Below are 230,686 nucleotides of genomic sequence, written 5' to 3'. Positions count from 1 at the left end.
ACGTACCGAGCGAGATGGTGGCGACCACGATGATGGGCGCCAACGAGTTCGGGATGACGTGGCGGATCAGTGTCTTGAGCTTCGAGACACCCAACGCTTCCGAGGCCATGACGTAATCGTTGTTCTTCGCCGAGATCACCGCGCCTCGAGCGATTCTTGCCATCTGCGGCCAGCCGAAGAGCGCCAGCACACCGACGACGGTCCAGATGGTGCGATCGGTGAAGAGCTGCATCAGGACGATGGCAGCCAGGATCAGCGGGATGCCGAAGAAGATGTCGGCGACACGGGAGAGGATCGAATCGGTCCATCCGCCGTAGAAACCGGACAGCGCACCGAAGATCACGCCGATCACCAGCACCGACGCCGTGACACCGACGCCCACGAGTACGGATGCGCGAGCACCGTAGATGGTGCGCGAGTACACGTCACAGCCCTGGCGGTCGAAACCGAACCAGTGCCCTGAGGTCGGCCCCTGCATGCTGTAGGTGAGGTCGCAGAACCGCGGATCGGTGCTTGTGAACAAGCCCGGAAACGCTGCGATGACGATGACCGCGAGGATGATGATCGTCGAGATGATGAACAGGGGACGCTTGCGTAGGTCGCGCCACGCGTCGGTCCACATGCTCGTCGGCGCCTGATCGAGTTTGACGGCGTCCGTCTCCCCCGGTGCCGCAACTTCGGGCGGCGCCACGAAATGACTTTGCCGGACAGCGCGTCCGGTCTTCACGGTCTCAGACATAGCGGATCCTCGGATCGAGCGCGGCGTACAAGAGGTCGACGAGCAGATTCGCGATCAGGTAGATCACGATCAGGATGGTGACGAACGAAACCACCGTCGGCGCTTCACCTCTGGTCACGGCCTGGTAGATCGTGCCACCGACGCCGTTGATGTTGAAGATGCCCTCGGTGACGATGGCGCCGCCCATCAACGTCGCGAGGTCGGCACCCAGGAACGTGACCACGGGGATCAGCGAGTTGCGCAACACGTGCACGCGAACCACTCGTCCACGGGAAAGTCCCTTGGCGGTAGCGGTGCGGACGTAATCGGCAGTCAGATTCTCCGCCACGGACGTTCGGGTCAGTCGCAGTACGTACGCGAACGAGACCGAACCGAGAACCAGGGCGGGGAGCAGGAGATTGGTGAAGCTGGTGTTGCCACCGACCGTCGGCGGGACGATGCCCCATTTGACGCCGATGAAGAACTGAGCCAGGAAGCCGATCACGAAGATCGGGATGGCGATGAGAACGAGGCTGAACAGCAGGACGGTGCTGTCGAAGAATCCGCCCTTACGCAGGCCCGCGATGAGGCCGAAGCCGACACCGAAGACCGTCTCGACGATCAGTGCCATGAAGGCAAGTTTCATCGTGATCGGAAATGCTTGTGCCAGAACTTCACTGACAGGTCGTCCGGAGAACGACGTGCCGAAGTCCAGCGTGAAGATGCCCTTCAGGTACAGCAGGTACTGCTGATAGAAGGGGAGATCGAGGTGGTAGCGCTCCCGAAGCTGTGCTGCCACAGCCGGACTGAGCGCCTTGTCGCCCGCCAACGCGGCAATCGGATCACCGGGAAGCAGGAAGACCATGGCGTAGATCAGAAGAGTGGCCCCGAGAAAAACCGGGATCATTTGAAGCACTCGGCGACCGATGTACCAGAGCATCGGATCACCTCCTTGTCGATGATCGTGTACGTCAGCGGACAGTCCGGTGTGAACACGAGTTCGGGACGGCAGGCAGGGCGCCTGCCGCCCCGAACTCACGTTTCAGATGCGGATCGTTCTACGCGTCAGTTCTTTTCGATGTCTTCGTAGACCGGAACACCGTTCCAGCTGATGGTCACGTTGGAAACGTTCTCCGACCATCCACTGGCAGCGTTGCGGTACCACGTCGGAACTGCGGGCAGGTCCTTGAGCAGGACTTCCTGGGCCTGATCGAGCAGTTCCTGAGCCTTCGCCTGATCGGTCTGGCCGGCCGATTCGCGCAGGAGGCGGTCGAACTCGGGGTTGGAGTAGTCACCGTCGTTGGAGCTGCCGCCGGTCTGGTAGTTCTGCGCCAGGAAGCCGTACTGCTGCGGGTAGTCGCCCTGCCAACCGGAGCGGAAAGAGCTCTGGATGGTGCGGTCGGTGGCTTCGGTGCGGATCTGAGCGAAGGTGGCGTACTGCTTGCCCTTCGCGTCGATACCGAGGGTGTTGCGGATGCTGTTCGCCGTGGCATCGACCCATTCCTGGTGTCCGCCGTCGGAGTTGTAGGCGATCTCGAAGCTGCCGGACCACGGTGCGATGGCGTCGGCCTTGGCCCAAGCAGCCTTGGCCGCCTCGGGATCGAACTTCACGTTGCTGTTACCGGTCAGCGAGTCGTTCCAGCCCTTGATTGCGGGGCTGGTGAAGTCGAGTGCAGGCGTCCTGGTCTTGTTGAAGATCTGCTGGGTGATCTGATCGCGGTTGATCGCCATCGAGATCGCCTGACGGCGGAGCATGCCCTCTTCGCCGCTGAAGTGCGGCAGGCGACCCGGGATCGTGAACGTCTCGATGGTTGCCGACGGCTGGTTGACGGTGCGTCCGGGCAGGTCCGACTCGAAGGTCGTGACGGCGCTCGGCGGAACCTGGTCGAGAACGTCGACGTTGTTGGCCAGGAGATCGGTGTACGCCGTGTCGAGGCTGTTGTACATGATGAAGTCGACGCCGGCGTTCTTCGGCTTACGGTTGCCGTTGTAGTCCGGGTTCACGACGGTGTCGATGCGGACGTTGTGCTGCCACGCGCCGGTTCCGTCGAGCTTGTAGGGGCCGTTGCCGATCGGGTTCTCACCGAAGGCGGTCATGTCCTTGAACGCGACCTCGGGCAGCGGGTAGTACGCCGTGAAGCCGAGGCGATCGGGGAACGCCGACTCGGGCTGCTTGAGTTCGATGGTGAAGGTGGAGTCGTCCACAACCTTCAGACCCGACATGGTCTGTGCCGTCGGAACCTCGGCGGCAACTTCGTCGTAGCCCTTGATCGGATCGAAGAACGATGCCTGAAGCTGAGCGTTGGTGGAGAGGGCTCCGTAGTTCCACGCGTCGACGAACGACTTCGCGGTGACGGGGGTGCCGTCCGTGAAGGTCCAGCCGTCCTTGAGCTTGACGGTGAAGTTCTGACCGTCGGTGCTCTCGATGGACTCGGCAACCTCGTTCTCCGTACCGCCGTCTGCGGTGTACGAAACGAGACCGGAGAACAGTGAGTCGAGGACGCGGCCGCCCATGTTCTCACTCGTGTTCGTGGGGATCAACGGGTTCTGAGGCTCGCCCGCCCAGGCGTTGACGACGCCACTGGACGATCCGCCCGACGAATCGCCGGACGAACATGCCGTGATCAGCACTGCCGTCATTCCGAGCGCGACCGCGCCGGTCGCTATGCGTGAGATACGCAAAGGAATTCCTTCCACATCTAAGTGACCCCGAGCATGCTCGCGGCCTGCCGACAGCCGTAACTGCCGGCGTCGTGTCGCCTACAACTGAAAGTGAACGTGACTTCGAGTTGCGGTCGAATAATGGTTTGACAATAGACACATCGAACCCGAAGCGCGCACCGCACCCATTGTTGGAAAATTGGGGGTAATTGAATTCGGGCACATTCATTCGTCGGCGGAAGTGACCACCCGTCGCATCGATTCGACCGATCGTCGCAGGACAACGGGTTGCAACGTGATGCAACGGTGCGTTTGAGCGAGCTTGTGACTACCCTCACACGGAGTCAGAAAAGTGTCGATCAATGTGGAAAGAAGGCCGTCAGCCATGACAAGCGCAGCCGAAACAGACGTCCCCCAGGCATATCCGCCGAGCGCAGAGTTCGCTGCGGCCGCCAACGCGGGACCGGAGTTGCAGGCTGCCGCAGATACCGACCGCCTCGCTTTCTGGGCGAATCAGGCTGAGCGCCTTCACTGGCACGAGAAATGGACCGACGTCCTCGACTGGACCGACGCCCCCGTCGCCAAGTGGTTCGTCGGCGGCAAGCTCAACGTCGCCTACAACTGCGTCGACCGCCACGTCCTCGCCGGCAACGGCGACCGCGTCGCCATCCACTTCGAAGGCGAACCCGGCGACAGCCGCGACCTGACCTACAACGACCTCCTCGCCGAAGTCAGCCGCGCCGCAAACACTTTCACCGACCTCGGCCTCGTCGCCGGTGACCGCGTAGCGATCTACATGCCGATGATCCCCGAAGCGATCGTCACCATGCTCGCCTGCGCCCGCCTCGGCCTGACCCACTCGGTCGTCTTCGCCGGATTCTCCGCCACTGCCCTACGCTCGCGCATCGACGACGCCCAAGCCAAGCTCGTCGTCACCGTCGACGGCCAGTGGCGACGCGGCGCCGCAGCACCCATCAAAACAGCGGTCGACGAATCCGTCGCCGGCGCCGACTCCGTCCAGAACGTGTTGGTGGTCAACCGGACCGGCATCGACGTCGAGTGGACCGACGGCCGCGACCTGTGGTGGCACGAGACCGTCGCGGCGGCCTCGCCCGAGCACGAAGCGCAGGCCTTCGACGCCGAACATCCCCTGTTCATCCTCTACACCTCCGGCACCACCGGTAAGCCCAAGGGCATCATCCACACCTCCGGCGGCTACCTCACCCAGGCGTCGTACACCCACCACAACGTCTTCGATCACAAAGCGGGACAAGACGTCTACTGGTGCACCGCCGACATCGGCTGGGTCACCGGACACTCCTACATCGTCTACGGCCCCCTCTCCAACGGTGTCACCCAGGTCGTCTACGAAGGCACCCCCAACTCCCCGAACGAGCACCGCCACTTCGACATCATCGAGAAGTACGGCGTCTCCATCTACTACACCGCACCCACCCTCGTGCGGACGTTCATGAAGTGGGGCCGGGAAATCCCCGACGCCCACGACCTGTCCTCGATCCGTCTCCTCGGATCTGTGGGCGAGCCCATCAACCCCGAAGCGTGGCGCTGGTTCCGCGACGTCATCGGCGGCAACAAGGTTCCCATCGTCGACACCTGGTGGCAGACCGAGACCGGCGCGATCATGATCTCCCCGCTGCCCGGTATCACCGCCACCAAGCCCGGATCCGCGATGGCACCACTGCCGGGCATTTCCGCGAAGATCGTCGACGACGACGCCAAGCCCCTCGGCCCCGGCGGCAACGGTTACCTCGTCCTCGACGAGCCGTGGCCGGCGATGCTCCGCGGCATCTGGGGCGACATGGACCGCTACCGCGACACCTACTGGTCCCGCTACGCCGAAGAAGGCTGGTACTTCGCCGGTGACGGCGCCAAGTACGACGACGACGGCGCCCTCTGGGTCCTCGGCCGTGTCGACGACGTCATGAACGTCTCCGGTCACCGCATCTCCACCTCCGAGGTGGAGTCAGCACTGGTCAACCATCACGGAGTCGCCGAAGCCGCCGTCGTCGGTGCCGCGGACGAGACCACCGGACAGGGCATCGTCGCGTTCGTCATCCTGCGCGAAGGCGTCGAGAACACCGGCGACGTTCTGATCGCCGAGCTCAAGGCGCAGGTCTCCACCGACATCAGCCCCATCGCCAAGCCGCGTCAGATCACGATCGTGCCGGAACTGCCGAAAACCCGATCCGGCAAGATCATGCGCCGCCTCCTGCGCGACGTCGCCGAAGGCCGCGACCTCGGAGACACCTCAACCCTGGTCGACCCCAAGGTATTCGACGCAATCCGCGGCAAGTAGGGCCTTCGGCCCCGTGCGCCTTTTTGGTAGTCCCCACTACCGGAAAGGCGCACAGGGGCGGAGCCCCTCTCGCAACTTCACTTCCTCTTTCGACGTCAGCCAAGACTCCTCGGCCACGCGAATATCTGCGGCAACCCGCTTATGCAGAGATTTTCCGCGCAAGGAGAGAAACACGCGCACCTTCCGGCGATCGTCCTCACCGACCTCGCGATAGATCAGCGCAAGCGAGACCAACTTGTCCGCAACTCGCGTCAGCGTCGGAGCCGGTGTTCCCGTTCGATCGCGCAACTCAGCCATCGTCAGCCCCTCGGTCGACGCCAGGGCTTCGAGCGTCATCCAGTGATCGAGAGTGAGATTCTCAGCCGCCAGCGCTTTCTCCGCCGCTGCCGCGGCCATTCGAGCCACCCGGACCAGCGTGGTCGTCAGCGAAGCATCAAGAATTCCGGAGTCACTTTTTCCCACTGATCGCTCCCCCGCTGTTGCGTACTTCACACTTCTCGGGCAATACTTTCAAATGAAATGATAGTAACCCAGGCCAGGCCGCTGACTTCCGATTCCGGCGGCGACGCATGAGCGCTACCGGCGCGCTCGAACGCGCGCGCAGCGCCGTGTGGCGCCTGGGCATGGTGCTTCCCCTCCAAGGGCCGGCCGGACTGTTCGGTCCGTCGTGTGAGGCGATCAGCGAATTGGCCGCCCGCGACCTCAACAACTCCGGCGGCGTACTGGGACGCGAAGTCCAGATCGAAGTGATCGACGGCGGCGCCTCGCCGGGCGTCGTCGCAGCCCGCGTGCAACAGCTACTCGACGCAGGTGACATCGACGCCGTCAGCGGTTGGCACATCTCCTCGGTCCGCCACGCACTCGCACCGGTGGTCGCAGGCCGTATTCCGTACTCGTACACCTCGCTCTACGAGGGCGGCGAGGTCAGACCAGGAATCTACTGTTCAGGCGAAACACCACGACAGCAGATCGCGCCGGCACTGAAGTGGCTGCGCGACAACGTCGGAGCGCGCAAGTGGTTCGTCGTCGGCGACGACTACATCTGGCCTCACAGCTCGCTCGGGGCCGTGAGGCAATTCGCCACCGAACTCGACCTCACCCTGGTCGGCGGTTCGTTTGTCGATCTGGGGCGCGGCAACATGAAGCAGTTGGTCGAGACCGTCTCGAACTCCGGTTGCGACGGCGTGATCATGCTCCTCGTCGGACAGGACGCCGTCGACTTCAACCGAGCCTTCGCCCGCCGAGGCCTCGACGAGTCGATGATCCGGTTCAGCCCGTTGATGGAAGAAAACATGCTGCTCGCAAGCGGCCCCCGCGCAACCCGGAACCTGTTTGCCTCGGCAGCGTACTTCCGCTCGATGGTCGACGGTAACTCCATGGACCTGCTTGGGCGCTACATCGCACTGCACGGCGCGCACGCCCCGGCGCTGAACAACGCTGCCGAGTCGTGTTACGAAGGGATACATACCCTTTCGGCCCTGGTTCGACGCGCCGACAGCACCCACCCGCACGCCCTGGACGCCGTCGTCGAAGGCGCCGCGTACGACGGGCCTCGCGGAACCGTCGAGTTTCGCGATCGCGTTGCACGACAGAAGATTCAGCTGGCCGTCGCGGACGGACTCGACTTCTCGATCATCGCCACCCTCTGAAACCTTCCCCTGAGATCCACCTCTTGACTTCTGTGGCGCGCATCACTTAGTTTCATTTGGAATCATTTCATTTGAAAGTAACCCGTCCCGAAAGTAACCGGAGGTGCCCGATGGGCAGTGTTGGTTTGCTTTACGTGGGAGCCGTCCTCTTCGTCAACGGACTGATGCTGCTCGGCACAGTTCCCGTTCGATCCGCCTCGGTCCTCAATCTCTTCGTCGGCGCACTTCAATGCGTCGTCCCCACCGTTTTGTTGATTCAGGCACAGGGAGATTCGAGCGCCGTCCTGGCGGCCTCAGGCCTCTACCTGTTCGGATTCACCTACCTCTACGTGGGAATCAGCAATCTCGCCGGCTTCGAACCGGAAGGAATCGGGTGGTTCTCACTGTTCGTCGCGTGCGCCGCGCTCGTGTACTCCTTCCTCTCGTTCACGGTGAGCAACGACCCCGTCTTCGGGGTCATCTGGCTCGCATGGGCAGCACTGTGGACGCTGTTCTTCCTGGTACTCGGCCTCGTCCGTGAGAACCTCAGCCGCTTCACCGGCTGGGCAGCAGTCCTGCTGAGCCAGCCCACCTGTACTGTTCCCGCCTTTCTGATCCTGACCGACAACTTCCACACCACACCCGCGGTAGCCGCCGGCTGGGCCGGAGCGCTTCTAGTTCTCCTCGGTCTGGCCAAGATCCTCGCCGCACCCAAAGCCGCAGTACCCCAGACTCATCCAGTCTTCAACTGATCCACACAACCAAGGAGTGAAAGACAATGCGACACGGTGACATCTCCTCGAGCAACGACACGGTCGGCGTAGCAGTAGTCAACTACAAGATGCCCCGCCTGCACGATCGCGCCGGAGTTCTCGAGAACGCGCGCAAGATCGCCGACATGATGATCGGCATGAAGACCGGACTCCCCGGAATGGATCTGGTGGTATTCCCCGAATACTCCACGCAGGGAATCATGTACAACGAAGAGGAGATGTATGCGACAGCGGCAACCATCCCCGGTGACGAGACCGCAATCTTTTCCGCCGCTTGCCGCGAGGCCGATACCTGGGGAATCTTCTCCATCACCGGTGAACAGCACGAAGACCACCCGAACAAGCCGCCGTACAACACGTTGATTCTCATCGACAACAAGGGCGAAATCGTTCAGAAGTACCGAAAGATCCTGCCCTGGTGCCCCATCGAAGGTTGGTACCCCGGCGACACCACGTACGTATCCGAGGGTCCCAAGGGCCTGAAGATCTCACTCATCATCTGCGACGACGGCAACTACCCGGAGATCTGGCGTGACTGCGCGATGAAGGGTGCAGAACTCATCGTCCGCTGCCAGGGCTACATGTACCCCGCCAAGGACCAGCAGGTGATGATGTCCAAGGCAATGGCCTGGGCCAACAATTGTTATGTGGCAGTTGCCAATGCGGCCGGATTCGACGGCGTCTACTCCTACTTCGGACACTCCGCGATCATCGGGTTCGACGGTCGGACGTTGGGTGAGACCGGCGAGGAGGAATATGGAATCCAGTACGCGCAGTTGTCCGTCTCAGCCATTCGCGACGCACGCGAGAACGATCAGTCCCAGAACCACATCTTCAAGCTCCTCCACCGCGGATACTCCGGTGTCCACGCAGCAGGTGACGGAGACAAGGGCGTCGCGGACTGCCCGTTCGAGTTCTACAAGCTGTGGGTCACCGATGCCCAGAAGGCTCAGGAACGCGTCGAGGCGATCACCCGAGACACAGTGGGCGTGGCGGACTGCCGCGTCGGAAACCTGCCGGTCGAGAAGACAATCGAAGTTTAAGGATCTCGCTGTGCCGTATATCACCGACATGCTCCATGACCGGAACAGTGCAGCACCGCCACCAGCCGAGGAACGATCCGAACCCGTACCGGTCGGGGCCTTCGACGCTCGCAAGCTCTCGAAAGCCCTCAGTTCCAAGATCGTCGGACAACAGGCCGCCGTCGACGCAGTGGTTCGGGCGATTTCGATCGCGCATGTCGGTGCCACGGATCCGACGCGTCCGCTCGCCAACATCCTTCTGGTCGGCCCCACCGGCGTCGGCAAGACGGAGTTGGTGCGGCGCGTGGCCGCGGAACTACGGTCCGGGCCCGACGATCTGTGCCGCATCGACATGAATGCTCTTGCTCAAGAGCATTATGCGGCGTCGTTCTCCGGGGCTCCGCCTGGGTACGCCGGCAGCAAGGAGTCCTTCACACTGTTCGACAAGAACACCGTCGAGGGCGATCCGTACACCCCCGGAATCGTCCTGTTCGACGAAGTGGAGAAGGCCGACCCCACCGTTCTACGTGCGCTCCTGCAGGTCCTCGACAACGGCGAACTCCGGTTGGCGAACGGTCAGCAGAAGATCTCGTTCCGCAACAGCTATGTGTTCCTGACCTCGAATCTCGGTTCTGCTGCGGTGGCGGAACGTCGACGGTCCCGGGTGCGGCAGCTCGCCGATCGCGTCCGGATCGATCGACCACACCATGGTCATCACTTGGTGCAGCGCGCTCTCGAGAAGTTCTTCGACCCCGAGTTCTTCAACCGCATCGACGAAACCGTGATCCTCGACGAGTTCGACGAACAGACCGCAGAACAAGTGACCCGGCTCGAGATCGAACTGATCACGACTCGGTTGGCCAGGAGAGGCGTCGACGTCGACGTGGACGACAGCGCCGTCGCTCTGTTGCAACGGCGCGGATTCGATCCGGTGTACGGAGCACGTGGCCTGCGCCGGACCATCCGAAACGTCTTGGCCGACCCGGTGGCCGCCGCCGTTCTCGACCTACGACCAGTCGGGACGCAGCCACTCGCCTTGCAGGCGCGGGCAGTTGGTGATCAGATACAGGTAAAGAAAGTCCCATGAGTGCTCGCTCACGTTGCGGATCGAATCCGCAACGTGGGCGACACATTTCAAACATGTCCGCGTAACGCCACCTCCCTAGGTTGGGTGCCTGCACCACAAAGTGCACATGCACAGGCACCCAGGGGAAGTGACGTCATGACAGCAGTGAACGAGCAGGTGTCCGCCGGCGCACCGGACAGGGCAGATCTCGGTGAGAACGCCGCACTGAAGGAGACTCTGGAGGACTACACCCTCCGATTTGCGCCACGCAGCTACCGCAAATGGGGAACCGGCGTCGTCGCGACCTCCGCACTCGGCGGAATCGCGTATCTCGCAGACTTCTCGATCGGCGCCAACATCGGCATCTCCTACGGCACCGGTAACGCATTGCTGGGCATCGCCGTGTTTGCCGTCGTCATCATGGCCACCGGCTTCCCACTCGCCTACTACGCCGCACGATACAACATCGACCTCGATTTGATCACGCGCGGAAGCGGTTTCGGCTACTACGGCTCCGTGGTCACCAACGTCATCTTCGCGACGTTCACCTTCATCTTCTTCGCGCTCGAAGGTTCCATCATGGCCCAGGGTTTGAACCTGGGGCTCGGGATCCCACTCTCGATCGGATACGCGGTCTCGACCCTGATGGTCATTCCACTTGTCATCTACGGAATGAAGGCTCTGGCAAAGCTCCAAGTGTGGACGACGCCTCTGTGGCTCGTCATGATGGTGCTGCCGTTCCTGTATCTGCTGTTCAAGCACCCAGATTCGGTGAGCGCGTTCTTCGCCTTCGGCGGCGAGGACGGCGCAAACGGCAAGGGCGTCAACTTCGGATCGGTGATGCTGGCCGCGGGTGTCTGCCTGTCGCTGATCGCACAGATCGCCGAGCAGATCGACTACCTACGCTTCATGCCGCCCAAGACGCCGGAGAACACCCGTCGTTGGTGGGCTGCAGTAATTCTCGCGGGACCCGGCTGGGTCATCTTCGGCGCGTTCAAGCAGATCGTCGGACTGTTCCTCGCCGTGTACATCATCGCGAACGTCGTCGACGGATCTTCGATCGCCAACCAGCCCGTGCACCAGTTTCTCGAGATCTACCAGGACATGATGCCGCACTGGCTGGCCATGACCCTTGCCGTGATCCTCGTGGTCATCAGCCAGATCAAGATCAACGTCACCAACGCGTACTCCGGCTCACTGGCCTGGACCAACTCGTACACCCGCGTCACCAAGACCTACCCGGGACGCATGATCTTCGTTCTGGTCAACCTGGCGATCGCACTGATCTTGATGGAAGCCAACATGTTCGACTTCCTCAACACGATCCTGGGCTTCTACGCCAACTGCGGTATCGCCTGGGTCGTGGTCGTCGCCTCCGACATCGCGATCAACAAGTACTGGTTGAAGCTCTCCCCGAAGGTCCCCGAGTTCCGACGCGGGATGCTCTACGACGTCAACCCTGTCGGCTTCGTGTCGATGCTGCTGGCCGCGGGCATTTCGATCCTGGTGTTCTTCGGCGCATTCGGTTCGGCGATCAAGCCGTTCTCCCCGATCGTCGCGATCGTCATCGCACTGGTGATGCCGCCGGTCCTCGCCGTCGCCACCAAGGGCAAGTACTACCTGCGGCGCACCGACGACGGCATCGATCTGCCGATGTTCGACGAGTACGGGAACCCCTCGGGTGAAACGCTTCTGTGCTGCGTCAGCGGCATCGAGTTCGAGCGACCCGACATGCTCGCGTCGAACGTTCCCGGCCCCAACGGCGAGAAGCAGTACATCAGTTCCTTGGCCTTGAGCACCGACAAGACCGGTGAGCACGTCCTGCCTGCTCAGCTTCCCTGACAACTGCTGTGCGCCTTTATTAACCGCCGGGGGTTAATAAAGGCGCACAGCAGGGTTATGCCCCTACATCGTCTAGCGACTCACCCTTTGTCTCGCGCATGACCAGCAGCGCAACAAAAGTCAGCGTCGCAGCTACGAGGAGATAGATGCCGACCCAGCCGACGCCGTAGTTCTTCGCGAGGTAGACGGCGATGAACGGCGCCACCGCAGCGCCCAGAATACTGGCCGTGTTGTACGCGATTCCCGAGCCCGTGTAGCGGACGTTGGTCGGGAAGAGTTCCGGGAGAACGGCACTCATCGGTCCGAAGGTCAGGCCCATGAGCAGCATGCCCACGATGAGGAACGCCAACATACGACCGTCGTTCATTCCGTCCGGTTCGAGGAACACGCCGAAGGTCAAGCCGAACACCATGATCAGGCCGGTGATGATCAGTAGTGTGATACGACGCCCGTAGCGGTCGGCGAGCCAACCCGAGACCGGCACGGCAGCAGCGAAGAACACGACTGCGATGAGCTGCAGGACAAGGAAATCGGTGTACTTGAAGCCTGCGCCCGTTCCACCGTCGGCCGCCGTCTTGCCGGTTCCGTGGCTGAGCACCCAGGTGGTCATGATGTAGAAGAGCGTGTACGTCGCGAGCATCACGAACGTACCGATGATCAGCTGACGCCAGCTGGTCTTGAATACCTCGGCGACCGGGGTCTTGACCTTCTCGCCGCGCTCGACTGCGCGCGCGAACACCGGGGTCTCTTCGAGCTTGAGCCTGACGTACAGGCCGATCATCACCATGATTGCGCTGAGCAGGAACGGAATTCGCCACCCCCAGCTCAGGAAGGCACCTTCGAGGTCCGGGCTGGAATTGTCGTGGTTCATGAACAACGTGATGATCAGGAACAGTCCGTTGGCCATGAAGAAGCCGATGGGTGCACCGAGCTGCGGCCACATCGCCGCCCAGGCCCGCTTGCCTTCCTTGGCCGTCTCGGTCGCGAGCAGAGCCGCGCCAGACCATTCGCCGCCGAGTCCGAGGCCCTGGCAGAAACGCATGAGCGCCAACAGCGCCGGGGCCAGTAGACCGATCTGGTGATAAGTGGGCAGCAGTCCGATGAGGAAGGTCGCGATGCCCATCGTCAGCAGCGAGCCGACCAGAGTTGCCTTGCGTCCGACGCGGTCACCGAAGTGTCCGAAGAGAATCGAGCCGAGGGGACGGGCGACAAACGCGAGTCCGAACGTCGCCAACGACGCGAGAAGCGCGGTGGTGTCGTTGCCCTTCGGGAAGAACAGGTGCGGGAACACCGATACTGCCGCTGTTGCATAGATGTAGAAGTCGTAGAACTCGATGGACGTACCCACCATGCTGGCAACCACGATTCGGCTGCGCGGCACTCCGGCGACGGTATCTGCGTCGCCGCCCTCCGGCTTGGGTGGGTTCTCACTGACTGACGTGCTCAAAACATGCTCCTGCGCCGTTATACGAAAATTGTCCAATTGGTGGGATGGTGTCCCAATCAGTAGGAATTGAACACCCGCGGGGTTTTCCGGCGCAAATTCGGTTCGCTAATTCGGCTCAGCGAGCAATCCGCGATAAAATCCCGTAAAGGTGAGCCGGGAAGTCTGGTCGGCACGTGCATTCGATGCTTTACAACGTCGATCACGTTCATGTCTGTTGCATCCGAACTCGGGTGCACGAACAAAGGTCGTCCCCACGCGTGATCTCCACTTTGCGTTCCGAACTGTCCCGCTATCTCCGCACCGAAACGGTGGGCGGATCGATACTGCTCATCGCCGCTGCCGTCGCTCTGATCTGGGTGAACTCACCTTTCGGTGAAAGCTACATCGCACTGCGCGACTTCCAGATCGGCCCGTCTGCACTCCATCTGGACCTCAGCCTTGGCACCTGGGCGCAAGACGGACTGCTTGCCGTCTTCTTCTTCGTCGCCGGCCTCGAACTCAAACGCGAACTGGTGGTCGGCGAGCTCGCGGACCGCAAAGCCGCGATGCTCCCGATCATCGCGGCGTGCGGCGGCGTCCTGGTCCCCGCGATCATCGCGGCGTCCATCGGCTTCGGCACTCCAGGTATGGACAAGGGCTGGGCCATTCCCGTCGCGACGGACATCGCTTTTGCCCTCGGCGTGCTCGCTCTCACCGGATCGAAGATCCCCGCAAGCGCCCGAGTCTTCCTGCTCAGCCTGGCCGTCGTCGACGATCTGCTCGCCATCATCCTCATCGCCGTACTGTTCACCGGCTCCCTCGCGATGTTGTGGCTGCTGACCGCGGCCGCAGCCCTCGCTGTCTACGCCTACGCCCAGCACAAGCGCATCACGACGCCGTTCCTCTACGTCCCGCTGGCACTACTGACCTGGTACGCGATGCACGAAGCGGGGATACACGCCACACTCGCGGGCGTCGCGCTCGGCCTACTCACCCGTGTCAGGCGCGATCCGGACGAGGAATACGCGCCGGGCAGCCGCCTCGAGCACCGCATTCAGCCGTACTCCGCAGGCTTCTGCGTCCCCGTGTTCGCACTGTTCGCCTCCGGTGTTCCGATCAACGCCGCGGTACTCGGCGACATTTTCACCGACCCCGTCGGGCAATCGGTTGTCGTCGGCCTTCTGGTCGGAAAGACCGTCGGAATCTTCGGAATTTCCCTGCTCGCGATCAAATTGGGCATAGCCACCAAGCCCAAGACACTGGAATTGAGAGACATGTTTGCCCTCTCAGTTCTCGGTGGCATCGGGTTCACCGTTAGCCTGCTTGTAGCAGACCTCGCATTGGACGGGGTCGGCGATGGCAGCGAGGCCGAGATAGCGAAGGCCGCAGTTCTCGTGACATCGTTGGTGGCATCGCTGATCGGATCAGCGCTGCTGTGGCGACGTGGACGAGTTCATGCGGCTCGAGACGACGCTTCCACCGCCATTGCCACGGACGCGAGAGAACTACCTGGAGAGGTCGACAAGTGAGCTTGACCAACGGAGAGAGCCAGCGCTTCACCGGAGATGGAGTACCGAACACGGTCTCGTCCATCCCTCTCACCGATGTGGACGCCCGCACGCCGGGTGAGGCCACCATCGGGGCCCTCGTCAAGGACGCGACCGCACAGGTCTCCACCCTCGTGCGCGCCGAGGTTGAACTTGCCAAGGCCGAGGTCACGGGCGAGGTCAAGAAGGGTCTGCAGGGCAGTGTCTTCTTCATCCTGGCCTTCACGGTTCTGCTGTTCAGCTCGTTCTTCTTCTTTTTCTTCTTGGCCGAGATGCTCGATACCTGGGTGCCGCGCTGGCTGGCGTTCCTCATCGTCTTCCTGATCATGGTGGTGACCACCGCGATTCTGGCGCTGCTCGGTTATCTGCGTGTGCGCAAGCTGAGGGCTCCGGAGAAGACGATCGAATCGCTCAAGCAGGCCAAGAACGTCCTTCCCGGCAGCCATGACGACGCAAAGCCGTCTGTCGATTTCAACGCGCGCCGGTAGCGAGTCTGATCGAAAGTGGCAGCCCCAGATCCATCCACCGTCAGGTTCGACGGCCCCTGGATTCACCGGGACATTCACGCCAACGGCATCCGGTTTCACGTCGTCGAGGTAGGCGACGCGGAGCCGGATGCTCCGTTGGTGGTCCTGTTGCACGGATTCGCCGATTTCTGGTGGTCCTGGCGCCATCAGTTGACGGCACTGTCGGAGCAGGGATTCCGCGTCGTCGCCATGGATCTTCGTGGGTACGGCGATTCCGACAAGCCCCCTCGCGGCTACGACGGTTGGACGCTCGCCGGTGACGTAGCCGGTCTCATTCGTGCGATGGGTTACGGCAAGGCCACGCTGATCGGTCACGCCGACGGCGGGTTGGTGTGCTGGGCGACCGCGCTCCTGCATCCACGCCTGGTGCGGTCGATCGCGTTGATCTCGTCGCCACACCCGATGGCACTCAAGAAAGCAGTCGTGCGCGACCCATATCAGCGCCGCGCGCTTTTGCCCTCGTTCCTGGCCTATCAGGTACCGCTACGCCCGGAACGTCGGTTGACGGCCGACAACGGCGCCGAGGTGGAGCGTCTGGTTCGCTCGCGGTCCGGCCCCACCTGGCCGCAGCAACCCGAGTTCGCGGACGTGATGACCAAGATGCGGGCCGCGATCCGGATCCCGGGCGTCGCGCATTCCACGCTGGAGTACCAGCGCTGGGCCTTCCGCAGCCAGCTCCGGCCCGAGGGTCGTCGTTTCATGCGTTTGATGGATCAGGTTCTTCGCATTCCGATCGTCCAGATTCACGGCGAACTCGACCCGTACGTGCTCACCCGTACCGTGCGACGCGACAAGCATTGGGCTCCCGGCGAGAAACTGCGCACCATTGCCGGAGTTGGTCACTACGCGCATCAGGAAGCCCCCGAGCGCGTCAACCGCGAACTCGAGGACTTCCTCCTTACAGAGAAGTGACCGCTACAGAATGCAGGCGCCTGTCGGCACCGGCGTCGACGCCGAGGCAGCCGCGTTCAACTGGCGCGATACTTCCTGGGCGGTGAGGACGAATCCGGTGTCGCTGTCGTCGACGGCAGCACCGAACACGACGCCGAGGACGCGCCCCTGATCGTCGACCATCGGCCCACCAGAGTTGCCCTGCCTGATGGATCCGCGGACGGTGTAGACCTCACGTTGAGTGGTTCCGGCCTTGTAGATGTCCGGTCCGTTCAGGTTCAGGACCTCACGAACGCGGGCTGCGCTGGCCGTGTACGGACCGCCGCCGGGGTAACCGAGCACCAACGCGTTGTCGCCGGTCTGAGCCTGCTCCGGAGCAAACGGCAGCACCGGTGCGTCCAGTCCGGGAACCGCCAGAATCGCGATGTCGACGGCGGAGTCGAAGAGAACCACCTGCGCGGGCAGCGCGCCCTCCATGGTGTCCACCGTGATGCTCTCGGTTCCGGCAACCACGTGTGCGTTGGTCATGACGCGTTCGGGAGCGACGATGAATCCGGATCCCTCGAGCGCGCGCTGGCAACTCGGTGCGACACCGTTGATGCGTAGAACGCTCGGACGCAACTGCGCCGCCAACGGACTGGCCAGAACGCTCGCGTCGGGTGCTTCGACCTCGGTGATGGGCGTGCGCCCGAACGGGCCGATGACGTCCGGCAGGCCGGAGGTGTCGAGCAACGCCGAAAACTCCGTCGGGATGCGGCGCAGCCACTGCGGTGCCAGTTCGTCCACACTGGCCAGAACGTCCGAACCACGAACAGCGGCGGCAATATTCGGCTGCGACGAAGAAGTGAGCGGAATCGCGAGCAGCCACGCCGCGACCACGACGGCCACCGCCTGTAGACCCGCACCGATGACGCTGTCGACGGATCGTGCCGTCGGACTGTGCATTCCGCTGCGCGCCGCGCGTCCGAGCACCATGCCGGCGACTTCGCCGATGATGACCAACACCACGATCAGCGAGATGCCCGCGAGGATGCGCAGCTTGCCTTCGGTGACGTGCACGAGCAGGTGTGGCGCCAACAGAATTCCGGCGACGGCACCGAGGATCACGCCGACAAACGCCAACGCCGACGCCACCGCACCCTGACGCCATCCGGACGTGGCCGCGATGAGGGCGACCAGAACGATGGCGATGTCCACCCAACGAGAACCTGTCATCGCGGCACCGCCGAATCCTCGACACCTTCACCGAACTCGGACAGCGCTGTGTCCAGGTCTCTCACGTCCTCGTAGTTCCACGGAATCTCCCAGCCCGACACCGTGAACAGCGCCGCGAGGATTCCTGCTGTGAACCCCCAGACCAGCATGCCGTCGGCGCGGAACGCCGGGCCCTGGTATCCGAGGGGATGGCGAACCTGAAACCGGTTGTCGGGGTCGAGCAACGTGCGCAGCGGCACCCTGGCCACCCGTCCGACCTCGCCCTCGTCCTGAATGCCCACCGTCGTCGGCTGCTCCCAGTAGCCGAGCACCGGCGTCACGTCGAAACCCGACGGCGGGATGAAGATCTCCGGCAGCACGGTGAGCGGCTGAACTCCGCTCGGATCGAGCCCGGTCTCCTCCTGCGCTTCACGCAGCGCGGTGCCGATGGGGCCGTCGTCGCCCGGATCGGCGGCGCCGCCCGGGAATGCGACCTGTCCACTGTGCTGACGCATCGTCGACGCCCGTTGGGTCAGCAACACGTCTGCGCCCTCCGGCAAGCCGCCGACGGCGAGAGGGTCTGCCTCACGCGGTCCGCCGAAGAGCACGAGCACCGCGGCCGGACGCGTCACGGTCCCGCGCGGCGCGCGACGCTCGAGGACGGGGTTGATCCGGTGTGGATCGGTGGGCTCGGTGCTGGCGACAGCTCGCAACCACTCGGGAACCGGTGTGCTCATACGACGACTCCCAGATATTGCGCCGCAGCGGCGGCGATTTCGTCCGCACTGCGGAAAGGTTGAGGCAAGACCTTGGCGACTGTTCCATCCGCGCGCACGAGCACCGACACCGGCAGCACCGGCGGTGCGCCCACTGCGATCCGTACCTTGCCGTCACCGTCCTGGACGCCAGGCAAACGCACCGAGTAGTCGATGAGTCGCGTCAAAGCGTTCTCCTGATTCGGATCCGAATGCACCGTCAGAACGTTGATGCTGCCCTCGGCGCGCTCCGCGAATTCCTGAAGGTACGGAAGCTCTTCGGCGCATGGCGCGCACCAGTACGCCCACAAGTTGAGCAGAGTCGGTTTTCCGCCGACCGCTGCGGCAAGGTCGACGGGCCGACCGTCTGACACGCAGTCGAGGGTGATTCCGGCCAGCGCCGAGCCGGCCGGAGCTTCGCCCGTCGGAGTCGGACAGGGAGCCAGTGAGGCCTGGCTACGGAGTTGATCGAGCGATTCCGACGACGGAGTGAACGTCGGCGGCTGATACGCGGACGACGACGGACCCGTGGACGTGGGCGCCGTGTCGTCTCCCCCACGCGGCCAGATCGCCACGACGAGAGCCGCGACGACCACGAGCGCAGCGAGAGACCATCTTCCAGCACTTGTCATCGGCGATCACAACCCTGCCAGGGCGAGCAGATGGTCGGTCTCGGGGCCTTTCACCAGGGCCGCGGCCTCGGTTTTGTCGGTCGGGCCGAGTCCGTACGACGGGCAGTCCTTGGCCAGAACGCACACCCCGCACGCGGGCTTGCGCGCGTGGCAGACCCGTCGGCCGTGAAAGATCACGCGGTGCGAGAGCAGTGTCCATTCCTTACGTTCGATCAGTGCCCCGACGGCGTGTTCCACCTTGACGGCATCTTCTTCCTCGGTCCACTTCCACCGACGCACGAGCCGACCGAAGTGGGTGTCGACGGTGATTCCCGGAATGTCGAAGGCATTGCCCAGCACGACGTTCGCGGTCTTGCGTCCGATGCCTGGAAGTTTCACCAGATCTTCGAGCTTGTTCGGGACCTGACCGTCGTGGCGTTCGAGTAGCGCCTGACCGAGTCCGATCAACGACGTCGTCTTGTTCCGGTAGAAGCCGGTGGAGCGGATGTACTCCTCGAGTTCGGTCCGATCGGCTTCCGCGTATGCCTTCGCGTCGGGATAGCGGGCGAAGAGCGCCGGCGTGACCATGTTGACGCGGACGTCGGTGCATTGCGCCGACAGGATTGTCGCCACTGCCAGTTCCAACGGAGTCGTGAAGTCGAGTTCGCAATACACGTGCGGGAAAGCCACAGCGAGCTCGCGATTCATCCGACGCGCCCGGCGTACCAATCCGAGGTGTGATTCTTCCTTCTGCGCACCCCCCGAACGCGGTTTCTTCCGCTGCTCTGAACTGCCTGTCGGGGTGGTCTGCACTCAGACAACTGTACGGATACGACATGAGTGGAGACTCCGTCGTGTCGATTCTGAGACCTTCGACGTGTTTACTTCCCCCTATGCAAGGACTCGCAGTAATTCTCTTTCCGCTACTGCTGATGCTCTTTGCCCTGGCGATGGAACGAGTCGAAGGGCGATTGCGTCGGCTCTCGGTTCAAGAGCACGAAGTAGAAGACTTCCTCGATCAGGCAAGTCACGACGACGTCGCCCGCCTGGCAAGCGATGGGTTTCCCCATGCGTTCGCTCGCTTCCACCGGAAGCGGAAGGGCCGTCAGTCGGAGGCTCCCGAGAGCGCCAGCCTGGGCGAAATCCGGACACAACGGGCAAGTTGACGGCCATACAAAGTAGTCACCGCAGCGGATTCCGGAAGAATTTTCGGCCCTTACGTGGCATCAATCACTCGTCGCGAGCTATCGGGACGTAGACTTCGATGCCGTACCTGTTGCATTGAACACAGATTGCATTGGACACAGTGTCTCACTCATGAGGGCTGAGCCTGTGTACGACGGTTTGTGCGCAGCGCGGGTACAAAGATAGTTAGCGCAAAAATGACACCACAAACGAACAAATCCCAACAAGGAGCGCACGTGGACGACGTCCTGGCAAGAGCCGGCATCTTCCAAGGAGTCGAGCCCTCAGCGGTAGCGGCGCTGACAAAGCAGCTGCAGCCCGTCGACTTCCCCCGTGGACATGTCATCTTCAACGAAGGTGAACCCGGTGACCGCCTGTACATCATCGTGTCCGGCAAGGTGAAGATCGGTCGACGCTCACCCGACGGTCGCGAGAACCTACTGACGATCATGGGCCCGTCCGACATGTTCGGCGAACTGTCCATCTTCGACCCCGGCCCCCGCACCTCGACGGCTACGACCGTCACCGAGGTTCGCGCCGTGAGCATGGACCGCGACGCTCTCAAGGCATGGATCCAGCAGCGCCCCGAGATCGCCGAGCAGCTGCTGCGCGTTCTCGCCCGCCGACTGCGTCGTACCAACAACACCCTGGCCGACCTGATCTTCACGGACGTTCCCGGCCGTGTGGCCAAGGCGCTCCTGCAGCTCGCGCAGCGCTTCGGCACTCAGGAAGGTGGCGCCCTGCGCGTCACTCACGACCTCACGCAGGAAGAGATCGCCCAGCTCGTCGGCGCTTCCCGCGAGACCGTCAACAAGGCGCTCGCCGATTTCGCACACCGCGGATGGCTGCGCCTCGAAGGCAAGAGCGTTCTGATCTCGGATTCCGAGCGTCTGGCTCGTCGCGCGCGCTAGTTTCTTCCTTCTCGACTCTTTCGGCCGCTCCCACTTCGGTGGGGGCGGCCGAAGTCATTCCCTGGACTCTCGTTGTACCTATCGGTAAAGTATGTACCGATAGGTACAAATCCGATCGAGAGGCCACGCAATGACCGTCCGAGCACCGATCCCGCCCTTCACCCACGAAACCGCCGTCCAGAAGGTCCGCCTCGCCGAGGACGGATGGAACTCACGCGATCCGCACAAGGTGTCGCTGGCCTACACGCCGGACAGTTGGTGGCGCAATCGGTCGACGTTCGTCACCGGCCGATCCGAAATCGTCGAACTTCTGACCGAGAAGTGGACCCGCGAGCTGGACTACCGGTTGATCAAAGAGTTGTGGGCACACGGCGACGACCGCATCGCCGTGCGATTCGCGTACGAGTGGCACGATCACGACGGGCAGTGGTTCCGCTCCTACGGCAACGAGAACTGGGAATTCGACGCGGATGGCCTCATGCACCACCGTCATGCCAGCATCAACGACGTCCCCATCGCGGAGTCCGAGCGAAAGTTCTTCTGGGATTCGACCGGACCACGCCCGCACGATCATCCGGGCCTGAGCGAGTTGGGTCTGTGATGAAAGGATGAATCCATGGCCAGACAGGTAGCTGAACGCTCGGACACGATCCCCGCCCTCGCGAACGTGTTTCGAACCTACGGGTTCGACGGAGCAAGCCTGGCCGTCATCACCGAACACACCGGTTTGGGCAAAGGCAGTCTCTACAACTTCTTTCCGCGAGGAAAGGAAGAGATGGCCGAGGCCGTACTCGACGAGGTCGACGGATGGTTTCGCACCGAAGTCTTCGAACCGCTTCGAGCAGAGTCGGTTCCACCGCGGCAGCGCATCCAGAGCATGTTCGCTACCGTCGCCGACTACTTTCGGTCAGGGCAACGCATTTGCCTGTTCGGCGCATTTGCACTCGGTGAAGAGCGAAACCGCTTCGGCGCCAAGGTGCGAACCTACTTCGACGAATGGACCGCAGCTCTCGAGGCGGCACTCGTCGGCGCCGAAGATTCCACCGGACTCGCCGAAGAAGCCGTGGCCGGAATCCAAGGCGCAATAGTGATGTCCCGAGCCCTGGACGACGGTGCCGTATACAGCCGAGTGACGACGCGACTCGAAGATCGACTGGTACAGGCACTCACGCCGTAACGCATACCGCACGACCACAAAGGCATTTGTGCCGCGGCATGCACCTGGCATGCTCGAAAAGGTATGCACAAGAGGAAAGGAACCCATGCCCTCGTCCGAGACGGTGATCGCATCCACAGCTTCGGGGAAGATCCGCGGCCTAAAGCGTGACGGTTCCTACTACTTCGGTGCGATCCCCTACGCCCGCGCACCGCGCTTCGAGAAGCCGCGGCCGGCGGGACCGTTCTCCGACGTCTTCGACGCCACAGCGCTTGGAACGGTCTTCCCCCAACCACCTTCACGGCTCGAGCGCATCATGGGGCCACCGCTCCCCGAACCGGAGCAGAGCGAGGACAGCTTCACCGTCACCGTCACAACCCCGTCGCTGACCGGTCATCGCCCGGTGATGGTCTGGCTTCACGGTGGCGGCTACTCCAGTGGCGGCGGCTCCCTCCCCTGGTACGACGGCCACGCTTTGTCAGCCGAGGGCGACGTCGTGGTGGTGTCGGTCAACTACCGCGTCGGCGTGCTCGGATATCTCCTCCTCGACGGCGTGAGCGAAGGCAATCTCGGGGTCCACGATCAGATCGCAGCGCTCGAGTGGGTGCGCGAGAACATCGAGGCATTCGGCGGCGACCCAGACTCGGTCACCGTGTTCGGGCAGTCGGCCGGCGCTCATTCGATTGTGAATCTGTTGAGCAGTAACAACTCTCGAACTCTTTTCCATCGAGCAATTCTGCAGAGCACCCCACGGCCGGACCTCAATTTCACGCAGGCTGCCGCGATCGAGAACGGTGAAGCATTTGCCCGACTGCTCGACGGAGATCCTCGGACCGCGCCACTCTCCCGCATTCTCGACGCATTCCGCAGCACCGCAATCGAGTTCAGCCGGCGGTCCCCCAATGTCGTGCAACCGCCCTTCGCACCGATTTCCGAACTGGATCCGGTGATCCGAACTTTCGAAACAGCGCCGGACGTCATCGTGGGATACACCCGCGACGAGGGATCCGCTTTCGTGCGCGACGTAGCGGGAGTACCCGATCCCGAACGCGTCGCCGAAAAGGCACTGACACAGAACATGTTTGCCGAACCGGCGATGGAGCTGGCCGACGCCTTCACAGCGGCCGGCGCGTCGGTGTACACGTATCGCTTCGACTGGGCACCGACGGACGACGTCTTCGGAGCCACTCACTGCATCGAACTACCCTTCATGTTGGGAACCGAGCAGTCCTGGAAGAGCTCACCGATGCTGGGCAGCAGCGACTGGCAGAGCATCGACGCACTGGGCCGTCGGATACGCCGGCACTGGACGTCGTTTGCGCACACGGGAAGTCCGGACAGCAGCGAAACCTGGGAGAAGTACACCTCGGCCCAACCGATCGGAATCACCTTCTTCTGAGCAACTTCGGGCGCCTACCCACTCGCGGCAATCCCGTCTAGGATTGCTCCATGGACATGCCCAAGCTCCTCGACGGGCGACTCAAACTCCGCCATCTCCTGCTCGTCGACGCATTGAGCCGTCAGGGCAGCGTGGTCGGCGCCGCTGCCGCACTTCACATCACACAACCCGTCGCGACCCGCAGTCTGCACGACATCGAGTCCATTCTCGGTGTCTCGCTCTTCGACCGCGGCCCACGCGGAATCACCCCGACCATTTTCGGCGAGGCCTTCACAACTCATGCGCGGGCCGTGATCGCGCAGCTGACCGAAGCCGGGCGGCACGTCGTCGAACTTGCCGACGCCAATCGCGGAACCGTCATCGTGGGAACACATCTCGCCGGATCCAACGTGCTGCTTCCCGGCGCTATCGCGCGCCTGAAGGTTCACCACCCGCTGCTCACCGTCATCGTGCGCGAAGGCACGCCCGAACAGTTGCTCACCGATCTGGAAGCGGGCCGAATCGATCTGATCGTCGGCCGGCTCACCTCACCTACCGATGACACCGCGATAAGACGGAACCTCTACGCGGAGTCCGTCGAACTCGTCACCCGCGTGGATCACCCGCTCGCTCACCGCGAGGACGTCCAACTCGAAGAACTACGCGGCTTCCCCTGGATCCTTCCCGGGGTCGAGACAGTGCTCCGCCGCGAGCTCGAGGAGTTCTTCGCCCGCAACAGCCTGCCGTTGCCCGAAAACCGCGTCGAGGCAACCTCTTTCCTCACCGTGCGCCAGCTGCTGGTCGAGACCGACATGATCGCGGTCCTACCGAGCCTCATCCCCCGCGACGACGCGCGCTTGACCACCCTGTCCATCACACTCGATCCGATCGGGCACAGCGTCGGCATCACTTCCTCGGCGACTCGCACGTCGAGCCCGTCCGCACAGGCCCTGATCGCGACGCTGGAGTCCTTTGCAGCTGAGCTCATGCGACCGTGAAACGCCGATCGGCCCGTTCCCCGCGAGGGGGAACGGGCCGATGTCGGATCAATCCAGTACTCAGGCGTTTTCGGAGACGCGAATCTCCTCGTGTTCCAAGCCCCGCGACGAATCGGGGACAATCTTGAACAGTGCGATGGCGCCGACCAGGCTGATTGTGCATATCGAGGCGAGGTACCAGGTGACGCCTACCGAAGACCCGGTGGCGTCCAGCAGTGCGGTGGCGATCATCGGCGCCAGTCCACCGCCGAGAATCGCACCACTCTGAAGGATCAGAGACGAACCGGAGTAGCGGACCTTGGCCGGGAAGGTATCGGCGATGATGCTGCCCTGAACGCAGTGGGTGACCGGCACGATCAGACCCATACCCAGGAACGCGATGACAGCGACCACTTTGTTCTCGGTGTTCAGTAGCGGGAAGAACACGATGCACCACAACAGGATTGCGGCTGATCCGCCGATGAACATGTGTCGACGCCCGTACTTGTCAGCGATCTTGGTCCAGAACGGGATGGAAAGGAACCACAGGACTGCGGCCGCGGTCACGCTGAGCACCAGGAATTGCTTGTCGTAGCCCAGATGTTGAGTTCCGTACGACAGGGTGAACACCATGAAGGCGTACGCCACGGCGGAGTTCGCCAAGCACGCGGCAAGCGTGAGAGACAAACGGGGGAAGCCGACCTTGAGCGACTCACGCAGCGGGAAGCGGACTATTTCGCCCTTCTCCATGATCCCGGCGAATGACGGCGACTCGGTGACGCGCAGGCGAATCACCAGACCGATCGCCACCAGAACGAAGCTGAGCAGGAACGGGATTCGCCAACCCCACGAAGCGAATGCCGAGTCCGACATCACGGCGTTGGTCGTCAGGAAGATGCCGTTGGCGAGAACCAGTCCGGCGGGTGTGCCCATCTGCGGGAAACCTGCATAACGATTCTTCTGCCCTGCCGGCGCGTGCTCCATCGACATGAGTGTCGCACCGGCGCCTTCACCGCCCAGACCGATGCCCTGAACGACGCGCATGGCCACCAGGAGGACGGGCGCCCAGAATCCGATGGAATCGTAGTTCGGGATGAGGCCGATGAGTGTGGACCCGACGCCCATCATCACCAGGGAGACCACGAGTGTGGCCTTGCGCCCGATCCGGTCACCGAAGTGCCCGAACACGAGCCCACCTACCGGCCGTGCGATGAATCCGACGGCGAAGGTGCTGAAGGCAGCCAGCGTGCCGGCCGTGGGGCTCAGGCTCGGAAAGAATTGTTTGTTGAAGATCAGCGCGGCGGCTGTGCCGTAGAGGAAGAAGTCGTACCATTCGAGAGTTGTGCCGGCCAGAGTTGCCATGGCAACTCGGCTACGGGCAGCTTTCTCCGGCAACGGCTTTCCGTCACTCGTTGTGCTGTTGGATATCTTGTCTGACATCGCGGAACCTATCGATTGGATGGGGCAGGCGGACGATGAAATCTGTAGTCACCGACCCCGTCTTCGGGATTGTCGGCATCACGAGCGTCGTCGATCGTTGTGTTTGGAATTGTGCTCGCTCGAGACATGACTCACAAATGCCGAATTCACCGTCCGCCATACCGGAAAGGGTATAGCCGGGGTCTCAGACGAGACCCAGGAAGCGTTCGGCATTCCCCCGCGAAATCAGTTGACGCGCAGTATCGTCCAAGAACTCACTCTTGCGAACCACCTCACCGACCGGACGCTCCCCCAAGGGGTACGGGTAATCACTACCCACCATCACACGGTCCACCCCCACCGTGTCCACCAGCAATCGCAGTGCGCGCTCGTCGAAGACGACGGAATCCACGTAGAACCTACCCAGGTAATGCGAAGGCGGGAACTCCGACGTACCGATGATGTCGTTGCGGCCGTGCCAGGCGTTTTCCATCCGGCCCAACCAGAACGCGAAAGATCCACCACCGTGCGCAAATCCGATCTTGAGACGATCGTCGATCTTGTCGAACACCCCACCGAGAATCAGCGCGAGTATCGACAGATGCGTTTCGGCCGGCATCGCGGTGAGCCACTGCGCCATCCAGCGATCGAGGCGCGGAGAGTTGGCCATGTCCCACGGGTGCACGAATACCGGCACGTCAAGCGACGCACAGTGCTGGAGAAACGTCACCACGCCCTCGCTGTCGAGGTCCAGATCGCCCACATGATTGCCGATCTCGACACCGCGGTGCCCGTTCGCGATGCACCGCTCGAGCTCACGGCACGCTGCGTCGGTGTCTTGCAGAGGCACCTGGCAGAACGGAATCAACCGATCCTTCGCCGGCTCCACGATCTCGAGCGCGAGGTCGTTGAAGATCCGTGCGATGCGACTTGCCTGCTCGCCGCTTCGGCCGTAATTGAAGAATGCCGGCGTCGGCGAGACGACCTGCGTGTGCACGCCGTCGGCATCCATGTCCCGAAGCCGCACCTCGGCGTCCCAGGCATCGGACTGGATGCGGCGGAACTCCGTGGTGCCCATCATGATCATGGCTTCGGTCTCCGACTCGACCTTCAGCCACGGCGCTTGCGGCCCCGCGTCTTCGGTCAGATCCGGCCACCCGTTGGGCACGTAGTGGGTGTGGATGTCGATCAGGTTGCTCATCACTCAGCCCTTGCCGGGATGGAGCGTGCCGCACTTGTCACACGTGCGGGCTTCTTCGCTCTCGTAGAACTTGACGAACACCGGCGGAAGGTCGGCCACGATGTCGCGCACCTGAAGTTCGACCTCGTGAATCTTGTGATCGCATTCGAGGCAGTACCACTGGAACTTCTCGAGCGTGCCTTCCTTGCGGACGCGTTCGATGACCAGGCCGATGGAGCCCGCGGTGGGACGCTGCGGCGAATGCGGAATGTCTCCCGGCAGCAACCAGGTTTCGCCCTCACGAATGTCGACACGCTGAGGACCGTCCTCGGTCATGACGTTGACGTGGATGTCGCCTTCGAGCTGGTAGAACCACTCCTCGTACGGATCGAGGTGGTAGTCGGTCCGCTGGTTCGGTCCGCCGACGACCTGCACGATGAAGTCGTCTCCGAGCGCCATCGTCTGATTGTTGACAGGCGGCTGCAGCAGGTGGCGGTTGTCGTCGATCCACTTCTTGAAGTCGATGACGGGAGGAATCGTGGTCATGATGCATTCTCCGTATCTTCGGACGCTGAGCGCTTGGAGGCGGGCACGTACGCCACGCCGGAAATTTCGATGAGCAGATGCGGGTGGGGCAGTTGGTGAACAGCCACAGTCGTTCTCGTCGGACCGTTTTCGTCGAACAGTTCGGCGTACACCTCGTTGTATCCACCGAAGTCGTTCATGGACACCAGGTAGGAGGTGACCTGAACCAGATCACTGAGTTCTCCACCCACTTCGGCGAGGATTGCCGCGATGTTTTCGATGACGGCACGCGTCTGCGCCCGAATGTCGAGCGCCGTAGTCCCCATCTCGTCGACCTCGACGCCGACAAACGTGTTGTCGGGTCGACGCGAACTGGTCCCGGAGACATAGACGAAATCGCCGACCACCTTGACGTGGGGGAACTTTCCGCGCGGCTTCGCCAGCTTCTCGATGACCTGCGCCCCACTCATCGCTTCACACCTTTCACCGTGACGGTTCCGAGTCCGTCGATCGTGCACTGTGCGACGCCCTCGTCGAGTCGCACAGCTGCTGTGGCGGCACCGGCTAGAATTACCTGACCGGCGCGCAACGGAATTCGGCGTCGGCGGGCGATGTCGAGCAGTGCATGCAAAGCGCGCGCCGGATCGCCGAGAATGGCCGACGTGGAACCGACTACCGTCTCGCCGCCGACCTCCATACGTACGGAACGGTCTTCGACGTTCTGTAGCGGCAGCCACCGCCCGATCACATACCCGGCAGCGCTGGTGTTGTCAGCGACGACGTCGGTGTAGGTGAAGCGGAAGTCGCGATAGCGCGAGTCGATGATCTCCATTGCGGGAGCCAGCGCGTCGACGCAGGTTTCGATGTCGACGTTCGGATCGTCGAGATCGACGTCCTTCGACAGACGGTATGCCACTTCGGGTTCGATCTTGGGATGAATGAACGTCCTCAGGTCGACTTCGCCGCCGTTGCTCACGCACATCGCGTCGGTCAACTGACCGACGATCACTTCGGAGACACCCATCTGCGCCATCTTCGCCTGGCTTGTGAAGCCGAGCTTGATACCCACAATCGATTCGCCACGGCTGGTTCGTCGTTCGATGAGTTCGTTCTGAATCCGGTAGGCGTCGTCGATGTCGATGGTGTATTCGTCGGCGAGGCTCGGGGTGTCGGTGCGAGTCTGCGCAGCGTCGTCGAGGCGACGCGCGAGCGCGGATACGGTGTCTTCGGGGGCTGTCATCACGCCTCGCTCATTTCTGGAAAACTTTTGCGGTTTCGATGTTCACAGTTGCACACATACATTCGTCGGTTCGGTGTAGAAGTGCAGCGAGGACTCGCCACCCTCACGTCCGATACCGGACAGGCCCATACCGCCGAAGGGAGATCGCAGTTCACGGGTGAACCACGTGTTGACCCAGGAGATTCCGACGTTCATCTTCTGCGCGACGCGGTGTCCACGGCGCAGGTCGTTGGTCCACACGGAGGCCGCCAAGCCGTACTCGGTGTCGTTTGCCAAGGCGATCGCTTCTGCCTCGGTATCGAACGGAATGAGTGCTGCGACGGGTCCGAAGATCTCCTCGCGCACGACGCGATCCTTGTTGGTCAAGCCAGTCCACAGGGTGGGTTCGATCCACGATCCGCCCGACAGTTCCTGTCCGAGGTCCGGAATACCGCCGCCGGTAAGCACTTTCGCGCCTTCCTGCTCGGCGATCTCGAAGTAGTCGAGAACCTTCTTCCGGTGCGCCTGCGAAATGAGCGGTCCGGTCGTCGTTGCATCGAGCGTCGGGTCGCCCAGACGCAATCCTGCTGCCCGCTCGACGAGTCCACCGGCGATGTCGTCGAAAATACTGCGGTGCACGTACACCCGTTCGGTGCACAGGCAGACCTGGCCGGTGTTGGTGAACACCGACTTGGTCAGACCCGTCAACGCTTCGTCGATGTCGACGTCGTCGAAGACGATCGCGGCGTTCTTGCCACCGAGTTCGAACGAGACCGGACGGACTCGCGGCGCAACGGTTTTCATGACATGGGAACCGGTTGCCGAAGATCCGGTGAAGGTGACACCGTCGATGCCGGGGTGCGTGGTGAGGAACTCGCCGGCGGAGTTCGCACCGAACCCGTGGACGACGTTGTAGACACCGGCAGGCAGGCCGACTTCTTCGAGTACCTCGGCAAGCAACGACGCCGTCGCTGGGGTTTCCTCGGAGGGCTTGACCACCACGGAGTTCCCGCACGCGAGCGCGGGCGCTACCTTCCAGGTCAGGAGAAGCAGCGGCAGGTTCCAGGGAACGATGACGGCGACGACGCCGAGCGGCTTGCGGATCGCGTAGTTCAACGCCTGCTTGCCACCCGCGAGATCCGTGACAAACGATTCCTGTCCGGCCGCGGCGACGATGTCGGCGAAAGTGCGGAAGTTCGTCAGGGCGCGCGCGACGTCGAGTTCGCGTGCCTGTGTGATCGGCTTGCCGGTGTCCGCCATTTCTGCGGCGACGAACTCTTCGAATCGCTCCTCGATCCGGTCGGCGGCGCGTCGCAGCAGAGCCGTCCGCTCACGGACCGGCGTATCGGCCCAACCGTTGTCCAGAGCACGTCTGGCAGAGGTCACGGCCCGATCGACCAGGGCCTTGTCGGCCTCGTGGACCCGGGCGAGAACACGGCCCGTTGCTGGGTCGACCTGATCGAAGCTCGACGACTCGTCGGGTTCGACATAGGAGCCGTCCACGTAATTGCGGATCCATCCGTCGCATTGTGAGGTCATGGACTAACTATTGGCCCGTGACCCATATCAAACAAATGCAAAAACTGCCGCCAGCTATACCTCGATCGGCATAGATGGCGGCAGTTCGGCTACACAACTCAACTCTTCATGTCGGCGCCGAGCGCCTCAGCGGCGCAGAATGTCGGCGCCGAGCGCCTCAGCGGCGCAGATACGCCAACTGCACGTTGACGGATTTCTCCGCCACCGGCCACAGTTTCGGGTCCACGTCGGAGTAGACGTGCTCGACAACCTCGCGCACCGATGCCGACTCCCCCAACGTCGTCAGAGCGTCCCGCACCTGGGCTAGACGCTCCTCGCGGTGGGCGAGGTACTGCTGCGAAATCGCCTGCAGATCGGGCAGGTCCGGACCGTGCCCGGGAAGAACCGTCAGTCCTTCGCCGAGTGCGGCCAACGACCGCAGTGATGTGAGGTAATCCCCCAGATCGCCGTCGGAGTCGTCCAGAACTGCGGTGCCGCGGCCGAGAATGGTGTCGCCTGTCAGCACGCTCGCATCGTTCTCGATGACTATCGACACCGAGTCAGCGGTGTGTCCCGGAGTCGCGAGGATCCGCAGCTTCAGACCCGCCACCTCGATCACTTCACCGTCGACAAGCGCCGAAGCACCCCCGCGCAGAAAAGCGGGGTCTACGGAACGCACTGGAGCCGAGGTCAATTCATGGAAACGGTCCACCCCGCCGGTGTGGTCGTAGTGCCGGTGCGTGATCAAGGTCAGCGCAACCGGACCGATACCAGCGACACGTTGCAGGTGTTCCTCGTCGTTGTCGCCTGGATCGACGACTACACACTCGACGCTGCCGGGAGCATGCAGAATCCAGGTGTTCGTACCGTCCAGCGTCATCATGCCCGGATTGTTCTCGAGCAAGACCGAAGCGATGTCGGTGACGCGGCGAAGCTGCGCGTAGGCGGGATGGACCGTCGACATCAGCGAACTTCGACGATCAGTTCCACCTCGACCGGAGAGCCGAGGGGAAGCTCTGCCACGCCGACTGCCGAACGAGCATGGATACCGGCGTCGCCGAGCACCTCACCGAGGAATTCGGACGCGCCGTTGATCACGCCGGGCTGACCGGTGAATCCTTCGGCGGATGCCACGAAGCCGACAACCTTGACAACGCGAACGACGTTGTCGATGCCGACCAGGGCGTCGATGGCAGCGAGAGCGTTGAGCGCGCAGGTACGCGCCGCGGCCTTGGCGTCCTCATCCGACACGCCCGCACCGAGCTTGCCGGTCAGCGCCAGTTTTCCGTCGACGAACGGGAGCTGACCCGACGTGTACACGTGGTTGCCGCTGCGAACCGCGGGAACGTACGCAGCAACGGGTGCCGCGACGGCGGGAAGTGCGATGCCCAGTTCGGCGAGACGCTCCGACCAGGTCTGTGTTGCCTCTGCCATGTGATTCAGCCCTTCGGACGCTTCATGTACGCGACGTGCTGCTCGCCCGACGCGCTCGGCAGGACTGCCACGAGTTCCCAGCCGTCGACACCCCAGTTGTCGAGAATTGCCTTCGGATTGTGGACCAGCAACGGAGTCACGGTGTATTCCCAGGAAGTTATTTCGCTCATGCGGTGAGCCTATCCCGCGTACATCTTCGGCCCCAGACTTATAGGCTCGCGGTGTGGTTGCATCCCAAGATGAGCTGAGCAGGACCTGGCCCGAGTCTGCGACGAAGGCCCGCCTGCACTTTGTGTCGGGTAAAGGCGGAACCGGTAAGTCCACGGTTGCCGCCGCGTTGGCGCTCGCGTTGGCCGAGGGCGGCAAGCGCGTTCTCCTCGTGGAGGTCGAGGGCCGCCAGGGAATCGCGCAGCTCTTCGACGTACCGCCGCTTCCACCGCAGGAGACCAAAGTCGCGGCCGCCGAAGGTGGCGGTGAAGTGATGGCTCTGGCCGTCGACATCGAGACCGCGTTCCTCGAATACCTCGAAATGTTCTACAACCTCGGCTTCGCCGGCCGGGCAATGCGTAAGTTCGGCGCCATCGAATTCGCCACCACCATCGCTCCCGGCCTTCGCGACGTTCTGCTCACCGGCAAGATCAAGGAGTGCGTCATCCGCACCGATCGAACCGGCAAACGCGTGTACGACGCCGTTGTCGTCGACGCTCCCCCGACCGGACGAATCGGCAGCTTCCTCGACGTCACCAAGGCGATGGCCGATCTCGCCAAGGGCGGCCCGGTGCACTCCCAGAGTGAAGGCGTCGTTCGGCTGCTGCACTCGCCGGAGACCGTCGTACATCTGGTTGCACTTCTCGAAGCGCTGCCCGTTCAGGAAACTGCCGACGCCGCCGCAGAACTGGCGCGCGACGACCTCAACCTCGGTGCCATCATCGTCAACCGCGCCAGCCCGAGGTTCTTGCCCGAAGACCAACTCTCCGGTGCCGCTGCCGGCGATATCGACGCGGCTTCGATCCGGTCGACACTCTCGGACGTCGGCATCGATCTGTCCGACGACGACTTCGCAGGCCTGCTCACCGAGACGATCGAGCACGCGTCGGTGCTCGAAGCTCAAGAATCCAGCGCCGAGAAGCTCCGCGAGATCGACGGGGCTCGGGTGCAACTTCCCGCACTCGCCGACGGCGTCGATCTCGGCGGGCTGTACGGGCTTGCCGAATACCTCACGGAACAGGGCGTGTGATGACCGAGACCACCGAGAACGTGACGGTCGGCAGTTCCAGGACCGGCCGACGCGCAGCTCCAGCCCTCGATATTTCGGCGATCATCAAGGACCCGACAGCCCGAATCGTGGTGTGTTGCGGCGCAGGCGGCGTCGGCAAGACCACGACGGCCGCGTCGCTGGCGTTGCGTGCAGCCGAAGAGGGCCGACGCGTAGTCGTCCTCACCATCGATCCGGCCCGCCGCCTCGCACAGGCCTTGGGTGTGGCCGAACTCGACAACACTCCGCAGCCGGTGAAGCTGGGTCCCGAGGCCACGGGCGAACTGCACGCAATGATGCTGAACATGCGTCGGACTTTCGACGAGATGGTCATCGAGCATTCGAGCCCTGAGAAGGCCGAGCAGATCCTGGCGAATCCCTTCTATCAAACCGTTGCCACATCGTTCTCCGGAACGCAGGAGTACATGGCGATGGAGAAGTTGGGGCAGCTGGCGTCGAACGACGCGTGGGATCTGGTGATCGTCGATACCCCGCCGTCGCGCAATGCGCTCGACTTCCTCGACGCCCCGCAGAGGCTCGGCACATTCCTCGACGGACGGATGATCCGGCTGCTCTCCGCACCCGGCCGTGGCCTGACCAGGCTCGTCGCCGGCGCGATGGGATTGGCACTGAAGGGTGTCTCCACCATCGTGGGAAGCCAAATGCTTTCGGATGCATCGGCATTCGTGCAGTCGCTCGACTCGATGTTCGGCGGTTTCCGTGAACGCGCAACGAAGACCTACGAGTTGCTACGTCAGCCGGGGACTCATTTCCTGGTGATCGCAGCGGCCGAACCCGACGCTCTGCGCGAGGCGGCGTTCTTCGTCGATCGCCTTGCGGGCGACTCGATGCCGTTGGCCGGTCTGGTTCTCAACCGCACGCACCCGACATTGACGGCTCTGCCTGCCGATCATGCGGTGACCGCCGCCGACAAACTGGAAGCGAAGGAAAGTGCGACCGAGGCCGAAGCCCTCACCGCAGCCGTTCTCCGCATCCATGCCCATCGGGCAGTGATCGCGAAGCGGGAGATCGCCTTGCTGAGTCGATTCACCGCAGCTCACCCGAGGGTGCCGCTGATCGGTGTTCCGTCGCTACCGTTCGAGGTCTCGGACCTCGAGGCGCTGCGCGCGGTGGGAGATCAGCTCACTCGTAAGGGCTGATCCCCCCGATCGGCCTGGATCAGACTGCTGAGTGATGCTGGCGCTGGTCTTCGAAGAACTCGGACCAGGAGTCGACGTCGGGGTGCTGCTTGAGCAGTGCACGGCGCTGACGCTCGGTCATTCCGCCCCACACACCGAACTCGACACGATTGTCGAGAGCATCTGCTCCGCACTGCATGAGGACCGGGCAGTGACGGCAGATGGTGGCCGCCTTGCGCTGCGCGGCGCCACGAACAAAAAGTTGGTCGGGGTCGACCTCGCGGCATCGTGCCTTAGTTACCCAGGCAATTCGTGCCTCGGCCTGCTCGATGTCCAAACGGCTACTCGGGGTGGCTGTGTACATTCTGGGTCCCCTCTACAAAGTCTGACCGTCGCCATAGGGCGAGCAGCGCACCATCTCAGCCGTCCCCGCGGTAGCACGGTGAAAGCTGAGACACATTCGTGATCGAGTGTTACGTCGATCACACTGATCACAATTTAGGTAAAGAACGGCCCTAACGCAAGACGCTCGGGAGCATTTTTTGGTACGGCAGTACAAAGCGCGTGTTCAGAAGGTTTTGAACACCCCCAAAACACTGAAACCGGTTCCAATGGGTGGGCACACGTACTCTGTAGATCGTGTCGATTGCAAAAACAGTGGCGAAGCTCGCCGGAAGCTCCGCATTGGCGGGTGTCCTGGTCGCAGGGGTGATGTTCCCAGTGGCGGGCGGATTCGGATTCGCGTCCAACCGCGCCGCCGATACCGTCGACAACGTCTCGGCCGAACTGGTCGAAGGCACGGTCCCCGCGGTGTCCACCATGGTCGATGCGGCAGGCAATCCCATTGCCTGGCTCTACGACCAACGACGCTTCGAAGTCCCGAGCGAGAAGATCTCCAACAACATGAAGTTGGCGATCGTCTCCATCGAGGACCGCCGGTTCCCCGACCACAAGGGCGTCGACTGGCAGGGAACGCTGCGTGCCTTCCTCACCAACACGACGACCGGTGAAGTGCAGCAGGGCGCGTCGACACTCGATCAGCAGTATGTGAAGAACTACCAACTGTTGGTCGTGGCCAAGACGGATGCCGAGCGCCGCGCTGCCATCGAGACCACCCCGGCCCGAAAGATCCGCGAGATCCGGATGGCCCTGACGCTGGACAAGGAACTCACGAAAGACGAGATCCTCACCCGGTACCTCAACCTCGTACCGTTCGGCAACGGATCCTTCGGCATCCAGGACGCCGCTCAGACCTACTTCGGCGTCGATGCCGCAGATCTGACCGTTCCCCAGTCGGCGATGCTTGCCGGCATGGTTCAGTCCAGCTCCGCACTGAACCCGTACACGAACGTCGAGGGCGTGACCGAGCGTCGTAACACCGTGCTCGACACCATGATCACGAACATTCCGGATCGTGCCGACGAGTTCCGCGCCGCCAAGGAAGAGCCCCTCGGCGTCCTGGAAACCCCCAACAACTTGCCGCGCGGCTGCATCGCTGCAGGCGATCGCGGATTCTTCTGTGACTACGCACTGAAGTACCTCTCGGACGCCGGAATCACGCGCGACCAGATCAACGAGGGTGGTTATCTCATCAAGACCACTCTCGATCCGCAGGTCCAGGCGTCCACCAAGGCCGGACTGAACGCGAACGCGAGCGCCAACCTCGACGGCATCGCGAACGTGATGAACGTGATCAGGCCGGGCCAGGATTCACACAAGGTCATCGCGATGGCCAGCAGTCGCACGTACGGTCTCAATGCCGACGCCGACGAAACCGTCCAGGCACAGCCGTACTCCCTTGCCGGTGACGGTGCGGGTTCCGTCTTCAAGATCTTCACGACGGCTGCGGCGATGGAGAAGGGCCTAGGTATCAACGCGACGCTCGACGTGCCCAAGCGATTCGAAGCCAAGGGCATGGGTAGCGGTGGTGCGGCCGGTTGCCCGGTGTCGACTTACTGCGTGGAGAACGCCGGCAACTACCCGCCGACGCTGTCCGTGACCGACGCGCTGGCACAGTCCCCCAACACCGCTTTCGTCAAGCTCATCGAGGCAACCGGCGTCACGCCGACCGTCGACATGGCCGTCCGTCTCGGCATGCGCTCGTATGCTGATCCCAACACCTCGGGCTTCGACGAGCGCAGCATGGCCGACTTCCAGAAGGAACAGAACCTCGGTTCGTTCACCCTCGGTCCCACCTGGATCAACCCACTCGAACTCTCCAACGTCGCGGCCACTCTCGCCTCGCACGGCAAGTGGTGCCCGCCGAGTCCCATCGATTCGGTCTTCGACCGCTACGGCAAGCCTGTGGCCGTCACCGAGCAGGGCTGTGAGCAGGTTGTCGAGCCCGGCTTGGCAGACACACTCGCCAACGCCATGAGCCGTGACGACGTCGGCGCCGGTACGTCTGCCGGAGCTGCAAGCAGCGCCGGATGGAGCCTGCCGATGTCGGGCAAGACGGGTACCACCGAGACCCACAAGTCCTCGGCGTTCCTCGGCTTCACCAACAACCTCGCTGCCGCTGTCTACATCTTCGGCGACTCCCCGACGCCGGGAGAGATCTGCTCGAGCCCGCTGCGCCCCTGCTACAGCGGCAACCTGTACGGCGGTACCGAACCGGCGAGATCCTGGTTCGCGGCAATGAACCCGGTCGCCAACAACTTCGGGCCCACCTCACTGCCTCCGATCGACGAGAAGTACGCACGGGGATCGCAGAACGGCCAGGTTCCCGAGGTTGTCGGCCTGAGCCAGTCGGCGGCGACGTCGCGGTTGCAGGCGTCCGGCTTCACGGTCAATTCCGTGACGACGGCGTCCGGAGCACGCGCGGGAACGGTCACCGGAGTTTCGCCGTCCGGGTCCGCGATCCCGGGTTCGACCGTCACGATCTACATCAGTGACGGTTCCGTGAGGGCTCCGGCAGCACCCGCATCCCCGGCAGCTCCAGCAGCTCCGGCACCGGGCGCGACTCCCCCGGATGCGACTCCGCCCGGAGGTGAACCCGCACCGCCCGCGGGGACCCCGCCGAACTGACGGCCCTGAAAACTGACGGCTCTGAAAACAAGAACTGCCGCGATCTCCGAATGACTCGGAGATCGCGGCCGTTTTCGATTCTGGTGGCGCGCTTCTACAGGCGGGACTTCACTGCTGCAGAGATACGGGCGCCATCGGCCTTGCCCTTGGCCAGCGCGCTGGCGGCCTTGATGACCTGGCCCATCTGACGCATCCCCGGACGCTCACCGAGCTCCTCGGACACCTGAGCGAGGGCGGTGTCGACGACGTCGACAAGCTCGGCGTCGGTCAACGGCGTCGGCAGGTACTCGTCGATGATCTGAGCTTCGGCGCGCTCTTTCGCGGCAAGCTCACCGCGGCCGTTCTCGGTGTAGATCTCGGCCGATTCGCCGCGCTTCTTCGATTCCTTTGCAAGGACTTTGATGATTTCTTCGTCGGTGAGGACTCGTGCTTCCTTACCGGCCACCTCTTCGGTCTGGATGGCTGCCATGAGCATCCGAAGGGTGGCTGTACGTAGCGGATCCTTCGCCTTCATGGATGCAACCATGTCGGTTCGGAGGGTGGCTTTGAGCGATGGTGTCGTGTCGGACATGGTGGAAACGTTACGCGCTCGGCGTTTCGAGCGTGCCGATAGTTACCTCCGCCCGGACACAATTCTCTGTGGAATAGCTGTAAAAGGCGGCGAGAGCGACGCAGAAGAACGCCACACCCGTATCCTTGAGAGGTGTCTTCCCAGTTCCGCACCAATCTGACCCGCACCGCACTTGGTGCCGCGGGCGCCGCTGCACTAGGGATCGGGTACGCATCCGGCATCGAACGCAATGCATTTGCACTGCGTGAGGTGACGATGCCAGTCCTGGCGCCCGGTTCGTCGTCGCTGCGGGTCCTCCATCTCAGCGACCTGCACATGATGCCGAACCAACGGTTGAAACAGAATTGGTTGCGTGAGCTCGAAGGCCTCGACCCCGACCTCGTGGTCAACACCGGCGACAACTTGTCGCATCAGCGCAGCGTCCCGGCAGTGGTCCAGGCGCTCGGTGATCTGTTGGCTCGGCCGGGTCTGTTCGTCTTCGGCAGCAACGACTACTTCGCTCCGAAACCGAAGAACCCACTGAGCTACATCTTCAACAAGGACAAGCGCATCACCGGGGATCCCCTCCCCTGGGGCGATCTGCGGGCCGCGTTCACCGAACGTGGATGGCTGGACATGACCCACGTGCGCCGCGAGCTCGAAGTGGCCGGAATTCGCATCGCAGCCGCCGGCGTCGACGATCCGCACCTGAAGCGTGATCGCTACGACACCGTCGCCGGAACACCCAATCCCGTCGCCCAGCTCAAGCTTGGTCTGACGCACTCGCCCGAACCTCGAGTTCTCGATCGGTTCGCCGACGACGGTTACGACCTTGTGCTCGCCGGCCACACGCACGGTGGTCAGCTATGCCTTCCGTTCTACGGCGCGTTGGTCACCAACTGCCAGATCGATCGATCCCGGGTCAAGGGGCCGTCGAAGTGGGGCGCGCACACCCAGCTGCACGTCTCCGCGGGCATCGGCACTTCGCCGTGGGCGCCGGCGCGCTTCTGCTGCCGCCCCGAGGCAACTCTGTTGACTCTGGTTCCGGCCACCAGGCGCGAACCGGAGCACGTCTCCGCACACAGTTCCGCAGAGTCTCCAGCGTCGGTTCTACGCAACTGACCTGCGGATTTAATGTCAGTCGACTCGGTAATGTAAGCTAACCGAGGTTCGACACGGGGTGTGGCGCAGCTTGGTAGCGCGCTTCGTTCGGGACGAAGAGGTCGTGGGTTCAAATCCCGCCACCCCGACAGTGAAGAACAGTAATCGAGGCCCTTCCGCTCACGCGGGAGGGCCTCGATTGCGTTGACGATAAGGTGAAGCCGTGGCATCCCAACCAGACTTTGCGCACAACGACATGGCGAGCCGTAGCCGACGCGAGAAAGCCGTCGGCCTGGCCAAGTTCGCCTGGGATCGCGATATCAGTAGCGCAGAGTTGCTCGAGATGCCCGACGATCGACTGCGCAAACTCGCACGTGCGGCCGGCGCCAATCCGCCGAGCACGCGGGAGACCTGGACCATCGCGGCCGGACTGCTCGACGAGAAAGCTGTGTGGGCAGCCGCTAACCCTGACCGTCCCGAAGCTCGGCGTGAGCATCCGGACGAGAAGATCATGTGGGTGAAGAAGCCGATCGAGCCCTGGCTGTGACAGCCGAGTTCAGCACAGCTGTGACAGCCGAGTTCAGCACAGCTGTGACAGCCGAATTCAGCACAGCTGTGACAGCCGAATTGAGCGGAGCTGTGAAGCGGTGATCGGGCAGGTTGATGAGGTGGTCGTCGACTGCTCGTCTCCTATCGCACTGGCGAAATTCTGGGCCGGAATCCTCGGCGGACAACCAGTGGAGCGAAACACCGCGTGGGCGTTTGTCGACCCTCCAGGATGGACCCGCCTCGCGTTCCAGCGCGTACCGGAATCCAAGCTGACGAAGAATCGTCTACACATCGACGTCAGCGTGGATGACGTCGTCGCTGCAACCGAGGCCGCCGAGCGCCTCGGCGCAACTCGGGTCGGTACTGTCCAGCAGGACCCGGCCGGTACCTTTCAGGTGCTGCTGGATCCAGAGGGAAACGAGTGGTGCGTCGTCCGAAGTATCGGAAGGTGATTCACACTCCCGCTACGGTTTCGCGAGCCCAACGGTAGTCGGCCTTCCCACTGGGTGAGCGGAGGATGCTGGGTACCAGCACGATCGACCGGGGGATCTTGTACCCAGCCACGTGGGTGCGGCAGTGCTCCGACAATGATTCCGTCGCAACATCTTCGAACCCCGGCCGAACCTGCACGACAGCGGCGACCTTCTCACCGAATCGTGCGTCGGGCGCGCCCGCTACCAAGGCGTCGAAAACTGCCGGGTGAGTTTTGAGTGCCTGCTCCACTTCTTCGGGGTAGACCTTCTCGCCGCCGGAGTTGATGCACATCGAACCGCGCCCGAGCAGCACGATGGTTCCGTCGACTTCCATCGTGCCCATGTCCCCGAGTACCGCCAGCCGCACCCCGTCGACGACAGGAAAAGTTGCAGCAGTCTTGGCGGGGTCGTCGAAGTAGGCCACGGGGACATGGCCGGCCCTGGCGATGAACCCGGTTGCGCCCGAGCCTGGTTCGATGCGACGAAATTCGTCGTCGACAAGAATCATGTTGGGGTTGGATCGAATGCGCTTGGAACCGTCCTCACCGAATTCGACGACGCCGTCGTTGCCGGATTCCGAAGCACCGAAGGCATCCTTGATCACCAGTCCCGGTAATCGGGTTGTCAGTTCTGCCTTCAGGTTCGGGGAGAACAATGCGCCACCCGACCCGATCAGTTTGAGAGTCGAAAGGTCGTAGCGCCCTTCGCTTGCAGCGATGGCGTCGGCGATCGGCCGAGCAATCGCGTCGCCGACGACGGTGATTCCGCTGATCTTCTCGGCCTCGACCAGTCGCAGCACTTCCGTCGGATCGAAGCTGCGAGTCAGCACTCGGGGCGCTCCCATGAGGAAAGCCGTGAGCAGTGAATAGATCGCGGCTCCATGCATGAGCGGCGGGATTAGTAGCAGCACAGTCGGATTGGTGTTCGCCACGGCCGCATCCACAACCTCTTCGAGACTCCGACGCGGCGGCCCGCTGAGGTTCGCTCCGGACAGCGCGGCGAAGAAGAAGTCCTCGTGCCGCCACACCACGCCCTTGGGCATTCCGGTCGTGCCGCCGGTGTAGATGATGAAATGGTCGTCGTTGCTTCGCGGGCCGAAGTCGCGAGTATCAGTCTGCGCGGCAAGGGCGTTCTCATAGTCGTCGCCGACGATCAGCACGTGGGAGATCTCCGGACACTGCGGAACCACGGCCAATGCCGTCGGCGCGAATTCCTCTTCGACGAGTAATGCCACCATTTGAGAGTTGGTGTAGATGTACAGGAGTTCTGCATCGGTGTATCGGAAGTTGACGTTGATCGGCACTGCTCTGATCTTCAAGCAAGCCAGGAGCGCTTCGACGTACTCGACGCAGTTACGCATGTGAATACCGACGTGCTGCCCAGGCTCGACGCCGACGGACTGCAGATGATGTGCGAGTCGGTTCGATCGCAGTTCGAGTTCGGCGTAGTTCAACCGAGCGTCTTCCAGAATCAAGGGAACCCGATCGGGGATCGCATCGGCAACGGCCTCGAACAGATCGGCAATGTTCAGGGTCATCGAAATCCTCACTACACGTGTCTTCGCTTACCAGTACAGGTCTTTCGCGAAGCTAACACGTTGGTCGCACCCTGTAGTCCGAATTGCGTAGCGGTCCCGCTGAGCGAGACCTGACGCGCTGCTCACCTGACATCAACGGTGCGGATACCTCTCTGACCAAGCCCGATAGCCGGAAGGTAGGGTAGCCTAATGCATTCACGCACCACTCTCCGGAGCCGCACGTCGGTCCGGGTCGCCATGGTTGCCCTGGCGACTGTTTTTGCCGCTACGGCCTGCGGTTCTTCCGACGCCGGCGGCAACGCAAACGGCAACACCGATGTCGCAACCGGCGGCAAGCTGTTCAGCACCGCCGACACGGAAACCGCGAAGCTCGGCAGCGATGCTGCGCCCGGCGAGTTCCCACGCACCATCACCCATGCTCTGGGCGAGACCACCCTCGAGGCCAAGCCGACCCGTGTCGTCGTCCTCGACAGCGGCGAACTCGACGAGGTCCTCTCGCTCGGGATCACCCCGGTCGGCATCGCCAGCCCGGAAAGTGCCGCCGGTCAGCCGTCGTACCTGGCTGACAAATTGGTCGGTGTCCCCGATGTCGGCACGACCAACAACCTCAACCTCGAGGCGATCACCGCACTGCAGCCCGATCTGATCCTCGGCAGCAAGCTGCGCCAGGACAAGCTTTACCCGCAACTCTCGGCAATCGCTCCGACAGTCTTCAGCATCCGCCCCGGCTTCCCGTGGAAGGAGAACTTCCTCCTTGCCGGTGACGCACTCGGTGAAGAGGCCAAGGCCGAGCAGGTTCTCAACGACTACCAGACGCACGCGGATCAGGTCCGTGAGTCGATCGACGGTTCGCCGACTATCTCGCTGGTTCGCTTCATGTCCGGGAAGCTGCGCCTGTACGGCAACCTGTCGTTCATCGGCGTCATCTTGAAGGACGTCGGCCTGCCACGCCCGGCGATCCAGGACATCAACGAGTTGGCCGTCGAGGTCAGCCCGGAAACGATCACCGAGGCAGAGGGTGACCGAATCTTCTACTCCAGCTACGGAAATCCCGCAGACACCGGTCAGACCACCGTTGTCGCCGGTCCGCTGTGGGCAAGCATGGACGCAGTCAAGGAAGGCCGCGCCACCGAGGTGAGTGACGAGACCTGGTTCCTGGGCCTCGGCCCGACAGGCGCAGGCCTGGTTCTCGACGACCTGCAGGCCAAGCTCAGCAAGTAGCCGTCACCGACACAAAAAAAGCCGCCCGACTCTCCGGAGTCGGGCGGCTTTTTTGTTCAGCGGTTGTCCTGCTCGAGGTGTTCGTTCATCGTCGAGTGCAGGTCGACGAGAAATTCCTCGAATCGGCTGAGCAGTTCGGGCGGGTATTTCTCCATCATGGCGTCGAGTCGCACGGCAAGTGGGCCGAAGAACTCGTCCGCGAGGTCCTGCACATGCGCACTGCTGTGCAGCGTGACCACGCGACGGTCTGCATTCTCACGGGTCCGGACGATATGTCCCGCCTTCTCCAGGCGGTTGAGCAACGCGGTGGTTGCGCCCGACGTCAGCGAGACCCGCTCTCCGAGGCGGGCGGGCGAGAGCGGCGCCCCCTTCTCCTCGGCAGCTGTGATTTCCATCAAGGCAGTCGCGTCGGTGGAATGCAGGCCGAGCCACGACGCGAATCGATGACTGAATTCGGTGAACGTCCCACCGTACGCGCGGAATTCGTCCATCAGCCGCTCCCGCTCCACGGAGATGTCGCGCGGTGCTTCCACCCCGTGATCCCACCTTTCCTGTGCCAGACGGCGGCCGGTCGAGCCCAGCGCGCACGTTGACAACTTACCGCCTCAAATATACCTTCACTGTGAAGTTACTTCACAATGGAGGTTTATTCGTGAACATCTCACCCACCACTCGCAAGTGGTTGGGCCTGATCGCCATCGCACTCGGCGTGGCACTGATCGTCGTCGACACCACCATCGTCAACGTCATAGTTCCCTCGATCATCGAAGATCTCGGGATCAACGCCGTTCAGGCTCAATGGATCCAAGAGTCCTACGCAATCGTGTTCGCGGCGCTCCTGCTACTGGTCGGCAGAGTTGCGGACCTGGTCGGCGCCCGTCGCATCTTCATCGCCGGTGTCGTCGTGTTCGGCGCAACGAGCCTGCTGGCCGGACTGGCACCGAACGGCGGCCTGCTCATCCTGGCGCGATTCCTGCAGGGCGCCGGCGCGGCCATGATCCTGCCCACCTCACTGTCGCTTCTGAACGCGATGTTCACCGGCAAAGCCCGCGGCCAGGCCTTCGCAGTCTGGGGTTCCACCATCGGTGCTGCCTCCGCCCTCGGCCCACTACTCGGCGGCTGGCTTGCCGAACATGCCTCATGGCGTTGGGCATTCGGCATCAATATTCCGCTTGCTGCGCTCATTCTGATCGGCGCAGTGCTGTTCATCGCGCCCTCACCCCGCACCGCTGGACGCATCGACGCCACCGGAGCGGCACTGTCCATCGCCGGCCTGGGCCTGCTCGCCTTCGGCCTCGTCGAGGGACGTACGTATGGGTGGCTGACGACGAAGGAACCCTTCGATCTGTTCGGCCTGTCATGGTCCAGCGGACCGTCGCCGGTTCTGGTGGCATTGGTTCTCGCCGTTCTGTCGCTCGGTGCGTTCGCCTACCGCCAAACCATGCTCACCCGCAGCGACGATCCGTCGCGGGCGCTGATGGACGTACGACTGTTCTCCATCTCGTCGTTCCGCAATGGCAACATCGCGACGCTGATCATCGGACTCGGTGAGTTCGGAATCGTTGCGGTGCTTCCTCTCTGGCTTCAGTTCACGCTCGGGTACAGCGCACTCCAGGCAGGGCTCGCGCTGGTTCCCATTGCCATCGGCAGCTTCGTCGCCAGTGGTGCGAGCTTCGGAATGGCGTCGAAGGTCTCGCCGTTGGGCTTGGTCCGTATCGGTTTGGCCCTCGAAGCGCTCGGTCTCGCCGGTCTCGGATTCATCGCGGCGACAGACAGCCCCTGGTGGACTATCGCCGCAGTGCTCTTCTTCTACGGCATCGGTGTCGGTTTTGCGACTGCGCAGGTGACCAACGTCGTGCTCGAGGAGATTCCCGAGCAGAGCGCCGGTCAAGGCTCCGGCATTCAGAGTGCGTTCCGCCAACTCGGATCCGCACTGGGCATCGCTGTCCTCACCACGGTCTTCTTCAGCACTCTCAATTCCACGCTGAACAACGACCTCACCGAATCCGGTGTCGACCAAGCTCAGGCTGATCAGTTGACGCGTGCTGTCACCGACAGCGCGGGCGCCGCCATCGACTCGCTGGCCGGGTCACCGAGCACCGCTTTCGTCGCCGACGCTGCACAGTCTGCAATGACTCACGGGATCACACTCGGCGGATACCTTGCGGCCGGATTTGTCGTGGTCGGCCTGATCGCCACCGCGCTCATCCCGAACAAGCCTGCCCCGTCGACCGAGGAGGAAACAAAGGCAGCAGCCGACGCCTGACGGCCGGATCGGTGCAGTACGGTGCCGGTATGCGATTGCCCTGGTCACGGTCAGCACAGTCACGTCGGTCAGCACGGTCACGTCAGCCTGCAACGGTGCTCAGCGCGGCCGACATCGTGGCCGTCCGTGAGCAAGCACGCGAATTGGTAGTCCCCGGTTTCGCGACGTTCGACGCAATCTGCGAAGCCGCCCGAGACTGTGTCGAGGGCGGTTTCGAGAACGATGAACTCGGCAGACAGATCGACGCAGTAGTGCGTGAGGTCTGGGACCGAAGGCTCGGGGAGCAGACCCAGTGGGCGGGTCCCGGCGACTTCGAGCGCGTATCCGCCGCCTTCGCAGAACTCGAGCGCAACGGCATCGTGGCCCGCATGAACTTCACCTGCTGCATGCAGTGCGGCACTACCGAAATCGACGACGAACGCACGTCGTCCGAACCGGACGAGAACGGGTATCCCTTTGCTCAGTGGGCGTACACGTTCTTCCACATGCAAGATGCGGAGCGTCTCGGCGACGAGCCGTCCGATCTCTACTTGTCCTACAGTGCGTTTCGTCCGGCCCACGATCTCGATCCCGCGCTGGTCTCCGCCGCGTTCGGCGGCGACGAAACCGCCAAGGCACAGATGATCGCGCACACCGATCAGACCGTCGGGCGCCAGGTAGCCGACGCACTCCGAGCCCAGGGACTGAGCGTCGACTGGAACGGTGACAACAATCAGCGCATCCGCATCTCCGACGTATGTTGGCGCAAACCACTACCGCAGTAGGAGATTCAGCTGGGTGGCAAGACGCGGTCGAGGAACGTATTGCTGAATACGCGGTGCGGGTCGTGTTCGTCCAGAGTGGCGAGAGCGAAGTCCCAGTTCCCGTCGCCACCGGCACGGAAGGTGGCAGGCACTGTGCTGGTGAGGAATTCGTCGTCCTGGTACGCAGCTTGATCGGTGAATGCCCATCCCTTGGACCACTCCGGACGGAAAGTCGCGTAATCGCCGGAGTAGTTCGCGACCATCCACCGTTCCATCTCGCGAAGGAACGCGGGCAATCCCGCGGTGCCGGGAATCGAGACCACGTTCATCCAGATCGCCGTATCCCAGTCCTGACGATCCGCCCGGGGCCGCACCGCTGACAGATCCGGCACGCCGGCGCTGTCGACAAGGACTTCGCCACTGTCATCGACACCACAGAGACGCACTTCGAACGGCATGTTGACGGGATACTGCCCCAGCGACGCGTAGTGCGTCATTCGCTCGTTCAACCAACTCGTCATCTCGTGGACGACTCGGCCGATGTTGGACCGCTTGGTGATCACCGCGCCGCCGCCCGCTACTACGCGCAACGTCGTGTGCCGCAGGTAGAACAGAACATCTTTTGACCAACCCCACAGATCGTCGGTGTCGGTCAGCGCCAATCCTGCTGCTACAGCTCCGAACTGAGAGGCGCCGAACAGCGGTGTCGCAGCTTGAAGGCCCTGCGCCACCATCCCCAACGGGGTGGTGACTTCTTCGGGAATCGCGTCGGAGAAGAAGTAGTTGTACGGCCCGCTCACCTCTCGGGACTCCGGTGGTTTGACCGGGGTCGGCGTCCAGACCTTGAGCCACGGTGTTTGCGTGAACGGGAACCAGATCGCCTCCACCCGTCCGGATTTCTCGACAAAACTCTCGTAGGTACGCCCTGGCGAACCGGGAGCAGCAAAGAGTTCTTGCCACGGAATGTCGGTGAAACTCCGGCACCGCAGCCGATAATTCTCCCCGGCTTGCAGCGTCACGGAGGTGACGAAGGTTCGGCCCAGGTGAGTCAGGAAAGCCGTGATCTCGTCATCTGATCGGTGAAAAGTCTTCAGCCCGTATCGATTGCGGCCTTCGTCCCACGCCACCACCGTGATCTCGGTGATCAGATTGCTCAGCGAACCATACGATTGACCAGGCGTGATCGTCTCCCCCACCGCCGGATAGGTTGCCCCGTGAGCGCCGATCGCCAGCGCGCCGGCGATGGACAGCTCACCGATCGCCGGAGCGTTGGCCCAGCCGAGCCCCTCGCGCTCGAGCGCTGTCAGAATCGCTTCGATACTGGCGCCGGCGCCCGCCGTGACTGTTGCGGGCGTGCCGTGCTGCACCACAACCGAATTCAAGTTCGCCATCGTATCGACCAGCAGAACTCGATCCGAAGGCGCGCCGGGCACCACCGTCAACGGACTCCACCCGTGCATCGTTCCCTTCGCACGCACTGTGTACCCGTTGTCGAACGCCCAGTTGGCGAGGGTGACGACGTCGTCGCTATGACGTGCCGTCGCCGTCCACACACTCTCGAGCATGATTTCTCGCGACCAGTTCGCGTATGCCTGCTGTGACAACGGAATGTCCGACGGAAATCCGGGCGGTGGCGCGATGGTCGATGCCGAGCCCCAGGGAACAGCTCCCGCCGGTGCCCAGGAAATACCCGCGAGAGCAGCTGCGCCGACACTCGCTGCGAGAAATCCGCGCCGGCTCACACCGTTTTCTCTCGAGCTGTGCTCCGCCTTGCGCTCTGCTTGATGCACCACTGCTCACTCCGTCAGCCGACTCGGTTCATGTCAGGGACGAACGTAGAACAAATATGATTACGATGCCAGTGGTTCCGTAATAAAAGATTTAGATGCTCACTGCACCATCGGAGCGAAGACGGCGTAGATCGCTTCCGGGGCGCCGTCGAAAGCACTGATGATCAACCAGGCAGTCAGGACCGTCAGCGCCGGCCCGATCAGAATCTTCTCGAGGTTCCCACCTGCGCGGATGGACAGAAATGACGGCAGCCGTTGTTCCCACCACCGCTTGCCGCCGAGCGGAATCAGGGGCGCGAGAAACGGCACCCCTTCCTTGGTGATCGCATCGCCGAGACAGTGTGTGGCGCAGCCCAGTGCCACTGCAACACCTAGCCCGGTGGATCCGGCCTCACTCGGATACCACTGCCAGGTGAGGGCCGAGAGCACCAACGCAACGGCGGAGACGGCGAGCCAACCCTTCTCCTTGGCCAATTCACCCGCCAATCCTCGGATCGCCAGCCCGAGGCAGAAGAACAGCGTGATGATGATGGCGGGCTTCCCGAACTGAACAACCAGCGCCGAGACCCCGGCCCCAAGACCGGCGGCAAACAGCGCGGTGTGCGTGAGCGTCCGATGCCCACCACGACGCTTGCCGTCCTTCTTGCCTTTGGTGATGCGGTAGAAGGTCACCGAAATTGCGTCGATACCTTTGGCCAGCGCTTTGCTGAGCGGACCGAATGATCGGGAAACCGTCGACTGACCGGTATCGAGGTCGGGAAGCAAGGCGGCTCCCGCGCACACACCGGCAAAGGTCAAGGTTTCAGCGGTGGATGTGGGCCCTCCCCAATCGAGAGGCAACAACTCTGCAACCACCAACCCCACAGCAGCACCGGACATCGCGTGGGTGGGGCCCATGACCATGAAACACAACACCTTTCGAAACGCGCCCCGCATCAGGCCGTACCGCACCCTCTGCAAGACACCACACACATGACGCCGTCGGCGACGGTCTCGGCATGCTCGCCGAGACCGCCCCGAACGTAGCAAGTGCTACCGACAGGGTTGACCAACCTCCGGCCCCAGTTGAGTACGGCCGTACCGTTCCAGGTCAAAGCGGTTCATGCGGAGCTTTTTTCGCTCGTCAGCCCGCAGCAACCGCGCATGACAGGGCAACGCCTTCCTCCAGCGGAGCGACGCCTGCCATGTTGAGCACCTCTGCCGGAACACCCTCGATCGCCGGAGCCCATTCGACGGTCGGCAACGCCGGCACCCCTTCACGCGCAATGAATGTCGCGGCGTCGCCAGGGACTTCGATCGTGATTGCGGCTGTACCCGCCTCCTCGGCGCGCACAACCTTGCCCTCGTCGATGAGCTTCTGCAGTTCCTCGTCGGAAATCGGCGTCGCGGCACCACACGCTACTTCCGGTGCCACACCCGCCTCTGACGGAGCGGTCGCGATCGATCGCACCGCCACCGGCGACCCGTCGGAAATCGGGTTGGAAGCCCAGGCGATTCCCGGCGCCACGGCCATACCGAGGACCGCCACCGACGCCACCACCACACCGGTCCGGCTGGCCCGCTTGCCGTTCACTTTCAATCGCGTCATCGTTGTTCTCCTTGATCGAACGTTCTCGAATTCTCGGCGCGGTCGCATCCGAGAAACCCGAGGTTATGAAGCCAACACTGCAGATCTGTTGTCGGTTTCTTAGGAGTTGATGAGAATGCGGCGGCCCTCGCTCCGAGCGAGGCCCCAGGTCGCAATCCGATGGCACCATGGCTGGAGTGAGTACACGCGAGCGCATCCTGATCGTTGACGACGACGCGAAGGTTCTGAATTCGCTCGAACGTGGACTCCGATTGTCGGGCTTCGACACGGCAACTGCCGTCGACGGACGATCGGCTTTGTCATCGGTGAACAAGCAATGCCCGGCCGCACTCGTTCTCGACGTCAACATGCCCGGCCTCGACGGCGTCGGAGTGGTAACCGCCCTGCGCGCGATCGGCAACGAGGTTCCGATCTGCGTACTCAGCGCCCGAAGTTCCGTGGGTGACCGCATCGCGGGGCTGGAGGCGGGCGCCGACGACTACCTCACCAAGCCCTTCGAATTGGCCGAGCTCGTCGCCAGACTGCGCGCATTGCTACGACGCACGACGCGAGCCACTCCGTCGGTCGACCATCCGATCACGGTGGGACCGCTGACGGTCGATCTCCGTGGCCATCGAGCACACATCGACGGTAGGCGAATCGAACTCACCAAAAGAGAATTCGACCTGTTGTCGGTACTCGCCGAGCATGCCGGTGTCGTACTCAGTCGCGCACAACTCCTGCGACTCGTCTGGGGTTACGACTTCGCTGCCGACACCAATGTCGTCGACGTCTTCGTCACCTACCTACGCAAGAAACTCGAAGTCGACGGGGCGCCCCGCGTGATCCACACGGTGCGCGGAGTGGGCTTCGTCCTGAGGGCCGAACGATGAAGCGGCCGCTGTCACTTCAGACCCGGGTAGCCATCGCGTCGGGCCTGGCCGCCGGAATCGTGATTGCCGCGATCGGAATTGCGTTCGCGGTCTTCCTGCGCGTCAACGGATCCGAACAACTCGAACGCACTCTCGATTCCGTCACCCTGGGCGTCGCAGCGAGTGCGCCGAGCCCCCTATTCATCGAAACACCAACTGCAACCACAGAACCATTCGTGGTCAGCCCTGGATTCAACGCCACGACCGTCAGCGCCTTGGCTACCACCGATGTTCGCAGTCGGGATGTTCTCGTGCCCGGCGACAGCGGCGCCGCACTGGCCGTCAGCATCCCCGAAGACCCACTGACCCAGGCAATCCGTGAGCAGCAGTTCCAAGTGGCCGCTGCGGCAGTGGTCGCCATCCTTGCCGCGGCCGGGCTCGGCTGGTTCCTCACAGGCCGAGCCGTCCGGCCTCTACAGCAATTGACCGAGACCACCAGTTCGATCGGCAACAACCTCGACGTCGAAGGACTCTCGCGCCGGGCACCGTCGGTTCGTGGAACGCGCGAAGCCGAAGAACTGTCGGAGGCAATCCACAGCATGCTCAGTCGCATCGAAACCGATAGAAGCCGCACCGAAGAGGCGTTGGAGTCGGCACGCGATTTCGCTCGCGTCTCCGCCCACGAACTACGCACACCTCTCACGTCGATGCGTACCGATCTCGAAGTTCTCGCAACACTGGATCTCACGGAAAGCCAACGCCGCGAACTGTCCAGCGAGTTGTTGGAGGCGCAGCGCCAGATCGAGCGCACCCTGACCGATCTCGAGACGCTCGCCCTGGGTGAAGTGGCCGATCCGGAGGATTGTGCCGACGTCGATCTCGTGGAGGTTGCCGATCGCGCCGTCGCTGACGCCGGCCGTCTGCACCCTCAGGTCGACGTTCGTTTGAAAGCACCGGAAGAACTTTCGGTTCAGGCCTTTCCCGCGGGCATCCGTCTGGTGTTGACCAACGCCGTCACCAACTCCGTTCGGCACGGCAATGCCGACGAAGTCGAGATCACCGTCCGATCAGGGGCTGCCACCGGTTCGGCGACGGTATTCGTCGACGACAACGGCACCGTGATCGAGCCGTCGGAACGCGAAGCGATGTTCGAACGATTTGTTCGTGGTACCGGCGCCGGCGACGCCGGAAGCGGTTTGGGGTTGGCCCTCGTCGCGCAGCAGGCGCGACTGCACGGCGGTAGCGCGCGACTCGACGCGAGCCCACTAGGCGGAACTCGATTGATATTCTCGATCAACCCAATTCGACATGCAGAGCCTCGAGCAGCGGCTTGGCTGCCTCGTCGAAGAATCGGTCTTGGGTATCTCCACCGATCTGTACCAGCGCCACATCGGTGAACCCGGCATCCGTGTACGCCTTGACTGCCTCCACGATGACATCGAGATCAGGGCCACACGGAATACTTTCCGCCACATCCTCTTTGCGCACGAACTGAGTCGCACCTGCGAAACTCGCCGGTGTGGGTAGTTCGGAGTTCACAGACCACCCTCCACCGAACCACCGGAACTGCTGATGAGCGCGAGCGATCGCCGTGTCGCGATCAGGATCCCACGAGATCGGAATCTGACCGATGGTCCGGCCTGCTGGAGCCAACCCGTACGCCCGGCCGTGAACATGCTTCCACTGGTGCACCAGATCCGAATCCGGTTGCACGGCAATCAGGTCATCGGCCATCGGACCGAAACGCTCGACGGACTTGTCGCCGGACATGGCCAGCGCCAGGGGAACCGGGTTCTCCGGGAGATCCCAGATCCGCGCGGACTGAACGTCGAAGTACTCCCCCTTCCAGCTCACCAGATCCCCGGCAAGCAGTGCACGAATGATGCTCACTGCCTCCTGCAGCATGTCGTGCCGGGTGTCGACGGACGGCCACCCCTCGCCGACCACATGCTCGTTCAGGCTCTCGCCACTTCCCAATCCCAGTGTGAAGCGCCCGTCCGCGAGGATCTGGATCGTCGCGGCTTTCTGCGCGACCACGGCAGGGTGGTACCTGACGGTCGGACAAGTCACATACGTCATCAACCCGACTCGCTCGGTGGCATGGGCAACTGCTCCCAGCACCGACCAGGCGTAAGGCGCATGCCCCTGCTCGGTCAGCCACGGCGAGTAATGATCACTCATCACTTCGAAGTCGAAGCCGACTTCTTCGGCCCGAACTGCATGGCGGACCAGTTCTTTCGGGCCGGCCTGTTCGGTCATCAAGGTATAGCCGAATCGTGCCATCACTGATCAACTCCCGGTATCTTGGCCTGAAACGAGTTCGGAAATCACACTGCCGTCGAGGTGGTCGAGAAGGTCGCGGGCGTCGTCGTACACCTCCGCCGCACCCGCGCCGTCGAGTTCGTCGGTCGACATGCCGCCGCTGCGCACTCCCACAGCCACAACGCCTGCCGATGTCGCCGCCTTCATGTCCCAGACGGCGTCTCCGACCATGACCGCATCGCCCGCGTCGACACCTGCCTTCGCGAGCGCGATTTCGATCAGGTCCGGATCAGGCTTGGCCTCGTCGACGGATTCCGAAGAGGTGGCGGCGTAGATCATTTCGTCGATGTCGAGCGTCTGGCGCAACAACTCCAGTTCGTCGTCGGGCGCCGAGGTAGCGAGCACGACGTGCAGTCCGAGCGAGTGAACTCGGCGGATCAACTCTCGCGCTCCCGGCAGTACTCGGAGACGGTCAGCCGACTGCCGGTAGTACTTGGTGTGAAGTTCCTTGGCCCGTGGCCCGCACCCGTCGATGTCTTCGCCGAGCAACGTCTCCAGTAGTTGGTCTCCGTCCATGCCGATGCAGCGGTGCACCCGCCACGCGTCAACCGGGCGACCCACCTCGAAGAAGGCTCGCGACCACGCTTCTACATGCAGATAGTTGGAATCGACGAGCGTTCCGTCGATGTCGAAGAGAACTGCACCTGCTGCCATGGGAATTGACTGCCCAACACTTCCGTTCGCGAAACTTGTGCCCGAGCATTCCCCGCTCGAGAAGCGGATCATGGAGAGTGCGAACAGCAGAAGTGCACGTCGAACAGGGGTGTCGTCATGGAGTCAGTGGTTGTGTTCCTTCTCGCATGCTTCGTCTACTGGTTCGCACTGCTGTAGTTGGGCAGACAAAAACGGACCGCTGCCGGGAAGTGATTTCCCTTGCAGCGGTCCGCATTCGGTAAACCTAGGCGATGCTCATGTCAGCGGGTCACTGACCTGCGCGTACACCTTCTTCGACGCGCTTGCCCAAATCTGCGTCGACGTTCTTCCAGTACTCGAAGACACGCAGTAGAACTTCTTCGCTGACGCCGGCAAGGGCGTGGCCGACGATGTTGCTCACCAGGCGCTCACGAGCTGCGTCGTCGAGAACTTCACGGACCAGCGTTCCGGCCTGCGTGAAGTCGCCGTCCTCGGCGTGCTCGATGTATCCGGCGCGCACTGCCTTGCCGTCGAACGACCACAGGCCTTCGTCACCGGCAACAGACGGATCGGCGTGAGGTCCGCCGTACGAGTTGGGTGCGTACACCGGCGTCGACGGGGAATTGAAGCTGTACCGCATGGCGCCCTCCTTGGAGTAGGAGTTCACCTCGTTCTTCGGGGCGTTGACCGGCAGGTCGGCGTAGTTGGTGCCGATGCGGTAACGATGTGCGTCGGCGTAGGAGAAGACGCGGCCCAGAAGCATCTTGTCCGGGCTGAATCCGATGCCGGGCACCACGTTCGACGGCTCGAAGGATGCCTGCTCGATCTGCGCGAAGAAGTTCTCCGGGTTACGGTTCAGCGTCCACTTGCCGACCTCGATCAGCGGGTAGTCCTTCTGGGACCAGACCTTGGTGAGGTCGAACGGGTTGAAGCGGTAGCCTTCGGCCTCGTCGACCGGCATGATCTGAACCTTGAGGGTCCAGCTCGGGAAATTACCGGCCTCGATGGCGTTGTACAGATCCGCGCGGTGGTAGTCGGGATCGCTACCGGCGAGGCTGTCTGCTTCTGCCTGCGTCAGGAACTCGATGCCCTGATCGGTCTTGAAGTGGTACTTCACCCAGAAGCGTTCGCCCGCAGCGTTGACCCACTGATAGGTGTGCGATCCGAAGCCGTCCATGTTGCGCCAGGTCTTCGGGATACCGCGGTCACCCATCAACCAGGTCACCTGGTGAGCCGTTTCGGGACGCAGAGTCCAGAAGTCCCACTGCATGTCGTGGTCACGAAGACCGGAGCCTGGCAGTCGCTTCTGCGAACGGATGAAGTCGGGGAACTTGATGGCGTCCTTGATGAAGAACACCGGGGTGTTGTTGCCGACGAGGTCGTAGTTTCCCTCTTCGGTGTAGAACTTCATCGCGAAACCGCGCGGATCGCGCCAGGTGTCCGGGCTGCCCTGCTCACCGGCGACGGTGGAGAAGCGGACGAGCGACTCGGTCTTCTTACCCGGCTGCAGGAACGCGGCCTTCGTGTACTTGCTGACGTCGTGTGTGATGACGAGTTCACCGAAAGCGCCGCCGCCCTTGGCGTGGACGATGCGCTCCGGGACACGCTCGCGGTTGAACTGCGCGAGCTTCTCGATCAGGTAGTGGTCGTGAAGGAGCACCGGCCCCTGAATACCCGCGGTCAGCGATTCGTCATCACTTGCGACCGCGATACCGAAATTGTTGGTGGTGGGCTTGGTCATGGCGAAGCCTCCTAGCGTTGTGGGCTGGGCGTCAGAGGAGCGGGGCTGCATCCGAGCCGAACGCATGGGCTGCATGCGAAGGGGCTGGCTCGGAGGTTCTGGACGCATCAATTCGATTCTGCGAGACCGTGTCCGACGCGGTGTCGGATTCGGCAGAATTCTTCAGGCAATCTTCGCAACGGCCCCAGAACACGACCTCGGCTTCGTCGATTTCGAAGCCGTGATTATCGGAAGGTTCGAGGCAGGGAGCTTGGCCGACAACACAATCGACGTCGACGACCTTGCCGCAGCCGCGACAGACGAGGTGATGGTGGTTGTCACCAGTTCTCGTCTCGAACCGTGCGGGTGAACCCGCCGGCTCGATGCGTCGCAGCAATCCTGCGTTCACGCATGCCTTGAGCACGTCGTAAACGGCCTGTGTGGATACCGATCCGAGCTGCTGCCGCACGAGTGCTGCAACAGAATCGGCGTCTGAATGCGGTTGGGCTGTAACCGCATCCAGCACGGCGAGGCGCGGAGCAGTGATCCTCAACCCGACGGCGCGAAGTTGCGCTCGGGGGTCGAAGTCATGCTCTCCGTCTCGCATGTTTCCCAGTATGCCGCTTTTCTGGAATTAGTCAAGAAAAGGATTGCCTAAGTTGAATCGAGACCGGCGTCACATATCCGGGACGGGAACAAATGCGGGGCGACCACCGTTGAACACCCTGTCGGCGTCCGAACAAGCCCCGGGCCCCACCCCTTTTGTCGCTGCGAGCGACCACCCGCCGAGAGGCGCCTGTGGGACGTCGACACCTAACTTTTTACACAACACGAGCAAGGCCGCCCAATCACTGAGGGCGGCCTTGCTCGTTCTTTCGCAGGTCAACCCCCTGCTATCGGTGCTTGGCTGCTCCCGTAGTCATTTTTCCGCCCAGAATCACGACGCCGTGATGAGTGCCCGATGCCAACCAGTTCGGCAGTGTCGGCCCCTCTGCCTCGACGCTCACGCGCGCATATCGGAACGACCCCGTCAGCCTGGCCGACGCGATCGCCAGACCTCCACCGGATTCCGGCTGCGCAAATCCCAACGCCCCGACAATCGGCAGACGCGGCCCGAGCATCCGCGTGTCCGAACGCACCCGCCATCCGTCGCCGGTTGCAATGAATTTCTGCTGCACATCTCCGTCGAACTCGGCCAGGACCTTGGGTAGTTGCCAGTGGAACCGTCCGCCGTGCACCGACGGTTCCGAATCCACCGCGATGAAAGGGACCGCCATCCGCGGCATAGGCCCGATCCGTTTCCCTGGCGCATGCAAGACCGGACTGGCGAGGATCTCGCGATACGGGCCGACCGGCGAATCGAGGTAGTCCACCATCATTGCTACCGTCACCGGAATCGTTCGATCGTCTGGCCCGAGTTCCCGCGCCGCCGGCGTACTGCGGTGCCACCACAGTGTTGCGCGAACGGAAGCAGGCCACGGCGGCGGATCGCTCACCGGCCAGTCGACGCGGTCACTTGTCGATTCAGGCACGCTCCACATCGGACACCTTCTCAGCTCGAACGGTCAGGGGAAGCCGCAAAGCACCTGGTGCATGCGTCGGCACCACCGGGTTGGACGGCAACGTCGGATCGATACGTACGTATGGTTCGCCGGTCTTCGGGCGGGCGTCTGCGGCACCTTTGTTCGGCCACATCGCGCACGCTCGTTCCGCCTGCGCAGTGATGGTCAGGGAAGGATTCACGCCGAGATTCGCGCTCACCACCGAACCGTCCATGACGTGCAGGCCGGCATGTCCGTAAGCACGGAGATACGGATCCACGACGCCACTCGCCGCGCTGTCACCGATTGCGCAGCCACCCAGAAAGTGCGCCGTCATCGGGATATTCACGATCTCGGCGATGGAACCGCCCGGGTCACCGTCGATCTTCTCGGCGACCTTGCGAATAGCTGCATGGCCCTGCGGAATCCACTGGGGAGGTGGATCACCCGGTCCCGGCCTACTGGTGAGGGAACGCCCGAATCGTTTGGTGTTCTTGGAAAGCTCGAGGGAGTTGTCGTCGGTCTGCATCACCAGCGCGATGACGGTTCGCTCGGACCAGTTCCGTACCGACAAGGACCGGAAGAAGGCACCTGGGTGCCGTGCCGCGACCGCCAGAGTCTTCAGCACCCGGGGAGTTCGCCCACCACCGTCACTCAGGACGGTCTGCAGAAGTCCTATTGCATTGCTGCCCTTGGCGTATCGCACCGGCTCGATGTGCGTGTGATCATCCGGGTGAAAGGACGATGTGATCGCTACGCCCTGCGTGAAGTTCCGTCGACGCGACTTCGACGTTGCGGCCAGTACGGCTTCGGAATTGGTACGTACAACGGTGCCCAGAGTGTCCGACAGGTCAGGCAGGGCACCGGATTCCTTCATACCGAGCAGCAGTCTCGCCGTTCCGTACGTTCCGGCGGCTACCACCACCTGATCGGCGGTGAACCGAACTTCTCGCCGGCGGACGCCGTCCGTTCGCCTCGCGAGCAGGTGATAACCACCGCTTGCGCTCGGCCGAAGTTCGGTGACGGTCGTGAGCGGATGAACCCTGGCGCCCGCTTGCTCGGCGAGATGGAGGTAGTTCTTGACCAGCGTGTTCTTCGCCCCGACTCGGCACCCGGTCATGCATCCCCCGCATTCGGTGCAACCGGTGCGTTCGGGCCCTTTTCCGCCGAAGAACGGGTCCGGCACGGAAACTCCTGCCTCCCCGAAGAAAACACCGACGGGGGTGGACGTGAAGGTCTCCCCCACGCCCATCTCTTCGGCTACGTCTTTCATCACCGCATCGGCCGGAGTGAAGGACGGATTGGTGCGAACACCCAACATCCGTTTGGCCTGGTCGTAGTACGGCGCCAGTTCGTCGTGCCAGTCCGTGATGTGCGCCCACTGACGGTCTTCGAAGAACCGCTTGGGTGGCTGATACAACGTGTTGGCGTAGTTCAACGATCCGCCCCCGACGCCGGCTCCCGCCATCACGAGTACGTCCGGAAGAAGGTGGATACGCTGAACCCCATAACATCCGATCCACGGCGCCCACAGGTACTTTCGCATCCGCCAACTGGTTTCGGGCAACTCGTCGTCGGCAAACCGTCGACCGGCTTCGAGCACCCCGACACGGTAGCCCTTCTCCGTCAGGCGAAGAGCGGCGACACTGCCACCGAATCCCGATCCGATTACCACCACGTCGTAGTGCGTCGTGGTCATGCCTGGACGCTTTCGATCTTGCGAGCGGAGTAGTTCTCACGATCGAAATGTTCCAGCAGCGAACGGAATTTGAATGTGAACGTCGGCCACTGCACCGAGTTGCGCCCCTCCGGATCGATGTACCAACTCGAGCATCCGCCCTTGTTCCACACCGTGTGCTGCAACTCGTGCTGAATTCCCTTGTTGTAGTGCACCTGTACCGACTCGTTGACATCAAGAGCGTCCAGTCGCTCACGTTTCATGGTGTTCAACGCGTCGTTGACGTACTCGGCCTGGGACTCGAGCATGTACACGATCGAACTGTGTCCGAGGTTGGTGTTCGGACCGTACATGAGGAACAGATTCGGGAACCCGCTGACCGCAGTGCCCTTGTAGGCATTGGGGCTACCGTTCCAATGCGCGGCCAGCGTTTCGCCACGTTTTCCGGTGATCAGATGCGCCACAGGCGGTTCCGTCGGCGTGAACCCCGTGGCGAAGATGATGGTGTCGACCTTGTGCTCGACTCCGTGCCCGTCGACCACCCCGCCCTCGGTGACCGAGACGAGCCCGCTGTCGACCAGGCTCACGTCCGCGCGGTCGAGGGTGCGCAACCAGTCGTTGGACAGAAGCATGCGCTTGCAACCGATCGTGAAATCGGGAGTCAGTTTCCGGCGCAACTCCGGATCTTTCACCTGTCTGCGCAGATGGAGGCGCGCGGCCGCCTCGAAGGCCGGCAGGACCCACGTCGCATGTGACATCGCGGCACCGAGCAACTCGCGAAAACCGTAAACCGCTCCGCGAACAACTTTCTGCGTAGCGGGAATCCGCGAGTAGACGGCCTTCTGCGCCGCAGGCAGGGTGCGATCCATTCGCGGAATCACCCAGGCCGGAGTTCTCTGGAACACGGTGACATGGGCAGCAGGGTCGGCAATTTCGGGAACGAACTGAACCGCCGACGCTCCCGTTCCGATCACGGCTACGCGCTCACCACGCAGTTCGTGTTCGTGGTTCCACGTCGCCGAATGGAAAGTGGTACCGGAGAATTGGTCGAGACCGGGAAAATCCGGGATCTTGGGTGTCGACAACGCCCCGGTCGCAGCGACCAGCGCTTTGGCTGTCAACGACCCCAGGGATGTCCGGACACGCCATAGCGCCGCATCCTCGTCCCACACAGCAGCTTCGAGTTCGCAGTTCAGGACTACGCGATCCACGATGCCGGTGTCTGCCGCCACCTTCTTCAGATAGTCGTAGATCTCGGGCTGACGAGCGAAGGTATGACTCCAATCGGCGCTCGGCGCAAAAGAATACGAGTACAGCGCCGTCGGCACGTCACAGGCACAACCTGGGTAGGTGTTGTCTCGCCAGGTGCCACCGATATCAGCTCCGCGCTCGATCAACACGACGTCCGCCGTTCGGTTGTCACGAAGCATTCTGGCCGCCAAGCCCATACCGGCGAATCCGGCACCGACGATCAATGTTTCGACATGTTCGGGAAGCTTCACTTCTTCTCCACTCGGGATTGCCAGGCCGGCAACAGTCGCGCCCTGAGCGCGTCGTCGGCTTCGGGTGTACGGAAAAGGGCTGAGACTGCAAGCCCGCGAACGAGTTCGATAGTGAGTTCAACCGACTCGGAGTCGAATCGATCGCCGAACAACTCGGCGCTACCGAACTCGAGTGCCTCACTGACCTTGCGTTCGAGGGGCACCGTCGCCGCATGCAGAACAGGATCGGTTCGCGCCGCGACCCACAATTCGAGGGCGGCGTAGAACAGTGGCCCGGAGAACGCGTCCGCCAGGACCTCGAGACCTCGGCCGCGATCCACTTCAGCGGTGAGGATTTCTTCCAGTCGCTTGTCGACCAGATACTCGACGGCCGCAACGACCAGCGATTCCTTGGTCGGAAAATGATGCAGTTGCGTACCTCGCGAGACCCCTGCGCGGCGGGCGATCTCCTGGGTGCTGGTCCGGGCGTAGCCCAGTTCGACAAGCGATTCGACAGCGGCGTCGAGCAGGCGCCCACGCATCGCGGCAGTTCGTTCGGCCTGCGTACGGCTTACTTTCGCATCGGAAGTGGTCTCGGTCACAAGACAACTGTAGAGCCGAAACGTAAAACAGTCCAGGCTGACTTCAAATCTTGATACGTAACATACCGATCAGTCAGCTCTGCCTGATAACGTCCTCGCATCGAGCGGAGGGAAACAATCGCTATGCCAGAGCAAACTGCATTTCCACACCGCCGTGTCGGACTGGTGGAAGACCACGAGTCGGTGGCTATCGGCTTGTCCGTGATGCTGAAGGACGAGCCAGATATCGAGTTGGTGTGCATCGCGACCACTGTGTCCGAGATGCTCGCTCAGAACGTCAGCTTGGATCTGGCAATTCTCGACCTCCGACTGGCCGACGGTTCATCGCCCAAGAGCAACGTCGAGGAACTGCGGGCCGCGGGGCTCGAGACATTGATCTTCACCGGGGCGGAAAACCCGTTCCTCGTTCGCTCGGCCGCCCGTGCCGGCGTACTGGGCGTCGTGCGCAAGTCCGAACCGACTGCCGTCGTGATTGATGCAATACGCGCCGCCGCGTCGGGAAGGCAGGTGGTGACGACAGAGTGGGCTGCCGCAATCGACGGGGATCCAGGTCTCGACGAGGTGGGTCTGAGCCCTCGACAACTCGAGGTCCTCGAACTTTACGCATCCGGAGAGAAGGCAGATCGGGTTGCGCGACTCACCGGTTTGGCGCCGCAGACGGTCAACGATTATCTCCAACGCATCAGGCAGAAATATGCGGCTGCCGGACGGCCGGCCCCCACAAAGACAGATCTGTACAAACGCGCGGTCGAGGACGGGGTGCTACCGATTCCGGAACGCAGAAATCTCGGTAGAAATCTGACCTTGACTAACAATGACCTTCAGTAATGAAAAAGTTCGGTAACGATTGCTTTCGCTAAGGCTGCCCCTGGAAATATGGGCAGAGGAATTGATGTCTGGGAAAAATGGCCAACTTCGACTTACATTCACCTGGTAAGAAGACGGCACTGTCGGGGAGTCTGTCATTCCGCTAGACGAAAGAAAGACGAAACTCATGACCGTCACTGTGGAAAACTGCATGACACAAGAGCCTGTCGGACCGCACCTTTCGGAGCGCGAAGTCGAGGTTCTCAGGGAATGGCTACTGAGTGATTCGAAGTCACGCGTCGCTCAAAACCTCTACATAAGCGTGGGAACGGTGGGAACCCACCTGTCCCGGATTCGCGAGAAGTATGCCGACGTTGGAAGGAACGCACCGACGAAATGCGAACTACTCGTGCGAGCGATACAAGATCAGATAGTGACGATCGACGAACTCTGATCGACAAAGTTGCTTTCGACAAAACAGCCACTGCTTCTGACGAAATTCTCAGGCTCTTCGGCCGTTTCATCGGCGCAGGCTATGTCTGTTATCTGATATTGCTCGCCCCTGCCATTGCCGAAGCCACTGCGATGTCCGCGTCTTGGTGGACCCCGCTGGCAGTGGTCGCAACTTTCGGTAGTGGACTGGTATTGGGAGCATCGACGTTTCACGCAGACACCCGGCGGGTGAAACGAGCCGCGAGTGCAAATGCGCTCCTCTACGTCGTGGTCATCCTCCTGTGGTGGCCGGCCTGGAATGGTGAGCACGTCACGGATTTCACCTTGTGGATTTCCAATTTCCCCGGCGTCGCCAGCCTTGCGGCAGCTGCGGCTTGGCGACCGGCCGCTGCCGTCGTGCACCTTTTCGTGGCGGCAACACTCGCACAGTTGACCAATCACATAATCCGGACGAGTCCCACGACGCACCTGCTTGTTCCCGACCTCGCCTTCGCCTGGACATTTTGCGCGGTATTCGTCGCAGCGGCCGTCATGGCCTTGCGCACCGGTCGCGTGCTGGATGCAACTATCGCCACCACTCATGCCGCTGCGGCAGGCGCCGCAGCGGCCGAGGCCAAGTCCGTCGAACGCGAGAGATTCGACGCACTCATCCACGACACCGTGATGTCCACCCTGCTCGCTGCTTCGAGAAACGATGCCGATCCCTCGGTCATCGCTCAGGCACGAAGGACTGTCGAGAGGCTTGACGAACTCCGCTCCGGAACCGATCACGAGACGAGTTTCGACTTCGACGGAATCCTCGCTCAGTTGCGTTCAGCCGCTTCGGAAGTAGACGAAAACATCACGTTCGAGACCGCCCTCTCAGTCGGGTCCGATCCGAGCGGATACGCGCCCGACTCGATTCGTGCGATGGCCGGTGCGATGGCCGAGGCGCTGCGCAACAGCGTCAAGCACGCCGGAAGCAGTGCACGGCGTTCGGTCACGGTCACGGCAACCACCACCCACCTCGAAGTAGTCGTCGCGGACGACGGCGTCGGCTTCGATCCGAGCTCCGTCGAGACGCATCGCCTCGGAATCACTGTCAGCATCCGCGGCAGAATGCGCCAACTCGACGGCGGATCGGCAACCATTCGATCGTCACCCGGCCGCGGCACTTCGGTGACTCTGACCCTGAGCTTGCCCGCAGCGGTGATGGCATGACCAGACCGGACGGACGAGATGTCCGCGATCTCCTCGGTATGCACAGCCGTGCTGCTCGATTCATGGCTGCATGCTTCGCGCTCACCTGCGTGATCTCGGTCGCGTACACCTCCTCCGACGTCCGCGCAGTCTGGCCGATGGTCTTGGCAATTATCGTGTGCTCAACTGCGGCTTTCACACTCGTTCTGAGCCGAGGCGACCCGATGCCGCTGGGGCAGAGCGTTCTGGTGTCTCTGACTGGCGCCGTCACGAGTGGCCTTGTGTTGTCAGTGGTTCCAGTGCCCGTCAACGACATGACTCAATTGTGGATGTTCGGGATGTCTACGGCCGTTTTCACCTTCATGTGCGTTCGTGGGCGTACAGCACTCGCGTGGCTCGGGCTTGGGCTCATGGTGTTGGTGACCGCCATCTGGTCCTCCACTACCGGCCAGGGGGCCATGTACGGAGTGTCGTTGACGGTCATCAACGCGGGCCCTGTTCTGATGTCGACCTTCTTCGCGTACACCATCCGTCCTCAAGCCAGGGTTATCTACGAACTTCGGGAGCAGTCCACCCAACGAATTGCCTCCGCATCCGCTAGCGCCGCGATTCTCGAGGAACGCGACGCGCAACTCGACAGGCTCGATCTACTTGCGCGCCCACTCCTCGAACGGGTCGCTTCCGGGATTCCGCTGACAACCGCCGAGCGGCAAGAATGCGAACTCCTCGAGGCGCAACTCCGAGATTCGCTGAGGGCGCCTGGCTTACAACAGACAGATGTCATCGATGCTGTGCATGCCACTCGAAACCGCGGCGTCGAGGTAGTCCTGCTCGACGACCACGGAATGGATGGCGCTGACCCCGCCGTGCGCGACCGAATCCACGCGAGCATCGTCCGGGAACTCACCGCGATCACGCGAGGCAAAGTGACCATTCGGATCCTTCCACCTCGGCGCACCGCTATGGCCACGATGCTGGTCGACACTGAAGACGTTCGACGAATCGAGTTCGATCACAACGGAATGCAGCTGTTACGGCAGGGAGATCAAGGGGAACTCGGCGCCTCGTCCATGTCCGTCGATCCGACTACAGACAGCGCCGTCTATCCCGAATAGCTTTCGAGGAGAGTGAGATTCACCGCGTCGATCACCAGGAGAAATGAATGATCTTCGAACTGCGTCCAGCACATGTTGCACGCGCCCTTGCCGCACTGTGTACCCTTCCGATTCTGTGGACCTTCGCAGTCGAGGGAATCACCACGACAACGGAATACGACTACAGCACGGGCGAAGTATCCTCATCGAGCGACCTGGGCTCTCAGATCGGAAGCGTAGCGATCTGGATCGTCCTCGCGATCGCATGTGCCGCCGGTGCATGGTATCTGGAGAAACAGCGCATCGGTTGGCCGCCGGCGGCACACGAGCAGCTGGTCAAACTGCAGCTGGCATCACCCAACCGAGAAGAGTAAAGGTCCCTATCGCTTCCGATCGCCGGCGCGGAGAAGATTACTGGGAACCGTATGGCCCACTATCTCTTCTGCAACGGCAGCGGCACGAATGCTCGCATCCAGGTCGATACCTGTCGCAACGCCCATGTCTTCGAGCATGTAGACCAGTTCCTCAGTCGCGATATTGCCACTGGCACCAGGAGCAAACGGGCAACCGCCCAGGCCACCGGTGGACGCATCCAGGTTTCGAACTCCGTGCTGCACAGCCGCCAACGCACTGGCAAGACCAGCGCCACGCGTGTTGTGGAAGTGCACACCCAAGCCGAAGTCACCCACTCTTTCGCCGACAGCGTCGATCAACCGTCCGACGCGTCCCGGTGTGGCAGTGCCGATGGTATCCGCGATCGAGAACTGATCAGCGCCGAACTCTTTGGCCTGCTCCGCAATCCGCAGAACACGGTCCGGATCGGTTGGACCGTCGAACGGACAGTCCCAGGCTGTGGCCACGATGACCTCCACCCGTCCACCAGCCTCGTGGACGATCCGGACGACCTCTCCGATACGTTCGGTCGCTTGCTCCGTCGTCGACCGAGTGTTGGCCTGGCTGTGGCCATTCGATGCCGACACAACATATTCGACGGTTTTCATTCCTGCAGCAACGGCCCGTTTCGCTCCACCGATTCCGGCGACCAATGCCGAGAACTCGATGCCTGGCCACTGGTGCAACTCTGCGGCCAACAACTCCGCGTCGGCCAGTGCCGGCACCGCACGCGGTGACACGAACGACGTCGCCTCGATGCGCGAAACACCTGTCGCAGACAGAGCTTCGACAAGACGAAGTTTCTCCGCCAGCGAGACCGGGTCTTCGATCTGCAACCCATCCCGTGGCCCGACTTCACGAATGCTGACCGCGGGAACACCTGCTTCAGGTACCGACACGTCAGATCACGCCCTTCTTCTTCAGTTCTGTCTGCTCGTCGCCCGAGAGTCCGAGGAGCCCACCCCAGACCGAAGCGTTGTCGTACCCCGGCGACGCTGCTCCCGCGTTGCGAACGGATCCGGGTGTCTCACTGAATGTAGGCACGACGCCCAGGCCGAGGACGTTTTCCCCGATCCGCTCGTCGTAGTGGTCGACGAGCATCCCCCGTTCGATCAGCTGCGGATCCTTGACCACATCTTCAACCGTATTGATCGGCCCGGCAACAACTCCCACTTCGGTGAGGCGTTCCACGAGACTGGTGGGATCTTGGAGCGCAACCCAGGCGCTGATCAATTCGTCGAGCTCGTCCTGATGTTTGCCACGCGCAACATGATTGGAGAATCGGTCGTCTTGCGCTAGTTCCGGTCGACCCATGATGGTGCACAGACGCACGAAGAGCGTGTCCTGATTGGCCGCGATCACCACCCAGTTTCCTTCAGAGGTCTGGTAGATGTTGGACGGTGCGATACCCTCCAACCTCGTTCCCGAGGGCTGCCGGATGATCCCGCCCCGATCGTAGTCCGGGATCGTGGATTCCTGCACCGCCAGACAGGATTCCGTGAGGGCGACGTCGACCACCTGACCACGGCCGGTCCGCTCTCGCGAGAGCAACGCCGCCAGCACTCCCTGAACGGCGAACATTCCACCGAGAGAATCTCCGAGTGAAAGGGCAATACGCGGGGGTGCCTGCCCTGGATAACCGTTCAGATGCCGAAATCCGCTGACTGCTTCGGCAACCGAGGCGTAGCCGGCGCTCTTGGCTTGCGGTCCGCTCTGCCCGTAGCCGGATACCCTGGCCAACACCAACTTCGGATTGCGCGCGCTGAGCACGTCGAATCCCAGACCCCACTTCTCGAGGGTGCCCGGCCGGAAGTTCTCGACCACCACGTCGGCATGTTCGATCAGATTCAGAAACAGGTCGCGGCCCGCGTCGACGCGAAGGTCCAACGTCACACACCGCTTGTTGCGGGCGTGAACCGTCCAGAAGAATCGATGACCGTCCTGCTCTGCCTGACCCCAGGTACGAAGCGGGTCTGGGCGGTCCGGTGATTCGATCTTGATCACGTCGGCTCCCATGTCGCCGAGCAATTTCCCGGCGAAGGGCCCGGCGATCAAGGTTCCGAGTTCAATCACCCGATATCCGTCCAGGGGCCCGGTGGGCGCACCTTCCGACACAGCTGCCTCCTCTGGGAACTTTTCTCCCTTTGAAGGCTACGTCACCACCCGGTATCGCAACATCATGTCGTGGTCTTCGTGATCGAGCATGTGGCAGTGCCAGACGTACCCCTGCAAGTCCCCCATGCCAGCTTCTCCGTGCGCCGAGTGATCTGCCATGGAACCTCTCGCGAAAGTTGCATCCGGATCGAAGCCCAACTCGTCGGCCATCGGAAAGCGCACGATCACGCGGGTGATCGAGTTGGCATCCACGATGACCGTGTCCTTCTCCCCCGTTTCCCACACTTCGGGAGGCCGCAGCGAAGAGGTCACGAATTCCTCCGCCGACGGCGTCCACCGGACCCCCAAGTCAGGCACCGGATACCGCTGCATCAGTGCTGCAGTGTCGAGGCTCTGGCGCCCCACAACGCGGAACGCCACCAGGTGCAGATGAATCGGATGTGGTTCCGTGGTGATGTTGATCAGATTCCATTGCTCGACGGCCCCCTGACGTGGCAGTTCGATATCCGAATCGGTGAACCTCAAATTGTTGAGCGACATAGTGATCGACGGGTAATCCGACGGACGCGACAGCTGCATGATCGTGAGATTTCGCACCACATCCGGGGACGCCGGTTCGGCGGCAACGGAATTCAGCTGCTGCGGGATCGAGCCGGTGAATCCCTTTGCGCTGCCCACGTCGAACCGACAGAACACCGGCATCACCTGCGTGCCGCGTTGAGCCACCGCAAGGGGTACCGGTTCGTCGTTGCGCAATTCCACCGTTGCGCCCGGCTCGAGCATACTGAAGTCGACCAGCAGATCAGCGCGTTCACCCGGACTCAACCGGACGTGATCCGTCGGCGCCGGAGCGGCCAGTAAACCGCCTTCGGACCCGATCACCCAGAACCGCATACGATTTGCGAAGTGCAGATTCCACACCGAATAGGTTGCGGCGTTGAGCAGTCGCAATCGATACAGGCCGCGGGCAACCTCCACTTTCGGCCACACGACGCCGTTCACCACGCCAACGTCACCGGGGGTCGCCGGATCCCATGAACCTTGCGGAGTGAGCCACGTGGAACGGACACTCTGCCGACCGTCGGAAGTGAATACCTTGTCCTGCAGAATCATCGGGAGTTCGAACTCACCGGACGGCAGGCCGAGAGAATTCCCGGCGGCGCCCGTGTCAACGTCGTCACGGAGAAAATACATCCCGACCAATCCGGCATAGACGTTGAGGCGCGTCATTCCCATGGCGTGATCGTGGTACCAGAGATTGCCGGCGGCACGACCATTCGTGTATTCGTGGACCAAACCTTCGCCCGGACGCTGGATCAACTCCGGATGTCCGTCGAACTGTGGTGCAGTAACTCCTCCGTGCAGGTGAAGTGAGGTGGGGACCTGTGTGCGGTCGAGGTCGCTGACGCCGTGCAGACCCGGATCGACATCCGCGGCAAGCGGATACGCAGAAATGTCATTGGCATATCGGACTGTGACGAGCTGATCGACGTGAGCTTCGATGGTGGGGCCCAGATAATCCATTCCGCCGTAACCCAGCGACGGCGACGACGGTAGGTCCGGATGGAAACGGTGCATCGACGAAGCCGCGCGAAGCTCCAGGTTGCCACCCGAAATGCCCGGCAGGACAGGAAGGGTCTCCCGAAACGGTTCCAGCCGGGGTGACGGAAGTTGGAATGGGCGTAGCGGATCGATGTCAGGGGGTCGAGCTGTCGCTGATCCAGCGGACAATGCACTCAGGCCGGCCAGCAAGCCAAGCCCTTGAACAAACGATCGTCGACGGATCTTGTGTGACTCGTCCACTCACGGCCCCCTCACGCTGACGGCATCCGGAGCGGGTTACCCGCGTGCTCGCACGGTCAAACACCGACCACCTTCTCCAACCAACGTTTGAGAATGGGTAGAACATGAGCCGGTTGCATTGCCTGCGTGTGATCCAGACCGTCTAGTACCTCGATATCCCACCCTGCTGACCGAGCGGCGTCGAGGTCGAGATCGGCCGGCGCGACCCGTACCCCACCCCATCGGTCACCGTATTCGATGACGTCTTGCGAACCGACGAAACACATTCGCGGACAAAGGATGCGCCCTTGAATCGTTCGATCGTCGAATTCACCAAGTGCGAGGTACAGCGTCACGAACTGCCGGGTCTGCGCTCCGGTCAACGCGATGTCGATGGAGTTCCAATCGAACTCGTCCGGCGATGCCGTGGGCTGCGATGTGCGCCGGGGCGGTTCACTCGTCATGCGGTGTGTAGCTTCGGTAACCTGGAGCATCGCCTTGTACGGCCCATCCACCGGCGGGAAACCACCCATGACCAGTGCGGTCAGACGATCGGTGCGCAGCGCCAACTGCAATCCGCACAGAGCCAGCCAGGAGTATCCGTAGTAGGCGAACTGGTCGATCCCAGCCGAATTCGCCACAGCCAGAATGTCGGACGTGATGTTGTCGGGAGTGAGCGTGTCCGGAGCGGGCGACGCCATCCGGTGCCCTTCGTAGTCGAAGGCAACCACAGTGAAGTTCGACGCCAACCCTTCCATGAACGTTCGACCGAGCGAGGGGTCAACGCCCCAGGCGCGCAGTTCGTCAGCCTTGATGCCGGTAGCCGAAATCGGATTCACGGGCATCAGCACGGCGGGGCCATGTCCGAGAACCTCGACATCGATAGTTGTCCCGTCGTGAAGTCTTGCCTCAACCATGCCCACTCCCAAATCTTTACACTGTAAAGTAATTAAGAATAGCGCGACTCCACGAAAGCGACAAGATGAACAAACAGGCAGGCCGACGCGATATCGCACGCACGATTTCACTTCTGTGGCGTCAACCCGATACGCCTTCCGGCCGCCGAGGACCGAAGCCCGCGCTGTCCACGGACACAGTCGTTGACGCCGCGATCGAAGTCGCCGACGCCAACCCCACGACACCGTTGTCGATGCGCATGATCGGCGACCACCTCGGCTGCACTGCGATGTCGTTGTACACCTACATACCGGGAAAGGACGAACTACTGGACCTGATGCACGACCGGGTGCATGCCGAGCTACCGCCGATCGCAGACACCGGCGACTGGCGCATGGCACTGTCCGACTGGGCCGCCGCACTCTTCGCCCTACATACACGCCATCCGTGGACATTGGATGTCTCGTTGGCGCGCCCCGTCCTGGGTCCGCACGAGCAGGCAGGACTCGAATCACTCCTGTCCATTCTCTACTCCACGGGTCTCGACGCTCCGATCATCCGCAGATCGGTGAGCATGATTTTCCATTTCATCCGGGGGTCCGCGCGGACCCTAGCTGAGATCCGGAGCGCCTCGACCATCGGAGATTCCGAATTTCATTGGTGGGCAGAGTCTTCTGCTGCACTGGCCGATGCTGCACCGGATTTCGCGGACGACTTCCCCCACACGATGCAGTTGGGTCGGGAGGCCCCACCGGTACCGGGCGGCGACTTCTATCTCGAACGAGAAACCGAAGAGTCATTTACTCAGGGCCTACAGATCCTCCTTGACGGGATCGAATCGAGGATTCGAAAACACTCTTGACTCGAACGCATGTTCGAGTATTCTTGTGTGTAGGGGATCGGGGGATTCAATGAGCGTCTTGTTGTCGGATGTGGTGTCGGGTTCTGCGGTGGGGTTGCGCGGACGACTGTGGCAGTTGACGGCTTCTGAGTTGCGTGCTGCTGCGGTGTCGGCGAGTGCGGAGATTCTTCGTCTCGAGGCTGTGCGGGTGGCAGTGGTCGACGAACTCTCGATGCGTCCCGATGATCAGGTGATCGCCAGCCGCGGCGTCGGTGCCTGGTTGGCGGCAAACACGATGCTGCAAATCCGGGACGGGAAGAAGATCGCCGCCCTCGGCGCTGCGCTACGGCCGTTTCCGGCGGTGGCGGCTCGCTTTGATGTCGGGGACTGCTCCTTCGATCATGCCGTGTTGATCGTGGCGTTCTGCGAGTCACCACCGAAGGGGATGCCGGAGGAAGCGCTCCCTCGCTGTATCGATTTGTTGTTGGCTGCGGCATCCGGTGTGGAGGCGACGACCACGAAGGTGCGGAGTGTTATCGCGACCTTGGAGCGAGTGTTCGAGTCGGATGAGATTCCACCCGCCGAAGATGTGGATCGCAACGAGCTCCGGATCGCGTCGACGTTGAACGGCCGGGTGGTGGTGCGCGGCGATTTCGATGCTCTCACCGGCGAAATGCTGCTATCGGCGTTGTCGAATCTGACGATGCCGACCCCGGCACCCGATGGAACGCCGGATTCGCGGTCGGCGGCGAAACGCACGGCGGATGGGTTCACCGAACTGATTCGGCGGTATCTGGATTGCGCGAAGACCGGTGTCGATGGTGGGCAGCGTCCGCATGTGAACGTGCACATCAACGCGCGTGATTTGGCGGAGCACCGGGATTGCGTCGCCGCTCCCGCTTCTGGTGGTGGAGTGGCTGTGTCGGATCTCGATGTGGGGCACATGCCGTGGCTCGGGCCACTCTCGGTGTCGCAGACCAGGCTTCTCGGCTGCGACTGTTTCCTGTCGACTGTTCTGCTCGACGACCACGGCGCTCCGTTGGATGCGAAACCCGGGAAACGGTTGGTGTCCGCGGAGCAGCGAGTGGCGTTGATCGCCCGCGACAAAGGCTGCGCGTTCCCCGGCTGCACATGTGTACCGGCCTGGACCGACGCGCACCACATCCGGCACTGGGCCAACGGCGGCCCGACGGTGATGAACAACCTTGTCCTACTGTGTCGTTCACATCATCGATTGATGCACCGGAAATCCGGGTTCGTCGGGAAATGGGTGATCCGCATCGGGGTCGACAACAAACCGTGGTTCATCCCACCACCCTCGATCGACCCGCAGCAGCACCCCAGGCCGGCGAACACCACCTTCAAAACCTGAGGTAGTACTCCTCAGGCACAACAGAACACGTGCCAGCACCGCATCGAGCAGATCTCGATGCGGTGCCGAAAGCCGTGACTTCCGTCAGACCGCCTGCGGAACTTTGGTGGTGCGTGGGAATCGCTCCCGAATCTCCGCCGGGGTGACAACTCTCGGGTCGAGGGGTTGCTCGTCACGCAGGTGGCGCTCCAGCACCTTGCCAGTCATCGGCGCGATGACCTTCAGAGCAGTGGTCATGTTCTTCGGTGAACTGCCGACCCGGACCGCAGTTCGCACCGCGGGCGCAATTGCCCTGTCCAACAAAGCGGGTTGATCGAAGCCGCCCATGGTTCGCATCCAGCCCGGCAATGTTGCGATAGTGGCCGGCGCGACCAATCGGCTGAACGTCGCGAACTTCGTCTTCCCCTGCGCCCTTGGCGTTCTCAACAAGTAGTGCATCGCCCGGTTGGCACGCTCGGAGGTACACAATCTGGGCCTGACTTCAGCGAAGTACTCCCGTACCTCGTCTCGCGAGCGCGGAACGTCGGACGCTTTGCATGTCTGCAGTTCGGCAGCGATCACGCATTCTTCCCAGTACCGCTGCTCTTCGACGGCGGAGAGTGGGCCCGGCCCGTACATCTCGTAGCACTTGAGCACCGAATGCCAACCGGTCACGTGGATCCACAGTTGTGACGCCGGATTGTTTGCACTGTAACGAGTTCCGGTGATCGGTTCGATACCCGTGGCCTGAGCGTGAACCGTCATGAGATGGTCGGACAACGCCAGTGCCGTCCGCCCGTCGGCAGTGGCGACGGTCAGGAAGTACGCCAAGGTTCGGTCGAGTCGCCCGGCGGGATCGCTGTAGATCCCGCTCATATCTGCCACTGCGGCAGCAAGGAAGGGGTCGAAGTGCTCGAGCACCACTGACCGCTGGAAACCGATCAATGCTGTCGGAGCCGCCCAGATCTTCCAACTGGGTGATCCTGGGCCGAAGAAGCCGTAATCCTCACGCGGTCGATTCATCGTCAGTTCAGACATTTCATTCCTCCCCGTTCGTTGACCCTGCACCGTTCATTTCGTAGGCACCAGACAAGGCGACTACTTGCTGCCAGACGTACTCGAATCGCTCGGCCGCGAACGCGGGGCGCCGAATAGATGCGAGAGCCAACCGCTGCTGATCTTCACTGGCGCTGGGTTTTCCGTGCAACTCCACCGCTGCAGCACTGAAGTCGCGGACCAGGACGTCGAAGATCTGATCCAACACCCCATCGCTCCGCTGCCCCTCGTCCAATCCCAAGATCTCGGCTTGTTCGAGGATCAACTGGCCGTAGACGACGAGGGTGAAGAGTTCGGTGATCGCCAGGCCGAAGTCCAAGTCGACCTGCTGCGCCGCATCCGGTGCAGCTTCGGCAAGGAGGGTCACGAGAGCTTCGGCCTGCTCCACGAACAGTGCGACGTTGGGAACATCCGCAAACTTCGCGTACACCGCTCGCCAGTCGTCGAATCGAACCTTGGACAACCCCCGTGCCGGGCCCTGACGGAACAGGAACTCGTCGTCGGCTGCGTCGTTACGCGTCGGAATCGCCGGAAATGACTCGGGGGCAAAGAGGTACGCCGGCATGAACTTGGCGATCAGGGCGAGATTGACGGCGACGGTCCCCTCGAGCTTGGGCAGCCCGTCGACATCCATCTTGGCCACCGCGAGGTAGCTGTCCTTCTCGAAGCCCTTTGCCGCAGCGATGTCGGAGAGCAGTCCGATCACCTTCTGTGCCTCGGTTGTCACCTTCATCTTGGTGACAGGATTGAACAAGAGGTAGCGGCGGTCCTCGGGCGATGCGGTGCGGAAGTAGTCCACCGCACGATCCGAGAAGAGCCTCATCGCCAGCAGGCGCGCGTACGCGTCGACGAATTCACGTCGTACGTGTGGGAACGCCGTGACGGGATTGCCGAACAGGATTCGATTGTGCGCGTGGGTAATCGTCTCGTACAAGGCATGAGTCGACATACCGATTCCGCCGAAACACAGGTTGAATTTTCCGATGTTCACGGTGTTGAGTGCGGCACTGAATGCTGCCTCGCCGGTATGCAGGATATCCTCTGCCGCAACGGGATAGTCGGCGAGTGAGAACTCCGCTACGTACATCTGCGCCGGAACGATGTTCTTCACCACGGTGAATGCCGGGTGGTCCGAGTCGGCGTAGAAGAAGACGTACTGATCGGCGCCCTCCACTCCGTCGACACGACCGAAGACAGAGACCGTGTTGGCGCAGTTGCCATTTCCGATGTAGTACTTCGAACCGCTGGCCAGGTACCCGCCGCTGCCGTTCGGCGTCAAGACCATGTCGGTGGAGTAGACGTCGGCGCCGTGCTCTTTCTCGGACAATCCGAATGCCGCAACGCCTCCGGAAGCCAAAGCGGAAGCTGCTCGCGCCCTTGCCTTCTCGTTGTCGCTCTGCCACACCGGCCCGAGGCCGAGAATGGTCACCTGCCACGGGTACCAGTAGTTGAGTCCGTAGAAGCCGAGGATCTCGGACAGCGCGGCGATACGGCTGGTATCCCAGCGCTTGTCGGAGTCACCGCCGCTGTCGCGGGCGGGGGTCAGGAAAGTCGCGAACAGGCCTTCCTTTGCCGCGAAGTCGAGGAAGTCGGAGTAAAAGGTCTTGTCGTGATAGTCGGCCAGAAGTCGATTCTTTCCACGCGCCTCGAACCAGTCGACGGTCGCGCCCAGCAGTCTCCGCGTGGTCGCGTCGAATTCCGGCCCATCGTAAGTGGAGGGATGGAGCAACAGATCATTCGGCACTAAAGAGGTCGACGCTGTCATCGCGGTTGTTCTCCTAGAGATCTCGGCAGAGGCGCCTCACTGACCGCCTCTTCGAATACAACGCCACCGTAACAATTGATGACGACGAATACAACGGTTGCGTATGATTCACGAAGAATTGGCAGGCAGATTAGGGTGGGAGCGGAGGTGAGGCACACGATGAGCAGGTCACAAGCTGACGCAACGGATACACCGCGACGCAAATACGCCCCTCGCATGGCGCCCGAGCAACGACGCGAACAGCTGCTCGACGCAGCATTCGAGGTCACCGGCCGCGTAGGCCTGCACAACCTCAGCATGGAATCCGTCGCTGCCGAAGCCGGCGTCGGCAAGCCCGTCCTCTACACGATTTTCGATACCAGGACCGATCTCGTCGCCGCACTCCTGCGCCGCGAGCACGAGCGAGCCATCGCTCAGGTGCTCGAAACCATGCCGACGGATCTGAGCGAACTCGGCCCAGCGGCGTCATACACCGGAACCGTTGGCGCCTTCGTCGACGCCGTACTGGAGAACCCGACGCGCTGGCGCCTGATTCTGACGTCTGTCGAGAACGCCCCCAGCGCGTATCACGGCTTGCTGAAGCTCTCTCGCGGAGCTGTCTTCGCCCGCGCCGAAGAACTGGCGCGTGCCGGGATTGCCCTCGAACCGAAGCTCGAAGGCCTTGATCCGGTTCTACTCGCACATACCATGATGTCGTTTGCCGAAATGCTCGGACGACTGGCCGTCAGCGACCCCGAAACCTATACCCGAGAAAGACTTTCCAGTTTTGCCGTGGCCCTCGCCCAATCGGTCGGACGTTAGCTGCCGACTGAAACCTGTCGGTCGGATCTGCTTCAATACACGCATGACATCACCATCGATCGAACCGCTACAGCTTTTCGAAACGTCTCCGGGCAACTGGTCACTGATGCTCACCGACCAGCATTTCGGCAAGGTAGCAGCGGTATTCGAGCAGGTAGAGGGTTTCGAAGGCTCCGGCTACGACTGGGCGTCGGTCGCCCACGCAGTGGTAGGCCGCGATGCACCGCATCTGGAGGGCCGCTTCGGCACCGATCCCGAAGCGGGCATGTTTGTTGCGTACGGCAGCGACAACGAAGCTCTTGGTGAACTCGGAGTGCTTCTCGCCAAAGCGTATTCGGATGCCGAGTACCTCGGCGGCCTGGTCGCCATTTCCGAACTCGACTAGAGCTCCTGCTGAAACGACACCGGCCCCACACCTAGGTGCGGGGCCGGTACCGAACAAAAGATCTAGCCGACCAACAGCTCGGCAATCTGAATCGTGTTGAGAGCGGCGCCCTTACGGAGGTTGTCACCCGAAACGAAGAGCGCGAGTCCGCGTCCCTCCGGGACACCCGGATCCTGACGGATACGACCGACCAGCGACGCGTTGCCGCCGGCAGCGGCCAGCGGCGTCGGAACCTCGACCAACTCCACTCCGGGAGCGTCGGCGAGGATTTCCTTCGCACGAGCGACCGAGAGCGGGCTCGCGAACTCTGCGTTGATCGCGAGCGAGTGTCCGGTCACGACGGGTACGCGCACGCAGGTGCCCGAAACCAACAGATCGGGAAGCCCGAGGATCTTGCGGCTCTCGTTGCGGAGCTTCTGATCCTCGTCGGTCTCGCCGCTGCCGTCATCGACCAGCGAACCTGCCAGCGGCAGGACGTTGAACGCGATGGGGGCGACGTAGTTGTTCGGGGCCGGGAAGTCGACGGCGCTGCCGTCGTGAACCAGCTTCTCCGCGTCACCGACAACGGCGCGCACCTGGCCGAGGAGTTCCTCGACGCCGGCGATCCCGCTACCGGACACAGCCTGGTAGCTGGAGACGATCAGACGCTGCAGACCGGCTTCGTCGTGCAGAACCTTGAGCACCGGCATCGCTGCCATGGTGGTGCAGTTGGGGTTCGCGATGATGCCCTTGACCAGGTTCTTCGTGTCCTGCGGGTTGACCTCGCTGACCACGAGGGGAACCTCGGGATCCTTGCGCCATGCGGAAGAGTTGTCGACAACCGTCGCACCGGCCGCGGCAAAGCGCGGAGCCTGCGCACGAGACAGCGTCGCACCGGCGGAGAAGAGGGCGATGTCGATGCCCTTCAGATCCTCGTCGGACGTTGCTTCGGCATCCTCGACAACGATCTCTTCGCCGCGGAACGTCAGCTTCTTACCGGCGGAGCGTGCCGATGCAAAGAACCGCACCTTGTCCGCGGGGAAGTTACGTTCTTCGAGCAGAGTGCGCATGACGATGCCGACCTGACCGGTCGCACCGACAACAGCGATTGTTGTCATCAGTAATTACCGTCCTGTTCCTGCGTGTACTACAGCTTCTTCGTCGCCGCCGAGACCGAAAGCGGCGTGGATAACGCGCACGGCGTCGTCGAGTTCGGTGTCCTTGACCAGCACGGAGATGCGGATTTCGGAGGTCGAGATGAGATCGATGTTGATGTCGGCCTTGGCCAGCGCCTCACAGAACGTGGCCGTGACGCCCGGGTGGCTCCGCATTCCGGCGCCGACCAGGGAAACCTTGCCGATGTGGTCGTCGAACAAGATCTGCGTGAAGCCGATGTCTTCCTGACGCTTGGTCAGGATCTCGACGGCGCGAGGGCCGTCGGCGGTCGGAAGCGTGAAGGTGATGTCCGTCTTGTTGGTCTCCACCTTGGAGATGTTCTGCAGCACCATGTCGATGTTGATCTCGGCATCGGAGACTGCGCGGAACACCTTGGCAGCGTGTCCCGGTGTGTCCGGCAATCCGACAACGGTGATCTTGGCTTCGCCGCGATCGTGCGCGACTCCGGTGATCAGGGCCTCTTCCACAGGAATGTCCTCCATCGATCCGGACACGATTGTTCCGGGCTTGGTGGTGTATGACGAACGGACGTGCACAGGCACGTTGTAACGACGGGCGTACTCGACGCACCGGAGCATGAGCACCTTGGCACCACACGCTGCGAGTTCGAGCATTTCCTCGAAGGAAACCGTCTCGAGGCGGTGAGCGTCGGGGACGATGCGCGGGTCGGCGGAGAAGACGCCGTCGACGTCGGTGTAGATCTCGCAGACGTCAGCGTTGAGTGCAGCTGCCAACGCCACGGCGGTGGTGTCGGAGCCACCGCGTCCGAGCGTCGTGATGTCCTTGCTGTCCTGGCTGACGCCTTGGAATCCGGCGACCAGAACGATCGAGCCTTCGTCGAGGGCGGTGCGAACACGGCCCGGCGTGACGTCGATGATCTTGGCGTTTCCGTGGCTGCCGGTCGTGATGACTCCGGCTTGTGAGCCCGAGAACGAACGAGCTTCGGCGCCGAGGGAGTGAATTGCCATCGCTACCAAGGAGTTGGAGATGCGCTCACCCGAGGTCAGCAGCATGTCCATTTCACGGGCCGGCGGGGAAGGGCACACCTGCTGAGCCAGGTCGAGCAGCTCATCGGTGGTATCGCCCATCGCTGACACCACGACGACGACATCATTGCCGGCCTTCTTGGTCTCGACGATCCGTTCAGCGACTCGTCGGATGCGCTCGGCGGTTGCCACCGAGGATCCGCCGTACTTCTGGACGACGAGAGCCACGCGTTTCTACCTCCAGGTCGAAATTGTTTACAGATACCAGAGGTCGAGCTTACCGAGGTGGTCCTGGGACTTCCCGATGCGTACTGCTGTTCGCCTCAGATCCGCGCGGGATCAGTTGCGAGATCCGCGCTCGCATCAACGTCGCAGAACGCGAACCACCGGCAACGTAACCGACCACCGCGACGGCAACTCCGCAGGCGAGAAGCACGCGGATACTGCTGACCAGGGAAACTGCCAGCGCGTCGTACACCGCCACAGCCGCCTCGGACGACGGTATGTCTGAATTCTGTAAATAGACCCGGCGCACGACGGCCAGCGCCACCAGCAGGGCGATCATCGCCACCGCCGTCGCCAGCCCGACCAGCGACAGCGCGCGCATTCGCCCCGGTGCAACTGCGACGGCCGCAATCGCGCAGGCCACCGACGCCCACGGCAACCAGGTCGCTGCTCGGTCGAGAGTGTTCGAGAAATCCTGGGCCCGCACCAACTCGTCGGATTGCAGGATCTCGAACTGCGGATCGAGCGCCGGGAGGCGATCGATCACGGTGAATCCGCGATCGCGCAGGTTCGTCCTCAGTTCCGTCATGACCGGTTCGAGGGAGACGGTGACCGTTCCGCTGTCGTCGGCCCGAACTATGCCGTCGGCGGCTCGGCCGGTCACCATCGCGGCAAGTTGCGCGTGCGCTCGACGGTTGGCCGCGGTCCAGAGCGTCGCAAACTGGTCGCTCGAGACCAACGACTGAGCGGCCTCACGAACAAGTCTCTCGGCCTGTCTCGTCACCACCTGCGGAAACTCGTCCAACCGCTGCGTCAATTCCTCGGTCAGCCGATCAACGACCGCCGATTGGACAGCGGGGTCGGCAGCCAGCGGGGCAACGGACTCGACATAGCTGTCGGTGTCGTTCACCTGGGTGTGAACGAACAGCGCGAGCACCGAGCCGGCAAAACCGAGACCAGCGAGAACGATCAGTAGTGAACAGACGATCCAGCGGATCGAGCGCATCACGCGTGCTTGGCGCGCGCCGGTCGAATCTTCGCGGTGATGTGGTGAATGCGGTGATCGTCAGCGGGTATCCGGAAGGTCTCGGTAACCCGAACGGTCATCAGGTTGCGCCCGAACAACCCGGCGTCAAGGAGGTAGTCAGCCGTCAGGTCGTCCCCGTCGACCGTCCACTCCACCTCACGAATGTCGCGGATCACGCGATACTGAGGACCTCCGGAAAGGCTGCGCCGCAAATGATTCCCCGAAAATCCGGTCTTCAACCCGACCTCGTGACGTACCGCGTCCGGAGCCAGCGGTACGGAACTGCCATCGTGACTACGGAGCGCGTCGAGGTACGTGCTCGCCACGGCGATTCGGGGATCCATGGACGACAGTCCACCATTTTCGAGGCCGAAACGGCAGCACAATTCGGCGACAAATTGGACATGAGGGCGAACCCCACCGATTTCTCGCGAAATCCAGGAGTAGAGTGCTGTGCATGCAGCGCGCACTCCTTCTTGGTTGCCGCGACGGGGTCTGATCCAGACTGGCCTCCCGCCGCGGGGTTTTTGTGCGCCGGTCGACCAAGCCTTCCGGACTCATGGTCTTGACCAACAGGTCATCAGGCCAGGTCCACAATCCTGGAGATCACACCAATGTCCCCCGCTGACGCATTCACCACCGGCACTCGCACCATTACCCCGCCCACGAAGCCGGCACCTTCCGACCAGCCTGCGTGGAACACGCAGAAGAACTCGTCGATGCCGACGTTCCGCTACCGCCCGTTCGCCGAAGAGGTCGAGACGGTCGCGCTGCCCGACCGCACCTGGCCGGACAAGATCATCGACCGAGCACCCCAGTGGTGTGCCGTTGACCTGCGCGACGGCAACCAGGCGCTGATCGATCCGATGAGCCCGGCGCGCAAGCGTCGTATGTTCGATCTCCTGGTCCGTATGGGCTACAAGGAGATCGAGGTCGGATTCCCGTCCGCGAGCCAGACCGACTTCGACTTCGTCCGCGAAATCATCGAAGACGGCGCGATCCCGTCCGACGTCACCATCCAGGTGCTGACGCAGTCGCGTCCTGAACTGATCAAGCGCACATTCGAGGCGTGCGAAGGTGCCGAGAACGCAATCGTGCACTTCTACAACTCCACCTCGATCCTGCAGCGCCGCGTCGTGTTCCGCGCCGACAAGGACACGATCAAGAAGATCGCCACCGACGCCGCCGAACTGGTCCTGGCCGAGTCGAAGAAGTACCCGGACACCAACTGGCGCTGGGAATACTCGCCCGAGTCCTACACCGGCACCGAGCTCGAGTACGCCAAGGAAGTATGTGACGCCGTCACCGAAACCCTGGGTGCGACGCCTGCCAACCCGGTCATCCTGAACCTGCCCGCCACCGTCGAGATGGCGACACCCAACGTGTACGCCGACTCCATCGAGTGGATGCACCGCAACCTGGCCCGCCGCGATTCGGTCATCCTGTCGCTGCACCCCCACAACGACCGCGGCACCGGCGTCGCTGCAGCCGAGCTGGGCTACCAGGCCGGCGCAGACCGCATCGAAGGCTGCCTGTTCGGTAACGGTGAGCGCACCGGCAACGTCTGCCTGGTCACCCTCGCGCTGAACATGTTCACGCGCGGCGTCGACCCGCAGATCGATTTCTCGAACATCGACGAGATCCGTCGCACGGTCGAGTACTGCAACCAACTGCCCGTCCACGAGCGTCATCCGTACGGCGGCGACCTGGTCTACACCGCGTTCTCCGGCAGCCACCAGGACGCGATCAACAAGGGCCTCGACGCCATGAAGGTCGACGCCGACAACCAGGACTCGGACGTCGACGACATTCTCTGGCAGGTCCCCTACCTGCCGATCGACCCCAAGGACGTCGGCCGCAGCTACGAGGCCGTCATCCGCGTGAACTCGCAGTCCGGCAAGGGCGGCGTCGCGTACATCATGAAGGCCGATCACGGTCTGGTGCTGCCGCGGCGTCTGCAGGTCGAGTTCTCGCAGTCGGTCCAGAAGATCACCGACGGTGAGGGCGGCGAGGTCTCGCCGAAGGAAATGTGGGACGTCTTCCACGAGGAGTACCTCGCCCCCGTCACCCCGCTCGAGCGGATGAAGCAGAAGGTCACCGCGTCCGAGGAGGACGGCGGCACCGACGCCATCACCGCCATCGTCAAGGTGAACGGCAAGGAGCAGGAGATCTCGGGAACCGGTAACGGCCCGCTCGCTGCCTTCGTCGACGCGCTGGGAAGCATCAACTTCGACGTTCGTGTCCTCGACTACTCCGAGCACGCAATGTCCGCCGGCGACGACGCCCAAGCCGCGGCCTACGTCGAGTGCGCAGTGACTGGCCCGGACGGTCAGAGCACCGTCGTCTGGGGTGTGGGTATCGCCACGTCGATCACGACGGCGTCGCTGCGCGCCGTGGTTTCGGCAGTGAACCGCGCGAGCTGACACTCACGCAATACGAACCCGACTCTTGAACAAACCCTGGTCTCACCCGATTTTCGGGTGAGACCAGGGTTGTTTTCACGGCACAGAAGTTCTTCGGTCCGTGTTTTCGCTTCGGCATGACATAGGTCCCGAAAGAGTCGCTTAGCGAAGTTAACAAACAGGATTCACCCATCGAGGATGATGCAGCCGACCCCGGCACGTGAGATAGTCACCTCAGACAAATCCGACTTGTGAAATGGGGCTCGACAATGGATTCCTTTTGGGACTTCCTCTGGCTGATCATCATCAGCTTCGCGTTCATCGCGTACCTGATCCTGCTCTTCTCGATCATCACCGACCTATTCCGTGATCACAAGACTTCCGGCTGGGTAAAGGCAATCTGGATCGTCTTCCTGTTCTTCATTCCGCTGCTCACCTCGCTCGTCTATCTGATCGTCCGAAGCGACGGAATGGCCCAGCGCTCCATGGAGGCTGCTCAGCAGGTCAAGAATGCACAGGACAGCTACATCCGTGAGGTTGCCGGAAAGTCCCCGGCCGAGTCCATCGCAGATGCAAAGGCGCTTCTCGACGCCGGCACCATCAGCGAAGAAGAATTCGCAGCGCTCAAGGCCAAGGCCCTCGCCTGATTCAGGCCCTCACTAATCAGTGAGGATTGCACTACCGAAACGGGAGCGACACTAATCGTGTCGCTCCCGTTTCGTATTCATTCACCAACAGCCGTTCATTCACCGACCGCCCGGGCGACGTCGCGAAAAGCGTCGAGAACCACTCCGATAGCCGGGCTGCGGTCGATGTGTAATCGAGTTGCCAATTCATAAACGCGAGCAGCGCGCACGCCTGCCACCGGTTTCCTCGATACTCCAGGATGTGTGATCGCGTAACGCGGCATCAAAGCCACACCGTGGCCCGCCGCCACCAACTCTTCGATAACTCGGAAATCGTTTATCCGATGAGCGACTCGAGGTTGGACCCCGGTGACGGACGCAACCGACAACAGAACGTCGTCGACCGGAAACCCGCCGCGCACGCTGATCCAGTTCTCGTCGGCCAATTGCTCCAACCGGACCGAATCCTGCTCGGCGAGTGGATGATCAGGCCGCAGCACCAGATCGATCGGTTCACGCATCAGCGGTTGCACGCTGACCCGGGGAAACGAGGTCTCGGCGCCGCGTTCGTCACGGTGAGTGAGGATCACGTCGTGATCGGCCAACAGTCCAGGGACGGCCGACGCCGGTTTGTCGACGTCGTGGGCGTCGATGTCCACGTCCGAGTTCTTCAGCGCCGTCAGGACGCCGGGCAGCAGGAGAGCTGCTCCGGAGGGAAAGAACGCGACTCGCACCTTGCCGCGCGGCGAGCCTCGGTACGACGCCATCTCGTCCGCTGCCCGGTCGAGCGCCGCCACCACGTCGTCGGCGCGGAGCACCAGCGCTCGACCAGCGTCGGTGAGGCGCAGCGTGCGCCCGTCCGGCTCGAGGAGCAAGACCCCCGCCTCTCGGCCGAGGATCTTGAGTTGTTGCGAGACGGCGGACGGTGTCATCGAGAGAGCGAGAGCAGTAGCGCCGACGGTTCCTCGGTCGGCGAGCTCGCGGAGAATCCGCAAGCGCGTGGCATCCATACGGTGACGAATATCCATGTAGCAAAACTACATGGATAGTGCATCTATATTCGCTTGTTCTGATGCTTCGTACGGCTCACGATTAACGTCATGACTCCCCGCGACCGTCTCCTCGGCCTGACCGTGATCGTCTTGTGGGGTCTGAACTTCCTGGCCATTCGCGTCGGCCTGGATCATTTCCCGCCGTTCTTCTTCGCTGCACTCCGGTTTCTGATCATCGCGATTCCGGTGGTCATCTTCGTGCCGCGTCCGCAGGTACCGCTCCGTTGGTTGCTGCTCTACGGATTCGGTTTCGGATTCGGCCAGTTCGTCTTCCTCTTCTGGGCGATGCATTCGGGGATGCCGACGGGTCTCGCATCACTGGTCCTGCAGTCGTCCGCGCCGTTCACCGTCCTACTCGGCGCGTTCCTGCTCCGCGAGAAGCTCAGCGTCTGGCAGGTCTCCGGGATCGCCGTCGCCGTAGCCGGTATGTCGTTGATCGGCTGGGACCGTTCACACCACGCGGCACTGCTGCCCGTGATCCTCACGCTCCTCGGCGGTCTGTCCTGGGCGTTCGGCAATCTCGGCAGCCGCTTGGCCGCGGCGAACACCGTCGGCGAGCCCGCACCGATGCGCTTGATGCTGTGGATGTGCGTCATCCCGCCGTTGCCGATGCTCGCCCTGTCAGCGGTGGTCGAAGGCCCCACCGTCGGATGGCACGCGCTTGGTACCGCGTTCAGCGCCGACGCCTGGCCGTCACTGGTCGGGCTGGCCTACATCATTCTGCTCGGCACCATCGCCGGATCCGGGCTCTGGACGATGCTCATGGGCCGCTATCCCGCCGGCATGGTGGCGCCGCTCTCCTTGCTGGTACCGGTAGTGGGAATCGGCGCGTCCTGGCTGTTCCTGCACGAGGATCCGAGCCCGTTGTCACTGGTCGGAGCAGTCATCGTGATTGCCGGTGCGAGCGCCGCACAGATGAGGCGCAAGCCCGCGAACACTGTTTTCTCGGACACACCTGCAGCCTCACCACCGGCGCGACTCGGCGTCTGACGACGCCCTGTGCCAAACTCGGGCCGTGGGAACTGGACTATCGATCACAGCGCGCGGAAAGCTCGCCATGCGAGCTGCCGCAGCAGCATCTTGGGCATCGCAGAAGGCCGGGCGCGGCAAGGGCTCGATGATCGGCGGGTTGATCGCCCTCAAGATCGACCCGACGCTCATGACTCAGCTCGGACGCGGCAAGCGCACCGTCGTGGTCACGGGCACCAACGGCAAGTCGACGACCACACGTATGACCGCCGCAGCACTCGCGACACTCGGTGACGTCGCCACGCAGGCCGACGGCGCCAACATGGATGCCGGGATCGTGGCCGCTCTGGCCGCGCGTACGGACGCAACGCTGGCAGCACTCGAGGTCGACGAACTGCACGTCCCCCACGTAGCCGACGCCGTGAACCCGGAAGTGATCGTGCTGCTCAATCTCAGCCGCGATCAGCTCGACCGGGTCGGCGAGATCAACATGATCGAGCGGAAGCTCCGCGCGTGCGTCAATGCGCATCCGAACGCGGTGATCGTCGCCAACTGCGATGACGTACTGGTCACCTCCGTGGCATACGACGCCACCAACGTCGTGTGGGTTGCTGCCGGCGGCGGCTGGGCCGGCGATTCCGTCAGCTGCCCGCGCACCGGTGAACCCATCGTGTGGGAGGGAAAGCACTGGCGCAGTACCGGTTCCGACTTCGCGCGGCCCGAGCCGACATGGTGGCTCGACGACGACAATCTCTACGGCCCCGACGGCCTGAAGATTCCGATGACGTTGACTCTCCCCGGAAAAGCCAACCGCGGTAACGCCGCTCAGGCCGTAGCGGCAGCGGCTGCTTTGGGCGCAGATCCGGTCGGGGCAGTTGCCGCCGCGTCGACGGTCCAGGAAGTCGCCGGCCGCTACAGCACCGTCGAGGTCGGACCGCACTCCGTCCACATGCTGCTCGCGAAGAATCCCGCCGGTTGGCAGGAAGCGCTGTCGATGATCGATCCCACGGTGGACGGACTCGTGATCGCGGTGAACGGTCAGGTGCCGGACGGCGAGGACCTCTCCTGGCTGTGGGACGTGAAGTTCGAACACTTCGAAGGCGTCAAGGTAGTGGCCGCCGGCGAACGCGGAACCGATCTCGCCGTTCGCCTCACGTACGCAGGCGTCGAGCACACCCTCGATCCGGATCCGTTGCGCGCCATCGCTTCCTGCCCTCCCGGACGCGTGGAGGTACTGGCGAACTACACAGCCTTCCGTGACCTCAACACCGCCATCGCGAAGGAATCTCGCAATGTCTGACTCGACAATTCGCATCGGACTGGTTCTCCCCGACGTCATGGGCACCTACGGCGACGGCGGCAACGCCCTGATCCTGCGTCAGCGTCTGCGGATGCGCGGCTACGACGCCGAAATCGTGGACATCACCTTGAGCGATCCGGTCCCCGATTCGCTCGACGTGTACACATTGGGTGGCGCCGAGGATTCCGCTCAGCGACTCGCAACGCGCCATCTCGCGAAATACCCTGGCCTGCAACGCGCCGCCGAGCGTGGCGCACCGGTTCTGGCGATCTGCGCTGCAATTCAGGTGCTCGGCAACTGGTACGAAACCTCCAGCGGCGAACGCGTCGACGGTGTCTCGATGCTCGACGTCACGACCTCTCCGCAGGAGAAGCGTTCCATCGGCGAGGTCATCACGAAGCCCTTGATCGACGGGCTCACAGCACCTCTCTCAGGTTTCGAGAATCACCGCGGCGGAACAACTCTGGGTAGCTCAGCCTCTGGATTCGCACGTGTCACCCATGGTGTCGGAAACGGCGTCGGTGATGGATTCGAAGGCGTCGTGCAGGGTTCGGTGATCGGGACGTACATGCACGGACCCGCCTTGGCCCGGAATCCGGAACTCGCGGACCTCCTGCTCATGCGGGCCTTGGGCGTCAACGAACTCGAACCCCTGTATCTGCCCGAGGTCGACAAGCTCCGCAAGGAGCGGCTCGCGATTCGCTGACCCGGTTCAGACGGTTTCGGATTTCCCCTCGGTCAGAACCAGTTCCACGGCCAACAGCGCGGCGCAGGCCAGTCCCGCAACCAGTTCGGGCACCGCGGTGTAGGTACCACCGAGCACGACGACGATCGCGACCGAGAACGGCATGAGGGTGCGTACCGAGGAGTCATGTAGTCGAATGTGGATGAACCACAGGGCGGCAAGGATGACCGCGACCGGAACGGTGACGGCAGCACCCGTCACCAACGCGCTGCCGTCACCGTGATGAGTCCAGAAGTCGACGCGCGAAGCCAACCCCGCACCGATGGCGGCAGCGGCGGCGAAGATGAAGTAGTGACCGAACCCCCAGACGAAGGGTGAGACGTTGTCACCGCCGATCACTTCGCCTGCATTGCGTTGGAAGTAGAGCCACCACAGGCTGAAGACAATCAGAATGCCGCCGATCACGACGTAGGTGACCTGCGCTGCCGGATGCTCACCGTCGACCGCGTCCTGAATCGCGATGGTGGTCGAGAGGATCGTCTCGCCCAGAACGATGATGAAGAACAACGAGTACCGCTCCGCGATGTGATGCGGGTGCCACGGCGTCATGCCCGGCTTCTCCGACCAGATCGGTACCGCGAATTCGCACAGAACCAACACCAGGAACGTCGGGACGTAAATGGCGGATGGAACGAAGTAGAAACCGATCCAACCGATCTGGACCAACACGATTCCGAGAGCGTATCGACGAGCCGTGAGCGCATGTTCGGGGTCGTTCCGCGACACCCTGAGCCATTGGATGACCAGGGCTATTCGCATGATGACGTAGCCGACGATGATGAGCAGGGCGTCGTCGTTGAAGAAGCGGACGATGCCGGCTGCAAGGACCAGCGATCCGAGGATCTGGAAGATGGTCAGCAGCCGGGCGATTCCGTCGTCGTTGTCGTACGCCGAGGTGAACCACGTGAAGTTCAGCCACGTCCACCAGATCGCGAAGAATGCCATCGCGAAGTGCCCGACGCCCGAAGCCGCGTGCCCTTCGCTGATCGCGTGGTGCAGACCGGTGGCCGCTTGAGCGACCGCCACGACGAAGCAGAGGTCGGTGAGCAGCTCGAGCGGCGTCGCCACCCGATGCGGCTCGTGCGGATCCCGCGGAACCAACGGCCGGATGAACGAACTGGTGCGATTCACGAAGGGCAGAGTAGCGCGATGATTGCCGACGCGCTGCCCGTGACTGCAACCTGTCGTCTCAGATATTCACGCCGACGCCCCGATCTGGGCTCGGATTTCCAACTGATCGGCGAGTTCGGCGCCTATCGCCCCCGCGCTCCCCAAGGTGAAGGCGATCTGCCGTCCCCACAGGAAATAGCGGTGAATCGGATAGTCGACATCCGCTCCGATTCCGCCGTGCAGGTGCTGGGTCGCGTGCACCACACGCAGGCCGCCGCGCGACGCCCACCATTTGGCGACCAGCGCAGCTGCTTCCGCTTCGCTCTCGACTCCGCTGTCCATCAGCCAGGCAGCGCGGTGCGTGGTCAACCTTGTGCTCTCGGTGTCGAGGTACGCGTCGGCGGCCCGGACGGCAACTGCCTGGTTGGTCGAGAGTGGACGACCGAATTGCACTCGCTCGGAGGTGTATTTCGCCGTCATCCCCAGCGCTTCCTCGCAGACGCCGGTAGCCAGGGCCGCGAGAGCCACCCGTGCACGCCGCAACGTCCAGTCTCGAACCACCGCGCCGTCTGCGGGAAGTGCGTCAGCTGCAGTAACCGCAACCCCGTCGAACTGCACAGCACTGTTGCTCTCGCGGTTCGTCACCGCAAGCGGTGTACGCACCAGCGCGTCCCGGTCCGTGGGCACGATCATGACGCTGGCACTGCCGTCCGGCATCGTCACCGGAACGACCAGCGCGGCCGCGAACTCCGCGGCAGGCACGGAGTCGACGTGGCCTGACAGAACCCAACCGTCAGGCGCCGGTTCGGCGCGAACCGCTTTCTCGGCGTTGTAGCCGGTGTCGAATGCGCCGGTGACGATCACCGAGCCGTCGAGCAGTCCCGGAAGCCACGACGCTTTCTGCTCCGTGCTGCCGAACTCGGAAATCGGCAGCGCCGCCGTGGAAATCACCGACCAGAGCGGCACCTGGGCGACCCGGCGGCCCTGTTGTTCGAGCACCGCAGCCAGGCCGAGCATTCCGAGTCCTGCTCCCCCGACCTCTTCCGGCAGAGCGATTCCCAGAACGTCGGAGTCGGCGAGGAGCTTCCACAGTTCGGCGTCGAAACCGCTGGTGCTCTCCACTTCCCGCAGTCGGTCCACTCCGGACTTCGCCGAGAAGATCGATTCACTCAGATCCCGCACGGCGGACAAGTTGTCGTCGAATTCGAATTCCATGTCAGCTCTTTTCGTTCTGTGCAGCGGGCCGGCGACGCGCAGCAAGCGCCATGCCCAGGCATTTTGCGGCGACAATTTCACGCATCACTTCGTTGGTACCACCACCGAAGGTGTTGTTCTGGGCGCGCCGACCCAGGTTCTCGACCCGCCCTTCCAGTACCGCTCCGGGTGTACCGGGGCGCAGTAAGCCTTTGGCACCCAGCACTTCCTGCAGCATGCCGTACGCACTGACGACGGCTTCGGTACCGAAGATCTTGGCCGCGGCCGAATCCCCGCCGCCCAAGGTGTTGGCGGCGACGTCCGCCACCAGTCGCAGGTTCATCAGGTCGGCGGCGCTGAGCAGCGCGTAGACTTCCGCCAATTTCTCACGTACCCAGCCGATGTCGTAGACGTGGCCGTCACCGGCGGGTTCTGTCTTTGCCCACTCGACCACCTCGGCGAAGAGCTCGTTGGCGATGCCGCCGCGTGCTGCCAGGGCAACACGTTCGTGGTTGAGCTGGTTGGTGATGAGCTTCCACCCCTGATTGAGCTCACCGACGACATTGCTGATCGGCACCCGAACATCTTCGTAATAGGTTGCCGAAGTGCTGATTCCGCCCACGGTGTGAATTTCGGTGACCGAGAACCCCGGCGAATTGGTCGGTACCAGGACCACGGAAATGCCCTGATGCGTCGGCGCGTCAGGATCGGTGCGAACGGCAAGCCAGACCCAGTCGGCAAACACACCGGCGCTGGTGAAGATCTTGTTGCCGTTGATGACAAGCTCGTCGCCCTCGATGCGGGCGCGTGTTTCGAGTGCCGCGAGATCGGTGCCCGCATTGGGTTCGGTGTAGCCGATGGCAAAGATCAATTCACCCGCCAGGATCGGACGCAGGAAGAAGTCCTTCTGAGCTTGCGTCCCGTGCTTGATCAGAGCGGGTCCGACGGTGTTCAGCGTGACCAGTGACAGCGGCGCATTCGCGCGAATCACTTCGTCGTAGAACACATACAGAGCTTCGGGGTTCTCACCCCGACCGCCGAATTCCTCCGGCCACCCCAAGCCCAGCCAACCGTCTTTACCCATCCGGCGCAGGATGCGATCGAAGACGGGGCCGCCTTCGGTCTGATCCACGAGAGCACGGCGGTCTTCGTCGTTGATGATCTCTGCGAAGTATGCGCGCAATTCCTTGCGCAGAGTCTTCGACTCCTCCGACAAATCCAAGTACATGGTGAAGCTCCTAAGATCTACGAACGCGGCAGGCCGAGTACGCGCTGCGCGATGACGTTGAGTTGGATTTCGACGGTTCCGCCGCCGAACAGAATCGAGGGAAGTCCGATGTGGTCTATCGCGTAATTCGCCGCCGGGTCGACAACTGCGGCGCGCGGTCCGAGCAGTCGCAACAGGTCCCGCGAGCCCTCGCGCTGCGCCAGGGCGTTGTACACCTTCGACACGCTGATCTCGGCGCCCGGTTCCTGACCCGCCAGTCGCGCCGACACTCCGCGCAGATTCATCGCGGACAGTGCCAACTCACGAGAGATACTGCGGCCGAGGCCTTCCACTGCGTCTTCGCGGGGGCAGTCGTGGCTCGCGTCGGCAATCACCTGACGGAACAACCGACTCGAACCGTGGTGCAGCGTGCTGCCCATGCTCAAGCGTTCGTTGGACAGCGTTGTCGCAGCAAGTTTCCACCCTTGCCCAGGTTCGGCCACCAGGCAGTCGTCCGGGACGAAGACGTCGTCGAGGAATACCTCGTTGAATTCCGACTTGCCGGTGGCTTGCTTCAGCGGACGTACGTCGACGCCCTTCGACGTCATGTCGACCAGGAAGTACGACAGCCCACGATGCTTCGGAGCGTCCGCGTCGGAACGCGCCAGGCATACTCCCCAATCTGCCTCGTGCGCACCCGAGTTCCACACTTTCTGACCTGACAGGACCCAGCCACCGTCGACCTTGCGCGCTTTCGTGCTCAGACCGGCCAGGTCTGATCCCGCGCCCGGCTCACTGAACAGCTGGCACCAGATGATGTCGGCGCGCAGCGAAGGCTCGACGAACCTGTCCTGCTGCTCGGCGTTGCCGTGTTCGAGAATCGTGGGCAGCACCCATTCCCCGATCACCGTGGACGGTTGAGCCCAACCTCGCATCGCGAATTCATGTGAGATGACGGCCTGTTCCCTCGGTCCCGCTCCGAGCCCGTACGGCGCCCGATAGTGCGGGGCAACCAGTTTGGCGTCGGCAAATCGGGCGCGTCGAGCGCTCCCCTTGGCCGGCGCCCAACTCGCGCTGGTGGTTCCGTCGTCAGGCAGCAGCGCAACCTCGTCCAGAACCCTACGAACCTGCTCTCGTAACTCCGGCAGCATTTCCGGGTCGACAAAGGAGAAATCCCGTTCCGAATCGGCGGACCGGTCTCCCAATGTGTGTGCCCACTTCACCTCGGAACCCGCCACTGCCGCGATACTGATCGCCCGGCGCCAGTACAGATGCGCGTCATGCTCCCAGGTGAATCCGATTCCGCCGAGCAAAGTTACACATTCGAGGGCGTTCTCGATGCCGACGGGCAAAGCGGCCAACGCAGCTTGAGCCGAGACAAGTTTCTGCTGATCCTCGTCGTGGTCTTCGGATCGAGCGGCGTCCCACGCTGCGGCACAGGCAATCTCGGAGCGGACCAGCATCATGGCCGCCTTGTGCTGAACTGCCTGGAAGCTTCCGACCGGACGGCCGAACTGCTGCCGGGACTTCACATAGCCGACTGCGGTCCGTAGCGCCCACCCGGCGATACCGCTCGCCTCCGCAGCCAACACCGTGTTGACGATCAGTTCGGTTCGGTGCGCCTGGAGGCCCTCGACGATCAGCCCAGCCTCGACCTGGTGATCGGTCAACGTCAGTGTTCCGATCGACCGTGTCAGATCCACCCCGTCTTCGATCACCACCGCAGCGGAAGTCGACGGTTCGAGCCGGAACCACAACTCGCCGTCTTCGCTGTTCGCCCGCACGAGAACGACATCAGCTCCAGGCAGACCTAGAGCTGGGTCGGCAGAACCGCTCACTGTCCACCCAGCGTCGCTGCGAGCCGCGCGCAATCCCGCGCCTGTACAGACTGCTCCGGTTGCACCGGTGGCCAATTCGGTCAGCATTGCTTCCGCAGCCGAGCCTGCGGCTGTTGCGAGAATCCCACTCGCGATGACCGTCGGAACGTACGGTCCCGGATAGAGCGCATCACCCAATTGCTCGACTACCACTGCAAGTTCGGCAAGACCCGCCCCGTCACCGCCGTACTGCTCCGGCAGGTGCACTGCGTGCAGGCCCTGACGGACCAACCCATCCCACGAGTCCGGCCGATCACCGGCGGCGTACCTCTTGACGTTGCTCCGCGTATCGGCGATTCCACCGAAGCGGTTCGCGAATGCGGCTACCGCTTCCGCCAGGTCACGGTGATCTTCGAGCAGGGGTAGTGCCATGGCAGGTTCCTCAATCTTCGGTTCTTGTCAGATGCGTTCGAGAATCAGGCAGGTGGTTGCGGCGGACGCGCAGATCGCGATCAGTGCGATGGACTTGTTCCGGCGTTCCAGTTCGTCGATGACATTGGCCAACAGTCTGATTCCGGTTGCACCGGCCGGGTGGCCCAGTGCGATTGCGCCGCCGTTGACGTTCAGCAATTCGGGATCGACGCCGTGAACCTGCGCGAACGACATCGGTACCGAAGCAAATGCCTCGTTGACCTCGAACAGATCGATGTCGTCGATCGTCAGACCAGTGCGTCCGAGCACGATGTTTGCCGCGTCGACGGGACCGTCGAGCATGAACTCGGTGTCACCGCCGATGACGCACTGCGCCAGTATCTTTGCGCGAGGCCGCACGCCGAGGGCCTTGGCTCGATCCTCGGACATCAGCAGAGCTGCACTCGCACCGTCCGAGACCTGCGAAGACGTTCCAGCGGTGTGCAATCCGTCCTCTTGAACGGTGCGCAGCTTCGCGAGCCCTTCGAGAGTCGATTCGCGCAGACCCTGATCACGGTGAACCGGAGTGTCCGACCCTGGAACGACCACATCGATGATGTGCGAGTCGAAGCGTCCTGCCTCCCAGGCTGCTGCGGCTCGCTGCTGCGAGCGCAGCCCGAAGGCGTCGAGATCTTCGCGGCTGAAACCGCGCTTGACAGCAATCCGATCGGCCGCGGTGTACTGGTCGACGGTATCGAGTGACCACGACTCCGGACGCGGCGTTCCCAGACCGGTACCCACCTTGTACGTCAACGGAGCGCGGGACATCAACTCGACACCGCACGCCACACCCACGTCGACTGCACCGATGGCAATCTGCCCGGCGATCAACTGCACCGATTGCTGCGCTGTGCCGCACTGCGCGTCGATCGTGGTGCAACCCGCTTTCAACGGAAGGCCCGCATGCATCCAGGACGTACGCACGATGTTTCCGAACTGCTCACCGAGAGGCGTCACACAGCCGCCGATGACCTGGTCGACCGCGTCAGGATCCACGCCCACCCGATCCAGCACGCCTCTCTGCGCATAACCCAACAGTTCCGCCGCGTGGACTCCGGACAGCCAACCCTCACGCTTGCCGAACGGCGTTCGTGCTGCGTCCACGATGACGGGCTTCATGCCAACTCCTCGGTTCGTAGTGCCGGGTTCTCCGGTAATGCTGCGCCGTCCAGACCGCGTACGGTCAGGGACCACTCGTCGATCAGGTCCAAGCTGACGATCGAGCGCGCGGTGAACTCGGTGTCGCAATCACACAGCGCTGTGACCGCTTCCACCATTTCTTCCATAGATTCGACCTGATCCGGCCGGATAGTCTCACCGACCAGGACTTTGGCGCCCTCACTGAGCACCGCTGCCCGCGGTTGAACCGTGTTGACGCGAACCCCCTGGCCGTAGAGTTCCACGCCCATGCCGTTGCTCATCCTGTTGAGCGCTGCTTTGGAGGCGCCGTACACGGTCATGGCAGTTCCCGGTTCGACCCACGTGAACGGCGGGCCATGCCACGGTTTGACGGTGCCACTGGACACGTTCACGATCCAGCCGTATCCGTTTGCCACCATCCTCGGCACCACGGCTTGCATCAGATCGAGCGGTGCATGGACATTTGCCTCGAACATCAAACGTCGTCGCCGCAGTAGGTAATCCGACAGCGGCTGATAGATCGCCGCTGCCGCGTTGTTCACCAGGATGTCGATCGTCCCGCCAAGCTTCTCGATCGCCAGCGGCACAACGGTGTCGCGCTGCTGCTCGTCCGTCAGATCTGCGACAACTATCTCGACTTTGGTTCCGTACTTGGCAATTCGAGCCGCAGTCTCTTCGAGACTGCCCGGCAGGGTTGCATGCGTGCCGAGCGTCCGAGCCACGAGGGCGACGTCGGCACCCTCCGCGGCCAGTCTTTCTGCGACGCCCGCACCGATTCCACGACTGGAACCGGTGACAAGCGCCCGGCGGCCGTCAAAGCGCCTCGTCATGCTATTTGAACTTCGAGGCGAAGCGATTGATGCTCTCCGCAATCCGGGCAACTTCGTCTTCGCGCAGGCCGTGACTCATGCCGAGTGTCATTCCTCGGGCGAAAACCGCGTCGGCTTCCGGCAATCCTTCGGCCGGCTGACGGAACTCGATGTTGTTCATCATCGGGTGACGAGTGACGTTGCCGCTCCACACAGTTCGTGTGTCGATACCGTCGGCCTCGATGGCTTCCTGCAGGTCGCTGCGCGTGAAGGGGGCGTTCTCGTTGATCATCACCGGGTAACACAGCCACGCCGTATCGAGACCGTCGAGTTCTACCGGCGTCGTGAAGAATTCAGGATGGGCGCCGTATGCCGCCGTGAAGGCCGCAAACGTTGCCTTACGCGTCTTGTAGTTCTCTTCCAGCTTGTCGAGCTGCACGACACCGTAGGCTGCGCCGAGTTCGGAGGGCTCGAAGTTCCATGACATGAGCTCGAAGATGAAGTCGTTGTCGTAGTCGACGCCGTCGAGTTCTTCACGGAAGACTCGGCCGGACTTGTTACTACCGAACAGATTCGGCTCACTGCGACGGCCCCAGCGGCGAAGCAGGAGCGCCTTGTCGCGGCTGGCTTCGTCGTCGACGCACACCATTCCACCGGTTCCCGCGCACGTGATGATGTGTGCCATCGAGAAACTGGTGACGACGATGTCCGCCCGGGAGCCGGTGGGAGTGCCGCGGAGCGTGGCACCGATCGCGTCACACGAATCCTCGATCACCTTGAGTCCGTGACGATCTGCGATGTCACGAATGACGTCCCAGTCCGGGCAGTTGCCGGCGAGGTTCGGCATGAGGATGGCACCGGTTTTTTCGGTGACCATTGCCTCGATCTTGGTGACGTCGACGTTGAACGTGTTGGGTTCCACGTCCACGAACACCGGCACCAGACCGGCACGCACGATCGGTGCGATATCGGTGGAGAACGTCAACGGCGACGTGATGATCTCGCTTCCCGTAGGCAGTCCGAGCAGCTCGACTGCCAAGTACAAACCCGAGGATCCCGAGTTGCACATGACGCCGAACTTCTTGCCTGCCAAGGCCGCGATACGTTCTTCCATCTCGAAGACGTTCTTGCCGATGCGCAATCCTTGATGCCCGCTGCGCAAGACGTCGACAACCGCCTGTATTTCTTCCTCGCCGTGTGTAGCCCTGGCGTAGGTGATCCGCTCACTCATCTTGTTCCTGCTTTCTCGAATAGGCGGCAGATTCAGCGATCTGCCGAGAGGACGAGCGCACTGTGCGGGACGGGAGAGCCGCCGGTCACGAGCACGTTGTCCAAAGTTTTGGTGGGTTGGTTGGTGGAGGTACCGCGGATCAGGCGAACACCTTCGGCAATACCGTTGACGCCGTGGATGTATCCCTCACCGAGTTGACCGCCGTGGGTGTTGATCGGCAGGCGACCGTCCAGCTCGAGATTGCCGTCGGCGATGAATTCTTTTGCCTCACCCCGACCGCAGAATCCGTACTCCTCGAGTTGAAGCAGAATCATCGGAGTGAAGGCGTCGTAGAGAATTGCGGCATCGATGTCGTCCGGGCCGATACCGGCCTGGTCCCATAGTTGGCGCGCCACGAGTTCGACTTCCGGCATGCTGTCGATGTCTTCGCGGTAGTAGCTGCTCATCGAAATCTGTTGTGGACCTACACCTTGCGCAGCACCGCTGATGATCGCAGGTTTGTGCGGCAGGTCGCGGGCGCGCTCCGCGCTGACGATGACCAGCGCCTGTCCACCGTCACTTTCCTGGCAGCAGTCGAGCAGACGGATGGGGTCGGCGATCATGCGCGAGTTCTGATGATCCTCGATAGTGATCGGGCGTTCGTAGAACCAGGCCTTCGGGTTGTTCGCGGCATGCTTGCGTGAGAGAACCGAGATCTGACCGAAGTCGGCGCTGGTTGCCCCGTACTTGTGCATGTAGAGCTTGGCGAGGAAGGCTTCCTGCTGCGCCGGGGTCAGAAGCCCGTACGGGTTGATCCAGTTCCGATACTCCTGGTCCGTCGACGCGTTGTACGCAAAGGGTGGTGGCCCGGCGCCGAATCGGTGACCTGATCTTTCGTTGAAGGCACGGTAGACGACCACGACGTCGGCGACACCACTGGCGACGGCAAGCGCGGCTTGTTGAACCGGTGCGCAGGCGCCGCCGCCGCCGTGTGGAATACGACTGAAGAACGTCAGTTCCGGGATCCCGAGAGCGCGTGCGACCGCAATCTCGGGATTGTTCTCCATGGTGAACAGTGCAAATCCGTTCACCTCTTCTGCCTCGATGTGAGCGTCGTCGAGCGCGGCGATCACGGATTCGCACGCCAACTGCCATTCACTGCGGCCGGAGTTCTTGGAGAACTCGGTGGCGCCGATCCCGGCGATGGCGGCTTGCCTCGAAAATCCTCGTGTCATGCGATTACCCTTTCCGCCGGTTCGAGAGTCACGTCGGCTGTCACGTGCGTTCCGCGAGCGTTCTTGCCGAGAACCGTCACGGTGAGCGCCCGGCCGTCGGAGTCGATCACCTTGCCGGTCAATGTCATGGTGTCTCCGGGAAAGTTCGGAACACCAAGCCGTAGTGATGTTTTGACGATTCGCGATCCCGGGCCTGACCAGTCGGTGATGTAGCGGTCGATGAGCCCGTTGGTGGTGTTGATGCTCATGAAGATGTCGGGAGTTCCGCGATCCTGCGCCTTGCCCGGATCGTGATGCACGTCCTCGAAATCCTGAGAAGCGATCGCCGTGGCGACGATGAGCGTTCGGTCCAACGGCAGTTCGAGGCTGGGAAGGGTCGAACCTACCTCGTAATCAGAAAGATTCGTCATTGCACCGATCCCCGTCGCCTCAGTTGCGGCAGCATCTCGCCGTGAGCGTGCTCGGAGAACGCCACTTCGAGTTCCATACCGAATTCGAGTTCCTCGTGATCGATGCCCGCGATGTCGGCAACCAGACGCGTGCCTTCTTCGAGATCGACGAGTCCGACGGCGAGCGGGTACTCGAAGGCAGGATCCTTCGGGTGATGAATGACCGTGAAGCTGTGCAACGTGCATCGCCGCGTGGATTCGACTGTGTCCCAACTGAACGAGCGGCATTCCGGGCAGGCGGGTGCGGGTGGGTGGCGCAGTGTCTTGCAATCCGCACACCGTTGGATTTCGAGGCGACCCTCTTTGGCCGCGGAGAAGAAGAAATCGTTGTCATCGGTGACGGTGAGTCTCGGCACCGCGGTGTTGCGGGAGCCAGTCTCGCTCATGCGATTACCTCCTGGGCTTCGGGCTTGGTATCTGTCTGGGCATCTGGTTTGAATCTGAGCAATCGAAAGCGCTCTTCGACCAGCGTCTTTCCGTCCTGGTCCACGTACTTCTTGAACAGGGTGATGAAGCACCCGTGACCGAGAGCCGTCTGTTTGAACGGTGAGATCGCTTCGATGGTGAAATATGCGGTGACGTGGTCTCCGGGACTCAACTCCGCGAAATACTCCTGCTCGACGTTGGTCGCGACTACGGACGTGTAGCCGGCCTCGTCCAACAGCCCGAGTAGTCGTGAATAGGCGAAATCCTCGGAGGCTCCGTCGGCGCGAAGTTGTTGGACCTGCCGATAGCGGCGGTAGCCCGCCATCACCCAGGTCGAGATCATGGCGGGTGGGCAGACGACGTCTCGACGACCGGTGCTGCGAGCAGCTTCGGCGTCGACGTAGATCGAGTTGCGGTCGTCGTGTGCCTCGACCCAGTTGCGGATCATCGCCTCGTTGACGGCGTAGCGGGCGACGCGGGGTGGTTCGGCCTCTGCGCCGATGAAATTCGGAAACTGCGTCTGCAGGCTCTGCACTGAAATCCTCCGTGAACGAAAGTTGAGCAAGCGCTTGATTTTGAAGCTAGCATAGGAATCCGGAAGTGGAAACACGCGATCTCACCGACGAATTGGTTCGAGCCGGAGCCATCAGGCAGGATTGCGCTACGTTCGACGCCGGCAGCCCGGCACCCGCGAAACCCTGCCCTGAGCAGGACCGACAACCAGTGGAGATTTCAGTGGCATCACCAGATCGTCGGGAGAAGATCCTGGAGAGCTCAGCCGAGCTGTTCGCCAGGAAGGGTGTCGCCACCACGACCGTTCGCGAGATCGGCGACGCCGCTGGAGTGTTCTCGGGCAGCCTTTACCACTACTTCAAGTCGAAGAATGCGATAGTCGCCGAGCTCATGCGCGGCTTCATCACCGACATTCAACTCCGCTTCGATCAGGTGGAGAAGACGGCGAACGACCCCGAGGACGTCCTACGCGGCCTGATCCGCGAGACCCTGGTCGTCATCGAACTGCACCCGCACCCGACGGCGATCTACCAGAACGATCGGGCATATCTACGCGACAACGATCTCCTGCAATCCGTCGACGGGCCTTCCCGCCAAGTCCGCGAGCACTGGATGAAAGCGATCGCCGAAGGCGTCGATCAGGGAATCTTCCGCAAAGACGTGGCCCCGGAGATTTTCTATCGATCAGTACGAGACACCCTGTGGTCGACCACGCATTGGCCGGACCGCCAGAAGTACACCACCGAAGAGTTCGCGGATCTGATGATCACACTCTTCCTCTCGGGATTCAGGGTCGCCTGACGAGATCCGGCAGGTCCAGATGTTTCGGGGTTCGCCCCTGCGGCAACAGGATCGACACTACGAACACGACCACGGCGCAGCCCGCGCACACAAGGTAGGCGACGGAGAATCCGGTCCACGACGTGGAATGTTCCGAACCGCTGATCACGAACGCGGCGAGGATCGTTGCCACCGTCGCGCTGCAGATCGTGCTTCCGGACGTCCGCAGAAGTGAGTTCACCCCGTTGGCTGCCGCCAGTCGCTGACGGGGCACGGCAACCAGAATCAGCAGCGAGAGCGTGCTGTAGACGATGGCGGTCCCGACTGCTGTGATACCCAGTGCTGCAACCACTCCCCACAGTGGCTTACCGGCAACTGCGTGAATCCCGTACCCGCCGGCGAGGAACACGGCACCGGTCAACATCGCGGTCCGTGAACCGAAGCGGTCGGTGATCCGCACCGCAACCGGTGAGAACAGCACCATCGCGATACTCGCCGGAATCTGGCAGAGCGCTGCTGCGATGATCGACAGGCCGTACCCGGCGCCCGGCCCCTTCATCCCCTGGAGGAGTTGTGTAGTGATCAGTGTGTTCCCGAAAAATGCGAACCCGACCAGCAGAGCCGCCAGATGCGGGATCAACACCGCACGTTTCACGAGAGCGCGGACGTCGACCAGCGGATTGACGTTGCGCCGCTGTTGAATTACCCAGAGCGTGAACAGCACCGCCGACGCGGCCAGCATGGAGATCACCGCTCCGCTGGTCCATCCCCAACTCGATCCCTGAGTGATCGGCACGAGCAGAGCGATCATCGCGGCGCTCAGACCGACAGCCCCGACGCCGTCGAATCTTCCCGACGGATTCGGCTCGGACTCTCGAATGAACAGCACCGCAGCAAGAGTCACGGACAGCCCGATGGCGGTGGTTACCCAGAACAGGACGTGCCAGTTCGAGTACTGCGCGATCATCGCAGAAAACGGTATGCCCAAAGCGGTTCCGACGCCGAGCGTCGAACTCATCATCGCCACTGCGCCATTGACCTTGTTGCGTGGCAATTCGTCACGCAGCATGGAGATTCCGATGGGGATGACCGCCGACCCGGCTCCCTGCAACGCTCTCGCGAAGATGAGGACAGCGATGTCCGACGACAGCGCACACAACATCGAGCCGAAAGTCATCATCGAGAAGGCAACCAGAAGCATCTTCTTCTTGCCGAACATGTCGGCGAGCCGACCGAAGATGGGAGTGACGACAGCGCCGACCAGCAGCGTTACGGTCACCAGCCAGGACACGGCCGTGCGTCCAGCGCCGGTGAAGTGCGGCAACTCCGGCAGCAGTGGAACGATGACCGTCTGCAGAACAGCCTGGAACACGGCGGCGGCGACAACGATGGGAAAGAGGAAGCGGGAGCGCGGCTGCGCGAGACTCGCGTCGGGGGTGGTGGCTGCAGGCGTGCCCGGCGGACGGTCGAGCGTCGTCACCCCACACCGCCTGTTCCCACTAGGTAAATATCCGTTCACCTACATTAGGTGAACGGATATTTACCAAGCAAGAATTGTGATGCCGCTCACCCGTCGAGCAGCTTTTGGACAAGTGGTGCGTACAGCGCAACCACTTCGTCCTGGGTGCCGGTGGCATGGCCGGCCATCATCCGTCGGCGCATGATCGCCACTCCGACCACCATCGACATCGCCAGTTCCGCGCGCAATCTCGCGTCGGGGCCGGACAGGCGAGCGGCGAGGGTGTCGATCATCTGCGTCGAATAGTTCTCGCGCAGCTTGCGGTTGCTCTCTTCACTGACGCCACTCATGAACAACAAGCTCATGGACAGCGGCTTGTACGACTCCAACGGCTTGGTGAACAGCGAGACCATGCGCTCGCCGAGCGAGTCGTTCGGGGCGTCGAAGACCGTGACCGCCGCTGCCCGGAAGTCGACCAACTCGTCGTACAACTGCTCTTTGGAACCGAAGTACTTGATGATCAGCGGAGCGCTGACGCCTGCGTCTTCGGCGATGTCCTTGAGCGTGATTTCGCGGTACGGCCGAGTCGCGAACGCTTTCCCGGCCGACGCGATGATCTGCGCACGCGTCTGCTCGGACGTACGACGCACCTGCTGACCTTGCTCCGTGCCGCTCATCAAGCGTTCCGCGACAATTCACGACGGCCGGACAGTGCCCGACCCAGCGTCAACTCGTCTGCGAATTCGAGATCGCCACCCATCGGAAGACCCGAGGCCAACCGAGACACCGTCAGCCCCGGAATGTCTCGCATCATGCGAACGAGATAGGTAGCTGTCGCCTCACCCTCCGTGTTGGGGTCGGTGGCGATGATGACCTCGGACACGTCGACGCCGTCCTCCTGATTTGCGATGCGAGCCAACAACTCCCGGATACGCAACTGGTCAGGCCCGATCCCCGAGAGCGGATTGAGCGCACCGCCGAGCACGTGGTAGCGACCCTTGAACTCACGGGTGCGTTCGACGGCCTGGACGTCCTTCGGTTCCTCCACGACGCAGATCACCGTGCGATCGCGACGTGCGTCGGCGCAGATGCGGCACTTCTCCTGATCGGACACAGTTCCGCACACCGTGCAGAACTGAACGCCGTCACGGATGCGCTGCAATGCATTTTTCAAACGGTCGATCTCGGGAGGCTCCACGGAGAGCAGGTGAAAAGCGATGCGTTGAGCGCTCTTCGGCCCGACTCCGGGAAGCTTCCCGAGTTCGTCGATCAGATCCTGAACCGGACCTTCGTACACGCGTTCTCGTTTCTAGAAGCCGGGGAGACCGGGAAGGCCTCCGCCGAGTCCGCCGGCCAACGGGCCGAGCTTCTCAGCAGCGACTTCCTGTGCTTTGCGCGAAGCGTCCTCGATCGCGCCGATCACCAGATCCTGCAGCGTCTCGACGTCTTCGGGGTCGACGACCTTGGGATCGATCTGCAGACCGACAACCTCGCCGGTGCCCTTGACCGTGGCGACAACCAGTCCGCCACCGGCCTGACCGGTCACTTCGGCCTGAGCCATTTCCTGCTGCGCCGCCATCAATTGCTGCTGCATCTGCTGAGCCTGAGCCAACAGAGCAGACATGTCGGGTGCTCCACCTGGTTGCACGAGCGGTCCTTTCTACAGAGTTATCCCCACCAGCGTAGTCGGTGCGCGCTACCGTGAGCGGGTGCGCCGGAACCAGTCAGACACCGTAAAACCGTCAGGTAGGTCAAACATGGCATCACGTGTGTTCCGCTCCACTGCCTTGATCGCCGTGGTCGGGGCTGGGCTTCTGAGCGCTGCGTGCACGATTCCGACCGAGACTGCCGAGGCCACGACTTCGGTCGAGGTGTCTCCGCTGAGCACTGTCGCCGCTGACGTCCCCGCTGCGCTCACCGGCAAGGTCGTCTTCCTCGATCCCGGGCACAGCGGGGCGAACGACGACAGCATCAACACCCAGGTCCCCACGGGCCGCGGCGGCACCAAGAACTGCCAGACCACCGGCACCAACACCGATGCCGGGTTCCCCGAGCACACCTTCAACTGGGAAGTCGCGAGCCTGGTCAAGAGCGAGCTCGAAGGCCAAGGCGCAACTGTCGTCCTGAGTCGACCCGATGACGTCAGCGTCGGATCATGCGTCGACGCACGTGCCGAAGCCGCCAATTCCTCCGGCGCCGACGTAGTGGTGAGCATTCACGCGGACGGCGCAGCGGCCGGGGCCGAGGGCTTCCACGTCTGCTACTCCGCGCCCCCGCTGAATACGGTGCAGGCCGGCCCGTCCGTCGCCTTTGCCGAAACCATGCGCGACTCACTCGTCACCGCCGGGCTCACCCCGTCGACCTACATCGGTGACGACGGGTTGGCGCCACGCGCCGATCTGACAGGACTCAATCTGTCGCAGCGGCCGTCGATTCTGGTCGAACTCGGCAACATGCGAAATGCCGACGAGGCAGCGCGCATGACCAGCCCGGACGGTCAGCAGGAGTATGCAACCGCCGTCACCAGCGGAGTCACCGCCTTCCTGACAACCCCCTGACCTGGCTTCTGTGGAGAAATTCCGCTTGTCCACAGGAAAGTCGGCACCGCCCCGCTAGCCAGCTCACCTGGATACGGTTCTGCCATGGGGCCGATACTTCAGGTAGATTTCGCTGCTCTGCAGCAACTTTCAGCTGATCTGTCTCGAATTGCGGATCAGATCTCGGGGATCGATTCCGCCGGCCCGATTTTCGAAGCCGCGGCGGCCCTGAACTCGTCCGCTGTCGCGGCGGTGTCGACTGGGAATGCCGGCGTCATCGCCGACGCGTACCGGCACCTGGCTACGCAATTGGGACTCATGGCGTCGGGAACCGCTGCCGCAGCATGTCTGTACGACGCTGCCGAGGGCGAAGTGGTGTCCGAACTGCGCGGAGCCTACTGATGCAGCCCACCGTCTCTCAGCTTCGAACGTGGTCACCGGAGAAATTGCGCACGAGCACTTCGGAACTGATCGACATCGACCGGCAGATCGAAGCTCTCGGCAATGACGCCGGACGCAGCATCGACGCCGTCCGCGAATTCTGGCAGGGAAAAGCGTCGAGCGCGGCGGCAGTGCAGTGGTCTGGCATCTCGCTTTCCTCGTCGCGGCTGTCGATTGCGGTTCGCGTAGTTGCGGATCTGTATGGCGGAGCGGCCAATACGATCGGGGCGGCGCGAAAATCAGTTCTGGACCTGGTCGAGGAGGCGACTCTCGAACACGGCTTGACGGTGTCAGACAGTGGAGCTGTATCGGCGCCTGAGACGAAGCAGCCGTGGAATCTGGCCGACGTCATGCAAGAATCCGAAAACGCCACGGCTGCAGAGATTTTTCAGCAGAGGATCTCCACTGCATTGACGGCACTCGACGATGAAGACAACCGGGCCGCGACTGCTCTGGGTGAGGCATTCCGGGAGATCGGATCACTCCTTGGCAATCAGACTGATCGCCTCAACCGCACTGTCGTCGACATCATCGATGGGAGGTCGACACTCCCCGGGACACCAACGGAGCTACACCGACTGTGGGAATCGCTCACTCCCAACGAGAAAGACGCGTTGGCGAGGTGGGATCCGTCCATCGGTAGCCGCGACGGCCTTCCCGCTCTAGACCGGGACTACTACAACCGGCGGTACCTCACGGCGCTCGAGCAGTTGCCGGATCGAACGGTAGCTGCCGGATACACGGCCGTGCGCGGCGAACTGCGACCGGACACGTTCCTTCTCTCGGTCACGGATGGGCACGCCGTAGTGGCAGTCGGTAATCCCGATGCCGCCGACAACGTCGCAACACTGGTTCCCGGAACCGGCTCCGGGCTGTCGGGCGTCGGCGGAGATCTGCAACGAACCAAGGCCATGTACGACGCGGCGGTGAGGGCGGCGCCAACGGAAGCCACATCAGTGATCCTGTGGTCCGGATACGACGCTCCCCCAGGTATTCCCGATGCAGCCTCGGATCGGTACGCCAACTCCGCGGCGCCGAGGCTGGACAGCTTCCAGGACGGGTTACGAACCGCACATGACGGTCAGCCGTCGCACAACGTGGTGATCGGTCATTCCTACGGCAGCACCGTCGTCGGTGCTGCGACTACCCGTGGCGCTTCTCTCGACGTCGACGAACTGGTTTTTGTCGCAAGCCCGGGCGTCGATGTCGAGCGCGTGAACGAACTGAGCCTGGACGGCGTCGACTCGGACGAGGTGGCGCGCCATGTTCATTCGACGACGGCCTTCTGGGATCCGGTCCAATTGATCCCCAAGATCCTCGGAGTCCACGGGTTCGACCCGTCGGATCCGGAATTCGGCGCGCAGATATTCGCCGGATCACCCGGGCAGCCTGGGTTCGGAGTTCACAGCGACTACTGGGAAAGCGGAAACCCCGCACTCACCGAATTAGGGCGGATCATTACCGGCCCATGAAAGAAGGCGCCGTACCGGTGAAGGTACGACGCCATCTCGGTGATGCAGGATCAGTTAGACGAGTTCGCGCTTGAGGTTGTCCAGGACCTGGGCCTGGATGCGCTGCAGACCCTTCGGGGCGAACGTGCGCTCGAAGAAACCGCCGATACCGGTGGCACCCTGCCACTGGGTGAGCGTCGTCACCGTCGTTCCGGTGCCGTTGGGGGCAACGGTCCAGGTGGTGACGAGACTGGAGTTCGCGTCCTTCTCGGTGATGACGTTGCCGTCGACCGTAACGGTGGCCTTGACGTTGCGCGAGCGCTTTTCCGTCGCCTTCAGCGTCCACTGCGCGACGGTGCCGTCACCCTGGCCGCCTTCGACGACCTTGTAGTCGAGGTACTGCTCGGACAGGATCCGCGGGCGAACCGTCTCGTAGTCCGCGAGCGCCGCGAGCACCTTGTCGGGTGCTGCTGTGACGACTATCGAACTCATTGCATTGACCTGACCCATATGCCCTACGTCTCCTTGCTCGACCAACGCGGCTCGATACCGCGAATGACTACCCGAATCCGCACCTCGAACTGCGCAGATATTCCTTTCCATACTGCCTGCTGCGCCCGGGTATCTCGACCATCTACCCATTCCGTGTGAGCTGGTTCACCACTCGGAGCATTTACCGAGTTCGATTGCAACAACTCGATCAAATTCGGGCATTAATACCCCTCCGGATAGCTTGCACACGCAACTACCGATAGCGTCAGGGTGTGACTCTCTCGTTCAATGGGGTAGTTCAGAAGTTAGATCGAATCCGGACAAAGCAAGGCCCGGGTTCCGATGCTGCGCGTGAAATGGGGTTCGAGCAGCACAGAGAAGGCGTCGAACGCCTACTCGCGTCATACCGCGCCATTCCCGCCGATGCTTCTGTACGCCTGGCAAAGAAGACATCCAATCTGTTCCGCGCTCGCGCCAAGACGTCGGCCCCCGGCCTCGACGTCAGCGGTCTGGCAGGTGTCATCGCCGTCGATGCGCAGGCGCACACAGCCGACGTCGCCGGCATGTGCACCTACGAAGACCTCGTCGACGCGACGCTGCCCTACGGTCTGGCGCCACTGGTCGTACCTCAACTCAAGACCATCACCCTGGGCGGTGCGGTGACGGGCCTGGGCATCGAGTCCACCTCGTTCCGCAACGGCCTGCCACACGAGTCGGTGCTCGAAATCGACGTACTGACCGGCAGCGGCGAGATCATCACCGCAACGCCGGACGGCGAACACGCCGAACTGTTCTTCGGTTTCCCCAATTCCTACGGCACACTTGGCTATTCGACGCGATTGAAGATCGCACTCGAACCCGTCAAAAAGTACGTCGCCCTGCGACACGTGCGCTTCGATTCGTTGAAGAAGCTCGAAGGAACGATGGATCGCATCGTCACCGAGCGCGAGTACGACGGGATCGCCGTCGACTATCTCGACGGGGTGGTCTTCACCGATTCCGAGAGCTACCTCACACTCGGCGTACAAACCGACGAGGAAGGCCCGGTCAGCGATTACACCGACCAGGACATCTTCTACCGGTCGATCCAGCATCCGTCACTCACACAGCCCAAGACGGATCGCTTGACCATTCGGGACTACCTGTGGCGCTGGGACACCGACTGGTTCTGGTGCTCACGGGCTTTCGGTGCACAGAACCCGAAGATTCGACGCTTCTGGCCCAAGCAGTACCTGCGCAGCAGCTTCTACTGGAAGCTGATCGCCCTCGACCACAAGTACGACATCGGAGATCGCCTCGAAAAGCGCAAGGGCAAGCCCCCGCGCGAACGCGTCGTCCAGGACGTCGAGGTACCCATCGAACGAACCGCGGACTTCGTCTCTTGGTTCCTCGAGGAAATTCCGATCGAACCACTGTGGTTGTGCCCGTTGCGTCTTCGTGAGCCCAGCCCGGCCGCTGCCTCAGCTTCTCGGCCGTGGCCCCTCTACCCCCTCGAACCCAAGCGCACCTACGTCAACATCGGCTTCTGGTCTTCGGTGCCGATCGTTCCCGGCGAGCGCGAGGGGGCAGCAAATCGACTGATCGAAGAAAAGGTCAGCGATTTCGACGGACACAAATCGCTCTACTCCGACTCCTACTACTCGAAGGAAGACTTCGAGGAGCTGTACTACGGCGGCGACCGGTACATCGGACTCAAGGAACGCTACGACCCGGAATCCCGTTTATTGGATCTATTCTCTAAGGCGGTGCAACGTAAATGACCACGTTCAAAGACTCCAAAAGCCAGGACAAGCTCTCTATTGCCGAGATTCTCGAGACGCTTTCCGACGGCATGCTGCCGCTTCGATTCACCGCGTACGACGGCAGCACCGCCGGCCCCGAAGATGCCGACTACGGACTGCACCTCAAGTCGACTCGCGGAACCACTTATCTCGCAACGGCGCCCGGCGATCTCGGCATGGCCCGCGCGTACGTCTCCGGCGATCTCGAAGCCGAGGGTGTTCACCCCGGTGATCCGTACGAGATCCTGCGCATCATGGGTGACGAACTCCACCTCAAGCGCCCGTCGGCACTGACACTCGCCAGCATCACCCGCTCACTGGGCTGGGATCTGTTGCGGCCCATCGCCCCGCCGCCCCAGGAACACCTTCCTCGCTGGCGTCGCGTCGCAGAAGGACTGCGTCACTCCAAGACTCGTGACGCCGAAGTCATCCATCACCATTACGACGTCTCCAACACCTTCTACGAGTACGTCCTCGGCCCGTCCATGACGTACACCTGTGCCGCCTACGACAATGCGGAACAGACGCTCGAAGAAGCCCAGGAGAACAAGTACCGCCTGGTGTTCGAGAAGCTCGGACTCCAGAAGGGTGATCGACTTCTCGACATCGGTTGCGGCTGGGGCTCGATGGTTCGCTACGCGGCCCGACGCGGTGTCAAGGTGATCGGCGTGACTCTCTCACGCGAGCAAGCGGATTGGGCACAGAAGGCCATCGAGGACGAGGGCCTCGCCGATCTCGCCCAGGTCCGTTTCTCCGACTACCGCGACGTGGCCGAGACGGGATTCGACGCAGTGTCCTCCATCGGCCTGACCGAGCACATCGGCGTCGGAAACTACCCGGCGTACTTCGAGTTCCTCAAGGGCAAGCTGCGTGAGGGTGGGCGTCTGCTCAACCACTGCATCACCCGTCCGGACAACCGAAGCAGTGCCAAGGCAGGCGGATTCATCGACCGGTACGTCTTCCCCGACGGGGAGCTCACCGGTTCGGGTCGCATCATCTCCGAGATCCAGAACGTCGGTCTCGAGGTGCGCCACGAGGAGAACCTGCGCGAGCACTACGCACTGACGCTCGCCGGATGGTGCCAGAATCTCGTCGACAACTGGGACGCCTGCGTCGCCGAGGTCGGCGAGGGAACCGCCCGCGTCTGGGGCCTGTACATGGCCGGCTCACGACTCGGGTTCGAGCGCAATGTCGTTCAGCTGCACCAGGTTCTGGCCGTCAAGCTAGGCCCCAAGGGTGAGGCGCATGTGCCGCTTCGCCCGTGGTGGAAGGCCTAGGGAGCTCCGCTCCCTGTGAGTGGTTAAGGAGTCTCTGCACTCCTTAACCACTCACAGGCCCCGCAGGGGTTCTCCCCTCTTCTCTCCCAACCTCCCCGCCGCAAGACCATCTCCACCTCGTGCGCAACCTGGCACGGGGTCTTCATCACCTCGTCGAATCCGTAGACCAACCGCGGACGACCTGCCAGCTCTGCCGCGTTGTCACGACGGCGATCACGGAATGCCACCTCGGCCATGGAATGCGCCCACCGACCGTCGAGACGCACGATCAGCGGCACACCCACTTCGCTGTAATCACAATCCTCGTACAGTGTGCGACCGTCGACGCGAACCGGTGATTGGCGTCTGGCCGACGGCAACCCGTGTGCCTGCTCCACATCCACCGCATAGTGATATTCGAGAGTCGATTGCACCCCGTCTGCCAAAAGCTTCACCGCACTTTCGAGGGCCTTCCGGTATCTACGGGGTGAGCGCTCCTCCATGCGTCGGCGGATGTCCGTCAAGCGGATGCGGCCGTTGGTGACTGTGGTGATGAGGCTGACATAGGCCTCGCGCGGAGTCGGTTCTGCGACGGCCAGATCGAGTGCTGTATCAGCCTTGCCGGTGCGCGGCATCTGCGCGTCGACGCCGATGTGACGATGAGCCCTCGAACGGTGGACCACAACGCCGGGATGGAGGACAGCGCCGATCAGGGGTGACGGATGTCGGTCGGCGCCGAGGCCACGAACGAAAGTGGCGGCCTGAGAGATCGCAGACTTCCCGTACGGAACGGTGATATGCACGGGTGCAGTGCCATCCGGCCGACGCATCGACCATTCCTCAGCGGCGGTGTGATGGCTGAGCATCGACGACCCGCCGCCGTACAAGAGCGCGGCCTCGAGTACGGCATACCTGGTCAATGGGCCCGTGGTGACGGAGTAGACGCCGCGAAGAACAGTTTGCCAGCGTCCGACCTCAACTCGTTGTTTCACGCGAGAGCGAGGAAATCCGATGGTGTGAAGTTGGGTGTGAGTGACCAGTCCGTGCTGAGCATCGACGACGGTCTGCAATGCATCGATTTCTGTATGTGAAGGCATACGACGAGCCTGCAAATACATACAGTCGGATTTCGCCGAGAAAACCAACCTGTGGATAAAGCTGTGCGCGGTTAGGAAGTGTTGAGACTCCCTAACCGCGCACGGGGGCTATGCCCCTAGCGAAGCCGGCGGGGTGAACCGCGGGCCGTACTGCGCAGCGAGTTCCTTTGCGCGAGCAACGAAGCCGGCCGTGCCGCCCTCGTATCCGACGATGAACTGGTGAACGCCACCGGTCCAGGCCGGGAATCCGATGCCCATGATGGAGCCGATGTTGGCGTCCGCCGTGGTGATCAGGACGTTCTCGTCGAAGCACTTCTGCGTCTCGATCGCCTCGATGAACAGCATGCGGTCGATGAGGTCCTGGATCGGAGCATCGGAGGTTCCGGAGTTGAAGTTCTCGCGGAGTCCGGACCACAGGCCGGTGCGCTTGCCCTCGGCGTAATCGTAGAAGCCGGCTCCACCGAGCTTGCCCTTACGATCGAACTTCTCGACGAGGGTGTTGATGACCTCGCCGGCCGGATCTGCCGGCAGTTCCTTGCCCTCGGCCTTGGCGGCGTCGGCAGATTCCTTGCGGATCTTCTGCATGAGGGTGAGGTTGAGCTCATCCGAAAGCTGAAGCGGCGCAGCCGGGTAACCGGCCTGCATACCGGCCTGCTCGATAGTGGCAGGCTCGACGCCCTCGGCGAGCATGCCGATGGCCTCGTTGATGAAGGTTCCGATGACACGCGAGGTGAAGAAGCCACGCGAGTCGTTGACCACGATCGGCGTCTTGCGGATCGCCTGGACGTAGTCGAATACGCGAGCCAGAGTCTCGTCGGAGGTCTTCTCACCGCGGATGATCTCCACCAGCGGCATCTTGTCGACGGGCGAGAAGAAGTGGATGCCGATGAAGTCTTCCTGACGCTTCACGCCGGTGGCGAGACCCGTGATGGGCAGCGTCGAGGTGTTCGAGCCCAGCAGCGCCTTGGGATCGACGATGTCCTCGATCTCCTGGAACACCTTGTGCTTGAGTTCCTGACTCTCGAAGACCGCTTCGATGACGAAGTCGACGCCGGCGAAATCTGCCGGGTCAGCCGTCGGGGTGATCTTGGCGAGGAGTGCGTCGGACTTCTCCTGCGTGGTCTTGCCGCGCGAGAGTGCCTTGGCCTCAATGCCTTCGGCGTACGCCTTGCCCTTGTTGGCAGCCTCGATGCTGACGTCCTTGAGGACGACGTCGAAGCCGGCCTTCGCGGAGACGTACGCGATGCCCGCGCCCATCATGCCCGCGCCGAGGACGCCGACCTTCTTGATGGTGGACTTCTCGATGCCTGCCGGACGTGAACCGCCGCCGTTGATCGACTGCAGGTCGAAGAAGAACGCCTGAATCATGTTCTTCGCGACGCGGCCGGTCACCAGCGAGGTGAAGTAGCGAGCCTCGATGAGGAGCGCGTTGTCGATGTCGACCTGCGAGCCTTCGACGGCTGCGGCCATGATGGCGCGCGGAGCCGGCATCGGAGCACCCTTGAGCTGCTTACGCAGGTTCGCGGGGAACGCCGGAAGGTTGGCAGCGAATGCCGGGGTGGACGGGGTTCCGCCAGGGATCTTGTAGCCCTTGACATCCCACGGCTGAACGCCGCCTTCGGGGTTGGCCTTGATCCATGCCTTCGCAGCCGGAACCAGTTCTTCTACCGAGCCGACGACCTCGTCGATGAGGCCGACTTCCTTGGCCTGAACGGGTCCACGCTGCTGCCCCTGGAGCAGGACGCCCATGAGCGCGTTCTGCAGACCGAGCATCCGCACGGTGCGCACGACGCCGCCGCCGCCGGGCAGCAGGCCGAGGGTGACCTCGGGCAGGCCGATCTTGACGCCCTTGACATCTGCCGCGATGCGGTGGTGGGTCGCGAGAGCGATCTCGAGGCCGCCGCCGAGCGCCGCGCCGTTGATGGCGGCGACTACCGGCTTGCCGAGAGTTTCGAGGCGACGCAGGTCTGCCTTGATCTCGACGCTGTGGTTGTAGATCTCCTCGGCCTGCTCGGGGCCGACCTTGATCATATTCTTGAGGTCGCCACCGGCGAAGAAGGTCTTCTTGCCTGAGGTGATGACGGCACCGGTGATGGAGTCCTTCTCGGCGACCAGACGGTCGACGGTGGCCTTCATCGACGCGATGTACGCGTCGTTCATGGTGTTTGCGCCCTGGTTGGGATCGTTGATGGTGAGCACGACGATGCCGTCGGCGTCCTGGTCCCAGTTGATGATGTTCTGATCAGTCACTTTGCTTGACTCCTGGTAAGCCTCGTTGGAAGGACGGACGCCGCGTCAGACGCGCTCGATGATGGTGGCAACGCCCATACCGCCGCCGATGCACAGGGTGATGAGGGCGCGCTTGCCGCCACGACGCTCGAGCTCGTCGACCATCGTTCCGGTGATCATCGCGCCGGTTGCACCGAGCGGGTGACCCATGGCGATCGCGCCACCGTTGACGTTGAGCTTCTCGTCCGGGATGTTCAGGTCCTTCTGGAACTTCAGGACGACGGAAGCGAATGCCTCGTTGATCTCGAAGAGGTCGATGTCGTCGACCGTCAGGCCGGCAGCTGCCAGAACCTTCTTCGACGCCGGCGTCGGGCCGGTGAGCATGATGGTGGAGTCGGCGCCGCTGGTGGCGGTGGCGACGACGCGAGCGCGCGGCGTCAGACCCATGTCCTTGCCGGCCTGCTCGCTACCGACGAGCACGAGGGCAGCGCCGTCGACGATTCCCGAGCTGTTGCCGCCGTGGTGAACGTGGTTGATCTTCTCGACCCAGTGGTACTTCTGCAGCGATACGGCGTCGAATCCGCCGATTTCACCGATCACACCGAACGCGGAAGCCAGGCCGGCAAGGTTCTCGGCCGTGGTGCCCGGACGCATGTGCTCGTCGTTGTCGAGGATGGTGATGCCGTTGATGTCCTTGACCGGCACTACCGACTTGGCGAAGTATCCGCCGGTCCACGCCTTGGCGGCGAGGTCCTGCGAGCGCACGGCGTATGCATCGACGTCGTCACGCGAGAAGCCCTCGATGGTGGCGATGAGGTCTGCGCCGACGCCCTGCGGCACGAAGTAATTGTCGTAGTTGGTGGCGGGGTCGAGCGCCCACGGTCCACCGTCGGATCCCATCGGAACGCGGGACATCGACTCGACGCCACCGGCGATCACCAGTTCGTCCCAGCCGGACCGAACCTTCTGAGCTGCCATGTTCACGGCTTCGAGACCGGAAGCGCAGAAACGGTTGAGCTGAACGCCGCCGACGGTGTCCGGCAGTCCCGCATCGTTGACTGCAACGCGGGCGATGTCCATTCCCTGATCGCCAACGGGGGTGACGACGCCCAGGATGAGGTCGGAGATCCGATCCTCGTCGAGGTCGGGAAAGCGCACGCGCAGTTCCTGGATCAGACCCGTGACCAGCGAGATCGGCTTGACCGAGTGCAACGACCCGGTCTTCTTGCCGCGGCCTCGCGGGGTACGGATGGCTTCATAAATGAATGCCTCTGTGGTCACTGTGAGGTGTTCCTTCCGTGTAATTCGTCGAACCGGTCTGCAGATCGTCCGCGCCGCCTTCGGTGGTGGCGCATGGCCGAGGTACAGACCTCAGCCCTTTCACTGTAGAACGTGTTCCAAATTCATGGGAAGGACCGAAGCGATCCTGCTAGGTGACCGAGGTGATCCGACGCGCGAACGCCTGCCCGCTTCGGTTCATTTCGATAGCGCCCCCGGAAGCACTCACGGCACGATGCGATACGGCAACATCATGTCGTGATCTTCGTGATCGAGTAGATGGCAATGCCACACGTATCCCTGGAGCCGACCGGTGTTACTCGCGTCGTGGTTGCTCATGCCGTGATGCCCGTTTCCCTGATGCGCCTGATCACCGCCCGTCATCCCACCGCCCGTCATCCCACCGCCCGTCATCACAGCGCTCGGAAGACGATCGAACATCGCGTCGGGATCGAAACCCAGCTCATCCTCGGTGGGGAATCGCACGATGATCCGGGTGACAGTGCCGCCGTCCACCCTGACGGTGTCCTTCATCCCCGCTTCCCACGGCGCCGGCGCGATCATCGGCCCCGCCTCGAACCCGTCGGACGACGGAGTCCACTTGTTGCCGATCACCGGCTGCGGATGGCGGATCAAGTACTCCAGCGTCCGCATCGGTGTCCTGCCGAGAATCCGGAAATTCACCAGGTGCAGGTGTATCGGATGCGGGTCCGGCGTGGTGTTGACGATGTTCCACTGCTCGACGGTGCCTTGCCGCGGCCTCTCGACGTTCGTGGTGCTGAACGTCAGGTTGTTCAGCGTCATCTGAGCCGGTGGATTCCGCAGTTCCAGTTGCTGGCTCACTGTCACCGTGCGAATTACCGTCGGCTGCTCCAACGGGGCGAGAACGTCACGTTGTCGGCGCCCACCGCGCAGTTGCGACGGAACACCACCGGTGAATCCGCGCCTGGAGTCGCCGCGGAACCGGCAGAACAGCGGCATAGTCACTTCACCGATGACAGCGGCGGGTAGCGGGGGCGCCTCGTCGTTGCGAAGCTCCATCGTCGAGCCCTCCGACAGTCCGGTGAAATCGACGAGGAGGTCGTACCGCTCCCCCGGTGCGCAGCGGAAGGCATTGACCGCGACGGGTGCGTCGAGCATTCCGGCGTCGTTGCCGATGACCCAGAACGTCATCATGTTCGAGAAGTGAAGATTCCACACACTTGCCGACGACGCATTGACGATGCGGAAGCGGTAAAGGCCCCGAGCCACAGACAGTTCCGGCCACACCTTGCCGTTGACCAAGCCGACGTCGCCAACCGCGCCGCCTTCCCACGATCCTTCCGGGATCAAGATGGTGGATCGGCCGTTCTGGGCGCCTGTCGGCGTGAAGATCTTCTCCTGCAGGATCAACGGGATCTCGAATTCCTCGGCCGGCAACCCCAACGGATTTCCCAGTTTGCCGGTGTCGAATTCATCCCTGATCAGATAGTTGCCGATCAGACCGGCGTAGACGTTGAGCCGGGTGATGCCCATCGCGTGATCGTGATACCAGAGGTGGGCGGCTTCCTGACCGTGCGAAAAGTGATGCATCGCAGCCTGTCCCGGCATCACCAGCAGTTCCGGGTGGCCGTCGCTCTCAGGTGAAGTGACTCCACCGTGCAAGTGCAACGACGTCGGCGGGTTCGCACGAAAGTCGGTCTGCATTCCGTGCAGCGTCATATCCATGTCCGCTGCCAACGGATGTCCGGTCAGATCGTTCTCGAACGTCAACATGATCGGCTCGCCGGAATGCGCCTCGACGGTCGGGCCCAGATAACCGCCACCGATCTCTCCGCTGCGGTACGACAGTGCCGGGGACGATGGAAAGTCCCGATGAAAGGCATGTTGCCCCACTTGCGCTGTCAGCGTGATCTCGTTTCCGGAAAGCGTCGACAACGAGGGTAGTTCGTCACAAAACGGCTCGAACTCCGGCGAATGAAAAATCAACGGCGACTCGATGTCCGCGCTCCCGGTTGGAACAGCACTTGCCTTTGCACCCAATGCAACCGCCACCGTGCCGACTGCCGACCCCTTCAGAACCGACCTTCTCGAAACCCCGATACCCATACATACCCCTCCCCATCGAAACGGGTTGCGTTCTCCGGCAAGGAAAACGCAACCCGTCTCTCCACTTCGATCTCGGAAAATCCCCCGTCTACTTTCCGTCGATCGCCTCCAGCACCGAATCGATCAGTGACTGCGGAAGTTTCGACGGCGGAGAGATTTCCAGTTCTCCCGGAGCGCCCGGCATCGTCCAGACAGTTCTGTGCCGAGCGATCGCGAGCTTCTCCCGTGATCCGTCCTGATTGACCTTGAAGTACTCGAACTCGAGGTCGATCCCCCTCTCGTAGAGGGCAGCCAAGGACATCGTGACCAGGACGTCGTCGAACGGCATGACCTCGCGCAGATGCTCAACTCTGGTGTGCACACAACGCAGTTCCCCGAGAGCGCCTCTGGCCGCCATGGCCTCACGCTGAGAACGGGCGAGGAACTTGTCCCGAACCCTCGACTGCCAGATGTAATAGTTGCCGAAGTAGATGTTGCCCACGACGTTTCCGTCCTGCATCGTCGTCGAGAACACCTCGGATTCGAGCAGGTACGGATTGCGCGGCACCATCGGAGCCGAGCGGATCAAGGAACCACGATCGACGTCCTTCGGTTGTGTGGGGACAGCGACGTTCTTCGCCCCCGTCGGAATCGTCATCGGTTCGATGAAATCGTGGAAGTACTGCGGCATCGGCCGTGCCGCCACCACACCGTGGGAGAGGATTTCCACCCACGTCGTCTGCATCGCACTCCATCCGATGTGTGTGCGCGTCTCGCCGTCGACCCGGCACCATTCGACATGCAGATTGGTGGTTGCCCGATCCGGACCGGTGAGCTCGGTGATCCAGATGGTCCCCTCGACAATGTCGTCGGTGTACAGGTTCGCATCGATGAACACCTCGGAGTTGTTGGTCACCATGCCCCAACGACCCGTCGCCATGTCCTCCACGATCTGCTTCGAGATCGGTCCGGTTCCCCTCTCTCGCAAAGCGCCCAACCACAGCGCGAAGCTCGCGAACCCCACTGATCCACCGACGTTGCATGCGTCCCGGAACCCGACGGGGAACCGGATCGACACCGCCGGATAGCCGCTCCGGGCCACCACATGCACGTCGGAGCCGTAGGCCATCGGATCGAACTGCGCGAGAGACTTCGCCGACAACGGGCCGGTGTCGAACTGTGGTGCCGGGTCCTGCGCCGACTCTTCGGCATCCGCCTCGTCCGAAACACGCTCTTCGGCATCCGCCTCATCGGTCACAAAAGCGAGAATCCGCTCCTCGTTGTCCGTCAACAGAGCCGGAAAGGTCAGAACCACCACGCTTCCCTCTGCGCCGCCGCGGAAGGTCACTGCGTCGTCCTCCCTGGCGCCCATCGCCAGAGAAACCGACATCTGCCCCGTGGCCTTTCGGATCGCCTCGGCCGCCGCCCACAGCCTGGTTCCCGCGCGATCGAGTGATTCGCCGCCTGCGATCAACTCGTCGAGCAGCGGAATCCGCGCCGAACCCAGAAGCGCCTTCCACTGCACGACGGTTCGGGAGCGAATCGGTTCGATGTCACACCCCTGAGGCCAGTCGCCGGCCGAACTGAGTGACTTGCTGCCGTCGTGCGAGAGCGAGACATCCACAGAGGGTGGAATATCACCGACAACGACGGGCTTTCCGGTTTCCTGCCATTCGATGGCAAAGGCATTACTCATTTGATCACCACATCCTCATCGAGATGAATGTTCACGGCCGCCTCGGCGATCGGTTTCTCCTGCTCGTGACGTTCCGACTTGGTCAACTCGTGAATCCCCGGGGTGTGCGCGACCACAACCCGAGGGCTCTTCACTCCCAACGCCCGGCTGTGTTGCGCGAGCTTGTCGAGAATGATCTGTGCGTCGCGCGCAGTCGGATCCGCGATTTCCTCAGCCGTAGGACGGCTTTCGTCGTGGGAGAGAATCTGGGAGCGATATCCCTCGAGTTGCATCACCACTCGTCCGTCCTTCACCACCGCCACGTCGGCTTGCATGTGGGTCTCTGTCTGCACCTTGTCGTAGGCGTACGCGGTGAACGAACGAGCCTCGAATCGTCCGTCGTACATGTCGATTCGCGCAATGTTGACCGGAAGGCAGATCTCCCGCGGAACCATGATCTGGCCCGATTGGAGCAGGGAATCGAGGAAGTAAGGATCACCGAGGAGGTGCTGCTTACGGTCGGCTCGCGAAATAGCGCTGAAGAGAATGTGCTCGGAATCGAGGCTCGAGATCTCTTCGAGTCGGCGGAAATCGCCCTCCTGGAACAGCAACCACGAGTAGAGGTCGTCCAACGGATCGATGTCGAGCACAGGTCGCGGCAACTCCTTCTCGAACTCCGGCAGTGATTCGTCCAGCCCGAAGATGAAGTCGGCCGAGAAATGGGGCCGCCCGTACCCGGTCCGTTCGGTGCCGATCGTGACATGCACCCGCGTTCCTGCGGCATCACGATCCTGCTCCACGACGCTTGCCTTGATCTCGACTCTGGTGCCCTCGACGGTGTCGACGACGATCGGTCGATCCAGTTTGATGTCGTCGATGCGGACGCGACCCAGGGTCACGCGTCCCGTGACATACGCCGCCGCCTGCGACATCGCCTCGAGCCCGAACACCGTCGGAAGCAGCGCCGATCCCTTCCAGACATGATCGAGGACAAAGGGATCCGCCGAGGTGGACAACGTCGTCCGGGTCACCAGTTCTACCTGCGGCTCGAATGTCACGACTTGGTCGATGTAGCGCGACACCGCCGGCAGAGCCGGTGCTGCCGGCGCCCAGGTGTCGAGACCGCCGAGTCGACTGGTCACGACGATACGACTCGCCTCGGGTCCGCTGTCGACCAGGCGAAGGAAATGATCCACTCCCGCAGCCGTCGAAATCGGCATGACACCCATCTTCGCGAGGTGGTTGACACTGCCCATGCGGGCGCCCATCCCGGTCTCTCCCCACACGCTGTACGCGAGCGAGAACGTCCGAGTCTTCGGGTGCCCGGCGGCATACCGCACCACCATTTCGTCGAGAAGCTCGTTTCCGTATGCATACCAGCTGTTTCCGGGCATACCTGTGAATCCGATGATGGAAGAGAAGCCCACGAACAGCTTCAAGTCACGATCAGCGAGCGCTTCGACGAAGTTGGCTGCGCCCAGGACCTTAGGTGCAACCTCCTTGAAAGCCGCAGCGCTGTCGACTCTCTCGAACCGCCGCGGAACATTTGCCCCCGCACCGTGGACAAACCCGGTGATCGGCCCCACCTCGACCTCGATCTGGGCGACGACGCCGGCCACCGCCGCGGCATCCGTGACGTTGCAGCGATAGTAGTGAGCGCTCAAACCGGCAGACGTGAAGTCCGCAAGAGTGGAGGCGATTTCGTCGCCCGCTTGTCGCTGAGAGCTTCCGATCAGCACCAGTTCGGCGCCGGTCTTTCGACCGAGGGCCAGAGCACATTGGGCCATGATGCCTTTCGCGCCACCGGTCACGACCACGACATCCGAACTTCCCAATCCGCTTTCGCGGACGGTGTAGTCGTTGGAGGCGAGAACCCGCGGTTGCAGTGCCGTGCGTCCCATCTCGGCGTCGTAAGTCGCGAACACATAGGGTGCAACCGAATCCAACTCGGAGACGACAGTGGCTGCCACCTCCGCGTCCGCAGTCGAGCCGTCGAATCCTATGACGCGCACATCCAGTTCGGGGCGCTCGTGATGCACCGAAGCGGCGAAAGCCGCCACACTCGGCACCGGCGCTGGATTGCTCAACTCGACATCGGTGAACTGAACCACTGCCAATGTGGTTCGCGCGCCTCCACTTTGCTGCGCCGGAACTATTTTGTACATGTGTTCGATCCCACGGCGCAAGCCGATTTCGGTGACGGAATCATCGGTCACGCGCGGCATTACGGCAACCACGTGGTGTGCATTCGCAGTAGTGCTGTCGGAGAATGTGCGAATGTCGACCTGAGCGCCACGACCTCGAAGTTCGGATTCCAACTTTCCGACCAAACCGGCGTCGTCACCGATGACGACAAACGTCGTGTCCGTGAGGTCTCGGACTCCGTGCAACGCTGTCTCGCTCCGAACCTTTTCCAGGGTGTAATCACGAACCCAGGTGAAGCTGTCGGCTGATATACCCTTTGCCTTCGCCGGCAGCGCCCGCGCAGCCGGCTGCTGCTGCCCCGACTTCTCCTTCGCGGACCGATCGAGCACTTCGATCAGTTCACCCAGGCTGACGTTGACGAGTTCGGCCGGATCCAGGTCACCCTGAACACCCAATCGTGTTGCCACCGTCGCGATTGCATCGGCGGCCTTGATCGAGTCCATGTTCAGGTCGTCCAGAAGGTGGAGATCGACGTCGAGAGACTCCACCGGAAATCCGGTGTCCTCCGCGATTACCTCGAGCAGTATTCGCGACACGTCCGACTGCGCCGAACTCGCTGCTGGAACGGCAGAGCCGGGATGCGGTGATGCCGCAAGGATCAGCGATGCTGCTTCTCCGATGGTGGCGTTGGCCAACTCGGCAGGGTCGAGGTCGACAACCTCGAACTGATGTGCAACCTTCGAAATAGCCTCTGCCGCACTGATCGAGTCGAGATTCAGATCATCGAGCAGACGCAGATCCGTCGTGATCGACTCGGCGGGGAATCCCGTCGTATCGGCGAGGATCCTGATCAGCTCACTTTCCACGGACCCAGCGCCCGCAACAGCCGGCTCTTCGACTACCGGAGCCGAAACCGGCGAAGGAGCTTTCGCTGCTACAGATTCGTGGCCGTTGGTGACTGCCCGCGAAGTCGGAGCAGATGGAGAAGACGGAGAAGTCGCTCCACTGCCTACATCCGCGCGAATGACGTCGACGAGGAAGGTCCCGCGTCGGCTCAGGTAATCGGCCAGCGCCGCAGCCGGATCCCCGCCGGACGTACCAAGTGCGAGCGGTTCGGGAGCAGAGGCAACCGTCAGTTTCGCCTCGGCCAGGTTCTCGATGAACACCTTCTGATCGGCAGGAACGAATTCGCGCACGAACCGGCCGTCGAAAAGTTCGTTCCAGCGGACCTGAGCGCCGTGTACGTACATCGCGGCCAGTGCGACATTGAAGTCCTCGTCGCGTCCGGACTTGGACGCAACGGGGAAGCAGCGCACGCCGTCGGTCCCATTGATCGCCTTGGTGAGCCCGGTCAGCACACGGCCGGGTCCGACCTCGACGAGCAGGTCCACTTCCTGCGAGATCCCACTTACCGTCTTGACCCAGTCAACCGGTGAGACAACCTGTTTGGTGACCAGTTCGCGAAGTGCCAGTGGCGTCTGTACGCGTTCCCCTTCGACGCAGGAATACACGGGGCAAGTCAACGAATCGACTTGCTCGTCAACGGGCGCAGTGGACTTCAGCTCCCGTTCGGCCTCGTTCATCATCTCGGAGTGGAAAGCATTCGACACGGCAAGCGCCTGAGCCGACACTCCGCGGGTCTTCGCGATGGCAACCACATCGTCGACCGCGTCTTTGGTACCCGAAACCACACTCTGCGTGGGCGTATTCAGATTCGCGACGGTCGCGTAACCCTTTGCCTCCGCGATGATCGCCTCAGCCGTCGATCGGTCGCAGGTCAGGCTCGCCATTGCGCCGTTTCCACCACCACTGACAGCCATGGCCGCACCCTTCGCCGCAGCCAAGGTGATCAGCGTCTTCTGGTCGTAAGCTCCGGCCGCGTAGAGCGCAGTCAACTCCCCGAGACTGTGGCCGGCGACAGCACTGGGTGTGACACCCAATCGGCGGAGGTACTCGAACCAGAGCAGCGACGCCAAGGCGACGGCGGGCTGGGTGAACTGTGTCTGGGCGAGGTCCCGCTTCCACTTCGCCAATTCCGCAGCGTCTGCGCTCTTGACCGGGTTCCGCAGAATCCGCGGCGTGATCGCCTCCGCTCCAACTCCCTCCAACCAGCCGTCCGCCTTGGTCGCCAGTTCGCGCGCCCACTCGAAGCGCTCGATCAGCACGCGAGCCATCTCGAGTTGTTGGGATCCCTGTCCAGGGAACAGGAATCCGATGTCGTGGCGGACGCTGTTAGAGATCGAGATCTCGTTGCTCACCACCTTGACCTGGCCGGAAGCTGGAGCGGAGTTCTCGCAGATCACGGCAAGCTGACGCATGCGTTCGGCCAACTGCGCGGGACGTCCGGCCACCACTGCGGCACGGAAGGGCGCGGTCGGCGAGATCACTCGCGAGAGTTTCGCCGAAAAGTCCAGCAGCTCGGCAACACTCAACGGAACCGCCAGATCTGCAACATCCCGCGCTCGGGTCGCCAAGTCCACCGCGGAATCTGCAGAGAGTACAAATACCTCGGTGTCCTGATACGACGCCATCATCGTGCGGACGTCTTGCGAGGGTGTCAGCTTGCTGGACGGTGCATCAGCCGATTCGATCGCGACGTGGCAGTTGATACCGCCGAAACCCATGGCTTGCGCACCGGCACGCATCTTCTCCGACGGATCTCTGATCTCGCCGTTGACAAGCGGAAAGAGTGCCGGTGCTTCGGTTCCGAACGCCGGGTTCGGGTCGGTGCAACCGGCGAGCGGCGGAAGGATTCGTTGATTGACGGCCATGGTCGCCTTGATCAGCGCAAGGATGCCCGACGCCGCCTTCGTGTGCCCGATCAGCGACTTCAGTGAGGTCATGCCGATGCTACGAGCCTCGACGGGTCCGTCCGTCTGCGCGGCCTGCTGGACGCCGGCCAATTCGACAGGGTCCCCGACGGGAGTACCAGTTCCGTGTCCTTCGACAAAGGCAACCTCGCTGGCCGCGAATCCCGCTCCCGAGTATGCGCGACGGATCATTTCGGCCTGAGTTTCGGCGCGGGGCTTGGTAATTCCACCCTTGCCATCGGTGGAGATGCCCCAGCCGCGAATCGTCGCGTACACGTAGTCGCCGTCCGCCCTGGCGTCCTCGAGTCGTTTCAAGGCCACGAATCCGCAACCTTCACCCGGGATGAATCCGCTTCGGCTTGCGTCGTACACGTTCATGTCGCCGCGTGTCAGTGCACCCAAACGGGCGAATCCCACCAGTTCCAAGGGATCCAGGCTGACGTCGACTCCACCTGCCAATACGAAGTCGGCCGCGCCGGACGCCAGCTTTTCGGCTGCAGTCGCCACCGCGAGCATTCCGGACGCGCACGCACCGTCCACGACGTATCCGCCGCCGTTGAAGTCGAGGTAATTGCAGATGCGGCCGGCGATCGTATTCGACAACATGCCGGCCAGAGTGTCTTCACTCGGCTCCACCAACGGGCCTTTGTAGACCTCTTCCATCGTCTCGGCGAGAGCATCGGCGACGGAACTGTCCAACTGGCGCGCTTCGGCGGCCACAGCGAGTGCGCGCTTGACGTAAGGCCAACGCAAACGCATCGACCACATCCGGGATTCTTCACCGGTGAGGGAGTTGCCGACGATTGCGGCGCTGCGTCCAGTTGGCACCGATCCTCGGCTGTAGCCCGCGTCCGTCAAAGCCCCGAGTGCTGTTTCCAGCGCCAACCAGTGTGTGAGATCTGTCGACTTGAAGGTTCGCTCCGGTATCCGGCGACCTACCCAGTCGAATTCGAAACCGTCCATGAACGCGCCGCGGTCGGCGTATGTCTTGTCGACGTCGTCAGGGCTCGCGCTCCAGTAGTCGTCGAGCGACATCCGCGACTCGGGAAACTTTCGGAATTGCATCCGTCGCGCGAGGACGTTCTCCCAAAATCCTTGCAGATCATGGGCACCGGGAGACCACATGCTCATCCCGACTATCGCGATCGCGGGATTAGTTGAATCTTCAGTCATCTTACACTTCCTATTTTCGCGCGCATCCACGGGAGACTCAATCGACCGAAGACTAACCACGCGTTCAGCCGTGTGTAAAACGCAGATTCACCTCAAGGCATAAACAAATAACAAAGCTCGTTCAGCTCCGTGAACATGTGTCAGCAATTTGACAGCAATCCAGAGTTAGCTGTAACTCGGAGTTACTTATTTGCTTCGTCGCCGGTCAAGCAGTGGTTTGAACATCCGTACCGGACACCGGTTTCACGGCCACCTTTTTCTCGAGATCGGCAAATGCTCAGTTGAGTGCGCACCGAAATGCCGCAATGCCGAATATGTGGCCAATTCGCCGAATGTCCCAAATTGGTCGATCACCGCAAAACAAACATCCGACAACTATCAATCTGAACATTCGTGACACACCGAGAATTAGCAACAGCACGCGAATGTCGATCAGACAACGAGAAATTCCAGATATTCTTCGGCGACCATCGTCCGAATCGATGTTTCGTTACACCGGAATTGAGCGAACGAATGTGCCAGCAAACCGGCCACACACAATTCAGCTTTGCCGGGCCGAGCCGGTGCCCTTTCGACACGTGCGCACACAAAAGGAACGGCACTTATAACAATTCGATCACACAGTGGTGCCGCGGCATTCCGACAGCCGTTTCACGCGCACGGACCGAGTCGGCAACTCAGCTTTCGAGGCGGCGTGCCCCGAGGACGTCCTTGAGGAGTTCCTTTGCAACGTCCTCGGGATCACGTCTGGCAGTCGGATCAGCGGGCTCAGCAGCCTCCGCGAACATCTCGTCCTCGTCCTCCGGCGTTGCAGGCGGAGGAGTTGCCTCGTAGTCGACCTCAGGAGCAGGGGCCGGTCCAGGGTCTTCCGGATAGTCGGGGGCCTCAGGCGGCGGAATGTCGTCCGAATCTCCGCGCTGGGGCTGCGGGGCCTTGGGCTGCTGTGCTGCACGCTCCTGACTGGGGCGCGAGAAGCGGGGCGCAGCGGCCGGGCGGCTCGCAGCTTCTGTCGCCTTGGGTGCGCTCGATGCTGCCGGCGCTGTGGGCGCACCTTCTTGGTACTCGACTTGCCAAGTGCCACCGAACATCTCGGCAAGGACCTCGCAGATGACCGCCGCGTTGTGCGGTTGCGTCACACGAGCACCCAGGACCGGCGAGCCGTGAGCGATGACCACAACATGTCCACGCACGTCGTGAACCGTCGCAGCGGACAGCATGGCCGGAAGAACCTTGTTTCGTTCACCGACCTTGTTGCGCAAGGTGTTCCACGATTCACGGAGGGTCTCGACTGTGGGGCCCGCCGAGACCGGCGCAGCTTCTGCAGCCGCCGGCTCCTCGTACTCGGGCTCGGGCTCGTAGTCGGGTTCCGGCTCGGCAAGCCCGATCAGCTCTTCCGCTTCGACCGGAGCAGGAGCCGGTGGTTCAACCACAGGAGCTTCAACTATTGGAGCTTCGGCAACCGGAGCTTCAACCACTGGTGCTTCAACCACTGGTGCTTCAACCACCGGAGCTTCAACCACTGGAGCTTCCGCAACCGGCGGTTCCACGATCTCGACGGTGGGAGGCTCGACCACGGGAGCTGCCGCTACCGGAGGTTCGACGACAGGAGCCTCGACGACCGGCGGCGCCGCCGGAGCCGGGGCGGCTGGTTCCGGCCGTGCCTCAGGCTCGGCCTTGCGTTGGGAGGGCCGTTGGAACTTGGAAGCAATCTCCGGTTCGAGCGGCGGCACAGTCGGTGCCGGCGTTGCTGCCGCGCGAGGGGCAGCGGCAGCCGCGACTCCGGCAGCCGGAATACCTTGTTCCAGGCGCTCGAGCCGCTGCAACACAGCCGACTCGGTGTCGGAGGCCGAAGGAAGCAGCATTCTCGCGCACATCACTTCGAGCAGCAGCCGCGGCGCCGTCGCCCCACGCATTTCACTGAGACCAGCGTGGACGGTTTCGGCGAAACGGGTGAGCGTGGCCGGCCCGACTCGCTGAATCTGTTCACGCATCGTGACCAGCTCGGCCTCCGGCGCATCGACCAACCCTCGTTCGCTGGCATCGGAGACTGCCTGCATCAAAATGAGATCGCGTAGACGTTCGAGGAGATCGAGCGCGAATCGGCGTGGATCGTGACCGGCGTCCATCACCCGATCGACAGTGCCGAACAAGGCGGCTCCGTCACTGGCAGACAGGGCGTCTACTGCTTCGTCGATGAGCGCGACGTCGGTGACTCCGAGAAGAGAGAGCGCCCGCGGATACGTGACACCTTCTTCGCCGGCTCCCGCGAGCAACTGATCGAGGACACTCAACGAGTCGCGAGGCGAACCGCCGCCAGCCTTGATGACCAGGGGATAAACAGCAGGCTCGACCGGTACGCCTTCCTGGGCGCAGATCTTTTCCAGGAGTCCGCGCATGGTCGACGGCGCCAACAGGCGGAACGGGTAGTGGTGTGTACGCGAACGGATGGTCGGGAGAACCTTTTCCGGTTCCGTCGTCGCAAAGATGAAGATGAGGTGCTCCGGCGGCTCTTCGACGATCTTGAGCAGCGCGTTGAAGCCCGCCGCCGTCACCATGTGTGCCTCGTCGATGATGAAGACGCGGTAGCGAGAAGCGGCGGGGGCGTGGAACGCCTTGTCTCGGAGTTCTCGGGTGTCGTCGACGCCACCGTGACTTGCGGCGTCGAGTTCCGTCACGTCCAGGTTGCCTGTGCCACCCGGGCCAAGCGAAACGCACGAGTCGCACACATCGCACGGCGTCGACGTCGGTCCCTGCTCACAGTTCAGCGAACGCGCCAGGATTCGCGCCGACGACGTCTTTCCACAGCCACGCGGGCCGGAAAACAGATAGGCATGGTTGATGCGTCCGGTGTCGAGGGCCGTGCTGAGCGGTGCGGTGACATGCTCCTGCCCCACCACCTCGGCGAAGGACGCGGGTCGATACTTCCGGTACAGGGCCACGCGCAAAGACTACCGGCGACCCACGACAGGTGATCCGGTGCGGGTGCAACGCCGACTTCTCCCGAAACATGTTCGCAACACAATCGCAGTGCGGAGGAAACCGCACGCACCCATCGTGGGTTCCGTGCACGCGGGCTGGTCCGCATGCGTGAGGAGAAAACTGTGCCCGCCACCATCGATGCCGGAGCAACTGCCTGGTTGCTCGTCAGTACTGCACTCGTACTTCTGATGACGCCAGGACTCGCGCTCTTCTACGGCGGCATGGTCCGCTCGACCGGCGTACTCAACATGATCATGATGAGCTTCGTCTCCATCGCACTCGTCACGGTCGCGTGGTTGTTCGTGGGCTACAGCCTCGTGTTCGGCGACGATCACGGTGGCATCATCGGCGGACTCGAACACATCGGCATGGCGGGCATCGACCCGTCGACCGTGCACGGGAATGTCCCGGAAGTGTTGTTCGCAACCTTCCAATTGACGTTCGCAATCCTTACTGCAGCACTCATCAGTGGTGCGATCGCCGACCGCGCGAAGTTCTCCGCCTGGATGATCTTCGTCCCCATCTGGTCCTTGCTCGTCTATGTCCCCGTCGCTCACTGGGTGTGGAATCCGCAGGGATGGCTCGCCCAGATGGGCGCACTCGACTACGCCGGTGGCCTCGTGGTCGAAATCGTGTCCGGAGCGTCAGGCCTGGCATTGGCACTGGTCCTCGGCCAGCGGATGGGTTTCAAGGCCGAGTCGATGCGTCCGCACAATCTGCCGTTCGTCCTGCTCGGCGTCGGTCTGCTCTGGTTCGGTTGGTTCGGATTCAACGCTGGGTCGGCCCTTGCGGCCGACGGTATGGCCTCGCAGATCTTCCTCAACACACTCGTCGCCGGCTGTACCGGACTACTCGGCTGGCTGTTCGTCGAGCAGAACCGTGACGGACACCCCACGACGTTCGGCGCAGCTTCGGGCGTCGTCGCCGGTCTGGTCGCGATCACCCCGTCGTGTGGAACGGTGAACATGTTCGGTGCGCTCGTCATCGGTCTGATCGCGGGCATCGTCTGCTCGTACGCCGTGGGATGGAAGCACAAGCTCGGCTACGACGACTCCCTCGACGTCGTCGGCGTGCACCTCGTCGGCGGAATCGTCGGCTCGTTGCTGATCGGACTCCTCGCGACGGCCGTGATGACGGGCGGTCCGGAAGGTTTGTTCTTCGGCGGTGGATTCGCGCAGCTGGGCAAGCAGTTCGTCGGTGTCGTCGTGGTCGCGCTCTATGCCTTCGGTGTGACCTACGGTCTCGGAAAGCTCATCGACAAGACCTTCGGCTTCCGTATTTCGCGTGAAGACGAGGCCCGCGGAATCGACGTTGCCCTGCACGCGGAGTCCGCCTACGAGCACGGAGTCCTCGGCCACGGCCCGATCGGCGGACAGAACCCGAGCCCGTTCCTCCAGCGTCAGCGTGAGGAACGGGAGAACCGCGAACGGGACTGACCGCCGTCACCGGTTCGCGATTTCCTCCATCAGGATCGGAACGCCGACATTGCAGGAGTGAATCCCGACGACGGTGGTCAGTTTCAGCACCTCGAGAATCTCCTTCGGGGTCACTCCCACGTCGAGCGCGGCGCGAATATGACGTCGTACGCCGGGCGCGTACATGTGCGTGCTCGCCGCATCGACGGCTATGCACAGCAACTGGATCACCTGAGGTGACAGCACCCCACTGTTCCAGGGCTGCATTGCTGTCTTCATGTACAGCTCGGTCCACTCGGGATCCAGCTCCGAAAGTCCGTCCCACAACGGATTCCAGCCACCCGAATCCTTCATAGCCTGGGTCACGGGAAAAGCTTCACTTGCTCGAACGTCAGTCATCGATCTCCTCAGACAATCGAAAATGCTTGATTCAGTTCACGTTTGAGAATCTTTCCGGTTGCCGTCATCGGCAGCGACGGCACGAACTCCATGCGGCGCGGATATTTGTAGGCGGCCATCTGTTCCCGCGACCATTCCACGAGATCCGATTCGGAGATCTCTTCACTCGGCTCTCGGATCACGTAGGCGACAACTTCTTCGCCGAGGCTCGTGTCCGGCACCCCGACGACGGCGACGAGTGAGACGGCTGGGTGGGTGAGCAGAACCTCTTCGATTTCGCGTGGGTAGACGTTGAATCCGCCCCGCACGATCATGTCCTTCGCGCGGTCGACGATGTAGTAATTTCCGTCGGTATCGACCCGTGCCAGATCCCCGGTGCGAAACCATCCGTCGCACATTACTTCCGCCGTCGCCTCGGGTCGGTTGAAATAGCCCTTCATGACGTTGTGCCCGCGAATGGCCAACTCACCCACTTCATCGGGGCCGGTGATCGTACGCCAAGAGTCATCGACAATCCGCGCTTCGACGCCCCAGATCGGCACGCCGATCGAACCGGGCCGGGGGTCGCTCTCCGGGTCACTGAACAAGGCCAACGGAGAGGTCTCGGACAACCCGTACCCTTCGAGGATCTGAACACCGAAGCGTTCCCTGAACTGTGTCAAGATTTCGACGGGAAGCGCTGCACCACCGGAGATCGCGCACCGCATGTTCTGTGCAACGGTCTCGATATCCACCCCGGATTTCACTACCTCCTCCAGCACGCCGAGCAGTCCCCAATACATGGTCGGGACGCCCGCGAAGACCGAGATCTTTTCGCGTTCCATGATCTCGAGTGCCGCGGTCGCATCGAAGCGCGGCATCAACACCAAAGTGGCACCGACGCAGATTCCCGCATTCATGGTCACTGTCTGGCCGAACGAGTGGAACAACGGCAAAGTCAGGAGATAACGCTCATGCATGGACGGAACGCTCTCGAACAACCGGTTGGTCGACAGTGCATTCAAGACCATGTTGCAGTGAGTGAGTTCGGCGCCCTTGGGCTTTCCGGTCGTGCCGCTGGTGTAGAGAATGACCGCGGTGTCCGTCGGTTCACGAACAACCGCGGCTGCAGGCGTTTCCGTGCCGGACACGGATGCCAGTGCTTCGCCTAGAGTCTCGACTCCGAGGGTCGACGACGGTGCACCCGGCTCGGTGCTGATCACGATCAGGGCCGAACAGGTCTCGCTCTGCTCGAACCCGGCGATGGCGTACTCGGCGATCGGTAATTCGGGACTTCCCTCGAAACAGAAGTACAGCTTCGCTTCCGAATCAGCCAGGTGATAGGCAATTTCGCGCCCCTTGAGCAGGATGTTCAGAGGAACGACGACGCCACCGGCCTTGAGAATGCCGTAGTAGACGATCGGGAACTCGAGAACGTTCGGGCAGGACAACGCCACCTTGTCACCTGGCTCGACACCCCGCGAGACGAGCAGATGGGCGATGCGATTCGAGTACGCGTCGAACTGCGCATACGTCAGCCTCGCATCCCCGAGAACCAGCGCATCCCGTTCCGGGTATCGCCGGGCCGAATCTTCCAGCAGAGCAGCAAGATCAAGCATGACTGTGTTCCTCCTGCGCCTCGGAATCCGTGGTACGAGACGAGGCGGCGTGCGACACCGACTCGAGCAGTTCCCACACCAACGATTCCGCCCGCGGCCAATACCCGTATCCGGATGCCGGATTGAGATGTCCGACCTCACCCAGATCCAGCAACCGACTCCCCCATCCTTCAGCCAAACCCACAACTCGGCGATACCCGGCGAGCGGATCGTTCCGGCTCGCCGCGACCGTGCTCGGAAAAGGCAGACGCTGACGCGGTATCGGTAGCCACCCGTTCCGGTCGAGCTCCTCGAGCGACGGATAGGACTCGGGCAGCGGAAGTTCGAGATCCGCCGGCGTGACCAGAAGTGCGCCGGCAACTTCTCGATGGTGCGCCCTCGCCCAGTGAGCAACGGTCATGACTCCGGCGCTGTGCGCGACCAGGACCACCGGCCCGCCAACACTTGTCAGCACCTCGTCCAACGCCGCAACCCTGGCATCGCGGCTGAGCTTGTCGGTCTCGAGGGGAGGAACCGTCAGAACATTGTCGAGCCTGCGCGCGAGGTGAGTCTGCCAATGATCCTCGACATGATCCCGCAGACCGGGAACCATTACTACCGTGGTTGATTCATTCATCATGAACTCCGAACGTCTGTTACTTCAGTGGCGCCGAGGCTTTCGGGCCCCTTCTGCAATGTCGCCAGCCGCCTCATTCCCGCCGGGTAGGCTCGCTTGCCCGCAATCAGTGCGAGGGCCGCGACGACATAGACGAAGGGCGAAAGCTGGAGCGCGCCGAGAAGACCCAGGTGGTCGGCGAGAATGCCGACCACGAAGGGACCGAGAGCCAGTCCCAGAAGGTTGTTGGCAACGGTGAGCGTGCCCATAGCCGACGCTCGAATCGAATGATGGGTGAGGTTCGCGACCATCGCCGCTGTCGGCCCCGACGAACCGGCGGAGAAGAACGCACCGATACCGAGCAACACGAGTTGCGCTGTCCCCGTGCCCAACCGGAGCCCGATACTCAGCGTCACCAACGAGATGGCGCAGTAAACGATGGCGGTAGTCCATTTTCGCGCCGAATCGTCGCGGCTGAATCTATCTGTGATGAAACCGCAGACCACCATCCCGCTTCCGACCAAGAGGACGAACACGGAAGCTGTGACGCCGGCCTTGTCCGGGGCCAAATCGTAGTAGCGATTGAAGAAGCTCGGCAACCACGCCAGAAGTACAGCGGCGGTGAACATCTGGAGACCACCACCGATGTAGGCGAACAACACGGCGGGATTGGTGAACAGCGAGGACACCGGCGCACGAAAACCGTCGTGTCTCACCGCTTCCCCGGCGGCATCCGGCGCGGCCTCGACGGCGTAAGCGGTGAGCTTCTTCTCGGTGACGAGGGCACGGAACAGCGCAACCAGAATCAGACCGAAGATCGCCATGGCGGCAAAAGACCACCGCCAACTGAACTGGACTGCGATGAACCCACCGATTGCCACACCGATGACCGAACCGAACGATCCACCGGCCATGAAGGCACCGGCAAGAGCTGCGTGCACGCGGGGCGCAAACACACTGAGGACCACGGCGATACCCACGCTGCCGTACGCCGCTTCACCGACACCGACCAGGAACCGGGCGCCCAACATCTGTTCGTAGGTCTGAGCGATTGCGCACAGCAACGTCGCGACACTCCACAACACCGCCATCAAGATCAAGCTCTTGACGCGGCCCCAGCGGTCCGCGAGCAGCGACAACGGGAACGTCAACAGCCCGACCATCAATGCCACCACGCTGCTCAGGGAGGCGAGGTGCGAATCGGAGAGATCCCAGTCCGCTTTCAGGATCGGGAAGACTGCACTGAGCACCTGCCTCGACATGTAGTCCGAGAGCAGAAGACCGAAAGCCAGGGCGAAAACGATCCACGGGTATAACTTTCGTCGTCCGCCGATTCCGAGCGCGGTGTCCACACGTGGCGTGGCGGGAGCTTGCAGTCCCATGACTCTCCTAGAAGTACTCGAGGTAGACGGGGGGATTCGGGGGTACGAACCGTCGCGGTTCGTACCCCCGGAACTGTTGTACGAGAGGGTGCGAACTCAGGCGTGCTGCGTGAATCCCAGCTGGCCGATCCGGCGGTTGGGCGCGTAACCCAGCTTCGCCAACGTCTCGTCGGTGTCGGCATACGTCTCGCCGATCCGGTAGATGTCCCGAGCTTCCTTCGCGGTAGCCACCTCGCGGCCCAATTCGCCTGCAATGCGCACCAACTGCTCGATCTGCTGCACCGACGTCATCTTCTCGCCCTTGCGGCCCCAGATGGTGTCCTCGTTGCCGCAACGAGCGTGCAAGCCCATCGCGATGGCCATCGTGTTCACCGGCAGGACGCTACGCATCAGCGTTTCCAGCGTCAGGCACGCACCGTCGGGAACACGCTGGACGAAGTTCATCATGTTGTACGGGTTGGGGCCGTCGAAGCCGCCGCCGATTGCCACCCATGTGAGGTTGACCGGGCCGGTGTAGATGCCGCGTCGGATCAACCGCTCCACCGTTTCGAGCTGCGGGATACTGGACAACTGGAAATGCGGCTGGATTCCGGCGGCCTGCAACCGGCGCAGGTGCTCTGCCACCCACTCCGGACCGGCGGGCACGGTCATTTCCCGATACGTGTCCGCCAATTCCGGACGCTGCATCGACGTACCCGCGATGTCGTCGTCGGTCATCAGTTCCATGATGTTCATCTGGCTGGTGTTGATCGCGATCGTCACCTGATCGGGAGCCGGCTCCAATTCCGCCAGCATGTGACGCACGTCGTCGGACAACCACTTCGCATCGGCGCCTTCGCCCTCCGGGGCAAACGAAATCGAGCCGCCGACCTGCAGAATCATCTCGGGAACGGCCTCACGCAAGCGGCCGAGAAGCTCGTTGAACTTCGACAGTCGCTTCGAGCCCTTGCCGTCGAGTTCACGCACGTGGATGTGAAGAACGGTGGCACCGGCGTTGAAGCAGTCGACGGCTTGCTGGACATGCTCGTCCATCGACAACGGGAGGTCTTCTGCAAAATCGTCCGGCTCCCACTCCGGTCCGTAGGGAGCAACGGTGATGACAAGCTTGTCCTGGGTTTCGGGGAACAGTGAATCGTCGTGGAAATGCATAGCGTGACTCCGATCGAGTGAATGAATTATCTTCGGGGCTGGGAAGAGAGATCAGAACGGTGCGTCGCCGATGATTCCGGCGCGCTCCATCTTTCGAACCGCGGGCCAGTAGTCCTGCACCGCGTAATGCTGTGTCGACCGGTTGTCCCAGATCGCGACGCTGTTCTCGGTCCAGCGCCACCGAACCTGATACTCGGGAATCTGAGCCTGGCTCGCCAGGTAAGTGAGCAAATTCCCGGCGCCGGGGGCGTAATCGATTCCGTAGCGGACGTTCTCGGGCGTGTGATAGTTCACGAGGTGTGTGGCGAACGAATTGACGAAAAGAATCTTCTCGCCGGTCTCCGGATGTGTTCGTACCACGGGATGTTCGGCGTCGGGAAAGCGTTCCTTCAGCTGGTGCCGCTGATCGATCGGCATCCGAGCGCCGAAGGTCGACTCGATACTGTGCCTGGCACGCAGATCCTTGATCTGCTCCTTGACCCGCGCCGGCAGATTCTCGTAGGCGAGTGCCATGTTCACCCAAATCGTGTCGCCGCCGACCGGAGGTGTTTCCACACAACGCAATACACATCCCATGGGCGGGTTCACGCGCCAGGTGGCGTCGCAGTGATACGCATTCTCGAAATGCTCCGGCGGGCTGTCCAGGTCTTTGTAGATGCGGACCAGGCCCGGGTGGTCGGGGTCGCTGCCCAGGGCCGGATGATCCTCGAGTTCACCGAATCGCTGGGCAAGTTCTACGTGCTCGGCTCTGGAGAAGTTCTGGTCGCGAAAGAACAGAACCTTGTGCTCGAGCAGCAATCCCTTGATCTGGGCAAAGAGTGCAGCATCTCGCGCGACCTCGCTGAGATCCACCCCGGACAACTCTGCCCCGATCGAACAGGTCAATTTCTCGACGCGGATCGTGCTGGTCGACGAGGGAAGGTTTTCTGTCAACGTTGCGGTGTTGGTCATGACAATTCCTCTGGGAAGTGCTGTTTCGGTTCAGACGGAGAAGACGGAGGAACCGATACTGCGACCGGACTCCATGTCGTGGTGCGCACGCACCGCATCTTCGAGGGGGTATCGCTGGTTGATCTCGATCTTGATTCGCCCGGATTCGACGTGTGAGAACAGTTCGCCCGCCAATTCGGCACGTTCCTCGGGATCCGCGATGTAATCGGCAAGTGCCGGACGTGTGAGGAAGAGAGATCCCTTGACGGCCAACTGCATTGCCTGAATCGGCGGAGTCGGCCCGGACGCCGTTCCGAAGCACACCAGCAGCCCGCGCCTGGCAAGGCAATCGAGAGAGATGTCGAACGTGGATTGCCCGATACTGTCGTAGACAACCGACACGCCGACGCCCCCGGTGATCTCCTTGACACGCGCTACGACGTCCTCGCGGGTGTAGATGACGACTTCATCGCACCCGTGAGCACGGGCAACGCTCGCCTTCTCGTCGCTCGACACCGTTCCGATCACTTTGATTCCCAACAGTTTTGCCCACTGGGTGAAGATCAGTCCAACCCCGCCCGCCGCAGCATGCAGCAACACGGTGTCTCCCGCTTTCAACGGGTAGATGCGACGCAGAAGGTAGGCGGCAGTCAGTCCTCGCATGGTCATGGCGGCCGCGGTGTCGAAGGCGATGCCGTCGGGTAGCGCGATCAGGTCGGACGACGCCATGATCCGCTCGGTGGCGTACGCACCCAGCGGACTGCCGGTGTAGGTCACACGGTCCCCCACTGCAAAATCGACTACTCCCTCGCCAATCTCTTCGACCACACCGGCGCCCTCAACGCCCATCCCGGCAGGCAATTGCGCAGGATAGAGGCCACTTCGAAAGTAGGTGTCGGCGAAGTTCAACCCCACCGCTTCATGACGAACCCGAACCTCTCCGGTACCCGGTCGTCCTACCTCGATCTCTTCCCAACGCATGACGGACGGTGTGCCGATCTCGTGGAACCGAATGGCGTTTGCCATCAATGCTCTCCAATTCTGTGGGCGGGCTCGACTCGATTACGGTCGAGCTGTATTCGTACGCAACAACTTCCAGAAGTCGGTGCTCGACTTCGCGGTCGTGCCGAACTGATGTGAACAAAACTATGTGAGATCCGGCTCACATGCTTAACTTGACGAGACACACAACACAACATTTCGGGACATCGAGTAAAGGGGGCCCTATGAAGCCACTCGCCCGCTACGCGTCACTGAACCGATACGTCGACCTGTGCCGAACAGTGGACGTGGACGCTGTGGCCCTCATGAGAAGTGTCGGCCTGAGCCCGGCAAGCCTGGCGAACCCCGACCAATGGGTACCGGCCGCCTCCATCGCATCGCTCCTGGAGCGATCGGCAGCGGAGTCCGGACACGAAGACTTCGGGCTTCTACTCGCCGGCCTGCGTCGACTGTCCAATCTCGGTCCCCTCAGCTTGGTCATCAGGGAAGAACCAGACGTCAGGAGCGCGCTCGACGTATTGATGCGATACGAGCACACGTACAACGAGTCATTACGCATTCGACTGAACGAGGTCAACGGACTCGCCACCCTGCGAATCTCGCTCGAGGTCGGCGAACCGGTCGACACCAGGCAGAGCGTCGAACTCGCAGTCGGCGCGACGCTGCAGATCCTGCGAAGTTTCCTGGGTTCTCGATGGCATCCGGTCAGCGTGGGATTCACGCACAATGCCCCGAAAGATACGAGCACGCATCGACGAATCCTCGGCGACACCGTGGAATTCGATCACGAATTCACCGGAATCGTTTTCTTCGCCGCCGACCTGGATGCGGCAAACCAACTGTCCGACGAGTTGCTCCGGCCGTACGCTCGCCAGTTCCTCGACTCACTTCCCGCATCGGAAACCTCCGACACCCTCAGCCGCACCAAGGAATTGATCGAAGTTCTGCTTCCGACCGGCCGCTGCTCTGTCGAGCAGGTGGCACGAAGCCTCGGGTTCGACCGGCGGACACTGCACCGTCATCTCGCCGAATCCGGAGATACGTTCACGGCCGTTCTCAATTCGGTCCGAAGCACCCTCGCGGAACGATTTGTCGCCAACCCTCGCTATTCATTGACCGAAGTGGCGGTCCACCTGGGGTTTTCGACGCAGGGTAGTTTCTCGCGCTGGTTTCGCACTCAGTTCTCGACGAGCCCGAGCGCATGGCGGACTCAACGCTCGATCAGCTGACCAGCACGACTCCGACGTAGGCGATCGTCGCCACCCACACGGTGGAAATCGCGGCCAGAACGAATGGTCGTGCGCCCACTCCACGAATGACGCTCAGCCGCACCCCCAGCCCGAGAGCGAACATCGCAGCAGCCAACAGCGCCGTCTGCACGGTCTTCGCCAATCCGAGAAGCTCATTTGGCAACATTCCGGTGGAGCGCAAACCCATGCAGCCGATGAATGCCACGACGAACAACGGAATCAGCGGGGGCCGCTTGGTGGCGGTGTTGTCGACCATCGTGCGTTGCCGAATGCTCAGAAACGCCATGACCGGCGCCAACATCAATACGCGCGCAAGTTTGACCACGGTCGCGACACCCAACGCGGTGGCGCCGAGAGCGCTGCCGGCAGCCACTACTTGTGCCACTTCGTGGATCGACCCACCGGCCCACATGCCCGCCTCGATCTCGTTCATACCGAAAGCATCGGCCAGCAAGGGGATCGTCGGAATCATCAGAGTTCCGAAGATCACCACCAGCGCTACAGCGGTCAGCAACTCTTCCTCTCGCGCATTCACCACACCGTCCGCAGCAGCCACAGCGGCTGCGCCACAGATCGAGAAGCCGCAGGCAATCAGAATCCTCTGCGACCAACTCAATCCCAGAAGCTTTCCGGCATACATGGTCCCGGCGATACCGAGGAACACTATCGCCACCACAACGGCGATCACTCCCCAACCCAAACCGACGATGTCGGAGAACATCAATTGCAGCCCGAGCAGAGCGATACCCACCCGAAGTAGCCGTTTCGCCGAGAATGCCAGGCCAGGTTGGAATTTCGCCGGCAAAGAGACGGTATTCGCCAACACCGCACCCGCCACGATCGCAATCAGCAACGGACTCACGGCGGAGGTGAACCGACCGGCTATCAGCGCGACCGTGGCACCCAAGGCGCACAACGCAACTCCGGGCACCAATGCAGCCACACTCGACCACCCTCGTACTTCTGACGAAGGGGCGACTGCGGGTTTCTCGGCCACGGACTTCACATCACGGTTCACTCATCCAGCGTCCTTGAGCCACCATCGCTCCGGTAGGGCGATTTCTACCATCACGACATATCAGATCGATATGGAATAGATGCTGGGTATAGCCTGTCTGCATGACCAGAAGGTGGCCCGACCTCACCACACTCGAGCTACTCGTCGGCATCGACGATCACGGAAGCCTCAGTGCTGCAAGCCGTCTGGCTCACATCGCACAACCGAATGCCAGCCGCGCCGTCAAAGCCCTCGAGCGGCAGCTCGGGATGCCACTCATACACCGAAGGTCGACGGGTGCGACTTTGACTCCGCAGGGGACCGTCATCGTCCACTGGGCGCGCCGCGTCCTCGCCAACTCGAGGCAGCTTCTCGACGTCGCCGAAGGGATGCGGACCGAACGATCCGCGGAATTGACCGTGTGTGCCAGCATGACCGTCGCCGAACATCTGATCCCGGCCTGGCTCGGCGTCTTTCGATCACTGCATCCTGGTGTCACCGTCCACCTTCAGGTCTACAACTCGACACGCGTACTCGAAGCCGTCGAAGTAGGAATGTGTGACCTCGGATTCGTCGAGTCACCGACCGTTCCGAAGAGCCTGCCCAGCGTCACCGTCGCTCGTGACTCGCTGGTCGTGGTCGTTCACCCGGATCATCCATGGGCGCGTCGACGAAAGCCGCTGACCGTCGCCGAACTGGCAGCGACACCGCTGCTGGTGCGTGAGCCCGGATCGGGAACCAGAACGACTCTCGACCTGGCGTTACACGAATACGAGCGCGGTGCACCGTTGTTGGAACTGGGTAGTTCGGCCGCGATTCGAACCAGCGTGCTCGGTGGCGTCGGCCCGGCGGTACTGAGCACGCTGGCCGTCGACGACCAGGTGAAGCAGGGAGAACTTCGGGTCGTAGCCGTCGAAGGCTTGGAACTCGACCGATCCCTGCGTGCAGTGTGGCGCCCGCCGCGTCAGCTCGAGGGCCCCGCAGGCGACCTGATGAAAGTAGTGCGTGCGAGCGGGTCCCGGAAATCCTGAAAGCGGCTTACTTCTTGTCGGCCTTCGCTGCCGCCTTTGCGGCCTTCTTGAACTCGCGGACCTCGAGCAAAGACTGTTCGTCGACCACGTCTGCAATCGAGCGCCTCGAGCCCTCGAGCCCGTAGTCGCCGGCCGCTTGGCGCCAACCTTTCGGCTCGACGCCGATCTGTTTTCCGAGCAACGCCAGGAAGATCCGGGCTTTCTGATCCCCGTAACCGGGTAGGGCTTTGAGCCGCTTCAGCACTTCCTTGCCATCAGGATTTCCCGAAGTCCAGATCGCCGCGGTGTCGCCGTCGTAGTTCTCGACGATGAACTGGCACATGAGCTGGATACGCTCGCCCATCGACTTGGGGAATCGGTGCACAGCCGGAGGCTCGGCACAGATGGCGATGAACTCGTCGGTGTCCATGTCGGCGATATGCCTGACGTCGATACCGCTGAGCCGATCCGCCAGCTTCTTCGGACCTAGGAAGGCCGTTTCCATCGGAACCTGTTGATCGAGAAGCATTCCGATCAACAACGCCAACGGGTCCTCGGCCAGGAGGGCATCAGCTTCGGGATCACCGACAAGGTTCAGTTGAAGTGCCATGAGTCCGATACTGCCACGTCAGGCGGCAGTTGTGACCGGCGCCGACGCATCCGGCGCCGGAATCTTCCACTTCTTCCAGCCGAACAGAACCAACGTCGAGACCGCGGCAAGCGTGAAGACCCAGAGGTAGACGCCGACGGTCGGAATCCGCAGATACTCGGGCGGCACGAACATGAACAGGCCCATTCCGACAAAGCGATCCGTACCCGGAATGACCGACGGGTCCCACCAAGTGTGAGACCAGTTCAAGACCGGGAGCAGGAAAACGAACGGCGCCATCCACGCCCAGCGCTTCTTCGACACCATCGCGTAGTGCGCGGCGAGGACGACCAGCGGGACGAACCACACCCAGTGATGACCCCACGAGAACGGCGAGACAGTGGTCGCAGTCAACCCCGTCATGGTGAGGCCGAGCAATTTCTGGCCGTGCCGGTGAGCAATCCACGCGGCACCGAGTCCGAGGCATACTGCCAGCGCACTGAAGACGAGGACCAGGACCCGCGACGGCGTCGGAGTGTGAGTGAGCTGAGCAATCAGACCGGACACGGACTGGTTGCTCGGAGCATCCGTCGGTCCGACGCGTTCGCTGTCGACAAGAGTGCCGGTCCAGTACTTGTACGCATCGTTGTAGATCACGACGAAACCAATCGCGACGGTCGCCGCGAACGTCACGACGGCCGTCACCAACGCACGCCATTGACGAGTGATGAAGAGGTACGCCCAGAAGAAGGCCGGAGTGAGCTTCACACCGGCGGCGATGCCTGCCCCGATTCCTCGGAGCCGACTCTTCTCGTCCCGACCGAGGTCCCACACGATCAAGAGCAGCAGGAAGATGTTGATCTGCCCGAGCCAGAGCGTCGTACGTATCGGTTCCATGAACAGAAAGATCGTGGTGGCCAACGCACTGACGGCGTACGCCTTCACGTCGAGCCGATAACCGAGGTACTTCCAGCACAACACGATCACTGCGAACAACGCAGCGATGTTCAAACCCGTCCACACGACAATCGCCTGTTTGAACGAGAGCACCGCCCACACCGTGAACAGCAAAGCCGCAAACGGGGTGTACGTGAACATCATCCCTTCCAGGACTGGCCCGTCGTACAACGGAAGGCCCTGAACCACAACGCTGCCGCCGTGGCGGTAGACGTCGAGATCGAGGAAATTTTCGAAGATCCCCCAGTACCGCGTATTCATCGGCACGGCGAAAAGAACCATCAGCACGGATGCGACTGCCAGAACACCGAGCACAGAGAATCCGAGAACACCGACACGGAGACTGCGTCGCGGTATGTCAGCTTCGATGACCGACTCTGATTTCGCGGTGTGCGCCTCGAAAGAAGGCCCATCCGAAGCGTTGATCGCGCCCGTCACTACAACCTCCGGGATTTACACCCTATGTCGGGAATTGATGCTCCGAACGGTACAAGACGAGACCGAAAAGTACCGACCGGGCACGCCGCTTCGAGAACTCAGATCTCGGAGAGACGCGATTCGGTGGCTGCGAGCAGGACACACGTCGCCACGCCGTCCATGGCAACTTCGAGTTCAGCCGTGGACGGGAAGCTCGGGGCCAACCGGATGTTCCGGTCATCCGGATCCGTGCTGTACGGGAAAGCCGATCCGGCAGCGGTGAGCGCGATACCCGCGTTCTTCGCCAGTTCGATGACCCGCTTGGCCGTGCCGTCGACCACGTCGAGGCTGATGAAGTATCCGCCCTTCGGCTCGGTCCAGGACGCAACCTTCGAAGCACCTAGACGATCCTCGAGGATCCGCAGTACGAGCTCGAACTTGGGTGCGAGGAACGCGCGATGCTTCTCCATGTGCGCACGAACGCCGTCGGCATTGCCGAAGAAACGCAGGTGGCGAAGCTGATTGACCTTGTCAGGTCCGATGCTCTTCTTACCCAGGAACTTCTGGTACCAGGCAAGGTTTTCCGCCGAGCTACCGAAGAAGCTCACACCAGCGCCGGCGAAAGTGATCTTGGACGTCGACGCGAACACGAGCGGACGGTTGGGGTGTCCGGCCTCCGCTGCCATCGAGAGAATGTCGTAGGAAGGTGCGGTCTCGCCGACGAGAGGATGCACGGCATATGCGTTGTCCCAGTACAGGCGGAAGTCCGGCGCGGCCGTCGGCATCGACGCGAGCGTCCGGACAATTTCTTCGGAGTACACGGCACCGGTGGGGTTCGCGTAAACCGGAACCGCCCACATGCCCTTGATCTGCGGATCTGACGCAACAAGTTCGGCGATCTTGACGACATCCGGGCCGTCGTGGTTCATCGGCACCGCAATCATCTCGATGCCGAGGGACTCGGTGATCGCGAAGTGGCGGTCGTAGCCCGGTGCGGGGCAGAGAAACTTGATCTTCTCTTCCTGTGCCCACGGCCGGGCCGAATCCGGAGTGCCGTGCAGCAGTGAGAACACGACGTTGTCGTGCATGATCTCGAGGCTCGCGTTGTTGCCGGCGAGAAGGTTCGCAACGGGGATACCCAGCAGCTCACCGAAGATGGCGCGCAGTTCCGGCAGACCGGTGAGTCCGCCGTAGTTACGGCAGTCGGTGCCGCTGCCGTCTCGGAAGTCACCGTCGCCGGGCAGCGTCAGCAGCTCTGCGGAAAGGTCGAGTTGTTCCGGGGAAGGCTTACCGCGGGTCAGATCGAGTGCGAGCTTCTGCGCCTGGAGCTGCGTGTACTTCGCGCTCTGGCTCTCATGCTCGGAGGTGAGTTCTTCATGGCTCATCAACCCGATCTGGGTTTGGATAGGCATCCGGAGCGGCCTTTCACCGACGAGGCGGGGTCGGGTATGTGAAAAAAATAGAGGACCCCGCGCACCCGGCAGAGCCCGTTGACCCTTGCTGCCTTCCGGCCCTGGGGGAGTTCACAGGATGCGCGCCGCGCGGGATCCAATGAACAGTGTAGACGGCTTTCGTCGGCCGCTGCACACCACCTACCGGGGTGGAGATGCAAACCCTGAGAACCACCGGTTCTTCGCAGGTCAGGTACCCGTTTAACGCTTCACGCCTGCAATTGGGTATGCTGCTCCACGGAGGATTCGCCTAGTGGCCTATGGCGCTCGCCTGGAACGCGGGTTGGGTTAACGCCCTCAGGGGTTCAAATCCCCTATCCTCCGCCAAAGGAACCCCTGTGAACTGCTGAGAAGCGGTTCGCAGGGGTTCTTTTTGCCCGGGCTCAGGCACGTCGCATGAACGAACCGCCGTCGAAGGGTAGGTCGTCGTCGACCGACGCGCGGTCGGCTCGTTTCACCACGTGAGGTTCAGGTGCGGCCAGCGCCTGATCGAACGCGTCCACTGCATTGAAAGCATTCATTGCCCTGGCGACGCGAGGGTCACGGAGGAGTGGGGCGCGTAGTTCTTGCGCGGCAGACGCTGCTGACGCAGAAGCGGTTCGGTGGGCCGCTGCGATCGAGGCGGAGAGCGCAGCCGCGCCGGCCCGGAGACCGCTCTCGGTGAGTTGCAAGTCAGTGATCGCGCCGTACGCGTCGACCTCGACGCTGACTGCACCACCTCCAGCATCTGCGCGGGCGCGAACCTTCCCGACCTCGGCGTCGACTTGGCGAGCGAGGACAGTCAACTCGGGAAACGAGGACGCGGGCCCGGTCAAGGTTGATCGATCTGCACGGGCGCGTTCGGACGATCCGATGCATCGGGTCGGGGGAAACACGGCGACGACCCGGTCAAACTTGCTCCCCGCGCGTACTCCTCCAGAACCATTCGATATCCATCCGGCAAGATTGTCTCGGTGCTCGTCGAGTCCCCAGCGGAGTCGTACGTTCGAAACTTCCAGCCGCGCTCAGTCCACAGATTGCGAATCGGATCACCGAAACCTGGGATGTCGGCGGTTTCAGTTGAGGTGAGGAAGTACGTCACGCCGTAGTCCACGGATGTGTCCTTCGACAGATTGCTGTCATTGCACGGGACGGTGCCACCCGGATCGAGGGTGACCTTCTGGTTCAGTTCGGAATACCGCGTCAAGTAGGCGCCCGGCGGCAGTACCGTGATCGTGTCCGTCATGTATTCGATCACCTTGGCCTGTGCCTGCATGAGGGTCAGATTCAAGTTGGCTTCCATCACTTTCCCGTTCTCCGTCGTCGTACACGCCGACAGCAGGGTCGTACACGCCGACAGCAGGATTGCCACCGCGATACTGCTCATGCCGAGTGCTTTACGGCGTCGCGTTGCGTTGGTCATGGCGCTCCTAGTCCGGCGATCACGTGGCCCATCCCGGCAAGAGCCGGGTTGGTGCGTTCCCAATACTCGCTGTGTGCGACTGGGCTGGGGAGCTCGCCCAACAGACCCGCGTCGATCCCGGTTCCGGGTGCGGACTCGATGACAGTGGCACCGAATTCCGATCAGCGGAAGATCGTTCGCGGGGTTCGCGCCATGCGAGAGACCGCCGAACACGTCCCCGATCATCGGAACCGGATCATTTGCCGCGGCGGCGGCGTACACGTGGCCACCGACATGTTCCGGGGCTTCCCACGAAGAACAGATCATTCGCGTCCATTGATCGTCCGTCCGAGGCGCCGCAGCGCCGATCACGGTCGATCCGTAAATGTGTCCGATGACCGTGTTGCATTAATGCGTGCCGTCGTGGGATGCACGCAGTCCGTCTTGGAATCGATCCAGCGATCCCGCGCCGCCGTCGGCGTACCCGTCGAGCCCTGCTTGTGGAATCGTTTGCGGCGCATCATATCCACACCAGGCCATCACCGAAGTCGACCCGAAAGTTCCGGCCTTTCCAACGCCTTTTGCCCCGAATCCAACCGCCGCCCGCTTGCAGTACTTCGTTCCCCACCCAAGCCCCCCGGCTTCGAATCGACATGCGAAAAGCAGCGTAGCAGCGCATCGACTGCTTCAGAACCACGAAAATTCGTTTGACAGACTCACGAACTCGAAGCCAGACTTTCCGTCCAACCCAACAATCGGGAGTACGCGTGCTTGCCGGCCAGACCAATCTGCTCGCGGATTGCAGCAGTTGCTTCGGCCTGTGCTGCGTCGCACTCCCCTTTTCCAAGTCCTCCGACTTCGCGACCAACAAGAATGCCGGCGACCCCTGCAAGAACCTGCAGCAGGATTTCCGCTGCGGCATTCACACCGGATTGCGAAAGAAGGGCTTCACCGGTTGCACCGTGTACGACTGTTTCGGTGCGGGACAGAAGGTTTCACAGCAGACCTACGACGGCATCAGCTGGCATGATGGCCCGGAGACCGCGTCAGACATGTTCGAAACGTTCCCTGTCGTACGCCAGTTGCACGAACTGCTCTGGTATCTCGCCGAAGCCCGCTCGCTGAAGCAAACCCACTCGATACGAAAGGAACTCAACGCTGCACTCGCAGAGACGGAAAGCCTGACCAATGGCACGCCTTCGCAGATTCAAGCCGTCGACGTCTCAGCACACCGAGCGACAGTCAACACACTGCTCTTGCAGACGAGTAACCTTGTGCGCTCGCCGATCTCAGGCAAGAAGGGTCGCAAACTCGACCACCGCGGCGCAGACCTCATCGGCGCCAGATTTCGTGGTTCCGATCTACGTGGAGCCAACTTTCGCGGGAGTTACCTGATCGGTGCAGACCTCCGCGACTGCGAACTCGATCGAGCTGATCTGATCGGTGCAGACTTGCGCGGCACCGACATTCGCGGCGCAAAACTCCGCGGCAGTATCTTTCTCACTCAGTTCCAGATCAACGCGGCGGTTGGCGATTCGGCTACCACACTCCCCGATTCACTGACCCGCCCCAGCCACTGGGCCTGAGCCCGACTGTCAACTCCGTCGACTGTCAACTCCGTCGACTGTCAACTCCGTCGACGGAGAACGACCTTGTTGGCGTCCGGATCGACGGACACCCACGGCGGGTCACCGTCGGTTCCGTCCTCACGATGCATCAACGCGCTCTGCCGCTGTTCGAATTCATGATGCTTGGACCCCTGAAACAGGGCAGCAACCTCTTCGAAGCCCGCCGCCGAGACCGGACGAGTCGTACGCCCCCGGGTCCACGGCAGGGCCCGGCCACCGGTAAGCCGGTTCCAGAGAGTCTCGGCGAACGCGAACAGGACCAGCAGCACGAGCAAGCCTGGCAGCGTCAACGCGAACAGAGTGCCCATGAAAGAAGTCTAGCGGCGAACGCCCCAGGTCCCCTCAACTTTTGATCAGCCACCTTGTTGTGGCCATGCGGTGGATGATCTGCCAGAATGCAAGCTGTTACGACTAGTAACACCTTCGGGGGGAGGATTTCACGTGAGCTTGATACTTGCAGCTACCGACCGTTCGGAGCTTGCCCAGACACTCGGGGCCGAATTAGTACATTTTGGTCATCAAACACAGCTCGTCCGCACCGGGCGCCGCCTACTCGACGACCTGGACACCGACAGTTTCGATATCGCCGTGATCGATCTCTTGTTGCCGGACATCGACGGCTACGAGATTGCACGACAGATCCGCTTGCGCAGTTCGATGCCGATCATGATGTTGGTGGATACCCACGAGGACATCGACGAAGCACCACATGGCGCTGTCTCGGACTTCGTACTGAACCCGATCGATTCTCACGCGCTCGATCTTCGGGTCACCGCGATCCTTCGTGAAACCGCGCATCCCGCCGCCGGAAAACACCAACGTCACGGTGACCTGCTCCTCGATCGACGTGCAATGACGGCGACGATGGGCGGAAAGCTGCTCGTCCTCAGCCGGACCGAATGGCGGGTACTCCTGGAACTGTCGACCGAGCCTGGGCGCGTGTACTCGCGTGATCATCTGATCCGAAACGTCTGGGGTTCCGACCACGAAAAGACACGTGTGGTCGACGCGACCATTCTCAGCTTGCGGTCCAAACTCGAATCCAATCCCGCGAAACCGAAGTACATCAAAACCATCCGGGGGTTCGGATATCGCTTCGGCCCGGTCGAATGAACTCGCCTTCGTGTCGGTGGCGCTCGATAGGCTCTTGTCATGGGTTGGTACACACCACAATCGGTCGCCCCGGATCTCTCCGACATCCTGGTGTGTGGCTGGACGGCGTGCGCAGAAGGTGAACACCTGCTCGTGCCCGATGCTTGCATGGACGTGCTGTGGATACGTGGCGTCGGCATACGCGTCTGTGGCCCCGAAACCGCTGCATGGTCATTCACTCTTCCGCCCGGAACACGCTCCGTGGGTGTTCGATTCCGCCCTGGATCGGCATCGCCGATGTTGCGAACCTCGGCGTCCGAGCTTCGAGATTCTCGCGCTGACCTCAGCGCTGTAACCGACGCACGCACGGAACGAATACTGTTGAACCGCTTGGAAAATTCCGAAGACCACGAACAAGTCTCGATCCTCGAAAGCGCTGTCCGGAGTTGGGCAAGTTCGAGTTTCCGTCACGATCCGGTGATCAACCACGTCCGCACCGCACTGTCCGAACATTCGTGGAATGTCAGCACTCTCGCCGACGCGGCGGCACTGACTTCGCGCCAACTCCAGCGTCGATGCAACGACGCCTTCGGATACGGCCCTGCAACGCTGCGCTCGATCCTGCGCCTCCAGCGTTTCATGGCGCTCGCTCGCAGTCGACCCGCACTGGGCCTCGCTGAATCCGCAGCCCACTGCGGATTCAGCGATCAGGCCCACTTGACGCGTGAATGCCGCCGAATCTCTTCGCTGACCCCGGCAGCTCTACTGCGAACCCAAGCCCCCGACTGGCACGGGTCGGATACCGTTGTCGCGCTGGCAGAGGGAGACGCGGTCGCATGATCGCTACCGCGCTCCCCCGCCGTCACTTCTGACTGAAAAGCGTCCTGGCAGAACACAGCCCGCCGAGGGAGAGCACTGCGACCGTCATGTAGTAGTAGCTCGGAGCGTCGAGCGAGCCTGTTGTACTGATCAACCAGGTCAAGACCAACGGCGCGATTCCGCCGAGCAAGGTCACGCCGAGGTTGTACGACAAAGACATCCCGGTAGCCCGGATCTCCGCCGGGAACAGCGAACTCATCAAGGCAGGCAAGGGGCCGAAGGCAAACGCCATGATGACGCCCAGGGCCGAAACAACCAGGACGAGCGTCAGAGTCGAGGGGTGATCGACCATCAGTTTGAAGAGCGGCCAGGCCAGGACGATTGCCGCAACGGCGGCCCAGGTCATAACTCTCGCAGGTCCGACCCGATCGGCAAGATGACCGATCAACGGCACGGTGATCAAGGTGACCAGTCCGGCGACGATTCCGCCGAGGTAGCCGGCAGAGGCGGATACTCCGAGGTTCTTCACGGCAAACGTCGGCATGTACAAGATGAGGTAGATCGAGATCGTCGCGACGCCGACTACTGCGGCGCCGGTAAGCACCCGGCCGAGATGCCTGGTCAGCGTCGTCTTCAGTGGGGCTTTTTCCGGAACGCTCGTCTTGAAATCGTCCGTTTCATCGAGCTTGGCGCGGATGTAGAGACCGACCGGCCCGACGATGATGCCGAAGAAGAACGGAACGCGCCAGCCCCACGAGTAGAGCGCTTCATGCGAGAGATGGGTATTGAGCACGTATCCGAACAACGATGCCAGGAAAACCGAAGCACCCTGGCTGGCAACCTGCCAGGAAGAGTAGAACGCCTTCTTGTGCGGTGCAGTTTCCACGAGGAAGGTTGTAGCAGTACCGAATTCACCGCCTGCGGAGAATCCTTGAATGAGTCGCGAAACCAGGATGACGACGCCGGCCCACGGCCCGATCATCGAGGTCGTCGGCGCCACGGCCATGATGAGCGTGCCGATCATCATCAGCATCATCGTCAACGTCAAGGCGTTCTTGCGCCCGCGACGGTCGGCATAGCTTCCGAGAACCATCCCGCCAAGCGGCCGGATGACGTATGAGATCGCGAACGTCGCGAACGTCAGTATCAAGCCGAGAGTGTTGTCGCCGCCGGGAAAGAAGTTATGGGCGATGACCACTGCAAATGATGCGTAGACGATGACGTCGAACCATTCGAGCGCAGCGCCGAGCGAACTGCTGATCACCGCCTTGCGAGCAGCGGCCAGGCGTTCCGGGGTGACTGCTCCGGAGGTTGGCGTAGTTGCCGTGGACATGGTTTTCCTTAGGGGGTGAGGGTGGGTCAGGCGCGGGCGTGAGCGATGACGTTCCGAACGAACTGCTCGCACTGTGCCAATTGGTCAAGTGTCACGTACTCGTCAGGTGCATGCGCCTGAGTGATGCTTCCCGGCCCACACACGACAGTGGGGACACCGATACTCGCGAACATCCCGGCCTCGGTGGCGTACGCGACCTTTTCGTCCGAGGACCGACCACCCCATTGTTCGACCAGTGCGGCCGCCGAAGCATTCGCATCCGTCTCCAGGGGAGGAACCGAGGCCGACACGTGCATCGTCACGGAGGCTGACGGGTTTTCTTCCTGCATCAGGTTTTCGATCCGATTCGCCTCGGCGGCAAAGCGTTCGAGCAAATCTGCGGCGCCAGCTGAGCTGATGCTCCTGAATTCGAAAGTGATGGAGCAATCCTCGGGGACAGTGTTCACTGCGATCCCGCCGGATACGAGATTGACCGAACACGTCGTCCAGGCCACGTCGAATGCGTCGTCGTACGGGCCGGACGCACGGAGCTCGTCGGCCGCGCTTCTGACGAATCGAATCAACTCCGCGCCGTATTCGATCGCGTTGACTCCTTGCGGAGTAAGCGACGAGTGCGCCGAAACACCATGCAGATCAACACGTATGACATTCATCGACTTGTGTGCGCGAATGACCCGCATCTCCGACGGCTCTCCGACGACGCACACATCAGGGCGCAGGTTCCGGGAAACAACCTCCTCGACCAACCCGGCCGCACCGATGCAGCCGACTTCCTCGTCGTAGGAGAATGCAAAGTGAATCGGCTTCGCCAGCGGCCGAGCAACGATGTCGGGGATCGCCGCGACAACGATCCCGATGAACGACTTCATGTCGCACGTGCCGCGTCCGTACAGACTTCCGTCGCGAATTTCGGGAGTGAAAGGGTGGCTGCTCCAGTCTTGATCGTCGACCGGCACTACATCTGTATGGCCGGAAAACATCACTCCACCGGCAGTGCTTCCGTCAGGAGGCGTGAATGTTGCCAACAGGTTCAGCTTGGAACCCTCGTCGTCGGAAACGAGTATCGGCTCGACCCCGTGGCGACGTAGTTCCGCGGCGATGAGATCGATCAACGGTCGATTGCTCACGGCACTCGTCGTATCGATTCCGATGAGGCGCTGCACCCAGTCGAGACTTCTCTCGGTTGGAACAGCGGACAACGTGGTGGACGACATCTGGGTTCTCCTTTCACAGCACGAACACAGTGGGCACTTGCCACCGCGTTCTGCCCTTCGAGCATGAATGAAGTGATCCCAGACACAAAGAAGATGCACGATACTTGCATCATGATCGAAGAAACGCAGGATTCCGCCGTGCTCGACGACGTCGACCTCGCCCTGATCAATTGCCTGCAACTCGACCCGCGAGCGTCGTGGCGCACGATTGGTGACGCGCTCAAAGTCGATCCGGTTACCGTCGCGCGCCGCTGGCAGCGGCTACAGGACTCCGGCACCGCCTGGGTCTCCGCGAGGGCAACCGGCCACGGCCGCCCGGAATCGTGTCTGGCTTTCGTGGAAGTCGACTGTACGACTTCGAACGCCTTGGCGATTGCGGAACGTCTTGCCCGCTGGCCGCAGGTTCTGAGCGTCGAACACACAAGCGGCCCAGGCGACTTGACTCTTCTCGTCGAGGTCAGAGACATGGCTTTCCTGTCGCGTTTCCTGCTTCGCTCACTCGCGTCGGTGCCCGGGATCGTCAGTTCGCGTGCGCACCTCGTCACCGAGGTCTTTGCGATCGGAGACGACTGGAAATTGCAGGTACTCGATGCCACGCAGCGGGCGGTGATGACAGACCGGCCTGTGCGCTACAAATATGCTCCGACGGATCAGCGCCATCACGGGAAGACTTTCGACGCGGTCGACCGCCAATTGATATTGAAGCTGGGCGAGGACGGTCGATCCTCGATTGCAGAGCTCACGGTCGGTACCGGCCTGAGCGAAAGTACGGTCAGGCGGCGACTTGCCGAACTGACGTCGCGCAACCAAATCGTGTTCCGCTGCGACGTGTCTCTACCGCTGTCCGGCTGGCCCCTCGTGACCTGGGTGTGGGGATATGTCGATCCCACGGACCGGTCGACGATTCGTGCTCTGGTGGAGCGAGTGCCTGGAACACGAGTGTGCATGCGGATATCCGGTGGACGCGCCAACACACTGCTCGCGATCGCCGCACACTCCCTTCGCGAAACTCCCATTACCGAAGTACAACTCGCACAAGAGGCACCGGGCCTGGTGGTGCTGAACAGGTCAGTGGTGCTGCGATCGATGAAGAGGGTGGGCCGACTTCTCGATGACGAAGGCAAGAGCGCCGGGGTCGTACCGATGGACATCTGGGCGGAAGCCCCGGAGATCGAGTGAATGTCCGAAATAATCAATCATGACGCGCCGCGGTGGAGAAGGATTGCTGTCATGACTTCAACAGAGATCTCCCCCGCCCAGCGTTATCGGGATCTGGCCGCCGGATTCACGGCGCGGATCGACGCCGTACCCGCCGACCGCTGGGACAACGATTCCCCCTGCGAGGGCTGGACCGCCCGCGACGTGGTGAGACACGTGCTCGACAGCGAACGAGACATGGTCAAGGTAGTCGGCCTGGAATTGGCACCCGGTCCGTCGGTCGACGACGACCCGTCGGCAGCCTGGGCGGCCGTCCGAGATTCGATGCAGGCCATTCTGGACGATCCGGCAAAGTCCACCCTCGAATACGACGGGCACTTCGGCCGGACCAACCTCGGGGCCACGGTCGAGGGGTTCTTGTGTTTCGATCTGGTCATCCACGGTTGGGATCTCGCAGCCGCGACCGGCACCGATACGACGATGCGTGACACGGACGTGGAGTGGGTGTCGGAGAAAGCCGCGGGCCTCGGCGAGTCGATCCGCATGAGCGGTGTGTGCGGCCCGGAAATACAGGTTCCGGACAACGCTGACAAAGCGACGAAACTCCTTGCCTTCCTCGGCCGGAAGGCGTGAAAAAGCACCCCTGACGTGGGCATTACTTCCATACACATGTAATGTCGCGGTATGCCGGAACGCCGAAAATCCTCCACGAGTCCAGACCTGCTTGCGGCGGCATTGTTCGATGTCGCCGCGGAATCCGGACTGGAAAATGCCAGCGTTCGCGAGGTCGCAAAACGGGCGGGTGTCTCGATCGGCGCAGTGCAACATCATTTCTCGACCAAGGACGAGATGTTCGCATTCGCACTGCGAACACTCGTCGATCGATTGTTGACCAGACTGGCCGAATCGTCCGCCGACGCGGACCCGCATACCGCCCTGTTCCAGGCGCTCTCGCAACTCCTGCCCCTCGACGAGCAACGCACGCGTGAGGCGCATGTGCTCGCCGCGTTTGCCGTGCGCGCCGCAACCAGTGAGTCACTCTCCGAAATCCGCCGGACAACCCTGTTCACAATCCGCACCGGCATCTCGACAGTTCTGATCGGGATCGGAACTCCGGAAGCGGAAACCAGAGCGGCACTTCTACTTTCAACCGTCAATGGATTGGCCCTCGACGCACTCGGAAGCCCCGCCATGTATCCGCCGCAGTACCTCGATCACGCTTTGGAAACCCAGATCCGCCTCACCCTGCACGACGCCGAGAACCCGCTCGCCTCCGTCGGGCTCGCCAGCTGACGTGGCAGGAGCAGGACGCTTCGCGCCGAGCCCGTCCGGCGATCTCCATCTGGGAAACCTCCGTACCGCCCTCTTGGCCTGGCTGTTCGCCCGCACCAGCGGGCGCGACTTCCTCATTCGCGTCGAGGATCTCGACCGTGTCCGACCCGGCTCGATGGAGCGACAACTCGACGATCTGCGCAGGCTCGGCCTCACATGGGACGGCCCAGTCGTCTTACAATCGCACCGTCTTCCCTTGTACCACAACGCTATCGAGCTACTACGCGAGCGCCACCTGACCTATCCCTGCTTCTGCACACGCAAGGAGATCCTGCAGGCACCGTCCGCTCCCCATGCTCCAGACGGCGCCTACCCCGGCACGTGCCGGAACCTGTCGAAGGCCGAACGCGCCGAGAAATCGGCAAGCGGCCGATCCCCCGCGCTGAGGCTACGGGCCGACATCGATTCGTTCACCGTGCACGACGAACTGTTCGGCGAGGTGACGGGGCAAGTCGACGACGTCGTCCTGCTCCGCGGAGACGGCGTACCCGCCTACAACCTCGCCGTTGTCGTCGACGACGGTGCGCAGAACATCGATCAAGTGGTCCGCGGCGACGACCTCCTGACCTCGGCACCGCGTCAGGCGCACCTTGCTCAACTGCTCGACATCGAACCGCCGTCGTACGCCCACGTTCCTCTCGCGTTGAACAGTGAAGGCAAACGACTCGCGAAGCGCGACGGCGCAGTGACTCTGGCCGATCAACTCGAGGCCGGACGCAGTGCCGAACAGGTCCTGACAATGATCGCGTCGAGCATCGGTCTCGCTGAACCCGGCGAAGTTGTCACACCGCCCCAATTGGCGGATCGATTCGACTCTCGCAAGATCCCCCGAACCCCGTGGATTTTCCCGGCGAAGTAAGTGAAGTTTCAATCGACACCTCGTCGGGACAAAAGCTCGATTGTCCGATATGACAAAGCCGTCCGCAATAGCTATTCGTTGGCAATTCTAGATTAGTGAAGTACGGTCAAGACTGGCGAAGGAAATTCAGGGCGAGTAGTCCCTGCAAAACTACGCCCGGGATCTGAACCTGGGATCCGACCGCAGTACCCACTTGCAGCATCCACGCTGACACGCACGTGCGGCACGGGCGACTCAGGACGAAAAGGAATACGCATGGTCCGCGAGCTTCGCGAGGCACTCGACGACCATCAATTCGAGGTGTTGTATCAACCCCAGGTCAATCTGAACTCGTCAGCAATTATCAGCTATGAAGCACTTCTGCGGTGGCGCCATCCGCTTCGAGGGTTGATCGAACCCCAAGATTTCATGCGCTCCGCCGAATCCTCTGGGCTCATCATTCCCATCGGGCTGCAGGCTCTGGACATGATCTGTGCCCAAACAGCGTCGTGGCCTGAGCACATGATGGTCGCGGTCAACTTTTCACCTCGCCAACTCGCTACCCCGCACGCCGCTCACGAGATCCTCGGAGCGCTGGACAGTTCAGAAACCCCACTGAGCAGAATCATCGTGGAAGTCACCGAACTCGGCGTCGTGGGTCGGCATGCCGCCGAGACCCTTCACGTCTTGCATAACGAGGGAATTCGAATCGCGCTGGATGATTTCGGGGCGGGCTTCGCGTCTTTCTCCGCGTTGTCGGAATTGCCGCTCGACATTCTCAAGATCGACCAATCCTTGACCTGGGCCGTCAGCGCAGCGGGTCGTGCTGGAGACCGCGCCTTCATGGTCATGGAGTCAATCGCCGACATCGCTCGGAAACTCGGGCTTGATTCGATCGCCGAGGGCGTCGAAACCGCGGAACACGCAGCCAACGTCTTGCGAGCCGGCTGCGACATGGGCCAGGGCTATTACTTCGGGAAGCCGCTTCCTGCGTCGTCCATAGTCACTCCCGTGTGAGCGCCAGCCACTTCAGTACGACGCCAAACTTCAGTACGACGACGATGCGCTCGCTATGAGTGCGACCACGAGAATCACGGCAAAAATGGCCAAGAAGGTTGCTCCGACCGCAATTCCGGCTATCGCAAGCCCGCGTCCCTCTTGACCTGTCTGCTTGATCTGATTGAGCGCGACGATTCCCAAAATGATTCCGATGATTCCGCCGAGACTGTAGAAACAACCGCCTGCAAGCGATACCACCAACGACGCAATTGCGAGACCATTGGTGCCGACTGGCTGCATCGGCGGGATGTATCCACCAGCGAATTGGTTCGGTTGACCGTACGCATTCGGCGGTTGACCGTATTGGGGCTGTCCGTATTGAGCTTGTCCGTATTGTCCGGGTTGCTGATATTGATTCGGCTGATATTGATTCGGCGGTCCGAAATTCTGCGGCGGCAGGTATGGATTGGGTTCACCAATTCCACCCGGCTGAGGCGTATTACCGGTTGGGTTGTACGACGGCGGCGGATAACCCGGGTACTGCTCGTTGGGAGTGGTATATCCGGGAACTTCAGGTGAAGACTGCGTTTCGGACGGGGACACGCCGTACCCCTCGGGCGGCAGGCTCGGAAATTCTCCGTATCCAGGTTTTGCCTGGTAATCGCTCGAAGAATCGTCGTTGTTGCCCCCAGAACTCGTCATACAACGCAGCCTAAACCACAGGTGACCTCCGAATCCAAGTGAGCAGATGTCATCCACATCGCTCTTTGATCCCAGTAGGGTCATATCCACTGTCACACTCGAGCGCGATATTTACGACTGAGGGGAACACATGACAACCGGCGGGTACGACCCCAACCAGAATCCAGAAGGAGGGAAGCAATTCCCACCCCAGGATCCATATGGCCAGCAGGGAACACCTCCTCCCGGAAGTTACCCACCTCCCGCAGGCCCCCCGCAGGGCGGTAGCTACCCGCCTCCTCCACAGGGCGGGAACTTCCCGCCCCCTCAGGGTGGCAACTACCCGCCGCCCGGTGGATACCCGCCGCCTCCGCAGGGCGGCAACTTCCCGCCGCCTCCGCAGTTCAACGACCAAGGTGCGTACGGCGGAGGAAATCGACTGCCCTCTGGCGCCGAAGCCGGTGGACTGGGTATTCGATTCGGCGCTCGCCTTATCGACTACATCATTCTCGGCCTAGTGGTCGGGCTCCTGATCATCTTCGTCGACTCGGGATACTGGATAACAGGCCTGTTGACTGCCCTTCTGACATTCGCATATTTCGTTGGGTTCGAGGTCACACAAGGTTGGACCCCAGGCAAGAAGCTCCTTGGGCTGTCGGTGAAGGCCCCGGGAGGCGCGGGCCTTCCCACTCCGCAGCAGTCCGCAATTCGCAACGCATTCAACCTCTTGTCGATCATTCCGATCATCGGAGGACTTCTCTCGCTCGTTGCGTACATCGTCATCGCGGTCACGATCAACAACAGCCCCACCAAGCAGGGCAAGCATGACGAGCTCGCTGGTGGGACTCAGGTAGTCAAGGGTTAGGTAGACATATATGACAACCGGTGGGCAAGACCCCAACCAGAACCCAGAAGACGGGAAGCAATTCCCACCCCAGGATCCGTACGGCCAGCAGGGAACACCCCCTCCGGGGAGTTATCCTCCACCGGCCGGTCCTCCGCAGGGTGGAAGTTATCCCCCGCCCGGCGGCTACCCGCCGCCCCCACAGGGCAACTTCCCTCCACCCCCGCAGGGTGGAAGCTATCCCCCTCCCGGCGGAAACTACCCGCCTCCCGGTGGGTACCCGCCTCCTCCCGGTGGTGGCAACTTCCCGCCTCCGCCCCCGAATGACTACGGCGCAGGCTTCGGCGCCCCCCAGCTTTCTGTGGGTGCGGCAATTTCCTACGGCTGGAACAAGTTCAAGGACAACGCACTGGTCTGGATCGGGATCTCGATCATCGCTTTTCTGATCGCCGGACTCATCCAGGGTGCTTTCAACGGCTTCGACTACACCAATACCGAATTCAGCGCGCTGTCGATCGTGGGTGGATTGGTCACCGCAATCGTCGGCTACATCATCCAAGCCGCATTCCTTCGTGGAGCGTTGAGCGAATTGGACGGAATCAAGCCGGCTTTCGGCACCTTCTTCCAATTCACGAACATCGGTGCAGTTGTTCTCGGCGGTTTCCTTGTCGCCGTCGCCACCTATGTCGGTTTGGTTCTGTGCATCATTCCCGGCATCATCGCGGCGTTCCTGCTCTACTACACGCTGACCTTCATCGTGGACAAGAATCAGGATGCGATTTCGGGCATCAAATCGAGCTACGCGTTGACCTCGTCGAACGTCGGAACGTTGATCCTGCTGGCGCTCGCTCTGATCGGTATCAACATCATCGGCGCACTGCTGTGCGGAATCGGTCTTCTCGTGACGGCGCCCGTCGCGCTGATCGCCAGTACCTACGCATACCGCGTGCTGACCGGCGGCCATGTAGCTGCCTGATCAGTTCGTTTGCATCACCGAAGGCCCTGCGGTTCCACGTGGAACCGCAGGGCCTTCGGTGTGTTCTGCGCAACTGGACGGTCGCCAACTCGCATCCGAGCGCCTTGTGGTGCTTGGATGACGGACGTGACAGCTCAGGATCAGCAAGACGAATCGACCCACGAAACCAAATTTGCGCACGTCAGCCGGGGTTATTACCCGACAATCGTCGCGCTCTTCACCGCAACGCTGCTGATCTCGAACGTGGCGGCGACAAAGGGGGTCGCCTTCTTTGCGGATTCCGACTTCTCGCTCGGTCCCTTGCAGATTCTGCCCATCATCACCGATGGTGGATTCTTCTTGTTCCCGCTTGCCTACGTCCTCGGTGACGTACTCAGCGAGGTGTACGGCTTCAAAGCGACCCGACGCGCGATCTACCTGGGCTTCGGCGCACTGATTCTTGCCGCCGCGTGCTTCTGGATCGCTGTGCAACTCCCGTCGGCAGAGTTCTACGAGAACCAGGCCGCCCTCGAAACCGTGGTCGGCGTCATTCCCCGGCTGCTGGTCGCAGGATTGGCCGCCTACCTCGTCGGCCAGCTGCTGAACTCCCTGGTCCTGGTCATGATGAAAAAGCGCATGCAGGAGAAGCACCTGTGGGCGCGGCTGATCGGCTCGACCGTCGTCGGCGAATTCGCCGACACCCTCATCTTCTGTTCCATCGCAGCCGGTGTCATCGGCATCAGTACGTGGGAAGACTTCATCAACTACGTGCTGGTCGGCTTCCTGTGGAAGACGCTTGTCGAGGTTCTGGTCATGCCGATCACCTACCGCGTCATCGCCTACGTGAAGAAGCGCGAACCGACCTACGTCTGAGGTGCAGGCGTCTTCGCCGCATAGAACTTTCCGAGCATGTCCGCTTTGAAGTCGTGGAAGTATCCGCCTTCGATGCTGGCTCGGATGTCGTCGACCAACTTCACGGTGAATCGCTCGTTGTGGATCGTGCACAGCGTCGACGCGAGCATTTCCTTCGCCTTGAACAGGTGATGGATATACGCGCGGGTGTAATTGGCGCACGTGTAGCAGTCGCACTCGTCGTCGATAGGCGTGAAGTCACGACGGAATCGGCTGGTGTTGATGTTGAACCGGCCGGAGCGGACGTAGATCGCGGCATTGCGAGCAACACGCGACGGATTGACGCAGTCGAAAGTGTCCGCGCCGTTCTCGATTGCTACGAAGAAGTCGTCCGGTTCACTGATGCCGAGCATATGACGCGGCTTGTTCTCGGGTAGTTCCTCGTTACACCAACGCACAATTGTGCCGAGGTTCTGCTTCTCGAGGGCGCCGCCGATGCCATAGCCGTCGAAGCCGTATCCGTTCTCGCCTTCGATCGACTCGAGTCCGCGGCAGGCTTGACGACGTAGATCTTCGTATTGCGCGCCTTGAATCACGCCGAAGAGAGCCTGATAGGGCTTGTCAGCGCGTTCAGCGGTGAGCTTCTCGTGCTCGTTGATGCAGCGGATCGCCCAGGCCTGCGTACGCTCGACCGATCGCTCCTGATAGCCGCGGGTGTTGAGCAACGTGGTGAGCTCGTCGAACGCGAACATGATGTCGGCACCCAGCTGATGCTGAATCTGCATCGACACCTCGGGGGTGAAGCGATGCTTACTGCCGTCGAGGTGCGATTTGAACGTCACGCCCTCGTCGTCGACTGTCGCGAGACGCTCCTTGCCCTTCGCGATGACGTCGTCGGACTGCACACCGACGGCCTCCATCGCGAGCACCTTCTTGAACCCGACACCAAGCGACATGACCTGGAAGCCGCCGCTGTCGGTGAAGGTGGGCCCGTCCCAGTTCATGAACTTGCCCAGCCCGCCGGCCTCGTCGACGATGTCGGGTCCCGGCTGCAAGTACAGGTGGTACGCATTGGCGAGCAACGACTGCGCACCGAGTTCCTTCATGGACTCGGGCAGCACGGCCTTGACCGTGGCCTTGGTTCCGACGGCCACGAACGACGGCGTCGCGATATCACCGTGCGGTGTGTGGATGGTGCCGGTGCGTCCGAGCCGGTCCTCGAGCCTGGTCCCAATGGTGAAAATCGACTCGGGACGCTTGTCGACGGAGGGCGCGGGCGGTGGCGGTACTGCAGAAGTCACGGGCTCAATCCTGTCACAGGAGCAAATATCGCCGTGATCACAGCGAAGAAAGTTCCTACGCGATCAGCATCCGCATTGGTCTACTGACCGAACCCGAGCGGTACCGCCGCGTGAGGGTCCCCACCATACTTCCCACTACACATCCCCCGGCTCGACCGGTTTACCCCGCCAACCCGCTGACAGGAGCTCACTTGACGAGACAGACCGGCCAGACCTACAACTTCGTCACCGTCGACGTCACAGACTCGATTGCCACCGTGACTATCGACAAACCTCCAGCCAACGCATTCAACCCCAGCATGATCGCCGAGCTTCTGGAGATACTGCCGGTACTCGCGTCGGACCAGACCGTCCGCGTCATTGTCGTGACGGGCACTGGACGGTTCTTCGTCGCCGGTGCGGACATCACCGTGATGCGCGAGCTGACGGAAGAAACTCAGCGCGCGATGCGCCCGTGGGTCGACGTACAGCGGATCCTCGAGTCGGCTCCCAAACCTGTCGTCGCGAAGATCAACGGGCACGCACTCGGCGGCGGAGCAGAACTGACGTTGGCCTGCGACTTCCGCATCATGGCGCAGTCGGCGACCATCGGCTTCCCCGAGATCGGACTTGGGCTTTTTCCGGGTGCCGGTGGCAGCCAGCGACTTCCACGCCTCATCGGCGCTCACCGAGCCAAAGTGCTCATGATCGAAGGCAAGCGCCTCAGCGCCGAGCATGCACTCGATATCGGCCTGGTCGACACCGTCGTTGCGGACGCCGACCTCGATGCGCATTGCGCTGACCTCGCACGCGAACTCGCGACGAAACCCACTGCCACCATCGGAATGATCAAACGCATTGTCGACGAGGGCATGTCGTTGCCGCTCGATCAAGCGCTGGATCTCGAATTCGAGGCAGTGCTCGACCTGATCAAGACGGACGACGCTGCTGAGGGACTTCAGTCATTCCTCGACAAGCGGTCCCCCACCTTCACGGGACGCTGACAGCTCCCATTTACCGAGAGGCCATCATGCTCAACAAATTTCAGAAGAAATGGGTGGGCGCAGTCGCTTCTCTCGCCGCCCTGACGATCGCGGTCAGCGGATGCACCCGGCCCGCTACCGACAACTCCGCGGAAAGTGGTGGCCTGGTACGGATCGCGGTGGGTGTAGACCCGTCGTACGCCCCGATTTTCCTGGCCGACCACGAGGGCATGTTCGAGGCCGCCGGCCTCGACGTCCAGGTCATCCAGACGGAAGGCGGGGCGGCGGGCGCCCAGAACGTCGTAGCCGGAACTTCGGAACTCTCCGGCAATGCCGACTCGACAGCACTGTCCGTCATGGCCGCCAATCCGAGCCTGCGGGCGCTGGGCGTATTTCAGGAATCCGACCGATACTTCCAGGTTGTACTGAGGAATGGCGTCGAGCCGAAGTCGATCAAGACCATGGGCGTCTTCCCCGGCATCGGCCTCTACTTCACGAACCAGTACCTGGCCAGTCTCGGCATCGACCCCACGACGGTCACACTCGTGAGCACAAGCCCGCCCGAACAGCCTGCTTTGCTGGCGCGCGGTGACATCGACGGCTTCCTGTCCTTCGACCCCTGGGTGACGCAGAGTGTCAATACCGGCGGGCGCGTTGTTGCCACGACCGGCGACTTCGGCGCCAAGTACGCCCAATGGATCATCGCTTCGGACAACTGGTTGTCCGCGAACGAAGAAACCGCAGGCAAGGTGTTCAAGGTGATCTCGGAAGCGTCGGCAATCGTGAACTCGGATCCGGATCGGGCTGCAACCGCAATTGCCGCGTCTATCCAGATGGACCCGGCCGAGGCCGCAGACCGGGTGACCCAAATCGATTTCGGTGGACGCGGATTCACCGAGGACGACGTGGAGCGCGCAAACGAACTTGTTGCATTCTTCCGCGAGCAGGGCAAGATCTCCGCGGACATCGATCCGTCCGCTGTCCTCCTCTCGGGATGGTTCGAGCAGAACGCCGCCTGAGCGGAGAGTGAGAACGGGTCCGGTGGGCAGACCGAAATCATGTCGCCCACCGGCCCGCAGAACTACGTTCGACACCAGTCGGTTCGGCGATATCTTTCGATTGAAACGGAGTAGTTGTGGTGCATCCCCCGGTACGGGTCGTAGAGATTTCCAGTCCGTTTGCGCGATTCGCCGGGCGCATCCTGGTCGGGCTGGGTTTCGAGGTCATTCTGGTAGAACCACCCACCGGTGACCCCAGTCGCACCGAGTCCCAGGGTGATTCGTACTTGCATTGGCATGCGGGCAAGAAGTCCGTTGTCCTCGATATCGACGACAGCAACGATCGCCTCGCTTTCGAAGCACTGCTGCGCAGTGCCGACGTCCTGCTCGACGGCAGCGCGACCGGCGCTCTACGCGACAACCGAGGATCTCTCGTTCACGTACGAGTGACACCCTTCGGCACAACCGGACCGCGAAGTGACTGGAAGGCAACAAATCTGACCGTCGCGGCACTCGGCGGGATGATGGCCCAGGTCGGCGATCCCGAGCACCCTCCACTGCTGCTCCCCGAACTCCAGGCTGAGCAGCTCGCCGGAATCAATGCCGCAATCGGCGTGCTTCTCGGACTGCGTTCGCGATCCAAGGGCCACAACCCGTTGCTGGAGATCAGCGCTCAGGAATGTGTTGCCGCCGCGCTGGAAGCGGGCACTCTTGCCTACATTCACGAGGACCGCGTACCACCGCGTCCGGGCCGGGTACATCCGCTCGTTCCGCACGGACTGTTCCAGGCCGCCGACGGTTATGTCGGTGGCGGCCTCGGCGGTAGCCCCCGCATGTGGGACGGCATGTTGGCCTGGCTGATCGACAACGATGCTCAGGACGATCTCGATCAACCGGAGTGGTCCGACGCGGTCTACCGAAAGACGCATCAGGAACACATTTTCGACGTTCTGTCCGCCTTCATCGCGAAGTGGCCGAAGGAAGAATTCGCGGTCAGCGCGCAGTCACGCAAGTTGCCGTGGGCAGCGGTCGACCGGCCCGAAGAACTGCTGCGTAACCCGCAACTCAACGACCGGGACTTCTTCACCGACGTGACCGGAGATCACGGTACCTACCGCGATCTCGGGTTCGGCTTCGCTTTCCCCGAAGGCCGGCGCATCGGAACGCTCGAGGCTGCCCGGTTGGGCCAGCATCAGGAACTCTTGAAGGCCACCTCGCCTGTGGCAGTGAACGAAACCCACGAGTTCAGCGGTGGCAGCACGCCCAGCCTCGAAGGTGTCCGCGTCCTGGATCTCACGTGGGTGTTGGCGGGCCCGTACGGCACCAGAATCCTTGCCGACCACGGTGCCGATGTCATCAAGGTCGAATCGATCGGACGCCCGGACCCGACTCGCTTTGCACCGTTCATGCATCTCTCGCGAGGACCGCACGACAATCCGAACACCAGCGGGTACTTCAACGACGTCAACCGCAACAAGCGCAGCATCACACTCGATACCCGATCCGCAGAGGGCCTTTCGGTACTGCGCGACCTGATCAGGAACTCCGACGTCGTGGTCGAGAATTTCAGCTCGTCGGTCATGGACAAGATGGGGCTCGGCTACGAACAACTCCGGGAGCTCAACCCGGACATCATCTACGTGTCGATGTCCGGGATGGGTCACACCGGTCCTCGCAAGGACTGGGTGTCGTATGCCGACATCGTTTCGGCAAGTACCGGTTTGACCGCACTGACCGGCTGGAACGCCGATGACGTTGTCGGAGTCATCTACGGCCATGGCGACATCGTCGCCGGACTGCAAGCCGGCGTCGCGATGCTGGCAGCCCTCGACTACCGCGACCGGACCGGCCGGGGACAGCACGTAGACCTGTCACAACTCGAAGCCATGGCAGCGCACATGGGTACCAGCGTTCTCCGAGCCGCCCGGTCACAGTCCCCCGATCCGATCGGCAACAGCCATCACGAACTGGCACCACACGGCGTGTACCCGTGCCTCGGCAGCGACCGGTGGTGCTCGATTGCCGTTCGCGATACCACGGAATGGAATGCATTGTGCCGCATCATCGAAGCAGAGAAATGGATCGGCAATCCTGACTTCGCGAGTGCAGAAAGCCGCCAAGCCGATCACGAACGTATCGACGACGCCATCGCCGACTGGACCAGGACTCTGTCACCCGAAACCGTCATGGAACGCTTGCAATCGGCGGGTATCGCGGCCGGCACCGTCCAGGACGGACGCGACCTGGTCGAGAGCGATCCACATCTTCGGGCACGCAGTTTCTATTCGGCACAGGAACACCCCCTCGCCGGAACATTCCTCCACGAAGGCATCCCCGTTCGCCGGAACTCCGAACCCGGCTCGATCCGACGCGCTGCGCCGGTGCTGGGCGCGGACACCGACGACGTCCTCGAGTCGGTGCTCGGATACAGCGACGAACTGATCGCCGGACTTCGCGACCAGTCGATCCTGTCCTGACCGCACTCATATTCAGTACATCCATTCACAGATCGCTCCTAGGAGACACAATGCGCGCGGCCCGACTCCATCAGTTCGGCACTTCACCGGTCATCGACGACATCGACATTCCCACACGTGAATCCGGTCAGACGCTCGTGCGCATCGACGCTGCCGCGCTCGGCCATCTCGACATCACCGTCGCGAGCGGAAACTTCGGAGTCAAGCCGAACCTGCCACATATCGGTGGAACAGACGGAGCGGCGACGGTAATCGAATCCGACACCTATGAGCCTGGCACCCGCCTTCTGGTCCGAGGCGGCGGAGTCGGCCTGTTCAAGAACGGTTGCTGGGCTGAGTATCTGGTAGCGGCAGACAAGGCGTTCACACCCTTTGATCCCGCACTGTCGCCGGCCGTCGCCGCAACCTTCTTCCTGCCCAGCACAACCGGCTATGTTGCCGTCAACGACATTGCAGCCGTCGCTCCCGGCGAACGAGTTGTTGTCGCCGGAGCATCCGGCGCTGTCGGATCGATGGCAGCACAGTTCGCTCTGCTTGCCGGAGCGTCCGAGGTAATCGGTGTTGTACCGCGCGAAGATCAGGCTGCCTTGCTTCCGGAGGGTGTGCGTCCCGTCGTCGGGCAAGGCGACGAACTTGCCGGGGTGCTGGGATCCGAGCCTTCCGTCGACGCCGTGATCGACACGCTTGGCGGCGACGGCTTGCCGCACCTTCTGGCGAGTGTTATCCCCGGTGGCCGGGCTGCCCTGATCGGATATACCTTGGGTAAGAGCCTCACCCTGGACTTGCCAAACTGGTTGCTCAGCGATGTCCGGATCCTGCCCGTCAACATGATTCGCAAGACTGCCCGGCAAGCCGAACTGGCACCTGAAATGATCCGACTGCTCATCGAAGGCAAGATTTCCGTTGCAGTGCAGGAGTTTCCGCTGGATGACATCGCAACGGCACTGCAGTTGATGGGTGAGGGCAAGGTTGCCGGCCGGGCCGTCGTCGTACCCTGAGGGATACAATTACCCATGCCCCACGACGCACATGCCAATCCGCGCTCGCTTCCGGATTTGATCCGGAGGCGAGCTTTGGAGCGTCCGGAGCACCCGGCGCTCGTCGTCGACGGGATCACGGTCACCTACCGCGAATTGCGGGATCGTGCAGCGTCGATGGGGGCGGATCTCCGTAATCACGGTGTCGGCCGTGGGGAGCGCGTGGCGGCACTGTCCGGCAACAGGATCGAACTGGCAGACCTTGTTCTCGGATGCGCGTGGATCGGTGCGGTTGTCGTCCCACTCAATACGGCCCTCCGAGCCGACAGTGTTGCCAGCGCACTCGAACAGGCTGGTGTACAACGGATCCTGGTTTCACCCGAATACTCAGGCGCTGTAGCCGGATTCGACGGCACCGTGTGGGTCATGGGTGAACAGTGCGTCCCCACTGCCGGTTCGCATCCGGGCTGTGAGCCCGAGACCCTCGATCCGCTCGACCTGGCCGCGATACTCTTCACCTCCGGCACCACCGGTCTGCCCCGAGGCGTCCGATGCCCGCACGCGCAGTTCCTGCAGTGGGGCAAAGGCGTCGGCGCCTCACTCGGGCTCACCGGGGACGATGTGCTGTACAACTGCCTGCCGCTGTTTCACACCAATGCTCTCAATGCCTTTGTTCAGTCCCTTTGGGCCGGGTCTACTTTTTTCCTGGGACAACGCTTTTCGGTCCGCAATCATTGGCGCGAAGTTCGCGAGATCGGCGCAACTGTCGACTACCTGCTGGGTGCGATGGTGGCCATGTTGATGAACGCGGACCCATCGCCGCAAGACCGACAGCACAGCGTCCACGTGGCACTTGCCCCCGCAACGCCGGCTCATCTGATCGAACCGTTTGCCCAGAGATTCGGTGTAGAACTCGTGGACGGATTCGGAAGTACCGAAACCAATCTCGTGATCGGCACACTTCCGGGAGATCGGCGGGCCGGGTACATGGGGCGGGTGATGAGTGGCTACGACGCCGCAGTCGTCAACGACGGTACTGCTGCCGCAGACGGGGAGCCCGGCGAACTGGTGGTCCGCAGCACGATCCCCGGCGCCTGTTCACTGGGCTATCTGGGCGAGGAGATTCCGGCGACGGAGAGTTGGATACAGACCGGTGACAGGGTGATTCGGGAAGCAGACGGCTGGTTCCGATTTGTCGATCGCATCAAAGACGTGATTCGGCGCCGCGGTGAAAATATTTCCGGGGCCGAAGTGGAAACCGTTCTGGCGTTGCATCCGTCAGTCGGTCAGGTTGCCGTCTTCCCGGTACCGTCGGATCTGGCCGAGGACGACGTCATGGCAACTGTAATACTGCGCCCCGGAGTATCTTTCGAACCCATTTCGATTCTGGAGTTCTCCCAGCAACAGCTGCCGTACTTTGCACTTCCCCGGTACATCGACGTCGTGAACACGTTGCCACTCACCGAAACCGGCAAGGTACAGAAAGCAGTGCTACGTGAGAGGGGCGTCGGCCCACACACCTGGGACTGCGAGAAGAGCGTGTTCCGCGCCCGGCGATAGACCGCGCCTCGCTACTTGCCGCAACCGTTGAACGAACACATCACCGGACTGCAGATCGTGCGCAGAGCCAGCGGGTCGCTCGGCGAATGTGTGCACTTCATGGCATGAAGTTTTCGGGTGATTCCGGCGCCGGCAGTGCGCAGGGCCCCGGTGATGCGGCTGACGTTGAGGCGAGCCGTCGGCGCTGTCACAGACAACGCGCCGGCCAGAGTGCGCGGGCCGCTGAACACCGGCACTGCGACGCTCATGTACCCAAGCCGTGTCTCCTCGACCTCCACCGCGAGTTGTTCCTTACGCATCCGCTCGGTTTGCTGGCGCAGCACGCTGACGGACATCGTCGTTCGACTGGTCAAGGCGGTGAAACCCTGCTCGACTACCTCGTCGAAGACCGATTGCGGGGAGAAGGCAAGGATGATCTTGCCGGTGGCGGTGCAGTACAGCGGGAGCCGACCGGCCACCCGCGACTGCTGATTGAGCCCGCGGTGTCCGATGATCTTCTCGATGTAGAGGACGTCGATGCCGTCACGAACCGCAAAGTGAACCGTCTCCTGCGTCGCCAGCAGTAGGTCCTCCATGTACGGCAGCGCCGCGTCGCGCAGAATCCGCTGACGCGGCACCAATTGGCCCAGCTCGAACAATCGCAGGCCGAGCCGGTACTTGGTACCCGCGCGCTCGAGCAATCCCCACTCGACCAGCTCGCCGGCCAACCGGTGAACCGTCGCTTTCGCGACCCCACTGCGCCGGGTGAGCTCCGTCAGAGACAGGTCACTGTGGTCGGTGTCGAAAGCGTCCAAGATCATTCGAGCCTTGCCCAGGACCGAGGACAGTTCACCTGCAGGCTGCGATGCAGCGGTCGTTTCCGACGCGATGGGTAGTACGGATCCGAACCCGACGGATTGTTGTGGAGCGGCCATGAGTGTCCTCCTGAACGATCTGTGACAGCCTGCCGAGACCGAGTGCCACAACGGCCGAGATCGGTCGGGGCCCTCGTTAGGTGCAGGTGCTTCGAGAGTGACACTATGGTGACGACACGATGAGACGCACGCCACACGGTCCGCTCAGTGAACCCGTCCCGCAGAGTTTACACGGGGCGCCTACCTGCGTAATTCTCCAGAAACATGCGGACGGCGGATGCAATCTGCGGAGCGTGCTCCTCGACGAGTGCGACGGTCCCCGATTCGACGATCTCCGTTTCCACCACTGCCGCACCCGTTAGGTGTGCACGCAACGGCGCAATGTTAGGCATCGAGAAGGGATCCTTCTGCGCGCCGATCAGCAAAACCGGCGCAGTCACCGAACCGACTCTCGCCTCCATGACGTAGCGGGCGCAGGCTTTGTGCCCCTCCGCCGGATCTACCCGGTAGGCAAGCGCGTCTCGGATGAACCTGTCGAGCAGTGCGGTGCCTGGTTCGGGGTAGTAGGGGCGACGCATCTCCCACAGCCTGGTGAGATGGCTACCGTCTGCGGCCCGGTCGACGCAGTCGATCCCACCGGGTCCCGAGTGCCCCTCGCGGTAGTTGCGGTCGGTCCACGGGCACGACGAGAGCACGGCAGCGTGCACCCTCTCGGGGCGTGATGCCGCCATCTCGAGCGCCACTGCCGCACCGGTGTGGTGACCGATGACCGTGACTCGATCGACGCCCAGGGTGTCGAGCAATTCCCACGCGCCTCGCGCATAGGTCTCGATGGTCTGCGGGCCGGGCACCGGAGCACTGTTGCCGTACCCCGGCATGTCCATCGCGACAACGCGGAAGTCGTCGGCAAGGAGTGGAATGAACTCGCGGAACTCGTCCCACGACCGGGGCGCCTGATGAAGCAGGAGAATCGCCTCACCCGAACCTTGCTGCGCGTAATGCAATTGCCCGAAAGACGAATCCACGTATCCGAGTTGCAGGCCGCCAGCCATCAGAACGCCGCAACCATCGGGGTATCGACGCCGACGATGTCGATCTTTGCCGAACCACCCGGATTTCCGACGGGCTCGCTACGGGTAGGCAAGACCTCGAGGAAGAAGCGCTTGTTGTCTTCCTTGAAATCCGGGTCTGCTTTCCGGTCGACGGTGATCGCCTCCACCGGGCAGGCCAATTCGCAAGCGCCGCAATCGATGCATTCGTTCGGGTTGATGTAGAGCTTGCGATCACCCTCGTAGATGCAATCCACGGGGCATTCTTCCATGCACGATCGGTCCGTGTAGTCGATGCATGCTTCACCGATGACAAATGCCATTGCCTAGCTCTCCTGTTCGGTGGAGTGTCCAGGGAAGATTTCTGCTTCCGGATCCAGCACTGCCGCAGCGTTGTTCACCGCAGTCGCGGCCTCGCCGAAACCGACGGCGATCAAGCGGACCTTGCCGGGATAGTCCGTGATGTCCCCGGCGGCATACACACGCGGAACATTCGTCTCCATCCGTGTGTTCACCGCGATGTGGCGATTGTCGATCTCGATTCCCCACTCCATCATCGGACCGAGGTCGGCCGTGAATCCCAATGCAGCGATGACGGATTGAGCGGGCAGCGTGGACGTGCTCTTGTCTTGTTTGTGGGTGATGTCGACCTCGCCGATCCGCCCGTTTCCACGTACCGCCGAGACATCGGCGTTGACGAGAACCTGGACACTGCTTTCCAGCACCTTGGCGACTGTGGATTTGTGCGCGCGGAAACGATCTCGCCGGTGAACCAGGGTGACGGACTTGGCAATCGGTTCCAGGTGAACGGCCCAGTCGAACGCGCTGTCGCCGCCACCGACGATGACAACGTCTTTCCCGGTGTGCGCCGACAAATCCGGGACGAAGTAACTCAGCCCCCGATCCATGAACTCCGAACCCTTCGCCAACGGACGCGGGGTGAAGGTTCCGATGCCGCCGGTGATGACAACCGCGCCGGCCACCACGACCTGGCCCGTGCTGGTGGTGATCCGCACCCGGCCGTCGTCGTCATGCGACAGCTCACGAGCCTGCATGCCCAGAAGGTACACCGGATCGAACGGGGCAGCCTGCGCCATCAAACCCTCGATCAGGTTGCGTCCCTTGACCGAAGGGAATCCTGCGATGTCGAGGATCGCCTTCTCCGGGTACATCGCACTAACCTGTCCCCCCGGTTCCGCAAGGGCATCGATCACGGCAACCGAGAGGCCGCGGAAGCCTGCGTAGTACGCGCCGTATAGCCCGGCGGGGCCGGCACCAATGATCAGAATATCGACGCCGATCTCGTTGTCGGTCGCCGTGGAAGACGTTGTGTTCACGCTCGATACGGTATTGCGCTGACGGACTCCCGCAAATGAAACCGGTCCGCTCAACAGACCTCGGTAACAGTTGCGGGACACCACGAAAAGGGCCCGCCGACCTCTCGGTCTACGGGCCCAAATGCTCGCAAGAATTCAGTGCGCGAAGAATTCAGTGCGCGAATACCTCGGGTTCGTCTGCTGCGATCTTCTGGATGATGGTCGAGTACGCAAACCACCCCACCTTCTCGGTGCCGACTGCCTCGTAGGTCTGCGCCGCGATCTTCTCTTGCAGGACAACCGGATCACCGGCGGCTCGCGCCGTCAGCTCCGCCTGCATCGACCGCTCCATCGACACATACCACCACACTGCGCTCTCCACGGAAGCTCCGACGGTCAGATGACCGTGGTTGGTGAGGATCACGGCCTTGTTCGATCCGAGGGCATCCGCGATGCGAATCCCCTCCTCTTCGTCCAGCGCCACCCCGTGATACTCCTCGTAGATCGAGTGATCCTCGTGAAAGGCGCACGCGTCCTGAGCGATCGGCGTGAGGCGGGTGTGCAGCGAGGAGAACGCCTTACCGTTCAAACCGTGAGCGTGAACAGCTCCGATGACGTCGGGACGAGCCTCGTGAACCTTGCTGTGGATGACAAACGCTGCTCGGTTGAGCGGTCCGTCTCCGGAAATGACCGTGCCGTCCGACGCCACATGCAGCAATTCCTCCGGCTGAACCTGGGAGAAGTGCCGCCCGAACGGCGCAGTCCAGAAAGTCTCCGGATCCTCTGGGTCTCGGGCGGTGATATGTCCCGAGATTCCCTCGTCCAAACCGAATTTCGACAAAATCCGATACCCGCCGATGACAGCGGTCTTGCGACGACGCCGCTCACTCTCGATATCGGTGAACTCGGGCGGTCCCGGAATTCCGGCCTGCTCGGCAATGCTCAGCGGGTGATTCATGCTGCGCTCCTGACTATTTGACGCCGTAACGGGCGAGGTACCGCGAGGACAGAATGCGGAGAATCCGGTCGAAGATGAAGCCCATGATGCCCAGGACGATGATGCCGACGAACGTCCAGTCGATCCGGCCGTAGTTTCGAGCCTGCCAGATCATCGAACCGATACCCTGGTCGGCGGCGACGATCTCCGCCGACACGATGGTGAGGAAGCTGTTGCCCATCGCCAGGCGAGCGCCCGTGACGATGCCGGGGATCGACGACGGCAAGACCACCGTCTTCATGATCTGAAGTTTGTTGGCACCAAGATTTGCCGCTGCCTGCAGTTTGTTCTCGCTGATCGCTACAGTCGCGGCAATCGTGCTGACCGTGACGATGAATACCGAGGTGTAGAAGATCAGAACAACCTTCGACGTCTCACCGATGCCGAACCAGACGACGGCGAGAGTGACAAACGCAATAGGCGGAATGAACCGGAAGAACTCGATGTACGGATCGAGGAGCTGTCGCACGATGGAAATGCGGCCCATCAGAATTCCGACGGGAGCACCGATCACGACACCCAGGAACCAGCCGATGAGGATGCGCTGACCCGATGCGGTGATCGACGACCACAGAACGCCGCTCTCCCACAGTTCCTGTGCCGCCGACCATACTTCGGCCGGTGATGCAATGGTGGTCGGCCCGTACCACCACGCCAGGAACGACCAGATGCCCAAACCGATTGCCGCTGAGGCTGCATACATCAGCGTCGCTTTGACAATCTTGGATCGCCGCGCCGACGAACGCTTTTTTGTCTGCGCCACCTTCGCTGTTCTCACACCGGCTGAACCACCGGTCACTACAGCCGTCACAGCTCGTCCTCCTCAATGCCTTGGTTCCGCAGCGACGCAACCACTTCTGCCCGAATGTCGTCCCGCAGCTTCTCGTAGAGCTCGATCACCTCGGGATCGTTGCGGTCTCGCGGACGAGCCGCATTGACCTCGTAGACGCTCTTGATCCGGGCCCGCGGGCCGGCCGACATCACGATCACACGGTCAGCCAACGTCAGTGCCTCGTCGATATCGTGAGTCACGAATACCACGGTGCAGCGGGTGTGCCGCCAGATACGGTCGAGTTCGGTCTGCAGAACCTGACGAGTCTGAGCGTCCAACGCACCGAACGGCTCGTCCATGAGAACCAATGACGGCTGGTTGGCAAGAACTCGTGCGATCTGAACACGTTGCCGCATACCGCCGGACAGCTGCGAGGGGAACTTCGCACCCGCGTGGGGCAAGCCGACCATCGCGAGGTACTCGGCCGCGATACTCGCCTGCTCGCTGCGGTTCGCTCCACGCATCCTGGGGCCGTAGGCCACGTTCTGGCTCACGGTCATCCATTCGAACAACGCTTCGGAGCTCTGAAACACCATGCCGGCGTGGCGGTTACTGCCGGCGACGACATCTCCGTCGCACACGATCTCGCCGGCGCTGGGTTCCACGAAGCCGGCCATGGACGACAGCAGCGTCGACTTGCCGCAGCCACTCGGACCGAGCAGACAGACGAATTCACCTGGCTGCACGTGCATGTCGATTCCGGCGACGATCTCCGCCGCGCCGAAGCTGATTCCGAGGTCGACCACGTCGATGGCAACACCGGTGTTCTTCTTGCCGGGGCCGGCTGTCCCCGCGCTATTCGTCGAGCTGGTCGTTGAACCACTTGTTGCGATACTCACTGTGCACCATCCTTGTACCAATCCAGAAGCATTGCCGATTCGAGATCCGGCTGGTCGCTGAGAACACCGATCGACTTGTAGAAATCTACGATCGACTGAGCCGACTCGACATCCGCAGCTTCGAGATTCACCACGGCGAAGTCGATCTCGTCCACCGCGGCAATAGTCTGGTCCTCGCTGACGTTCACAGCCGCCTTGGTCGCGGACGCTGCCACGCCCGGATCCGACTCGACCTTGCGCGTTGCCTCGTCGAGCACCTTCGCGACGGTTCGCGCTGTCTCTTCGTTGGACGACAACCACGGAGCCGTCGTGATCGCCCAATGATGATAGAACCAGCCGTAGTCTCCGGTTACTGCCACCACGTGGCCGGTTCCCTGATCCAGGGCGGTGGCCGGCCACGGCTCCCACAGGACAAACCCGTCGATGTCGCCGCGACTGAGCAGTGCGGGCATGTCCGTCGGGGTCGCCGAGATCATCTCGACCGAACCGGGGGCAATGGAGTTGGCAGCGAGGTACTTGTCCGTCGAAATCTGGCTGAGACCCGGGACGATGCCCATCTTCTTGATCGCAGCCGGTGAGTCGACACCGTTACGCAGCACGACCTTGATGTAGTCACCCGACGCCTCGTACGAGTACATCGCGCGCAACGACGGATTCTGACGCAACTGGGCGATCGTTGTCGTATCGGAGCTACCGGCGATCTGGACCTGCCCGGTCGAGAGTGCGTCGACGGCCTCGCCACCACGACCGAACTGGACGAGTTCGACGTCCAAACCGGCAGCGTCGAACATGCCTTCCTGATCCGCTACGAAGAACGGAGCGTAGGAAGCATCGATTCCGACTGCGATACGCAGTGGTCCACTTCCGGCGGAATCAGCTGTGCTTTGCGTCGCCGGGCGGCTGCATGCGCCGGTTGCAACGGTCAGCAGCAGCGCAGCCGAAACAAGAGCAGTCCTTCCAAACTTTGACAGCGAGGCCATCTACTCACACCTTTGTTTGTGATCTGTGCCGCAGTTGCGGGTCGTGGAGAGCAAACCTAGCTGTGTGTACCTACACCCGAGAACCAACCGGGTCCACCGTGCGGACCGGGGACAGGAACTTACCTCGGCGAAACACTGCACCTGAAGGAACGTGCGGACCGAAATACTTCGGTAACACGGCCCTCGATCACAATGTCCACCGAATCACAATGTCCACCGAATTGTCTGCGAGCGCAGCGCACTGGCGACATTCTGCGCCGTCATCGAATAGATCGACGCACGCGCTCCGGCGCTGCCGCCGGCGACGTGCGGGCTCAGGAGGGTCGAATCGAATCCACGGAGCGGGCTCGAAATCGGTAGTGGTTCAACGTCGAACACATCGAGGGCAGCGCCGCCGACATGCCTGGAACGCAAGGCACGCGCCAATGCCGCGTCGTCGACGACAGCGCCGCGCGCCACATTGACCACGATCGCTCCGGTGGGCAACTGCGCAACTCGATGGGAATTGATCAGTCCCCGAGTTGATTCCGTAAGCGGGACGGCCAGCACCAGGACATCCGCGAGAGGCAGTAACTCGTCGAGTGACACAAACGTCGCAGCCACAGTGTCACGCGGTCTCGAACGCGCGGTGACGTAGACGTCGCAACCGAAGGCGGCAAACAATTCTGCACACCGGCGGCCGATCGAACCGACACCTACGACGCCGACCCGGCGCTGCGCCAGATCGCGGCAATCGCGCGTCAGGATGGATTCCTGTGGCCATCGACCATCGGTAACCTCGTTGTGCGCCCAGAACATGGAGCGGCACAACACACCTGCCGCGAGCACTGCCCACTCCGCAACCGAATTCGCGTTTGCACCGGGAGTATTCGCCACCGGAACTCCGGCGGCGCGCCAGGCTTCGGCATCGATGAAATTGGTTCCGGCACCAGGCTGTTGGACGAGGAGCACATTCCGGCCGAGCTCTGCTTCCTCCTTGCCCAGTGGCAGATCACCACTCCAGTCCCCCACCACGACGTCGCATGTCGGCAACTCCGCACGGAGCGCCCCCGTGGTGCGCTCAGGTAATCGAACTACTTCCGCCTCACCCCTGACGGCGTCACGGATTGCGGTACCGAGTCCGTTGTCGGCGTCGGCCGTCAGCAGAAGTACTTTCTTCACGAGAACTCCTTCGCTGTAAGACGATGACTGTACCTTCGAAAACGCGGAAGCCGGCCTCCCAATCGAGAGACCGGCTCCATTACGCAGCAGTATATTTGGCAGGAACTTCTCAGATAGCTGCCTTCGCGCTGGCTGATGCCTTTGCCAAGAACTCGAGGCTCAGCGGGTTGTACTTCGCTGCCTGCTCGTGCTGCGGCCAGTGACCGCACTCCGAGTAGAGTTCGAGCTGAGCGCCCGGAATATCCTCGGCCATCTTCTTCGCTTCCGGAACATCACCGAACGGATTTTCCTGACCCCAGACCACAAGAGTCGGCGCCTTGATGAGTGCCATTCGATCCGGGCGCAGCAGGTTCCGCTGGCGAACCTCCATCTCCTGCAAGGAAAGGAGGTTGTGGATGTTGGCGACAAAATCAGGCTGATGGTAGATCCGGTGACGAGCCTGAACCAATTCCTCGGTTGCATCGGCGGGATCATGCATGAGCAACTGCATACGTGCGCGGGTCAATTCGATGTCGTCGCTCTGGACGGCCTTCGCGGTCGACGTCTTGATGCGCTCCATGACTACCGGGTTCGCGACTGTTCCGCCTGCTGCCAGCAACTGCAGCGACAGAACACGTTCGGGCTGCTCGCTGGCCAGGTAGGCAGCGACCCAACCACCGAGGCTTTCACCCACCAAGTGCACACGGTCCAGTCCGACCGCGTCGAGGTAGTTCACCAAATGCTCGACGTAGCGCGGAATCTCGTACGGGTAGTCAGGCTTGCCGGTGTAACCATGGCCGAGCATGTCGATCGCGTGAACCTGGTAAGACTCGGCGTGCGGTGCAATATTGCGTGCAAATGCCTCGAGGTGTCCGCTGGTGCCGTGCAGGAAGATCACGGCCTCGTCACCGGATCCTGCCTGCAGAGAGCGCGTGGGCACACCGCCGGCGTCGACGGTCGTCAACTCGAAATCGAGCCCGGCAAGTTCGTTCCAGATTGTCATCAGAGAAACTTCCTTTACTGAAGGTGCAGATTATGTTGTTGCGCTGTCTGTTCCAGCTGGATCGAGAATCGTGACACCCATACCGGTGAGCCACTCGGGAATCGCTTCGTAGGCAAGGCGTTCACCCGGAACGTAGTCGAGCATCGCGGCCATCATGAGCCAGGTCCGCAACTCCTGCGCACCGTTGCCCGCCTCGTCTTCGATCTGCTGCGTCGTGAACTCGGCAAGCTCACTTGCCTTGCCGCTGGCAAACAGATCAAGAATTCGGTCATCGAACTCCGGAGTGATCGCGGCATCGGCTGCGCGGATGATCTGGCGTCGCCGGACGTCGTAGTCGGACCAGTTCTCCCGGCCGTCCAGCCAGGCTTGAACCATGAAATCCTCGTCCTCACCGTGCGGATCACGCCAGTCCGGCCAGGGCAGACGATGAGACAATCCGCCGGACGCGATCACCACGACCCGGGTATCCGCCGGATACGACGCAACGGCATCCCGCAGGGCCTTCGCCACTTCCTCACATCGCTTGAACGTCGGGAGGGGCGGCGCGAATACGTTGACCACCAACGGAACTATCGGAACATCGATTCCGTCGAGAAGGTACTGAATCGCGTGAGACTGACCATGATCGATCTGCAATCGCGCCGAGTAGGCAAGATCGAACCGGCCACCTTCGATCAGCTCGTTTGCAAGGTGCCTGGCGAACTCCACGTCGACCCGTTGCGGCCCCTTGGGTGTTCCTGACTCGCCACTGGAAATGCACTCTCCGACGCCGAGAGTGAACGCCGGAATCAGATCCAGCCAGAAACCGCGAAAGTGGTTGGAGCCGAGAATCAAGACAACATCGGGTTTCGACGCCGCGATCTTCTCCCGGCTCAGATACAGCGCGTCCCGGAAGCGTTCGGCCTCCGCCTTGTGCGTCGTCTCTTCCCAATGGGTGTTCATCAAGGTGCTGTGGGAGGCACCGATACCCAGAACTATCTTCGCCATCAGTCGATTCCTACTTCCTCGAGCGAGCGGGTGACGGTGTCGAGGGCCACTCGGATCAGATACTTCGTAAATCTCTCCGCCGCAGCCAGATCCACAGTGTTCATCCCCATCGCGAAGTCCACCTCGAACGGTGCGTCGACCACCTTGGGCATACCCACCCGAATCGTCGGGATGCCGCGGCTGCGCAGGATGTTTGCGTCGGTGGCTCCACTCGCGTCGAAGAAGTCCTGATGCGGCTCTCCTTCGGCAGCTTCCCACGCGTGGACTGCGGCGCGGCGCAACCACATTCGAGGGTCGGAACCCTCACCGGGGATGGCAAGAACCTGTTCGACGTCGATCTGCAGATCCAGCGATTGTGCGATCTCCGCAACGACGGCTTTGAGTTCGCGCTTGGCCGCGGTGGGCGTCGTCCGCGGGCTGAGCCGTAGATCAACGGTAAGGCGCACCTGCTCGGGGGTGAACGACGCTGTTCGCTCCCACCCGCCGCGGATGTTGGCAACGATCCCCTGAGGCGCAACCAAACCGTCCTGATGCGCCGCCGAGTACTTCGGGAACCATTCCTCCAACTTGGCGACCACCTCGCCGGCTGCGGTAATCGCGTTGCGGTACGGCAACCGGTGGCGCGAGCCGACGTAGGTGTGCAGACCGTGCACCGTGATCTCGAACCAGGCCAGGCCCACTTCTTCCCAGGAAACCGTCCAGCCGGGCTTGGCGATCAGCGCGCAGTCCGCCCACACTCCCTGTTCCAGGAGGAACGAGCAGCCGACGCCCTGGCCGGTGTTGTGTCGGGGGTTTCCGACACCGGGCCGGGCATTGGTCGGCATACCGCCGGCGCCGAATCCGAGTACCAGGTCACCGCGGAGCGGAATGCCAGCTGCGGCAATTGCTTCGGCCGCTGCGACGATGCAGACGGCGTGGCCTTTGGGGTTCGACGCACCTAATCCGATCACGTAGTTCTCGTCGAACTGGGCGTGCGGCGTCAGATCCGCTCGCAGCTCATTTCCCACCCACGGCAGGTCTTCCGCCGGATCGCCGGTCGTGACGGTGTCGATCGGCGCATACAGCAACAGGTCCGGTCCGGACCCGTCACCGCGGAGCCTTCCCCACGAGTTCGCTTGCCGATCATCGAGATCCATTGTGTGGGCCTCGATTCCCGACGCTGCCAGGACCGCCGTGATGTGGCGGGCCAGCGGTGCTTCATCACCCGTCGGGCTGGGAATGTTCACCACCGAAGTGGCGAGATCCCGCAATCGCGCACGATCGACATGGGCGTAGGCTCGCTCGACCCATTCCCGGCGCTCGTCGCCTAGGCCTGCGAGAGCGTCGGCCCTCGCAGTGGTCATGGATTGACCTGATGTACCTGAGTATTGCTGCGCTCGCCGGCCATCTGCCACAGCTTGGGAACTGCCACTGCAACAGCGGCACCGATAGCGACAGCCGTCAGAATCTTGAACATGTATCTCTCCTATTCGCTGGTGCCGGTGGGAATCTGAGCGTCGGCGACAGGGGCCGAGCGGGGCGTTGGCGTCCGTCGCTCTCGGGTGGGCCTGACCGGCGCCTTGGGGGTGTGCTTGGCCGCGTCGGCGATCTTCTCGGCGTACTCTTCCTCTGCCAGATTTCGCCACGTCGTCAGCGACACGTCCGGTCGGTACAGCTTCTCCGGCGGCGCGTCGGTGACCTCGACCATCCACGCATCCTGACCCGAGAACTGACCGTGGAACAGCCAGCGGATCGCACCGAGATACTTGGCGTAGAAGCCCAATTTTGCTGCGCCGGAGACGAAGTTGACCATGAGGCCGACGTACTTGTGGTTGTCTTCGTCCACCGGGACGTAGAACTCGTAATGAATGAACTTGGGGTACGCGATGCGCAGGACACCCGGCATGGACAGTGAAGCAAAACCGGGGAAGTTCTGAGCTGCGATCACAGGATTGACATCCAGGCCGGCGCCGACGTTTCCGATCTGCGAAATCTGGGTCTCGTCCGGCTTCTTCTTCCACCACCGCTTGTTCGTCCAGGTTCCCACGCCCGGGAATTCCGCCTCCCAGTACACCTCTTCCTGCACGCGGTAGATCCAGCGTCCCTCCGGAACGATGCTCGTGATGTTCCACGTGGGCATCGGCTTGAACAGACGCCACAATGCGGTGCGGTGCAGGTACTTCGCATGTCCCTCGTCGAAACCGTTCTCACATGCGAAGCGCCAGTTGCCTTCTCGGGGCTGAATACGACCACCGACGATACCCTTGTTCTCCACCAGCTCACGCGGCAACTGGTCGTCGATGGACGGCGCCGGCTCGTTGGCGATCGGGATGTACACCCACACCAGACCGAGTCGCTCCTCGATCGCATAGGTCTGGACGTTCAGCTTGCCGCAGATCTTGGAATCCGGACCGTCGGTGATGACCGCGGCCAGCTTGCCGTCGGTGAGCCGGTACGTCCAGCCGTGGTACGGGCAGCTGACGGTTCCCGGGAACTGCTGATCGCCCTCGGACAACGGAACGCCGCGGTGCGGGCACCGATCGTGCAGGGCATAAGCCTTGCCTGCGTCGCGGATGATCGCCAGCTTTTCACCACAGATGGTGAAGCTCTTGGGGTCTTTGGTGATGTGGTTCGACCACGTGACCGGGTACCAGTAACCGCGGTATCCGCTGCCGGCTGCGTTGTAACCCGGCCATGCCGTCCAATCCTGCCGACCGGCCGCTCGTGGCCGCTCGGGCAGCGCGAACGTGGCTTCCGACGCCTCGACACCAGTCATGTGAAGTCCTCTCGACACTGAACGTTTGAATGAAACAGATCTTGGGTGAGACTGCGGTCTACGCCAATGGATTCGGTTCGCTCAGCAGACCCGGACCACCACAGCGGTTCCGACGGCACACAGCACGCCATTGTCCGAATGCTCCCGCAACGCCAAAGTTATTTGGTCACTGTCGATTTGGGACACTTCACCCGACACCTCGAGTGTGGTTCCGACGGGCGCGGGCGCACGATTCTGCCAGGAGACTGACACAACTCCTTCGTATCCACCGGCAAAGTGTGACGCGGCACGAAAGAACAGCGTGCCCTGCAACTGGGCCATGACCACCGGGGCGGACAACCCCTCCGTCTGTGCATAGGAGGCGTCGTAGTGAATACGGTGCGAATTGTGCGTCGACGCCCCGAATCGAAGGATCCGAACCGGATCGCAGACCAAGGTTACCGATTCGATCGGCGTGCCCACGACTACTGTTTCGGTCATCGGACGATGAACTTCTCGACGACCTCGGCAAATGCGCCGGACTGCGCACCCCGGTAAGTCTTGGTGACCGAGAGCAGCAGAAACTCGTCCGGAGCCCGGCCCTTGGTCGTCGCAGTATCGAGTACGCGCCCTACGACGACAGCCTCATCCAGCGGGGCCGGTCGCAAGAACGTCACACTCTGCCCGCCGGCCATCAAGCGCACGTCGATACCGTCTGTGCCCGGCACTTCGTCACGGAACATGCCGTCTGCTCGGTACTCTCGATCGGAGCCGCCTTGCGGTCCTCGCAAAAGCGAAGGCAGATACATCGGATGGACGGCAAATGCCGGGTGCTCCGGGTCGAGAAATCGGGAGTCCGTCTCGGCGGCGGCAACCGCAAACGCAACCGACTCCGCCGGACGCACTGGTCCCAGCTCTCTCGTTTCCCGCGTACCGATCATCGCCTCCGCGCGATCACGCGCGTGCTCGAGTTCTGTTCTCATGCCAGCACGCTAGGCATTCGGAAGTCTCACAGCCACGAACCGGGTTCGCCTGCCGGACCGCAATACTTCCCATACCGCTCACCTCGAGGTCAGGTATAGCCATGGCTGATCAACCGAAGAGCTTGTACGCCAAAGCAGATGGCGTCACATTCCATTACTACGACCTCGGCGAGGGCGACCCCACGATTTTCCTGCACGGAGGCGGCCCCGGCTGCACTGCGTGGTCCGACTTCGGGCCGGTGGCACCGCTCTTCGCCTCGGATCGACGAGCGATTCTCGTTGATCTCCTGCAATACGGTCGGTCCGACAAGTGCACCATCACCGGCCCCATGTGGGACTTCCACGCCGCCAAGATGGTTGCCCTGATCGACGAGCTCGGAATCGAACGCGCAGACTTCGTCTGCAACTCGTGGGGCGGCACCATAGCGCTCAATCTTGCGGCAAAGTACCCGGAACGCGTTCGCTCCCTGGTGATCACGGGCAGCATGCCCGTCTTCTACGGACCACTCGCGCCGCTCCCCGAGGACGGCCGTCGTGGTCGCAACGCCCGCGACGTCTACTACGGCGGCACCGGCCCCACCCTCGAAAAACTCCGCACCTTGATCACCAGCCTCGAATGGTTCGACGGATCGAAGTTGCCCGCCGAAACCCTCCAGATGCGATACGAGCAAAGTCTCGACCCCGAAGAAATGGCCCTGGCTGCCTCGGCGGACTCACCTCGTGGCGATTGGCAGGATCTCACAGCTGAACTCAGCCAGATCCAGGCGCCGACGCTCTTCGCCTGGGGCATGCACGACGCATTCCTCACCCCGGACTACCCGCTCATGCTGGCGCGGATGATACCCCACGGCCATCTCTACATCATGGACAAGGCGTCGCATCATCTTCAGGAAGAGCGACCATACGACTACTACAGTGTAGTTTCGGGTTTCCTTGACCAACAGCACAACTGAACGAACGGTGATCGCCCCGACGGGCGGTGCACGAATCCGATTGGTACTGCTTCTCGGAATTCTCACCGCCCTCGGGCCGTTCACCGTCGACATGTATCTTCCTGCGCTGCCACAGATCACGCAAGAATTCGGCACGTCGGACACGATGGTTCAGCTGACCCTGACGGGCACACTGCTGGGTCTGGCTTTCGGCCAGTTGCTCATCGGCCCAATGTCCGACATCTACGGACGTCGACGTCCCCTGCTCGTGGGCACAGTAATTCACGTCGGCGCGTCGTTGGCCTGCTTCTTTGCTCCGTCCATCGAAGTCCTCACTGCGCTGCGAACCCTGCAAGGTTTCGGCGCCGCCGCGACGGGCGTGATCGCGATGGCGATCGTTCGTGATCTATTCACCGGACACGATGCGGCGGTTGTACTTTCGCGACTGATGTTGGTCATGGGCGTAGCGCCCATCCTGGCTCCCTCCATCGGTGGGGCACTGATGTCCGTAACACAGTGGCGCGGAGTCTTTCTCGCTCTCTTCATCCTGGGCATCGCGATGATCGCACTCGCGGCAGTATCGCTGCCGGAAACACTTCCACCCGAAAATCGGTCGGGCAAGGGCATCGGTTCCATCGCGCGAAACTACATTGCGCTCGGCCGTGATGCCCACTTCATGGTGTTGGTGCTCGTGTGCGGTCTCGGCCGCGGCGTTTTGTGGTCGTACATCGCCGCGTCGTCCTACGTGATGCAGGAACAGTTCGGACTGAGCGCCACCGCATACGGATTTGCCTTTGCCGGCGGCGCCGTCGTTCTGATCGGTTCGTCCCAGCTCAACGTCGTGCTTCTCGGCCGGTGGTCGCCGAATTCCATCACGATCTGGGCGATGTGGGGCAGTAGTGCCGTCGGCGCTGCATTTGTTGTTGTTGCCGCCACCGACTCGTGGGGATTCGTCGGGTTTGCCGTCCCCATCCTGCTGATGCTCTGCGCAACGGGTTTTGTCATGCCCAATGCACCGGCGGTTGCACTGTCCCGCCACGGAGAAGCCGCAGGCTCAGCAGCCGCGCTGATCGGATTTGCGCAGTTCGGCGCTGCCGCTGTTGTTGCGCCCATCGTCGGTCTTCTCGGCAACACCAGTCTTGCCGTTGCCATCTCCATGACCGGGGCTTCGGTTCTCGGCGTGATCGCGCTGCTCTGCGTGCGTCGATAGAACGGTTATGCCGAGCGTTCGAGAACCGATACCTTCCGGCTGATTCCCGCGGCCGCCGCGCGCAACGGTTCGGCAAAACGCTCGGTATCCATTCGATACCGCGGACTCGACACACCGATCGCGGCAACTGCTTCACCGTGTCCACCGAAGATCGGGGCAGCGATACTCGATGTTCCCAGGCGAACCTCTTCGGTCTCGACCGCTAACTGCTGCGAACGAACAGCGTCGAGTTGCCTGCGTAACCCGGCTTCCGAGTTCACCGTCCGATCGGTGAACTCGACAAATCCGTTGCCTGTCACCGCTCGAAAAACGGAATCCGGTGAGTACGCGAGTATCGCTTTGCCAGTTGCCGTGGCATACATCGGCAGCCGGCCGGCCACCCGCGACGGCAGGCCCACCCCGTGATGACCGGAGATCTTGTCGATGTACAGAACATCGAGGCCGTCGCGAATCGCGAGGTGAACCGTCTCCCGGGTCGCCGCGTGAAGATCCTGCACATACGTCAAGGACACCTCGCGCAGAATCCGTTGACGAGGCACCAACTGCCCCAGTTCGAAGAGCCGTAACCCCAACCGGTACTTGGTGCCGACCCGTTCCAGTAGACCGAGAGACACCAGTTCACCGGCTATTCGATGCACCGTCGCCTTCGCAACACCACTTCGATTCGCAAGTTCGGTCAGCGACAGCGCACCCGAATCCGCATCGAAGGAATCGAGTATCAGGCGCGCTTTCCCCAGCAACGAATGCATCGCCGAGCGCCTCCAGTACACAGAATGTGGTCCACCCAGCGGACCAAGTCTGCTCCAGTCTACTGAGGCATTAGATCTCCGCGCCCACGAATTGGCTGTTGTACAGACGGAAGTACGCGCCGCGGGATTCGAGCAGAGCCTCATGGCTCCCCTGCTCCACGATGCGGCCTTCCTCCATCACCACGATCAGGTTCGCATCACGAATTGTCGAAAGACGGTGCGCGATGACAAAACTGGTGCGGTCACTGCGCAAAACCGCGGTGGCGCTCTGAACCAGTAGTTCGGTGCGTGTGTCCACCGAACTGGTCGCCTCGTCGAGGATCAGAATAGACGGCTGCGAGATGAAGGCGCGGGCGATGGTGATGAGCTGCTTCTCGCCGGCACTGACGTTGCTGCCTTCCTCGTCGATGACCGTGTCGTAACCCTCAGGCAGAGAGTGCACGAACTTGTCGACGTAGCTCATCTCGGCCGCGCGACGAATCTCCTCGTCGGTGGCACCGGGCTTGCCGTACGCGATGTTCTCGCGGATGGTTCCACCGAACAGCCACGCGTCCTGCAGAACCATACCGATGCGTGAACGTAGATCGTCTCGCGTCATGTCGGCGATATCGATACCGTCCAAAGTGATTCGGCCCGAATTGAGTTCGTAGAACCGCAGGATGAGGTTGACGAGGGTGGTCTTGCCTGCCCCGGTGGGGCCGACGATCGCAACCATCTGGCCGGGCTCGGCGGTCAGGGACAAGTCCTCGATCAGCGGCTGTTCCGGCTTGTAACTGAAGGTGACGTTCTCGAACTTGACGCGGCCCTTGTCAACCGTGGGCGACTTCGCGCCCTTCGGGTCCTCCGACTGCTCGTCTTGGTCGAGCAGCGCAAAAACACGCTCGGCCGAAGCGACACCGGACTGCAGCAGATTTGTCATCGACGCGATCTGCGTGAGCGGCTGGGTGAACTGACGCGAGTACTGGATGAACGCCTGCACGTCGCCGAGCGTCATCGTTCCGGATGCGACGCGCATACCACCCACCACTGCGATGGCAACGTAATTGAGGTTGCCGAGGAACATCACGGCCGGCATGACCAGACCGGAGATGAACTGCGCCTTGAAGCTCGACTCGTACAGATCCTCGTTCTGCTTGCGGAAGCGCTCCTCGACCTCGTGCTGGCGGCCGAACACCTTGACCAACTCGTGGCCGCTGAATGCTTCCTCGACCTGTGCATTGATTCCGCCGGTGCTCTTCCACTGCGCGACGAAGTGCTTCTGCGAACGTTTCGCGATGAACGCCGTGACCATGATCGACAGCGGAACAGTTGCCACTGCAATCAGGGCGAGCAACGGTGAGATCCACAGCATCATCACCAGAATGCCCAGGACGGTCATCACCGACATGACCAACTGGCTGAGCGTCTGCTGCAAGCTCTGCGCGACATTGTCGATGTCATTGGTCACGCGCGAGAGTACGTCACCGCGGGCATGGGTATCGAAGTACCGCAAGGGAAGTCGATGAATCTTCTGTTCGACGTCCTCACGCAGCCGACGAACGGTCCGTTGCACAACGATGTTGAGCAGATACGCCTGCAGCCAACTGAACAGCGACGCGCAGACGAACAGCAGCAGCACGATCATCAAGACCTTGCCGACGGCGTCGAAATCGATTCCGGTTCCGGGCACAACGGCCATGCCGGACACCATGTCGGCGAGCTGACCCTGCCCCGAAGCACGCAATCCTTCGACAGCCTGTTCCTTTGTCGTCCCCGGCTGGAGTTGCTTGCTGACGATGCCGTCGAAGATCAGATTGGTGGCGTTTCCCAGGATCTTCGGCGCGATCGAGGAAAGTACGACGCTTGCCGTCACCAAAGCGAAGATCAGGATGACGATCGGCTTGTCCGGGCTCAAGCGACCGAGGAGACGCTTGAGCGAAGGGCCGAAGTTCATGGCCTTCTTGGTGGGATCGCCGCCGCCGGGCGGGCCGATGGGAGGCGAGGAAGTCGGTCGATTACTCATGATGCGTCCTGTACGGCTAGCTGAGAGGCGACGATTTCGCCGTAGGTGGGACAACTGACCACGAGTTCGTCGTGCGTGCCGATCCCCACGATGGCGCCGTCGTCGAGCACGATGATCTGATCGGCCTCGACGATAGTGGAGATACGCTGCGCGACAACGACTATGCAGGCGTCTTGCGTGACCGGCCGGAGCGCCGCACGCAGCCGTGCGTCGGTAGTGAGGTCGAGTGCCGAGAAGGAATCGTCGAACAGATAGATCTGCGGCTTACGCACCAACGCTCTCGCGATGGCGAGTCTCTGACGCTGACCGCCCGATACCGTCGTACCGCCTTGTGCCACCGGTGTGTCCAGGCCTTCTGGCATGGCGCGGACGAAGTCGGCAGCTTGGGCGATCTCGAGGCACTCCCACAGCCATTCGTCGGTAGCTTCGGGGTTTCCGTAGCGGAGATTGGTGGCGACAGTGCCGGAGAACAGATACGGCTTCTGCGGGACCAGACCGATCACCGAGCAGAGCAGCTCCGTGTCGATGTCGCGGACGTCGACGCCGCCCACCGATACCGATCCGGAGGTGGAGTCGATCAATCGCGGAATCAGGTTGAGCAGAGTGGTCTTTCCCGACCCGGTGCCGCCGATGATCGCCGTCGTCTTGCCTGGTTCGGCGCGGAAGGTGATGTCGCGCAACACTGGCTCCTCGGCTCCGGGGAACTGGAACTGAGCTCCACGAAGTTCGACGACGCCCGGGTCCTTCAACTCCAGGACAGGATTCTCGGGCGGAATCACCGAGGAATCGGTGTCGAGTACCTCGGAGATACGTTCGGCGCACACCGACGCACGCGGCAGCATCACCGCCATGAAGGTGGCCATCATGACGGCCATCAGGATCTGCATGATGTAGCTGAGCATCGCGGTGAGCGAGCCGATCTGCATCGAACCCTCGTTGATCTGATGGCCACCGAACCAGATGACCGCGACGCTGGTGACATTGCTGATCAGCATCACGAGCGGGAACATCAGTGCCATGAGGCGGCCGACGCCGAGTGCAGTCTCCGTCAGTTCGCGGTTGGCGTCGCCGAAACGCTCTACCTCGTACGGTTCCCGTACAAACGCTCGGACGACGCGGATGCCCGTGATCTGTTCGCGAAGAACACGGTTGACGGCGTCGAGGCGGCCCTGCATGACCCTGAATCCGGGGACCATCCGGGCAATCAGGAAACCCATCGAGACTACGAGGAGCGGGACGCTGATCCCGAGGATCCAGGAAAGATTCAGGTCCTGTCGTAGAGCCATGATGATGCCGCCGATACACATGATCGGAGCCATGACGAGGATGGTGCAACTCATCACGACCATCATCTGTACTTGCTGGACGTCGTTGGTATTGCGGGTGATCAGCGAAGGCGCACCGAAGTGCCCGACTTCCCTGGCCGAGAACGTCCCGACCTGATGCAACACCGACGCTCGGAGATCGCGCCCGACGCCCATGGCGACTCGCGCTCCGAAGAAGACGGCACCCACTGAGCACAGGATCTGCGTCAGCGTGACCATCAGCATCATCCCGCCGGTGGAGAGGATGTAGCCGGTGTCGCCTTTGGTCACGCCGTTGTCGATGATGTCGGCGTTGAGACTCGGAAGGTAAAGGGCCGCCATAGTCGAAATAAACTGCAGGACGACAACGCCCGTGAGTTCACCCCGGTACGGCGTCAGATAAGTGCGCAGCAGCCTGATCAGCATAGTGAGCGAAGGTTACCAATCCTGGCCGACATGTGCCGCTGGATATTTCGATACACAAAAACAGCTGTGCGCCTTTATTAACCGCGGGGGGTTAATAAAGGCGCACAGCAGAGATCAAGCAGATGCGGACTGCAGTTCCGCTTCCTTCTCGTCACGGAGGGCCTTGCTGAGCTTCTCACCCTCGATGTCGACGTTCGGCAGAATCTTGTCCAGCCACTTCGGCAACCACCACGCCTTGTCGCCGAGCAGTGCCATGACGGACGGGATGATGACCATGCGCACGATGAAGGCGTCGAAGAACACCGCCGCGGCGAGCGCGAATCCGATCGACTTGATGAACGAGTTCGGTTCCGCGATGAAGGCACCGAACACGGAGATCATGATGACCGCGGCCGCACTGACCACGCGGGCACCGTGATTGAAGCCGATGGTCACGGCCTCCTTCGCGCTCGCACCGTGGACGTACTCCTCACGCATACGCGTCACGAGGAACACCTGGTAGTCCATCGCCAACCCGAACACCACGCCGATCAGGAAGATCGGCATGAAACTCACGAGCGGTTGTGGGTTCGAGATGATGCCCAACCAACCGTGCTGGAAGATCGCCACCGTCGCACCGAATGTCGCGAGCACGCTGAGCAGGAAGCCGAGCGTCGCCGTCAGCGGAACCAGGATCGAACGGAACACCAAGAGCAACAGAATGAATGCAAGGCCGACCACTACGGCAAGGTAGGGCACCAATGCATCCTTCAGCGTGTCCGAGACGTCGCCTTCGAGTGCGGTCTGACCGGTGATGCCGTAGCTGACGCCGATCGAATCGTTGAGTCCCGCTTCTGCTCCGCGGAGGCTGCCCACCAGATCCATCGTGGCCGGATCGGTCGGTCCGCTCTTCGGAGTGATCAGTACCTGCGCGGTGTTGCCGGCCTCGTTGACCCCGACGACCTGTGCGTTCTGGACGTCACCGAAGCTCGAGATGGTCGAGACGACCTCCGCAAAGGCCTCCCCGGCGGGGACGCTGGCATCCTTGGCGTCGACAACGGCGATCAGCGGTCCGTTGCGGCCGTCACCGAAGCCCTCGTCGATCAGGTCGTACGCCTGACGCGCACTGGTCGCCGGGTCACCGGTGGCCTCCGACGGCAATGCCAGGCTCAATCCCGTTGCGGGCAGAGCCAATGCGCCCAGAAGAACTACTCCACCGATCAGCGGCACGAGCGGACGACGAACGACGGCGGTGATGAAGCGCAGAGCCAGCTTCGGCTTGCCTGAATCATCGTTTTCGGACTCCTCCGCACGCTTGCTGAGGAAGGGAATCTTGCCGGCAAAAGCCTTGCGCCCGAACATACCCAGGATCGCGGGCAGCAAGGTCAATGCGATCAGGACCGCGATCAGCACCGTGAAGGCCGCTGCCGCACCCATGTCCGAGAGGAACGGGATACCGACGACACGCAAGGCAACGAGCGCGATGATGACTGTCAAACCGGCGAATACCACTGCGGAACCGGCGGTTCCGACGGCGCGACCTGCTGCTTCGGCACGGTTGTCGGTGAGGGTGAGCTCATGCCTGAACCTGGACATGATGAACAGCGAGTAGTCGATCGCCACGGCCAGACCGATCATGATCGCCAGCGTCGGAGTCATCGAACTGAGATCCATGAATCCGGTGGCAACCGTGATTCCAAGGCTGCCGATAGCGATACCGATGATCGCGGTGAGGAGCGGAAGCCCCGCGGCCACAAGCGAACCGAACGTGATGGCCAGAACGACAGCGGCAACGGCGATACCGATCAGCTCGGTGACACCACCGGGCATCTCCGCTTCCTGTGCAGCAGAACCACTGACCTGGACGTTGAGTCCCTCGGCCCGACCGACATCGGCTGCGGAGTTGATCGAATCACGTAACGCCTGATCGAGATCGGCGAAGTCACCGCTGAACGGAACCTCGACGTACCCGACCGTGCCGTCGGCACTGAGCGGCGACAACGCGCGCGCGTCGTCCACGGCCTGCGTCTCGGAAGTTCCAGCCGCAGCAGCCTTTTCCTTGAACATCGCAACCATGGAGTCGTTGCCGGTAACCGGATTGACCAACGCCTTCGCGGCCTGTTCCGGAGTGGCAGTCGCCGGGTCCACCTTGGCGGAGTCGGCGACCTTGTCGATGCCACGGATACTCTCGAGCATCTCGTCCATGGCCTTGACGTTCGCCGGATCGGCCAGCGTCGTGCCCGCCGGAGCTTGCACTACGTATCGTGCGCTCAGCGAATCCATCGGGTTGGGCGCGTCGGGAAAACGCTCCGCCATCAGGTCTTGCGCCTGCTGTGCCGGGGTTCCCGGAATGGAGAACGAATCCTTGGTGGGGCCGGACAGGGTGGCTGCCCCGACGCCCATCAGGACCAGGATTATCAGCCAAACGCTGAGGACCGCGCCTTTTCGCCGGTAGGCGAACTTGCCGATCCGATAAAGATAGGTGGCCACGACGGGCTCCTTGCTGTTTCGGTGCGTGTACGTGGACAGGTATTACGTGTGGGACTCAGAGACGGGACATCTCAGGGACGCGACATCTCAGGGGCGGGCGGCGGCGCGGGGAATCCGGCACGAATCTGCCGAAAAGCGTCGTGAACCAACTCCTCCGGACTGGAAGCCTCCGACTTTCCGCCAGTCCAGACGTCGATCACCGATTTAGCGGCTCCGCCCACCGCTCCGAGGAGGAGCGTCGGGTACAGGTCCTTCTCGGCGTCGGTACCGGTGCGTTCCGCCAATGCCTGAACGACTGCACGGTTGATCCGCTGATGCATGTCTGCGGCATCCCGGTAGAGCGCGGGACTCGAATCCGACAGCAGCCAGATACTTGCCTTCTCACTCCCACTCGGACCTGAGTCGTTCACGATTTCGACCACAAGTTCTTCGAGGACGTCGAGAATTGGTTCGTCCGCGGGCCGCGACGCAAGCGCCTCGATCCACAGGTTCACCGATTCCTCGAAACTGGCGAGCACTGCCTCCTCCTTGCTGGAGAAGTAGTTGTGGAACGTCCTCGTCGACACTCCGGCCTCGGAGGCGATCGCGTCAGCGGTGACGCATTCGATCCCCAGCGCACGAGCGAGCCGTGCTGCCGCGCCACTGAGTGCGGCACGGGTTGCTGCCTTCTTGCGGTCGCGAAGGCCTTGTTCGATGATCACTCCAACACGGTACCCAACTTGCAGAGCTCTGCAACTTTGCAGAGGTCTGCAATATTGTGCGATCGAACACACAGCGCGGAAACTCGAGGCGTACCTCACACTCACGCACGGCAAATGCCTGAACAGCGCGACAGAGAGAGTTGTGAGCAGCTCCACGGCGTGACGCCCACTGCCAAGTTGACGCGTGAATCAACATGGCCTGACATACTTTGCGGTGAATTAACCGCAATGTGCTCGGCGAAGGAATCTGATGGACCCGCTCCTGCATACCTGGCCGGTTTCGTCCACGGTAATGCTGTGGGGATCGAAGTCCGGACGAGGCTCCGTACTACGTCTCGTCCGTCTCACCATCGGATTCTGCTCACTCAATTTCTCGATCGTGGCGTTCCTGTTTCTCCTCAGCGGAGAGGGCCCGGACGGACCGTTTGCGCGCAGTTGGCTCGTCGGCATTGCGACCGTCAACCTGATCCCCACGATTCTCTGGTTTGTCGGCCGAATCAGAGGTTCACGCATGCTCAAGCTCTACGGTCTGTGGGCGGATCTCGGAACTGCCTCGATTCTCATCACCTTCACCAGCCATAACGCCGCCCTTTTCGGCGCGGCACTCTTTGTGGCCACCGGCGCCTACTTCACCTATTTTCTCGACCGCCGCTGGCTGGCATTCCACCTCGCCTTTGCCACGACGTTTGTCATCGCCCTGACCGTGCTCGGCCTGACGAACGGCGACTACTCGGCAACCAGCGTGATTGCACGCACCGACGTCGTACTGTGTGCCGTGATCTTCATTCCGGCCACCATTCAATTCACCTGGCGGCAATTACTCTCGCGCGCAACGGGATCCAAGGTGGATGCACTCACCGGACTGCTGAACCGGCGAGGGCTGTGGGACATGTCGGAGCGCATCTGGTCGGTCGCGTCGGCAAATCGTGCCGACATTGCTGTTGCCGTCGTCGACATCGACAAGTTCAAGGCTGTGAACGACACCTTCGGTCACGAAGTCGGTGACGCCGTCATCATCCGGACCGGAACGCGCCTGCAGGAGCATGTGAACGGTTTCGGCTACGCCGCGCGCACCGGCGGCGAGGAGTTCACCGTTGTGATGATCGGCACCCCGTACGGACTTCGCAAAAGAATCGCGACACTGCCCAAAGCCGTCGTGAACGCTTCCGACGACCCCTTGGCCACGGTCAGCGTCGGAGCAGCGACGCTACCTTTCATCCCGCATCAGGAAGAGTTCGACTACAACGAGTTCTCCCGAGCAATCGTTGCGGCCGATCATCTGATGTACGACGCAAAATCCGCGGGAGGCAACACTGCGAACACTGCTCCTATGACTGTTCCACGTCGACGGGCACACTGAAACCGGGCTGTATCAGCGCCGATTCCACGCCTCGGGATCTGCCGTCAGTTCGTGAATGAACTCGGGCAACTCTCCACCTGCTACATCGGTGAGTGTGACATTTTCGAGCACAGCACGGAGGTTGACGCGCACTGCAATCCACACCTCCTTGAGGGGCGTCGCCGGCCCCCCGTAGTCGACGTCTTCCGGTCGCTGACCCCGAATCGAAGCAAGCGGTCCTTCGACGGCTCGTATGACGTCTGCAATCGTGATCTCGTCCGCGGACCGAGCGAGCCAGTATCCCCCGTCCGGGCCTCGACGGCTGTTGACCAAGCCGCCGCGCCGCAGGTCCGAGAGCACCGCTTCCAGGAACTTGTGGGGTATGACCTGGGATTTGGCGAGAAACTCGGCCTTGGCCGGGTCAGGACCTACTGCCGCGAGCTCGACCAGAGTCCGCACGGCGTAGTCCACCTTCGCGGTGATATGCACCGGCAATTCCTACCATCGTTCTATGAATAGTCGCAACAAACCTGCGAGTTCTTCGCCGCAAAGGGTTCCGTGACGTTACATTTTGATGCATGATGTAACGATCGAAGCTAGAGAACAGGACAAATCGCGTGTGGGAAACCCTTCTCGAATCATGGAAGTCACTTCTCGAACCGCTCCATGATCCAGTCACGCTCGCAATCCCCGCGTTTGTCATCTTCCTGGCAATCGAATGGTTCGCGGCCCGCGCTCTCGAGGATCATCCCGACGACGCCGACGGACGCGCACGACCCGCGGAAGGCGGCTACCGAAGCGTCGACGCCAGAACCAGCGTTCTGCTCGGACTCGTGTCGATCGCAACGAGCACCTTCTGGAAAGTGCTGGCGCTGATCGGCTATTCCGCAATATGGGTGTACCTCGCTCCGTGGCACCTCTCGCCGACGGCCTGGTACACCTGGGTGATCCTGCTGCTCGGAATCGACGTCCTCTATTACGCGTATCACCGCATCGCGCACCGAGTTCGGGTCATCTGGGCCACACACCAGGCTCACCATTCGAGTGAGTACTTCAACTTCAGCACCGCACTGCGGCAGAAGTGGAACAACAGCGGTGAGATCATCATGTGGTTGCCGTTGCCGTTCCTCGGGATTCCGCCGTGGATGGTGTTCGTCGGCTTCTCCGTCAGCCTCGTCTACCAGTTCTTCGTCCACACCGAACGTGTCGGAAAACTTTGGCGGCCCATCGAATTCATCTTCAACACGCCGTCGCACCATCGCGTCCACCACGGCTCCGACGCCGAGTACCTCGACCGCAACTACGCCGGAATCCTCATCATCTGGGACCGGATGTTCGGAACATTCGCAGCCGAAACCCACCGGCCCACCTACGGACTCACGACGCCGGTCGGAACGTACAACATCTGGAAGCTCCAAACACGCGAATACGCTGCCATCGCTCGCGACTGGAAAGCGTCGAAGTCGTGGCGCCAGCGCGCAGGCTACGTGTTCGGCCCACCCGGCTGGGCACCGAAAGCCGAGATTACTTCAGCAGAATCCACAGCCCCGTCGCACTGAGCAGGAGCAGGGCGACCGCGAGAGCAGCACCCATACCCAAAGCAGGCGTTGCCTTTTCGGCTGAGAATTGGGCCAACCTCCTGGGTCGCGACCGACGTTCGTAGACCGTCACCGCCACGACAAGCACGGCAGCGAGGGACGGGCCGATCAGTGCTACCGAACCGAACGGCGGCAACCATCTCAAACAGGCGGCAGACAAGCCGAGGATCGACAGACTCGTCCGTACGAACGAGAGCGATGTGCGCTCGGACTGCAAGCCCTTGTCCGGAGGCTTGACACCTTCCGACGGTTCCAGCGCGGTCAATCAGTTCACCACCTCGACCACCAGGACGGTCGCGCAGATCACCAGCACGATGCCGACCACCGGCGCCATCAGCGGTACCGGCAACGAGCGCTCAGCACGCAGTGCTCGCTCGGCACTGATCCAGTGAACAAAAGAAGTGATGGCGATCAGAGCGCCGCCGACGAGTAACAACGCGGCCAAGCCGGCACGAACCGTCGGGTTGAGAATGTCGCCGCCGAACGCTTCGAGTCCGACGCCCGACGCGACAAAGGCCGTCGCCGTGCGGATCCAGGCCAGATACGTCCGCTCATTGGCGAGAGTGAACCGTGGATCGGGGTCTTCACCCGTTCGGAACGGTCTCCACCGGGGCATCACCTGTTCATTCCGTCCGGGCAGAAATCGCACACTGCCTTCGGAACGGACAACAAGAAAGGAAGGTCATGTCCTTAATCTTCCCTGCCCGCCCCGAAGCAGTGCGAATCGGGTAGACGTAATTCAGCTCGCGGCGAGTGAGACGAGGAAGTCCACCGATCCACTGGCGTCGACGGTGACAAAACCGAGGGACGGGGGTTCAACTCCGAAATCGGTCCAGGTGACCGGAATCGAGCCCGATGCGATCAGCGAATCACCCGAATGCAGCACGGTCATGTCGACCGACACCGGCTTGGACTGACCTTTGAGTGTCAAGGTGCCAGACACCGTGACCGTCGCCGTTGTTCCGTCCGTCGGCACAGCAGCCAAGTCCACCGGCGAGTCGATCGTGAACGTCGCCGTCGGATACGTGCTGGTATCCATCACATTGCCCGTGAACTGGCCGTCGCGCCGATCCGAGTCGGTCTTGATGCTTGCCACCTGCACCGTCACTTCGCCTGAAGTGAGCTTTTCACCCTCGACAACCGCGTTTCCGCTCACCTCGCCCGTGGTTCCGACGACGGTCACACTCGATCCGTTCAGAATCTCGTGCACGGTGTATCCCGCTGCCGTCTGGTTGTCCCCCTGCCCGGCGACGACGGTCCACTGCCCGTCGATCGATCCGGACGCCGCTTCTGCGCCCTGAGTGGATACCACGGCCGCCGGCGCATCGTCTTCAGCGATGAATTTCCCGTACGCCCACGGCCCCACAAGCAGGGCGAGTACGACCACAACTACTGCTCCGCCGATCCACCAGATCTTTTTCATGGGTTCGACGATAGTTGCAGCTTCAACGATTGTCAGGACTTACGACCTGGGAGAACCCTGTGAAAGCGCTCCACGAACACCGAAAGCGGGCACACCCACAGCCATTAGTAATCATTTGGTAAAGTGGTTTTTGCATTCCGGCCCCCAGCCTGGAGTGCCTGGGCCGTGCGCATCGAATCATGCATCGATCCCGATGCGCACGGTCTGCCCGAAACACGAATCACACCGATCGGGGGAGCTCGCAATGGCGGACCTGACGCTCCTGACCGACGACGAGTTACGCGAGCGTCGGATCGCCCTCAGTCGATCCCTCACTACCGCAGCAGATTTGATCCCCACCCCGCCACCCTCGTTCTTCGAGAAGCTGAAGCAGGACATCGATGCCGCCGCTGCAGAGTGGATCGCTCGCCGCTCCTGAACTTCGTCAACCTGTGAATGTCCACCGGAGGGCGGCCCCTCCCCCATAAGACTTAGTGCGGCTTCCGATCTCCTCCGAAGTCCAGCGCTGCCCTCGTCCGAATGGCGGACTGGCCGGTCGTCCGATGGTCCAGTCGGAGCGTGTCCGTCCTGACGGTCGGCAGCGCTCGCACGCCAGGTTTACCACACAAAAAAGCTCCCCACCTGCGTGAACAGGTGGGGAGCTTTGGCGGTGGCGGAGGGATTTGAACCCTCGGACGGGGGTTACCCGTCACACGCTTTCGAGGCGTGCTCCTTAGGCCGCTCGGACACGCCACCGTTGGTGACTTTACCGGATGGAGTGCCCGTGGCCGAAATCGCCAGGTGGAGCGGTATTACGTGAGCTTGTCCTTGATGCTGGACGCGGCGTCCTTGACCTTCTCGCCGGCATCCTTGACGGCCGATTTCACCTGGTCGCCTTTACCTTCGTTTTCGAGGTCCCGGTCACCGGTAGCGCTGCCAGCAGCTTCCTTGGCCTTGCCCCCGAGGTCTTCGGCCTTGTTCTGAGCCTTGTCTGCGATTCCCATGAGTACTCCTCTGTGAACGCGAACGAATCACCTTCCGGCGATTCGCCGATACCCTGACGGCATCTGATCTCCACCATGCCCGTGATTACCGGTTCCGGCTACCCGAGTGTGCGTTCACTCTCGATGGGGAATACCTATTTCAGGCCCGCTGCTCGCGGAAGAAATCTTCCAAAAGCCCAGCGCATTCGTCCTCGAGGACCCCGCCGCGCACCTGCGGCCGATAGGTCAATCTTTTATCTCGAACTACGTCCCATAATGATCCGACGGCTCCGGTTTTCGGCTCCCACGCCCCGAAAACGACCCGAGAAACCCGGGCGAGGACCAGAGCGCCCGCACACATCGTGCATGGCTCGAGGGTCACGGCAAGCGTCGCACCTTCCAGGCGCCAGCCGTCACCGTAGGTTTTCGCGGCAGCACGCAACGCGAGGATTTCGGCGTGCGCGGTCGGATCGGACGACGCTTCCCTGGCATTGGAGGCCCGAGCAACTTCGACGCCGTCTGCGTCGAACACCACTGCCCCGACCGGGACGTCTGCGTCGGAGGCGGAACGTGCGGCCACGATGGCCGCACGGATCATGCGCTGATCGTCAGCGAGAGTCATCTAGCGCGGGAGCTTGTCGAGCGCTACGCCGAACTCGGATGCGAACCCGAGTCGCTGCGCGATCATCCCCAACTGCTCGTCCGGATAAAGATCGGTCTCGGCCGCGATGACGGCGAGCACGGGTTCCGGCAGGCCCAGATCGGCCAGCACGGACAGATCGCCCTCTTCCCAGGGTTCGACGTCGTCGAGGTCGTCCGGATCGATGTCGGGGATCTCGATGTGCAAGGCGTCGAGGACGTCGGCTGCGATGTCGTAGTCGATGGCGGCGGTCGCGTCGGAAATCAGCAACTGCGTGCCGGACGGCGCCGGACGCAACACGATGAAGAACTCGTCGTCGACGTCGAGAAGACCGAAGACGGCACCCGAACTTCGCAGCTCACGCAGCTGCGTTTCGGCGGCCGAGAGCGAGGTCAACGCGTCGGGCGTCAATGCCTTGACCGTCCAACGCCCCTCTTCACGGACCACCGCGACACCGAAGCCTTCAAGCTCCTCCGACTGGTTCGAAGAGGCGCTCTTGTTACCCGCGCGCTGTGCACCCATGGCGCAACGGTAGCCCGCCTGGTGCCAGTGAGTGAAGTCCGAGCATCGATGTGCCAACCTGAACTCGTGTCTGCGATCGATTCCGCCCCACCAGTCTGCGTTCTCGGCCTCGGATTGATCGGCGGTTCGCTACTTCGCGCCGCCGTCCGATCCGGTCGTCAGGCGTGGGGTTACAACCGTTCCAGCGAGTCCGCCGACGCGGCCCGAGCCGACGGTTTCGACGCCGACACCGATCTGGTTTCAGTGCTGCAGAGAGCGAACGAGAGCGGTGCGATCATTGTGATCGCCGTGCCGATGCCTGCCGTCGACGCCACCTTGGAGGCAATCGCCGCGCATGCGCCGAACAATCCGATCACGGACGTCGTCAGCGTCAAGGGCGAAGTGAAGGCCGCGGTCGAACGAGCGGGCTTGAGCGCCAAGTTCGTGGGCGGTCATCCGATGACGGGGACGTCAGCTTCGGGTTGGGCGGTCGGGGATGCCGATCTGTTCGTCGACGCGGTGTGGGTCGTTGCCACCGACGAAGGCGTCGATGCAGACGTGTGGTCGCAGGTCGCCGACCTTGCACTCGACTGCGGCTCGGTGGTCGTGCCGGCCGAATCTCTCGAGCACGATCGAGCAGTCGCGCGTATCTCTCACCTGCCCCACCTACTAGCGGAAACACTCGCGATCACCGGAGCTGCCGGCGGCGAACTGGCTCTTGGGCTGGCCGCCGGGTCATTTCGCGACGGCACCCGCGTAGCCGGGAGCGCTCCTGGCCTGGTGCGAGCGATGTGCGAGGGCAACCGCGACGCCCTGCTGGTCGCGCTGGATGAAGCGCTCGACCTTTTGCAGGGTGCACGTACCGATCTGCTCGACAACGGCTCGACGGCACGATTGGTCGACTCGGGGTTCACTGCGCGCGGCGCTTACGAGTCGCACGAGCGTTGGGACATCGAAGACGTTCAGGTCGGCGAACCCGACTGGATCGAGCGGATGCGGGACGCCGGTCGACGCGGTGGTGTCATCCGGCGATCCGAAACCTAGAGGTACGAAACCTAGATTCGAGTTGCCAGACCCGGGTAGTCGAGGACGAAGCCTTCGGTATCGACGGCCAGCGTCGAGCTGGACACCGGGGACAGCACACTGATTCCGTCGGTGCCGCTGCTGTAGGTGATGGTCGCACCCTCGACACGCAGGTCGAGAAGGTTGACGTAGACGACCGGGACCTCGGCGTCTTCGATGTCGTTCTGCAAGCCGACGCGGCGGATGGGCAGCGTGTTGAAGAACGGGCTGAGGATCACGTCGACATCAAGTGCGCCATCGAACGCAGAGCGCTGGTGACTGGCGCCGTTCTCGACCATCCAGGTGCCTTCTTCGTCCCGGCTGATCGACATCTGACGCTCACCGGCGGCCAGGGCGGTCCGCACCGACAGCCGGCGGGTGATGCCGGCCTCGTCGGTGACCAGGTCGTATGACGCACTGAATGCCGGGTGCTCACTGCAGGCTCCACCGATGATCCGGCCGGAAGCCTTGATGCGATTTCCGTTCAGCTGCACACGAACAGACTCCATACGAGGAGCGTTGTGGGCCTGCCAGGTCAATACCGCGGGCCAGGACGCGTCACCGGAAGGTTGGATGCTCACCCGACCACGGTAATGGACGAACGGGCGCGGAGCACCGCTGGTTCGGGTTATTCCTTCGATCAGGGACCTTTTAGGGACTTCGATCGGCCCCGAAGATCTCGATGTAAGGCGTTTCACAACGGTTCTTCCGTAAGGAGCACCCCGCAGACCGAATAGTTGGCAAACGGTGTCGGAGTTCTCGAGTACCGTGCTTCTAGGTCGGTTCGTGAGGAAGGGTGCTGTGACGTCGTCGCGGAGCATGGTGGGTTTGTTTGCCGGTATCGGCGGGCTCGAGTTGGGGCTCTCGGAACATGGGTGGAACACCGAACTGCTGTGTGAAATCGATCCGGGCGCCCAGGCAGTTCTCCGTTCGCGATTCGCCGACGTGCCGTTGCACGGCGACGTCACCAAACTGCGCGCGCTGCCCAGCGACATCGAATTGGTGGCCGCCGGTTTCCCCTGCCAGGACCTCTCTCAAGCCGGCAAAACAGCAGGCATCACCGGCGCACGCTCAGGCCTGGTGGACGAGGTGTTCCGTCTGGTCAAGCGCAAGAAAGGCCCGCGCTGGCTGTTGATCGAGAACGTTCCGTTCATGCTGCAACTCGGCAAGGGCGCTGCCATGCGGCACATCACCGACGCTCTCGAAGACCTCGGATACACCTGGGCATACCGGGTGGTGGACGCCCGTGCCTTCGGACTCCCCCAGCGCCGCCAGCGCGTCATCATGCTTGCCTCGCGCACGGACGATCCTCGCGAAATCCTGTTCGGCCAGGACGCCGGCGAGCGCCTGGGAGGTGATCCCGCGGACTACCCCTGCGGCTTCTACTGGACCGAAGGCACCCGCGGACTCGGATGGGCCGTCAATGCGGTGCCGACGCTCAAGGGCGGCTCGTCCGTCGGCATCCCCAGCCAGCCGGCAGTCCGGTTGCCGTCCGGTGAGATCGTCACTCCCGGCCTCGTCGACGCCGAACGCCTGCAGGGTTTCGATCCCGACTGGACGCTTCCGTCCGTCGAAGTTCCCGGCCTACGCCACAGCCACCGATGGAAGCTCGTCGGCAATGCCGTGAGCGTGCGGATGGCGTCGTGGGTCGGTGGCCGGCTGAACGATCCCATCGCATACGACGCCGCGGGCGAGACGCCACTCGAACCGGGCGACGCGTGGCCGAGTGCGGCATGGGGCCGTAACCGCCAAGCCTTCCGCGTCCACACCTCGACCTGGCCGGTCCAGTACGACTACGAGGATCTGAGTGGCTTCCTCGAGGACACGCGGTTGCTGTCGGCGCGGGCCACAGCCGGCTTCCTCAAGCGCGCACGCATGGGCAATCTTCGGTTCATCCCCGGTTTCATCGAGGACGTCGAAAGCCATCTCGAGCGGATGGGCGGATACCCCGAGGCCGCGGCATGACGGAATCACTGTTCCCCGAACCTGAAACGCTATTCCCCGAACCGCTGTTTTCCGAGCCGGAACACGAACCACTGTGGAGCGCACTGCAACTCGCGGGCGACAAGCCTCCGGCCGACGCCGATCGCGGCGAGAAGAAGAACTACGCCCAGCGACTCTCCAATCAACTGGCACAGACGGTGGCCGACGCTCTGCGTCCGCTGTATCCCAACATCACCCCGACAGCGTCCGGCGAAGGCCAGGAGGCAACCGTTGATGTCGCCAAGGGCCGAAAGCGCTTGGACGTCAAGGCACTCGACCCCACTCTCGGCCTGATCCTCTGCGTCTCCATCAAGACGTACAACTTCCAGGACTACAGTCCCCGCAGCGGAAAACTTGGACGGTGGACCAAGAACATCGTCCGCAACGACCACGAATTGCGTGGCGAGGCAATGGTTCTGCATCAGCGTCAGCCGTACAGCGTGTTGGTCGCCGTCATGTTCGAGCCGTACGCCACGTGCGACGACGGCGACCCGACCAAGACCAGCGACACCGGCAAATCCTCTTTTGCACACCACGTCACGACGCTCTCGAAGCGCTCGGGCCGGGGCAAGCGCGCGGTGGTCGGCGTTCCAGGAAAGGCCTGGGTGGATCTCGGCGCCGAGGACACCCGCTACGACCTCTTCGAGAAGGTCTACATCGGACTCTACGAACCCGATGGCGCGGTTCGGTTCTTCGACGTCGACGAGCCGCCGCCGCGCAACGGCCGGCCCACCGAAGCTCAGACGCTCTCGTTCACCGACTTCGTGACCGTCGTGCACGGTGAAGTGGAGCGTCGCAACAGGTTTGCGCCCACCTGGTCCGATCCCGAAGACAGCGACGATTCCGACGGCTGAGGGAACCACGGTGCCTGCGACGGATCCTGCCACCAGCGCTCGGATGAGCGCTCAGCGTCGGCGCGACACCAAACCTGAAATTGCACTTCGACGCGAGCTTCATCGGCGCGGACTCCGGTACTTCGTGGACCGGGCGCCTGTCAAAGGTGTTCGCCGACGCGCTGATCTGGTGTTTCCGCGCCGCAAAGTCGCGGTGTTCGTGGACGGATGCTTCTGGCACAGCTGCCCGCAGCATGCGACGTTTCCCAAGAACAACGCGCAGTGGTGGACGGACAAGTTGGCCGCCAACGTGGTTCGAGACCGCGACACCGATGCACGTCTGGCAGAGCAGGGTTGGACCGTCATCCGCATCTGGGAGCACGAAGATCCGCTGGTAGCAGCCGAACGCGTCCAGAAAGCCCTGCTCGGTCCGTAAGCTCGATTTCGTGAAGGAACGCAACGTTGCGCGGTGGGGTTTGGTGGCTGCGCTGGCTCTGGGCGGAATCGTCTACTCGTCGTGGATTCTCGAATTTTTCCTCGACACCGGCCTCGACCCGGTGACATCGTTCCTCAGCGAACTCGATGCCGAGAACCAGAAATACCGTGACGTCTTCGGCAATGCCGACGTCCTGTCCGCGATCTTGATGTTGATCTCCGGAGCGCTGGGTCTGCTGATCACGCCCAGGCGCAGGCTCTACGTCACGGGCTGGATTGCACTTGCAGTGTTCGGCATCGCCACAATCGCCGACGCGTCGTTCCCTCTCGAATGCTCGGGCGAGGGTTGCCCGTCGAGCGCACCCGACGGTCTACTTCCGCAGCTCCACCATGTTCACGCATTGACGAGCAGCGTGGCGGTGTTCGCGATCTTCACCGCGATGATCGCATTCACCGTGGGAGCGTTCAGGTATCGCGAACACCGGTCGTTGCGTACGACCGGCCTGACCATTTTGATCCTGACTTCCCTTGCGACGGTGTGGATGTTGACGACCAACAGCATCGAAGTCTCCGGCGGCGGTAATCTCGGACTGGGTATCGCTCAACGCGCACAGGTGCTGGGGATGTCGTTGTGGTTGTGCACCCTGGCATTTGCGATGTCGAGGCCGCCATCCACCGGGCTCCCGGCGTCGCCACGCTGACAGGTTTTCCGGCAAGCGATTCGGGCGATCCTGGAACTACAACTGAAAATGGCTGCCCCGAACTAGCGAAGGTGTGCCCATGTCTCTCGCGTCGTCGTTCTTCGCCCATCCACACCAGGCGTTCACTGCCGGTTTCTACCGCAACGAGTCCTTCGACTTCGAGCTACGAGTCGTTCTCGGGCAAGCCACCTACGGCGCGGCAGATACCGGCGAAGTGCTCTCGGCCATCGCTCATGTCGGCGAGAAAGACCTCGAGGGCTGGTATGAGGCCTGGTTCGACCTCGGCACACGAGTATTCGGGCAGGCCGATGAGGCGGCCGAGGCCGGGCATTCACGAAGCGCGTCCAACGCGTACCTGCGGGCGGCGTCGTACTTCGGTGTGGCGATCAACGCCGTCGACGGTCTCAGCGACGATTCGGTTCTGGTCCCCACTTTCAAACGTCACCGACAGGCGTGGGACCGCTTCGTCGACACCACCGCCCAGCCCGTCGAACGCGTCCGGATCCCTTACGAGGACACCTACTTGCCCGGGTACTTCTTCCGGCCACCCGGCGACGTGCGACGGCCGACGTTGATCATGGTGAACGGTAGCGACGGCCCGATCAGCGGACTGTGGGGCAGCGGCGGCGCCGGGGCCCTCGAGCGGGGCTACAACGTGTTGATGTTCGACGGTCCCGGTCAGCAGTCGATGCTCTTCGAGCGCAACATCCCGTTCCGTCACGACTGGGAATCCGTCATCACGCCCGTCGTCGACTATCTCGTGGACCGGCCGGACGTCGATGCGTCGAAGCTGGCGATCTACGGGATCAGTCAGGGCGGTTACTGGGTGCCGCAGTCGTTGGCGTTCGAGCATCGGATCGCGGCAGCGATCGCCGATCCGGGGGTCGTGGACGTGGCCGCGTCGTGGCTCGCCCATATCCCCAAGAACATGCAGAAGCTGCTCGACGAGGGGAAGTCGGAGGCCTTCGACCGCGACATGGCGATGGGGATGAAGTTCTCCAAGGACACCGCCCGGATCTGGCGTTTCCGAGCGCGTCCGTACCTCGCCGACGGTTACTACAACACTCTCGCCGAGGTTCGGAAGTACCACCTCGAACACGTCGCCGGCTCGATCTCCACTCCCCTGCTCATCACCGATCCGGAAGGCGAGCAGTTCTGGCCCGGTCAATCCAAGCGGCTTGCCGCCCTATCCGGCGGACCGACGACGGTGGTTCCCTTCACCGCTGCCGAGGGCGCGAACTTCCACTGCCAGCCCATGGCGAGGCGTCTGACGGATCAGCGAATGTTCGACTGGCTCGACGAGCAGTTGGATCTCTGAATCAGGACACTTTCTCCTTTTTCGTCAAGAGAGTGGCGAGCATCGGCAGCAGTAGAACGGTGATCGCACCGGCCGCGACAAGAATCGACGCGTTGTCCGAGGACATCTGATGCGCGTCGACGGCAGCGCCCGTGACCGCCACGATCATGGGCAGACCGGTAGCCCCGTACAACGCGACTTGCGCACTTTCGCGCGTGGTGAAGGGCGGCTCGACCTTCTCGAACTTGGTCACGAAGAACACCGGCACGCCGCGGACGACAACGATCAGGATCAGAAACGCAATCAGTATGCCGGGACTGGCGGCGACCGCCGAGACGTCGATTGCCATGCCTGAAGTGATGAAGAAGATCGGGATGAGGAACCCGAAGGCGATCCCGTCGAGCTTGATCTCGAGGCGCTCGTCGCCCTCTGGCATCAGTCGCCGCAGGATGAAGCCGGCGGCAAACGCGCCGAGAATGACGTCGAGTGAGAACACGGCCGACAGCACTCCGAGGCTGACCAACAACAGAACGGTGAGGCGGACCGTCGTCTGCGCCGTGGTGTCCGCTCCTGCCCGCACCAGCCGATGTGTCCACGAGCCTTCGTGAATCAGCTTGCCGGGCAGCACCGCCACGACGATGGCGATCAAGGCGAAGACGGCAAGAACGATCAGCGACAGGACGGCACCACGGGCACTCAGCAGCACCGCCATCGCGACGACCGGCCCGAGTTCGCCGACGGCCCCGTGATTGAGGACCGTCTTGCCCAAGCGTGTGTCGAGGAGTTTGTTGTCCTTGAGGATCGGCAACAGCGTGCCCAGTGCGGTCGACGTCATTGCGATGGCAACAGCGGCTTCCGCGGAGATCACGTTCCTCATGCCAAGCAGCGCGACCACCGTGAACGCCAACGCGAGGCAGAACAGCCACGTGTAGAGCGCTCGACGTCCGCCGCGCCCACTGAGTTCCTGTCGGTCGATCTCGTAACCGGCGAGCAGGAACAGCATGCCGAGGCCGAGTTCGCGGAGGATTCCGATCGCTTCGCTGTCAGCTGCGATGTTGAGGGCGAACGGCCCGACCACTGCGCCCGCGACAAGCAGCAACACCACTTCGGGAACGAGCCGACGTGGGATCAAGCCCGCGACTATCGGCGCGACCGCCGCGATCAGCGCAATCCAGAACAGCGATGAGGCAATTGAAGGCACGGATCATTATCGGACATAGGTGACAAATCCGCGTTCAGTACAGGTACTTGCGGTACGCCTCCTGCCGAGCCGGTTCGAGATCCTCGACTTGGAGGGTGTGCTGCTCGGCCATCATGTCGCGCAGACTCGGCACGTCCTCGGGAGTAGGCCACGTCGCCGGATCCCAGAGCTTTGCCCGCAGAATCGCTCGCGCGCAATGGAGATACGCCTCGTCGATCTTCACGATCACCGCAAGCTGCGCCGGCTTGCCGTTCATCGCCATCGACTCCAACAGATCAGCATCTGTCGAGAGGGTCGCCGTGCCGTTGACGCGCACGATCTCGTCGTGGCCGGGCGCGAGAAAGAGGATCCCCACGTGAGGATTTTCGATCATGTTCCGGTACGAGTCAGCGCGCCGGTTGCCCGGACGATCCGGAAGCACCAGCGTCTTCTCGTCGGGAAACAGAACCTGACTGACCAAGTCTCCACGCGGCGAGCAATCGCAATTTCCGGCTGCATCGGACGTCGCGAGCACAAAAAACCGTGCCTGCTCGATGAATTCACGGATCAACGGAGTCGTGTAGGCGGTGTGCTTATCCATGATCGTCGGATGGGGCTGTCCGAGAAGCGCATTGAGTTGTTCCACCGATTCGATCCGCCCGCTCGGGACATTCGACGCCGTCACGTCAACACGTCGTCGAGGACGTGGTGGCGCCCCAGCGGCAACACCAACGGCTTGCCAGAGATGGGGTCGGGGATGATTCGGCTCTCGAGACCGAACACGGTGCGGACGTTGTCGCTGGTGAGCACCTCGGCAGGATCGCCCGCAGCATAGACCCGGCGATCGGCCATGGCGACGAGGTAATCGGCGTAGCGGGCAGCGAGGTTGAGATCGTGCAGAACCATGACAATCGTTGTACCCCGGGTCCGGTTCAGGTCGGTGAGCAGGTCCAAGACCTCTACCTGGTGGCTCACGTCCAGGAAGGTGGTCGGTTCGTCGAGTAAAAGCAGATCGGTTTGCTGGGCGAGCGCCATCGCAATCCACACACGTTGGCGCTGACCACCGGAAAGCTCGTCCACCGATCGTTCGGCCAATCCGGTTGTGTCCGTTGCCGCAAGCGCTTCGGCGACAGCTGCGTCATCCTCGCGACTCCACCTCGACAGCACCCGCTGATGTGGATGACGACCTCGCCCGACGAGATCGGCGACGACAATGCCTTCCGGTGCGATCGGTGACTGCGGCAGCAGACCGAGCGTGCGAGCGAGCTTCTTCGCGGGCAGGCGATGAACATCCTTGCCGTCCAACAGAACATGACCCCTTCGGGGACTGAGTAGCCGCGACATCGACCGCAGCAGCGTCGATTTGCCGCACGCGTTGGCGCCCACGATGGTCGTGATCTTTCCCGGCGGCACCGCGAGGTCGAGCGATTCGACGACGGTCCGTCCTCCGTAACCGAGTTCGAGGTTTTCGACAGTCAGAGTATGGGATTCGGTCACAGCGAACCTCCCGTTCGGTTGGAGCGAATGATGAGGTAGACGAGATACGGCGCTCCCAGCGCGCCGGTCACCACGCCAACGGGGTAGCGGGTGCCGAAGGCGTACTGTCCGCAGAAATCGGCAACTAGCACCAGCAGCGCTCCGACCAGCGCCGACGGAATCAAAAGTGATGTTCCCGGACCGACGATGCGGGCGGCGATGGGCCCTGACAGAAATGCGACGAAGGCGATGGGCCCCGCAGCGGCAGTGGCAAAGGCGATGAGTCCGACGGCCGCAATGATCGTCAGAATGCGCGTTCGTTCCACTCTGACGCCGAGCGCTTGTGCTGCGTCGTCACCGAGCTGGATGGTCGAAAGGTTGCGCGATTGGCTCAGCAGCACAGGTCCGAGGACAACCAGCGCCAGGAGTACGGGAACCGTCGAACCCCAGTTGGCACCGTTGAGGCTGCCGGTGAGCCAACGCATCGTCTCCTGCAGATCCCACGCGGCGGCGGTACTGAGCAGGTAGGCGGTGACGCTGTCGAGCATCGCGGCGATGCCGATACCGATCAGGATCAGCCGAGTGCCTGCTACACCGTCTCGGAAGGACAGAACGTAGATCAAGACTGCGACGCCCAGACCGACAGCGATGGCGAAGATCGAGACCTGCGAGCCGCCGAGCGAAAGCGAGATGATCGCGAAAGCCGCTGCAGCGCTTGCGCCGGAGCTGATCCCGATGATGTCGGGGCTCGCGAGCGGGTTGCGCAGCATCGTCTGGAACGTGATGCCACCCAAGCCGAAACAGATTCCGGCGACCACAGCTAGGACAGCGCGAGGCAGCCGGAGGCGGCCGACGGTGAACGAGGCACCAGGCACGTTCTCCCCCAGCACGACGCGAAGCACATCTGACGGCGGGTAGAAGGTTTTTCCCACCATCAGAGTGACCGCGAAGGAGGCGACGACGAGGACCGTCAGCACGGCAATCACGATGCGGCGGCGTCTACCTCGTCGGATACGGCTTGCTCCGACTGCGTCGACCTCGACTTCGGGAGTAACGAATGTAGTGGTCACAGCTCACGTATTTTCTGACGGCGGACGATGTAAATGAAGAAGGGCGCTCCGACGAGCGCGGTGATGATGCCGACGTCGATTTCGCTCGGCCGGGCGACAATTCGTCCGAGAATGTCGGCGGCGACGAGAAGGCCGGCACCTGTCAGCGCAGAAAACGGTAGTAGCCAACGGTTGTCGATACCGATCAGCAACCGGCACAGATGCGGGACAACCAAACCGACGAAGCCGATCGGTCCGGCAATGGCAGTGGCTGCACCGCAGAGCAACACTGCACCGAGCGCTGCCACTGCACGAACCACCGCGACGCGTTCGCCGAGACCTGACGCAACCTCGTCGCCGAGCGCAAGAGAGTTGAGACTGCGCGCTGACAGCAGACAGATCACGAAGCCGACAATGAGGAAAGGCAGACCCTGCCGGATCACCTCGAAACTCGCGCCACCGACGCCGCCGATCTGCCACGAACGAATGTTGCCCGCAATATCGTTTCGCGGCAGCATGATCGCAGTGATGAACGAAGCAAACGCAGCCGATGTTGCGGCCCCGGCAAGAGCCAACTTGAGTGGCGTGGCTCCACCTCGCCCGAGTGACCCGACTACGTAGACGAACAATGCCGCCCCGGCTGCACCGAGTACGGCCACCCAGATCATGCTGGTCTGGGTCCACAATCCGAACCACGCCATTCCGATCACCACGGCGAGCGAAGCGCCCATGTTGACGCCCAGGATTCCGGGATCCGCCAAAGGGTTTCGGGTAATCCCCTGCATCACCGCGCCGGCAAGACCGAGCGCAGCACCCACGACGATCGCGAGCACCGTCCGCGGAATGCGCTTGGCAATCGCACCCTGACCGATATTGTCGGTGGAACCGCCAAGTGCGGCAACGATGTCGGACCAATCGACCTCACGAGAGCCGATGACGATCGAGGCGCACATGAGCACCGCGAGGATCACGAGAAGGGCGATCAGCCACAGCGAATTGCCGAACGTCGGGCGCCGCGTATCGCTGGCGCCCGACGTCGAATCCTGCGAGGTTACAGTCACTCCGACTTTCCAGCAGCCCCGGCGAGCAGATCGACATAGTCGCCGAGTACCCACGAAATGGCGAGCGGAGTCGGGTTGGCCGCCGTTCCCATCGGGCCGGTTCCGTTGAGGAACACGATCGAATTGTTGGCGACGGCAGGCATCTGCGAGAGCAGCGGGTCAGCCTTGAGTGCGTCGACAAGTGCCTGGTCACCGTACGTGACGATCAGTTCGACGTCGTCGAAGACGTCCACACGCTCGGCACTGACCTTCTTCGAGAACTCACCACCCGTCGAGGCGTCGGCAACGCTCTTCGGCGTCGAAAGTCCGAGGTCCTCGAAGAACGCGGCACGTGTGTCGTTCGCAGTGTAGAAGCTGACCTGACTCAGGTCGGCAGTGTCGACGTGCGTCAGGAACATTGTTGCTTTGCCGGCAAGCTGCGGATGTGAGGCAACCTCGTCGGCGATCTCCTTCTCGATGGTGGAGATCAGTTCCTGCCCTTCGGATTCCATGCCGAGGCCCATGCTGTTGAACTTGATGACGTCACGCCACGACGTCGCCCACGGCCCCTCGGGATACGCCACAACCGGAGCGATCTCACTGAGAGTGTCGTAGTCCTCCTGCGTCAATCCGGAGTACGCGGCAAGAATGACGTCAGGGTTCGTATCGGAGACGGCTTCGAAGTCGATGCCGTCGGTCTCGTCGAAGAGCACCGGCGGCTTCGCGCCGAGGTCGTCGAGCTTTTCCTCGACCCACGGCAGCATTCCGTTGCCGTTGTCGTCGCCGAACGTCGCCGCTGCCATTCCGACGGGAACCACGCCGAGAGCAAGGGGCACTTCGTGATTGGCCCAGGCAACGGTGGCAACTCGCTCCGGCTTGGCGTCGATCGTCGTAGTTCCGAAAGCGTGCTCGATCGTGACAGGGAAGGAGCTGGATCCGCTTCCGGCGCTGCCGCCGTCGGCGGTCTCCGAGGAGCCGGAACTGCAAGCTGTCATGCCGAGGGCGACTGCGACCGCTGCTGCGGCCACCGCCAAGAAGCGTTTTGAACGCATGAAAACAGAACTCTCTCGAGAAGGGGTACGGCCCTCAACCCGGCTCAATCAGGCACTTAGGTGAGGTTTGCCTAAACCGTATACGGGAGGGCAATGTGGCGCAATCGCGTGTTTGGGACACCCGGTGTAGCGATCGAGACAAGGTGTGATGGCCGATCAGCTAGCCCGGAACATCCCTGGTGTAGCGCCGGTAGTGCGCCGAAATGCCGCACCGAACGCACTGGTCGAGTGGTAGCCCACGCGCTCGGCAACCTCTTGCAGATCCAAGCCGTGTGCAAGAAGAGTCACCGCTCGTTGGGCGCGCACCGCTGACACCCACTGCCCGAAACTCATCCCGGTCTCCGACCGAAATGCCCGGGTGATGGTTCGCGGGCTGACGCCGAGGAGCCTTGCCCAGTCGGACAGCGTTCGCATGTCACTCGGATCGTCACCGATCGCGTCGACGATGGGTTGCAGAAGCGCCGAGTCCGGCACCAGAACCAGCAACTCGTTGGGTGACGGCGCCAGTACGTCGATCACCATCTGCTCTGTGAGCGAGCGCGAAGAGGTTCCGAGTGAATCGTCTGCCAGTCGCTCGAGGAGGTTCCGCAGCAGCGGAGTCACCTCGATCGCCACCGGCACGTCGGACAGAGACGGAACCGATGCGATGTCGAGCTGAGCGGCCCGATACCAGGTTCCGGCGGGCGCGATCGCCGAGTGCAGGACGCCGGCGGGCATCCACAGACCGACGGTCGGGGTGATCGTCCACGTGCGCGATCCCACCGTGGCGCTCGACGCTCCTCGCTCGTTCCACAACAATTCGTGGGTCGGGTGCGAGTGCGCCTCCCACCGGGTCTCGCGGGAGACAAGCTCGTCCATGCCCGCGATGACAAAGGGCACCTCGACCGCCCCGGCCGAGTAGACCGGGAGCGTCCGACTGTCGACGGTCTCCAACGGGTTCTCCTCGGCTCGCGCGACTGCTCCGGAGAAAGCATAGGTCGCGGGGATCGGTTGTTGGTTCATACGATCGCGAGGGTCACCGACCGAAATTCGCCGAGGTGACGTCACACACATTCAAAAATTGCGAATGCACCACAACAAAAAGAAGGTCACAGACCGGAGTCTGTGACCTTCTTTCTTGTGCGCCCGAAGGGATTCGAACCCCTAACCTCTTGATCCGTAGTCAAGTGCTCTATCCGTTGAGCTACGGGCGCATGTTCTGTTGTCTTGCTGATCTTGCGTGTCTTGCCGTCGTACTTTCTATCATTTCTAACCCGCCGGTCAAAATCACCGGCTTGGCGGAGGCGAGAGGATTTGAACCTCCGGTCCCTCGTAAAAGGGACAACTCATTAGCAGTGAGTCCCATTCGGCCGCTCTGGCACGCCTCCCTGGGGGTTCCGATCCTTTCGGACCGCCGGATCGAAAGATTACACACCCTTCGCCACCAAAGGCAAAACGCGTGGTCAGCGCCCTGATTTGTCGGCTTACCGCAGGTGGCTGTCGAACCAGTCGAAGATCCGGGTCTGAGCTTCGACGATCGAGGCCGAGCCAGGGTCGTCGAGGTCGGCGTCCTCGGACAGCTGTGGCGGCTCGTCCGCCCGGTGGGCCAGTCCGGCGTAGCTGACCACCAGTGTCGCGACGTCGGCCTTGGCGGTCGCTTCCCGGAGCAGGGTCACGTGCTCACGCGGCGTGCTGGGATCGTCCTCGCCGTACAGCGCCAGCCACGGCGCCTGCAGGGAAGTGGCCGCATCGACGAGCGCCTGAGCATCCACCGACAAGGCTTCGACGATTCCCCGGGCGGCGACGCTCACCGCGGCACCGACGGGACGGCTGGTGGCCACGAGCATCGCGGCGGTCCCGGCGTCGTCGAATCCGAGCACCCCGACGGTGTCCGCGAGAACTTCGCGTCCGACGAGCCAATCGAGGGTCGCGTCGAAGTCGGCGAAGAGGTTGTCACCGAACACCTCGCCCTGCATGTGTTCGGGTTCGCGGTGGAACAGGTGCGGTGCGACGCTCACCCACCCTTCGCCGGCGAGTGCGCACATCAGATTCAGCAGAGCCGGGCTGAACTGGCGGGCTTCATGCAGGACGACGATCCCGCCCCGCGTCGGGCCGTCCGGCTCCACCACCGTCAGCGGAACAGCCGTGGCGACCTCCCCTTCGGCTGCGCGCAGATACGCGGTGGCCCGGAAGATTTCCGACATCTTCTAACTCTGACACGCAGACGGCCGCTACGCACCAAATCGGTGCGCGCATAATCGACTCGTGACCGCACACATTCGCCCTGACCTCGCCTCCATCCCCGCCTACGTTCCCGGACGCAATTTTCCGGGTGCGATCAAGCTGGCGAGCAACGAAACGACCGTAGGGCCGTTGCCCGGTGTGCGTGACGCCGTCGCCGACGCGGTCGCCAATGCCAACCGCTACCCGGACAATGCCGCGGTCGCACTCATCGAGGCGCTGGCCAGCTTCCTGAAAGTCGAACCGGCCAACGTCGCCGCTGGTTGTGGCTCCGTGACGCTGTGCCAGGAACTCGTGCAGATCACCTGCGATCAGGGTGACGAGGTCATCTACGCGTGGCGTTCGTTCGAGGCGTACCCCGTGGTCACCCAGGTCGGCCATGCCGTCTCGGTCAAGGTTCCGCTGACCGAGGACTTCGGCCACGACCTCGACGCGATGCTGGCCGCGATCACGGATCGCACGCGGTTGATCTTCGTGTGCAACCCCAACAACCCGACCGGCAACGCGCTGTCGAAGGCAGAGCTCGAGAGCTTCCTCGACGCGGTCCCGACGCACGTCGTCGTCGCACTCGACGAGGCGTACTTCGAATACTCACGCTCGGACGCCGACGGCATCGAACTGTTCCGCAGCCGCCCCAACGTGGTTGTTCTGCGCACCTTCTCGAAGGCGTACGGCCTCGCGGGAATCCGCGTGGGTTACGCAGTCGCGGATCCGGAGATCATCGTGGCCCTCGGCAAGGTGCACACCCCGTTCACCGTGAGCGCTGTCGCGCAGGCCGCCGCAATCGCTTCCCTGGCTGCAGCAGACGAACTGCTTGCCCGCACCGAAGGCGTCATCGCCGAGCGGACGCGAGTGCGCAGTGCACTGATCGAAGCCGGGTACACCGTCCCCGAGTCGTCGGCGAACTTCGTCTATCTCCCCCTCGGAGAGCTCTCCCCCGGTTTCGCCGAGGCGAGTACCGAGGCGGGCATTCTGATCCGTCAGTACGGCGTCGAGGGCGTCCGGATGACCATCGGCGATCCACACGAGAACGACGCGTTCCTCGCTTTCGCGAACACCGACGTCGCGAAGCAGGCTGCGGGCATCGGCGTCACCGCGTGACACTCGATACATAACTGTTACGCCGAGGACTGGAATTCGTTTCGGCGGACGGGCACACTCAGGGAGGTTCGAGGCCGGTCCGAGTGAGGGAGCACGACGCATGACGCGACGCATGACACGAACGTGTGCCGTGCTCGCAACGACCCTTCTCGCCACCACCGCGACCTCCCTGAGTGCCGTCGCCACCGCCGAGTCCCAGGACACGGTGTCGGTACGTCTGTTGGCCTTCAACGATCTGCACGGCAGCCTCCGCCCGCCGGAAGGTGTTCGCAGCGAGATCAGGCAGGCCGACGGCTCGCTCACCCCCGCAGGTGGCGCGGCGTACCTCGCTGCTTACGTGACGCAACTTCGCAGCCAAGCCACCAACTCGCTGCTGTATTCGGTCGGCGACAACTGGGGATCGTCGGCATTGGAATCGGCGATGTTCAACGACGAACCGACGGTCGAACTGCTGAATCGGATGAAGATCGACGCTTCCGCGATCGGCAACCACGAACTCGACAAAGGGCTCGCCGAGTTCCGTCGTATGCAGTCCGGCGGTTGCTCCGCCGTCGACGCGTGCACGTTCAGTCCGTCCTTCGGCGGCGCAAACTTCCCTCTGATGGCCGCGAACATGACGTACACCAACGGCACTCCGGCCACGCTGCCCTTCACCGTGAACATGGTCGACGGCATTCCGCTCGGAGTCATCGCGATTTCCCCCGCCAACACGTCGCAGATCGTCACACCGGGCGGGATCGCCGATCTGCAGTTCGGCGACGAGGTCGAAGCGATCAACCGCACCGCCGATGTCCTCGACTTCTTCGGCGTCAAAGCCATCACCGTTCTCCTGCACCGTGGGGACGAACCGGCCGTCGAAGGTGGGCCCAACGACTGCAACGTCGAGTCCGGCCCGGCCCGCGACATCGCTCTTCGTGCCTCACCGAAGGTGGACGTCATCTTCACCGCCGACAGCCACCAGCAGTACAACTGCGAATTCCCTGATCCCGCAGGCAATCCCAGAGTCGTCATGCAGGGCGCTTCGCACGGCCGGATCGTGTCCGTCGCCGACGTCACCATCGACCGCAACACCCGCGAGGTGGTTCGCGATCAGACGTCCGCTTTCAATCAGATAGTGACACACGATATTTCGCCGGATCCCGATATTCAGGCTCTCGCCGACCGGGCCTGGTCGGAGGCGTCGGAAAGCGCTCAGCGACCGGTGGGGACCATCACCGCCGATCTGACACGGGACCGCGTACCCAGCGGTGAATCGACACTCGGCAACCTGGTCGCCGACGCTCAACTCGCGGCCGGATCGACACGAGGGGCTCAACTCGCGTTGACGAACCCGGGCGGCATGCGCGAGGACTTGGACTTCGGCACTTCCGGCCAGGTCACCTACCGCCAGGCCTACGGTGTTCAACCCTTCGGTAACAGCCTCGAGGTGCTCTCCGTCACAGGAGCGGTGTTGAAGGACGCTCTCGAACAGCAATTCCAGATCGACCTCGACGGCACCGCTACCGAGCGCATCCTCTCCCCGTCCGCGGGCTTCACCTACGCCATGGACCGGCGAGCAGCGCCGGGCTCGCGAATCTCGGAAATGCGCTTGAACGGGCAGGACATCGCCCCCGACGGCGTCTACAGCGTCGTGGTGAACAAGTTCCTCGCCGAGGGCGGGGACGGTTTCACCGCACTGAAGAACTCCACCCAGATGACCGGCGCGGGCAACGACCTCGACGCCTTGACGGCCCTGTTCGCAGCCGGGTCCCCGGTCTCGCCGCCTGCCACCGATCGCATCCGCACCGTCGGCTGAATAGGCATCCCCCCGCTCGATTGCCTAGTCTCGACGGGTGATCATCGCGACCCATAACGGCAAGTTCCATGCAGACGACGTCTTCGGCGTATCGCTGCTCAAGCAGCTGTACCCCGACGCCACCGTCGTTCGCAGCCGTGACGAGTCCGTCCTCGACAGTGCGGACATCGTGCTCGACGTCGGCGGTCGCTACAACCCGGCCGAGGGTCGCTTCGACCATCACCAGCGCGATGCCGGCGAGCGCAGCAACGGCATCCTGTACTCCGCTTTCGGTCTGCTCTGGCAGGAATACGGCCTGCAGTTCTGCGAAGGCGACGCCTCCGTTTTCCGCCGAATCGACAGTCGTCTGGTCGAGGGCATCGACGCCGTCGACAACGGCCAGGAGATCTACACCCTCAACGACTACGGCACCAAGCCTTTTGATCTGTCGTCGGTGCTGGACCTGTTCAATCCGATCTCGTCCACCGACGAAGAGTTCGACACCCAGTTCGAGCTGGCCGTGGTTCTCGCAACTCAGGTCTTGATTCGCCTGCGCGCCAAGTACGCCGGCGACGCTGCGGCCGAGCGCGAGTTCACCGAGACCTACGAGAAAGCAACGGACCCGCGCTTCGTCGTGCTGGAACGCTTCGTTCCCCACGGCCGCGCCGCGTCGGCCCAGCCGGAGCTCCTGTTCACGATCTTCCCGAACACCAACGGCGGCTGGTCGATTCAGACGGTCAAGCCTGCTGACTCCAAGTTCGGTTCACGAAAGCTGTTGCCGGAGCCGTGGCGCGGCCTGAACGGCTCGGACCTTGCCGCCGAGACGGGCGTCGACAGTTCGGTCTTCTGCCACAAGGCGGGGTTCATCGCGGCTGCGCAGACCCGTGACGGCGCCCTCCAGTTGCTCGAACTGGCACTGGCCGAGTAGTTCTCAGCTCACAGTCCAGTTCACATTCCCAGGGCGGTCTTCACTGTCGGCCAGGAATCGTGAAGCGCGTCTTGCCAGTACGGCCATGAATGGGTGCCGACGTTTCGATACGCGAACACTGCGGGAATCGACAACTCCCCCAACCTCGCCTCGAACAGTTGCGTGCACGTGTTTGCCAGTGCCTCGAGCGGCCCGCCTTCGATGGCCGTCTGCAGGCCGCCCGGGGTGAAAATGTTGTCGTATTCTCCGGGTGCGCCCGTGCCCGAGGAAACGTAGATCGTCATTCCTCGCAGCGTTTCAGCATTGGTGGACGGGTCGTGCTTTTGCCAGTCGGGGTCCGATGACGGGCCCCACATGTTGGTGGCGTCGCCTGCCTTACTGGCCACCGTGAGCCGCACGGAATCCTGCGAAGACGACTCGGAGTTGTCGAGACAGCCACTGTACGAGGCTAATCCGGTATAGAGCTTCGGGTGATGTGTGATGAGGTTGGCCGCGCCGAGCGCACCCATGGACACCCCGCCGACCACATTCGTCCCATTTCCGGAAAACGCAGAATCGATCAACGCCGGAAGCTCTTCAGCGAGAAACGATTCCCACTTGTTCACACCGAGGTTCGGATCGTCGTTCTTCCAGTTGGTGTAGAAACTGCCGGTACCGCCAACAGGGAGAACGACGTTGACGTTCTTGTCGGCGAAAAACGCTTCGATGTCGGTCTTTTGAGTCCAGGTGCTTTCGGAGTATCCGGATTCCGAACCGGCACTGACGCCGTCGAGTAGGTAGAAGGACGGACGCGAACCGGCACTCGACGCTGGATGCAGAACCTGCACTTGCACCTCGCGCCGCATAGCCGGCGAATCGACGAACACGGCGCTACGAGTGGGCGACAATTGCTCGATGCGATTGATGTGAGCCCCGGTCTGACCTGTCAGATCTCCTGGTGGATTTTCGGGCGCCGGTTCGGCATACGCCACTCCGCCCACAACAAGCGCGAGCACGACCAACACAATCCCGACAAACCCAAATCTCCGCATCCGTCAAGCGCCCCCTGAGCATCGCACGACTATCGCTAACCCTCGATTGGACAGGACGAACGTCCCGAGGTCAACCCACTGGTTGGGATTTATTACTCGCGGGTATCCGATGGAGTTGGACAGTTTTCCACCGATGCACACACAGGTGTGGATAACTTCATTCACATCCACTTCCCAGTTGTGCATAACCTGTGGACAAAAGGATGAATTACAACAGAGTTATTCCTTCTAACTGCAACGACCCGTTTCCCCACAGTGTGCATAACTTTGTCGATCACGGCTCGCGAGACGCCGGTTTCCGGGCGTGTCCACGCAGTTCACACCGTCGCGCCATTCTTTGTTCACAGGCACGACACCACCAACCGAGAACGCTCCCCACCCCGACTTCATACTTGTTGCATGCTGACCGCTCTCCTCGCCGCCACAGCTGTGCTCGCCCTACTGACTCTGGTCCCGGGGCCGGACATGGCCGTCGTGACGCAGGCTGCTCTCGGCGCGGGCAGATCCGCCGGATTCCGGGTAGCGGCCGGCATCGTCTCGGGCCTTCTGGTGTGGGGCCTGCTGACCGTCCTCGGACTGTCGGCGATCCTGGCCGCGTCGGCGGAGGCGTACACCGTCGTCAAGCTCGCCGGTGCTGCTTACCTGATCTATCTCGGTGTGCGAGCACTGTGGGAGAGCCGGACGTCGCGGATGCAACACAATGCCGACGCTCCACGGTCGCAGAAGGCCGGAACGTGGAAGACGGGCTTCACCACCAACCTGCTCAACCCCAAGATCGCCGTCTTCTACACCGGACTGCTGCCGCAGCTGGTTCCGGCCGGGTGGCCGACGGGACCATCGCTTGCGCTGCTGGTGCTCATCCACGCAGCGATCACCATCGTGTGGCTCAGTGGCTACGTGGTCCTTCTCTCGCGAGCGCGTAGCACCTTCGAGAAGCCCCGAGTGCGACAGGCACTCGAGCGCATAACCGGAACAGTTCTTCTAGGATTCGGAGCGAAGATCGCGCTCGAAGCGCGCTGACACGGCAATCGGAAAAGAGTAGACAGTGGGCGCGTGGGGATCGGGACCGTTCGATAACGACGGTGCAGGGGATTTGATCGCGTCCATCGGACACGGTGACTTCACCTTCGAATCGGTGGAGTGGGCATTCGAGGACGACTACCTCGAGGTGGACGGCGGCCAAATCGCCGTCGCCTTGCTCGAATTGGTGTTGATCGTGCGCGCCGATCGCAAACGCGACCCCGCCGCCCAGGACCTCGATCTCGATTCCTTCACCTCGGCCCTGACCAGCGAACGGCTCACCTGGCTGATCGAGATGGTGGAGCGCACCATCTCCTCGACCGATTCGGAACTGTTCGAACTGTGGGACGAGCAGGGACCGGAAGAGCTTGCCTCGTGGCGCGTTCCCGTCGTGGACGGTCTCGAGGATTTGCGTGTTCTGTCGGTTCAGTAGCCCGCCGACGGATCGATTACCGCAGCAAGGTCCTCACCCGCAGCGAATCGAGCGACGTTGGCGGCCACGTGATCTGCCAGCACACGCGTGAGCGTCGTAGCCGGGTTGGCGACGTGCGGAGTGATGATCGCGTTGGGCAGCTTCCACAACCGGTGCCCGTCCGGCAGCGGCTCGGGGTCGGTGACGTCCAGTGCCGCCCCGCCGATCGAACCAGCTTCGAGAGCATCGACCAGCGCGTCCGTGTCGACCAGGTTGCCGCGTGCGATGTTCACGATCCAGCTCGACTCCGACATCTGGTCCAATTCAGCCTTGCCGACCAGATGCCGCGTCGCGGACGTCGAGGGCGCCGCGATCACGAAGTGATCCGCCTGGGACCAGATTTCACCGGTTCGATCGGCCGAGAGCGTTTCGGAGGCACCTTCGACGGGGGTTCCCGAGCGGGTGACGGCGATGACTCTGACCTTGGACGCGGCGAGGTACGGGATCAGCGCACGGCCGATTCCGCCGCAACCGATGATCGCCACTGTCGAGCCCTGCAAGGTACCCACCCGTGGATCGAACTCTTCTTTTCGCCACGACTGCGCCGCCAATTGTCCGGGGAGAGAACGCACTCCGGCGAGGAGGAGCATCATCGTATGTTCGGCCACATTGCCCGCGTAAGCCCCGGCAGCGGACGTCCAGACCCGCTTGTCGTCGATCACGTCGGCATCGAACCATGGCTCGATCCCGGCGAAGGGCAACTGCACCCAACGAACCGAGTCAGGTAGCGACGACGGGAACGTGTCCGGACCATGTACCCAGACCACGCCCTCTGCCTCGGCGAGTGGAACGAGAACCCCACCGACTCCGCGAATTCCGTCGGCAATGTGCGGATCCTCGACGGGGCCGAGATGGATGCGAGGGGCGCTGGAGTCTGTCATTTAGGTGCGTTCCTTCGAGAGTGGCGGGGCGATCGGATCAACTCATCGGTGTGCCCCAGCGTACGGGCGCCTCGCCAATTCGGCCCGTCTAGCCGTTCGCCTTTGCGATCGAATCCTTGCCTTCGGCCGCTCCGCCCTCGATGGTGTCGTGCTGGATGGGAACGAACTTCTTCTTCGGCAGCAGGAACAGCCACGTCGCGAAGACGAACGGGCCCGTTCCGGCCGGCAGGCTGATCGGAGCGAACGCAGACACCAGCGTGCCGTGGATGACAACAGTCACCAGTACTCCGAAGACGGTGTAGACGAACACACGCCACGACGGGTTGTAGAACACCGATCCGAGAGCAATTGCCGTCAGCACCGAACTGAGCCCGTAGAGACCATTGCCGATGTCGACGGTGTTTGCGCCCAGCGCCAGTACCGAACCCATCGCTATCGCGGAACCGATGAGCGCGAACAACGCCGCCCAACGCGACGCGACCAGCAGCGCGATCACGAAGATAATGCCGGTGACGGTGTTGTTGATCAGAAAGATCTGGGAGACGTTGCGGAACAGCGTGTCCCACAGGAAGCTGAAAGTGATGTCGGCATGAACTGACGCGTCCCCGATGTGCTGGGGAAACTGGCCCGCGCTGAGGTCTGACGTTTCGATCCGCAGGAACTGGAACGCCGCGAGGAGGAAAAACCAGTTGACGAGGTTGAACGGAAAGGTCAGCGCCGGTACGCCCCAGGTCTTGAAGACATTGGCGACAGCCAGGAACGCGATGGTCGACGCGGCAGCTCCCACCACGAGGTAGATCCACAGCATCACGCCACCGGCAAGGAACGTCGGAAATGCAGCTCCCACAAGAATTCCGTTGTATCCGTACAGGCCGATACGCATCGAATCGTCGTCGGAGTGCAGCATCATGCCGGTGACGGTGGATACCACCAGACCCACCACGGCACCGATCGCGACGGTGATCGTGTCCGCGGCTATCGCTCCCCAGAAGATACCGACCAGAAACAGCAGGCCCGTCAGCGCATTGCCCTGGAACATCACCTGCCCGGAGCCTTTGAGATTGGTGTCGATGAATCTGAGCACGACGTTCTTGTCCGCGACGTCGTCCCACGGTTTGGTGATGGTGGTCATCGCGCGTTCCTCGATCCCTATCAGGCGATCCGCGTCATCCCCAGAGCGGGACGGGCGGAATGGTGGTGTCCAGAACTGCCTTTCGCACCAGAGACCAGAAATCACGAACCTTCGCCTTGACGGGTTCGCTCTCCGGACCGAGGACTTTGAAGATGAGACCGGCGTCGTTCGGTAGCCGACTCGCTCCGGAAACGACCTTGCCGTCACGGCCCGGAACTACCTCTTCGAGAATCGCGTCGGCATGCTCCTTCGGTGTCAGCAAGATGACATTGCCGAACACGTCGTGGTCGCCCATGATTCCGCCGTATCGCACAGGGAAGCGTGCCGGTTCGATCACCAACTTCTCGGTGAAGAGGTTCTTCCCGTCCGGACGCTCCGCCTTGATCATTGTGGAGTACAGGTCGTAGACGAACATCTCTCCGCCGTCGTGGTACTTGCGACCCGACATCACGATCTCCGAGAACAACAGCGTTGCAGTCGGATCCACCGTGATGTCGGTGCGCGCGTAGTACCTCGCGTTGCGGTGTGGGATCGTCACCCCCGGCATCAGTTCGAGATACGAATTCTCCGCGAGCACCACTTTCTGGAGTTGCGACGCGTGATTGGCATCCATCCGGTGAACCTTGGTGGCCGACTGAGTGGTCACGTGCGCGAGAGAACCCGGCTCCATCTCGATGGTCAGGAACAGTCGATCACCTTGCAACACACTGCCGGACGTCGAGATCATGTAGACGCACGGCATGGTCGGCAACGCTTCGTCCCAGTACAGCGCCTGCTGAACGAGCAACGGTGTCTTGCGGTACATGTCCCGCAGAATCGTCTTGTCGCCACGGTCGACAAATCGCATCTCGAGAACGCCGGTCTTCCCGACCTTGCCGGCCGGAGCCTGCTTCGGCTGGTCCTGGTACTGGTCGAGTTCCGGGATGGTCGGGATCGGACCCGGGAGCGCCCGCGATGCTCCCGGGGCGGGCGGTGCGCTCACGGTGCGCTCGCTCCCACTTCCTCTTCGTCGAAGAGGACTCCGTGCACGATGAGGTCCACCACTTCCTTGATGCCTTCCCCGGTCATGCAATTGGTGAAGACGAACGGCTTGTCGCCGCGCATCCCCTTGGAGTCGCGATCCATGACTCCGAGATCGGCGTTGACGTACGGTGCGAGATCGGTCTTGTTGATGACCAGGATGTCGGACTGCGAGATTCCCGGACCGTTCTTGCGCGGAATCTTGTCGCCTGCGGCCACATCGATGACATAGATGAAGAAGTCGACGAGAGCCGGACTGAACGTCAGTGTGAGGTTGTCGCCGCCACTTTCGATGAACACCACGTCGGTGTCGGGGAACGTCTTCTCCATGTCCTCGACCGCCGCGAGATTCATACTCGGGTCTTCGCGGACGGCGGTGTGGGGGCAGGCTCCCGTCTCCACGCCGACGATACGTTCCTCCACGAGAACACCTTTGAGAGCCTTGCGCACATGCTTGGCATCTTCGGTGGTGACCACGTCGTTGGTGATGATCAGAACGCTGGTGCCCCGCTTGATGAACTCCGGCGTGATCGCCTCGATGAGTGCGGTCTTACCCGAACCCACGGGTCCGCCGATTCCGATGCGCGTTGTCTTCTTCATCGTTCTCCTTCTAGTTCATGAACATTCGGACGTGCGCCTTGACGTGCACCGCAGCCAGAATGTCGATCATCGGGGCGAAATTGGACATGTCGTCGAGTCCGTAATCACGCACTGCGGCGTACTCACGGCCGGCGCTCTGATTGACCTCGAACAGAATCTCCTGTGTCGCAAGGTGATCTACTCGGACGATGCGAAGGGCAGCGCCGAGCAACGTCATCGCGACACCGTACTGATTGACCGTGAAAGCGTCCTCCTCCGGAGAACCCATCTCCGCGAAAGCAATTCCGAGGCCGACGGGGTAGGTACCCGGCGTCTCCCCCGATGCGATCGCGGCCAACCACTTGTTGAACAAGGTCTCACCGGCCAAGCGCCCGCCGAGTTCGGCCAACTTCTTACCCATCCGGGTACTCATCGTGCGTGCTTCTTCGTTGAGCTTGCGTTCGATCACTGCATGATCAGCGGCGAGGATCGCCGAGAAGTCACCGGCGGTCGCGCCCCGGTGCGCCGCGAGTACGGCGATACCGTCGCACGTCGCACCCTGATGGGTGGCCGAGAGCACAAACTCCCGCAGCGACGGACCGCCCGTGACAATTCCTTGCGCCACGGCCGATTCCAAACCGTTGGAGAACGAGAAGGAACCGACCGGGAACATGGAATCGGAAAACTGCATCATCCGCATCGCACGGTTGATGCTGAGCCCGGATCCCTCAGACGAGAGGGTCATGGGTATGCCCCTCGCCCTCACGCGCGGCCGCACCGAACAAACGGCGCGCCTCGTGTGGAGCGATGTAGGGAATGACCTCGGCGCCCGGGATGAAGGTGTACTCGATGCCCTCGAAAGCATGTGTCCGCATCACCGAGCCCATGACCGCCTTGTCGACCGTCAACGGAACGTAGACCTTCATTCCCTTCACCACCGCAGGCCAGTGCTGGTTACCCACGGCATGTCCCAACTCCAGGCACGTCTGAATCATCTTCTCGGGCGTGACGTCGACCAGCGCGCTCAGGTCGATCTCCAACACGTCCTTGAGGTTGATCCTGGCCACGACCACGGTGTTCGCCGGCTCGTCCCACAGCAGAATGTCGCCGTCCTGCAACTGAATACCACGATCGAGCGAGACGGCCAATTCACGGCCACCGATCGTGGTGCGTCGTAACCGACTCTTCTGCGCTTCCCACTGATCGAGCGACAAGACGTCGACTACCGCATTGTCGAGTCGACCGGCCCACTCCTCGTCGGTCTCCTTCCCGAGAAGCGCGTCGACTCGCGTCGGCTTTCCGCTCGGCGCGGTCATCTCGCCGTGCGTGTGTGGCGTCGCATCGGCGCCGTGCGTGTGTGTGATTGTTCCCGACACAGGAGACCCCTAACTGAAGAAGTAAAGTTGGTTCAAGCGAATGGATTCGGCAGGTTCGACGTATGCGTGGACGCCGTCCGCAGTCACCGCGAAGGTCTCCGGGTCCACCTTGATTTCCGGAGTGGCCGAGTTGCGAACCAGATCACGCTTGGTGACTGTTCTGGTCCCCTCGACAGCAACAACCTGACGTTCGAGACCGAGCCGGTCCTTGATGCCGTCGTCGAGTGCCGCTCGCGAGACGAACGAGACCGAACTCTGCGGCAACGCCTTGCCGAATCCACCGAACATCGGCCGGTAGATCACCGGTTGTGGTGTCGGGAGTGAAGCATTCGGATCTCCCATGGCATGCCAACTGATCAGACCGTTCTTGATGATCGTCTTCGGCTTCGCACCGAAAAATGCGGGCTCCCAGAGAACAAGATCCGCCATCTTCCCGACACCGATCGACCCGACCACATGCGAAAGACCAAACGTCAACGCGGGATTGATCGTGACCTTCGCGACGTAGCGCAACACGCGGAAGTTGTCGTGCGTCGGTGAATCCTCGGGCAGCTTTCCGCGGGACCGCTTCATACAGTCCGCTGTTTGGATCGCGCGTAGCCAGTTTTCTCCAACGCGGCCCATCGCCTGTGAGTCACTCGAGAACATCGAGATGACGCCCATGTCCTGCAGTACGTTCTCCGCACCGATCGTCTCGGCGCGAACGCGGGACTCGGCAAACGAAACATCGGAGGGCACTTTGGGATTGAGGTTGTGACAGACCATGATCATGTCGAAGAGCTCGGCCTGAGTATTGATGCCGTACGGCAGCGTCGGGTTGGTCGACGCCGGAAGTACGTTGTCCTCGCCCGTCACCCGCAGAATGTCGGGTGCGTGACCGCCGCCCGCACCCTCGCTGTGATAGGTGTGAATGGTACGGCCTTCGAAAGCCGCGATGGTGTCCTCGACGTATCCGGCCTCATTGAGGGTATCCGTGTGAATGGCGACCTGAACGTCCATTTCGTCTGCCACCCGCAGAGACTCACGAATTGTGGCCGGTGTCGCTCCCCAGTCCTCGTGGACCTTCAGACCGGCCGCACCGGCCTTGATCTGTTCGACCAGCGACTGATGCCCGGACGAGTTCCCCTTGCCCAGCATGCAGACGTTGACCGGCAAACCCTCATTGGCCTTGAGCATCATCTCCATGTTCCAGATACCGGAAGTGATGGTGGTGCCGTTGGTTCCGTCGGTCGGGCCGATACCACCACCGATCAGCGTCGTCACTCCCCCGCTGAGCGCGTGGTACGCCTGCTGTGGTGACACGAGGTGCACGTGCGGATCGATGCCGGCGGCAGTGAGGATCATCTGTTCACCGGAAATCGCGTCGGTCGCCGGACCGGTGGTCAGCCCCGGGGTGACGCCTTCCATCGTGCTGGAGTTTCCCGCCTTGCCCCAGCCGACGATCTTGCCGTCCTTGATTCCCACGTCTGCCTTGACGACACCGATGGTTGCATCGACGATGACCACGTTGGTGATCACGAGGTCGAGGGCACCGTCGATGCTGCACGACTCCGGATCCTGGCCCATGCCGTCGCGCAGCGTCTTGCCGCCGCCGTAGATCGACTCGTCTCCGATGGTTCGAAGATCTTCCTCGACCTCGATGTACAGGTCGGTATTACCCAGTCTGATCTGGTCACCTGTGGTGACCCCGAACAGACCTGAATACTCTTGTCTCGAAATGCTTGTCATGGGTGTTGCTCTCCTTCGTCCGCCGTGAACGAGAATCAGTCGGTTTGAGGTTCGGACAGGAAGCCGAGTTCTTCGGCACGCTGGACGGCTCCGGGGAGCCTCGGCCGGTAGACGGCGTGGGTCGGCGCCCAACCGTCGACAAGTCCGTTGAAGCCTTGAACCCGTTGCTTGCCGCCGAACGGCACCAACGTCACTTCCTTCTCGTCGCCCGGCTCGAACCTGACCGCCGTGCCCGCTGGAATGTCGAGGCGCCAGCCGAAGGACTGTTCACGATCGAAGGACAACGCGCGATTGACTTCCATGAAGTGGTAGTGCGAACCCACCTGGATGGGACGATCACCGGTGTTTCGGACTCGCAACTTCAAACGGGGACGGCCCTCGTTCAGTTCGATCGGCTCGTCCCGCAACACGTATCCGCCGACCGGCACTTTCTTCTCGCCGCCGGAATCCTTCTTCGTCGATTTGCTTGCCATCTTGGAGTGCTCCTGACATCTCGGTCGGGCTACTGGATCGGAGAGTGCACGGTGACGAGCCGGCTACCGTCGAGGAACACCGCCTCGACCTGCACACGCGGAATCATCTCCGCGACACCTTCCATCACGTCGTCGACCGTCAAGGCGTGCGATGCGTCGGCCATGACCTCCTCGAGTGTCTTGCCCTCCCGAGCTCCCTCCAGAGCGGCTGCAGTGATGACTGCGACGGACTCCGGATGATTGAGTTTGAGCCCCTTTGCCTTTCGCCTCAGTGCGACATCCGCCAACATGAGAATTGTCAGCTTGTCGAGTTCTCGCGGTGTCAGATGCATTCCGAACGCTCCTTGTCGATCATGCGGTAACTCCCTGTCGTCGAATACATGTCAGCTCCCCTGTTCCGTCGCTTCGGTGAGAGGTTCGGCCGCCTGCTGGACGAAACCGCTCCTCCTGCCGCCCGAGTACTCGTTGATCGCGTCCAGAACCGCCTGGGCATGTTCCGAGGCGACCAGCACCTCGACACGCAACCGCTCCGTGAACACGACGTCGTTGCGTTGCCCGCGAAACTTGAGAGAGGCCGAGTCGCTCGCGGAGACATGCGCTTCCGATACGACTATCGATTCCGCTCCGGCAGCCAGCAGCGCCTCCCGAAGCTTCTCGGACTCGATGGTCTGCAATACCGCCGTGATGAGTTCGTGCTTCGGGGCGCCGAGGTTCGGAACAAGTTTTGCCCCCTCGACCAGGACCCCCGAGTCGAACCCGCTGGTCTGCGGCGCACCACCGGCGTCGACGAATGCGGCGTTGTAGCGGTACGCGTCCATGCCTTGCTGACGACGGTCGATGTCCACCTGGTCTTTCGGAGCCAGCTTGAGACCGATGGTCTTCTCGATGCCCGTGGCGATCAGCCAGGTCACCACGAACGAGAAAGCGATGACGACGATCAACGCCAACGCCTGCTCGCCGAGTAGTCCTGCGCCGCCGCCGAAGAAGAGTCCGTCGCGGCCGATCGAATTGATCGCCTTTTCGCCGAACAAACCGAGAAGGAGTGAACCGAGGATGCCGCCGATGAAGTGGACCGCGATGACGTCGAGCGCGTCGTCGAACTTGAAGATCGACTTGAGCGCGAGCGCGAAGTGGCAGACCAGTCCGGCAAGCGCGCCGATCGCCAACGCGGAGAAGGTGCTGACGAAGCCGGCGCAGGGGGTGACGGTCGCGAGACCGGCTACCGCGCCGGTGATTCCACCGATCGCCGTGGCCTTGCCCTCGGTATACCTTTCGATGACGAGCCAGACGACCATGCCGCCCGCTGCGGCGATGTGAGTGTTCATCAAGGCTTGTGCCGCAACACCATCGGCGGCCAATCCGTCGCCTGCGTTGAATCCGAACCAGCCGAACCACAGGATGCCTGCGCCGATCAACGCCAGAGGCACCGAGTGCGGGACTGCCTCGGCGTTGGGCCATCCCGGACGTTTGCCGACCACCAGCAAGATTGCCAGGGCGGCGGCGCCGGCGGATGCGTGGACGACAATTCCGCCGGCCCAGTCCTGAGCTCCGCGGAGCGCCAACCAGCCTTCGGGATTGAAGAGCCAGTGCGCAATCGGGGGGTAGACGATGATCGACCACAGCACGAGCAGAACGGCCCAGCCCAAGGGCTTGAGCCGGTTTGCGGTCGCACCGGTGATCAGCGCGGGCGTGATGATCGCGAACATCATCTGATAGACCACGAACGCCAGAGTCGGTACCGCGACTGCACCTTCGATCAGGTGGAAGCCCGGGGCGGCGGCAGTGTGTATGTCCTGCAAGCCGAACAATTTGAGGTCACCGAGGAAGCCGGAACCCCAGTCTCCACTGAACGCGAAGCTGTATCCGAACACGACCCAGGTAATCGAGACGAGTCCGAGTGGGACGAGGTTCTGCTGCAACATGACGAGCGCACTGCTACCACGCACCAGACCGGCGTAGAAGAAGGCGAGTCCGGGAACCATGAAGAGAACCAGGCCAGCGGAGATCAGCACCCACGCCGTGTCCCCACTGTCTATCACTGCTTCGGCTAACACCATTTCCATCGACATCGACGACCTCCGAGCATTATTCGGACCTGAACAAAGTCATTGGTTAGAGCAGCAATTCGCGATGTTCCAATTCACTGCGACAGTTACGCTACGCCCCATAGTTGCACCTTCTCAGCAAAATCGGGGGAACATCCGGTTTTCACGTTTAGTAGAGCATTGTTCTGGGAAAAGATGGGACTTTGCCTAAACATTGCGGACGCTCCACAACCTACAATTGCGGGACCAATTCTCACCGAAAGTGGTTTAAGTCTTGCAAAATGGGGAACGTAGCCGCAGGTGAGCGACACTTTCGAAGCAGAAATGCCGTTTCCAGCTCGGGACTTAGCTCCCTAACCAAGACAGCCGCGAGCGCCCTGTTTGATTACCAACGTCGGTGACCCGCCTATCCAATCGGGTAGGTAATTTCACCGAACATCTTCTCACCTGTTCAGATGACTAACCTTCACTGCACTGAGGGCAATCCTGTCGTTAATATGTTCTTCATCCGTACTGGATATTTCGACCGGAAAGTCGAAGATCACCTTTCGATAACCTTTGAAGGTGAAAAAACTCTCGCTGTAACTCTTTTGTTATGCAGAACCTAGAAGGGAGGATTGATCCCACCAGGCGAGCACTCGGATGCCGGACACAGTCAGCCACTTCGACGGCTCTCCCGCCTTTGTGTCGACCTCGAACCACACCCGCCCCGGTTGGCGACCGGCCTGGAGCCACGTCCCATCCGAGGCTCGAGCGACCCGGATCATCTCGATCGCGTCCGCCATTCGCGGATCAGGCTCATTTCCATACGACAACGACGCTTCGCGGAAGTAGTCGGCTGCGTTGAGCACGTTGTAACGCCACCGGAACGGGTACGCAAACCGGCCGACCCAGGGCCCCACCGGTTCGCAGGTCGAGAGTCGCCGGAACAGACCGCGCTGCAACAAGTACTCCTCACCGGATCGCCGAGCCGCGCGCGTCTCATCCGTTCCCCCGGTCGCGATCTCGTACGCGAGAAGCCCTTTGAGTGAATTGAGCGTCGAATGAAACGACGATCGCGTCGAACCTTCGGTCCACTCGCAGTTCCACCCACCATCCGGAAGTTGATGCCGCACAAACCAATTAGCGAGTTCATCAACGCAAACATCGAGCCACACACCGTTTGCCACCGTCCAGGCGTTGATGCAGCAATCGACCTCACCGTCCCAGTACGGCCGGCCCTCGTACTCCCAGCGACAGTTTTCCGCGAGCAGTTCTGCGGTTCGACGCTCCCGCAGAACACCGGCGTCGAGGCCCCACTCACGCAAGGAGTTGAGCGTCCAGGTTGTTGCCGTCCAGGGTTGCGAACTTTGTTCTGCTGCTTCGGGTCCCGCGAAGTCGAATTCTGCCGGGAAGAACGCCCCACCCGCCCATTGGCCGTCTCGGTCCTGCAATGAAAGCAGGCGTGCACCAAATCCTTTGGTAGCGATCGACGCGCGCGTCGCCGCCCACACAGTGGGCGCTTCGTTCAACAGATCGCGCTCCACCTGCCACCGAATCGCTGGATCCGAGTCGAGGAGCCACGCGAGCAAGTCGGTTCGGGGTGCCATCTGGCAATACTATCGAAAGGCGAAGCAGGCCATCCGGTTAACGCATTTCTCGACGTCTGATGCAATGGTGAACTCCGGACCCATTGCGTGGCCTACACCGGGTAATCCAACGCCGCCCGCACCGCCACGATGTCGGCGGCAGCGACCTCCATTGGCTTGTCCCCCAACCGAATCAACGTGCCAGTGGACAACTCCTCTACCACCGCAGATTGGGGCAGCGCGCTGCGATCGAACCTAACTCCGGAATGGAAGTATGTTTCCCATCCCACCTCGACCTCACCTTTCGACCGATTCTGAAGATCTATGTAGTCGCCGATGCTCCACCGAGCTCGATCCGGTTTCCAATGCTTGACGATAACTTTCATGATCGCGTCTCCGATGTCAGGGCCGAGCAGCTGCCGGGTGCTGTCGGTGAGCTGCGTCTCCGTCGGCAACGACACCCGGACACTGTTGGGGGCGCTGGTTTCTAAGCCGCCGACCCTGGAGATGATCCGCCGCGCGGTCCCGTCCTCGGGCGACAAACCGATGCTGTACCCCGGTCCGGGGGTGTCCGAGTATCCCACCTCCTTCGAGCGGGAATGCTCGAAGATTTTCACCAACCCGTCCACACTGAGATCCGCGGGGCCTTTGTCCAGTTTTTTTGGTGTACACCCACGGCAACGCCAACTCCGGGTCGATCGTTTCCAGGTCGTCGAGGAAAGCGCGCATCGTCTGCGCCACCTCCTGACTCGACTGCACCCGCGTGCCCCAATATCCGGCTACCGTCGGCCATCGCCCGAAAAAGCTCATCGCCCCGTCCTTTCCAACCACTGCGTAATAGTCTCCGTCCGACTACGTGTCGCGACATGAGCAAGGGTCGGCGGTCACGCGGCGTCTTAGACCGGGTAACCCAGTGCTTCCCGCACCGCCAGGATGTCGTCGAAGTTGACGTCTAACGGTTTCTCGCCCAACCGAATCAGCGTTCCGTTGGGGAGTTCCTCCAGTACGGCGACGACGGGCAGTTTGCTGTGATCGAGATCGATCCCGGACTGGATGTATGTCTCCCACCCGACTTCGATTTCGCTGACCTCATTTCCCTGCGCATTGCGGTACTCCCGCGTCCCCCACCGCGCAGACTCCGGCGACCAATGCTCGATGATCGCTTTCATGATCGCGTCCCCGACGCGTGCAGTCAGCAACTGCGACGCCTCCCCGATTGCTTGTTTCTCCGGGGGGAGGGTGACGTTGACGAGATTCGGAACCCTCGGAACATTCCGGCCGAGAGAGAATTGGATTCTCAAGAACTGATATCTGTCCGGGTGCAACAAACTCACGATGTAGCCAAGGTCGAAGGCAGCAACGGATTGCCCTTCGATATCCTTCGCTGCCCGGAAGATTTTCGCTAGGACTTCCACGCTTAGATCGGTCGACTCGAAGGCAGTCTCGGGCGAAAACACCCAAGCTTCTCCAAGTGCTCGATCAATGTTCCTCAGACTATGAAGAAACGAGAACACCTCCGCTGCAATGCCTTCTACCGGTTGCGTCCGAGGGCCCCAATACCCGATCACTGTCGCGCCACGATCCGAATTCATCGACCTTTCCTTTCCAGCCACTCTGCGATCGTCATAGTCGTTCTCGGCAAATCATTGTCATTGAACAGTTGTGGTCCGGGTTGCTGCGGAGCGCCGGGGGCATCCGGATTCACCGGCACCTGACCGACATCAGGCAGAGTCGGCACACTTGGTTCCTCGGTGCGACCTGGCGAGGGAGCCTCCAGGGTGGAGTTCTCGGGTCTCGGGTTCGACCCCGGATCGCCAATCCCACCGGGCGAGAGTGATTCCCACTCGCCACGATCGGGATCGCCGGGAAAGTGGGTTGCGAGGGTTCCGGAATCGCGGGATCCGGGCGTGCAGGTTCATTCACGGACGGAACAGAGGGTTGATCATGCTCGGCAGGTGGAACTGTGCCGTCGATGGCGGGTATGCCGCGCGGTGGCACTCCACCCGGAGCGTCGATCAGCTGGTGCGTAGCCGGATCGGGACCGCGGCGCGGTAATTGCGGGCAGGCTGGTCGGTCCGCGCCATCCCTACCTGCAGGCAGCCCCGAGTGCGCCCAACGTAGGGCTCACAGCCGTCTGAAACCTTTGGGTAGAGGAATCTCCGGTCGTTCGGTCGGCAGTCCTGCTGCTGCGCGGATGCTTCGGATGTCCTCGACTGTTAACGGCGTGGACAGATTCTTCTGGATGACGATTGTGCCGTCCTGGTAGGGAAATGCCTCCACGCTGGGCGGGAGCTGCGTTTCCTCGATCGGCAACTCAGGACCGAAGTAGGTGCAACTGCCCACGATCGCGTCACCCGGTACGTTGAACTGAGGCGATGATTCGGTTCGGCGGTAGAGCACGGTGACACGCGAGTCCCAGATATCGGCTAGCCCCTGAACGAGCTTCAATGCCAGCGAAATCAGTGATTCGTCGGCAAAGGCACATGCGAATGCGCCGGACCCTGAGGTGCCCCCGAAACTAACAACGACTTTGACGTCTCCAGCGGGTGAATACAGGGTCATATGTCGTCCCAATGAGAGGGGATACATACCGCCGGTGGCATCAGGGGATCGTCTGCGCTCGATCAATGCGGCTTCGATCGATTTTTCCGTCGGAGGTACAAGGATCTGACGGATATTCGACGCCAAGGCTTGCTCGAGTCCGGCACCGTCGGGGAGGGCATCGCCTACTGTTTGGTACAAGTCGACGTCGAAGACAGGATCGATGTCGCGAAGCAATCGTAGCGAACGTGCAACGAGCGCGGCCGTGACGGCCTCGCTTTCAGGCGCACCCTTTCGTGGAATGACCTTCACTGTCAAGCCCACCGTAGGATTGCGGCGCAGTGATGACGTAGGCACTTTCACTCCCCTCCAAATACGATGATGTTGATGTTCTCCATCCCGATGACCTCGTCGAACGCATCCTCCATTATCTGAGCAGCTTGTTCTTAAGAACACCATCACCTGCGGACGTGAGCTTGGCCGTAACTTCTGGTGTCACAGCCGGCGCGAGCCTTTCGGTAGGCGAACCTCCGGTCGTTCGGTCAGCAGGCCGACTGCTGCACGGATGCTTCGGATATCGTCGGCAACCAACGGGGCGCGTGGATCACGCTGGATGACGATCGCTCCTTCTCTTGTACGGAAAAGCTTCGACAGTGGGTGGGATCTGCGTTTCGTTGATCGGCATCTCAGGGCCGAAGTAGGTGCAACTGCCCACCGTTGCGTCGCCGGGCACGTTGTACTGAGGTGTGAGCTCCGCATCCCGGTAGAGCACGGCCGTGGGAGCGTCCCAGATATCGGCCATACCTGGACGAGTTTCAATGACAGTGAGATCAGAGATTCATCGGCGAAGCCCCCTGGGTACGGCCAGATGAAGGTGCAAAGTAAGGAACCTGCTCCTGCCGTACTCCCGAATCCGATGAGAATTTCGATGTTTCCGTTGTCGGTGAACAACCTGAGTTGATGCCCGAATGAGAGTGGGTAAATCCCGCCTGCGGCATCAGGAGACTTTCTGCTCTCGATCATTGCGGCCTCGAGGAGGCCTTCTGCCTGAGGCGTGAGGATCCGCCCACCATTCAATGCCAGAGCCTGCTCGACCGTAACGCCGTCGGGAAGGTCATTCCTCACGGAGCGATACATGTCGACGTCAAAGACTGGGTCAAGCTTTCGAAGGAACTGCAGTGACCGCGCTGCCAGCACTGCGGTGACCGATTCGGCTTCCGGCGGCCCCTTCCGCGCCATGACTTTCACGGTCAACCCGGACGCCGGATCGCGACGTAAAGATGAAGCAGACAACGTCACTCCTGCTCGAAGACGATCGACCAATCGGAACAGTCTCTGGCGCTACACCGGGTAACCCAACGCCGCCCGCACCGCCACGATGTCGGCGGCATCGACCTCCATTGGCTTGTCCCCCAACCGAATCAACGTGCCAGTGGGCAGCTCCTCTACCGCCGCAGATTGGGGCAGCGCGCTGCGATCGAACGTAACTCCGGAATGGAAGTACGTTTCCCATCCCACCTGGATCTGACCTCTAACTCGCGGTTGCAGATCGAGGTAGTCGCCGATGCTCCACCGAGCCCGATCCGGTTCCCAATGCTTGACGATCACTTTCATGATCGCGTCCCCGACATCCGGTTCGAGCAACCGTCGCAATTCGGGGGGAACATCCTTCTCCGTCGGCAACGACACCCGGACACTGTTGGGGGCACTGGTTTCCAGCCCGCCGACCCTGGCGATGATCCGCCGCGCGGTCCCGTCTTCGGGTGACAAGTCGACGTCGTAGCCCGGTCCCGGGGTGTCCGAATACCCCATCTCCTTCGAGCGGGAATGCTCGAAGATTCGCACCAACCCGTCCACGCTGAGATCTGCTGGCACTTTGTCGAACTCGGCAGTCGAGACCCACGGCAACGCCAACCCCGGGTCGATCGCTTCCAGATCGTCGAGGAAGGCCCGCATCGTCTGCGCCACCTCCTGACTCGACTGCACCCGCGTGCCCCAATACCCGCCCACTGTCGGCCGCCGCCCGAAAAAGCTCATCGCCCCGTCCTTTCCAACCATTGCGCAATAGTTTCCACCGTGACACCGACGACGTTCTCGTCGTCGAAGCCTCTCAAGGCGAGTTCAGCATATTGTTCGTTGAGCATCACCCACACGAGCTCAGCGTCCATCCCGGCTTGTGCGAGGGCATCGAGCTGCGCCTGAGCGGTCTTGGGCCAATCTTTTTGCCAAACACGGCCCCGGAAGTCCGTTACGTAAGGTTCACCGTTCCGGTCGAAGATGAAGTCGTAGATGTGTTTCGCATCGACGATGACGTTCATGTCCGGGAACCAACCGTCGAACTTGAGCTCACCGTTCTTCCCGGCATCGAATGGCAAGATGAACGCGAACTGCCCGTCCACCAGCGTGACGAGTTCCTGAAATACCCGAGAAGGCCTCAACCTCCGAGCGGCGTCGTACCGGAGACCTTCGCCTGCATCACCCCATACCCCGACATCGGTGCCATCCCGATCACCGATGATCCGGGACTGCAACGTACGCAGATCCAACGGGCCGACTCCTTCGACCTCCACGATGTCCGGCGGTGTTTCGCCGGGTGCGAGTTGCGGTGGTTTTTCTCGTGCGAACGGCATCCACCACAACGGATCCTGTTCAACCCCTGGTCCCTCCGGGCTGTCAGGCTGTGTGGGAGGCATCGTGACCGCGGGTCGCTGCGTCGGATCCTCGATGACGCCAGGGCTGGGAATGGTGCTCGGATCGGTGGCGAAGGGGTCGAATTCCGGTAGTCCGGGTTGCTGCGGAGCGCCGGGAGCGTCCGGATTCACCGGCACCTGCCCGACATCGGGCAGAGTCGGCGCACTCGGTTCCTCGACCTGACCTGGCGAGGGAACATTCGGGGTAGAAATTCCTGGTGTCAGGTTCGGCCCTGGATCACCGATCTCCCCCGGCGTGGATGGTTCCCACTGGCCGCGGTCGGGATCGCCGGGCGAAGTGGGTTGCGAGGGTTCCGGAATCGTGGGATCCGGGCGTGCAGGTTCATTCACGGAAGGGATCGTGGGGTGGTCATGTTCGGCAGGTGGAACTGTGCCGTCGATGACGGGTATGCCGCGCGGTGGCAGTGTGCCCGGCCGGGGAATGTTTTGAGCAGGGGTCGATGGTGAAGTAACCGGGGGCCGGGTGGGTGTTGTCCGGTTCGAGACGATCAGGTCTTCAGCCCGGATCGCGCCGACGGCCAGACGGGCCCCGCGCAGCGGTGGGACGACGAAGCTCATGATCTCGTCGGTGTAGGGCTGATCGAAAGCGACACCGGGGTCCAGATGCTGCGCGTCGCCTATCCGAACTGGTTCGCCGGTGCTCCAATCGTACAAGGACAGTTCCGAGTTGGAATGGTCGAAAACCTGGTAGGGGCGTCCCTGCTCGTCGTAGGTGACCTGCAGGTCGTGCTCTTCTCCCTGCGCGTCGGTGTACGTCCAGCTCCACACGTTCGGCACCTTCGAAGGTGTGCCGGACCAGTTGGTTCCGTTTTCGTCCGTGAACGAGACGTCGCTGACAGCGGGTTCGGTGGTGTAGTCCTGCCCGCCGATGTTCGAAGTGAT

219 protein-coding genes, 5 tRNA genes, 1 other RNA gene and 2 pseudogenes (1 of these 227 only partly in view) are annotated in these 230,686 nt (G+C 62.1%); 83 read left to right on the top strand and 144 right to left on the bottom strand.

All coding sequences use genetic code 11. The annotated features are described in order from the left end of the window. The 3 genes from FEZ59_RS08245 to FEZ59_RS08235 form a co-directional block, all read right to left on the bottom strand. A protein-coding gene (locus tag FEZ59_RS08245; protein ID WP_003946092.1) for an ABC transporter permease crosses the window boundary here: on the bottom strand, positions 1-739 show its 5' portion. It extends 218 nt beyond the left edge of the window; 739 of the gene's 957 nt are visible here — the first part of the coding sequence; its start codon is at positions 737-739; the stop codon falls past the left edge of the window. After that, positions 732-1,658 (bottom strand): ABC transporter permease, encoded by a 927-nt coding sequence (locus FEZ59_RS08240; protein WP_019746637.1) that lies wholly within the window; start codon positions 1,656-1,658, stop codon positions 732-734. Before FEZ59_RS08240 ends, FEZ59_RS08245 begins: the two co-directional genes overlap by 8 nt. Before the next feature lie 125 nt (positions 1,659-1,783). Next, a complete protein-coding gene (locus FEZ59_RS08235; protein WP_020968269.1) occupies positions 1,784-3,400 on the bottom strand; it encodes an ABC transporter substrate-binding protein in 1,617 nt (538 codons plus the stop codon). 364 nt (positions 3,401-3,764) lie between these two features. Between FEZ59_RS08235 and acs the strand changes: the two genes are divergently transcribed. Then, positions 3,765-5,696 (top strand): acetate--CoA ligase, encoded by a 1,932-nt coding sequence (gene acs, locus FEZ59_RS08230; RefSeq protein WP_172932526.1) that lies wholly within the window; start codon positions 3,765-3,767, stop codon positions 5,694-5,696. 36 nt (positions 5,697-5,732) lie between these two features. On the opposite strand, the gene FEZ59_RS08225 is transcribed toward acs, so the two are convergent. After that, positions 5,733-6,158 (bottom strand): MarR family transcriptional regulator, encoded by a 426-nt coding sequence (locus tag FEZ59_RS08225; RefSeq protein WP_172932525.1) that lies wholly within the window; start codon positions 6,156-6,158, stop codon positions 5,733-5,735. Between the two features lie 107 nt (positions 6,159-6,265). On the opposite strand from FEZ59_RS08225, the gene FEZ59_RS08220 reads away from it, so the two are divergent. The 5 genes from FEZ59_RS08220 (at position 6,266) to FEZ59_RS08200 (ending at position 12,027) form a co-directional block, all read left to right on the top strand. Then, a complete protein-coding gene (locus FEZ59_RS08220) occupies positions 6,266-7,345 on the top strand; it encodes a substrate-binding domain-containing protein (RefSeq protein WP_029254338.1) in 1,080 nt (359 codons plus the stop codon). Between the two features lie 110 nt (positions 7,346-7,455). Next, positions 7,456-8,076: an AmiS/UreI family transporter gene (locus FEZ59_RS08215; RefSeq protein ID WP_172932524.1), complete on the top strand. Its 621-nt coding sequence runs from the start codon at positions 7,456-7,458 to the stop codon at positions 8,074-8,076. Positions 8,077-8,102: 26 nt separating this feature from the next. Continuing rightward, positions 8,103-9,140, top strand: coding sequence for an aliphatic amidase (locus tag FEZ59_RS08210; RefSeq protein WP_019746630.1), 1,038 nt, complete (start codon positions 8,103-8,105; stop codon positions 9,138-9,140). A gap of 10 nt (positions 9,141-9,150) precedes the next feature. Further along, positions 9,151-10,206, top strand: coding sequence for an AAA family ATPase (locus FEZ59_RS08205; protein ID WP_019746629.1), 1,056 nt, complete (start codon positions 9,151-9,153; stop codon positions 10,204-10,206). 135 nt (positions 10,207-10,341) lie between these two features. Further along, entirely contained in the window at positions 10,342-12,027 is a 1,686-nt protein-coding gene (locus FEZ59_RS08200; RefSeq protein WP_172932523.1) for a hypothetical protein, read from the top strand. 55 nt (positions 12,028-12,082) lie between these two features. Here the strand turns inward: FEZ59_RS08200 and FEZ59_RS08195 are convergent, their stop codons facing one another. Then, on the bottom strand, positions 12,083-13,474 hold the full coding sequence (locus FEZ59_RS08195; RefSeq protein ID WP_020968263.1) for an MFS transporter: 1,392 nt from the start codon (positions 13,472-13,474) through the stop codon (positions 12,083-12,085). Between the two features lie 257 nt (positions 13,475-13,731). On the opposite strand from FEZ59_RS08195, the gene nhaA reads away from it, so the two are divergent. Genes nhaA through FEZ59_RS08180 form a run of 3 tightly spaced genes read left to right on the top strand, consistent with a single transcriptional unit; the run spans position 13,732 to position 16,439 of the window. Continuing rightward, positions 13,732-14,982, top strand: a complete 1,251-nt coding sequence (gene nhaA / locus FEZ59_RS08190) for a Na+/H+ antiporter NhaA (protein WP_003946111.1) — start codon at positions 13,732-13,734, stop codon at positions 14,980-14,982. Next, on the top strand, positions 14,979-15,488 hold the full coding sequence (locus FEZ59_RS08185) for a phage holin family protein (protein WP_019746625.1): 510 nt from the start codon (positions 14,979-14,981) through the stop codon (positions 15,486-15,488). Before nhaA ends, FEZ59_RS08185 begins: the two co-directional genes overlap by 4 nt. A 15-nt stretch (positions 15,489-15,503) precedes the next feature. After that, complete coding sequence (locus FEZ59_RS08180) at positions 15,504-16,439, top strand: alpha/beta hydrolase (protein ID WP_019746624.1); 936 nt, start codon at positions 15,504-15,506, stop codon at positions 16,437-16,439. 3 nt (positions 16,440-16,442) lie between these two features. Here the strand turns inward: FEZ59_RS08180 and FEZ59_RS08175 are convergent, their stop codons facing one another. Genes FEZ59_RS08175 through nth form a run of 4 tightly spaced genes read right to left on the bottom strand, consistent with a single transcriptional unit; the run spans position 16,443 to position 19,791 of the window. After that, positions 16,443-17,633 carry a MarP family serine protease gene (locus FEZ59_RS08175; protein WP_019746623.1) on the bottom strand — a complete coding sequence of 397 codons (1,191 nt, stop codon included), beginning with the start codon at positions 17,631-17,633 and terminating at the stop codon, positions 16,443-16,445. Further along, a complete protein-coding gene (locus FEZ59_RS08170) occupies positions 17,630-18,349 on the bottom strand; it encodes a CoA pyrophosphatase (RefSeq protein WP_019746622.1) in 720 nt (239 codons plus the stop codon). The genes FEZ59_RS08175 and FEZ59_RS08170 overlap by 4 nt, the downstream gene beginning before the upstream one ends. Beyond that, entirely contained in the window at positions 18,346-18,999 is a 654-nt protein-coding gene (locus FEZ59_RS08165; protein WP_019746621.1) for a TlpA disulfide reductase family protein, read from the bottom strand. The genes FEZ59_RS08170 and FEZ59_RS08165 overlap by 4 nt, the downstream gene beginning before the upstream one ends. 6 nt (positions 19,000-19,005) lie before the next feature. Beyond that, complete coding sequence (gene nth / locus FEZ59_RS08160) at positions 19,006-19,791, bottom strand: endonuclease III (RefSeq protein ID WP_172932522.1); 786 nt, start codon at positions 19,789-19,791, stop codon at positions 19,006-19,008. Positions 19,792-19,871: 80 nt separating this feature from the next. Between nth and FEZ59_RS08155 the strand changes: the two genes are divergently transcribed. From FEZ59_RS08155 to FEZ59_RS08130, 6 genes are all read left to right on the top strand, one after another. Then, on the top strand, positions 19,872-20,144 hold the full coding sequence (locus FEZ59_RS08155) for a hypothetical protein (RefSeq protein ID WP_019746620.1): 273 nt from the start codon (positions 19,872-19,874) through the stop codon (positions 20,142-20,144). Positions 20,145-20,399: 255 nt separating this feature from the next. After that, on the top strand, positions 20,400-21,074 hold the full coding sequence (locus FEZ59_RS08150; RefSeq protein WP_003943506.1) for a Crp/Fnr family transcriptional regulator: 675 nt from the start codon (positions 20,400-20,402) through the stop codon (positions 21,072-21,074). A 130-nt stretch (positions 21,075-21,204) separates the two neighbouring features. Next, a complete protein-coding gene (locus tag FEZ59_RS08145; RefSeq protein WP_019746619.1) occupies positions 21,205-21,675 on the top strand; it encodes a nuclear transport factor 2 family protein in 471 nt (156 codons plus the stop codon). A 15-nt stretch (positions 21,676-21,690) separates the two neighbouring features. Further along, a complete protein-coding gene (locus tag FEZ59_RS08140) occupies positions 21,691-22,251 on the top strand; it encodes a TetR/AcrR family transcriptional regulator (protein ID WP_020968259.1) in 561 nt (186 codons plus the stop codon). Positions 22,252-22,336: 85 nt separating this feature from the next. After that, positions 22,337-23,629 carry a carboxylesterase family protein gene (locus tag FEZ59_RS08135; protein ID WP_133728584.1) on the top strand — a complete coding sequence of 431 codons (1,293 nt, stop codon included), beginning with the start codon at positions 22,337-22,339 and terminating at the stop codon, positions 23,627-23,629. A 50-nt stretch (positions 23,630-23,679) separates the two neighbouring features. After that, a complete protein-coding gene (locus FEZ59_RS08130; protein ID WP_019746616.1) occupies positions 23,680-24,606 on the top strand; it encodes a LysR substrate-binding domain-containing protein in 927 nt (308 codons plus the stop codon). A gap of 60 nt (positions 24,607-24,666) precedes the next feature. On the opposite strand, the gene FEZ59_RS08125 is transcribed toward FEZ59_RS08130, so the two are convergent. The 9 genes from FEZ59_RS08125 to FEZ59_RS08085 all read right to left on the bottom strand — a co-directional run bounded on the left by FEZ59_RS08125 (position 24,667) and on the right by FEZ59_RS08085 (position 32,050). Then, the gene (locus FEZ59_RS08125; protein WP_019746615.1) at positions 24,667-26,025 is read right to left on the bottom strand and encodes an MFS transporter; all 1,359 of its coding nucleotides are present in this window, start codon (positions 26,023-26,025) and stop codon (positions 24,667-24,669) included. 184 nt (positions 26,026-26,209) lie between these two features. Further along, positions 26,210-27,205, bottom strand: a complete 996-nt coding sequence (locus FEZ59_RS08120; RefSeq protein ID WP_172932521.1) for an amidohydrolase family protein — start codon at positions 27,203-27,205, stop codon at positions 26,210-26,212. 3 nt (positions 27,206-27,208) lie between these two features. Next, positions 27,209-27,730 (bottom strand): 3-hydroxyanthranilate 3,4-dioxygenase, encoded by a 522-nt coding sequence (locus FEZ59_RS08115; RefSeq protein ID WP_003943511.1) that lies wholly within the window; start codon positions 27,728-27,730, stop codon positions 27,209-27,211. Next, entirely contained in the window at positions 27,727-28,179 is a 453-nt protein-coding gene (locus FEZ59_RS08110) for a RidA family protein (protein ID WP_019746612.1), read from the bottom strand. The genes FEZ59_RS08115 and FEZ59_RS08110 overlap by 4 nt, the downstream gene beginning before the upstream one ends. Beyond that, complete coding sequence (locus tag FEZ59_RS08105; protein WP_021334237.1) at positions 28,176-28,949, bottom strand: fumarylacetoacetate hydrolase family protein; 774 nt, start codon at positions 28,947-28,949, stop codon at positions 28,176-28,178. Before FEZ59_RS08105 ends, FEZ59_RS08110 begins: the two co-directional genes overlap by 4 nt. Before the next feature lie 42 nt (positions 28,950-28,991). Further along, positions 28,992-30,467 (bottom strand): 2-hydroxymuconic semialdehyde dehydrogenase, encoded by a 1,476-nt coding sequence (locus FEZ59_RS08100; protein WP_092765741.1) that lies wholly within the window; start codon positions 30,465-30,467, stop codon positions 28,992-28,994. A 157-nt stretch (positions 30,468-30,624) separates the two neighbouring features. Beyond that, positions 30,625-31,410 (bottom strand): MBL fold metallo-hydrolase, encoded by a 786-nt coding sequence (locus FEZ59_RS08095; RefSeq protein ID WP_019746609.1) that lies wholly within the window; start codon positions 31,408-31,410, stop codon positions 30,625-30,627. Beyond that, positions 31,410-31,880, bottom strand: coding sequence for a RidA family protein (locus FEZ59_RS08090; RefSeq protein WP_003943508.1), 471 nt, complete (start codon positions 31,878-31,880; stop codon positions 31,410-31,412). The genes FEZ59_RS08095 and FEZ59_RS08090 overlap by 1 nt, the downstream gene beginning before the upstream one ends. Positions 31,881-31,885: 5 nt before the next feature. Then, a complete protein-coding gene (locus FEZ59_RS08085; RefSeq protein WP_003943454.1) occupies positions 31,886-32,050 on the bottom strand; it encodes a hypothetical protein in 165 nt (54 codons plus the stop codon). A 53-nt stretch (positions 32,051-32,103) separates the two neighbouring features. Between FEZ59_RS08085 and FEZ59_RS08080 the strand changes: the two genes are divergently transcribed. Both FEZ59_RS08080 and FEZ59_RS08075 read left to right on the top strand, forming a co-directional pair. Beyond that, on the top strand, positions 32,104-33,117 hold the full coding sequence (locus FEZ59_RS08080; protein WP_172932520.1) for an ArsA-related P-loop ATPase: 1,014 nt from the start codon (positions 32,104-32,106) through the stop codon (positions 33,115-33,117). Then, on the top strand, positions 33,117-34,295 hold the full coding sequence (locus tag FEZ59_RS08075) for an ArsA family ATPase (protein WP_029254327.1): 1,179 nt from the start codon (positions 33,117-33,119) through the stop codon (positions 34,293-34,295). Before FEZ59_RS08080 ends, FEZ59_RS08075 begins: the two co-directional genes overlap by 1 nt. Positions 34,296-34,314: 19 nt before the next feature. Here FEZ59_RS08075 and FEZ59_RS08070 read toward each other — a convergent pair whose 3' ends face one another. Continuing rightward, positions 34,315-34,638: a WhiB family transcriptional regulator gene (locus tag FEZ59_RS08070; RefSeq protein WP_019746605.1), complete on the bottom strand. Its 324-nt coding sequence runs from the start codon at positions 34,636-34,638 to the stop codon at positions 34,315-34,317. A 293-nt stretch (positions 34,639-34,931) separates the two neighbouring features. Here FEZ59_RS08070 and FEZ59_RS08065 point away from each other — a divergent pair, with 293 nt between their 5' ends. Further along, the gene (locus FEZ59_RS08065; protein WP_003943525.1) at positions 34,932-37,301 is read left to right on the top strand and encodes a transglycosylase domain-containing protein; all 2,370 of its coding nucleotides are present in this window, start codon (positions 34,932-34,934) and stop codon (positions 37,299-37,301) included. A 94-nt stretch (positions 37,302-37,395) separates the two neighbouring features. Here FEZ59_RS08065 and FEZ59_RS08060 read toward each other — a convergent pair whose 3' ends face one another. Beyond that, positions 37,396-37,872 carry a GatB/YqeY domain-containing protein gene (locus tag FEZ59_RS08060; RefSeq protein WP_003943491.1) on the bottom strand — a complete coding sequence of 159 codons (477 nt, stop codon included), beginning with the start codon at positions 37,870-37,872 and terminating at the stop codon, positions 37,396-37,398. Between the two features lie 132 nt (positions 37,873-38,004). On the opposite strand from FEZ59_RS08060, the gene FEZ59_RS08055 reads away from it, so the two are divergent. The 4 genes from FEZ59_RS08055 to FEZ59_RS08040 all read left to right on the top strand — a co-directional run bounded on the left by FEZ59_RS08055 (position 38,005) and on the right by FEZ59_RS08040 (position 39,953). Next, positions 38,005-38,973, top strand: a complete 969-nt coding sequence (locus tag FEZ59_RS08055) for a metallophosphoesterase (RefSeq protein ID WP_003943461.1) — start codon at positions 38,005-38,007, stop codon at positions 38,971-38,973. A 54-nt stretch (positions 38,974-39,027) separates the two neighbouring features. Continuing rightward, a tRNA-Pro gene (locus FEZ59_RS08050) sits at positions 39,028-39,101 on the top strand. A 74-nt stretch (positions 39,102-39,175) separates the two neighbouring features. Next, positions 39,176-39,499, top strand: coding sequence for a hypothetical protein (locus FEZ59_RS08045; RefSeq protein WP_019746603.1), 324 nt, complete (start codon positions 39,176-39,178; stop codon positions 39,497-39,499). Positions 39,500-39,599: 100 nt separating this feature from the next. Then, positions 39,600-39,953: a VOC family protein gene (locus tag FEZ59_RS08040; protein WP_029254326.1), complete on the top strand. Its 354-nt coding sequence runs from the start codon at positions 39,600-39,602 to the stop codon at positions 39,951-39,953. A 1-nt stretch (position 39,954) separates the two neighbouring features. Here FEZ59_RS08040 and FEZ59_RS08035 read toward each other — a convergent pair whose 3' ends face one another. Continuing rightward, entirely contained in the window at positions 39,955-41,511 is a 1,557-nt protein-coding gene (locus tag FEZ59_RS08035) for an acyl-CoA synthetase (protein WP_172932519.1), read from the bottom strand. 189 nt (positions 41,512-41,700) lie between these two features. Between FEZ59_RS08035 and FEZ59_RS08030 the strand changes: the two genes are divergently transcribed. Beyond that, positions 41,701-42,732 (top strand): iron-siderophore ABC transporter substrate-binding protein, encoded by a 1,032-nt coding sequence (locus FEZ59_RS08030; RefSeq protein ID WP_172932518.1) that lies wholly within the window; start codon positions 41,701-41,703, stop codon positions 42,730-42,732. A gap of 56 nt (positions 42,733-42,788) precedes the next feature. Here the strand turns inward: FEZ59_RS08030 and FEZ59_RS08025 are convergent, their stop codons facing one another. After that, positions 42,789-43,265, bottom strand: coding sequence for a MarR family transcriptional regulator (locus FEZ59_RS08025; RefSeq protein WP_172932517.1), 477 nt, complete (start codon positions 43,263-43,265; stop codon positions 42,789-42,791). Between the two features lie 119 nt (positions 43,266-43,384). On the opposite strand from FEZ59_RS08025, the gene FEZ59_RS08020 reads away from it, so the two are divergent. Together FEZ59_RS08020 and FEZ59_RS08015 are read left to right on the top strand one after the other, a co-directional pair. Then, entirely contained in the window at positions 43,385-44,998 is a 1,614-nt protein-coding gene (locus tag FEZ59_RS08020; protein WP_172932516.1) for a DHA2 family efflux MFS transporter permease subunit, read from the top strand. A gap of 95 nt (positions 44,999-45,093) precedes the next feature. After that, positions 45,094-45,762 carry a hypothetical protein gene (locus tag FEZ59_RS08015; protein ID WP_166501712.1) on the top strand — a complete coding sequence of 223 codons (669 nt, stop codon included), beginning with the start codon at positions 45,094-45,096 and terminating at the stop codon, positions 45,760-45,762. A 5-nt stretch (positions 45,763-45,767) separates the two neighbouring features. Here FEZ59_RS08015 and FEZ59_RS08010 read toward each other — a convergent pair whose 3' ends face one another. The 3 genes from FEZ59_RS08010 to FEZ59_RS08000 form a co-directional block, all read right to left on the bottom strand. Further along, the gene (locus FEZ59_RS08010) at positions 45,768-47,534 is read right to left on the bottom strand and encodes a cholesterol oxidase substrate-binding domain-containing protein (protein WP_172932515.1); all 1,767 of its coding nucleotides are present in this window, start codon (positions 47,532-47,534) and stop codon (positions 45,768-45,770) included. 96 nt (positions 47,535-47,630) lie between these two features. Further along, positions 47,631-48,434 carry a metal-dependent hydrolase gene (locus tag FEZ59_RS08005; RefSeq protein WP_007732353.1) on the bottom strand — a complete coding sequence of 268 codons (804 nt, stop codon included), beginning with the start codon at positions 48,432-48,434 and terminating at the stop codon, positions 47,631-47,633. 220 nt (positions 48,435-48,654) lie between these two features. Further along, positions 48,655-49,119 carry a hypothetical protein gene (locus tag FEZ59_RS08000; RefSeq protein ID WP_019746594.1) on the bottom strand — a complete coding sequence of 155 codons (465 nt, stop codon included), beginning with the start codon at positions 49,117-49,119 and terminating at the stop codon, positions 48,655-48,657. Between the two features lie 167 nt (positions 49,120-49,286). Here FEZ59_RS08000 and FEZ59_RS07995 point away from each other — a divergent pair, with 167 nt between their 5' ends. Beyond that, positions 49,287-49,991, top strand: coding sequence for a response regulator transcription factor (locus FEZ59_RS07995; protein ID WP_003943475.1), 705 nt, complete (start codon positions 49,287-49,289; stop codon positions 49,989-49,991). Further along, positions 49,988-51,367 carry a HAMP domain-containing sensor histidine kinase gene (locus FEZ59_RS07990; protein WP_172932514.1) on the top strand — a complete coding sequence of 460 codons (1,380 nt, stop codon included), beginning with the start codon at positions 49,988-49,990 and terminating at the stop codon, positions 51,365-51,367. Before FEZ59_RS07995 ends, FEZ59_RS07990 begins: the two co-directional genes overlap by 4 nt. Here FEZ59_RS07990 and FEZ59_RS07985 read toward each other — a convergent pair. From FEZ59_RS07985 to FEZ59_RS07950, 8 genes are all read right to left on the bottom strand, one after another. After that, positions 51,264-52,253, bottom strand: a complete 990-nt coding sequence (locus tag FEZ59_RS07985) for an LLM class F420-dependent oxidoreductase (RefSeq protein ID WP_020723628.1) — start codon at positions 52,251-52,253, stop codon at positions 51,264-51,266. The two genes, FEZ59_RS07990 and FEZ59_RS07985, sit on opposite strands and share 104 nt — an antisense overlap. 6 nt (positions 52,254-52,259) lie before the next feature. Continuing rightward, positions 52,260-52,946 carry an HAD family hydrolase gene (locus FEZ59_RS07980; protein ID WP_172932513.1) on the bottom strand — a complete coding sequence of 229 codons (687 nt, stop codon included), beginning with the start codon at positions 52,944-52,946 and terminating at the stop codon, positions 52,260-52,262. A 268-nt stretch (positions 52,947-53,214) separates the two neighbouring features. Continuing rightward, positions 53,215-54,666 carry a catalase gene (locus FEZ59_RS07975; RefSeq protein WP_019746589.1) on the bottom strand — a complete coding sequence of 484 codons (1,452 nt, stop codon included), beginning with the start codon at positions 54,664-54,666 and terminating at the stop codon, positions 53,215-53,217. Between the two features lie 31 nt (positions 54,667-54,697). Continuing rightward, positions 54,698-55,252, bottom strand: coding sequence for a Fur family transcriptional regulator (locus FEZ59_RS07970; RefSeq protein WP_019746588.1), 555 nt, complete (start codon positions 55,250-55,252; stop codon positions 54,698-54,700). 286 nt (positions 55,253-55,538) lie between these two features. After that, entirely contained in the window at positions 55,539-56,186 is a 648-nt protein-coding gene (locus tag FEZ59_RS07965) for a hypothetical protein (RefSeq protein ID WP_172932512.1), read from the bottom strand. Beyond that, a complete protein-coding gene (locus tag FEZ59_RS07960) occupies positions 56,170-57,885 on the bottom strand; it encodes a GMC family oxidoreductase (protein ID WP_172932511.1) in 1,716 nt (571 codons plus the stop codon). Before FEZ59_RS07960 ends, FEZ59_RS07965 begins: the two co-directional genes overlap by 17 nt. Continuing rightward, on the bottom strand, positions 57,882-59,366 hold the full coding sequence (locus FEZ59_RS07955; protein WP_172932510.1) for an FAD-dependent oxidoreductase: 1,485 nt from the start codon (positions 59,364-59,366) through the stop codon (positions 57,882-57,884). Before FEZ59_RS07955 ends, FEZ59_RS07960 begins: the two co-directional genes overlap by 4 nt. Beyond that, positions 59,363-59,887, bottom strand: a complete 525-nt coding sequence (locus FEZ59_RS07950; RefSeq protein WP_020968240.1) for a TetR/AcrR family transcriptional regulator — start codon at positions 59,885-59,887, stop codon at positions 59,363-59,365. The genes FEZ59_RS07955 and FEZ59_RS07950 overlap by 4 nt, the downstream gene beginning before the upstream one ends. A 183-nt stretch (positions 59,888-60,070) precedes the next feature. Between FEZ59_RS07950 and FEZ59_RS07945 the strand changes: the two genes are divergently transcribed. From FEZ59_RS07945 to FEZ59_RS07925, 5 genes and pseudogenes are all read left to right on the top strand, one after another. Further along, positions 60,071-60,775 carry a response regulator transcription factor gene (locus FEZ59_RS07945; protein ID WP_019746583.1) on the top strand — a complete coding sequence of 235 codons (705 nt, stop codon included), beginning with the start codon at positions 60,071-60,073 and terminating at the stop codon, positions 60,773-60,775. A 211-nt stretch (positions 60,776-60,986) separates the two neighbouring features. Further along, positions 60,987-61,208, top strand: a pseudogene (locus FEZ59_RS07940) (helix-turn-helix transcriptional regulator); the annotation flags it as partial. A 131-nt stretch (positions 61,209-61,339) separates the two neighbouring features. Further along, a complete protein-coding gene (locus FEZ59_RS07935) occupies positions 61,340-62,407 on the top strand; it encodes an ATP-binding protein (RefSeq protein ID WP_172932509.1) in 1,068 nt (355 codons plus the stop codon). Next, on the top strand, positions 62,404-63,501 hold the full coding sequence (locus tag FEZ59_RS07930) for a hypothetical protein (RefSeq protein WP_133728594.1): 1,098 nt from the start codon (positions 62,404-62,406) through the stop codon (positions 63,499-63,501). The genes FEZ59_RS07935 and FEZ59_RS07930 overlap by 4 nt, the downstream gene beginning before the upstream one ends. Before the next feature lie 47 nt (positions 63,502-63,548). After that, positions 63,549-63,854, top strand: coding sequence for a hypothetical protein (locus tag FEZ59_RS07925; protein ID WP_134998534.1), 306 nt, complete (start codon positions 63,549-63,551; stop codon positions 63,852-63,854). Positions 63,855-63,860: 6 nt separating this feature from the next. On the opposite strand, the gene FEZ59_RS07920 is transcribed toward FEZ59_RS07925, so the two are convergent. Genes FEZ59_RS07920 through FEZ59_RS07905 form a run of 4 tightly spaced genes read right to left on the bottom strand, consistent with a single transcriptional unit; the run spans position 63,861 to position 68,687 of the window. Then, positions 63,861-64,772 (bottom strand): hydroxymethylglutaryl-CoA lyase, encoded by a 912-nt coding sequence (locus FEZ59_RS07920; protein ID WP_172932508.1) that lies wholly within the window; start codon positions 64,770-64,772, stop codon positions 63,861-63,863. A 1-nt stretch (position 64,773) separates the two neighbouring features. After that, on the bottom strand, positions 64,774-65,988 hold the full coding sequence (locus FEZ59_RS07915) for a CoA transferase (RefSeq protein WP_019746577.1): 1,215 nt from the start codon (positions 65,986-65,988) through the stop codon (positions 64,774-64,776). 36 nt (positions 65,989-66,024) lie between these two features. After that, positions 66,025-67,791: a multicopper oxidase domain-containing protein gene (locus tag FEZ59_RS07910; RefSeq protein WP_172932507.1), complete on the bottom strand. Its 1,767-nt coding sequence runs from the start codon at positions 67,789-67,791 to the stop codon at positions 66,025-66,027. A gap of 56 nt (positions 67,792-67,847) precedes the next feature. Further along, positions 67,848-68,687: an alpha/beta hydrolase gene (locus FEZ59_RS07905; RefSeq protein WP_029537443.1), complete on the bottom strand. Its 840-nt coding sequence runs from the start codon at positions 68,685-68,687 to the stop codon at positions 67,848-67,850. Between the two features lie 65 nt (positions 68,688-68,752). Between FEZ59_RS07905 and FEZ59_RS07900 the strand changes: the two genes are divergently transcribed. Both FEZ59_RS07900 and FEZ59_RS07895 read left to right on the top strand, forming a co-directional pair. Further along, the gene (locus FEZ59_RS07900; RefSeq protein WP_172932506.1) at positions 68,753-69,529 is read left to right on the top strand and encodes a TetR/AcrR family transcriptional regulator C-terminal domain-containing protein; all 777 of its coding nucleotides are present in this window, start codon (positions 68,753-68,755) and stop codon (positions 69,527-69,529) included. 49 nt (positions 69,530-69,578) lie between these two features. Then, positions 69,579-70,880 carry an HNH endonuclease signature motif containing protein gene (locus FEZ59_RS07895; protein WP_172932505.1) on the top strand — a complete coding sequence of 434 codons (1,302 nt, stop codon included), beginning with the start codon at positions 69,579-69,581 and terminating at the stop codon, positions 70,878-70,880. Positions 70,881-70,964: 84 nt separating this feature from the next. Here the strand turns inward: FEZ59_RS07895 and FEZ59_RS07890 are convergent, their stop codons facing one another. Beyond that, entirely contained in the window at positions 70,965-71,897 is a 933-nt protein-coding gene (locus FEZ59_RS07890; RefSeq protein WP_020968231.1) for an oxygenase MpaB family protein, read from the bottom strand. Position 71,898: 1 nt separating this feature from the next. Then, positions 71,899-73,680, bottom strand: a complete 1,782-nt coding sequence (locus tag FEZ59_RS07885) for an acyl-CoA dehydrogenase (RefSeq protein ID WP_172932504.1) — start codon at positions 73,678-73,680, stop codon at positions 71,899-71,901. A gap of 159 nt (positions 73,681-73,839) precedes the next feature. Between FEZ59_RS07885 and FEZ59_RS07880 the strand changes: the two genes are divergently transcribed. Together FEZ59_RS07880 and FEZ59_RS07875 are read left to right on the top strand one after the other, a co-directional pair. Beyond that, entirely contained in the window at positions 73,840-74,481 is a 642-nt protein-coding gene (locus FEZ59_RS07880; protein ID WP_172932503.1) for a TetR/AcrR family transcriptional regulator, read from the top strand. Between the two features lie 43 nt (positions 74,482-74,524). Next, on the top strand, positions 74,525-74,866 hold the full coding sequence (locus FEZ59_RS07875; protein WP_021332919.1) for an Imm51 family immunity protein: 342 nt from the start codon (positions 74,525-74,527) through the stop codon (positions 74,864-74,866). Between the two features lie 62 nt (positions 74,867-74,928). Here FEZ59_RS07875 and FEZ59_RS07870 read toward each other — a convergent pair whose 3' ends face one another. From FEZ59_RS07870 to FEZ59_RS07855, 4 genes are read right to left on the bottom strand one after another with little or no spacing between them, the layout of a single operon-like run. Beyond that, positions 74,929-75,963, bottom strand: a complete 1,035-nt coding sequence (locus FEZ59_RS07870) for an aspartate-semialdehyde dehydrogenase (protein WP_172932502.1) — start codon at positions 75,961-75,963, stop codon at positions 74,929-74,931. Positions 75,964-75,969: 6 nt separating this feature from the next. Beyond that, complete coding sequence (locus tag FEZ59_RS07865; RefSeq protein WP_019746567.1) at positions 75,970-77,235, bottom strand: aspartate kinase; 1,266 nt, start codon at positions 77,233-77,235, stop codon at positions 75,970-75,972. Positions 77,236-77,284: 49 nt separating this feature from the next. Further along, positions 77,285-78,238 (bottom strand): hypothetical protein, encoded by a 954-nt coding sequence (locus FEZ59_RS07860; protein ID WP_172932501.1) that lies wholly within the window; start codon positions 78,236-78,238, stop codon positions 77,285-77,287. Then, entirely contained in the window at positions 78,238-78,603 is a 366-nt protein-coding gene (locus tag FEZ59_RS07855) for a hypothetical protein (RefSeq protein WP_070796482.1), read from the bottom strand. Before FEZ59_RS07855 ends, FEZ59_RS07860 begins: the two co-directional genes overlap by 1 nt. A 270-nt stretch (positions 78,604-78,873) precedes the next feature. On the opposite strand from FEZ59_RS07855, the gene leuA reads away from it, so the two are divergent. Beyond that, a complete protein-coding gene (gene leuA, locus FEZ59_RS07850; RefSeq protein WP_172932500.1) occupies positions 78,874-80,682 on the top strand; it encodes a 2-isopropylmalate synthase in 1,809 nt (602 codons plus the stop codon). A 248-nt stretch (positions 80,683-80,930) separates the two neighbouring features. Next, positions 80,931-81,308 (top strand): PLDc N-terminal domain-containing protein, encoded by a 378-nt coding sequence (locus tag FEZ59_RS07845; protein WP_020968226.1) that lies wholly within the window; start codon positions 80,931-80,933, stop codon positions 81,306-81,308. A 95-nt stretch (positions 81,309-81,403) separates the two neighbouring features. Here the strand turns inward: FEZ59_RS07845 and FEZ59_RS07840 are convergent, their stop codons facing one another. Next, the gene (locus FEZ59_RS07840) at positions 81,404-82,297 is read right to left on the bottom strand and encodes a LysR family transcriptional regulator (protein ID WP_070385886.1); all 894 of its coding nucleotides are present in this window, start codon (positions 82,295-82,297) and stop codon (positions 81,404-81,406) included. A gap of 90 nt (positions 82,298-82,387) precedes the next feature. On the opposite strand from FEZ59_RS07840, the gene FEZ59_RS07835 reads away from it, so the two are divergent. Genes FEZ59_RS07835 through FEZ59_RS07825 form a run of 3 tightly spaced genes read left to right on the top strand, consistent with a single transcriptional unit; the run spans position 82,388 to position 85,314 of the window. Then, positions 82,388-83,329 (top strand): EamA family transporter, encoded by a 942-nt coding sequence (locus tag FEZ59_RS07835; RefSeq protein ID WP_058038234.1) that lies wholly within the window; start codon positions 82,388-82,390, stop codon positions 83,327-83,329. A 25-nt stretch (positions 83,330-83,354) separates the two neighbouring features. After that, positions 83,355-84,608 carry a MurT ligase domain-containing protein gene (locus tag FEZ59_RS07830; RefSeq protein WP_003943457.1) on the top strand — a complete coding sequence of 418 codons (1,254 nt, stop codon included), beginning with the start codon at positions 83,355-83,357 and terminating at the stop codon, positions 84,606-84,608. Further along, on the top strand, positions 84,601-85,314 hold the full coding sequence (locus FEZ59_RS07825) for a glutamine amidotransferase (RefSeq protein ID WP_172932499.1): 714 nt from the start codon (positions 84,601-84,603) through the stop codon (positions 85,312-85,314). The genes FEZ59_RS07830 and FEZ59_RS07825 overlap by 8 nt, the downstream gene beginning before the upstream one ends. A gap of 6 nt (positions 85,315-85,320) precedes the next feature. Here the strand turns inward: FEZ59_RS07825 and FEZ59_RS07820 are convergent, their stop codons facing one another. The 11 genes from FEZ59_RS07820 to FEZ59_RS07770 form a co-directional block, all read right to left on the bottom strand. After that, entirely contained in the window at positions 85,321-86,484 is a 1,164-nt protein-coding gene (locus FEZ59_RS07820; protein ID WP_020905917.1) for a low temperature requirement protein A, read from the bottom strand. A 66-nt stretch (positions 86,485-86,550) separates the two neighbouring features. Then, a complete protein-coding gene (locus FEZ59_RS07815) occupies positions 86,551-87,678 on the bottom strand; it encodes an acyl-CoA dehydrogenase family protein (RefSeq protein ID WP_047888080.1) in 1,128 nt (375 codons plus the stop codon). A 1-nt stretch (position 87,679) separates the two neighbouring features. After that, on the bottom strand, positions 87,680-88,885 hold the full coding sequence (locus FEZ59_RS07810) for an acyl-CoA dehydrogenase family protein (RefSeq protein WP_020905915.1): 1,206 nt from the start codon (positions 88,883-88,885) through the stop codon (positions 87,680-87,682). Positions 88,886-88,902: 17 nt separating this feature from the next. Next, positions 88,903-91,113 (bottom strand): acyl-CoA dehydrogenase, encoded by a 2,211-nt coding sequence (locus tag FEZ59_RS07805; RefSeq protein WP_172932498.1) that lies wholly within the window; start codon positions 91,111-91,113, stop codon positions 88,903-88,905. 27 nt (positions 91,114-91,140) lie between these two features. Continuing rightward, positions 91,141-92,271, bottom strand: coding sequence for a steroid 3-ketoacyl-CoA thiolase (locus tag FEZ59_RS07800; RefSeq protein ID WP_172932497.1), 1,131 nt, complete (start codon positions 92,269-92,271; stop codon positions 91,141-91,143). Continuing rightward, positions 92,268-93,122, bottom strand: coding sequence for an SDR family NAD(P)-dependent oxidoreductase (locus tag FEZ59_RS07795; protein ID WP_172932496.1), 855 nt, complete (start codon positions 93,120-93,122; stop codon positions 92,268-92,270). Before FEZ59_RS07795 ends, FEZ59_RS07800 begins: the two co-directional genes overlap by 4 nt. Position 93,123: 1 nt before the next feature. Continuing rightward, a complete protein-coding gene (locus FEZ59_RS07790; protein ID WP_172932495.1) occupies positions 93,124-94,332 on the bottom strand; it encodes a DegT/DnrJ/EryC1/StrS aminotransferase family protein in 1,209 nt (402 codons plus the stop codon). A 32-nt stretch (positions 94,333-94,364) separates the two neighbouring features. Then, positions 94,365-95,546, bottom strand: a complete 1,182-nt coding sequence (locus tag FEZ59_RS07785; protein ID WP_172932494.1) for a lipid-transfer protein — start codon at positions 95,544-95,546, stop codon at positions 94,365-94,367. Beyond that, positions 95,543-95,956 carry an acyl dehydratase gene (locus FEZ59_RS07780; protein ID WP_172932493.1) on the bottom strand — a complete coding sequence of 138 codons (414 nt, stop codon included), beginning with the start codon at positions 95,954-95,956 and terminating at the stop codon, positions 95,543-95,545. Before FEZ59_RS07780 ends, FEZ59_RS07785 begins: the two co-directional genes overlap by 4 nt. Continuing rightward, positions 95,953-96,381, bottom strand: coding sequence for an OB-fold domain-containing protein (locus tag FEZ59_RS07775; RefSeq protein ID WP_007731532.1), 429 nt, complete (start codon positions 96,379-96,381; stop codon positions 95,953-95,955). Before FEZ59_RS07775 ends, FEZ59_RS07780 begins: the two co-directional genes overlap by 4 nt. Next, entirely contained in the window at positions 96,378-96,956 is a 579-nt protein-coding gene (locus FEZ59_RS07770) for a MaoC family dehydratase N-terminal domain-containing protein (protein WP_041814552.1), read from the bottom strand. Before FEZ59_RS07770 ends, FEZ59_RS07775 begins: the two co-directional genes overlap by 4 nt. Positions 96,957-97,021: 65 nt before the next feature. On the opposite strand from FEZ59_RS07770, the gene FEZ59_RS07765 reads away from it, so the two are divergent. Next, the gene (locus FEZ59_RS07765; protein WP_020968216.1) at positions 97,022-97,735 is read left to right on the top strand and encodes a TetR/AcrR family transcriptional regulator; all 714 of its coding nucleotides are present in this window, start codon (positions 97,022-97,024) and stop codon (positions 97,733-97,735) included. Here FEZ59_RS07765 and FEZ59_RS07760 read toward each other — a convergent pair. From FEZ59_RS07760 to FEZ59_RS07745, 4 genes are all read right to left on the bottom strand, one after another. Continuing rightward, on the bottom strand, positions 97,722-99,194 hold the full coding sequence (locus tag FEZ59_RS07760; RefSeq protein WP_172932492.1) for an MFS transporter: 1,473 nt from the start codon (positions 99,192-99,194) through the stop codon (positions 97,722-97,724). The two genes, FEZ59_RS07765 and FEZ59_RS07760, sit on opposite strands and share 14 nt — an antisense overlap. Positions 99,195-99,280: 86 nt before the next feature. Then, the gene (locus FEZ59_RS07755) at positions 99,281-99,850 is read right to left on the bottom strand and encodes a TetR family transcriptional regulator (protein ID WP_007731538.1); all 570 of its coding nucleotides are present in this window, start codon (positions 99,848-99,850) and stop codon (positions 99,281-99,283) included. Beyond that, positions 99,850-100,470 (bottom strand): recombination mediator RecR, encoded by a 621-nt coding sequence (gene recR, locus FEZ59_RS07750; protein WP_003943917.1) that lies wholly within the window; start codon positions 100,468-100,470, stop codon positions 99,850-99,852. The genes FEZ59_RS07755 and recR overlap by 1 nt, the downstream gene beginning before the upstream one ends. Positions 100,471-100,482: 12 nt before the next feature. After that, positions 100,483-100,821 carry a YbaB/EbfC family nucleoid-associated protein gene (locus FEZ59_RS07745; protein WP_003943929.1) on the bottom strand — a complete coding sequence of 113 codons (339 nt, stop codon included), beginning with the start codon at positions 100,819-100,821 and terminating at the stop codon, positions 100,483-100,485. Positions 100,822-100,930: 109 nt separating this feature from the next. On the opposite strand from FEZ59_RS07745, the gene FEZ59_RS07740 reads away from it, so the two are divergent. From FEZ59_RS07740 to FEZ59_RS07730, 3 genes are all read left to right on the top strand, one after another. Continuing rightward, on the top strand, positions 100,931-101,731 hold the full coding sequence (locus tag FEZ59_RS07740) for an Rv3717 family N-acetylmuramoyl-L-alanine amidase (protein ID WP_047888073.1): 801 nt from the start codon (positions 100,931-100,933) through the stop codon (positions 101,729-101,731). 84 nt (positions 101,732-101,815) lie between these two features. After that, positions 101,816-102,112, top strand: coding sequence for a hypothetical protein (locus FEZ59_RS07735; RefSeq protein ID WP_172932491.1), 297 nt, complete (start codon positions 101,816-101,818; stop codon positions 102,110-102,112). Then, positions 102,112-103,623 (top strand): alpha/beta hydrolase, encoded by a 1,512-nt coding sequence (locus FEZ59_RS07730; RefSeq protein WP_172932490.1) that lies wholly within the window; start codon positions 102,112-102,114, stop codon positions 103,621-103,623. The genes FEZ59_RS07735 and FEZ59_RS07730 overlap by 1 nt, the downstream gene beginning before the upstream one ends. Positions 103,624-103,677: 54 nt before the next feature. Here the strand turns inward: FEZ59_RS07730 and FEZ59_RS07725 are convergent, their stop codons facing one another. Further along, positions 103,678-104,112: an SRPBCC family protein gene (locus tag FEZ59_RS07725; RefSeq protein ID WP_019746544.1), complete on the bottom strand. Its 435-nt coding sequence runs from the start codon at positions 104,110-104,112 to the stop codon at positions 103,678-103,680. A 338-nt stretch (positions 104,113-104,450) separates the two neighbouring features. On the opposite strand from FEZ59_RS07725, the gene FEZ59_RS07720 reads away from it, so the two are divergent. Together FEZ59_RS07720 and FEZ59_RS07715 are read left to right on the top strand one after the other, a co-directional pair. After that, positions 104,451-105,854, top strand: a complete 1,404-nt coding sequence (locus FEZ59_RS07720; protein ID WP_172932546.1) for an FAD-binding oxidoreductase — start codon at positions 104,451-104,453, stop codon at positions 105,852-105,854. Further along, positions 105,851-107,152 carry a class I SAM-dependent methyltransferase gene (locus FEZ59_RS07715; RefSeq protein WP_003943932.1) on the top strand — a complete coding sequence of 434 codons (1,302 nt, stop codon included), beginning with the start codon at positions 105,851-105,853 and terminating at the stop codon, positions 107,150-107,152. The genes FEZ59_RS07720 and FEZ59_RS07715 overlap by 4 nt, the downstream gene beginning before the upstream one ends. 23 nt (positions 107,153-107,175) lie before the next feature. Here the strand turns inward: FEZ59_RS07715 and FEZ59_RS07710 are convergent, their stop codons facing one another. From FEZ59_RS07710 to FEZ59_RS07680, 7 genes are all read right to left on the bottom strand, one after another. Continuing rightward, the gene (locus tag FEZ59_RS07710) at positions 107,176-108,228 is read right to left on the bottom strand and encodes a hypothetical protein (protein ID WP_242459741.1); all 1,053 of its coding nucleotides are present in this window, start codon (positions 108,226-108,228) and stop codon (positions 107,176-107,178) included. Between the two features lie 108 nt (positions 108,229-108,336). Next, positions 108,337-110,478 carry a 3-hydroxyacyl-CoA dehydrogenase NAD-binding domain-containing protein gene (locus tag FEZ59_RS07705; protein WP_003943799.1) on the bottom strand — a complete coding sequence of 714 codons (2,142 nt, stop codon included), beginning with the start codon at positions 110,476-110,478 and terminating at the stop codon, positions 108,337-108,339. Positions 110,479-110,523: 45 nt separating this feature from the next. After that, complete coding sequence (locus tag FEZ59_RS07700; RefSeq protein ID WP_003943886.1) at positions 110,524-111,738, bottom strand: acetyl-CoA C-acetyltransferase; 1,215 nt, start codon at positions 111,736-111,738, stop codon at positions 110,524-110,526. 222 nt (positions 111,739-111,960) lie between these two features. After that, positions 111,961-113,823 (bottom strand): multicopper oxidase domain-containing protein, encoded by a 1,863-nt coding sequence (locus FEZ59_RS07695; RefSeq protein WP_172932488.1) that lies wholly within the window; start codon positions 113,821-113,823, stop codon positions 111,961-111,963. An 88-nt stretch (positions 113,824-113,911) separates the two neighbouring features. Beyond that, positions 113,912-115,498 (bottom strand): hypothetical protein, encoded by a 1,587-nt coding sequence (locus FEZ59_RS07690; protein ID WP_021332900.1) that lies wholly within the window; start codon positions 115,496-115,498, stop codon positions 113,912-113,914. Further along, positions 115,495-121,605, bottom strand: coding sequence for a type I polyketide synthase (locus FEZ59_RS07685; RefSeq protein ID WP_031331166.1), 6,111 nt, complete (start codon positions 121,603-121,605; stop codon positions 115,495-115,497). Before FEZ59_RS07685 ends, FEZ59_RS07690 begins: the two co-directional genes overlap by 4 nt. Before the next feature lie 677 nt (positions 121,606-122,282). Next, complete coding sequence (locus tag FEZ59_RS07680; RefSeq protein WP_172932487.1) at positions 122,283-124,544, bottom strand: DNA polymerase III subunit gamma and tau; 2,262 nt, start codon at positions 124,542-124,544, stop codon at positions 122,283-122,285. A gap of 162 nt (positions 124,545-124,706) precedes the next feature. Between FEZ59_RS07680 and FEZ59_RS07675 the strand changes: the two genes are divergently transcribed. Beyond that, positions 124,707-126,020, top strand: coding sequence for an ammonium transporter (locus FEZ59_RS07675; protein WP_003943791.1), 1,314 nt, complete (start codon positions 124,707-124,709; stop codon positions 126,018-126,020). A 6-nt stretch (positions 126,021-126,026) separates the two neighbouring features. Here FEZ59_RS07675 and FEZ59_RS07670 read toward each other — a convergent pair whose 3' ends face one another. The 7 genes from FEZ59_RS07670 to FEZ59_RS07640 form a co-directional block, all read right to left on the bottom strand. Further along, the gene (locus FEZ59_RS07670) at positions 126,027-126,398 is read right to left on the bottom strand and encodes a carboxymuconolactone decarboxylase family protein (RefSeq protein WP_019746535.1); all 372 of its coding nucleotides are present in this window, start codon (positions 126,396-126,398) and stop codon (positions 126,027-126,029) included. Positions 126,399-126,406: 8 nt separating this feature from the next. Next, positions 126,407-127,996, bottom strand: a complete 1,590-nt coding sequence (locus tag FEZ59_RS07665) for a long-chain fatty acid--CoA ligase (protein WP_172932486.1) — start codon at positions 127,994-127,996, stop codon at positions 126,407-126,409. Beyond that, positions 127,989-128,612 (bottom strand): alpha/beta hydrolase, encoded by a 624-nt coding sequence (locus FEZ59_RS07660; RefSeq protein WP_031332750.1) that lies wholly within the window; start codon positions 128,610-128,612, stop codon positions 127,989-127,991. Before FEZ59_RS07660 ends, FEZ59_RS07665 begins: the two co-directional genes overlap by 8 nt. Further along, positions 128,612-129,973 (bottom strand): MFS transporter, encoded by a 1,362-nt coding sequence (locus FEZ59_RS07655; protein WP_172932485.1) that lies wholly within the window; start codon positions 129,971-129,973, stop codon positions 128,612-128,614. Before FEZ59_RS07655 ends, FEZ59_RS07660 begins: the two co-directional genes overlap by 1 nt. Before the next feature lie 96 nt (positions 129,974-130,069). Continuing rightward, positions 130,070-131,122: a 3-keto-5-aminohexanoate cleavage protein gene (locus tag FEZ59_RS07650; RefSeq protein ID WP_003943988.1), complete on the bottom strand. Its 1,053-nt coding sequence runs from the start codon at positions 131,120-131,122 to the stop codon at positions 130,070-130,072. Between the two features lie 51 nt (positions 131,123-131,173). Beyond that, positions 131,174-132,073 carry a TauD/TfdA family dioxygenase gene (locus FEZ59_RS07645; protein WP_172932484.1) on the bottom strand — a complete coding sequence of 300 codons (900 nt, stop codon included), beginning with the start codon at positions 132,071-132,073 and terminating at the stop codon, positions 131,174-131,176. Positions 132,074-132,103: 30 nt separating this feature from the next. Further along, positions 132,104-133,078, bottom strand: coding sequence for a quinone oxidoreductase (locus tag FEZ59_RS07640; RefSeq protein ID WP_172932483.1), 975 nt, complete (start codon positions 133,076-133,078; stop codon positions 132,104-132,106). 200 nt (positions 133,079-133,278) lie between these two features. Here FEZ59_RS07640 and FEZ59_RS07635 point away from each other — a divergent pair, with 200 nt between their 5' ends. Further along, the gene (locus FEZ59_RS07635) at positions 133,279-134,283 is read left to right on the top strand and encodes an AraC family transcriptional regulator (protein WP_021342611.1); all 1,005 of its coding nucleotides are present in this window, start codon (positions 133,279-133,281) and stop codon (positions 134,281-134,283) included. On the opposite strand, the gene FEZ59_RS07630 is transcribed toward FEZ59_RS07635, so the two are convergent. Then, positions 134,276-135,322 (bottom strand): putative sulfate exporter family transporter, encoded by a 1,047-nt coding sequence (locus FEZ59_RS07630; RefSeq protein ID WP_172932482.1) that lies wholly within the window; start codon positions 135,320-135,322, stop codon positions 134,276-134,278. The genes FEZ59_RS07635 and FEZ59_RS07630 overlap by 8 nt on opposite strands. A 101-nt stretch (positions 135,323-135,423) precedes the next feature. Here FEZ59_RS07630 and FEZ59_RS07625 point away from each other — a divergent pair, with 101 nt between their 5' ends. Beyond that, positions 135,424-136,332, top strand: a complete 909-nt coding sequence (locus FEZ59_RS07625; protein WP_134998553.1) for a LysR family transcriptional regulator — start codon at positions 135,424-135,426, stop codon at positions 136,330-136,332. A 7-nt stretch (positions 136,333-136,339) separates the two neighbouring features. Here FEZ59_RS07625 and FEZ59_RS07620 read toward each other — a convergent pair whose 3' ends face one another. The 4 genes from FEZ59_RS07620 to ffs all read right to left on the bottom strand — a co-directional run bounded on the left by FEZ59_RS07620 (position 136,340) and on the right by ffs (position 139,828). Then, positions 136,340-136,921, bottom strand: coding sequence for an HhH-GPD-type base excision DNA repair protein (locus FEZ59_RS07620; protein WP_060939268.1), 582 nt, complete (start codon positions 136,919-136,921; stop codon positions 136,340-136,342). A gap of 18 nt (positions 136,922-136,939) precedes the next feature. Continuing rightward, positions 136,940-138,295 (bottom strand): glycosyltransferase 87 family protein, encoded by a 1,356-nt coding sequence (locus FEZ59_RS07615; protein WP_172932481.1) that lies wholly within the window; start codon positions 138,293-138,295, stop codon positions 136,940-136,942. Positions 138,296-138,393: 98 nt separating this feature from the next. Beyond that, the gene (locus tag FEZ59_RS07610; protein WP_019746524.1) at positions 138,394-139,686 is read right to left on the bottom strand and encodes an aminotransferase class I/II-fold pyridoxal phosphate-dependent enzyme; all 1,293 of its coding nucleotides are present in this window, start codon (positions 139,684-139,686) and stop codon (positions 138,394-138,396) included. A gap of 42 nt (positions 139,687-139,728) precedes the next feature. Continuing rightward, an RNA gene (ffs, locus tag FEZ59_RS07605) (signal recognition particle sRNA small type) lies at positions 139,729-139,828 on the bottom strand. 136 nt (positions 139,829-139,964) lie between these two features. On the opposite strand from ffs, the gene FEZ59_RS07600 reads away from it, so the two are divergent. Further along, positions 139,965-140,052: transfer RNA gene (locus tag FEZ59_RS07600), tRNA-Ser, on the top strand. A 56-nt stretch (positions 140,053-140,108) separates the two neighbouring features. On the opposite strand, the gene FEZ59_RS07595 is transcribed toward FEZ59_RS07600, so the two are convergent. From FEZ59_RS07595 to FEZ59_RS30000, 3 genes are all read right to left on the bottom strand, one after another. Beyond that, a complete protein-coding gene (locus tag FEZ59_RS07595; protein ID WP_172932480.1) occupies positions 140,109-140,540 on the bottom strand; it encodes a YbaB/EbfC family nucleoid-associated protein in 432 nt (143 codons plus the stop codon). Then, positions 140,537-141,127, bottom strand: a complete 591-nt coding sequence (locus tag FEZ59_RS07590; RefSeq protein ID WP_020905887.1) for a hypothetical protein — start codon at positions 141,125-141,127, stop codon at positions 140,537-140,539. The genes FEZ59_RS07595 and FEZ59_RS07590 overlap by 4 nt, the downstream gene beginning before the upstream one ends. Positions 141,128-141,514: 387 nt before the next feature. Beyond that, positions 141,515-141,646 carry an alpha/beta hydrolase gene (locus FEZ59_RS30000; RefSeq protein WP_092765389.1) on the bottom strand — a complete coding sequence of 44 codons (132 nt, stop codon included), beginning with the start codon at positions 141,644-141,646 and terminating at the stop codon, positions 141,515-141,517. Positions 141,647-141,873: 227 nt separating this feature from the next. On the opposite strand from FEZ59_RS30000, the gene FEZ59_RS07580 reads away from it, so the two are divergent. After that, positions 141,874-142,692, top strand: a complete 819-nt coding sequence (locus FEZ59_RS07580) for a pentapeptide repeat-containing protein (protein WP_134998556.1) — start codon at positions 141,874-141,876, stop codon at positions 142,690-142,692. Between the two features lie 41 nt (positions 142,693-142,733). On the opposite strand, the gene FEZ59_RS07575 is transcribed toward FEZ59_RS07580, so the two are convergent. Further along, positions 142,734-143,042 (bottom strand): DUF6191 domain-containing protein, encoded by a 309-nt coding sequence (locus FEZ59_RS07575; RefSeq protein WP_003943895.1) that lies wholly within the window; start codon positions 143,040-143,042, stop codon positions 142,734-142,736. 133 nt (positions 143,043-143,175) lie between these two features. On the opposite strand from FEZ59_RS07575, the gene FEZ59_RS07570 reads away from it, so the two are divergent. Together FEZ59_RS07570 and FEZ59_RS07565 are read left to right on the top strand one after the other, a co-directional pair. Beyond that, the gene (locus FEZ59_RS07570) at positions 143,176-143,847 is read left to right on the top strand and encodes a response regulator transcription factor (RefSeq protein WP_019746521.1); all 672 of its coding nucleotides are present in this window, start codon (positions 143,176-143,178) and stop codon (positions 143,845-143,847) included. A 39-nt stretch (positions 143,848-143,886) separates the two neighbouring features. Further along, the gene (locus FEZ59_RS07565) at positions 143,887-144,666 is read left to right on the top strand and encodes a helix-turn-helix domain-containing protein (RefSeq protein WP_046377798.1); all 780 of its coding nucleotides are present in this window, start codon (positions 143,887-143,889) and stop codon (positions 144,664-144,666) included. A 22-nt stretch (positions 144,667-144,688) separates the two neighbouring features. On the opposite strand, the gene FEZ59_RS07560 is transcribed toward FEZ59_RS07565, so the two are convergent. Further along, a complete protein-coding gene (locus FEZ59_RS07560; protein ID WP_172932479.1) occupies positions 144,689-145,978 on the bottom strand; it encodes an MFS transporter in 1,290 nt (429 codons plus the stop codon). 26 nt (positions 145,979-146,004) lie between these two features. Beyond that, on the bottom strand, positions 146,005-147,192 hold the full coding sequence (argE, locus tag FEZ59_RS07555; protein ID WP_084325697.1) for an acetylornithine deacetylase: 1,188 nt from the start codon (positions 147,190-147,192) through the stop codon (positions 146,005-146,007). A gap of 111 nt (positions 147,193-147,303) precedes the next feature. On the opposite strand from argE, the gene FEZ59_RS07550 reads away from it, so the two are divergent. The 5 genes from FEZ59_RS07550 to FEZ59_RS07530 all read left to right on the top strand — a co-directional run bounded on the left by FEZ59_RS07550 (position 147,304) and on the right by FEZ59_RS07530 (position 151,537). After that, positions 147,304-148,371: an Lrp/AsnC family transcriptional regulator gene (locus FEZ59_RS07550; RefSeq protein WP_047888106.1), complete on the top strand. Its 1,068-nt coding sequence runs from the start codon at positions 147,304-147,306 to the stop codon at positions 148,369-148,371. A 51-nt stretch (positions 148,372-148,422) separates the two neighbouring features. Continuing rightward, positions 148,423-148,983 (top strand): TIGR03086 family metal-binding protein, encoded by a 561-nt coding sequence (locus tag FEZ59_RS07545; protein WP_134998557.1) that lies wholly within the window; start codon positions 148,423-148,425, stop codon positions 148,981-148,983. Positions 148,984-149,034: 51 nt separating this feature from the next. Continuing rightward, a complete protein-coding gene (locus FEZ59_RS07540; RefSeq protein ID WP_019746515.1) occupies positions 149,035-149,643 on the top strand; it encodes a TetR/AcrR family transcriptional regulator in 609 nt (202 codons plus the stop codon). A gap of 1 nt (position 149,644) precedes the next feature. Beyond that, the gene (gene gluQRS / locus FEZ59_RS07535) at positions 149,645-150,541 is read left to right on the top strand and encodes a tRNA glutamyl-Q(34) synthetase GluQRS (RefSeq protein WP_172932478.1); all 897 of its coding nucleotides are present in this window, start codon (positions 149,645-149,647) and stop codon (positions 150,539-150,541) included. 255 nt (positions 150,542-150,796) lie between these two features. Beyond that, on the top strand, positions 150,797-151,537 hold the full coding sequence (locus FEZ59_RS07530; RefSeq protein WP_134998558.1) for an EAL domain-containing protein: 741 nt from the start codon (positions 150,797-150,799) through the stop codon (positions 151,535-151,537). Positions 151,538-151,567: 30 nt separating this feature from the next. On the opposite strand, the gene FEZ59_RS07525 is transcribed toward FEZ59_RS07530, so the two are convergent. Beyond that, a complete protein-coding gene (locus tag FEZ59_RS07525) occupies positions 151,568-152,221 on the bottom strand; it encodes a DUF4190 domain-containing protein (protein WP_020968190.1) in 654 nt (217 codons plus the stop codon). A gap of 418 nt (positions 152,222-152,639) precedes the next feature. Between FEZ59_RS07525 and FEZ59_RS29995 the strand changes: the two genes are divergently transcribed. The 3 genes from FEZ59_RS29995 to FEZ59_RS07510 all read left to right on the top strand — a co-directional run bounded on the left by FEZ59_RS29995 (position 152,640) and on the right by FEZ59_RS07510 (position 154,872). Next, the gene (locus FEZ59_RS29995; protein ID WP_228117866.1) at positions 152,640-153,065 is read left to right on the top strand and encodes an RDD family protein; all 426 of its coding nucleotides are present in this window, start codon (positions 152,640-152,642) and stop codon (positions 153,063-153,065) included. Between the two features lie 10 nt (positions 153,066-153,075). After that, positions 153,076-154,020 carry a hypothetical protein gene (locus FEZ59_RS29990; RefSeq protein WP_229757068.1) on the top strand — a complete coding sequence of 315 codons (945 nt, stop codon included), beginning with the start codon at positions 153,076-153,078 and terminating at the stop codon, positions 154,018-154,020. Positions 154,021-154,137: 117 nt separating this feature from the next. Continuing rightward, positions 154,138-154,872, top strand: a complete 735-nt coding sequence (locus FEZ59_RS07510) for a queuosine precursor transporter (protein WP_019746509.1) — start codon at positions 154,138-154,140, stop codon at positions 154,870-154,872. On the opposite strand, the gene tgt is transcribed toward FEZ59_RS07510, so the two are convergent. Next, complete coding sequence (gene tgt / locus FEZ59_RS07505) at positions 154,863-156,152, bottom strand: tRNA guanosine(34) transglycosylase Tgt (protein ID WP_134998559.1); 1,290 nt, start codon at positions 156,150-156,152, stop codon at positions 154,863-154,865. The genes FEZ59_RS07510 and tgt overlap by 10 nt on opposite strands. Positions 156,153-156,343: 191 nt before the next feature. Here tgt and FEZ59_RS07500 point away from each other — a divergent pair, with 191 nt between their 5' ends. From FEZ59_RS07500 to FEZ59_RS07480, 5 genes are all read left to right on the top strand, one after another. Continuing rightward, positions 156,344-157,135, top strand: coding sequence for an enoyl-CoA hydratase-related protein (locus tag FEZ59_RS07500; protein WP_020723626.1), 792 nt, complete (start codon positions 156,344-156,346; stop codon positions 157,133-157,135). Between the two features lie 26 nt (positions 157,136-157,161). Then, positions 157,162-158,133, top strand: a complete 972-nt coding sequence (locus FEZ59_RS07495; protein WP_007731596.1) for an ABC transporter substrate-binding protein — start codon at positions 157,162-157,164, stop codon at positions 158,131-158,133. Between the two features lie 119 nt (positions 158,134-158,252). After that, a complete protein-coding gene (locus tag FEZ59_RS30400) occupies positions 158,253-160,589 on the top strand; it encodes a CoA transferase (protein WP_230359430.1) in 2,337 nt (778 codons plus the stop codon). Between the two features lie 50 nt (positions 160,590-160,639). After that, positions 160,640-161,587: a zinc-binding alcohol dehydrogenase family protein gene (locus FEZ59_RS07485; RefSeq protein ID WP_021332885.1), complete on the top strand. Its 948-nt coding sequence runs from the start codon at positions 160,640-160,642 to the stop codon at positions 161,585-161,587. Between the two features lie 15 nt (positions 161,588-161,602). Then, the gene (locus tag FEZ59_RS07480; RefSeq protein ID WP_172932477.1) at positions 161,603-163,126 is read left to right on the top strand and encodes an AMP-binding protein; all 1,524 of its coding nucleotides are present in this window, start codon (positions 161,603-161,605) and stop codon (positions 163,124-163,126) included. A gap of 11 nt (positions 163,127-163,137) precedes the next feature. On the opposite strand, the gene FEZ59_RS07475 is transcribed toward FEZ59_RS07480, so the two are convergent. The 15 genes from FEZ59_RS07475 to FEZ59_RS07405 all read right to left on the bottom strand — a co-directional run bounded on the left by FEZ59_RS07475 (position 163,138) and on the right by FEZ59_RS07405 (position 176,840). Next, positions 163,138-164,040 carry an IclR family transcriptional regulator gene (locus FEZ59_RS07475; protein ID WP_007731601.1) on the bottom strand — a complete coding sequence of 301 codons (903 nt, stop codon included), beginning with the start codon at positions 164,038-164,040 and terminating at the stop codon, positions 163,138-163,140. Positions 164,041-164,207: 167 nt separating this feature from the next. Next, positions 164,208-165,032: an alpha/beta hydrolase gene (locus FEZ59_RS07470; RefSeq protein ID WP_007731603.1), complete on the bottom strand. Its 825-nt coding sequence runs from the start codon at positions 165,030-165,032 to the stop codon at positions 164,208-164,210. Further along, entirely contained in the window at positions 165,032-165,352 is a 321-nt protein-coding gene (locus tag FEZ59_RS07465; RefSeq protein WP_007731605.1) for a ferredoxin family protein, read from the bottom strand. The genes FEZ59_RS07470 and FEZ59_RS07465 overlap by 1 nt, the downstream gene beginning before the upstream one ends. Before the next feature lie 3 nt (positions 165,353-165,355). Then, a complete protein-coding gene (locus FEZ59_RS07460; protein ID WP_172932476.1) occupies positions 165,356-166,366 on the bottom strand; it encodes an FAD-dependent oxidoreductase in 1,011 nt (336 codons plus the stop codon). Between the two features lie 151 nt (positions 166,367-166,517). Beyond that, complete coding sequence (locus FEZ59_RS07455; RefSeq protein ID WP_172932475.1) at positions 166,518-167,303, bottom strand: class II aldolase/adducin family protein; 786 nt, start codon at positions 167,301-167,303, stop codon at positions 166,518-166,520. Positions 167,304-167,316: 13 nt separating this feature from the next. Next, positions 167,317-168,153: an ABC transporter permease gene (locus FEZ59_RS29985; protein ID WP_021342537.1), complete on the bottom strand. Its 837-nt coding sequence runs from the start codon at positions 168,151-168,153 to the stop codon at positions 167,317-167,319. After that, positions 168,150-169,013, bottom strand: a complete 864-nt coding sequence (locus FEZ59_RS07445) for an ABC transporter ATP-binding protein (RefSeq protein ID WP_007731623.1) — start codon at positions 169,011-169,013, stop codon at positions 168,150-168,152. The genes FEZ59_RS29985 and FEZ59_RS07445 overlap by 4 nt, the downstream gene beginning before the upstream one ends. Further along, complete coding sequence (locus FEZ59_RS07440; protein WP_046377789.1) at positions 169,010-169,993, bottom strand: ABC transporter substrate-binding protein; 984 nt, start codon at positions 169,991-169,993, stop codon at positions 169,010-169,012. Before FEZ59_RS07440 ends, FEZ59_RS07445 begins: the two co-directional genes overlap by 4 nt. A gap of 204 nt (positions 169,994-170,197) precedes the next feature. Next, positions 170,198-171,154, bottom strand: a complete 957-nt coding sequence (locus FEZ59_RS07435) for an NAD(P)-dependent oxidoreductase (RefSeq protein ID WP_019746501.1) — start codon at positions 171,152-171,154, stop codon at positions 170,198-170,200. A 109-nt stretch (positions 171,155-171,263) separates the two neighbouring features. Then, a complete protein-coding gene (locus FEZ59_RS07430; RefSeq protein ID WP_021342536.1) occupies positions 171,264-172,136 on the bottom strand; it encodes an alpha/beta hydrolase in 873 nt (290 codons plus the stop codon). Positions 172,137-172,166: 30 nt separating this feature from the next. Further along, on the bottom strand, positions 172,167-173,123 hold the full coding sequence (locus tag FEZ59_RS07425; protein WP_007731630.1) for a 3-(2,3-dihydroxyphenyl)propionate dioxygenase: 957 nt from the start codon (positions 173,121-173,123) through the stop codon (positions 172,167-172,169). Then, complete coding sequence (locus FEZ59_RS07420) at positions 173,123-174,466, bottom strand: peptidase dimerization domain-containing protein (RefSeq protein WP_172932474.1); 1,344 nt, start codon at positions 174,464-174,466, stop codon at positions 173,123-173,125. The genes FEZ59_RS07425 and FEZ59_RS07420 overlap by 1 nt, the downstream gene beginning before the upstream one ends. A gap of 122 nt (positions 174,467-174,588) precedes the next feature. After that, positions 174,589-175,878, bottom strand: coding sequence for an aromatic ring-hydroxylating dioxygenase subunit alpha (locus tag FEZ59_RS07415; protein ID WP_007731634.1), 1,290 nt, complete (start codon positions 175,876-175,878; stop codon positions 174,589-174,591). Between the two features lie 81 nt (positions 175,879-175,959). Further along, a complete protein-coding gene (locus FEZ59_RS07410; RefSeq protein ID WP_019746497.1) occupies positions 175,960-176,358 on the bottom strand; it encodes a hypothetical protein in 399 nt (132 codons plus the stop codon). Beyond that, complete coding sequence (locus FEZ59_RS07405; protein ID WP_021332873.1) at positions 176,355-176,840, bottom strand: hypothetical protein; 486 nt, start codon at positions 176,838-176,840, stop codon at positions 176,355-176,357. The genes FEZ59_RS07410 and FEZ59_RS07405 overlap by 4 nt, the downstream gene beginning before the upstream one ends. 101 nt (positions 176,841-176,941) lie before the next feature. Between FEZ59_RS07405 and FEZ59_RS07400 the strand changes: the two genes are divergently transcribed. Continuing rightward, the gene (locus FEZ59_RS07400) at positions 176,942-177,793 is read left to right on the top strand and encodes an alpha/beta hydrolase (RefSeq protein WP_172932473.1); all 852 of its coding nucleotides are present in this window, start codon (positions 176,942-176,944) and stop codon (positions 177,791-177,793) included. 7 nt (positions 177,794-177,800) lie between these two features. Continuing rightward, positions 177,801-178,982, top strand: coding sequence for a multidrug effflux MFS transporter (locus tag FEZ59_RS07395; RefSeq protein WP_133728637.1), 1,182 nt, complete (start codon positions 177,801-177,803; stop codon positions 178,980-178,982). A 5-nt stretch (positions 178,983-178,987) separates the two neighbouring features. Here the strand turns inward: FEZ59_RS07395 and FEZ59_RS07390 are convergent, their stop codons facing one another. The 5 genes from FEZ59_RS07390 to FEZ59_RS07370 form a co-directional block, all read right to left on the bottom strand. Next, the gene (locus tag FEZ59_RS07390; RefSeq protein WP_097388011.1) at positions 178,988-179,731 is read right to left on the bottom strand and encodes an IclR family transcriptional regulator; all 744 of its coding nucleotides are present in this window, start codon (positions 179,729-179,731) and stop codon (positions 178,988-178,990) included. 70 nt (positions 179,732-179,801) lie between these two features. Beyond that, entirely contained in the window at positions 179,802-181,733 is a 1,932-nt protein-coding gene (locus tag FEZ59_RS07385) for an ABC transporter ATP-binding protein (protein WP_020968186.1), read from the bottom strand. Continuing rightward, positions 181,730-183,463, bottom strand: coding sequence for an ABC transporter ATP-binding protein (locus FEZ59_RS07380; RefSeq protein WP_021332868.1), 1,734 nt, complete (start codon positions 183,461-183,463; stop codon positions 181,730-181,732). Before FEZ59_RS07380 ends, FEZ59_RS07385 begins: the two co-directional genes overlap by 4 nt. 114 nt (positions 183,464-183,577) lie before the next feature. Next, the gene (locus FEZ59_RS07375; RefSeq protein ID WP_021342526.1) at positions 183,578-185,932 is read right to left on the bottom strand and encodes an MMPL family transporter; all 2,355 of its coding nucleotides are present in this window, start codon (positions 185,930-185,932) and stop codon (positions 183,578-183,580) included. Positions 185,933-186,003: 71 nt separating this feature from the next. Then, positions 186,004-186,633, bottom strand: a complete 630-nt coding sequence (locus FEZ59_RS07370; protein WP_019746492.1) for a TetR/AcrR family transcriptional regulator — start codon at positions 186,631-186,633, stop codon at positions 186,004-186,006. 250 nt (positions 186,634-186,883) lie between these two features. Between FEZ59_RS07370 and FEZ59_RS07365 the strand changes: the two genes are divergently transcribed. Further along, positions 186,884-187,993 carry a sensor domain-containing diguanylate cyclase gene (locus FEZ59_RS07365; RefSeq protein WP_019746491.1) on the top strand — a complete coding sequence of 370 codons (1,110 nt, stop codon included), beginning with the start codon at positions 186,884-186,886 and terminating at the stop codon, positions 187,991-187,993. A 12-nt stretch (positions 187,994-188,005) separates the two neighbouring features. On the opposite strand, the gene FEZ59_RS07360 is transcribed toward FEZ59_RS07365, so the two are convergent. After that, a complete protein-coding gene (locus FEZ59_RS07360) occupies positions 188,006-188,461 on the bottom strand; it encodes an Rrf2 family transcriptional regulator (RefSeq protein WP_003943908.1) in 456 nt (151 codons plus the stop codon). Between the two features lie 128 nt (positions 188,462-188,589). Here FEZ59_RS07360 and FEZ59_RS07355 point away from each other — a divergent pair, with 128 nt between their 5' ends. Further along, positions 188,590-189,531 carry a sterol desaturase family protein gene (locus FEZ59_RS07355; RefSeq protein WP_021332865.1) on the top strand — a complete coding sequence of 314 codons (942 nt, stop codon included), beginning with the start codon at positions 188,590-188,592 and terminating at the stop codon, positions 189,529-189,531. Here FEZ59_RS07355 and FEZ59_RS07350 read toward each other — a convergent pair. The 3 genes from FEZ59_RS07350 to FEZ59_RS07340 all read right to left on the bottom strand — a co-directional run bounded on the left by FEZ59_RS07350 (position 189,497) and on the right by FEZ59_RS07340 (position 190,993). After that, positions 189,497-189,835 carry a DUF202 domain-containing protein gene (locus tag FEZ59_RS07350; RefSeq protein ID WP_019746489.1) on the bottom strand — a complete coding sequence of 113 codons (339 nt, stop codon included), beginning with the start codon at positions 189,833-189,835 and terminating at the stop codon, positions 189,497-189,499. The genes FEZ59_RS07355 and FEZ59_RS07350 overlap by 35 nt on opposite strands. Then, entirely contained in the window at positions 189,836-190,186 is a 351-nt protein-coding gene (locus FEZ59_RS07345; RefSeq protein ID WP_029537421.1) for a DUF202 domain-containing protein, read from the bottom strand. Positions 190,187-190,309: 123 nt separating this feature from the next. Next, complete coding sequence (locus FEZ59_RS07340; RefSeq protein WP_019746487.1) at positions 190,310-190,993, bottom strand: YceI family protein; 684 nt, start codon at positions 190,991-190,993, stop codon at positions 190,310-190,312. Positions 190,994-191,237: 244 nt separating this feature from the next. Between FEZ59_RS07340 and FEZ59_RS07335 the strand changes: the two genes are divergently transcribed. Beyond that, the gene (locus tag FEZ59_RS07335) at positions 191,238-191,411 is read left to right on the top strand and encodes a hypothetical protein (protein WP_003943953.1); all 174 of its coding nucleotides are present in this window, start codon (positions 191,238-191,240) and stop codon (positions 191,409-191,411) included. 226 nt (positions 191,412-191,637) lie between these two features. Here FEZ59_RS07335 and FEZ59_RS07330 read toward each other — a convergent pair. From FEZ59_RS07330 to FEZ59_RS07315, 4 genes are all read right to left on the bottom strand, one after another. Then, positions 191,638-191,728 (bottom strand) — tRNA-Ser (locus tag FEZ59_RS07330). Positions 191,729-191,784: 56 nt separating this feature from the next. Further along, entirely contained in the window at positions 191,785-191,976 is a 192-nt protein-coding gene (locus FEZ59_RS07325; protein ID WP_003943869.1) for a CsbD family protein, read from the bottom strand. A 139-nt stretch (positions 191,977-192,115) separates the two neighbouring features. Then, complete coding sequence (locus tag FEZ59_RS07320) at positions 192,116-192,577, bottom strand: nucleoside deaminase (RefSeq protein ID WP_003943976.1); 462 nt, start codon at positions 192,575-192,577, stop codon at positions 192,116-192,118. Then, positions 192,578-193,117, bottom strand: coding sequence for a tRNA adenosine deaminase-associated protein (locus FEZ59_RS07315; RefSeq protein ID WP_047888780.1), 540 nt, complete (start codon positions 193,115-193,117; stop codon positions 192,578-192,580). 48 nt (positions 193,118-193,165) lie between these two features. Between FEZ59_RS07315 and FEZ59_RS07310 the strand changes: the two genes are divergently transcribed. Beyond that, positions 193,166-194,140 (top strand): prephenate dehydrogenase, encoded by a 975-nt coding sequence (locus tag FEZ59_RS07310; RefSeq protein WP_172932544.1) that lies wholly within the window; start codon positions 193,166-193,168, stop codon positions 194,138-194,140. A gap of 11 nt (positions 194,141-194,151) precedes the next feature. Here FEZ59_RS07310 and FEZ59_RS07305 read toward each other — a convergent pair whose 3' ends face one another. Beyond that, a complete protein-coding gene (locus FEZ59_RS07305) occupies positions 194,152-194,739 on the bottom strand; it encodes a putative glycolipid-binding domain-containing protein (protein ID WP_019746484.1) in 588 nt (195 codons plus the stop codon). A gap of 238 nt (positions 194,740-194,977) precedes the next feature. Here FEZ59_RS07305 and dcm point away from each other — a divergent pair, with 238 nt between their 5' ends. The 5 genes from dcm (at position 194,978) to FEZ59_RS07280 (ending at position 199,428) form a co-directional block, all read left to right on the top strand. Next, on the top strand, positions 194,978-196,123 hold the full coding sequence (gene dcm, locus FEZ59_RS07300; protein ID WP_153211133.1) for a DNA (cytosine-5-)-methyltransferase: 1,146 nt from the start codon (positions 194,978-194,980) through the stop codon (positions 196,121-196,123). Continuing rightward, positions 196,120-196,995, top strand: a complete 876-nt coding sequence (locus FEZ59_RS07295) for a hypothetical protein (RefSeq protein WP_019746482.1) — start codon at positions 196,120-196,122, stop codon at positions 196,993-196,995. The genes dcm and FEZ59_RS07295 overlap by 4 nt, the downstream gene beginning before the upstream one ends. A 10-nt stretch (positions 196,996-197,005) precedes the next feature. After that, on the top strand, positions 197,006-197,410 hold the full coding sequence (locus FEZ59_RS07290) for a very short patch repair endonuclease (RefSeq protein ID WP_019746481.1): 405 nt from the start codon (positions 197,006-197,008) through the stop codon (positions 197,408-197,410). A 10-nt stretch (positions 197,411-197,420) separates the two neighbouring features. After that, positions 197,421-198,110, top strand: a complete 690-nt coding sequence (locus tag FEZ59_RS07285) for a DUF998 domain-containing protein (protein ID WP_029254264.1) — start codon at positions 197,421-197,423, stop codon at positions 198,108-198,110. 79 nt (positions 198,111-198,189) lie between these two features. Then, positions 198,190-199,428, top strand: coding sequence for a prolyl oligopeptidase family serine peptidase (locus tag FEZ59_RS07280; RefSeq protein ID WP_172932472.1), 1,239 nt, complete (start codon positions 198,190-198,192; stop codon positions 199,426-199,428). A 1-nt stretch (position 199,429) separates the two neighbouring features. Here FEZ59_RS07280 and FEZ59_RS07275 read toward each other — a convergent pair whose 3' ends face one another. The 10 genes from FEZ59_RS07275 to FEZ59_RS07230 form a co-directional block, all read right to left on the bottom strand. Continuing rightward, on the bottom strand, positions 199,430-200,608 hold the full coding sequence (locus FEZ59_RS07275) for a cation:proton antiporter (RefSeq protein WP_172932471.1): 1,179 nt from the start codon (positions 200,606-200,608) through the stop codon (positions 199,430-199,432). Between the two features lie 34 nt (positions 200,609-200,642). Further along, positions 200,643-201,272, bottom strand: a complete 630-nt coding sequence (locus FEZ59_RS07270; RefSeq protein ID WP_172932470.1) for a pyridoxamine 5'-phosphate oxidase family protein — start codon at positions 201,270-201,272, stop codon at positions 200,643-200,645. Beyond that, on the bottom strand, positions 201,269-202,084 hold the full coding sequence (locus tag FEZ59_RS07265; RefSeq protein WP_172932469.1) for an ABC transporter ATP-binding protein: 816 nt from the start codon (positions 202,082-202,084) through the stop codon (positions 201,269-201,271). The genes FEZ59_RS07270 and FEZ59_RS07265 overlap by 4 nt, the downstream gene beginning before the upstream one ends. Beyond that, positions 202,081-203,133, bottom strand: a complete 1,053-nt coding sequence (locus FEZ59_RS07260) for an iron chelate uptake ABC transporter family permease subunit (protein ID WP_047888775.1) — start codon at positions 203,131-203,133, stop codon at positions 202,081-202,083. Before FEZ59_RS07260 ends, FEZ59_RS07265 begins: the two co-directional genes overlap by 4 nt. Next, positions 203,130-204,173: an iron chelate uptake ABC transporter family permease subunit gene (locus FEZ59_RS07255; RefSeq protein ID WP_172932468.1), complete on the bottom strand. Its 1,044-nt coding sequence runs from the start codon at positions 204,171-204,173 to the stop codon at positions 203,130-203,132. The genes FEZ59_RS07260 and FEZ59_RS07255 overlap by 4 nt, the downstream gene beginning before the upstream one ends. Continuing rightward, positions 204,170-205,204, bottom strand: coding sequence for an iron-siderophore ABC transporter substrate-binding protein (locus tag FEZ59_RS07250; protein ID WP_029254259.1), 1,035 nt, complete (start codon positions 205,202-205,204; stop codon positions 204,170-204,172). Before FEZ59_RS07250 ends, FEZ59_RS07255 begins: the two co-directional genes overlap by 4 nt. 156 nt (positions 205,205-205,360) lie before the next feature. Then, positions 205,361-206,206 carry an AraC family transcriptional regulator gene (locus FEZ59_RS07245; protein ID WP_242459740.1) on the bottom strand — a complete coding sequence of 282 codons (846 nt, stop codon included), beginning with the start codon at positions 206,204-206,206 and terminating at the stop codon, positions 205,361-205,363. 118 nt (positions 206,207-206,324) lie between these two features. Then, positions 206,325-206,397, bottom strand: a tRNA-Arg gene (locus FEZ59_RS07240). A gap of 82 nt (positions 206,398-206,479) precedes the next feature. Further along, a tRNA-Ser gene (locus FEZ59_RS07235) sits at positions 206,480-206,571 on the bottom strand. Between the two features lie 96 nt (positions 206,572-206,667). Continuing rightward, entirely contained in the window at positions 206,668-207,387 is a 720-nt protein-coding gene (locus FEZ59_RS07230; protein ID WP_029254257.1) for a dienelactone hydrolase family protein, read from the bottom strand. Between the two features lie 61 nt (positions 207,388-207,448). Between FEZ59_RS07230 and hisC the strand changes: the two genes are divergently transcribed. The 3 genes from hisC (at position 207,449) to FEZ59_RS07215 (ending at position 211,227) form a co-directional block, all read left to right on the top strand. Beyond that, complete coding sequence (hisC, locus tag FEZ59_RS07225; RefSeq protein ID WP_029254256.1) at positions 207,449-208,525, top strand: histidinol-phosphate transaminase; 1,077 nt, start codon at positions 207,449-207,451, stop codon at positions 208,523-208,525. Between the two features lie 100 nt (positions 208,526-208,625). Then, on the top strand, positions 208,626-210,320 hold the full coding sequence (locus tag FEZ59_RS07220; protein WP_029254255.1) for a 5'-nucleotidase C-terminal domain-containing protein: 1,695 nt from the start codon (positions 208,626-208,628) through the stop codon (positions 210,318-210,320). Between the two features lie 37 nt (positions 210,321-210,357). Further along, complete coding sequence (locus tag FEZ59_RS07215) at positions 210,358-211,227, top strand: MYG1 family protein (RefSeq protein ID WP_019746470.1); 870 nt, start codon at positions 210,358-210,360, stop codon at positions 211,225-211,227. A gap of 20 nt (positions 211,228-211,247) precedes the next feature. On the opposite strand, the gene FEZ59_RS07210 is transcribed toward FEZ59_RS07215, so the two are convergent. Continuing rightward, positions 211,248-212,231, bottom strand: coding sequence for an alpha/beta hydrolase family protein (locus FEZ59_RS07210; RefSeq protein ID WP_259349256.1), 984 nt, complete (start codon positions 212,229-212,231; stop codon positions 211,248-211,250). A 426-nt stretch (positions 212,232-212,657) separates the two neighbouring features. Between FEZ59_RS07210 and FEZ59_RS07205 the strand changes: the two genes are divergently transcribed. Together FEZ59_RS07205 and FEZ59_RS07200 are read left to right on the top strand one after the other, a co-directional pair. Then, positions 212,658-213,278 carry a LysE family translocator gene (locus FEZ59_RS07205; protein WP_007731691.1) on the top strand — a complete coding sequence of 207 codons (621 nt, stop codon included), beginning with the start codon at positions 212,658-212,660 and terminating at the stop codon, positions 213,276-213,278. 25 nt (positions 213,279-213,303) lie between these two features. Continuing rightward, a complete protein-coding gene (locus FEZ59_RS07200) occupies positions 213,304-213,711 on the top strand; it encodes a DUF4259 domain-containing protein (RefSeq protein WP_020968164.1) in 408 nt (135 codons plus the stop codon). Here the strand turns inward: FEZ59_RS07200 and FEZ59_RS07195 are convergent. The 17 genes and pseudogenes from FEZ59_RS07195 to FEZ59_RS07115 form a co-directional block, all read right to left on the bottom strand. Continuing rightward, positions 213,705-214,631, bottom strand: coding sequence for a D-isomer specific 2-hydroxyacid dehydrogenase family protein (locus FEZ59_RS07195; protein ID WP_172932466.1), 927 nt, complete (start codon positions 214,629-214,631; stop codon positions 213,705-213,707). The two genes, FEZ59_RS07200 and FEZ59_RS07195, sit on opposite strands and share 7 nt — an antisense overlap. An 88-nt stretch (positions 214,632-214,719) precedes the next feature. Then, positions 214,720-215,763 carry an urea transporter gene (yut, locus tag FEZ59_RS07190; RefSeq protein ID WP_134998575.1) on the bottom strand — a complete coding sequence of 348 codons (1,044 nt, stop codon included), beginning with the start codon at positions 215,761-215,763 and terminating at the stop codon, positions 214,720-214,722. A gap of 34 nt (positions 215,764-215,797) precedes the next feature. Next, complete coding sequence (locus FEZ59_RS07185) at positions 215,798-216,745, bottom strand: urease accessory protein UreD (protein WP_037119126.1); 948 nt, start codon at positions 216,743-216,745, stop codon at positions 215,798-215,800. After that, positions 216,742-217,383 (bottom strand): urease accessory protein UreG, encoded by a 642-nt coding sequence (gene ureG, locus FEZ59_RS07180; RefSeq protein ID WP_007731713.1) that lies wholly within the window; start codon positions 217,381-217,383, stop codon positions 216,742-216,744. Before ureG ends, FEZ59_RS07185 begins: the two co-directional genes overlap by 4 nt. Positions 217,384-217,393: 10 nt before the next feature. Next, positions 217,394-218,107, bottom strand: coding sequence for an urease accessory protein UreF (locus FEZ59_RS07175; protein WP_060939555.1), 714 nt, complete (start codon positions 218,105-218,107; stop codon positions 217,394-217,396). Then, positions 218,091-218,738, bottom strand: coding sequence for an urease accessory protein UreE (gene ureE, locus FEZ59_RS07170; protein ID WP_007731715.1), 648 nt, complete (start codon positions 218,736-218,738; stop codon positions 218,091-218,093). Before ureE ends, FEZ59_RS07175 begins: the two co-directional genes overlap by 17 nt. A gap of 9 nt (positions 218,739-218,747) precedes the next feature. Next, positions 218,748-220,466: an urease subunit alpha gene (locus FEZ59_RS07165; RefSeq protein WP_003943847.1), complete on the bottom strand. Its 1,719-nt coding sequence runs from the start codon at positions 220,464-220,466 to the stop codon at positions 218,748-218,750. Positions 220,467-220,501: 35 nt separating this feature from the next. Next, a complete protein-coding gene (locus FEZ59_RS07160) occupies positions 220,502-220,939 on the bottom strand; it encodes an urease subunit beta (RefSeq protein ID WP_172932465.1) in 438 nt (145 codons plus the stop codon). Between the two features lie 29 nt (positions 220,940-220,968). Beyond that, positions 220,969-221,271: an urease subunit gamma gene (locus tag FEZ59_RS07155; protein WP_003943837.1), complete on the bottom strand. Its 303-nt coding sequence runs from the start codon at positions 221,269-221,271 to the stop codon at positions 220,969-220,971. Positions 221,272-221,322: 51 nt separating this feature from the next. Further along, positions 221,323-223,002, bottom strand: coding sequence for an ammonium transporter (locus FEZ59_RS07150; RefSeq protein WP_228117877.1), 1,680 nt, complete (start codon positions 223,000-223,002; stop codon positions 221,323-221,325). 575 nt (positions 223,003-223,577) lie between these two features. Continuing rightward, positions 223,578-224,573 carry a squalene cyclase gene (locus FEZ59_RS07145; RefSeq protein ID WP_047888768.1) on the bottom strand — a complete coding sequence of 332 codons (996 nt, stop codon included), beginning with the start codon at positions 224,571-224,573 and terminating at the stop codon, positions 223,578-223,580. A 92-nt stretch (positions 224,574-224,665) separates the two neighbouring features. Next, positions 224,666-225,169, bottom strand: a complete 504-nt coding sequence (locus tag FEZ59_RS07140; protein WP_223257877.1) for a hypothetical protein — start codon at positions 225,167-225,169, stop codon at positions 224,666-224,668. 279 nt (positions 225,170-225,448) lie between these two features. Next, positions 225,449-226,144, bottom strand: coding sequence for an Imm52 family immunity protein (locus FEZ59_RS30395; protein WP_326839284.1), 696 nt, complete (start codon positions 226,142-226,144; stop codon positions 225,449-225,451). A gap of 532 nt (positions 226,145-226,676) precedes the next feature. Beyond that, positions 226,677-227,450, bottom strand: a complete 774-nt coding sequence (locus FEZ59_RS07130; protein WP_225989407.1) for a hypothetical protein — start codon at positions 227,448-227,450, stop codon at positions 226,677-226,679. A 247-nt stretch (positions 227,451-227,697) separates the two neighbouring features. Further along, positions 227,698-227,895, bottom strand: coding sequence for a hypothetical protein (locus FEZ59_RS29980; RefSeq protein ID WP_241841032.1), 198 nt, complete (start codon positions 227,893-227,895; stop codon positions 227,698-227,700). 539 nt (positions 227,896-228,434) lie between these two features. Next, positions 228,435-229,130: an Imm52 family immunity protein gene (locus FEZ59_RS07120; RefSeq protein WP_003943963.1), complete on the bottom strand. Its 696-nt coding sequence runs from the start codon at positions 229,128-229,130 to the stop codon at positions 228,435-228,437. Beyond that, positions 229,127-230,686, bottom strand: a pseudogene (locus FEZ59_RS07115) (hypothetical protein); the annotation flags it as partial. The pseudogene FEZ59_RS07115 and the gene FEZ59_RS07120, both read right to left, overlap by 4 nt.

Origin of the sequence: Rhodococcus sp. MS13, assembly GCF_013277835.1 — a bacterium.
Classification (GTDB): domain Bacteria; phylum Actinomycetota; class Actinomycetes; order Mycobacteriales; family Mycobacteriaceae; genus Rhodococcus_F; species Rhodococcus_F erythropolis.
Note: the sequence above shows the minus strand (reverse complement) of the source record. Positions and strands in the feature narration are given on the sequence as shown.

What these genes read in the sequence shown, in the direction of transcription:
- FEZ59_RS08240 (WP_019746637.1), bottom strand. Translation starts at nt 1,658, where the DNA reads ATGCTCTGGTACATCGGTCGCCGAGTGCTTCAAATGATCCCGGTTTTT.
- acs (WP_172932526.1), top strand. Translation starts at nt 3,765, where the DNA reads ATGACAAGCGCAGCCGAAACAGACGTCCCCCAGGCATATCCGCCGAGC.
- FEZ59_RS08220 (WP_029254338.1), top strand. Translation starts at nt 6,266, where the DNA reads ATGAGCGCTACCGGCGCGCTCGAACGCGCGCGCAGCGCCGTGTGGCGC.
- FEZ59_RS08215 (WP_172932524.1), top strand. Translation starts at nt 7,456, where the DNA reads ATGGGCAGTGTTGGTTTGCTTTACGTGGGAGCCGTCCTCTTCGTCAAC.
- FEZ59_RS08210 (WP_019746630.1), top strand. Translation starts at nt 8,103, where the DNA reads ATGCGACACGGTGACATCTCCTCGAGCAACGACACGGTCGGCGTAGCA.
- FEZ59_RS08200 (WP_172932523.1), top strand. Translation starts at nt 10,342, where the DNA reads ATGACAGCAGTGAACGAGCAGGTGTCCGCCGGCGCACCGGACAGGGCA.
- FEZ59_RS08175 (WP_019746623.1), bottom strand. Translation starts at nt 17,633, where the DNA reads ATGACAGGTTCTCGTTGGGTGGACATCGCCATCGTTCTGGTCGCCCTC.
- FEZ59_RS08170 (WP_019746622.1), bottom strand. Translation starts at nt 18,349, where the DNA reads ATGAGCACACCGGTTCCCGAGTGGTTGCGAGCTGTCGCCAGCACCGAG.
- FEZ59_RS08165 (WP_019746621.1), bottom strand. Translation starts at nt 18,999, where the DNA reads ATGACAAGTGCTGGAAGATGGTCTCTCGCTGCGCTCGTGGTCGTCGCG.
- FEZ59_RS08155 (WP_019746620.1), top strand. Translation starts at nt 19,872, where the DNA reads ATGCAAGGACTCGCAGTAATTCTCTTTCCGCTACTGCTGATGCTCTTT.
- FEZ59_RS08145 (WP_019746619.1), top strand. Translation starts at nt 21,205, where the DNA reads ATGACCGTCCGAGCACCGATCCCGCCCTTCACCCACGAAACCGCCGTC.
- FEZ59_RS08140 (WP_020968259.1), top strand. Translation starts at nt 21,691, where the DNA reads ATGGCCAGACAGGTAGCTGAACGCTCGGACACGATCCCCGCCCTCGCG.
- FEZ59_RS08135 (WP_133728584.1), top strand. Translation starts at nt 22,337, where the DNA reads ATGCCCTCGTCCGAGACGGTGATCGCATCCACAGCTTCGGGGAAGATC.
- FEZ59_RS08130 (WP_019746616.1), top strand. Translation starts at nt 23,680, where the DNA reads ATGGACATGCCCAAGCTCCTCGACGGGCGACTCAAACTCCGCCATCTC.
- FEZ59_RS08125 (WP_019746615.1), bottom strand. Translation starts at nt 26,025, where the DNA reads ATGTCAGACAAGATATCCAACAGCACAACGAGTGACGGAAAGCCGTTG.
- FEZ59_RS08120 (WP_172932521.1), bottom strand. Translation starts at nt 27,205, where the DNA reads ATGAGCAACCTGATCGACATCCACACCCACTACGTGCCCAACGGGTGG.
- FEZ59_RS08115 (WP_003943511.1), bottom strand. Translation starts at nt 27,730, where the DNA reads ATGACCACGATTCCTCCCGTCATCGACTTCAAGAAGTGGATCGACGAC.
- FEZ59_RS08110 (WP_019746612.1), bottom strand. Translation starts at nt 28,179, where the DNA reads ATGAGTGGGGCGCAGGTCATCGAGAAGCTGGCGAAGCCGCGCGGAAAG.
- FEZ59_RS08105 (WP_021334237.1), bottom strand. Translation starts at nt 28,949, where the DNA reads ATGACAGCCCCCGAAGACACCGTATCCGCGCTCGCGCGTCGCCTCGAC.
- FEZ59_RS08100 (WP_092765741.1), bottom strand. Translation starts at nt 30,467, where the DNA reads ATGACCTCACAATGCGACGGATGGATCCGCAATTACGTGGACGGCTCC.
- FEZ59_RS08095 (WP_019746609.1), bottom strand. Translation starts at nt 31,410, where the DNA reads ATGTCGACGGTCCATCCCGCCTACGCGCAGCTTCGCCGCGTCACCGAC.
- FEZ59_RS08090 (WP_003943508.1), bottom strand. Translation starts at nt 31,880, where the DNA reads ATGGCAGAGGCAACACAGACCTGGTCGGAGCGTCTCGCCGAACTGGGC.
- FEZ59_RS08085 (WP_003943454.1), bottom strand. Translation starts at nt 32,050, where the DNA reads ATGAGCGAAATAACTTCCTGGGAATACACCGTGACTCCGTTGCTGGTC.
- FEZ59_RS08075 (WP_029254327.1), top strand. Translation starts at nt 33,117, where the DNA reads ATGACCGAGACCACCGAGAACGTGACGGTCGGCAGTTCCAGGACCGGC.
- FEZ59_RS08070 (WP_019746605.1), bottom strand. Translation starts at nt 34,638, where the DNA reads ATGTACACAGCCACCCCGAGTAGCCGTTTGGACATCGAGCAGGCCGAG.
- FEZ59_RS08060 (WP_003943491.1), bottom strand. Translation starts at nt 37,872, where the DNA reads ATGTCCGACACGACACCATCGCTCAAAGCCACCCTCCGAACCGACATG.
- FEZ59_RS08035 (WP_172932519.1), bottom strand. Translation starts at nt 41,511, where the DNA reads ATGACCCTGAACATTGCCGATCTGTTCGAGGCCGTTGCCGATGCGATC.
- FEZ59_RS08030 (WP_172932518.1), top strand. Translation starts at nt 41,701, where the DNA reads ATGCATTCACGCACCACTCTCCGGAGCCGCACGTCGGTCCGGGTCGCC.
- FEZ59_RS08005 (WP_007732353.1), bottom strand. Translation starts at nt 48,434, where the DNA reads ATGGTCATGGGCCCCACCCACGCGATGTCCGGTGCTGCTGTGGGGTTG.
- FEZ59_RS08000 (WP_019746594.1), bottom strand. Translation starts at nt 49,119, where the DNA reads ATGACGCGATTGAAAGTGAACGGCAAGCGGGCCAGCCGGACCGGTGTG.
- FEZ59_RS07995 (WP_003943475.1), top strand. Translation starts at nt 49,287, where the DNA reads ATGGCTGGAGTGAGTACACGCGAGCGCATCCTGATCGTTGACGACGAC.
- FEZ59_RS07990 (WP_172932514.1), top strand. Translation starts at nt 49,988, where the DNA reads ATGAAGCGGCCGCTGTCACTTCAGACCCGGGTAGCCATCGCGTCGGGC.
- FEZ59_RS07985 (WP_020723628.1), bottom strand. Translation starts at nt 52,253, where the DNA reads ATGGCACGATTCGGCTATACCTTGATGACCGAACAGGCCGGCCCGAAA.
- FEZ59_RS07980 (WP_172932513.1), bottom strand. Translation starts at nt 52,946, where the DNA reads ATGGCAGCAGGTGCAGTTCTCTTCGACATCGACGGAACGCTCGTCGAT.
- FEZ59_RS07975 (WP_019746589.1), bottom strand. Translation starts at nt 54,666, where the DNA reads ATGACCAAGCCCACCACCAACAATTTCGGTATCGCGGTCGCAAGTGAT.
- FEZ59_RS07970 (WP_019746588.1), bottom strand. Translation starts at nt 55,252, where the DNA reads ATGCGAGACGGAGAGCATGACTTCGACCCCCGAGCGCAACTTCGCGCC.
- FEZ59_RS07965 (WP_172932512.1), bottom strand. Translation starts at nt 56,186, where the DNA reads ATGTGGAGCGTGCCTGAATCGACAAGTGACCGCGTCGACTGGCCGGTG.
- FEZ59_RS07960 (WP_172932511.1), bottom strand. Translation starts at nt 57,885, where the DNA reads ATGACCACGACGCACTACGACGTGGTGGTAATCGGATCGGGATTCGGT.
- FEZ59_RS07950 (WP_020968240.1), bottom strand. Translation starts at nt 59,887, where the DNA reads ATGCGTGGGCGCCTGCTCGACGCCGCTGTCGAATCGCTTGTCGAACTG.
- FEZ59_RS07945 (WP_019746583.1), top strand. Translation starts at nt 60,071, where the DNA reads ATGCCAGAGCAAACTGCATTTCCACACCGCCGTGTCGGACTGGTGGAA.
- FEZ59_RS07935 (WP_172932509.1), top strand. Translation starts at nt 61,340, where the DNA reads ATGTCCGCGTCTTGGTGGACCCCGCTGGCAGTGGTCGCAACTTTCGGT.
- FEZ59_RS07930 (WP_133728594.1), top strand. Translation starts at nt 62,404, where the DNA reads ATGACCAGACCGGACGGACGAGATGTCCGCGATCTCCTCGGTATGCAC.
- FEZ59_RS07925 (WP_134998534.1), top strand. Translation starts at nt 63,549, where the DNA reads ATGATCTTCGAACTGCGTCCAGCACATGTTGCACGCGCCCTTGCCGCA.
- FEZ59_RS07905 (WP_029537443.1), bottom strand. Translation starts at nt 68,687, where the DNA reads ATGGTTGAGGCAAGACTTCACGACGGGACAACTATCGATGTCGAGGTT.
- FEZ59_RS07900 (WP_172932506.1), top strand. Translation starts at nt 68,753, where the DNA reads ATGAACAAACAGGCAGGCCGACGCGATATCGCACGCACGATTTCACTT.
- FEZ59_RS07895 (WP_172932505.1), top strand. Translation starts at nt 69,579, where the DNA reads ATGAGCGTCTTGTTGTCGGATGTGGTGTCGGGTTCTGCGGTGGGGTTG.
- FEZ59_RS07890 (WP_020968231.1), bottom strand. Translation starts at nt 71,897, where the DNA reads ATGTCTGAACTGACGATGAATCGACCGCGTGAGGATTACGGCTTCTTC.
- FEZ59_RS07885 (WP_172932504.1), bottom strand. Translation starts at nt 73,680, where the DNA reads ATGACAGCGTCGACCTCTTTAGTGCCGAATGATCTGTTGCTCCATCCC.
- FEZ59_RS07880 (WP_172932503.1), top strand. Translation starts at nt 73,840, where the DNA reads ATGAGCAGGTCACAAGCTGACGCAACGGATACACCGCGACGCAAATAC.
- FEZ59_RS07875 (WP_021332919.1), top strand. Translation starts at nt 74,525, where the DNA reads ATGACATCACCATCGATCGAACCGCTACAGCTTTTCGAAACGTCTCCG.
- FEZ59_RS07870 (WP_172932502.1), bottom strand. Translation starts at nt 75,963, where the DNA reads ATGACAACAATCGCTGTTGTCGGTGCGACCGGTCAGGTCGGCATCGTC.
- FEZ59_RS07860 (WP_172932501.1), bottom strand. Translation starts at nt 78,238, where the DNA reads ATGCGCTCGATCCGCTGGATCGTCTGTTCACTACTGATCGTTCTCGCT.
- FEZ59_RS07855 (WP_070796482.1), bottom strand. Translation starts at nt 78,603, where the DNA reads ATGGATCCCCGAATCGCCGTGGCGAGCACGTACCTCGACGCGCTCCGT.
- leuA (WP_172932500.1), top strand. Translation starts at nt 78,874, where the DNA reads ATGTCCCCCGCTGACGCATTCACCACCGGCACTCGCACCATTACCCCG.
- FEZ59_RS07845 (WP_020968226.1), top strand. Translation starts at nt 80,931, where the DNA reads ATGGATTCCTTTTGGGACTTCCTCTGGCTGATCATCATCAGCTTCGCG.
- FEZ59_RS07840 (WP_070385886.1), bottom strand. Translation starts at nt 82,297, where the DNA reads ATGGATGCCACGCGCTTGCGGATTCTCCGCGAGCTCGCCGACCGAGGA.
- FEZ59_RS07835 (WP_058038234.1), top strand. Translation starts at nt 82,388, where the DNA reads ATGACTCCCCGCGACCGTCTCCTCGGCCTGACCGTGATCGTCTTGTGG.
- FEZ59_RS07825 (WP_172932499.1), top strand. Translation starts at nt 84,601, where the DNA reads ATGTCTGACTCGACAATTCGCATCGGACTGGTTCTCCCCGACGTCATG.
- FEZ59_RS07815 (WP_047888080.1), bottom strand. Translation starts at nt 87,678, where the DNA reads ATGGAATTCGAATTCGACGACAACTTGTCCGCCGTGCGGGATCTGAGT.
- FEZ59_RS07810 (WP_020905915.1), bottom strand. Translation starts at nt 88,885, where the DNA reads ATGTACTTGGATTTGTCGGAGGAGTCGAAGACTCTGCGCAAGGAATTG.
- FEZ59_RS07805 (WP_172932498.1), bottom strand. Translation starts at nt 91,113, where the DNA reads ATGGCACTACCCCTGCTCGAAGATCACCGTGACCTGGCGGAAGCGGTA.
- FEZ59_RS07800 (WP_172932497.1), bottom strand. Translation starts at nt 92,271, where the DNA reads ATGAAGCCCGTCATCGTGGACGCAGCACGAACGCCGTTCGGCAAGCGT.
- FEZ59_RS07795 (WP_172932496.1), bottom strand. Translation starts at nt 93,122, where the DNA reads ATGACGAGGCGCTTTGACGGCCGCCGGGCGCTTGTCACCGGTTCCAGT.
- FEZ59_RS07790 (WP_172932495.1), bottom strand. Translation starts at nt 94,332, where the DNA reads ATGAGTGAGCGGATCACCTACGCCAGGGCTACACACGGCGAGGAAGAA.
- FEZ59_RS07785 (WP_172932494.1), bottom strand. Translation starts at nt 95,546, where the DNA reads ATGACACGAGGATTTTCGAGGCAAGCCGCCATCGCCGGGATCGGCGCC.
- FEZ59_RS07780 (WP_172932493.1), bottom strand. Translation starts at nt 95,956, where the DNA reads ATGACGAATCTTTCTGATTACGAGGTAGGTTCGACCCTTCCCAGCCTC.
- FEZ59_RS07775 (WP_007731532.1), bottom strand. Translation starts at nt 96,381, where the DNA reads ATGAGCGAGACTGGCTCCCGCAACACCGCGGTGCCGAGACTCACCGTC.
- FEZ59_RS07755 (WP_007731538.1), bottom strand. Translation starts at nt 99,850, where the DNA reads ATGAGCGGCACGGAGCAAGGTCAGCAGGTGCGTCGTACGTCCGAGCAG.
- FEZ59_RS07740 (WP_047888073.1), top strand. Translation starts at nt 100,931, where the DNA reads ATGGCATCACGTGTGTTCCGCTCCACTGCCTTGATCGCCGTGGTCGGG.
- FEZ59_RS07735 (WP_172932491.1), top strand. Translation starts at nt 101,816, where the DNA reads ATGGGGCCGATACTTCAGGTAGATTTCGCTGCTCTGCAGCAACTTTCA.
- FEZ59_RS07730 (WP_172932490.1), top strand. Translation starts at nt 102,112, where the DNA reads ATGCAGCCCACCGTCTCTCAGCTTCGAACGTGGTCACCGGAGAAATTG.
- FEZ59_RS07725 (WP_019746544.1), bottom strand. Translation starts at nt 104,112, where the DNA reads ATGGGTCAGGTCAATGCAATGAGTTCGATAGTCGTCACAGCAGCACCC.
- FEZ59_RS07720 (WP_172932546.1), top strand. Translation starts at nt 104,451, where the DNA reads ATGGGGTTCGAGCAGCACAGAGAAGGCGTCGAACGCCTACTCGCGTCA.
- FEZ59_RS07715 (WP_003943932.1), top strand. Translation starts at nt 105,851, where the DNA reads ATGACCACGTTCAAAGACTCCAAAAGCCAGGACAAGCTCTCTATTGCC.
- FEZ59_RS07710 (WP_242459741.1), bottom strand. Translation starts at nt 108,228, where the DNA reads ATGCCTTCACATACAGAAATCGATGCATTGCAGACCGTCGTCGATGCT.
- FEZ59_RS07695 (WP_172932488.1), bottom strand. Translation starts at nt 113,823, where the DNA reads ATGGGTATCGGGGTTTCGAGAAGGTCGGTTCTGAAGGGGTCGGCAGTC.
- FEZ59_RS07690 (WP_021332900.1), bottom strand. Translation starts at nt 115,498, where the DNA reads ATGAGTAATGCCTTTGCCATCGAATGGCAGGAAACCGGAAAGCCCGTC.
- FEZ59_RS07685 (WP_031331166.1), bottom strand. Translation starts at nt 121,605, where the DNA reads ATGACTGAAGATTCAACTAATCCCGCGATCGCGATAGTCGGGATGAGC.
- FEZ59_RS07670 (WP_019746535.1), bottom strand. Translation starts at nt 126,398, where the DNA reads ATGACTGACGTTCGAGCAAGTGAAGCTTTTCCCGTGACCCAGGCTATG.
- FEZ59_RS07665 (WP_172932486.1), bottom strand. Translation starts at nt 127,996, where the DNA reads ATGCTTGATCTTGCTGCTCTGCTGGAAGATTCGGCCCGGCGATACCCG.
- FEZ59_RS07660 (WP_031332750.1), bottom strand. Translation starts at nt 128,612, where the DNA reads ATGAATGAATCAACCACGGTAGTAATGGTTCCCGGTCTGCGGGATCAT.
- FEZ59_RS07655 (WP_172932485.1), bottom strand. Translation starts at nt 129,973, where the DNA reads ATGGGACTGCAAGCTCCCGCCACGCCACGTGTGGACACCGCGCTCGGA.
- FEZ59_RS07650 (WP_003943988.1), bottom strand. Translation starts at nt 131,122, where the DNA reads ATGCATTTCCACGACGATTCACTGTTCCCCGAAACCCAGGACAAGCTT.
- FEZ59_RS07645 (WP_172932484.1), bottom strand. Translation starts at nt 132,073, where the DNA reads ATGACCAACACCGCAACGTTGACAGAAAACCTTCCCTCGTCGACCAGC.
- FEZ59_RS07640 (WP_172932483.1), bottom strand. Translation starts at nt 133,078, where the DNA reads ATGGCAAACGCCATTCGGTTCCACGAGATCGGCACACCGTCCGTCATG.
- FEZ59_RS07635 (WP_021342611.1), top strand. Translation starts at nt 133,279, where the DNA reads ATGAAGCCACTCGCCCGCTACGCGTCACTGAACCGATACGTCGACCTG.
- FEZ59_RS07625 (WP_134998553.1), top strand. Translation starts at nt 135,424, where the DNA reads ATGACCAGAAGGTGGCCCGACCTCACCACACTCGAGCTACTCGTCGGC.
- FEZ59_RS07620 (WP_060939268.1), bottom strand. Translation starts at nt 136,921, where the DNA reads ATGGCACTTCAACTGAACCTTGTCGGTGATCCCGAAGCTGATGCCCTC.
- FEZ59_RS07610 (WP_019746524.1), bottom strand. Translation starts at nt 139,686, where the DNA reads ATGCCTATCCAAACCCAGATCGGGTTGATGAGCCATGAAGAACTCACC.
- FEZ59_RS07590 (WP_020905887.1), bottom strand. Translation starts at nt 141,127, where the DNA reads ATGACCAACGCAACGCGACGCCGTAAAGCACTCGGCATGAGCAGTATC.
- FEZ59_RS30000 (WP_092765389.1), bottom strand. Translation starts at nt 141,646, where the DNA reads ATGGCCTGGTGTGGATATGATGCGCCGCAAACGATTCCACAAGCAGGG.
- FEZ59_RS07575 (WP_003943895.1), bottom strand. Translation starts at nt 143,042, where the DNA reads ATGGGCACTCTGTTCGCGTTGACGCTGCCAGGCTTGCTCGTGCTGCTG.
- FEZ59_RS07565 (WP_046377798.1), top strand. Translation starts at nt 143,887, where the DNA reads ATGGGTTGGTACACACCACAATCGGTCGCCCCGGATCTCTCCGACATC.
- FEZ59_RS07560 (WP_172932479.1), bottom strand. Translation starts at nt 145,978, where the DNA reads ATGTCCACGGCAACTACGCCAACCTCCGGAGCAGTCACCCCGGAACGC.
- argE (WP_084325697.1), bottom strand. Translation starts at nt 147,192, where the DNA reads ATGTCGTCCACCACGTTGTCCGCTGTTCCAACCGAGAGAAGTCTCGAC.
- FEZ59_RS07550 (WP_047888106.1), top strand. Translation starts at nt 147,304, where the DNA reads ATGATCGAAGAAACGCAGGATTCCGCCGTGCTCGACGACGTCGACCTC.
- FEZ59_RS07545 (WP_134998557.1), top strand. Translation starts at nt 148,423, where the DNA reads ATGACTTCAACAGAGATCTCCCCCGCCCAGCGTTATCGGGATCTGGCC.
- FEZ59_RS07540 (WP_019746515.1), top strand. Translation starts at nt 149,035, where the DNA reads ATGCCGGAACGCCGAAAATCCTCCACGAGTCCAGACCTGCTTGCGGCG.
- FEZ59_RS07530 (WP_134998558.1), top strand. Translation starts at nt 150,797, where the DNA reads ATGGTCCGCGAGCTTCGCGAGGCACTCGACGACCATCAATTCGAGGTG.
- FEZ59_RS07525 (WP_020968190.1), bottom strand. Translation starts at nt 152,221, where the DNA reads ATGACGAGTTCTGGGGGCAACAACGACGATTCTTCGAGCGATTACCAG.
- FEZ59_RS29990 (WP_229757068.1), top strand. Translation starts at nt 153,076, where the DNA reads ATGACAACCGGTGGGCAAGACCCCAACCAGAACCCAGAAGACGGGAAG.
- FEZ59_RS07510 (WP_019746509.1), top strand. Translation starts at nt 154,138, where the DNA reads ATGACGGACGTGACAGCTCAGGATCAGCAAGACGAATCGACCCACGAA.
- FEZ59_RS07495 (WP_007731596.1), top strand. Translation starts at nt 157,162, where the DNA reads ATGCTCAACAAATTTCAGAAGAAATGGGTGGGCGCAGTCGCTTCTCTC.
- FEZ59_RS07485 (WP_021332885.1), top strand. Translation starts at nt 160,640, where the DNA reads ATGCGCGCGGCCCGACTCCATCAGTTCGGCACTTCACCGGTCATCGAC.
- FEZ59_RS07480 (WP_172932477.1), top strand. Translation starts at nt 161,603, where the DNA reads ATGCCCCACGACGCACATGCCAATCCGCGCTCGCTTCCGGATTTGATC.
- FEZ59_RS07475 (WP_007731601.1), bottom strand. Translation starts at nt 164,040, where the DNA reads ATGGCCGCTCCACAACAATCCGTCGGGTTCGGATCCGTACTACCCATC.
- FEZ59_RS07470 (WP_007731603.1), bottom strand. Translation starts at nt 165,032, where the DNA reads ATGGCTGGCGGCCTGCAACTCGGATACGTGGATTCGTCTTTCGGGCAA.
- FEZ59_RS07465 (WP_007731605.1), bottom strand. Translation starts at nt 165,352, where the DNA reads ATGGCATTTGTCATCGGTGAAGCATGCATCGACTACACGGACCGATCG.
- FEZ59_RS07455 (WP_172932475.1), bottom strand. Translation starts at nt 167,303, where the DNA reads ATGAATCACCCGCTGAGCATTGCCGAGCAGGCCGGAATTCCGGGACCG.
- FEZ59_RS07440 (WP_046377789.1), bottom strand. Translation starts at nt 169,993, where the DNA reads ATGGCCTCGCTGTCAAAGTTTGGAAGGACTGCTCTTGTTTCGGCTGCG.
- FEZ59_RS07430 (WP_021342536.1), bottom strand. Translation starts at nt 172,136, where the DNA reads ATGACAATCTGGAACGAACTTGCCGGGCTCGATTTCGAGTTGACGACC.
- FEZ59_RS07425 (WP_007731630.1), bottom strand. Translation starts at nt 173,123, where the DNA reads ATGGCGAAGATAGTTCTGGGTATCGGTGCCTCCCACAGCACCTTGATG.
- FEZ59_RS07420 (WP_172932474.1), bottom strand. Translation starts at nt 174,466, where the DNA reads ATGACCACTGCGAGGGCCGACGCTCTCGCAGGCCTAGGCGACGAGCGC.
- FEZ59_RS07415 (WP_007731634.1), bottom strand. Translation starts at nt 175,878, where the DNA reads ATGACTGGTGTCGAGGCGTCGGAAGCCACGTTCGCGCTGCCCGAGCGG.
- FEZ59_RS07410 (WP_019746497.1), bottom strand. Translation starts at nt 176,358, where the DNA reads ATGACCGAAACAGTAGTCGTGGGCACGCCGATCGAATCGGTAACCTTG.
- FEZ59_RS07405 (WP_021332873.1), bottom strand. Translation starts at nt 176,840, where the DNA reads ATGAGAACAGAACTCGAGCACGCGCGTGATCGCGCGGAGGCGATGATC.
- FEZ59_RS07400 (WP_172932473.1), top strand. Translation starts at nt 176,942, where the DNA reads ATGGCTGATCAACCGAAGAGCTTGTACGCCAAAGCAGATGGCGTCACA.
- FEZ59_RS07390 (WP_097388011.1), bottom strand. Translation starts at nt 179,731, where the DNA reads ATGCATTCGTTGCTGGGGAAAGCGCGCCTGATACTCGATTCCTTCGAT.
- FEZ59_RS07385 (WP_020968186.1), bottom strand. Translation starts at nt 181,733, where the DNA reads ATGAGTAATCGACCGACTTCCTCGCCTCCCATCGGCCCGCCCGGCGGC.
- FEZ59_RS07380 (WP_021332868.1), bottom strand. Translation starts at nt 183,463, where the DNA reads ATGCTGATCAGGCTGCTGCGCACTTATCTGACGCCGTACCGGGGTGAA.
- FEZ59_RS07365 (WP_019746491.1), top strand. Translation starts at nt 186,884, where the DNA reads ATGGACCCGCTCCTGCATACCTGGCCGGTTTCGTCCACGGTAATGCTG.
- FEZ59_RS07345 (WP_029537421.1), bottom strand. Translation starts at nt 190,186, where the DNA reads ATGCCCCGGTGGAGACCGTTCCGAACGGGTGAAGACCCCGATCCACGG.
- FEZ59_RS07340 (WP_019746487.1), bottom strand. Translation starts at nt 190,993, where the DNA reads ATGAAAAAGATCTGGTGGATCGGCGGAGCAGTAGTTGTGGTCGTACTC.
- FEZ59_RS07335 (WP_003943953.1), top strand. Translation starts at nt 191,238, where the DNA reads ATGGCGGACCTGACGCTCCTGACCGACGACGAGTTACGCGAGCGTCGG.
- FEZ59_RS07325 (WP_003943869.1), bottom strand. Translation starts at nt 191,976, where the DNA reads ATGGGAATCGCAGACAAGGCTCAGAACAAGGCCGAAGACCTCGGGGGC.
- FEZ59_RS07320 (WP_003943976.1), bottom strand. Translation starts at nt 192,577, where the DNA reads ATGACTCTCGCTGACGATCAGCGCATGATCCGTGCGGCCATCGTGGCC.
- FEZ59_RS07315 (WP_047888780.1), bottom strand. Translation starts at nt 193,117, where the DNA reads ATGGGTGCACAGCGCGCGGGTAACAAGAGCGCCTCTTCGAACCAGTCG.
- FEZ59_RS07310 (WP_172932544.1), top strand. Translation starts at nt 193,166, where the DNA reads ATGTGCCAACCTGAACTCGTGTCTGCGATCGATTCCGCCCCACCAGTC.
- dcm (WP_153211133.1), top strand. Translation starts at nt 194,978, where the DNA reads ATGGTGGGTTTGTTTGCCGGTATCGGCGGGCTCGAGTTGGGGCTCTCG.
- FEZ59_RS07295 (WP_019746482.1), top strand. Translation starts at nt 196,120, where the DNA reads ATGACGGAATCACTGTTCCCCGAACCTGAAACGCTATTCCCCGAACCG.
- FEZ59_RS07280 (WP_172932472.1), top strand. Translation starts at nt 198,190, where the DNA reads ATGTCTCTCGCGTCGTCGTTCTTCGCCCATCCACACCAGGCGTTCACT.
- FEZ59_RS07250 (WP_029254259.1), bottom strand. Translation starts at nt 205,204, where the DNA reads ATGCGTTCAAAACGCTTCTTGGCGGTGGCCGCAGCAGCGGTCGCAGTC.
- FEZ59_RS07245 (WP_242459740.1), bottom strand. Translation starts at nt 206,206, where the DNA reads ATGAACCAACAACCGATCCCCGCGACCTATGCTTTCTCCGGAGCAGTC.
- FEZ59_RS07230 (WP_029254257.1), bottom strand. Translation starts at nt 207,387, where the DNA reads ATGTCGGAAATCTTCCGGGCCACCGCGTATCTGCGCGCAGCCGAAGGG.
- FEZ59_RS07220 (WP_029254255.1), top strand. Translation starts at nt 208,626, where the DNA reads ATGACGCGACGCATGACACGAACGTGTGCCGTGCTCGCAACGACCCTT.
- FEZ59_RS07205 (WP_007731691.1), top strand. Translation starts at nt 212,658, where the DNA reads ATGCTGACCGCTCTCCTCGCCGCCACAGCTGTGCTCGCCCTACTGACT.
- FEZ59_RS07195 (WP_172932466.1), bottom strand. Translation starts at nt 214,631, where the DNA reads ATGACAGACTCCAGCGCCCCTCGCATCCATCTCGGCCCCGTCGAGGAT.
- yut (WP_134998575.1), bottom strand. Translation starts at nt 215,763, where the DNA reads ATGACCACCATCACCAAACCGTGGGACGACGTCGCGGACAAGAACGTC.
- ureG (WP_007731713.1), bottom strand. Translation starts at nt 217,383, where the DNA reads ATGAAGAAGACAACGCGCATCGGAATCGGCGGACCCGTGGGTTCGGGT.
- FEZ59_RS07175 (WP_060939555.1), bottom strand. Translation starts at nt 218,107, where the DNA reads ATGACCCTCTCGTCTGAGGGATCCGGGCTCAGCATCAACCGTGCGATG.
- FEZ59_RS07165 (WP_003943847.1), bottom strand. Translation starts at nt 220,466, where the DNA reads ATGACAAGCATTTCGAGACAAGAGTATTCAGGTCTGTTCGGGGTCACC.
- FEZ59_RS07160 (WP_172932465.1), bottom strand. Translation starts at nt 220,939, where the DNA reads ATGGCAAGCAAATCGACGAAGAAGGATTCCGGCGGCGAGAAGAAAGTG.
- FEZ59_RS07155 (WP_003943837.1), bottom strand. Translation starts at nt 221,271, where the DNA reads ATGCATCTGACACCGCGAGAACTCGACAAGCTGACAATTCTCATGTTG.
- FEZ59_RS07150 (WP_228117877.1), bottom strand. Translation starts at nt 223,002, where the DNA reads ATGGAAATGGTGTTAGCCGAAGCAGTGATAGACAGTGGGGACACGGCG.
- FEZ59_RS07145 (WP_047888768.1), bottom strand. Translation starts at nt 224,573, where the DNA reads ATGGCACCCCGAACCGACTTGCTCGCGTGGCTCCTCGACTCGGATCCA.
- FEZ59_RS30395 (WP_326839284.1), bottom strand. Translation starts at nt 226,144, where the DNA reads ATGAATTCGGATCGTGGCGCGACAGTGATCGGGTATTGGGGCCCTCGG.
- FEZ59_RS29980 (WP_241841032.1), bottom strand. Translation starts at nt 227,895, where the DNA reads ATGGCCGATATCTGGGACGCTCCCACGGCCGTGCTCTACCGGGATGCG.
- FEZ59_RS07120 (WP_003943963.1), bottom strand. Translation starts at nt 229,130, where the DNA reads ATGAGCTTTTTCGGGCGGCGGCCGACAGTGGGCGGGTATTGGGGCACG.